179 protein-coding genes, 2 tRNA genes and 7 pseudogenes (1 of these 188 cut by a window edge) are annotated in these 230686 nt (G+C 66.2%); 106 read left to right on the top strand and 82 right to left on the bottom strand.

What is annotated here, in order from left to right:
* Positions 1 to 309, top strand: partial view of a GNAT family N-acetyltransferase gene (locus JX552_RS20860; RefSeq protein WP_431195881.1) — the 3' portion only. It extends 921 nt beyond the left edge of the window; 309 of the gene's 1230 nt are visible here — the last part of the coding sequence; its start codon lies off the left edge, out of view; its stop codon occupies positions 307 to 309.
* A 32-nt stretch (positions 310 to 341) separates the two neighbouring features.
* On the opposite strand, the gene JX552_RS20855 is transcribed toward JX552_RS20860, so the two are convergent.
* The 5 genes from JX552_RS20855 to JX552_RS20835 form a co-directional block, all read right to left on the bottom strand.
* Positions 342 to 1448, bottom strand: a complete 1107-nt coding sequence (locus JX552_RS20855) for an acyl-CoA dehydrogenase family protein (protein WP_205873802.1) — start codon at positions 1446 to 1448, stop codon at positions 342 to 344.
* A 7-nt stretch (positions 1449 to 1455) separates the two neighbouring features.
* Positions 1456 to 2613 (bottom strand): acyl-CoA dehydrogenase family protein, encoded by a 1158-nt coding sequence (locus JX552_RS20850; protein ID WP_205873801.1) that lies wholly within the window; start codon positions 2611 to 2613, stop codon positions 1456 to 1458.
* Positions 2614 to 2729: 116 nt separating this feature from the next.
* Positions 2730 to 2990: a DUF3618 domain-containing protein gene (locus tag JX552_RS20845; protein ID WP_205873800.1), complete on the bottom strand. Its 261-nt coding sequence runs from the start codon at positions 2988 to 2990 to the stop codon at positions 2730 to 2732.
* Positions 2977 to 3387 carry a phage holin family protein gene (locus tag JX552_RS20840; RefSeq protein ID WP_205873799.1) on the bottom strand — a complete coding sequence of 137 codons (411 nt, stop codon included), beginning with the start codon at positions 3385 to 3387 and terminating at the stop codon, positions 2977 to 2979. Before JX552_RS20840 ends, JX552_RS20845 begins: the two co-directional genes overlap by 14 nt.
* Positions 3384 to 4187 (bottom strand): SDR family NAD(P)-dependent oxidoreductase, encoded by an 804-nt coding sequence (locus JX552_RS20835; RefSeq protein ID WP_205873798.1) that lies wholly within the window; start codon positions 4185 to 4187, stop codon positions 3384 to 3386. The genes JX552_RS20840 and JX552_RS20835 overlap by 4 nt, the downstream gene beginning before the upstream one ends.
* A 141-nt stretch (positions 4188 to 4328) precedes the next feature.
* Between JX552_RS20835 and JX552_RS20830 the strand changes: the two genes are divergently transcribed.
* Genes JX552_RS20830 through holA form a run of 3 tightly spaced genes read left to right on the top strand, consistent with a single transcriptional unit; the run spans position 4329 to position 7704 of the window.
* Positions 4329 to 5162 (top strand): ComEA family DNA-binding protein, encoded by an 834-nt coding sequence (locus JX552_RS20830; protein ID WP_205873797.1) that lies wholly within the window; start codon positions 4329 to 4331, stop codon positions 5160 to 5162.
* A 25-nt stretch (positions 5163 to 5187) separates the two neighbouring features.
* Positions 5188 to 6714, top strand: a complete 1527-nt coding sequence (locus JX552_RS20825; RefSeq protein WP_431195999.1) for a ComEC/Rec2 family competence protein — start codon at positions 5188 to 5190, stop codon at positions 6712 to 6714.
* A gap of 30 nt (positions 6715 to 6744) precedes the next feature.
* Complete coding sequence (gene holA, locus JX552_RS20820) at positions 6745 to 7704, top strand: DNA polymerase III subunit delta (RefSeq protein WP_205878593.1); 960 nt, start codon at positions 6745 to 6747, stop codon at positions 7702 to 7704.
* Positions 7705 to 7732: 28 nt separating this feature from the next.
* On the opposite strand, the gene rpsT is transcribed toward holA, so the two are convergent.
* Positions 7733 to 7996: a 30S ribosomal protein S20 gene (rpsT, locus tag JX552_RS20815; RefSeq protein WP_205873796.1), complete on the bottom strand. Its 264-nt coding sequence runs from the start codon at positions 7994 to 7996 to the stop codon at positions 7733 to 7735.
* Between the two features lie 141 nt (positions 7997 to 8137).
* On the opposite strand from rpsT, the gene JX552_RS20810 reads away from it, so the two are divergent.
* Genes JX552_RS20810 through JX552_RS20800 form a run of 3 tightly spaced genes read left to right on the top strand, consistent with a single transcriptional unit; the run spans position 8138 to position 11657 of the window.
* The gene (locus JX552_RS20810) at positions 8138 to 9832 is read left to right on the top strand and encodes a circularly permuted type 2 ATP-grasp protein (RefSeq protein WP_205873795.1); all 1695 of its coding nucleotides are present in this window, start codon (positions 8138 to 8140) and stop codon (positions 9830 to 9832) included.
* Complete coding sequence (locus JX552_RS20805; RefSeq protein ID WP_205873794.1) at positions 9832 to 10818, top strand: alpha-E domain-containing protein; 987 nt, start codon at positions 9832 to 9834, stop codon at positions 10816 to 10818. The genes JX552_RS20810 and JX552_RS20805 overlap by 1 nt, the downstream gene beginning before the upstream one ends.
* Positions 10818 to 11657 carry a transglutaminase family protein gene (locus JX552_RS20800; protein ID WP_205873793.1) on the top strand — a complete coding sequence of 280 codons (840 nt, stop codon included), beginning with the start codon at positions 10818 to 10820 and terminating at the stop codon, positions 11655 to 11657. Before JX552_RS20805 ends, JX552_RS20800 begins: the two co-directional genes overlap by 1 nt.
* A gap of 7 nt (positions 11658 to 11664) precedes the next feature.
* Here JX552_RS20800 and JX552_RS20795 read toward each other — a convergent pair whose 3' ends face one another.
* The 3 genes from JX552_RS20795 to JX552_RS20785 all read right to left on the bottom strand — a co-directional run bounded on the left by JX552_RS20795 (position 11665) and on the right by JX552_RS20785 (position 14490).
* Complete coding sequence (locus JX552_RS20795) at positions 11665 to 12009, bottom strand: PE family protein (protein WP_205873792.1); 345 nt, start codon at positions 12007 to 12009, stop codon at positions 11665 to 11667.
* A gap of 152 nt (positions 12010 to 12161) precedes the next feature.
* The gene (locus JX552_RS20790) at positions 12162 to 13553 is read right to left on the bottom strand and encodes a PE family protein (protein ID WP_205873791.1); all 1392 of its coding nucleotides are present in this window, start codon (positions 13551 to 13553) and stop codon (positions 12162 to 12164) included.
* A 94-nt stretch (positions 13554 to 13647) separates the two neighbouring features.
* Positions 13648 to 14490 carry a ribonuclease Z gene (locus tag JX552_RS20785; protein WP_205873790.1) on the bottom strand — a complete coding sequence of 281 codons (843 nt, stop codon included), beginning with the start codon at positions 14488 to 14490 and terminating at the stop codon, positions 13648 to 13650.
* Between the two features lie 142 nt (positions 14491 to 14632).
* On the opposite strand from JX552_RS20785, the gene JX552_RS20780 reads away from it, so the two are divergent.
* A complete protein-coding gene (locus tag JX552_RS20780; RefSeq protein WP_205873789.1) occupies positions 14633 to 15061 on the top strand; it encodes a CBS domain-containing protein in 429 nt (142 codons plus the stop codon).
* Between the two features lie 20 nt (positions 15062 to 15081).
* Here JX552_RS20780 and JX552_RS20775 read toward each other — a convergent pair whose 3' ends face one another.
* Complete coding sequence (locus tag JX552_RS20775) at positions 15082 to 15693, bottom strand: type II toxin-antitoxin system PemK/MazF family toxin (RefSeq protein WP_205873788.1); 612 nt, start codon at positions 15691 to 15693, stop codon at positions 15082 to 15084.
* Between JX552_RS20775 and lepA the strand changes: the two genes are divergently transcribed.
* Both lepA and JX552_RS20765 read left to right on the top strand, forming a co-directional pair.
* Positions 15687 to 17624 (top strand): translation elongation factor 4, encoded by a 1938-nt coding sequence (lepA, locus tag JX552_RS20770; protein WP_431195880.1) that lies wholly within the window; start codon positions 15687 to 15689, stop codon positions 17622 to 17624. The genes JX552_RS20775 and lepA overlap by 7 nt on opposite strands.
* 2 nt (positions 17625 to 17626) lie before the next feature.
* The gene (locus JX552_RS20765; RefSeq protein ID WP_241010657.1) at positions 17627 to 18367 is read left to right on the top strand and encodes a sensor domain-containing protein; all 741 of its coding nucleotides are present in this window, start codon (positions 17627 to 17629) and stop codon (positions 18365 to 18367) included.
* Positions 18368 to 18374: 7 nt separating this feature from the next.
* Here the strand turns inward: JX552_RS20765 and JX552_RS20760 are convergent, their stop codons facing one another.
* Positions 18375 to 20327, bottom strand: a complete 1953-nt coding sequence (locus JX552_RS20760; RefSeq protein ID WP_205878589.1) for a glycoside hydrolase family 15 protein — start codon at positions 20325 to 20327, stop codon at positions 18375 to 18377.
* Positions 20328 to 20536: 209 nt separating this feature from the next.
* Here JX552_RS20760 and JX552_RS20755 point away from each other — a divergent pair, with 209 nt between their 5' ends.
* The 5 genes from JX552_RS20755 to JX552_RS20735 all read left to right on the top strand — a co-directional run bounded on the left by JX552_RS20755 (position 20537) and on the right by JX552_RS20735 (position 24873).
* Positions 20537 to 20731 carry a hypothetical protein gene (locus JX552_RS20755; RefSeq protein ID WP_431195879.1) on the top strand — a complete coding sequence of 65 codons (195 nt, stop codon included), beginning with the start codon at positions 20537 to 20539 and terminating at the stop codon, positions 20729 to 20731.
* Between the two features lie 351 nt (positions 20732 to 21082).
* Positions 21083 to 22123: a sulfate ABC transporter substrate-binding protein gene (locus JX552_RS20750; RefSeq protein ID WP_205873786.1), complete on the top strand. Its 1041-nt coding sequence runs from the start codon at positions 21083 to 21085 to the stop codon at positions 22121 to 22123.
* Positions 22120 to 22986 (top strand): sulfate ABC transporter permease subunit CysT, encoded by an 867-nt coding sequence (gene cysT / locus JX552_RS20745; RefSeq protein ID WP_205873785.1) that lies wholly within the window; start codon positions 22120 to 22122, stop codon positions 22984 to 22986. Before JX552_RS20750 ends, cysT begins: the two co-directional genes overlap by 4 nt.
* A complete protein-coding gene (gene cysW, locus JX552_RS20740; protein WP_205873784.1) occupies positions 22986 to 23798 on the top strand; it encodes a sulfate ABC transporter permease subunit CysW in 813 nt (270 codons plus the stop codon). Before cysT ends, cysW begins: the two co-directional genes overlap by 1 nt.
* Before the next feature lie 22 nt (positions 23799 to 23820).
* Positions 23821 to 24873 (top strand): sulfate/molybdate ABC transporter ATP-binding protein, encoded by a 1053-nt coding sequence (locus tag JX552_RS20735; protein ID WP_205873783.1) that lies wholly within the window; start codon positions 23821 to 23823, stop codon positions 24871 to 24873.
* 10 nt (positions 24874 to 24883) lie between these two features.
* Here the strand turns inward: JX552_RS20735 and JX552_RS20730 are convergent, their stop codons facing one another.
* From JX552_RS20730 to JX552_RS34235, 5 genes are all read right to left on the bottom strand, one after another.
* On the bottom strand, positions 24884 to 25120 hold the full coding sequence (locus JX552_RS20730) for a DUF6480 family protein (protein WP_205873782.1): 237 nt from the start codon (positions 25118 to 25120) through the stop codon (positions 24884 to 24886).
* A gap of 110 nt (positions 25121 to 25230) precedes the next feature.
* Complete coding sequence (locus JX552_RS20725; protein WP_241010656.1) at positions 25231 to 25953, bottom strand: sirohydrochlorin chelatase; 723 nt, start codon at positions 25951 to 25953, stop codon at positions 25231 to 25233.
* Complete coding sequence (locus JX552_RS20720) at positions 25950 to 26690, bottom strand: phosphoadenylyl-sulfate reductase (RefSeq protein WP_205873780.1); 741 nt, start codon at positions 26688 to 26690, stop codon at positions 25950 to 25952. Before JX552_RS20720 ends, JX552_RS20725 begins: the two co-directional genes overlap by 4 nt.
* Complete coding sequence (locus JX552_RS20715; RefSeq protein ID WP_205873779.1) at positions 26687 to 28357, bottom strand: nitrite/sulfite reductase; 1671 nt, start codon at positions 28355 to 28357, stop codon at positions 26687 to 26689. The genes JX552_RS20720 and JX552_RS20715 overlap by 4 nt, the downstream gene beginning before the upstream one ends.
* Before the next feature lie 112 nt (positions 28358 to 28469).
* Complete coding sequence (locus tag JX552_RS34235) at positions 28470 to 28571, bottom strand: Ms4527A family Cys-rich leader peptide (RefSeq protein WP_431195878.1); 102 nt, start codon at positions 28569 to 28571, stop codon at positions 28470 to 28472.
* Between the two features lie 149 nt (positions 28572 to 28720).
* Between JX552_RS34235 and hemW the strand changes: the two genes are divergently transcribed.
* Complete coding sequence (gene hemW, locus JX552_RS20710) at positions 28721 to 29893, top strand: radical SAM family heme chaperone HemW (protein ID WP_205873778.1); 1173 nt, start codon at positions 28721 to 28723, stop codon at positions 29891 to 29893.
* 6 nt (positions 29894 to 29899) lie between these two features.
* Here the strand turns inward: hemW and JX552_RS20705 are convergent, their stop codons facing one another.
* From JX552_RS20705 to JX552_RS20690, 4 genes are all read right to left on the bottom strand, one after another.
* A complete protein-coding gene (locus JX552_RS20705) occupies positions 29900 to 31141 on the bottom strand; it encodes a sodium-dependent bicarbonate transport family permease (RefSeq protein ID WP_205873777.1) in 1242 nt (413 codons plus the stop codon).
* Positions 31142 to 31430: 289 nt separating this feature from the next.
* A complete protein-coding gene (locus JX552_RS20700; protein ID WP_205873776.1) occupies positions 31431 to 31640 on the bottom strand; it encodes a hypothetical protein in 210 nt (69 codons plus the stop codon).
* A gap of 300 nt (positions 31641 to 31940) precedes the next feature.
* Positions 31941 to 37091, bottom strand: a complete 5151-nt coding sequence (locus JX552_RS20695) for a type I polyketide synthase (protein ID WP_205873775.1) — start codon at positions 37089 to 37091, stop codon at positions 31941 to 31943.
* A 109-nt stretch (positions 37092 to 37200) separates the two neighbouring features.
* Entirely contained in the window at positions 37201 to 38865 is a 1665-nt protein-coding gene (locus JX552_RS20690) for a (2,3-dihydroxybenzoyl)adenylate synthase (protein ID WP_205873774.1), read from the bottom strand.
* Positions 38866 to 38971: 106 nt separating this feature from the next.
* Here JX552_RS20690 and JX552_RS20685 point away from each other — a divergent pair, with 106 nt between their 5' ends.
* The 3 genes from JX552_RS20685 (at position 38972) to JX552_RS20675 (ending at position 44414) form a co-directional block, all read left to right on the top strand.
* On the top strand, positions 38972 to 42487 hold the full coding sequence (locus JX552_RS20685; protein WP_205873773.1) for a non-ribosomal peptide synthetase: 3516 nt from the start codon (positions 38972 to 38974) through the stop codon (positions 42485 to 42487).
* A 150-nt stretch (positions 42488 to 42637) separates the two neighbouring features.
* The gene (locus JX552_RS20680) at positions 42638 to 43384 is read left to right on the top strand and encodes a sigma 54 modulation/S30EA ribosomal C-terminal domain-containing protein (protein WP_277395998.1); all 747 of its coding nucleotides are present in this window, start codon (positions 42638 to 42640) and stop codon (positions 43382 to 43384) included.
* Positions 43385 to 43409: 25 nt separating this feature from the next.
* Complete coding sequence (locus JX552_RS20675; RefSeq protein ID WP_431195998.1) at positions 43410 to 44414, top strand: acyl-ACP desaturase; 1005 nt, start codon at positions 43410 to 43412, stop codon at positions 44412 to 44414.
* On the opposite strand, the gene JX552_RS20670 is transcribed toward JX552_RS20675, so the two are convergent.
* From JX552_RS20670 to JX552_RS20655, 4 genes are read right to left on the bottom strand one after another with little or no spacing between them, the layout of a single operon-like run.
* A complete protein-coding gene (locus JX552_RS20670) occupies positions 44401 to 45333 on the bottom strand; it encodes a MerR family transcriptional regulator (protein ID WP_205873771.1) in 933 nt (310 codons plus the stop codon). The two genes, JX552_RS20675 and JX552_RS20670, sit on opposite strands and share 14 nt — an antisense overlap.
* A gap of 14 nt (positions 45334 to 45347) precedes the next feature.
* A complete protein-coding gene (locus tag JX552_RS20665; RefSeq protein WP_205873770.1) occupies positions 45348 to 46850 on the bottom strand; it encodes a flavin-containing monooxygenase in 1503 nt (500 codons plus the stop codon).
* The gene (locus JX552_RS20660; protein WP_205873769.1) at positions 46847 to 47767 is read right to left on the bottom strand and encodes a ferritin-like domain-containing protein; all 921 of its coding nucleotides are present in this window, start codon (positions 47765 to 47767) and stop codon (positions 46847 to 46849) included. Before JX552_RS20660 ends, JX552_RS20665 begins: the two co-directional genes overlap by 4 nt.
* A 27-nt stretch (positions 47768 to 47794) precedes the next feature.
* Positions 47795 to 48661, bottom strand: a complete 867-nt coding sequence (locus tag JX552_RS20655) for an SDR family NAD(P)-dependent oxidoreductase (protein ID WP_205873768.1) — start codon at positions 48659 to 48661, stop codon at positions 47795 to 47797.
* A gap of 452 nt (positions 48662 to 49113) precedes the next feature.
* Between JX552_RS20655 and JX552_RS20650 the strand changes: the two genes are divergently transcribed.
* The 9 genes from JX552_RS20650 to mbtM are packed head-to-tail and all read left to right on the top strand — an operon-like array spanning position 49114 to position 67402.
* Positions 49114 to 50220 (top strand): thioesterase domain-containing protein, encoded by a 1107-nt coding sequence (locus JX552_RS20650; protein ID WP_205873767.1) that lies wholly within the window; start codon positions 49114 to 49116, stop codon positions 50218 to 50220.
* On the top strand, positions 50210 to 51529 hold the full coding sequence (locus tag JX552_RS20645; protein ID WP_205873766.1) for a beta-ketoacyl [acyl carrier protein] synthase domain-containing protein: 1320 nt from the start codon (positions 50210 to 50212) through the stop codon (positions 51527 to 51529). Before JX552_RS20650 ends, JX552_RS20645 begins: the two co-directional genes overlap by 11 nt.
* A complete protein-coding gene (mbtD, locus tag JX552_RS20640; protein WP_205873765.1) occupies positions 51529 to 54537 on the top strand; it encodes a mycobactin polyketide synthase MbtD in 3009 nt (1002 codons plus the stop codon). The genes JX552_RS20645 and mbtD overlap by 1 nt, the downstream gene beginning before the upstream one ends.
* Positions 54530 to 59704 carry a non-ribosomal peptide synthetase gene (locus tag JX552_RS20635; RefSeq protein WP_205873764.1) on the top strand — a complete coding sequence of 1725 codons (5175 nt, stop codon included), beginning with the start codon at positions 54530 to 54532 and terminating at the stop codon, positions 59702 to 59704. Before mbtD ends, JX552_RS20635 begins: the two co-directional genes overlap by 8 nt.
* On the top strand, positions 59701 to 64056 hold the full coding sequence (locus tag JX552_RS20630; RefSeq protein ID WP_205873763.1) for a non-ribosomal peptide synthetase: 4356 nt from the start codon (positions 59701 to 59703) through the stop codon (positions 64054 to 64056). Before JX552_RS20635 ends, JX552_RS20630 begins: the two co-directional genes overlap by 4 nt.
* Positions 64053 to 65357, top strand: a complete 1305-nt coding sequence (gene mbtG, locus JX552_RS20625; protein ID WP_205873762.1) for an NADPH-dependent L-lysine N(6)-monooxygenase MbtG — start codon at positions 64053 to 64055, stop codon at positions 65355 to 65357. The genes JX552_RS20630 and mbtG overlap by 4 nt, the downstream gene beginning before the upstream one ends.
* Positions 65338 to 65553 (top strand): MbtH family protein, encoded by a 216-nt coding sequence (locus JX552_RS20620; RefSeq protein WP_205873761.1) that lies wholly within the window; start codon positions 65338 to 65340, stop codon positions 65551 to 65553. Before mbtG ends, JX552_RS20620 begins: the two co-directional genes overlap by 20 nt.
* A 2-nt stretch (positions 65554 to 65555) precedes the next feature.
* Positions 65556 to 65816 carry an acyl carrier protein gene (locus tag JX552_RS20615; protein WP_205873760.1) on the top strand — a complete coding sequence of 87 codons (261 nt, stop codon included), beginning with the start codon at positions 65556 to 65558 and terminating at the stop codon, positions 65814 to 65816.
* Entirely contained in the window at positions 65813 to 67402 is a 1590-nt protein-coding gene (gene mbtM, locus JX552_RS20610) for a long-chain-fatty acid--ACP ligase MbtM (protein ID WP_205873759.1), read from the top strand. Before JX552_RS20615 ends, mbtM begins: the two co-directional genes overlap by 4 nt.
* A 10-nt stretch (positions 67403 to 67412) precedes the next feature.
* On the opposite strand, the gene JX552_RS20605 is transcribed toward mbtM, so the two are convergent.
* Positions 67413 to 68033, bottom strand: a complete 621-nt coding sequence (locus JX552_RS20605; RefSeq protein WP_205873758.1) for a GNAT family N-acetyltransferase — start codon at positions 68031 to 68033, stop codon at positions 67413 to 67415.
* A gap of 213 nt (positions 68034 to 68246) precedes the next feature.
* Here JX552_RS20605 and JX552_RS20600 point away from each other — a divergent pair, with 213 nt between their 5' ends.
* Positions 68247 to 68765, top strand: coding sequence for an MTB12 family secreted protein (locus tag JX552_RS20600; protein WP_431195877.1), 519 nt, complete (start codon positions 68247 to 68249; stop codon positions 68763 to 68765).
* Between the two features lie 96 nt (positions 68766 to 68861).
* On the opposite strand, the gene JX552_RS20595 is transcribed toward JX552_RS20600, so the two are convergent.
* A complete protein-coding gene (locus JX552_RS20595; protein WP_205873756.1) occupies positions 68862 to 69170 on the bottom strand; it encodes a type II toxin-antitoxin system VapB family antitoxin in 309 nt (102 codons plus the stop codon).
* A gap of 177 nt (positions 69171 to 69347) precedes the next feature.
* Here JX552_RS20595 and hrcA point away from each other — a divergent pair, with 177 nt between their 5' ends.
* From hrcA to era, 12 genes are all read left to right on the top strand, one after another.
* Positions 69348 to 70379 carry a heat-inducible transcriptional repressor HrcA gene (gene hrcA, locus JX552_RS20590; protein WP_205873755.1) on the top strand — a complete coding sequence of 344 codons (1032 nt, stop codon included), beginning with the start codon at positions 69348 to 69350 and terminating at the stop codon, positions 70377 to 70379.
* Positions 70380 to 70450: 71 nt separating this feature from the next.
* A complete protein-coding gene (gene dnaJ, locus JX552_RS20585; protein WP_205873754.1) occupies positions 70451 to 71602 on the top strand; it encodes a molecular chaperone DnaJ in 1152 nt (383 codons plus the stop codon).
* 15 nt (positions 71603 to 71617) lie between these two features.
* On the top strand, positions 71618 to 72400 hold the full coding sequence (locus JX552_RS20580) for a 16S rRNA (uracil(1498)-N(3))-methyltransferase (RefSeq protein ID WP_205873753.1): 783 nt from the start codon (positions 71618 to 71620) through the stop codon (positions 72398 to 72400).
* Positions 72393 to 72917, top strand: coding sequence for a nuclear transport factor 2 family protein (locus tag JX552_RS20575; RefSeq protein ID WP_205873752.1), 525 nt, complete (start codon positions 72393 to 72395; stop codon positions 72915 to 72917). The genes JX552_RS20580 and JX552_RS20575 overlap by 8 nt, the downstream gene beginning before the upstream one ends.
* 733 nt (positions 72918 to 73650) lie before the next feature.
* Positions 73651 to 75558 (top strand): PE family protein, encoded by a 1908-nt coding sequence (locus tag JX552_RS33435; protein ID WP_205873751.1) that lies wholly within the window; start codon positions 73651 to 73653, stop codon positions 75556 to 75558.
* Between the two features lie 453 nt (positions 75559 to 76011).
* Positions 76012 to 76161, top strand: a complete 150-nt coding sequence (locus JX552_RS32580) for a hypothetical protein (RefSeq protein ID WP_241010655.1) — start codon at positions 76012 to 76014, stop codon at positions 76159 to 76161.
* 42 nt (positions 76162 to 76203) lie between these two features.
* On the top strand, positions 76204 to 76386 hold the full coding sequence (locus JX552_RS32575) for a hypothetical protein (protein WP_241010654.1): 183 nt from the start codon (positions 76204 to 76206) through the stop codon (positions 76384 to 76386).
* 8 nt (positions 76387 to 76394) lie between these two features.
* On the top strand, positions 76395 to 76550 hold the full coding sequence (locus JX552_RS34230; protein ID WP_431195997.1) for a hypothetical protein: 156 nt from the start codon (positions 76395 to 76397) through the stop codon (positions 76548 to 76550).
* A 53-nt stretch (positions 76551 to 76603) separates the two neighbouring features.
* Positions 76604 to 77662 carry a PhoH family protein gene (locus JX552_RS20560; protein WP_205873750.1) on the top strand — a complete coding sequence of 353 codons (1059 nt, stop codon included), beginning with the start codon at positions 76604 to 76606 and terminating at the stop codon, positions 77660 to 77662.
* Between the two features lie 18 nt (positions 77663 to 77680).
* Entirely contained in the window at positions 77681 to 78217 is a 537-nt protein-coding gene (gene ybeY, locus JX552_RS20555; RefSeq protein ID WP_205873749.1) for an rRNA maturation RNase YbeY, read from the top strand.
* The gene (locus JX552_RS20550) at positions 78214 to 79500 is read left to right on the top strand and encodes a hemolysin family protein (RefSeq protein ID WP_205873748.1); all 1287 of its coding nucleotides are present in this window, start codon (positions 78214 to 78216) and stop codon (positions 79498 to 79500) included. Before ybeY ends, JX552_RS20550 begins: the two co-directional genes overlap by 4 nt.
* Before the next feature lie 73 nt (positions 79501 to 79573).
* Complete coding sequence (gene era / locus JX552_RS20545; protein WP_205873747.1) at positions 79574 to 80473, top strand: GTPase Era; 900 nt, start codon at positions 79574 to 79576, stop codon at positions 80471 to 80473.
* Here era and JX552_RS20540 read toward each other — a convergent pair.
* Both JX552_RS20540 and JX552_RS20535 read right to left on the bottom strand, forming a co-directional pair.
* Positions 80462 to 80776: a hypothetical protein gene (locus JX552_RS20540; protein WP_205878587.1), complete on the bottom strand. Its 315-nt coding sequence runs from the start codon at positions 80774 to 80776 to the stop codon at positions 80462 to 80464. The two genes, era and JX552_RS20540, sit on opposite strands and share 12 nt — an antisense overlap.
* 1 nt (position 80777) lies before the next feature.
* The gene (locus JX552_RS20535) at positions 80778 to 81434 is read right to left on the bottom strand and encodes a DJ-1/PfpI family protein (RefSeq protein ID WP_205873746.1); all 657 of its coding nucleotides are present in this window, start codon (positions 81432 to 81434) and stop codon (positions 80778 to 80780) included.
* 76 nt (positions 81435 to 81510) lie between these two features.
* On the opposite strand from JX552_RS20535, the gene JX552_RS20530 reads away from it, so the two are divergent.
* Positions 81511 to 82464 carry a GlxA family transcriptional regulator gene (locus JX552_RS20530; protein WP_205873745.1) on the top strand — a complete coding sequence of 318 codons (954 nt, stop codon included), beginning with the start codon at positions 81511 to 81513 and terminating at the stop codon, positions 82462 to 82464.
* Between the two features lie 66 nt (positions 82465 to 82530).
* Here the strand turns inward: JX552_RS20530 and JX552_RS20525 are convergent, their stop codons facing one another.
* Positions 82531 to 84495 carry a PE domain-containing protein gene (locus tag JX552_RS20525; RefSeq protein WP_205873744.1) on the bottom strand — a complete coding sequence of 655 codons (1965 nt, stop codon included), beginning with the start codon at positions 84493 to 84495 and terminating at the stop codon, positions 82531 to 82533.
* Positions 84496 to 85366: 871 nt separating this feature from the next.
* Positions 85367 to 86866, bottom strand: a complete 1500-nt coding sequence (locus JX552_RS20520; RefSeq protein WP_205873743.1) for an amidase — start codon at positions 86864 to 86866, stop codon at positions 85367 to 85369.
* 61 nt (positions 86867 to 86927) lie between these two features.
* Here JX552_RS20520 and recO point away from each other — a divergent pair, with 61 nt between their 5' ends.
* From recO to JX552_RS20505, 3 genes are read left to right on the top strand one after another with little or no spacing between them, the layout of a single operon-like run.
* Complete coding sequence (gene recO / locus JX552_RS20515; protein ID WP_205873742.1) at positions 86928 to 87725, top strand: DNA repair protein RecO; 798 nt, start codon at positions 86928 to 86930, stop codon at positions 87723 to 87725.
* The gene (locus JX552_RS20510) at positions 87718 to 88608 is read left to right on the top strand and encodes a decaprenyl diphosphate synthase (RefSeq protein ID WP_205873741.1); all 891 of its coding nucleotides are present in this window, start codon (positions 87718 to 87720) and stop codon (positions 88606 to 88608) included. Before recO ends, JX552_RS20510 begins: the two co-directional genes overlap by 8 nt.
* On the top strand, positions 88608 to 89006 hold the full coding sequence (locus JX552_RS20505; protein WP_205873740.1) for a hypothetical protein: 399 nt from the start codon (positions 88608 to 88610) through the stop codon (positions 89004 to 89006). The genes JX552_RS20510 and JX552_RS20505 overlap by 1 nt, the downstream gene beginning before the upstream one ends.
* Before the next feature lie 48 nt (positions 89007 to 89054).
* Here the strand turns inward: JX552_RS20505 and JX552_RS20500 are convergent, their stop codons facing one another.
* Complete coding sequence (locus JX552_RS20500; RefSeq protein WP_205873739.1) at positions 89055 to 89444, bottom strand: Fur family transcriptional regulator; 390 nt, start codon at positions 89442 to 89444, stop codon at positions 89055 to 89057.
* On the bottom strand, positions 89441 to 89830 hold the full coding sequence (locus JX552_RS20495) for an ArsR/SmtB family transcription factor (RefSeq protein WP_205873738.1): 390 nt from the start codon (positions 89828 to 89830) through the stop codon (positions 89441 to 89443). The genes JX552_RS20500 and JX552_RS20495 overlap by 4 nt, the downstream gene beginning before the upstream one ends.
* Before the next feature lie 182 nt (positions 89831 to 90012).
* Between JX552_RS20495 and JX552_RS20490 the strand changes: the two genes are divergently transcribed.
* The 7 genes from JX552_RS20490 (at position 90013) to JX552_RS20460 (ending at position 98716) form a co-directional block, all read left to right on the top strand.
* Positions 90013 to 91422, top strand: a complete 1410-nt coding sequence (locus tag JX552_RS20490; protein ID WP_205878586.1) for a glycine--tRNA ligase — start codon at positions 90013 to 90015, stop codon at positions 91420 to 91422.
* Between the two features lie 106 nt (positions 91423 to 91528).
* Positions 91529 to 93361, top strand: coding sequence for a PPE family protein (locus tag JX552_RS20485; RefSeq protein ID WP_205873737.1), 1833 nt, complete (start codon positions 91529 to 91531; stop codon positions 93359 to 93361).
* Between the two features lie 24 nt (positions 93362 to 93385).
* Complete coding sequence (locus tag JX552_RS20480; protein ID WP_205873736.1) at positions 93386 to 95191, top strand: PPE family protein; 1806 nt, start codon at positions 93386 to 93388, stop codon at positions 95189 to 95191.
* 262 nt (positions 95192 to 95453) lie between these two features.
* The gene (locus JX552_RS20475; protein WP_205873735.1) at positions 95454 to 96635 is read left to right on the top strand and encodes a PPE family protein; all 1182 of its coding nucleotides are present in this window, start codon (positions 95454 to 95456) and stop codon (positions 96633 to 96635) included.
* A gap of 66 nt (positions 96636 to 96701) precedes the next feature.
* Positions 96702 to 96944, top strand: coding sequence for a WXG100 family type VII secretion target (locus JX552_RS20470; RefSeq protein ID WP_205873734.1), 243 nt, complete (start codon positions 96702 to 96704; stop codon positions 96942 to 96944).
* A gap of 57 nt (positions 96945 to 97001) precedes the next feature.
* Complete coding sequence (locus JX552_RS20465) at positions 97002 to 97286, top strand: WXG100 family type VII secretion target (protein ID WP_205873733.1); 285 nt, start codon at positions 97002 to 97004, stop codon at positions 97284 to 97286.
* 236 nt (positions 97287 to 97522) lie between these two features.
* On the top strand, positions 97523 to 98716 hold the full coding sequence (locus JX552_RS20460; protein ID WP_205873732.1) for a PPE family protein: 1194 nt from the start codon (positions 97523 to 97525) through the stop codon (positions 98714 to 98716).
* An 87-nt stretch (positions 98717 to 98803) separates the two neighbouring features.
* On the opposite strand, the gene JX552_RS20455 is transcribed toward JX552_RS20460, so the two are convergent.
* Positions 98804 to 99517: a GAP family protein gene (locus JX552_RS20455; RefSeq protein WP_205873731.1), complete on the bottom strand. Its 714-nt coding sequence runs from the start codon at positions 99515 to 99517 to the stop codon at positions 98804 to 98806.
* A gap of 761 nt (positions 99518 to 100278) precedes the next feature.
* Here JX552_RS20455 and JX552_RS20450 point away from each other — a divergent pair.
* The 4 genes from JX552_RS20450 (at position 100279) to JX552_RS20435 (ending at position 103560) form a co-directional block, all read left to right on the top strand.
* Positions 100279 to 101820 carry a phospholipase C gene (locus JX552_RS20450; protein ID WP_205878585.1) on the top strand — a complete coding sequence of 514 codons (1542 nt, stop codon included), beginning with the start codon at positions 100279 to 100281 and terminating at the stop codon, positions 101818 to 101820.
* Between the two features lie 638 nt (positions 101821 to 102458).
* Entirely contained in the window at positions 102459 to 102788 is a 330-nt protein-coding gene (locus tag JX552_RS20445; RefSeq protein WP_205873730.1) for a hypothetical protein, read from the top strand.
* Between the two features lie 129 nt (positions 102789 to 102917).
* Positions 102918 to 103214, top strand: coding sequence for a WXG100 family type VII secretion target (locus JX552_RS20440; protein ID WP_065036524.1), 297 nt, complete (start codon positions 102918 to 102920; stop codon positions 103212 to 103214).
* Positions 103215 to 103275: 61 nt separating this feature from the next.
* Entirely contained in the window at positions 103276 to 103560 is a 285-nt protein-coding gene (locus tag JX552_RS20435) for a WXG100 family type VII secretion target (RefSeq protein WP_065142966.1), read from the top strand.
* Between the two features lie 145 nt (positions 103561 to 103705).
* Here the strand turns inward: JX552_RS20435 and JX552_RS20430 are convergent, their stop codons facing one another.
* On the bottom strand, positions 103706 to 105718 hold the full coding sequence (locus tag JX552_RS20430; protein WP_205873729.1) for a TPM domain-containing protein: 2013 nt from the start codon (positions 105716 to 105718) through the stop codon (positions 103706 to 103708).
* Positions 105719 to 105777: 59 nt separating this feature from the next.
* Positions 105778 to 106734, bottom strand: a complete 957-nt coding sequence (locus JX552_RS20425) for an esterase family protein (RefSeq protein ID WP_205873728.1) — start codon at positions 106732 to 106734, stop codon at positions 105778 to 105780.
* A 229-nt stretch (positions 106735 to 106963) separates the two neighbouring features.
* On the opposite strand from JX552_RS20425, the gene JX552_RS20420 reads away from it, so the two are divergent.
* Positions 106964 to 108250, top strand: coding sequence for a deoxyguanosinetriphosphate triphosphohydrolase (locus JX552_RS20420; protein WP_205873727.1), 1287 nt, complete (start codon positions 106964 to 106966; stop codon positions 108248 to 108250).
* A gap of 10 nt (positions 108251 to 108260) precedes the next feature.
* Entirely contained in the window at positions 108261 to 110192 is a 1932-nt protein-coding gene (gene dnaG / locus JX552_RS20415; protein ID WP_205873726.1) for a DNA primase, read from the top strand.
* Between the two features lie 5 nt (positions 110193 to 110197).
* Here dnaG and JX552_RS20410 read toward each other — a convergent pair whose 3' ends face one another.
* On the bottom strand, positions 110198 to 110488 hold the full coding sequence (locus tag JX552_RS20410) for a hypothetical protein (RefSeq protein WP_241010653.1): 291 nt from the start codon (positions 110486 to 110488) through the stop codon (positions 110198 to 110200).
* A 177-nt stretch (positions 110489 to 110665) separates the two neighbouring features.
* On the opposite strand from JX552_RS20410, the gene JX552_RS20405 reads away from it, so the two are divergent.
* Positions 110666 to 110741: transfer RNA gene (locus tag JX552_RS20405), tRNA-Asn, on the top strand.
* Between the two features lie 20 nt (positions 110742 to 110761).
* On the opposite strand, the gene JX552_RS20400 is transcribed toward JX552_RS20405, so the two are convergent.
* From JX552_RS20400 to JX552_RS20375, 6 genes are all read right to left on the bottom strand, one after another.
* Entirely contained in the window at positions 110762 to 111058 is a 297-nt protein-coding gene (locus JX552_RS20400) for an ANTAR domain-containing protein (protein WP_205873725.1), read from the bottom strand.
* Positions 111059 to 111296: 238 nt separating this feature from the next.
* Positions 111297 to 111749 carry a DUF4395 domain-containing protein gene (locus tag JX552_RS20395; RefSeq protein WP_205873724.1) on the bottom strand — a complete coding sequence of 151 codons (453 nt, stop codon included), beginning with the start codon at positions 111747 to 111749 and terminating at the stop codon, positions 111297 to 111299.
* Positions 111750 to 111771: 22 nt separating this feature from the next.
* Positions 111772 to 112197: a thioredoxin family protein gene (locus JX552_RS20390; RefSeq protein WP_205873723.1), complete on the bottom strand. Its 426-nt coding sequence runs from the start codon at positions 112195 to 112197 to the stop codon at positions 111772 to 111774.
* A 34-nt stretch (positions 112198 to 112231) separates the two neighbouring features.
* On the bottom strand, positions 112232 to 112939 hold the full coding sequence (gene cysE / locus JX552_RS20385) for a serine O-acetyltransferase (protein ID WP_205873722.1): 708 nt from the start codon (positions 112937 to 112939) through the stop codon (positions 112232 to 112234).
* A gap of 2 nt (positions 112940 to 112941) precedes the next feature.
* On the bottom strand, positions 112942 to 113874 hold the full coding sequence (gene cysK, locus JX552_RS20380) for a cysteine synthase A (RefSeq protein WP_205873721.1): 933 nt from the start codon (positions 113872 to 113874) through the stop codon (positions 112942 to 112944).
* Entirely contained in the window at positions 113871 to 115154 is a 1284-nt protein-coding gene (locus tag JX552_RS20375; protein WP_205873720.1) for a thioester domain-containing protein, read from the bottom strand. The genes cysK and JX552_RS20375 overlap by 4 nt, the downstream gene beginning before the upstream one ends.
* A 345-nt stretch (positions 115155 to 115499) precedes the next feature.
* Here JX552_RS20375 and JX552_RS20370 point away from each other — a divergent pair, with 345 nt between their 5' ends.
* The 13 genes from JX552_RS20370 (at position 115500) to JX552_RS20310 (ending at position 129403) form a co-directional block, all read left to right on the top strand.
* Entirely contained in the window at positions 115500 to 116435 is a 936-nt protein-coding gene (locus JX552_RS20370) for a family 2A encapsulin nanocompartment shell protein (protein WP_205873719.1), read from the top strand.
* A complete protein-coding gene (locus JX552_RS20365; protein WP_205873718.1) occupies positions 116422 to 118299 on the top strand; it encodes a family 2A encapsulin nanocompartment cargo protein cysteine desulfurase in 1878 nt (625 codons plus the stop codon). The genes JX552_RS20370 and JX552_RS20365 overlap by 14 nt, the downstream gene beginning before the upstream one ends.
* Before the next feature lie 271 nt (positions 118300 to 118570).
* Positions 118571 to 119311 (top strand): MlaE family ABC transporter permease, encoded by a 741-nt coding sequence (locus JX552_RS20360; RefSeq protein WP_205878584.1) that lies wholly within the window; start codon positions 118571 to 118573, stop codon positions 119309 to 119311.
* On the top strand, positions 119308 to 120228 hold the full coding sequence (locus JX552_RS20355; RefSeq protein ID WP_241010652.1) for an MlaE family ABC transporter permease: 921 nt from the start codon (positions 119308 to 119310) through the stop codon (positions 120226 to 120228). Before JX552_RS20360 ends, JX552_RS20355 begins: the two co-directional genes overlap by 4 nt.
* A 5-nt stretch (positions 120229 to 120233) precedes the next feature.
* The gene (locus tag JX552_RS20350) at positions 120234 to 121502 is read left to right on the top strand and encodes an MCE family protein (protein WP_205873717.1); all 1269 of its coding nucleotides are present in this window, start codon (positions 120234 to 120236) and stop codon (positions 121500 to 121502) included.
* Entirely contained in the window at positions 121499 to 122539 is a 1041-nt protein-coding gene (locus JX552_RS20345) for an MCE family protein (protein WP_205873716.1), read from the top strand. The genes JX552_RS20350 and JX552_RS20345 overlap by 4 nt, the downstream gene beginning before the upstream one ends.
* Positions 122536 to 123699, top strand: a complete 1164-nt coding sequence (locus JX552_RS20340; protein WP_205873715.1) for an MCE family protein — start codon at positions 122536 to 122538, stop codon at positions 123697 to 123699. Before JX552_RS20345 ends, JX552_RS20340 begins: the two co-directional genes overlap by 4 nt.
* A gap of 17 nt (positions 123700 to 123716) precedes the next feature.
* A complete protein-coding gene (locus JX552_RS20335; protein ID WP_241011188.1) occupies positions 123717 to 124985 on the top strand; it encodes an MCE family protein in 1269 nt (422 codons plus the stop codon).
* The gene (locus tag JX552_RS20330) at positions 124982 to 126109 is read left to right on the top strand and encodes an MCE family protein (RefSeq protein ID WP_205873713.1); all 1128 of its coding nucleotides are present in this window, start codon (positions 124982 to 124984) and stop codon (positions 126107 to 126109) included. The genes JX552_RS20335 and JX552_RS20330 overlap by 4 nt, the downstream gene beginning before the upstream one ends.
* Complete coding sequence (locus JX552_RS20325) at positions 126109 to 127590, top strand: MCE family protein (protein ID WP_205873712.1); 1482 nt, start codon at positions 126109 to 126111, stop codon at positions 127588 to 127590. Before JX552_RS20330 ends, JX552_RS20325 begins: the two co-directional genes overlap by 1 nt.
* Positions 127591 to 127617: 27 nt before the next feature.
* Positions 127618 to 128259 carry an Mce protein gene (locus tag JX552_RS20320; protein ID WP_241010651.1) on the top strand — a complete coding sequence of 214 codons (642 nt, stop codon included), beginning with the start codon at positions 127618 to 127620 and terminating at the stop codon, positions 128257 to 128259.
* Positions 128256 to 128918: a hypothetical protein gene (locus tag JX552_RS20315; protein ID WP_241010650.1), complete on the top strand. Its 663-nt coding sequence runs from the start codon at positions 128256 to 128258 to the stop codon at positions 128916 to 128918. Before JX552_RS20320 ends, JX552_RS20315 begins: the two co-directional genes overlap by 4 nt.
* 26 nt (positions 128919 to 128944) lie before the next feature.
* On the top strand, positions 128945 to 129403 hold the full coding sequence (locus JX552_RS20310; protein ID WP_205878581.1) for a CAP domain-containing protein: 459 nt from the start codon (positions 128945 to 128947) through the stop codon (positions 129401 to 129403).
* A gap of 3 nt (positions 129404 to 129406) precedes the next feature.
* On the opposite strand, the gene JX552_RS20305 is transcribed toward JX552_RS20310, so the two are convergent.
* The 5 genes and pseudogenes from JX552_RS20305 to JX552_RS34215 all read right to left on the bottom strand — a co-directional run.
* Entirely contained in the window at positions 129407 to 131062 is a 1656-nt protein-coding gene (locus tag JX552_RS20305; protein ID WP_205873711.1) for an NAD-dependent malic enzyme, read from the bottom strand.
* A 64-nt stretch (positions 131063 to 131126) separates the two neighbouring features.
* The gene (locus JX552_RS20300; RefSeq protein ID WP_205873710.1) at positions 131127 to 131306 is read right to left on the bottom strand and encodes a hypothetical protein; all 180 of its coding nucleotides are present in this window, start codon (positions 131304 to 131306) and stop codon (positions 131127 to 131129) included.
* Positions 131307 to 131546: 240 nt separating this feature from the next.
* Positions 131547 to 132914, bottom strand: coding sequence for a diflavin oxidoreductase (locus JX552_RS34225; RefSeq protein ID WP_431195876.1), 1368 nt, complete (start codon positions 132912 to 132914; stop codon positions 131547 to 131549).
* A pseudogene (locus tag JX552_RS34220) lies at positions 132911 to 133081 on the bottom strand (hypothetical protein); the annotation flags it as partial. The pseudogene JX552_RS34220 and the gene JX552_RS34225, both read right to left, overlap by 4 nt.
* A gap of 413 nt (positions 133082 to 133494) precedes the next feature.
* Positions 133495 to 135682, bottom strand: a pseudogene (locus JX552_RS34215) (molybdopterin oxidoreductase family protein); the annotation flags it as partial.
* A 376-nt stretch (positions 135683 to 136058) separates the two neighbouring features.
* On the opposite strand from JX552_RS34215, the gene JX552_RS20290 reads away from it, so the two are divergent.
* Together JX552_RS20290 and JX552_RS20285 are read left to right on the top strand one after the other, a co-directional pair.
* Complete coding sequence (locus tag JX552_RS20290; protein ID WP_205878580.1) at positions 136059 to 136529, top strand: LppP/LprE family lipoprotein; 471 nt, start codon at positions 136059 to 136061, stop codon at positions 136527 to 136529.
* A 142-nt stretch (positions 136530 to 136671) separates the two neighbouring features.
* The gene (locus JX552_RS20285; protein ID WP_205873709.1) at positions 136672 to 138135 is read left to right on the top strand and encodes a nitrate/nitrite transporter; all 1464 of its coding nucleotides are present in this window, start codon (positions 136672 to 136674) and stop codon (positions 138133 to 138135) included.
* On the opposite strand, the gene JX552_RS20280 is transcribed toward JX552_RS20285, so the two are convergent.
* The 5 genes from JX552_RS20280 to JX552_RS20260 all read right to left on the bottom strand — a co-directional run bounded on the left by JX552_RS20280 (position 138132) and on the right by JX552_RS20260 (position 144831).
* Positions 138132 to 140072 carry an acyl-CoA dehydrogenase family protein gene (locus JX552_RS20280; RefSeq protein WP_205873708.1) on the bottom strand — a complete coding sequence of 647 codons (1941 nt, stop codon included), beginning with the start codon at positions 140070 to 140072 and terminating at the stop codon, positions 138132 to 138134. The genes JX552_RS20285 and JX552_RS20280 overlap by 4 nt on opposite strands.
* A gap of 517 nt (positions 140073 to 140589) precedes the next feature.
* Positions 140590 to 141015: a hypothetical protein gene (locus JX552_RS20275; RefSeq protein WP_205873707.1), complete on the bottom strand. Its 426-nt coding sequence runs from the start codon at positions 141013 to 141015 to the stop codon at positions 140590 to 140592.
* A gap of 44 nt (positions 141016 to 141059) precedes the next feature.
* A complete protein-coding gene (locus JX552_RS20270; protein ID WP_205873706.1) occupies positions 141060 to 141389 on the bottom strand; it encodes a hypothetical protein in 330 nt (109 codons plus the stop codon).
* A 401-nt stretch (positions 141390 to 141790) separates the two neighbouring features.
* Positions 141791 to 144238 carry an ABC transporter permease gene (locus JX552_RS20265; protein ID WP_205873705.1) on the bottom strand — a complete coding sequence of 816 codons (2448 nt, stop codon included), beginning with the start codon at positions 144236 to 144238 and terminating at the stop codon, positions 141791 to 141793.
* 116 nt (positions 144239 to 144354) lie between these two features.
* Complete coding sequence (locus tag JX552_RS20260) at positions 144355 to 144831, bottom strand: MarR family winged helix-turn-helix transcriptional regulator (RefSeq protein ID WP_205873704.1); 477 nt, start codon at positions 144829 to 144831, stop codon at positions 144355 to 144357.
* A 745-nt stretch (positions 144832 to 145576) separates the two neighbouring features.
* Between JX552_RS20260 and JX552_RS34210 the strand changes: the two are divergent.
* The 3 genes and pseudogenes from JX552_RS34210 to JX552_RS20250 form a co-directional block, all read left to right on the top strand.
* A pseudogene (locus tag JX552_RS34210) lies at positions 145577 to 146273 on the top strand (ABC transporter ATP-binding protein); the annotation flags it as partial.
* Complete coding sequence (locus JX552_RS34205; protein ID WP_431195996.1) at positions 146267 to 147007, top strand: ABC transporter ATP-binding protein; 741 nt, start codon at positions 146267 to 146269, stop codon at positions 147005 to 147007. The pseudogene JX552_RS34210 and the gene JX552_RS34205, both read left to right, overlap by 7 nt.
* A complete protein-coding gene (locus JX552_RS20250; protein ID WP_205873702.1) occupies positions 147004 to 147852 on the top strand; it encodes a CbiQ family ECF transporter T component in 849 nt (282 codons plus the stop codon). Before JX552_RS34205 ends, JX552_RS20250 begins: the two co-directional genes overlap by 4 nt.
* Before the next feature lie 17 nt (positions 147853 to 147869).
* On the opposite strand, the gene JX552_RS20245 is transcribed toward JX552_RS20250, so the two are convergent.
* The gene (locus JX552_RS20245; protein ID WP_065161961.1) at positions 147870 to 148316 is read right to left on the bottom strand and encodes an Rv2324 family transcriptional regulator; all 447 of its coding nucleotides are present in this window, start codon (positions 148314 to 148316) and stop codon (positions 147870 to 147872) included.
* A 125-nt stretch (positions 148317 to 148441) separates the two neighbouring features.
* On the opposite strand from JX552_RS20245, the gene ddaH reads away from it, so the two are divergent.
* The 7 genes from ddaH (at position 148442) to JX552_RS20210 (ending at position 155185) form a co-directional block, all read left to right on the top strand.
* Positions 148442 to 149305, top strand: a complete 864-nt coding sequence (gene ddaH, locus JX552_RS20240) for a dimethylargininase (RefSeq protein ID WP_205873701.1) — start codon at positions 148442 to 148444, stop codon at positions 149303 to 149305.
* Complete coding sequence (gene rocD / locus JX552_RS20235; RefSeq protein WP_205873700.1) at positions 149302 to 150537, top strand: ornithine--oxo-acid transaminase; 1236 nt, start codon at positions 149302 to 149304, stop codon at positions 150535 to 150537. The genes ddaH and rocD overlap by 4 nt, the downstream gene beginning before the upstream one ends.
* Before the next feature lie 23 nt (positions 150538 to 150560).
* A complete protein-coding gene (locus tag JX552_RS20230) occupies positions 150561 to 152006 on the top strand; it encodes an amino acid permease (protein ID WP_205878579.1) in 1446 nt (481 codons plus the stop codon).
* Positions 152003 to 152881 carry a universal stress protein gene (locus tag JX552_RS20225; protein WP_205873699.1) on the top strand — a complete coding sequence of 293 codons (879 nt, stop codon included), beginning with the start codon at positions 152003 to 152005 and terminating at the stop codon, positions 152879 to 152881. Before JX552_RS20230 ends, JX552_RS20225 begins: the two co-directional genes overlap by 4 nt.
* A 249-nt stretch (positions 152882 to 153130) precedes the next feature.
* Positions 153131 to 154351 carry an alkane 1-monooxygenase gene (locus tag JX552_RS20220; protein ID WP_241010649.1) on the top strand — a complete coding sequence of 407 codons (1221 nt, stop codon included), beginning with the start codon at positions 153131 to 153133 and terminating at the stop codon, positions 154349 to 154351.
* Entirely contained in the window at positions 154351 to 154551 is a 201-nt protein-coding gene (locus JX552_RS20215; RefSeq protein WP_205873697.1) for a rubredoxin, read from the top strand. The genes JX552_RS20220 and JX552_RS20215 overlap by 1 nt, the downstream gene beginning before the upstream one ends.
* 94 nt (positions 154552 to 154645) lie before the next feature.
* A complete protein-coding gene (locus JX552_RS20210; RefSeq protein ID WP_241010648.1) occupies positions 154646 to 155185 on the top strand; it encodes a TetR/AcrR family transcriptional regulator in 540 nt (179 codons plus the stop codon).
* 23 nt (positions 155186 to 155208) lie between these two features.
* Here the strand turns inward: JX552_RS20210 and JX552_RS20205 are convergent, their stop codons facing one another.
* The 6 genes from JX552_RS20205 to JX552_RS20180 all read right to left on the bottom strand — a co-directional run bounded on the left by JX552_RS20205 (position 155209) and on the right by JX552_RS20180 (position 162000).
* Positions 155209 to 156276, bottom strand: a complete 1068-nt coding sequence (locus JX552_RS20205; protein WP_205873695.1) for an FAD-binding oxidoreductase — start codon at positions 156274 to 156276, stop codon at positions 155209 to 155211.
* A complete protein-coding gene (gene hcp / locus JX552_RS20200; RefSeq protein WP_205873694.1) occupies positions 156276 to 157958 on the bottom strand; it encodes a hydroxylamine reductase in 1683 nt (560 codons plus the stop codon). Before hcp ends, JX552_RS20205 begins: the two co-directional genes overlap by 1 nt.
* 95 nt (positions 157959 to 158053) lie before the next feature.
* Positions 158054 to 158788 (bottom strand): Crp/Fnr family transcriptional regulator, encoded by a 735-nt coding sequence (locus tag JX552_RS20195; protein WP_205873693.1) that lies wholly within the window; start codon positions 158786 to 158788, stop codon positions 158054 to 158056.
* A gap of 28 nt (positions 158789 to 158816) precedes the next feature.
* Positions 158817 to 160133 (bottom strand): ABC transporter substrate-binding protein, encoded by a 1317-nt coding sequence (locus tag JX552_RS20190; protein ID WP_205873692.1) that lies wholly within the window; start codon positions 160131 to 160133, stop codon positions 158817 to 158819.
* Between the two features lie 186 nt (positions 160134 to 160319).
* The gene (locus tag JX552_RS20185; protein WP_205873691.1) at positions 160320 to 161141 is read right to left on the bottom strand and encodes a carbohydrate ABC transporter permease; all 822 of its coding nucleotides are present in this window, start codon (positions 161139 to 161141) and stop codon (positions 160320 to 160322) included.
* Positions 161128 to 162000, bottom strand: coding sequence for a carbohydrate ABC transporter permease (locus JX552_RS20180; RefSeq protein WP_205873690.1), 873 nt, complete (start codon positions 161998 to 162000; stop codon positions 161128 to 161130). The genes JX552_RS20185 and JX552_RS20180 overlap by 14 nt, the downstream gene beginning before the upstream one ends.
* A gap of 33 nt (positions 162001 to 162033) precedes the next feature.
* Here JX552_RS20180 and JX552_RS20175 point away from each other — a divergent pair, with 33 nt between their 5' ends.
* From JX552_RS20175 to JX552_RS20165, 3 genes are read left to right on the top strand one after another with little or no spacing between them, the layout of a single operon-like run.
* Positions 162034 to 163551 carry a TldD/PmbA family protein gene (locus JX552_RS20175; RefSeq protein ID WP_205873689.1) on the top strand — a complete coding sequence of 506 codons (1518 nt, stop codon included), beginning with the start codon at positions 162034 to 162036 and terminating at the stop codon, positions 163549 to 163551.
* Positions 163548 to 164921 carry a TldD/PmbA family protein gene (locus tag JX552_RS20170; RefSeq protein ID WP_205873688.1) on the top strand — a complete coding sequence of 458 codons (1374 nt, stop codon included), beginning with the start codon at positions 163548 to 163550 and terminating at the stop codon, positions 164919 to 164921. Before JX552_RS20175 ends, JX552_RS20170 begins: the two co-directional genes overlap by 4 nt.
* A gap of 10 nt (positions 164922 to 164931) precedes the next feature.
* The gene (locus JX552_RS20165) at positions 164932 to 165771 is read left to right on the top strand and encodes a carboxymuconolactone decarboxylase family protein (protein WP_205873687.1); all 840 of its coding nucleotides are present in this window, start codon (positions 164932 to 164934) and stop codon (positions 165769 to 165771) included.
* On the opposite strand, the gene JX552_RS20160 is transcribed toward JX552_RS20165, so the two are convergent.
* Positions 165764 to 168331 (bottom strand): cation-translocating P-type ATPase, encoded by a 2568-nt coding sequence (locus JX552_RS20160; RefSeq protein ID WP_205873686.1) that lies wholly within the window; start codon positions 168329 to 168331, stop codon positions 165764 to 165766. The two genes, JX552_RS20165 and JX552_RS20160, sit on opposite strands and share 8 nt — an antisense overlap.
* 160 nt (positions 168332 to 168491) lie before the next feature.
* Here JX552_RS20160 and JX552_RS34405 point away from each other — a divergent pair, with 160 nt between their 5' ends.
* Positions 168492 to 169235 carry an Rv1352/Rv1906c domain-containing protein gene (locus JX552_RS34405; RefSeq protein WP_488663600.1) on the top strand — a complete coding sequence of 248 codons (744 nt, stop codon included), beginning with the start codon at positions 168492 to 168494 and terminating at the stop codon, positions 169233 to 169235.
* Between the two features lie 103 nt (positions 169236 to 169338).
* Complete coding sequence (locus JX552_RS20150) at positions 169339 to 169776, top strand: nitroreductase family deazaflavin-dependent oxidoreductase (RefSeq protein WP_241010646.1); 438 nt, start codon at positions 169339 to 169341, stop codon at positions 169774 to 169776.
* 52 nt (positions 169777 to 169828) lie between these two features.
* On the opposite strand, the gene JX552_RS20145 is transcribed toward JX552_RS20150, so the two are convergent.
* The gene (locus tag JX552_RS20145) at positions 169829 to 171070 is read right to left on the bottom strand and encodes a fatty acid desaturase family protein (RefSeq protein WP_205878577.1); all 1242 of its coding nucleotides are present in this window, start codon (positions 171068 to 171070) and stop codon (positions 169829 to 169831) included.
* Positions 171071 to 171492: 422 nt separating this feature from the next.
* On the opposite strand from JX552_RS20145, the gene JX552_RS20140 reads away from it, so the two are divergent.
* A tRNA-Ile gene (locus JX552_RS20140) sits at positions 171493 to 171566 on the top strand.
* Between the two features lie 258 nt (positions 171567 to 171824).
* The gene (locus JX552_RS20135) at positions 171825 to 172826 is read left to right on the top strand and encodes a glycoside hydrolase family 6 protein (RefSeq protein ID WP_205873684.1); all 1002 of its coding nucleotides are present in this window, start codon (positions 171825 to 171827) and stop codon (positions 172824 to 172826) included.
* A 326-nt stretch (positions 172827 to 173152) separates the two neighbouring features.
* Here JX552_RS20135 and JX552_RS20130 read toward each other — a convergent pair whose 3' ends face one another.
* From JX552_RS20130 to JX552_RS20070, 13 genes and pseudogenes are all read right to left on the bottom strand, one after another.
* Positions 173153 to 173548, bottom strand: coding sequence for a nitroreductase family deazaflavin-dependent oxidoreductase (locus tag JX552_RS20130; RefSeq protein WP_205873683.1), 396 nt, complete (start codon positions 173546 to 173548; stop codon positions 173153 to 173155).
* An 862-nt stretch (positions 173549 to 174410) separates the two neighbouring features.
* Entirely contained in the window at positions 174411 to 174845 is a 435-nt protein-coding gene (locus JX552_RS20125) for an SMI1/KNR4 family protein (protein ID WP_205873682.1), read from the bottom strand.
* Positions 174846 to 175216: 371 nt separating this feature from the next.
* Positions 175217 to 175528, bottom strand: a complete 312-nt coding sequence (locus JX552_RS20120) for a hypothetical protein (protein WP_205873681.1) — start codon at positions 175526 to 175528, stop codon at positions 175217 to 175219.
* Entirely contained in the window at positions 175506 to 175853 is a 348-nt protein-coding gene (locus JX552_RS34200) for an HNH endonuclease (protein WP_205873680.1), read from the bottom strand. Before JX552_RS34200 ends, JX552_RS20120 begins: the two co-directional genes overlap by 23 nt.
* Before the next feature lie 408 nt (positions 175854 to 176261).
* On the bottom strand, positions 176262 to 176813 hold the full coding sequence (locus tag JX552_RS20110) for an HNH endonuclease signature motif containing protein (protein ID WP_205873679.1): 552 nt from the start codon (positions 176811 to 176813) through the stop codon (positions 176262 to 176264).
* A gap of 303 nt (positions 176814 to 177116) precedes the next feature.
* Complete coding sequence (locus JX552_RS20100) at positions 177117 to 177683, bottom strand: hypothetical protein (protein ID WP_205873677.1); 567 nt, start codon at positions 177681 to 177683, stop codon at positions 177117 to 177119.
* Positions 177680 to 177967 (bottom strand): annotated as a pseudogene (locus tag JX552_RS34195) (AHH domain-containing protein); the annotation flags it as partial. The gene JX552_RS20100 and the pseudogene JX552_RS34195, both read right to left, overlap by 4 nt.
* A gap of 111 nt (positions 177968 to 178078) precedes the next feature.
* Positions 178079 to 178447 carry a hypothetical protein gene (locus tag JX552_RS20090; protein ID WP_205873676.1) on the bottom strand — a complete coding sequence of 123 codons (369 nt, stop codon included), beginning with the start codon at positions 178445 to 178447 and terminating at the stop codon, positions 178079 to 178081.
* Positions 178448 to 178473: 26 nt separating this feature from the next.
* Complete coding sequence (locus tag JX552_RS20085; protein WP_205873675.1) at positions 178474 to 184620, bottom strand: RHS repeat-associated core domain-containing protein; 6147 nt, start codon at positions 184618 to 184620, stop codon at positions 178474 to 178476.
* Positions 184621 to 185005: 385 nt separating this feature from the next.
* A complete protein-coding gene (locus JX552_RS32565; RefSeq protein ID WP_241010645.1) occupies positions 185006 to 185167 on the bottom strand; it encodes an asparagine synthase-related protein in 162 nt (53 codons plus the stop codon).
* Positions 185168 to 185409: 242 nt separating this feature from the next.
* Positions 185410 to 185721, bottom strand: a pseudogene (locus JX552_RS32560) (class II glutamine amidotransferase domain-containing protein); the annotation flags it as partial.
* 198 nt (positions 185722 to 185919) lie between these two features.
* Entirely contained in the window at positions 185920 to 190392 is a 4473-nt protein-coding gene (locus tag JX552_RS20075) for a PE family protein (protein ID WP_205873674.1), read from the bottom strand.
* A gap of 121 nt (positions 190393 to 190513) precedes the next feature.
* Positions 190514 to 194116, bottom strand: a complete 3603-nt coding sequence (locus tag JX552_RS20070; RefSeq protein WP_205873673.1) for a PE domain-containing protein — start codon at positions 194114 to 194116, stop codon at positions 190514 to 190516.
* 317 nt (positions 194117 to 194433) lie between these two features.
* Here JX552_RS20070 and JX552_RS34190 point away from each other — a divergent pair, with 317 nt between their 5' ends.
* The 8 genes and pseudogenes from JX552_RS34190 to JX552_RS20040 all read left to right on the top strand — a co-directional run bounded on the left by JX552_RS34190 (position 194434) and on the right by JX552_RS20040 (position 213608).
* On the top strand, positions 194434 to 204471 hold the full coding sequence (locus JX552_RS34190) for a PPE family protein (protein WP_205873672.1): 10038 nt from the start codon (positions 194434 to 194436) through the stop codon (positions 204469 to 204471).
* A gap of 352 nt (positions 204472 to 204823) precedes the next feature.
* Positions 204824 to 206758, top strand: coding sequence for a glycoside hydrolase family 64 protein (locus JX552_RS20060; RefSeq protein ID WP_205873671.1), 1935 nt, complete (start codon positions 204824 to 204826; stop codon positions 206756 to 206758).
* Between the two features lie 829 nt (positions 206759 to 207587).
* Entirely contained in the window at positions 207588 to 207767 is a 180-nt protein-coding gene (locus JX552_RS20055) for a hypothetical protein (RefSeq protein ID WP_205873670.1), read from the top strand.
* Between the two features lie 123 nt (positions 207768 to 207890).
* Positions 207891 to 208109 (top strand): annotated as a pseudogene (locus tag JX552_RS34185) (PE family protein); the annotation flags it as partial.
* Positions 208110 to 209465: 1356 nt separating this feature from the next.
* Positions 209466 to 209558 (top strand): annotated as a pseudogene (locus tag JX552_RS34180) (PE family protein); the annotation flags it as partial.
* 702 nt (positions 209559 to 210260) lie between these two features.
* Positions 210261 to 210452, top strand: a complete 192-nt coding sequence (locus JX552_RS34175; protein WP_431195875.1) for a hypothetical protein — start codon at positions 210261 to 210263, stop codon at positions 210450 to 210452.
* Positions 210449 to 210646, top strand: coding sequence for a PE family protein (locus tag JX552_RS34170; protein ID WP_431195874.1), 198 nt, complete (start codon positions 210449 to 210451; stop codon positions 210644 to 210646). Before JX552_RS34175 ends, JX552_RS34170 begins: the two co-directional genes overlap by 4 nt.
* Positions 210647 to 210857: 211 nt before the next feature.
* Positions 210858 to 213608, top strand: coding sequence for a glycoside hydrolase family 2 protein (locus tag JX552_RS20040; protein ID WP_205873668.1), 2751 nt, complete (start codon positions 210858 to 210860; stop codon positions 213606 to 213608).
* 11 nt (positions 213609 to 213619) lie between these two features.
* Here the strand turns inward: JX552_RS20040 and JX552_RS20035 are convergent, their stop codons facing one another.
* Positions 213620 to 214783, bottom strand: a complete 1164-nt coding sequence (locus tag JX552_RS20035) for an N-acetylmuramoyl-L-alanine amidase (RefSeq protein WP_431195873.1) — start codon at positions 214781 to 214783, stop codon at positions 213620 to 213622.
* Between the two features lie 446 nt (positions 214784 to 215229).
* On the opposite strand from JX552_RS20035, the gene JX552_RS20030 reads away from it, so the two are divergent.
* The 3 genes from JX552_RS20030 to JX552_RS20020 all read left to right on the top strand — a co-directional run bounded on the left by JX552_RS20030 (position 215230) and on the right by JX552_RS20020 (position 216845).
* Complete coding sequence (locus tag JX552_RS20030) at positions 215230 to 215667, top strand: hypothetical protein (RefSeq protein WP_205873667.1); 438 nt, start codon at positions 215230 to 215232, stop codon at positions 215665 to 215667.
* 238 nt (positions 215668 to 215905) lie between these two features.
* Positions 215906 to 216202 (top strand): hypothetical protein, encoded by a 297-nt coding sequence (locus JX552_RS20025; RefSeq protein WP_241010644.1) that lies wholly within the window; start codon positions 215906 to 215908, stop codon positions 216200 to 216202.
* A 319-nt stretch (positions 216203 to 216521) separates the two neighbouring features.
* Entirely contained in the window at positions 216522 to 216845 is a 324-nt protein-coding gene (locus JX552_RS20020) for a hypothetical protein (protein WP_142283972.1), read from the top strand.
* Between the two features lie 88 nt (positions 216846 to 216933).
* Here the strand turns inward: JX552_RS20020 and JX552_RS20015 are convergent, their stop codons facing one another.
* The 6 genes from JX552_RS20015 to JX552_RS19990 all read right to left on the bottom strand — a co-directional run bounded on the left by JX552_RS20015 (position 216934) and on the right by JX552_RS19990 (position 222618).
* Positions 216934 to 217977: a TolB family protein gene (locus tag JX552_RS20015; protein ID WP_241010643.1), complete on the bottom strand. Its 1044-nt coding sequence runs from the start codon at positions 217975 to 217977 to the stop codon at positions 216934 to 216936.
* A gap of 122 nt (positions 217978 to 218099) precedes the next feature.
* Positions 218100 to 218675, bottom strand: a complete 576-nt coding sequence (locus JX552_RS20010; RefSeq protein WP_205873665.1) for a hypothetical protein — start codon at positions 218673 to 218675, stop codon at positions 218100 to 218102.
* 180 nt (positions 218676 to 218855) lie between these two features.
* Positions 218856 to 219785 (bottom strand): DUF389 domain-containing protein, encoded by a 930-nt coding sequence (locus tag JX552_RS20005; RefSeq protein WP_205873664.1) that lies wholly within the window; start codon positions 219783 to 219785, stop codon positions 218856 to 218858.
* A 46-nt stretch (positions 219786 to 219831) separates the two neighbouring features.
* A complete protein-coding gene (locus tag JX552_RS20000; protein WP_205873663.1) occupies positions 219832 to 220320 on the bottom strand; it encodes a glutathione peroxidase in 489 nt (162 codons plus the stop codon).
* Between the two features lie 46 nt (positions 220321 to 220366).
* Positions 220367 to 221158: a methanethiol S-methyltransferase gene (gene mddA, locus JX552_RS19995; RefSeq protein WP_205878573.1), complete on the bottom strand. Its 792-nt coding sequence runs from the start codon at positions 221156 to 221158 to the stop codon at positions 220367 to 220369.
* 86 nt (positions 221159 to 221244) lie between these two features.
* The gene (locus JX552_RS19990) at positions 221245 to 222618 is read right to left on the bottom strand and encodes an FAD-binding oxidoreductase (RefSeq protein ID WP_205873662.1); all 1374 of its coding nucleotides are present in this window, start codon (positions 222616 to 222618) and stop codon (positions 221245 to 221247) included.
* A gap of 155 nt (positions 222619 to 222773) precedes the next feature.
* On the opposite strand from JX552_RS19990, the gene JX552_RS33430 reads away from it, so the two are divergent.
* A complete protein-coding gene (locus tag JX552_RS33430) occupies positions 222774 to 225677 on the top strand; it encodes an ATP-binding protein (protein ID WP_205873661.1) in 2904 nt (967 codons plus the stop codon).
* A gap of 3 nt (positions 225678 to 225680) precedes the next feature.
* On the opposite strand, the gene JX552_RS19980 is transcribed toward JX552_RS33430, so the two are convergent.
* Entirely contained in the window at positions 225681 to 225950 is a 270-nt protein-coding gene (locus JX552_RS19980; protein WP_205873660.1) for a DUF4242 domain-containing protein, read from the bottom strand.
* Positions 225951 to 226049: 99 nt separating this feature from the next.
* Here JX552_RS19980 and JX552_RS19975 point away from each other — a divergent pair, with 99 nt between their 5' ends.
* The 3 genes from JX552_RS19975 to JX552_RS19965 all read left to right on the top strand — a co-directional run bounded on the left by JX552_RS19975 (position 226050) and on the right by JX552_RS19965 (position 230558).
* Positions 226050 to 226940, top strand: coding sequence for a TPM domain-containing protein (locus tag JX552_RS19975; protein ID WP_205873659.1), 891 nt, complete (start codon positions 226050 to 226052; stop codon positions 226938 to 226940).
* Between the two features lie 430 nt (positions 226941 to 227370).
* Positions 227371 to 228651 carry a cation:proton antiporter domain-containing protein gene (locus tag JX552_RS19970; protein WP_205873658.1) on the top strand — a complete coding sequence of 427 codons (1281 nt, stop codon included), beginning with the start codon at positions 227371 to 227373 and terminating at the stop codon, positions 228649 to 228651.
* Between the two features lie 143 nt (positions 228652 to 228794).
* Positions 228795 to 230558 (top strand): NAD(P)/FAD-dependent oxidoreductase, encoded by a 1764-nt coding sequence (locus JX552_RS19965; RefSeq protein WP_431195995.1) that lies wholly within the window; start codon positions 228795 to 228797, stop codon positions 230556 to 230558.
* Positions 230559 to 230686 lie beyond the last annotated feature (128 nt).

Genomic DNA, 230686 nt, shown 5'->3' with positions numbered 1-230686 from the left:
ATTGCCGACGTACCGAGCGTCCTCGAGGCGCGCACCTACGCGGCGGATCTCTCCACGGTGCTGGCAGTGTGCGGCCAGGGACGATTTGCACTGGACATCCGCAACGGCCGTGCGCGATGCACGCCGACTGACGTGCCGGCCGAGATCGACATGGGCCTCGACGCGCTGGGCTCCCTATACCTGGGGGTACACCGGGCCGCGACGCTGGCCGCTGCGAACCGGGTACGCGCCAAAGATGCTGACATCATCGGCCGGTTCGACGCGGCGTTCGTCAGCGACGTTCCTGCCGAGACTGCCTTCGACTTCTGACGCGCAGTCCCCCAATCTGGCGTGGGTGTCGCTCAGATCTTGGCGAGGTCGTATTCGCCGATGTGGTCGATGAGCACCCGCAATTGGTCCTGGGTCGAACCCAGCGTCTGATCGATCGCGGTGAGCCGGGCCGTGTAGTGGCCCACCGGGTACTCGGCGGTCATGCCGATGCCGCCGTGCAGCTGGATCGCCTCCTGCCCGATGTGCCGCCCCGAGCGGCCGATCTGCAGCTTGGCGCGGGCGGCGATCACCGGGTCGTAGTTTCCGTCGGCGATCGACATGGCCGCGTACAGATTCATGCTGCGCGCCAGCTCCAGTGACACGTACATGTCGGCCGCCCGCTGCGTGAGCGTCTGGAACTTGTTGAGGGTGACCCCGAACTGCTTGCGGGCCTTGAGGTAATCGGTGGTCAGCCGCAGCGCTTCCTCCATGGCGCCCATCGCCTCGGCACACAGTGCCGACTGGATCCGGATGATGGCGCGGGCGACGGCTCCCGAGGCATCAGACCCGTCGCCCAACGGTTCGGCGGCCGCGCCGTCCAGGTCGATCTGAGCGCCGCGCTGACCGTCGAAGGTGCGGAACGGCGAGCGCGTGACGGCTTCGGCGTCAACCAGGAACAACCCGGTGCCGCCGTCCGGCAGCGCCGCACTGACCACCAGTGTTTCGGCGCAGTCCCCGGCCGGAACCGGGCTCTTGCGTCCGCTGACGGTCCACGAATCACCTTGCCGTACAGCGCTAGTGGCCGGTTGCCCCGAGCCGCCACGCTGACCCGGCTCCAGGTGGGCGAAGGCCAGCAGCCGCTGGCCCGCGGCGACCTCGTCGAGCAGTTCTTTCTGCGCGTCGGTGCCGAGCTCGGCGATCAGCGAGCCGGGCGCGAGCGCCGCGTGCACGATGGGTTCGGGCGCCAGCCGGCGTCCGACCTCGATGAGCACCGCCATGATCTCGAGTTGCCCGGACTCCTCGGGCTCGAACCCGAGACCCAGGATCCCGATCTCCGCGAGCTGATTCCACACCTCGCGGCTCCAGCCCAGCTCGGTGTCGATCGCCTTGTTGCGACTCTCGGCGTCGTAGCTTCGCGACAGCAGTTCCCGGGTGGTGTCGCGCAGCAGTGCCTGCTCTTCACTCAACTGAAAGTCCATGACTGCCTCACAATCCGAGAATGGTCGAGGAGATGATGTTGCGCTGCACCTCGTTGCTGCCGCCGTAGATCGAGGTCTTGCGGTAGTTGAGATAAGTCGGGGCGCTGGACTGGGCCCATTCCGGGGAGGCGATGCCGTCCCCGCCCACCGGCAGCGCGTCGGGACCGGCCACCTCGACCATCAGTTCGGTGGCGATCTGCTGCAGTTGGCTGCCGCGCAGCTTGAGCACCGACGATGCCGGGTTGGGTTTTCCACCGACCGAACTCGACACCACCCGGGCCTGGGTGAGTTCCAGTGCGAGCACCTCGTTCTCGGCCTCTGCCAGTCGGGCGGCGAACAACGGGTCCTCAAGCAGGCCGCTCTCGGCGGCGTGCCGCTTCACCTCCGCCAGACGCACTTTGGTGCGGCCCACCTGGGCGATCCCGGTGCGTTCGTTGCCGAGCAGGAACTTCGCGTAACTCCAACCCTGATTCTCTTCTCCGACAAGCTGATTGGCCGGCACCCGGGCGTCGGAGAAGAACACCTCGTTGACCTCGACGCTGCCGTCGATCAACTTGATCGGCCGTAGCGTGATGCCCGGGGTGTCCATGGACATGAGCAGGAACGAGATGCCGGCCTGGCGCTTGGGTGCCTGGGGGTCGGTGCGTACCAGGCAGAAGATCCAGTCCGCGTACTGGCCGAGCGTCGTCCAGGTCTTCTGCCCGTTGACGACGTAACTGTCACCGTCGCGGACGGCGGTGGTGCGCAGCGAAGCCAGGTCCGATCCGGCTTCGGGCTCGGAGAAGCCCTGGCACCACCAGATGTCGAGGCTGGCCGTCGGCGGCAGAAACCGTTCCTTGACCTCCGGTGAGCCGAACTCGGCGATCACCGGGCCCACCATCTTGGTGTTGAAGTTCAACGGCTCCGGGACGCTGGCCAACTGCATCTCGTCGGTCCAGATCTGGAATTGGGTGGGTGTCCAGTCTTTTCCGCCCCATTCGACGGGCCAGTTCGGCACTGCCAGCTCGTGCTCGTGCAGCAGCTTGTGGTTGGCGACGATCTCGTCGCGCGTCAGGTGACCACCCTGTCGGACCCGGTCGCGGATATCGCCCGGAATCTCGGTGGTGAAGAAGGTCCGCAGTTCGTCGCGGAACGCGGCTTCGTCGGGCGTGAGCGCCAGTTTCATCGGCAGCCTCCTGTGTCCGTGGTGACCGTCGACGCAGGGGTTACGGCGGTCCTGTACTGCACGTTAGGCGCTGGGCGGCGGCATTCGCCCACCGGGTGGTCGGTTGGCGGCAGACCTCAGCGCCGCCGGCGACGCCACCACAGCAGCGCGACGAGAGCGACGCCGGCGGCCGAGGCGGCCACTATCAGCGTCGGTTGCGCGGCGCGTGCGGCTTCTTTGGCCCGCTCGGCAACGTCGGCCTTCGACGAGAGAACTTCGACGGTTTCGCCGAGCTGGGTCCGGGTGCGCTCGATGTCGCGCTGAATGTCGCGTATCTCGGCGTCGGGGCCCGGTTCGGGTGACTGGGTTGGTGGCGGGGTGCGTTCAGCTTCGGCCATGTCGGGCGCCCTTCACTTCCTCGATGTCCTGCTTGACGCTGGCGACCGCGTGCGGGGCCGCCGGCGTCACCTCTTTGGTCTGCCGCCGGCTGATCAGGGCCGCCACTCCCGCGATGGCGAACAACGCCGCAGCCACGATCAAGGCGGCCGCCCACGTGGGCAGGGCCAGCGCCAACGCCGCGATGGCGGCGGCGATCAAGCTCGCCAGACCGAAGAACGCCAGCAGCCCGGCCGCGCCGAACAGCCCGGCGCCGGCGCCGGCGTGTTTGGCAGATTGGACGAGTTCTTTTTGCGCCAGCCGCATTTCGTCGCGCACGAGCCGGGAGGTCTGCGACGAGAGTTGGGATATCAGCTCGCCGATCGAGGCGTCGGTGTTGGGATTCGCATTGACGCTCATCGGTTCTTCTCCGTGCTGCTCGCTGTCGACCGGGGTGTCGACATCACCCTGTTGGCCGCGGCCTTGACCGAGTCCGGCAGCAGCTTGTTGCCGATGCCCATGGCCTTGGTCAGCAGCGACTCCGCGACGATCTTGCGATCGCCGTCCATCAACGCGTCGAAGCCTTCTCTGGCCACTTCGACCGGGTCGTCCTTGCGGCTCATGCGCCCTATCCGGGTGCCCGCCATGCCCGCGCGCCGGAAGAAGTTGGTTTCGGTGGGCCCGGGCATCAAGGCCGTGACCGTGACCCCGGTCTTGCCCAGTTCGTCGTGCAGCGCTTCGGACAACGACTGGATGAATGACTTGGACGCGTTGTACACCGCCTGGTGGGAGCCGGGCATGGTCGAGGCTATCGACGATGTAAACAGCATCTTGCCGCCGCGGCGCCGCACCATGCCGGGCAGAATCAGCTTGGCCAGATGCACGGTGGACCGCACGTTGAGGTCGACGAGCGCCAACGCGTCGTCCACGCTGCTGTCGACGAAAGATCCCCCGAGGCCCACCCCGGCATTGAGTGCCGCGGCGTCCAGCGGTTGTCCGTCCGCGCTGACCTGCCGATAGAGGTCTTCGACCCCTTTGCCGGTGCGCAGGTCCACCTGGATGGGACGGATATGGACGCCCGAGGGCCCGAGTTTCTGTGCGGCGACGTGGATGTCGGAGTTCTCGGCCGCGATGATCAGGTCGTAGCCATGCTCGGCGAACCGCCTGGCCAGCTCCAGGCCGATGCCGCTCGACGCGCCGGTGATCAAAGCCAAACTCATGGCGTCGTGGCTACCCGCGGGATGGCCGGCCAAACCTGCTCGGCGAGCGGCTTTTCCACAGCTCGGCATTGATCCACAGTCGGCCTGCGGGGCGCGCCGGCAGCGCCCGGTCGTGGCGGTGGCCCCGCATACGGTCACCGCATGCGAACTGAACTCCCTGCCGAGCGCTTGCAGCGCCGGCTGACTGGCGACCCGGATCCGCAGGCGGAGAGCGCCGAGTCCGACCCCGACGAAGACGACCCGAACTCGTTGCTACCGCGGTGGCTTCCCGACACCGGCGCGCAACAGAGCTGGATCACCCGGCTGCGCGCCGACCCCGGCCGCGCCGGCGCCATCGCGTTGGCGATCATCGCCGCTCTGGCGGTATTGATCACCGTTTTCACCGTGGTCCGGGACCGGCCGTCCCCGGTGACTTCGGCCAAACTTCCACCGGTGGAACGGGTTTCGTCGACGGGTCCGAAGGCGTCGACCACGCCGGGACCGGACCGGCCGGTAGTGGTCAGCGTCGTCGGCCTGGTGCACAAGGCGGGCCTGGTCACCCTGGCACCGGGCGCGCGGATCGCCGATGCGCTGCAGGCGGCCGGGGGAGCGGTCGAGGGGGCGGACACCGTCGGACTGAACATGGCCAGGCCGCTGGCTGACGGTGAACAGATCGTCGTAGGGATGGCGCCGGCTCCCGGCAAGCCGGCGGTGCTGGGCAGCTCGGTCGGACCCGGCGCCCCCGCCGCGCAGTCGCCCTCGGCCGGGCCGGCCACCTCTGGAAAACCTAAGTCGGCGCCCGGGGAGGTGGTCGATCTGAACACCGCGACCGTCGAGCAACTGGATGGCCTGCCCGGGGTCGGCCCGGTCACGGCGGCGGCGATCGTGGCGTGGCGTCACGCCCACGGGCGGTTCACCAGCGTCGATCAGCTCGCCGAAGTGGACGGTATCGGGCAGGCGCGGCTGGACAAGCTGCGCTCGCTGGTCCGTGTCTGATCCGGCGCATCAGCCCCGGGCAGGCTTGGCGGCAGATCCAGGCGAGCGGCTGGATGTGCGTCTGGTTCCGGCCGCCCTGACCGGGTGGATCGTGACGGCGGCCGGCACCGTGTGGCCGGTGGGCGGCGCGCTGGCCGGATGTGGTGCGGTGCTGGCCGTCGCTTCCGCGGTGCTGTGGCGGGGGACGGGTTTCAGAGCCACGCGTGCCGCAATCAGTGCCGGGCTGACGGCGGTCGGGATGGTGGGCACGGGGTACGGGCTGGCGATCGCGCTGCGCGCCGACGCCGTCGCGCACCACCCGATCACCGCGGCCTTCGGCACCGTCGCGCCGGTGACCGTCGTCCCCAGCGAGGCCGTGCGCCCGCTCGGACGTGGCCGGCTGATGTTCAAGGCCACCCTGCGACGATTGCGTGACGACGAAATATCAGGCCGCATAACGGTGTTCGCCAGCTCCGCGGATTTCAGTGAGGTGGAGGCGGGCCGTCCGGTGCGGTTCGCCGCCCGGATCAGCCGGCCCGCCCGTCGTGACCTGACGGTCGCGGTGCTCACCGCGGTGGGACAGCCGGAATGGGGCAGGGCGCCACCGCTCTACCGGGCGGCAGGTCGGGTCCGCAGCGGGTTCGCGACCGCGGCACATCAGGTGTTGCCGTCCGATCAGGGCGCGATGCTGCCGGCGCTGGTGCTCGGCGACACCTCGCAATTGACCGGCACCACCAGCGGGGAGTTCCGTGCGGCGGGCATGAGCCATTTGACGGCCGTATCGGGTGCCAACGTCACGATCGTGTGTGGCGCGATGTTGTTGTCGGCGCGGCTGGTCGGGCCGCGGCCGGCTGTGCTGCTGGCCGCGGCGGCGCTGCTCGCCTTCGTGTTCGTCGTACAGCCGAGCGCCAGCGTGCTGCGGGCGGCAGTGATGGGCGCCATCGCGCTGGTGGCGATGGTGTCGTCGCGTCGGCGCCAGGCGATGCCGGCGCTGTCGGCGACCGTCCTCGTCCTGTTGATGGTGGCGCCACAGTTGGCAGTCGACGTGGGGTTCGCGCTGTCGGTGGTCGCCACCGCGGCACTGGTGGTGATCGCCCCGCGATGGTCGCGCCGGCTGGCCGGGCAGGGGTGGCCGAAACCGCTGGCCGACGCGGTGGCGGTCGCCGGAGCGGCGCAGGTGGTGACCGCGCCGCTGGTCGCTGCGATCTCCGGCCGGTTCAGCCTGGTGGCCGTTCTGGCCAACCTGGTGGTGGCGCCGGTGATAGCGCCGATCACCGTGCTCGGTACCGCGGCGGCGGCGCTGGTGGCCGCCTGGCCCGCCGGTGCCCAGCTGCTGGTCCGGTTCACCGGCCCCGAAGTGTGGTGGGTGCTGCGCGTCGCGCACTGGGCGTCCTGCGTGCCGGGGGCCAGCGTCCCGGTACCGGCCGGACCGGCCGGCCTGCTGGGGGTCGGCTGCGCGACGCTGGCGATCGTGATCGTGGGGCGGTGGCGTCGGTGCCGCCTGGCGCTGGCGTGCATCGTGGTCGGATGTGCGGTGGCCTGGTCGGTGTCGGAAGCCGTCGCTCCCTCATGACACCATCGTGGGGTGAGCGGTGATTCGTCGTTGCACCTGGTTCTGGGCGAAGAGGAACTGCTGATCGAGCGGGCCGTCGGGCAGATACTTCGGTCGGCCCGGCAGCGGGCCGGCGCCGGCGCGGACTCCGGAATCGCCGACGTCCCGGTCAACCGGATGCGCGCGGGCGATGTCAGCACTTACGAGCTCACGGAGTTGCTCAGCCCGTCGTTGTTCGCCGAGGAGCGGATCATCGTGCTGGAAGCGGCCGGCGAGGCAGGCAAGGACGCGGCGGCGCTGGTCGCCTCGGCCGCCGCGGACCTGCCCGCCGGCACGGTGCTGGTGGTGGTCCACTCCGGCGGTGGACGGGCCAAGGCACTGGCCGGGGAGCTGCGGTCGCTGGGCGCCCAGGTGCACCCATGCGCTCGGATCACGAAGGCCGGTGAGCGCAGCGACTTCGTCCGCGGCGAATTCCGCACGCTCAAGGTCAGGGTCGACGACGAGGCCGTGACGGCCCTGCTGGATGCGGTGGGCTCCGACATCCGGGAGCTCGCGTCGGCCTGTTCCCAACTGGTCGCCGACACCGGTGGGGCCGTCGATGCCGCCGCAGTCCGGCGCTACCACAGCGGCAAGGCCGAGGTGAAAGGCTTCGACATCGCCGACAAGGCTGTGGCCGGCGATGTCGCCGGCGCCGCTGAAGCGCTGCGGTGGGCGATGATGCGCGGCGAGCCGCTGGTGGTGCTGGCTGACGCGCTGGCCGAGGCGATCCACACCATCGGCGTGGTGATGCCGCTGTCCGGCGACCCCTATCGGCTCGCCGGACAATTGAAGATGCCGCCGTGGCGGGTGCAGAAAGCGCAGAAACAGGCCCGGCGCTGGTCGCGCGATCGGCTGGCTGTCGCGTCGCGGGTGGTCGCCAGGCTCAACGCGAACGTCAAGGGGGCCGTCGTGGACGCCGACTACGCCCTGGAGGCCGCGGTGCGGCAAGTGGCCGAGCTGGCCTCGACCTGACGGCGCTGGGGAGTTAGCGGGAGAACGCTCAGCCGAGCTTGTTGAGCGAGCGCGCCAACGCCGACTTCTTGTTGGCGGCCTGATTCTTGTGGATGACGCCCTTGCTGGCCGCCTTGTCCAGCTTGCGGCTGGTCGACGCCAGCAACTCGGCCGCCTTTTCCTTCTCACCTGCGTGGGTGGCCTCGCGGAAGGCGCGGATGGCCGTGCGGAGCGAAGACTTCACCGACTTGTTGCGCAGCCGCGCGCGCTCGTTAGTGCGGTTGCGCTTCTGCTGCGACTTGATGTTGGCCACGCGTCAGTTCCCTATCCCGTTTCGTTTTGGCTTTGCTCGGGGTATCTGCAACCCGATAGCGACTGCTCAGGTTATCAGTCGGTTACGTTTTCGCCCAAAAGCGGAACTCTCGGTCTGCCGGGATGGGGGAATTGAGGCAGCATGACACAGGTGAGTTTCCCGAACCAGATCGAGGCATCCCCGCGGCGGTCGCCCGTCCGATCCGAGCGTATTTTCGAGGGCTATAACACCTCAGCTGCCTACTCGATGGCCTTCGACGAGATGTTCGACGCCCAGGGCAACGTCCGCGGCCCCTACAAGGGCATTTACGCCGAACTCGCGCCCACCGACGCCTCAGAACTCAAGGCCCGCGCCGACGCGCTGGGCCGCGCCTTCATCGACCAGGGCATCACGTTCTCCCTGTCGGGGCAGGAACGGCCGTTCCCGCTGGACCTGGTGCCGCGGGTCATTTCGGCCGCCGAGTGGACACGGCTCGAGCGTGGCATCACTCAGCGGGTGAAGGCCCTCGAGAAGTACCTCGACGACATTTACGGCGACCAGGACATCTTGCGCGACGGGGTCATCCCACGCCGGCTGATCACCTCTTGTGAGCACTTCCACCGCGAGGCGGTCGGGATCGTCCCGCCCAACGGGGTGCGGATCCATGTGGCCGGGATCGACCTGATCCGCGACGACAAGGGTGACTTCCGCGTCCTCGAGGACAATCTGCGCTCACCGTCGGGTGTGTCGTACGTCATGGAGAACCGGCGCACGATGGCGCGTGTCTTCCCCAATCTGTTCGCCACCCACCGGGTGCGCACGGTCGACGACTATTCGTCGCACCTGCTGCGAGCGCTGCGGAATTCGGCGGCGACCAACGAGGCCGACCCCACCGTGGTGGTGCTGACCCCCGGTGTCTACAACTCGGCCTACTTCGAGCACTCGCTGCTGGCCCGCCAGATGGGCGTCGAACTGGTCGAGGGCCGCGACCTGTTCTGCCGGGACAACCAGGTGTACATGCGCACCACCGAGGGGGAGCGTCAGGTCGACGTCATCTACCGGCGCATCGACGATGCCTTCCTGGACCCACTGCAGTTCCGGGCCGATTCCGTGCTCGGGGTGGCCGGCCTGGTCAACGCCGCCCGGGCCGGCAACGTCGTCATCTCCAGCTCGATCGGCAACGGCGTCGGCGACGACAAGCTCGTCTACACCTACGTGCCCACCATCATCGAGTACTACCTCGGCGAGAAGCCGCTGCTGGCGAATGTGGACACCTACCGGTGCTGGCTCGACGACGAACGCGAAGAAGTGTTGGACCGGATCAACGAGCTGGTGATCAAGCCGGTGGAGGGATCCGGCGGTTACGGCATCGTGTTCGGTCCGGAGGCCTCCGAGAAAGAGCTCGCCGCGATCGGCAAGAAGATTCGTGACGATCCACGCGCCTGGATCGCGCAGCCGATGATGGAGCTCTCGACGGTGCCCACCCGTATCGAGGGCAACCTGGCGCCGCGCTATGTCGACCTGCGGCCGTTCGCCGTCAACGACGGCAACGAGGTATGGGTGCTGCCCGGGGGCTTGACCCGCACCGCCCTCGTCGAGGGGTCTCGGGTGGTGAACTCCAGCCAGGGTGGCGGGTCCAAGGACACCTGGGTACTGGCGCCGCGGACCTCGGTGGCCGCTCGTGAACTGGGCCGCGCCCAGGTGGTGCGGTCACTGCCGAGGCCGGTGCCCGAACAGCACCCCGACGGCAACCGGCCCGCGCAGACACAGCCTCAGCAGCAGACGCGCCAGTCCGTCGACGGTGCACCGAAGAAGGAACAGCAACAGCAGCAGCAACAACAGAAGGCGACCGACTGATGCTTGCCCGCAACGCCGAGGCGCTGTACTGGATCGGTCGCTACGTGGAACGCGCCGACGACACCGCCCGCATTCTGGATGTTGCCGTGCACCAGCTCCTCGAGGATTCCAGCGTCGACCCCGACCAGGCCTCCCGGCTGTTGTTGAAGGTGCTCGGCATCGAACCACCCGACCACAGCCTCGACGTCTGGTCGTTGACGGACCTGGTGGCGTTCAGCCCCAACACCGAGGGCGGTTGTTCGATCGTCGATGCGATCTCGGCGGCGCGAGAGAACGCGCGATCGGCGCGCGAGGTCACCTCCAGCGAGACCTGGGAGTGCATCAACACCACCTACCACGCCCTGCCCGAACGCGAGCGTGCCGCCAAACGGCTTGGGCCGCATGAGTTCCTGTCGTTCATCGAGGGCCGTGCGGCGATGTTCGCCGGACTGGCCGATTCGACGCTGTCCCGTGACGACGGCTATCGGTTCATGGTGCTGGGCCGCGCGATCGAGCGGGTCGATATGACGGTGCGGCTGTTGTTGTCCCGGGTAGGCGACAGCGCGTCATCACCGGCGTGGGTGACCCTGCTGCGTTCGGCCGGCGCGCATGACACGTATCTGCGCACCTACCGCGGCGCGCTGGACGCCAGCCGGGTGGTGGAATTCATGCTGCTGGACCGGCTGTTTCCCCGTTCTGTCTTCTATTCGCTGCGGCTGGCCGAACACAATCTCGAGGAGCTGCTGCACAACCCGCAGAGCCGCATCGGGGCCACCACCGAAGCGCAGCGGCTACTCGGTCAGGCACGCAGCGAACTGGAGTTCGTCCAGCCCGGGGTGCTGCTCGAAACGCTGGAGAACCGCTTGGCGGGCCTGCAGCGAACCTGTCACGATGTCGGAGATGCGTTGGCTTTGCAGTACTTTCATGCCGCTCCCTGGGTGGCGTGGACGGATGCCAGGCAGCGTGAGGTGTTGGCCGACACACTGGAAAGCCAAGGAGAATCCTGATGTGGCGGATGCGGGTGGTGCACACCACCGGGTACGCGTACCGGTCGCCGGTGACAGCGTCCTACAACGAAGCCCGGCTCACACCGCGCTCCAACACGCGTCAGAACGTGGTGCTCAACCGGGTGGAGACGATTCCGGCCACCCGGTCCTACCGCTACATCGACTACTGGGGCACGGCGGTCACGGCATTCGACCTGCATGCGCCGCACACCGAGTTGACGGTGACGTCGTCGTCGGTGGTGGAAACCGAGCGGCCGGAGCCGCCCGCGGCGAAAACCAACTGGGAAGAGCTGCAATCGGCAGCCGTGATCGACCGGTTCGACGAGGTGCTGCGTCCCACCGATTACACCCCGAACAGCAAACGTGTTGCCGCCGTTGGCAAGCGGATCACCAAGAACCACGACCCGAGCGAGGCCGTCGTCGCCGCGGCCGGGTGGGCGCGTAGCGAGCTGGATTATCTGCCCGGTACCACCGGCGTGCATTCCTCCGGCCTGGATGCGCTGGAAAAGGGCAAGGGCGTGTGCCAGGATTTCGCGCACCTGACGCTGATCCTGTTGCGCAGCATGGGAATTCCCGGCCGCTACGTCTCCGGATACTTGCACCCCAGGGCCGACGCCGCGATCGGTAAGACCGTCGCGGGCCGCAGCCACGCCTGGATCCAGGCGTGGGTCGGCGGATGGTTGAACTACGACCCCACCAATGACACCGAGATCACCGAGCAGTACATCAGCGTCGGGGTCGGTCGCGACTACGCCGACGTGTCGCCGCTCAAAGGTATCTACTCCGGCCTGGGCGCGACCGATCTGGATGTTGAGGTGGAGATCACCCGGCTGGCTTAGCGCACCGTCACGCCGGCGGGCCCAGCAGATCCCGGACGGGCGCGTTGAGCGCGCTTCGCAGCGATGCGTCCGCGGCCTCCTCGGCGCGGGCGTAGGCGGCGCCCCCTGCGGTCAGTGCCTGGACGAACTGGTCGTGGAACGTCGACATCTGGGCGCTGATGTGTTGGTAACCCTGGGCGTGCGCGTCCCAGAACGTCGCGATGGCCGCCGAGACCTGATCGGCGGCGGATGCGGGAACGCCCGTCGTCTGCTGCACCGCGGCCGTGTTGGACTCGCCGATGGTCGACCCGATGCGGGAGAGGTCGCTCGCCGCAGCAGCCATGGCCTCCGGCCCTGCGACAAACCACGACATGGACCACACCTCGCGTTCGGTAGCGGCGGGCGAGGACGGCAGTTCGCCCTTTCGCCTCGCTAATCATTATTACGCGCTTTCAGCACCTGGCGATGCACAAATTCCAGATCGCTGGAATCTACCTGCTCCCGACCAGGAAGACGAGGGCCACTTCAGCCGGGTAGGCCGGGGCTGCCGAAGGTACCCGGAGCACCACCGGCTCCACCTGCACCATTGGAACCAGGTGCCAGACCGATCCCGCCGGGACCGCCGTTGCCGCCGTTGCCGATGAACTGGGCATCTCCACCTGCCCCGCCCGGGCCGCCACCCGGGTTGGTCGCGATGCCGATTCCGCCTGCGCCGCCGTTGCCGGCGTTGCCGATAAGCAGTGCCCCGCTGCCGCCCTGGCCGCCGAAGCCGCCGCCGGCACCCCCCATTCCGCCGTCCCCGGCAACACCGAACAAGCCGACCAGACCGCCCACTCCGCCCGTGCCGCCGGAGTTGGGGGTGGGCCCGAGTCCGGCGCCGCCGTCCCCGCCACCGCCGGCGAAGCCGAAGATCAGCGCCGAACGGCCGCCGTCTCCGCCGCTGCCGCCGAAGGTGTTCCCGTTGCCGCCGTGGCCGCCGCTACCGCCGTTACCGAACGCATAGCCGGCCCCTCCACCGGCACCGCCGTTTCCGCCGAAGTCGCCGCTCCCGCCTCCGCCGCCGACCCCGCCGACGCCGAAAAGCGCGCCGCCGGCGCCACCGTCACCGCCCTGACCGCCTGAGGTAGCGTTCCCGCCACCGGCTCCGCCGACTCCGCCGTTGCCGAAGAATTGCGCGTCGCCGCCCAGCCCGCCGACCCCGCCGGCATTGGTCGGGCTCCCCGCCCCGCCGATGCCGCCGGCACCGCCATTGCCGTAGAAGACGCCACCCATGCCGCCGTTTCCACCGATGCCGCCGTTGAGGCCCACAGCCGAGATACCACCACTGCCCCCGGCTCCGCCCGCCCCGAGCAGCCAGGCATTGCCACCGGCGCCGCCGGCGGCGGCGCCGCCGCCGCTGCCGCCGGCCCCACCGTTACCGATCAACCCGGCGGCTCCGCCGTTGCCGCCGACCGCCCCGGTGTTCGTACTGTTCCCGCCGCGCCCGCCGTTGCCGTACAGGAGTCCGCCGGCCCCACCGGGCTGGCCGATGCCGCCGACGGTGCCTCCGTCGGCGCCGTCACCGATCAGCGGCCTGCCGAGCAGCTGCTGGGTGGGCGCATTGATCACGCCGAGCAACTCCTGCAACGGCGACGCGGCCGCCGCCTCCGCGTTGGCGTAGGCGGCGCCACTACCGGACAGCGCCTGGACGAACTGGTCGTGGAATGCCGACATCTGGGTGCCGATGTTCAGGTAGCCCCGGGCGTGCGATCCCCAGAATGTTGCTATCGCCGCCGAGACCTGGTCCGCCGCGGCAGCCGGCACGCCTGCCGTTTGCAGGGCCGCCGCGACGTTGGCCTCGTTGATGGTGGATCCGACGCCGGCCAGGCTGTCTGCGGCAGCCGCGACTGCCTCTGGCCCCACGGCGAACCACGACATGCGGCACCTTTCGACGAAGCGGCAGGAGCGGATAATACCGCGATGTCAGCACGAAAACATCAATTTGCACCCGCACGAGTTGCGGGTGCCGCGATCATTGTCTCGCCGAGACCTCGACCCGGTGCAAATCGTCGCCCAGCTCGATCCGTCCGCCGAATTCGGTGGCGGCCAGCGCCCGCCACTGCTCCTCCTGGCCCGGCGCGACGGCGGGTACGTAGTGCGTCATGATCAGGGTGCCCACGCCCGCGCGCGCGGCGGTCGCGGCGGCCTCCTGCACCGACGAGTGGTAGTCGCAGACGTCCTTGACCCGCTGCTGCGGAACCTGGCTGAGGATGTCCTTGCGGATCACGGTGTGTACCAAAGCATCGGCGTCAGAGGATAATTCGTCCAGACTGGCACACGGCACCGTGTCGCCGGCGAGTACCACCGACGCGCCGTCGAACTCGATCCGGAACCCGATGGTCGGCGCTACCGGCCGATGATCGGTGGGGGCTACCCGGATCGTCACGCCGTCGCGGTCCCACACGAGCCCGTCGGTGTGCTCGTGTACCTCGATCGGGGGCGGGGCATTCAGGTCGGCATGGTGGGCGATCCGGTATCCGATGTCGTGGCCGAACGCCTTGAGCGTCGCCTGCACCACCTCCGCGGTCCCGGGCGGACCGATGATCTGCAGCGGCGGGGGGTCCGGCGCGAAGCTGGTGACCCAACTGGTGATGAGCACGTCACCGAGTTCGGCGATGTGGTCGCTGTGCAGGTGGGTGAGCAGCAGCGCCGACAGGCCGGCGGCGCCCACCCCGACCGCCGCCGCACGCTGCAAGACCCCGCGGCCGCAGTCCACCAGGAACACCCGGCCGCCGGCACGCACCAGGGTGGCGGGTCCGGCGCGGTTGGGATCGGGGATGGGGCTTCCGGTGCCGAGCAGGGTGACCTCGATCATGGGCCCATCCTTGCAAGCCGACTCGATAGGTTTCACCGCAATCGGCTGATTCGGGCTCCCGCGTGCTTCAGATGCGTCCTTTCCCACCGGGCGAGTTAGTCGTAGCCTGTGTGAATCAGATCACCACCGACGGGAGGCATTGATGCGGATCGCGGACGTCTTGCGGAACAAGGGTGCGGCGGTGACGACGATCAACCCAGATGCGACGGTCCGGGAACTGCTTGCTGGCCTGGCCGAACAGAACATCGGCGCCATGGTGGTGATGGGCGACGAGGGTGTGGTCGGGATCGTGTCGGAGCGCGATGTCGTGCGCCAACTGCACGTGCACGGTGCCAGCGTGCTGTCGCGCCCCGTTTCCAAGATCATGACCAGCGCCGTCGCCACCTGTACCAAGTCCGACACGGTGGACAACATCAGTGTGCTGATGACCGAGAACCGGGTGCGGCACGTGCCGGTGCTCGACGGCCGCAAGCTGATCGGCATCGTCAGCATCGGTGACGTCGTCAAGACGCGCATGGGTGAACTCGAGGCCGAGCAGCAGCAGTTGCAGTCCTACATCACGCAGGGCTGACTTCCTGGCGCTCGCGTACGTCAGCGCCAGGAGTACTCCGCACGCAGCCGGGCGGCTACCACTTCGAAGGTTTCCCGTTCCAGGACCGCGCCTTCGCGGCGGATGCCTTCTTCGGGCACGTCGAGCACCCGGTCCAGCCGCACCCAGCTCGGCCGGCCTTCGTAGTCCCAGTCGCCGGAACCGATGGCGACCCAGTCCCGGTCATCGGAGTGCCGTTCCTGGCTGGAGAGCATGAGCCCGAGCAACACGCTGCGGTCGCGGCCGACGACCAGCACCGGTCGGTCCTTGCCGCGGGTCGGATCGTCCTCGTAGACCACCCAGGTCCACACGATCTCACCGGGATCGGCCCGGCCGTCGAGGTCGGGTGAATAGACCACCCTGCGGGCCCGCTGCGCAGTCGGAAAGCTCGTCTTGGTCACTGGCCGCCCAGCGGTGATCTCGGTGGGCGGCGCCGGCAGCCCCATCGCCATGATGTTCGCGGTGACCTTCACCGCCTGCTGGATGGTCTTGAGCGTCTCCTGCGTGTTCTGCAGACGCTGGACTACCTTCGGAGCCTCGTTGACCAAGTTCTCCGCGAACCGCTGGAACGTCTTCCACTGTGACTTGCCGGACGACTTCTTACCCGGTGCCATGCTCGCAGCATAACCGTGTGATTGTGTCCCGGCTGCTGTGCACCGATACGCTGGGCATACTCGTTGACCGCTCGACCAGGAGATTTCCCATCAGCAGTTTCGCCGACAAGACCTTCACACCGCCGGCGCAGATTCGGAACTTCTGCATCATCGCTCACATCGACCACGGCAAGTCGACGCTGGCCGACCGGATGCTGCAGCTGACCGGGGTGGTCGACGAGCGCTCGATGCGCGCTCAGTACCTCGACCGGATGGACATCGAGCGGGAACGCGGCATCACCATCAAGGCGCAGAACGTCCGGCTGCCTTGGCGAGTTGATGAGGTCGACCATGTCCTGCACCTGATCGACACGCCCGGTCACGTCGACTTCACCTACGAGGTCTCCCGCGCGCTGGAGGCATGCGAGGGCGCGGTTCTGCTGGTCGACGCCGCTCAGGGCATCGAGGCGCAGACGTTGGCCAACCTCTACCTGGCGCTCGATCGCGACCTGCACATCATCCCGGTGCTCAACAAGATCGACCTGCCGGCCGCCGACCCGGATCGCTATGCGGCGGAAATCGCGCACATCATCGGGTGCGAACCCGGCGACGTGCTGCGGGTGTCCGGCAAGACCGGCGCAGGCGTCGCCGACCTGCTCGACCACGTCGTGCGCGAAGTGCCGCCCCCGCAGGGCGACTCCGACGCGCCGACCCGCGCCATGATCTTCGACTCCGTCTACGACATCTACCGCGGCGTGGTCACCTACGTCCGCGTGGTCGACGGCAAGATCGTCCCGCGCGAGCGCATCGCGATGATGTCCACCGGCGCCACCCACGAACTACTCGAAGTCGGGATCGTCTCGCCCGAACCGAAGGCCAGCGACGGGCTCGGGGTCGGTGAGGTCGGTTATCTGATCACCGGGGTCAAGGACGTCCGCCAGTCCAAGGTGGGTGACACGGTGACCACCGCGCGCAACGGCGCCAAGGAAGCGCTGACCGGCTACCGCGAACCCAAGCCCATGGTCTATTCGGGGCTGTATCCCGTCGATGGCTCGGACTACCCGAACCTGCGCGACGCCCTGGACAAGCTGCAACTCAACGACGCGGCCCTGACCTACGAGCCGGAAACCTCGGTGGCGTTGGGGTTCGGATTCCGCTGCGGTTTCCTGGGCCTGCTGCACATGGAGATCACCCGCGAACGTCTTGAGCGCGAGTTCGACCTGGACCTGATTTCCACCTCACCCAACGTCGTGTACCGGGTCGTCAAAGAAGACAACACGGAGATCGTGGTAACCAACCCGTCGGACTGGCCCGAGGGCAAGATTCGCACCGTCTACGAACCCGTGGTGAAGACCACGATCATCGCGCCCAGCGAATTCATCGGCACCATCATGGAATTGAGCCAGTCGCGCCGCGGTGAGCTCGGCGGCATGGACTATCTGTCGCCCGAACGGGTGGAGTTGCGTTACACCATGCCGTTGGGCGAGATCATCTTCGACTTCTTCGACTCGTTGAAGTCGCGCACCCGCGGGTATGCCAGCCTGGATTACGAGGAGGCCGGCGAACAGGAAGCGCAACTGGTCAAGGTCGACATCCTGCTGCAAGGTGAAGCGGTCGACGCTTTTTCGGCGATCGTGCACAAAGATTCGGCGTTCGCCTACGGCAACAAGATGACCACCAAGCTCAAGGAGCTGATCCCACGCCAGCAGTTCGAAGTGCCGGTGCAGGCCGCGATCGGCTCGAAAATCATAGCGCGCGAGAATATCCGGGCCATCCGCAAGGACGTGTTGTCCAAGTGTTACGGCGGCGACATCACCCGCAAGCGCAAACTGCTGGAGAAGCAGAAGGAAGGCAAGAAGCGGATGAAGACCATCGGGCGGGTCGATGTGCCGCAGGAAGCGTTCGTGGCTGCGTTGTCCACCGAAGCGCCGGGGGACAAGGGCAAGAAATAGCAATGGTTTTCGCCGGCCTGGTGCGCATCGTCGCCGTGTTGAGCCTGGCCGTGCTGGGAACCGGGTGCGTCAGCACGGTGGACGGCGCTGCGGCACGCACGGTGCCGCGGTCCGGTCCAACGACAATGCCGCTGAGTCAGATCCTGCCCGGCGACGAAGACATCCGCACCGCGGTCGGCAACGAGATGAGTCAGAGTCCGTCGCCGCGAACGGGTGGAATCGAACTGCTGCCCGACGGATTCCGCGACAATCACGATGCGTCGCCAATCGCCTGTATCGGGCCGGCTTACCCCGGATTGCGCGTCGTGTACGAGAAGGGGCCGGTCCGCGACGTCGCCGTGCAGGACTACTGGAACTACGGCCTCGACGCAGTGGCGTCGAGCGCGACGGCAGCGGCGGTGCGGTTGGCCTCAGCGGCCGACGCGCAACGACTGTTCGCGTCGTTCGTCGCGCAGTGGCAAAGCTGCGCGGGCACCACGGTCACCATGCTCACCCTGGATTCCAGCAAGACCCAGTGGTTTTCGCGCGTGACCGGCGTCGAGGTCCACGCGGCGATGCTGTCAGCCGGCATCGAGTGCTGGGACACTCACCAAACCCCGCCCTTCCCGGTCGAGCGGGCGGTAGCCGTGGCATCCGACGTCATCGCCGATGTCAGCGTCTCGCTCCGGCCACATGTCGAAACCGGAAGCAGGGCAACCGATCTCGTCAAGTCGATATTGCGCAAACTCGCCAGTGCGAATTGACGCGGCCTCACACCGGGGCGTTGGCCGGCTGGAAGGTCCCCGAACCGTCGGCTTCCTCTTCGGCCCTGATCACGTGCACCACCGCGTTGATCAACGCCAGGTGGGTGAACGCCTGCGGGAAGTTACCCAGGTGCCGGCCGGTGCGCGGCTCGATCTCCTCGGCGTACAGGTGCAATGGGCTCGCGTACGCCAGTAGTCGCTCGCACAGCCGCTTGGCTCGAGCCACTTCGCCGATTTCGACCAGCGCCGACACCAGCCAGAACGAGCAGATGGTGAACGTGCCCTCCTCGCCGGACAGCCCGTCGTCGGTCTCGTGCACCCGGTACCGCAGCACCAGGCCCTCCTCGGTGAGTTCGTCGGCGATGGCCAGCACCGTCGCGCGCACCCGCGGGTCGTCGGGCGGCAGGAACCGGGTCAGCACCACCAGCAGCAGTGACGCATCGAGGGCGTCGTTGCCGTAGCGCTGGGTGAAGACACCACGGGAGTCCACGCCGCGCTCGAGGATGTCGGCTTTGATCTCGTCGGCGATCTCGTGCCATTGCTGGGCATAACTCAGTTCGCCCTGCTTCTCGGCTAGCTTCGCCCCGCGGTCCAGCGCAACCCAGCACATCACCTTCGACGAGGTGAAGTGCTGCGGCTCGCCGCGCACCTCCCAGATCCCGCGGTCGGGCTCCCGCCAGTGCTTGACGGCCTCCTCGACCTGTTTCTTCAGCACCGGCCACAGGGTCTCGGGGACCTGTTCCCGGGATTTGGCGTGCAGGTAGAACGAGTCCAGCACCGAGCCCCAGATGTCGTGCTGGACCTGGTCGTATGCGCCGTTGCCGATCCGCACCGGACGCGCGTGGTCGTAGCCGGAGAGGTGGTTGAGTTCTTCTTCGACCAGGCTGCGCTCGCCACCGACCCCGTACATCACCTGTAGCGGGTGGCGTTCGTTGCTGTTGGCGCCGGAGACGTCGGCGATGAACGCGAAGAAGTCGTCGGCCTCGCGGTCCAGGCCCAGCGTGTACAGGCCCCACAAGGCGAAGGTCGAGTCGCGGATCCAGGAGTATCGGTAGTCCCAGTTGCGTTCGCCATGCGGCGTCTCAGGCAGCGAAGTGGTACTCGCAGCCAGCAACGCGCCGGTGGGCGAGTACGTCAACCCCTTCAGGGTCAGGGCGCTGCGTTGCAGATAGGCGCGCCACGGGTGGTCCGGGAAGTTGCCGATGTTGATCCACTGCCGCCAACACTCGGTGGTCTGCCACATCTTGTGGGCGGCTTCTTCGTAGGTCTGCGGAGGTGGATGCTTGGTCCAGCTCAGCGCGACGAACACGTCGTCGCCTTCTTTCATCCGGGTACGGGCCCGCGCCTCACGGCCCTCCAGTCCGATGCGCAGATTGGTGGTCAGCCGCAGCGTCGGGTGCGCGTCCGGTTGCTTGTTGGCCCGGGCGATGGCTTCGCCGTAGGCGTTGGACGAGTACTCCCAGGTGGCGCCCAGGCGGTGGTAGTCGAAGGCCGGTTCGCAGCTCATCATCAGTTCGACGGTGCCGCTGACGCAGCGGACTGTTCGAAGCAAGATATGTTCGGCATCCCAGTCCATCGGGGTGCGGCGATGGGTTCGGGAACGGCGTTCGATGTCATGCCACGGTCCCATCACCAGGGCGTCCCGCACGATCAGCCAGCCGGTGTGGGTCTGCCAGGTGGTTTCCATGATGAGGCTGCCGGGCAGGTAGCGTCGCGCCGACGGCACCGAGACGCCGTAGGGTCCGAGCCGGAAGTGGCCGGCGCTGCGGTCCAGAATCGCGCCGAACACGCTGGGGGAATCCGGCCGCGGCACGCACAGCCACTCCACCGAACCGGCCGGCGAGATCAGGCAGGTTGTCTCCCAGTCCGACAGGAAGGCGTAGTCGGCGATCGGCGGAAACGGGTTGCGCGACGACGACGTGGACGGGTACTGCACGGGCGAGTCGATTTCCACGGGCATCGAGGGGTCGAACGCCTGAAGTTCGGTGGACGCGGAGATCGTGGGCGACTCCTCGACCGAAGGAACCACCTCCTCGTTGGCGGTGTCAGCGGCATCGGGGTGCAAAGCCATCCCGACATCATCGACCGTGGACCTACGTCGCGTCCACCACTGCAACCGAGGTGTTACGTGGGCGCGAGGCGCCGTGGGCCGGGACTAGGGTGGTCACGGTGAACGGCTTCCTGAGTTGGTGGGACGGCGTGGAGCTGTGGCTCTCCGGTCTGCCGTTCGTGCTGCAGGCTCTGGCGGTGATGCCGGTGGTACTTGCCCTGGCCTACCTGCTGGCGACAGTGCTGGATGGGTTGCTCGGCCGTGGCATCCAATTGTTGCGGCGCGCCCGGCATTCCGACGAGGCCTCGGGGTAGTCGCGATGCCCCGTTCGCACGTCACCCTCGTTCTGGTCGCACTCGTCGCGTTGGTCATCGTCACCTGGCTGGTCACACATTGACTTGCCCGGTCGAATTGCCGACGGCGTGAACTCTGTTAGGCTTCGCCACGTGCATGTCGCAGCTACGGTTTTGGAGCGCCGCGTTTCGGCGTTCGGCTGCGCTGTTTTCGCCGTGGTGAGTTGCGCCGCGGTCGACGCACGCTGTTGTCGCTGACTCCCGAACCCGTGTGCGGTCTGGGATGGAGTTCGTGATCTCCGTCGGCAGTAGCTAATCGCCTTTCCGCAGCACGGGACCGCAATCGATAAGTCCCGCACTGAGAGGCAACCAATGTCGCAGAGACTCTCCGACATCAGATCGCGCTGGCGTCAGTTGGTCGCCCTCGCGCTGATCACCGGGGTCGCGGCCGCGTGTAGCGGTGGCCCCAGCGATGTCGTCGGGGGCGGGGGACTGGCCGACGCGAAATCGAGCATCACGCTGGTCGCCTATTCGGTCGCCGAACCGGGTTGGAGCAAGGTGATCCCGGCGTTCAACGCCTCCGAAGAAGGCAATGGTGTGCAGGTCATCACGTCCTTTGGCGCCTCCGGTGACCAATCGCGCGGCGTCGCCGAAGGCAAGCCGGCCGACCTGGTGAATTTCTCGGTCGAACCGGACATCACCCGGCTGGTCAAGGGCGGCAAGGTCGCCAAGGACTGGGATACCGGCGCTACCAGGGGCATCCCGTTCGGTTCGGTGGTGACACTGGTGGTGCGCAAGGGGAATCCGAAGAACATCCATGACTGGGATGACCTGCTGCGTCCGGGCGTCGATGTGGTCACGCCCAGCCCGCTGAGTTCGGGTTCGGCCAAATGGAATTTATTGGCCCCGTATGCCGTCAAGAGTGAAGGCGGCCGCAATGGCCAAGCCGGGATCGAGTTTGTCAATCGACTGGTGAGGGAACACGTCAAAATGCGTCCAGGCTCGGGGCGAGAAGCGACGGACGTCTTCGTCCAGGGCAGCGGAGATGTGCTGATCAGTTACGAGAATGAGGCCATCGCCGCCGAGCGCGCCGGCAAGCCGGTCGAACACGTCACGCCGCCACAGACATTCAAGATTGAGAACCCGATGGCCGTGCTGAGCACCAGCACTCACCTTGCCGACGCCGTCGCGTTCAAGAACTTCCAGTACACCGCGGCGGCGCAGACGCTGTGGGCCAAGGCCGGCTTCCGTCCGGTGGATCCCGCCGTCGCGGCGTCGTTCCGGGACCAGTTTCCGGTGCCGGTGAAGCTGTGGACGATTGCTGACCTGGGTGGGTGGGGCACCGTCGACCCGCAACTGTTCGACAAGAGCTCGGGCAGCATCACCAAGATCTACACGCAGGCCACCGGATGACCGTGACGACGACTCCCAATCCCGAGGCGATACGGCCTGAACTCGAGGCCGAGGTCGAAGCGCCCACCGTTGGCCGCGCGGGCGGCACCTCGCTGCGGGTCGGCGTGGCGACCATCTGGCTGTCGGTGATCGTGCTGTTGCCGTTGGCCGCCATCGTCTGGCAGGCCGTCGGAGGCGGCTGGGATGCCTTCCGCCTCGCAGTGACCTCCCACGCGGCCCTGGAGTCGTTGCGCGTGACGCTGACCATCTCCGCCGGGGTGACGCTGCTGAACACGGTGTTCGGTCTGCTGATCGCCTGGGTGTTGGTGCGCGACAACTTCTTCGGCAAGCGCATCGTCGACGCGGTGATCGACCTGCCCTTCGCCTTGCCCACCATCGTCGCCAGCCTGGTGATGCTCGCGTTGTACGGCAACCACAGCCCGGTAGGTCTGCATCTGCAGCACACCGAGTGGGGCGTGGGGGTTGCGCTGGCCTTCGTTACGCTGCCGTTCGTGGTGCGGGCCGTGCAGCCGGTGTTGCTCGAGATCGACAGGGAATCCGAGGAGGCGGCGGCATCTCTGGGCGCCAGTGGCCCCAAGATCTTCACCGCCGTGGTGCTGCCGTCGCTGCTGCCCGCCCTGTTGTCCGGTGCGGGCCTGGCTTTCTCGCGTGCCATCGGAGAGTTCGGGTCGGTGGTGCTGATCGGCGGTGCGGTGCCGGGCAAGACCGAAGTGTCCTCGCAATGGATCCGGACTTTGATCGAGAACGACGACCGCACCGGCGCTGCTGCGATTTCGATTGTGCTGCTGTCGATCTCGTTCGTCGTGCTGCTGGTTCTGCGGCTCGTTGGCGCCCGCGCGGCCAAGCGTGAGGAGGTGTCGTAATGACCTCGTCGCGCTCAGTCCGCTACCTGCTTCGCTACACCGCGCTGGCGTATATCTTTGTGCTGCTGTTGGTTCCGGTGGCGCTGATTCTGTGGCGCACTTTCCAGCCCGGGCTGCACCAGTTCTATGAGTGGGTCAGCACGCCGGCGGCCGTCTCGGCGCTGAACCTGTCCCTGCTGGTCGTGGCGATCGTGGTGCCGCTGAACGTAGTATTCGGCATTCCGACGGCTCTGGTGCTCGCGCGCAACCGGTTTCGCGGCAAGGGCATCCTGCAGGCGGTGATCGATCTGCCGTTCGCGGTGTCGCCCGTGATCGTCGGCGTGGCGCTGATTGTGTTGTGGGGCAGCGCGGGCGCCCTCGGGTTCGTGGAGCGTGACCTCGGATTCAAGATCATCTTCGGCCTGCCCGGCATCGTGCTGGCCAGCATCTTCGTCACGCTGCCGTTCGTGGTGCGCGAGGTCGAACCGGTGCTGCACGAGTTGGGCACCGACCAGGAACAGGCCGCCGCAACGCTGGGTTCTGGTTGGTGGCAGACCTTCTGGCGGATCACGTTGCCGTCCATCCGGTGGGGCCTGACCTACGGCATCGTGTTGACCATCGCGCGCACGCTTGGTGAATACGGTGCGGTGATCATGGTGTCGGCCAACCTGCCGGGACAGTCGCAGACGCTGACGCTGTTGGTATCCGACCGCTACAACCGGGGGGCGGAGTACGGCGCGTACGCGTTGTCGACGTTGTTGATGGGGGTTGCCGTGCTGGTGCTGATCGTTCAAGTGGCGCTCGATGCCCGTCGGGCAACAGCAAGCAAGTAGGCCGGACAAGGAGACTCGAGACATGACCGGGACCGACCAGGGCAAGAACGCGATCGTCGTGCGGGACGCCTACAAGCATTACGGCGACTTCGTCGCTTTGGACCACGTGGATTTCGTGGTGCCCACCGGATCGCTGACCGCGCTGCTGGGACCCAGCGGTTCGGGCAAGTCGACACTGTTGCGCACCATCGCCGGACTCGACCAGCCCGACTCGGGAACCGTCACGATCAACGGACGCGACGTCACCCGGGTACCGCCACAACGCCGAGGTATCGGATTCGTCTTTCAGCACTACGCGGCGTTCAAGCACTTGACCGTGCGCAACAATGTCGCGTTCGGTTTGAAGATCCGCAAGCGGCCCAAGGCGGAGATCGCCGAGAAGGTGGATCATCTGTTGGAAGTGGTGGGGCTCAGCGGTTTTCAGAACCGCTATCCCAACCAGCTGTCCGGCGGTCAACGTCAGCGCATGGCACTGGCGCGAGCGCTGGCGGTCGACCCGGAGGTGCTGCTGCTCGACGAGCCGTTCGGCGCGCTGGACGCCAAGGTGCGCGAGGACCTGCGGTCCTGGTTGCGGCGCCTGCACGACGAAGTGCACGTCACCACGGTGCTGGTCACCCACGACCAGGCCGAGGCGCTGGACGTGGCGGACCGGATCGCGGTGCTCAACAAGGGCCGCATCGAACAGATCGGTTCCCCGACCGACGTGTACGACGCACCCGAGAACGCGTTCGTCATGTCCTTCCTGGGCGCGGTCTCGGCGCTGAACGGCGCACTGGTCCGACCGCACGACATCCGGGTCGGTCGCAATCCCGAGATGGCGGTGGCCGGCGGCGACGGCACTGCGGAGTCGGTCGGCGTCGTACGCGCCACGGTGGACCGTGTCGTGACCCTCGGCTTCGAAGTTCGGGTCGAACTGACCAGCGCCGCATCCGGGGGCCCGTTCACCGCTCAGATCACTCGCGGCGACGCTGAGGCGCTGGCGCTGAAGGAAGGCGACGTCGTGTATGTGCGCGCCACCCGGGTGCCGCCGATCGCCAACGAGGTTTACCAGGAGCCGACGCTCACCACCGCCTGATGAGGGCGGGTTACGGAAGGCTCGCCAGCATCCACACGGCGACCGCGACGAACATCAGGGCGAACACGATCACCGCGATGATGGCGGTCAGCACCAGCGGGGTGAGTATCCGTTTGGGGCGTGGTTGTGGTGCCGACACACCCGACGTCTGAGCCGAGTCGGGGGGTGTCGAACCGGGCGGGACACCCCCGCCGGGCTCGAGGCCCGGTACTTGAGCCGGATTGGGATCTGGTGGCATCGCGGTCATGGGTGCGCGGGTACCCGGTGGCGTTCGCGTCACACCGATTGGGGAGTTGCGGGATCGAGGCCGAGGTTCGGCGAGCCGGCGCCTGGCTGCCAGTTTTCAGCCTGGGTGACTCAGGCGGCGGCGCGCCGCGCGGTGGCGTGGTCGAAGCGGTCCAGCACGGTCTGGGCGACCAACGGGTGCGCCCCCAGCGGTGCGGCCATGGCCACCCCGGTCTCGGCCGCGAAGCGCTGCACCCGGTCCGGTATGCGACCCGGCGCGAGGAACCACGGCGCGATGACCACCCGGCGCGCACCCTGGTCGCGCAGCCGGTGCACCGACTCGGCCAGCGACGGCTCCCGGTGCGTGGCGAACGCGGTAGCGACTGCGGCCCACCGCGTTCCGGCGGCAAGCCGGGGCGCTACCTCGGCAGTCCGGGCATTGGCAGCCGCGTTGGACGATCCGATGGCCACCACCAGCACTCCCAGGGTGTCGTCGACCCGCGAGCCCCCGGACTGCATGACCCGCTGACGCGCCACCGAAATCAGACGGTCGTCTTCGCCGAGGACCCCGGCCTGCCGAACCCGGTCAGCGAGGCCGCATCCGGCGATCTGGGCGGGGATGTCGACCCGGGCGTGGTAGGCGTCGGCCAGCAGTAAGGGGGTGACGACCGCGTCACCGGGGCATGCGTTCAGCACCTCGACCAACCCCGGCGAATTGTGCTCGCAGAAGGCGACTCGCACATCCAGTCTGGGTCGCACGCGGGCGACCTGATTCGCGACGGCCCGGGCATTGGCCGCCGAACGTGGGTCTGCGCTGCCGTGCGCCGTCAGCACCAGGGTCGTCCGAACTGTCACGACGCGTGCAGACCGCATTCGGTCTTGGACAAGCCCTGCCAGCGGCCGCTGCGCGGGTCGGCGCCCTCGACCGGCTTCGCCGTGCACGGGGCGCAGCCGATCGACGGATAACCTTCGTAGACAAGGGGATTGACCAACACATCGTGCTCGTCGATGTAGTGCTGCATGTCCTGGTCCGACCAGGCCGCCAGCGGGTTGATCTTCACCAGCTTGAACGCTTCGTCGAAGCTGATCAGCGGAGCATTGGCGCGAGTGGGCGCCTCCACCCGGCGGATTCCCGTCACCCACGCCGAGTAGCCGCGCAACGCCTTTCCGAGCGGAACCACCTTGCGCATCCGGCAGCACTCGCCGGGATCACGGGCGAACAGGTCCTTGCCCATCAGCTTGTCCTGCTCGGCCACCGTGTGCTCCGGGTTGACGTTGACAACGCGGATGTCGTAGACGGATTCGATCGCATCGCGGGTGCCGATGGTCTCCACGAAGTGATATCCGGTGTCCAGGAACATCACCGGCACACCGGGTCGCACCTTGGCCGCCATATCCACCAACACCGCGTCCTGCATGTTGGAGGCCACCACGTAGTTGCACGTCGCCCAACCGCGGGGCCCGTTGATGTTCCCGAAGTTCTCTTCGGTCCATTGCAGCAGCTCGGTGGCGCCGGCGCTGTGAAGTTCGGCGGCGCCGCGCGCAGCCAGCTCGCGCAATTCGTCTTCGGTCAGTTTGGTCGCTTCGCTCATCGCAGGTCGTCCTCCTCAGCCCGGACGGCCCACTGCGCGAAACGCTCGCCTTGCTGGCGATGCTTGAGGAAATTGCGGGTCACCCGCTCGATGTAGTCACCCAGCTCCTCGCTGGTGACCTTGTGCTGACGCAGTTTTCGCCCGAATCCGCTATCCAGCCCAAGGCCGCCGCCCAGATGCACCTGGAATCCCTCGACGGAGCCGCCCGCTCCGTCGTCCACCATCTGGCCCTTGAACCCGATGTCGGCGATCTGGATGCGGGCGCACGAATTGGGGCAGCCGTTGATGTTGACGGTGATCGGCACGTCCAAGCGGGAGTTGGTGTCTTCCAGCCGCCGCTCCAGCTCGGGCACCAAAGACTGTGCGCGCACCCGGGTTTCGGCGAACGACAGCTTGCAGTACTCGATTCCGCTGCAGGCCATCAGGTTTCGTCGCCACTGCGACGGCCGCACCTGCAGGCCAAGGCTTTCCAGCCCCGTGACGGTCTCCTGGACCTTATCGTCGGGGATGTCGAGGATGACCAGTTTCTGGTAGGGGGTGAAGCGGATCCGATCGGAGCCGGCGCGCTCAGCGAGCTCGGCGACCGCGCTCAAGATGGTGCCGGACACCCGCCCCGCGATCGGGGAGGCCCCGATGGCATTGAGTCCGTTCTTGGTGCGCTGGACGCCGACGTGGTCGATGGGATGCGCGATCTGGTCGGGCGCCGGCCCGTCGATCAACGGGCGCTTGAGGTATTCGGCTTCGAGAACTTCCCGGAACTTCGCGATGCCCCAGTCCTTGACCAAGAATTTCAGCCGCGCTTTGGCCCGCAGCCGCCGGTAGCCGTAGTCCCGAAATATCGAGGTCACCGCCTCCCACACTTCGGGCACTTCTTGCAGCGGAACCCACACGCCCAGGCGCTGGGCCAGCATCGGGTTGGTCGACAGGCCGCCGCCGACCCACAGATCCAGGCCGGGCCCGTGCTCGGGGTGGTTGACTCCGATGAAGGCGATGTCGTTGATCTCGTGCGCGACGTCCTGCAGCCCCGAGATCGCGGTCTTGTACTTGCGCGGCAGGTCGGCGTACTCGGGCTTGCCGATGTAACGGCGCACGATTTCGTCGATGGCCCAGGTCGGGTCGATCACCTCGTCGAGCGACTCGCCGGCCAGCGGCGAGCCCAGCACCACGCGGGGGCAGTCGCCACAGGCCTCGGTGGTCTGCAGGCCCACCTCGTCTAGGCGCCGCCAGATCTCCGGCACGTCCTCCACCCTGATCCAGTGGTACTGGATGTTCTCCCGGTCGGAGATGTCGGCCGTGTCGCGGGCGAACTCGGTGGAAATCTCGCCCAGTGTGCGCAATGCCGCCGTCGAGATCGCCCCGCCGTCGCAGCGCACTCGCATCATGAAGTACTTCGCCTCGAGCAGATCCGCGTTGTCGTCGCCGGTGAACGAGCCGTCATAACCCTGCTCACGCTGGGTGTAGAGGCCCCACCACCGGAAGCGCCCGCGCAGGTCGCTCTTGTCGATGCTGTCGAATCCGTTCTTGGCGTAGACGTTCTCGATGCGCTCCCGGACCTCCAGCGGCGCGCCCGCCTTCTTCATCTCCTCGTTGGGGTTCAGCGGCTCGCGATTGCCCAAAGCCCACTGGCCCTCGTTTCGGGGCGCCTTTGCGGGGCGAGCTGTGGTCATGAGGCAGTTCTCCTTCGGAACATGCCGGCTGGAACACGCGCGACTCACCGTTGATTCCGGCGGCGCAGATCCGGCAGCCAGCAGGTGGTACGGGTGGGCTGGGTCTACGACGTCAAGGCAGACAGCAACAGCTGCAAACGCGCTTGAGGTCGATATGCCGTCGCACGACCAGTGTTACCCGCAGGTTCGACTTGGCGACGGTCACGGGTCCCATTCTGCCATGGATACACGCCACCCTCGCTACCAGGTGAAATTTCTTCTCACAGTGATTAAAACTACGGGCCGAACCTGGGTGCTTCGGTGAACAAACCCGGGAAATCGCTGGGAAGCGACCCGAGTCCGGCCGCCGTGCCAAGATTTGGCATGGCTCCCGTCGAGGTGCCGGTGCAACTGCCGGCCATCCAGCCCGCCCCCGGACGTCCGTTCGGCCTCTACGTCCACGTCCCGTTCTGCATCACCAGGTGCGGGTACTGCGACTTCAACACCTACACCCCCGCGGAGCTGGGCGGAGTCAATCCGGACGCCTGGCTGGCGGCGCTGCGCACCGAGCTGGAACGGGCCGCCGCCCGGCTCGGCGGGCCGGTGGTGGATACGGTGTTCGTCGGTGGCGGCACCCCCTCACTGCTGGGCGGCGCCCGGTTGACGACGTTGCTGGACACCGTGCGCGATCACTTCACCCTGGCGCCCGGTGCCGAGATCACCACCGAGGCCAACCCCGAGTCGACGTGGCCGGAGTTTTTCGAGGAAATCCGCGAGGCCGGATACAACCGGGTGTCACTCGGCATGCAGTCGGTGGTGCCCCGGTTGCTGGGCGTGCTGGACCGGGTGCACACGCCCAACCGATCGGCCGCGGCGGCCCGCGAGGCGCTCGCGCTGGGTTTCGAGCACGTCAGCCTGGACTTGATCTACGGCACGCCCGGCGAATCCGACGACGACCTGCTGTGCTCGGTGGACACGGCCATCGATACGGGGGTCGACCACGTCTCGGCGTATGCGCTGGTGATCGAAGAAGGCACGGCGATGGCCAGGCGGGTCCGCAGCGGTGAACTCGAGCCGCCGGACGACGATGTGCTGGCCCACCGCTACGAGTTGCTCGACGAACGGCTTTCGGCCGCCGGCCTAGGCTGGTACGAGGTGTCCAACTGGGCCCGTCCCGGCGGTCAGTGTCGGCACAACCTGGGCTACTGGGACCGCGGTCAGTGGTGGGGCGCCGGACCGGGTGCCCACAGTTACGTCGGCACCACTCGCTGGTGGAATGTGAAGCACCCCAACAGCTATGGGGCCAAACTCGCCGAGGGGGCTCTGCCTGTGGCCGGCTTCGAGCAGTTGAATGCCGACGCGTCGCACACCGAGGAGGTGATGCTGCAGATCCGGCTGCGCCGGGGTCTGCCGTTGGCCCGGCTCAGCGCCGCCGAACGGGAGCGCGCCGAGGAGGTGGTCGCCGACGGGTTGCTGGAGTCTGACGGCGACCACCTGGTCCTCAGCGACCGGGGCCGGCTCCTGGCCGACGCGGTCGTGCGCACGCTGCTGGACTGACGTCCCTCACACGCCGAACCACTGCTCGAAGACGCGGGCGATCTCGATGTAGAGCGGAATCCCGATGGTGACGTTGTAGGAGAACGTCAGCGCCAGTGACGCGGCCAACGGCAGCGTCGGACTGGCCTCGGGGATCGCCAGCCGCTGCACCGCGGGAACGGCGATATACGAGGCGGCGCCGCACAGGACGGCGAACAGCACGTAGGTGCCGGGCTTGAAGTCGGTGTGGGTCAGGGCGGCGTAGCTGCAGGCGACCGCAATCCCGATGGTGGCAAAGAGATTGGGCGCGAGCACACCGAAGAAGATGAAACCGATCCCGGCCGAGCGCAGGTCCTTCAGCTTGCGCGACGCCGTCATACCCATTTCCAGCAGGAACAGGCACAGCACGCCCTGGAAGGCCAGGACGAAGAACCTGTCGTCGTCGGCCACCACCTTCTGCCCCTGCAGACCACTGATCAGACCGATCACGATGCCGCCGATCAGCAGCACCAGCCCAGGGTTGAGGAACACTTCCTGGAAGAGCTCACGCGAGAAGATCGGCATCCGCTTGCCCCGCGGCGGGCGCGGCGTCTGGTCGGGCTCCCAGTCCGGATGGTCGAGCTTTTCCATGGAGCGTTCCCGCTCCAGGTCGATCGCGGCCTGGGCTTCTTGGTCGAGGCTCTGGCCGGGCGCTGGTCTGGCCGGAGTGCCGGGACCGATTGCGGCCCTGACCGGTGGCGTGTAGCCGGGCTCGTCGGGCATGTAGCCCGCCGCGTCCAGCCCGCGGTGGCGCAACCGGGCCACTAGATACAGGGCGACCAGACAGCCCGGAATCTCCATGACCGCCAGCATCACCGGCATGTAAGCGTTGAACGCGATGTTGACGGCAGTCAGGACCGCGACGCAGGTGGCAAAGGTCCCAGCAGAATCGGACCCGTAATAGCCGGCGACGGTGGCCTTGTCGACCGCTCGCATGGTGCTCAGCCGACTCAGCAAGAGGTAAGCCAGGCCGCCGATCGCGAAGTTCAGCACGAAGCCGAGCACCATGAAGCCCACGATGACGCCGATGCTGGAGGCGTTGACCTTGGCGAGTTCCTCGCCGCCGTGCCAGCCGATGGCCAGCAACAGATACATGGTCAGACCCTGATAGATCACATAGGGAAACTCCAACCGCACCTTCAGAATCGGAATCAGAAAGCCGAAGTAGAAGAACAGCAGCAAAGGCTTGAACAGGTTGTGGGTGAAGTTGTCCCAGAACTCGTGCAGCATTGAGCACCTCTCGCGCGTCCGGCGGCGATTCGAAGAAAGTACTGACCGTCATCGGCGACCACGACCAATCCAGATAACGCTGCGAACTTAGCTTGGGCCGTAGTCCGGCCGCTACTCGGAATGTGCGTCTAACAGCCGTTATCGATGCAGTTTTCCTGCTGTTGCGATTTCCGCAACACCGCCGTAACGAGTGAAAAGCAAGACTGCGCTGGCGAAGGCGATTCGGCGCCCAATCGGTGTGGATCAGGTACCAATTACCTGTTAATTCGCTGGGAGAATACGTGTCGCTTCAGCGGACAGCCGACAGGCGCGACGGCTTGACATCGATGTCGCGCTTGCGGTGCGTGACCGACCGCCAAGCTGCCGGTGAGTAGTGGGTGGTGGTCTCTTCGAAGCCGTCGACGGTGCGCACGGTCAGCACCCCGGTCTCCTGGTTGAAGGTCAAGTTCTCGACGTCGCCCTTGATCTCTTCACCGTCGGTCATCCGGATGACGAACATCAATCGGGTACTTCCCTTGTGGTGGTGCCGGGTTTCGATGGTGTCGCGGGTTGGGGACTCGGCGAATCAGTCGCAGCAGGCTCCCACGCCGCGGACGGCAGGCCTCACGCGACTCGTTCGGAATGCTGACGACCGCCGGGAGTCCCGGGCCGTCGCCGCGATGGCCGGAAGGTAAACGGTCGGGAAAAATGCTGGCGTCGATATGCGCACGATCGGTGGCCAAAACCGGGTTTGATGTGACCGTGCCAGCTGCGAAGGCCGCCCGGGCGACGCTGGTGGGTCGCCGCGGCAAGGGGCCGCTCAGTTTCCTATGAGTTCGGCCCGAGCAGCGATGTTCGGCCGGTCCTCGTCGGAACCCGTCAGCAGTTCCACGATCCTCGTCGTCACCGCGGCTGCCGTGGGGTGCTCCCACAGCAGGGTGGGGGACAGCGCCAGCCCGGTCTGCTTCTCCAACTGACGGCGCACGGCGACGGTCATGATCGAGTCAACACCCATCTCCACCAGCGGCAGATGAGGTTTCACACCTTCTTCGTCCAGGCCGAGTTCACGAGCTATAGCGGCGCGAACTTGACGGCCGAGCCAGTCGGCCATTTCGGCCGGGTCGGTGGGCACGCTCGGTTGGGCGGATGCGGGCGACAGGTGGTCGTCCGACCCCGAGGGAGCGACGTCGGCCAGCATCGGCGTCGCGGCCGCAGCCGGCGTCAGCGGCAGGACCACGACGTTGGGGTCTCCGTCGCGCAGTGCAAGATCGAGTGCGGACATCGCGTCGTCGGCGCTGACCGTGCCCATTCCCAGTGCCTCGAGCTGAGCCGCGACGAAGGACGACGTCGACCCCATCCCCAGACCGCGCCACGCGGTCCATCCCACGCTGACCGTGCGGTCGCCGCGGGCGCGCCGTCGCCGCGCGAATGCGTCAAGGAAAGCGTTTGCGCAGGCGTAGGCACCTTGACCGGGAAAGCCGACCAGGTATCCACAGGACGAGAACAGCACCATCCAGTCGAGTTCGCCGGGGGGAAACAGCTCGTCCAGGACGGCAGTGCCACCTACTTTCGGGTGCATCGACGCGGCGACGTCCGCGGTCGTGGTGTTCATCAGTAGCGCGCCCGTCTCCACACCCGCGGCGTGAATCACACCGAGCACGGGCGGCAGATCCCGCAGGGTCAGCCGCAGCGCCTCGGCCGCGGTGGACGCACCGATATCCAACGCGGCGACGCGGACGAACACGCCACGGTCCTCGAGCGCTCGGATCGTCCGAAGCATTTCGGGTTGGCTTTGCCCGTCCTGCTCCGGCATCCCCGAACGCGACACCAATACCAAACGTCGGGCGCCGAGATCGGCCAGCCGATGCGCCAGCTGCCGGCCCAGCGCACCGGTGCCGCCGGTGATCACATACGTGCCTCCCGGCGAACAACGCAGCGGGGGTTCGCCGGCGCAGGGGGCGTCGGCCAAGCGGGCGGTGTAGGCGACACCGTCGCGGACTACGACAACCCCGTGTCCGCTCAGGGACAGGGCGGCGACCGGCAGGTGGGTGTCGGCTTCAGCCAGGTCAAGCACGCCGCCCCACAGCTGCGGGTGCTCGGCCGCGGCGATTCGGGACAGTCCCCACAGCGGCGACTGGCAAAGTTGGGTGCCCTCGTAAACGCCCCGGGTCAATACCCACAGCCGCCCGGTGTAGGACCTCTCGACGAGACATTTCAGCGTCCGCAGCACCAGGTCGACCGATGCGGTGGGCTCGAGATGCGGACCGGGCAGCACCAGCACGACGCCGCCGTCGAGCGCATCGGGGCCGGCGGCGGGCAGGTTTTCGGCATCAGGAAGCGCCTGGACCGGCACGTCGGCTGCCCGCAGGCCATGCACACAACCCGCTCGCGTGCCGGCATCGCCGCCGATCACGGTGACGTGGCCGGGGCGCTCCGGCTCGCGCCACGGAGTGCGATGCCAGGCAATTCTGTGCACCAAATGGCTGGACGTTCCGTCCGCCGGCCGTTCCAGTTCTTCGAAGGCCAACCCGGTGATTGTCGCCAAAGTCGCGCCGGCAGGTTCGGCGATCACCACATCGGCGATCGTCTCCGCGGCGCGCCGGCGTACGTGCACCAGCACGGACCCCGGCGGCGAACTGTGCACGCGCACGCGCTCGATTCGGGCGGGCATTCTCAGTCGTGGGGGCCCGCCGAACACCACCGACGCCGCCGAAGTCGCCGCATCGAGAAGTCCCGCCCAGGACACCGGGGGTGATCCGTGGGGTTCGGCGCGCACCTCTGCCAACAATTCGCCGTCGGTGCGACGGAGGCTCAGCACTTCCCATTCGAATCCCATTGCCGCGACACCCAGTTCCGACAGTGTGTCCACCACCTGGCTCGGCGCCAACGCCTGGGAGCAGCGCAGGCGCGCCGCAGGCTCGTCGAATATCTGCGTCTCGGGCTCACTGCCGGCGGTGACCGCCGTGCAGTGCGTCAGCCAGCCGCCCTCGTCGCCGGCGGCGTCGTCGTCACGTACGCGCGAGGACAGGCTCAGCGACCGCTCTTGCAGCACCACCTGGATGTCTCGTGCGCGCCCGGGCGCCACCGGGGTGCGTAAGTGCACGTCCGCCAGGTCGGTTCCGGCAGCGGTGAGCATCGTGTTCAGCAATACGGCGGCGGGCACGATCTCGGTACCCTGCACGGGGTGGTCGCCGGGATACGGCCGGTTCGACATATCAAGGCGGGTCTGCCACATGCGGGCGGGCACGGCGCTCGTCACATCCACCCTGCCGCCCAGGAGGTGGTGGGTGTCGACGTCGTGGATGCCTCCCGTGCCCGGCGGGGCAGTCGGCGTACGCCAGAACCGCTGATGGTCCCATTGGGTACCCGGCAGGTCCTCGGCCCACGGCGCGGCCGCGCTGACGCCGTTCGCGAACGGGGCCCCGTGGCAGTGTAACGCAGCGAGTGCCGTTGCGATAGAACGCATCTCGGGTTCCTGGCGTCGCAGTACCGGCACCACGCCGTACTCTTCGATTCCCTCATGCAGCAAGGTCTCCGCGATCGAGTGGCATACGACTGGATGCGCCGACACTTCCATGAACAGCCGATGTCCGTCCGCGGCGGCGGCCGCGACCGCCTCGGCGAACCGTACCTGGCCGCGCAGGTTCGCCACCCAGTAATCCGAGTCGCGGGGAGCCGTCGAACGCGGATCCACCAGTGCCGTGGTGTACAGCGTGGTGGTGGGTTGGTGGGGTCGCGGCAATCCGGCGACCAGGCGTGCGAGGTCGTGGGTGAGTGGGTTCATCGCCGGACTGTGGAAAGCGACGTCGGTATTCACCGCCCGAACCGATACACCCTGCTCCGCCCAGGTCCGGCACACCTTCCCGACGGCGTCGATGGTGCCGGAGATCACCGTTGACTCGGGTGACGAGCTGATCGCGGCAACCACATCGGCTTGTCCGCGTAGGCGGTGTTGTGCCTCGCCGAACGGCAGCCGCACCAGGGCCATCGCGCCGAGACCGCTGACCGCGCGGAAGCCCCGCGCCCGGTAGCAGGCGACCGCCGCGCCGTGGAGGAGGTCGAACACCCCGGCCACTACGCAGGCGGCGACCTCACCGACCGAGTGCCCGATGACGGCCGCGGGTCTGACGCCGCGTTCCCGCAGGACCGCGGCGAGCCCCACCTGGATGGCGAAGGTCAAGGCTTGTACGCGATCGGTTTCACCCAGTTCGGCGCTGGACAAGGCGGTGCGGGCGGAGAATCCCAACTCCGCCCGGAACACCGGGTCGACTTCGTCGATCACCGACGCGAACGCGGGTTCATCGGCCAGCAACTCCCGGCCCATGCCCCGCCACTGCGATCCGTGACCGGAGAAGACCCACACCGCGCCAGCCGCGACGCCGGGCAGGACCGTGCCGGTGACCACCGACGGTTGCGGTGCGTCGCCGGCCAATGCGTCCAGGCCCGCTACCGCTTCCTCGTCTGTCTCGGCGACGATCGCGGCTCGAACACGCTCATGCGAGCGGCGCGACCACAGCGTCGCCGCGACCTGATCGAGGGGATGGTTGGCGGCCCGCAACTCGTCAGCCAGCGCGCCGGCCTGGCGGAGCAAACGCCCACGCGAGCGGGCCGAAATGGGCAGCACGGTCGGGGCCGTGACCCGGCCGGCGGCCGGGCGGGGTCGGCGGGGCGGTGCTTCCTCGAGCAGGATCTGCGCAATCGTGCCGCCGTAGCCGTAGCTGCACACCGCCGCCCGGCGCGGTGCACCGTGTCGCCGCGGCCAGGGCTCGACCTCGGTCGGCACCCGCAATCCGCTTGTGCCCCAATTGATCGCGGTGGTGAGCTTACTGATGCCGGCCGTTGGCGGAATCGCCTCGTAGTTAAGCGCCAGCGCCGACTTGATCAGGCCCACCACCCCGGCGCCGCCCTCCAGGTGGCCGGTGTTGGGCTTGACGGAGCCGACCAGGCACGGTGCGTCAGGGGAATGCTCGGCGCCGAATACCGCCGCCAGAGCCGCCAGTTCCACTCGATCCCCGGTGGGTGTGCCGGTCCCGTGCGCCTCGATGTAATCGACGCTCGCGGGCGCAATGTCCGCTGACCGGCAAGCGATTCGGAACAGATCTTCCTGGGCCGCGCCGTTGGGCGACATGATGCCGACCGTGTTGCCATCATGGGCCACCGCGCCCCCACGGATCACGGCGAGCACCCGGTCGTCGTCGCGAACAGCGTCGCTCAGCCGCTTCAACACCACGGTCGCGGCGCCTTCGCCACGGCCGTAACCGTCGGCGGCCATGTCGAATGTCTTGGACCGGCCGTCGGGGGCGGTGGCGCCGGCTTGGTCCAGCACGCGAGTCAGACCCGGGCCGATCAACGCGCTCACTCCGCCGGCCAACGCCAGTGATGTCTCGCCTGAGCGCAGCAACTGGCACGCTTGATGCACCGCCACCAACGAGGCCGCACAGGCCGCATCCAGCGCCAAGCTCGGACCTCGCAGGTCCAGTAGGTGCGAAACCCGGTTCGCCACGCCGCACAGCGAGGTGCCGATTCCGGTCCAGGCCTCAATTCCGGGCAAGTCCTCCATGATCAACTTGCCGTAGTCGTCGGAGTTCACACCCATCAGCACGGCGGTATTGCTGCCCGCCAAGGATCGGGGCGGAATCCCGGCGTGCTCGAGAGACTCCCAGCACACCTCGAGCGCCAGCCGCTGCTGCGGGTCCATCAACTCGGCCTCGCGGGGGGACACACCGAAGAACTCGGCGTCGAAACCGGGCAGGTCGTCAAGGAACGTGCCCCATGGCGTCGTCGCCCGCAACACCGCAGCATTTCTGGGGTCACGGCGCCGGTAGGGTTCCCAGCGCTCGGCCGGCACTTCGCGGACGGCACTGCGGCCTTCCACCAGGAAGTTCCAGAACTGCTTGGGAGTCGTGATGTCACCGGCCAGTCGGCACCCGATTCCGACGATGGCGATTGGTTCGGCGGCGGATTCGGCCATTGGCGTTGGTTGCGAATGCTTTTCGTCGATGGCGCGGATAGGTGTCATGTCGGCGTGTTCTCGGTTGCCCGGCACCGGCCGCATGCCGGCAGGGGTGGTGACGGCTCGATCATCGGTTCACCAGCGCCGCGACGATTTGTTTCTTGTCCACCTTGCCCACCGCGGTCATCGGCAGCGACGCCATCGGGACGAGCAGGTCCGGACGCGAATGCGCGGCCACCCCGCGGTCATCAAGATAGCGGTTGAGTTCTGCGAGGCCGATCTGACGGTCACTGAATACTACTGCGGCGCAGATCTTTTCCCCCAGATAGTCATCGGGCAACGCGACGGCTGCGACCGATGCGATGGCCGGGTGGGTTAGCAGGTGCTCCTGTATGTCGGCGGCGGACACCGTTTCTCCGCCGCGGTGGATCACGTCTTTGATCCGGCCGGTGACTTCGACGTAGCCGGCCAGTGGCCCGTCGGGGAAGATACGGACCCGGTCGCCGGTCCGGAAGAAGCCGTCCGGGCTGAAGGCCGCCGCGTTAGCTTCGGCAGCTCGGTAATACCCGTTGAAGGTGTACGGCCCGCGCACCATCAGCTCGCCCTCGTGGCCCGCCGCGACGTCGGCGCCGGAGTCGTCAACCACCCGCAACTCGTCGTGCGGTGCCATCGGCCGGCCTTGAGTGTTCTCGACGACCTCCACCGGGTCGCCCGGGCGGGTGAAGTTGAGCATGCCCTCGGCCATCCCGAACACCTGTTGAAGTCCCGGCGTCAGCGCCTCGCGGAGGAAGCGGGCTTCCTCGGCAGGCAGTCGCGATCCGCCCACCTGCAGCAGGCGCAGTGACCTCGGCGGCAAGGGTTCCCATTCACACGCCTGGGCCCATACCTTGGCCAGCGCGTTGACGAGCGCGGTCACCGTGATCGCGTGCCGAGCGATGATCGCAAACGCCGACTCCGGGCTGGGGTCGGCGGTGAAAACCGTTGTGGCACCGACTGTCATCGCACCCAAAAGGCCCGGACAGCCGAGCGGGAAATTGTGCCCGGCCGGTAACGCGACCAGGTAGACATCCTCGCGGGTGAGCTGGCAGAGCCGGGCACTGGCGACTGCGTTGTAGATGTAGTCCTCGTGCGTGCGGGGGATGAGTTTGGGCAGGCCGGTGGTGCCTCCCGATACCAGCAGTAAGGCCGGCAGCGTAGTGTCGATGATTATTGGATTCCGTTGCAGGGCATGACGATCGGCCAAATCAGACCAGCAGACGAACGGGCCGGGCTCGCCGACGACCACGACGTGACGCAGGCTGGCGCATTCGTCGGTGAGCCGGACGGCCATTTCGCGATAATCGAAACCGCCTGCGCGATCAGGAATTATCATCGCCACGGCGGTGGTGATCTCCGCGAAGTGACGCAATTCGGCGATGCGGTGACCCGGCAGGCACATCACCGGAACCGCGCCGGCCCGCAGCAGCGCGAACAACGCAACGGCAAACTCGCAGCGGTTGGGGAGCTGCAGAAGTACCCGGTCGCCCGGATTGATGCCGAGGTCCGTCAGCGCCGCCGCGATCCGGGTGGCTTCGGTGTGAAGTTCGGCGAAGGAATACGTCCGCTCGGCATCGATGACGGCTGGCCGCTGTGGCCAGTGGGCGGCCGCGTCGCCGAGGATCGAGTCCAGCGGGCGACCTGTCCAGTAACCGGCGCGCCGGTATTCATCGGCCCGGTCGGCCGGGAACGGTACGAAGCCGTTCCTGACATCGTCGTCGAGTGGCCGCGGTGTGGGCTGTGTTCGTGTGCTCATCGAGTCGGAACCGCCCCCTGGTCATCTCGCCTGATATCGCGCGCTGACTACCGTAGGGTAGCCTTTCGCAAGTTAGGACACCCTATACTAACTTGCCAAGGGGGCCGTGGTGCGCGGTGCGACGAATACTCAGAGCGTTCGCGAGGAGGTCGCCCAGCTGCTGTCCATCAGCCCGGATGAGCTGGATCCCGACGCCGACCTGATCGCCTGTGGCCTCGACTCGATCCGGATGATGTCGTTGTCCGGGCGCTGGCGCAAGCGGGGGATCGAGGTGGATTTCGCGGCGCTGGCGGCCGCCCCGACGGTGCGGGCGTGGTCGGAGTTGGTGGCCACGCGTAGCCCAGCGGTCGATGCGGCGCCCACCCGCTACGAGAGCGCAGCGGTGGCGCACGGTCACGACCCGGCCGAACCGTTCCCGCTGGCGCCCATCCAACACGCAATGTGGGTCGGGCGTGACGGCGGTCAGCAACTCGGCGGTGTCGCGGGTCACCTCTATGTCGAATTCGATGGTGCCGGTGTCGATCCGGAGCGGTTGAGCAGGGCTGCGGCCCAACTGGCGGCCCGGCATCCGATGCTCAGAGTCGAGTTCCTGCCGGACGGCATGCAGCGAATCGGCGATCGCGACCTTCCGGTCAAGATCGTCGATCTGCGTGACCGCGACGCCGAGTCGGCCGCCGACGAGTTGCTTGCCATTCGTGACGCCAAGTCGCACCAGCTACTGGACGGCGAGGTGCTGGAACTGACGCTGTCGCTGCTCCCGGATGGCCGGACCCGCCTGCACGTCGACCTGGATATGCAGGCTGCGGACGCAGTGAGCTATCGCAACTTGATGGCCGACCTCGCGGCGTCTTACCAGGGTGTGCAGCTACCCGAACTGCAGTACACCTACCGCGAGTACCGCGCGGCACAGACCGCCACCGCGGATGCCGGGAAGATCGAGGAAGACCGCCAGTGGTGGGCTCAGCGTGTCTCCGATCTGCCGGAACCTCCTGCCCTGCCACTAGTTCCGCTCGCCGAGCGTGCGAACCCCCGCCGCAGCACCCGGCGGTGGCACTGGTTCGACGCGCAGGCGCGCGAGGCATTGTTCGCCGCGTCCCGACGGCACGGAATCACCCCGGCGATGGTGGTCGCGGCGTCGTACGCCGGGACTTTGGCTCGCTGGTCCACCAGTCGGCGGTTTCTGCTCAATCTGCCGATGTTCGGGAGGGAGCCGTTTCACCCGGACGTCGACCGGCTGGTCGGCGACTTCACTTCGTCGTTGATGTTGGACGTCGATTTGTCGAACGCGCACACCGCATTGTCACGGGCGCAGGCGGTCCAGGAGACGTTGCATGCCAGCGCCGCTCACCTGGGGTATTCGGGCCTTTCGGTGTTGCGCGATCTGACTCGCCACCGCGGCACGCAGACACTGGCACCGTACGTGTTCACCAGCGGGCTCGGCCTCGGGGATTTGTTTGCCGGCGAGGTCACCGCCCAGTTCGGCACACCGGTGTGCACCATCTCGCAGGGGCCCCAGGTGCTGCTCGATGCGCAGGTCACGCCGTTGGATGGTGGTCTTCTGGTGAACTGGGACGTCCGCGAGGAAGCGTTTCGGCCGGGCGTCATCGACGCGATGTTCGCCCACCACCTTGCCGAGCTGACCCGGCTCGCCACCGATGATGACGCCTGGAACGCGTTGGACTCGAGCTCCGTCCCGGAGGATCAGCGTGCCGTGCGGGCTGCACTGAACAGCACGGTCGCGCCGCCGGCGGGCGAAGCGTTGCATGACGGGTTCTTCCGCCAGGCTCAACGTGCTCCCGATGCGCCGGCGGTGTTTGCCAGTAGCGGTGACCTGAGCTACGCCCAACTTCGGGATCAGGCGCTGACGGTGGCCGCGGCGCTGCGGGAGGCGGGGATCGTCGCCGGAGACACGGTCGCCGTAATGGGGCCCAAGACGGCTGAGCAGGTGCCGGCGTTGCTAGGCATCCTGGCGACCGGCGCTGTCTACCTGCCGATCGGCATCGACCAGCCCCGCGACCGCGCGCAGCGCATTCTCACCGGTGGTTCAGTGCGCGCAGCTCTGGTGTGTGGCGGACTGCCGATGTCGTTGCCGGTGCCCGGCCTCGTGATCGCCGACGTACTGCGCACCGGCCCTGTTGGTGCCATCGAAACCATCTCGCCCCCAACCGATCCCGCCGCTCTGGCCTACGTGCTGTTCACCTCCGGCTCAACCGGGGAGCCTAAAGGCGTGGAGGTCACCCACGATGCCGCCATGAATACCGTCGAGTTCTTCATCGGGCACTTCGGCTTTGGCGCCGACGATCGGTGTCTGGCGCTGTCGACCCTGGAATGCGATCTGTCAGTACTGGACATCTTTGCCACCTTGCGCTCGGGCGGGTCAATCGTGGTGGTCGACGAAGCACAACGCACCGATCCATACAGCTGGGCCCGGCTCATCGACGAATATCAGGTCACTGTGCTGCATTTCATGCCGGGCTGGTTGGAGATGCTGCTCGAGGCTGGGCGCGGGCGCTTGTCGTCACTGCGGGTGGTTGCCACGGGTGGGGACTGGGTGCGAACCGAGATGGCCCGGCGCCTGCACGAGCAGGCGCCGCACCTGCATTTCGCCGGCTTGGGTGGTGCCACCGAGACCGCGGTGCACGGAACGATTTTCGACGTCCACGACCCCGGCGAACTGCCCGCACACTGGACCGCCGTGCCCTACGGGAAGCCGTTGTCCAACAACGCTTGCCGGGTCGTCAACGACGTCGGCGCCGAGTGTCCCGACTGGGTCCCCGGTGAGCTCTGGATCGCCGGGCGTGGCATCGCCCGCAGCTACCGCGGCCGACCGGATCTGACGGCTCAACGTTTCGTCGAGCACGACGGTCGGACCTGGTACCGCACAGGTGACCTGGTCCGTTACCGGCCGGACGGCATGCTGGAGTTTGTCGGACGCGCCGACCATCGTGTCAAGATCAGTGGCTACCGCGTCGAACTCGGCGAGGTCGAGGCCGCGATCGGACGAATCCCGGGGGTGCGGATGGCGGTGGCGGCCGTACTCCCCGCGCCCGGTGGTGTCGACGTGCTGGCCGCGGCGGTCAGTCCGGCCGACAGTGACGTGACCGCCGCACAGATTCGCGACGGTCTCCTGGACCTCGTTCCGGCACATATGATTCCGCGTCATATAACCTTGGTCGACCGCATCCCGTTCAGTGACGCGGGCAAGATCGACCGCGCGGCGATCGGGGCGCTGCTTACACAGGCGGCCGGCACCGGTGATGAATCGCACTCGGTGGCACCGAGGACGATCGTGGAGCGTGCTGTATGTCACATCGTCGCGGGTGTCCTCGGCCGGGAAGCCTTCTCGATAGGTGTGCATGACGACTTCTTCGCTCTTGGTGGCGATTCGGTGCTTGCGACGCTTGCGGTGGCTCGGATGCGGGAGTGGCTCGATTCGCCCAGTCTGATGGTCGCCGACGTATTCGCCACCAGGACCGTGGCCGCGCTGGCTGAATTGCTCGAGAGCAGGGAGATCACGGGCGACCGCCTCGAACTGGTCGCCGAGATGTATCTGGAGATCGCTGAGATGCCGGATGGCCAGGTCTTATCCGCGCTCGATTCGACGTTCGCGAGCGGAGAATGATCGCCGTCCGGGGACTTTAGCCTCCCCCGGTGGGACTTTCGGCTCTATCTGGGGCACCTGCCGACCCGCGAAGCTTCAGTGCGCGGCATTTGATGTCGCGTGTTGAACAGAAAGGGTCGCTGCGGCGTGAACTCACTTAGGGCGAGGTCGGTGCGGCAATTCCCTGACGTCAGCGTGATGTGCGCCGGCCCGGTCAGTGGCGCCCAGGCCGAGCAGGTGGCGCACCAGGTCGGAGAGGTTCTGGCCTCTTACGAGATCACCGGGGACGCTCGGGTGCGCCTCAAGACGGGAACTTGTGGTCGCGGCCCGATGGTCATGCAGGTGAACCTGTCGGTCGGAGAGCTTCCGGCGCGGATCGCTGCCGTCACCGCCGGTATCGACGATCTGTCGCCGGCGCTGGACCGACTTGACAGCCATATCAGACAAATGCTTGCGCCGTGGCGTCCTCGCCCGTGGCCGGATCCCGCCCGCCGGATACTGACGGTGGATTTCGACGCGGTGGTTGTGCGCCGCAAACCGGTTGCGTTGCAGCGCACCACGCCGTTGCAGGCCGTGGCGGTGATGGACGGCATGGACTACGACGCGCACCTGTTCACCGATGCGGAGACCGGCGAGGACGCGGTCGTGTACCGGGCCGGGCCGTCGGGTCTGCGGCTGGCCCGCCAGCGGCACGTTTTCCCGCCGGGATGGGCCTGGTCGCCAGGTGTATCCGGCCCGCAGGTGCCGCTGATCGTCAACTCCCGCATGACGCCCACCCTGAGCGAACCGGACGCAGTTCGCCGGGCCTGTGATCACAGCCTGCGACTGCTGTTCTACACCGACCGGGAAACCGGCCGCGGTCAATTGTTGTATCCCCGCCATGACGGCAACCTCGGCCTGCTGGTGCCGACCAAGTAACCCAGGAGATGCTGTGCCCAAAGAAATGACGAATCTGCAACTGCTGCAAGAACTTGAACCCGTCGCCGAGCGCCTGCTGAACCGGCACCTGTCGATGTTCAAGGAATGGCATCCGCACGACTACATTCCCTGGTCGGACGGCAAGAATTTCTATGCCCTCGACGGTCAGGACTGGGAGCCGGGGCAGAGTCAACTCTCCGATGTGGCCCAGGTGGCGATGGTGCAGAACCTGCTGACCGAGGACAACCTGCCGTCCTACCACCGCGAGATCGCCATGAACTTCAGCCTCGACGGCGCATGGGGGCAGTGGGTGAACCGGTGGACGGCCGAGGAGAACCGGCACAGTGTGGCGCTGCGCGACTACCTGGTGGTGACCCGCGCGGTTGACCCCGTCGAGTTGGAGAAGCTTCGGATGGAGCAGATCACCCGCGGCTTCAGCCCGGGCCAGAACCAGCAAGGCGACATGTTCGCCGAAAGCTTGTTCGACTCGGTGATGTACGTCTCGTTCCAGGAATTGGCGACCCGCGTGTCGCACCGCAACACTGGGAAGGCCTGCGACGACAGCATCGCCAACCAATTGCTGGCCCGGGTGTCAGCTGATGAGAACCTGCACATGATTTTCTACCGCGACGTCAGCGCGGCCGGCCTCGACATCGCACCCAACCAGGCAATGAAGTCCGTGCACAGGATTCTGCGCAACTTCAAGATGCCGGGGTACACGGTGCCCGAATTCCGGCGCAAGGCCGTGGTGATTGCGGTCGGCGGTGTCTACGATCCGCGCATCCATCTCGAAGAGGTGGTGATGCCGGTGCTGAAGAAGTGGCGAATCTTCGAACGCGAGGATTTCACCGGCGAGGCGGCGCGGATGCGGGACGATCTGGCGGTGTTGATCAAGGAACTCGAGGCGGCCTCGGAGAAGTTTGAGGAATCCAAGCATCGTTACCTCGAGCGGGAGGCCCGCAAGGCCGAGCGAATCACCGCCGCGCGGGTGCTGAAAACCCAAGGGACGCTGACCCTCAGCGGGCGCTGACGTCGGGTTCAGCCGCGTGCTCGAGATACTCCGAGAGCAGGCGGCTGACCAGCGTCTCGATGTTGGATTCGATCGATGAGGCCAGGGTGGCGGTGACGGTTGCCACCGCCTGCGTGCGGAACCGGACCAGCATGGTGATCAGTTCGGCGACCTCGGCGTCCGCCGGTAGTGCCTCACCCGGCTTGATCCGGTCCGCCACGTGTTCGAAGCCGGCGCGCACCAGCAGGTCGCTGATCTCGTCGACCTTGGGCAGGATCTGCTCGTGTAGGTCGATGAGTTTGTCAAGGCTCACGCCGTAGCCGCGGACTTCGTTGAACGCCTCGATGAGCTTGGGCCGGGTGACGGTGGCCTGCTCGCCGTCGACGCGGATCACCTGCAGCGCCACCAGCCGCTCGAAAGCCGTTGCGTCACCCACGAGTTGGCGTGCCTGAGTTAGCGTTATGGTCGTCGGCTTCTCGGTGGTCCAGGTGCCCACGATCGCGGTCTCCAGGCCCAGGACGTCGCCCAGATTCTTGCCCTCCTCCCACGCACTGAGCATCTCCCGCACGTGGGCGATGTTGTAGCCGCGGTCGAGCATCGAGGTGATCAGCCGCAGCCGGGTGAGGTGGGTGTCGTTGAACAGCGCGATCCGCCCGACCCGCAGTGGCGGGGGCAGCAGGCCGCGGTCGCGGTAGACCCGGATGTTGCGCGTGGTGGTGCCGGCCAATCGGGCCAGTTCCTCGATCCGGTACTCCCCGGACGTCGCGGCGTCCGGTGGGTGGCGCACCGCGGCATCGAAGAGTTGTGTCACGGCGGATTCGATGAAATCGCGCGACTGGCGCCGCACGCGGTGCGGAGCGCGTCGCACGTTGGACAGGACGCTGGCGATCGTGCCGGGTTCGGGCCTGCCGGATCGGTCGAGCGGTTGGTCGGTGGCCAAGACGGTGCGACCTTTCAGACCGGCGCGCTGACGCGCTCGCGGATCTCGCTGCCTACTGCGTCGTAATGCCGATACTGGAAGTCGCCCATCTGGCGAAGATACTGGGTGGCGGTTCCCGGGTACATGGATCCGTTGTACCCGTCCTTGGTGAGGTACCAACTGCGGCAACCGGACATCCATGTCGTCTTGGTCAGCCGGCGTTGAAGGTGCTGATTGTGGCGACGCTGAACGTCTTCGCGCACATCGAGATAGCGCAGGCCCTTGTTCAGGATGGTGCTGATGCCGCGCACCGCGTAGTCCAGCTGGCCTTCGATGTACACCAGCAGGGAGTTGTGGCCCGGACCCGAGTTCGGCCCGGTCATGAAGAACAAGTTCGGATAGCCGTGCGCGTTGATGCTCTTGTAAGCCTGCGCGCCGTCCGCCCATTCGTCGGCCAGCGATCGACCTCCTAGTCCGGTGACCTCGAAAGGCGGCCCGGTCAGGTGGACGTCGTAACCGGTCGCGAAGACGATGCAGTCCAGATGGTGTTCGATGCCGTCGCTGGTCCGGATCCCCACCGGGCTCAACGTCGCGATCGGCCAGTCGATCAGCTTGCAGTTGTCGCGCTGCAGGGCAGGGTAATAGTCGCTGGAGATCAGCATGCGCTTGCATCCGGGCGCGAAGTCGGGGGTCAGTTGACGCCTCAGCCAGGGGTCTTTGACCTTGGCGCGGATGTGAACCTGACCTAGTCGGGCCACCAGGGAGGTGAGTGGGGTGTTCCACACCATCGCCGTCGCGGTGGCTTCGTGGCCCCAGAACAACGCTTGGCGGGCAATCTGTTGAACGGCAGGAACTTTGGCGAACAACGCCTGAACCGCCGGTGGCGTCGCCACGTCCAGCCGCGGTAGCACCCAGCCGGGCGTACGCTGAAAGACCTTGACGAATCCGGCCCGCTTCACCAGCTCAGGGACGATCTGAATCGCGCTGGCGCCGGTGCCGACGACGGCAACCCGCTTGCCGGTGAAATCGTAGTCGGCATCCCAACGGGCGCTGTGGATCTTGTGTCCTTCGTAGCTGTCCAGCCCGCGAATGTCCGGGAAGCTGGCATCCGACAGCGGGCCGGCGGCCAGGACGACGGTGCGTGCACGGAAATGCTTGCGGTTCTTCGTCGTTGTCGTCCATACGCCGGTGTCCTCGTCGAACTTCAGGCCGGTCACTTCATAGCCGAAGCGGATATGGCGGCGGATGCCGAACCTGTTCGCCATGTCCTCGATGTGCTGATAGATCTCGGGCGCGGGGGAGTACGTTCTCGACCACTTAGGGTTCTTGACGAACGAGTACGAGTACAGCAACGACGGGACGTCACAGCTGGCGCCGGGATATCGGGTGTCACGCCAGGTTCCGCCCACCCGGTCGGAACGTTCCAGTATCACGATGTTCTCGACGCCCGCCTCGACCAATCGGATGGCCGCCCCGAGCCCGGTGAAGCCCGCGCCGATGATGAGGGTGGAGTAGATGCCGTTGTCTGCCACGATCACGCCGCTGGCTCGTGGGTGAGTTCCCGCGACCAGCTCGGCATCGGCCTCAGCAGCGCATTGGGGTAGAAATCCGATAGCCACACCATGGAATTGGCCAGCAGCTGATAGGGGTGTCGTGGGTTGACCACCCACGAGGCGTGCCGCTTGAGCAGCTGGTAGGTGGGCACCCGCCGGGTGCGTTCACCCCGATCGCCGAGTTGCTTGAAGCGGTTGACCGCGTTGAACAACCGCTCCGGCTCCATACCCATGCCGGCCATTTCGTTGCGGACCCGGCTGAGCAGCGGAACGTACATCACCATCCCGATGATCAGACCCGGCGAGGCGAAGCGTCCGACCAGTTCGATCGCCAACCGGCGGGCGGTGGCGTGGCCGATCATCTCTAGAACCGCGAAATCCACTGCTATGTGCCGGGATTCGTCGTTGTTGATCTTCTCGAACACCTGATGACAGACCGGATCATCGACGGAGTCCAAGAGGAATTTCAGCAACGCCCCGTCCAGTGCCACTTCTAGCATCGGAATCACGGTGCCGAGCACGGACAGGGGCATGTCATCGGCGAAGGTGTCGAGCCATTCGATGGCCATTTTGATGTTGACGTTGGGTTCCGGGATCTCGCCCGCTTCGAGCATTCCCCAGCGCTTCATCAGCGCCAATTCGGCGTTCGCGTGCCGTTGTTCCTCGGCATGGAAGTACCGGTAGATCTCGGCGATGGTGGGGTCGGGCGCCTTTCTCGCCAACGCCGCGAAGCCGCGCGCGCCGATGTTCTCGATCCAGCACAGGTCGGCCATGAACGCCTTGAGTTTGGGGCGGAAGTCGGGCCGGATCGTTTCGGCCCCCGGCGCATCCCAGTCGATGTCGGCCAGCGCCCACTGCCGGTCCTTGATCTTGGCGAGCATGGCTTGCATGTCGATGGCCACGAACTTCTCCTTTCGAGCGAGGGTGTTTCAGATCCGCGCCCGCGAGATGAGACCGGCCGCGCGCGTATATGTACCCGGCGCAAGTCGTTTGACATTCCACCCGACCTTGGCCTCGAACTGGGGCATGCAGTAAAGCTCGCCGCGATCGTGGGCATTAAGACAGATTCGGGCGACCTTCCCGGCTGAGAAGCCGGTCCAGCGCATCAGCTTGCTGGCCAGCGCACTGGACTCCTCGCTGATGCGTCCGGCCGCAAGCCCGGATTCGACGATGTTGGTCTTGACGAACGTCGGGCACAGCACGGTGACAGTGATTCCCGTGCCGGACAATTCGGCAGCCAGCGTCTCCGACAGCGAGAGGACCCCGGCCTTGCTGACGTTGTAGGCGGCCATGCCGGGTGCTGCGCCGAATGCCGCCGCCGAAGCGACGTTGATGATTCCCTGTGGCCCGGCCGACGGGCCGGCTTCCCGCAGGATGGGTGTGAAGACATGGCAGCCGTGAATGGGTCCCCAGAGGTTGACGCCGAGGGTCCGCACCCAATCTCCCAGCGGGACGTCGCCGATCGGCTCTCCGCCGGTCCCTACGCCGGCATTGTTGATCACCAGAGTCGGCGGCGCACCGAACCATGCCTGCGCTTGATCGGCCAGCGCATAGACGTCGTCGACCTGGGACACGTCGCAGCGCACCGCGATGGCCTCGGCGCCTCGCTGAGTGAGCTCGTCGGCGGTCTGTCGCGCGGCCGCGTCGTCGATGTCGCTGCACACCACCTTGCCGCCCCGACGGCCGAGTTCGGCGGCAAAGGCCGCTCCGATGCCACTGCCCGCGCCGGTGACCACCGCCATCGCGCCGTGACTCGGAGTCTTTTTCCTCAGCAGCTTGTCCAGTGGTCCCAACATCAAACCGCCTTTGCTGCAACGCGTTTCTCGATTGGCGGGGTTATCTGGTTCGATATCGCCGCGGTGATCGGCCGCATGATCACAGTGCTCTCCGCTTCGCAGTGCGGGACCGCAGTGACCCGAGCGCCGGAACGCCGTCCGCCATGCAAATCAGTCAATACCAAATGGTGACATTCGTCAATGGCAGTTATTTATTCTGGCGCGCCCGGTGGGTAGCGGTCACCTCCTGTCGCCGGGCCGTTAGCGGCGGCGGGCAGATGACGGCTAAGGTAAATACACCACAAATTAGGGCAGCCTGTGCTAATTCTGGGAGGGTGTGTGGGTGCCGCGGCGTATATAGAGTCCATCAGGCCCGCCTGTCGGCGGATCGTTGGCGACTCCGCGGCGTCGGCGTCGGCGTCGATGCCGCGGCCCGGTCCGCCGCTCCGGCGATCCGGGCCTGGTGAGAGTTGATGTCGTCCAATGACACGGCGGCGCGGGCTGGGACGCCGCGGTCACAGCTGGAGCGAGCCCTGTGTGACATCGTCGCCACCACCCTGCGACGCACCACGGTGGGGGTGGACGAAGATCTCTGCGACCGGGGTGACGTCGGCGTGGCGACGCGGACGGTGGCGCACATCAGGCAATTGCTCGATGCGCCCGGCCTGACCGTGGCGGACCTCGCGGCTGCCCGCACCGTTGCCGGGCTGGCCCAATTGCTCGCCAGGCGGGAATCCGACCCACATCGGTTGGAGCAGGTCGCCGGCCTGTATCTGGAGATTGCCGGGATGGAAAGTGCCGAGGTGATGTCCGCGCTGGATCCCGCGCCCGCGATCAGCGGCTCGCCGCCGCGGTTCGAGTCCTGGGTCAAGCGCTTCACCGCGAGCGGCAATGACGGCTCGGTGGTGCTGTTTCCGCACGCCGGGGGCGCCGCCGCGGCCTACCGCGCTCTGGCAAAGGCGTTGTCGGCCAACGGTGTTGATGTCTATGTGGTGCAGTACCCGCAGCGGGCGGACCGGCGCAGTCATCCGGCGGTGGGCAGCATCGAGACGCTGGCGCTGGAATTGTTCGGCGCGGGCGACTGGGCGGCGACGGCGCCGCTGACACTATTCGGTCACTGCATGGGTGCGGTGGTGGCCTTCGAGTTCGCCAGGGTGGCCGAGTCCAGCGGCGTGCCGGTACGTGCGCTGTGGGCGTCGTCCGGGCAGGCGCCCTCGACGATTGCCGCATCAGGACCGTTGCCGGCTTCGGACGCTGACGTGCTGGCCGACATGGTGGACCTCGGCGGCACCGATCCGATGCTGCTCGAAGATGAGGAATTCGTTGAACTGCTGATCACAGCCGTCAAGGCGGACTACCGGGCGCTGGGTTGTTATTCGTGTCCGCCCGAGACCCGCATCAGCGCGGACATTCATGTTGTGGGTGGCCGCAGCGACCATCGGATCAGCCAAGACATGTTGAGCGGTTGGGAAACACACACATCCGGCCGATTCACCCTCTCGCACTTTGACGGGGGCCACTTCTACCTCACTGAGCATCTTGATGAGCTGGCCGCCATTGTGAGCGCTCATGTTCGATAGCGATCCCGTCGTCGTCGTCGGCCTGTCGGTCGAGGCGCCTGGTGGTTGTGAAACACCCGAGGACTTCTGGTCCCTGCTGGCTGAACAACGCGAGGCGCTCGCCCCTTTCCCGGCTGACCGGGGCTGGGCACTCGGTGGGCTGTTCGACGGATCGCGGCGTGAGGGATTCAAGCCCATCCACAACCTTGGCGGGTTTTTGTCCAGCGCAACGGCCTTTGACCCGGAGTTCTTTCGCATCTCACCGCGCGAGGCGACGGCAATGGATCCGCAGCAACGCGTCGGATTGCGGGTGGCGTGGCGAGCGGTGGAGAACAGCGGGATCAACCCCGATGAACTGGCCGGCCATGATGTGGGTTGTTATGTGGGAGCGGCTGCGCTCGAATACGGACCTCCGCTGTCGGAATTCTCCAACCACAGCGGCCATCTCATCACCGGCACATCGCTGGGTGTCATCTCGGGGCGCATCGCCTACACCCTGGACCTGGCCGGGCCGGCACTGACGATCGACACTTCCTGCTCGTCGGCCCTGGCCGCGTTTCACACAGCGGTGCAGGCCATCCGGGCCGGCGACTGCGACCTGGCGCTGGCCGGCGGCGTTTGCGTGATGGGGACCCCCGGATACTTCGTCGAGTTCTCCAAACAGCACGCGTTATCCGACGACGGACACTGCCGCCCCTACAGCGCGCACGCCAGTGGAACGGTCTGGGCGGAGGGTGCGGCAATGTTTCTGTTGCAGCGCCGGTCGAGGGCCCGCGCGGATGGTCGACACATCCTGGCCGAAGTCCTGGCCAGTGCACTGAACTCCGATGGCCGGAGCAACGGCTTGACGGCACCCAGCGGCGATGCGCAGCGACGACTGTTCGGCCGGGCCATCGCGCAAGCCGGTGTCGAGGTCGCCGACATCGGAATGATCGAGGGACACGGCACCGGGACCCTGCTGGGTGATCGCACCGAATTGCTGGCGCTGGTGGCAGGTTACGGCGGCTCGCCTGTCGGGCGTGGGCCGTTGCTGGGGTCGCTGAAATCGAACATCGGACACGCGCAGGCCGCGGCGGGCGCCTTGGGCCTGGTGAAGGTCATTACTGCCGCCGAACATGGCGCGATACCACCGACGTTGCACGCGGACGAGCCGAGTCACGAAATAGATTGGGAGAGTGCAGGTCTGCGTCTTGCAGACAAACTGACCCCGTGGCCGGCCATCGGGGGCCACCGAACCGCGGCGGTGTCCGCGTTCGGGATGAGCGGGACCAACACCCATCTCATCGTCTCGATGCCGGACACCGTGGTATCCCAGTGCGCGGGGGTGTGATGGGCGCCAGAAGATTGCCCGACGGACGCCTGCCGGTCCTGTTGAGCGCGCACGCCGAGGACCTCATCGCGGCGGACGCCCAAGCTGTAGCTGACTATCTCGACCGGTTTCCGGCGACCACCGTGACCCAGGTCGCGCGCCACCTCTGCCGGACCCGCCGGGTGCGCAGGTACCGCGCCGTGTTGCGAGCGGCGGACCGGTCGGAGCTTGTCGACGCGTTGCGCGCGCTTGCCGCCGGAGAAGATCATCCCCTGGTTGCCCGTTCCGCGGTGAGCACCGCTCCCCGTCAAGCATTCGTTGTTCCCGGTCAGGGTGGACAGTGGCCGGGCATGGGCGCCGCCGCATACGTGGAATTGCCGGCCTACCGGGCAGCGGTCGATGAGTGCGCGGCGGCGTTCGAGGGTGCGGGAAGTATCTCGCCGCTGGGCTACCTGATGGCAGCGAACGATGACGGGTTCTCGGAGGTCGAGATTGAGGGCGCCCAGTTCGCCCACGCCGTCGGTCTGGCGGAGGTCTGGCGCTCCTGCGGTGTGCTGCCCGACCTCATCGTCGGTCACAGCCTCGGTGAAGTCGCTGCGGCCTATGTCGCGGGCACCATCACCCTGCCCGACGCCGCCGCAGTGGTAACGGCCCGCGCCGACGTGGTGGGAACGCTGCCGGACCGCTACGCGGTGGCCGCGCTGGGCGTCACCGAGCAGGTCGCCCAGGAGCTGGTCGAGCGCACCGATGGCTGGCTCGAGCTGTCCGTAGTCAACGCCCCTTCGACCGTGGCGGTGTCCGGTGAGCGCCGCGCGGTACGGGCTCTGGTCGACGCCGTGCAGGCCGAAGGCACGTTCGCCCGCGAGATCACGGCGGGCTTCCCGGCGCACACCAGTGCGCTCGAGCAGCTACGCGAGAACTTGCTGGACCGGCTGCCCGACTCGCAATTCGTTGATGCCCCGGTGCAGTTCATCGGCGGCACCACCGGGGACCTGGTGCACGCGGGGACCGCGTTCGGTGACTACTGGTATGCCAACCTGCGCAACACGGTGCGGTTCGATCGTGCCATCGAGTCGGCAATCCGTTGTGGTGCAACATCGTTCATCGAACTGTCGGCATCCCCGGTGCTGATGTTCGCGATGGCTCAGATCTTCGAGGGCGCCACCGGCCTGCCGGAGGGGCCGGCCGTGCTGGTCGGACCTCAGCGCAAGGGTGAATCGTTGCTCGAAGCGCTATCGGCTGGCGTCGTCACCGCGGCGGTAGCTGATCCCGGTTATCCGTGGACTGATCTGCTGGGCGATGCGCCCGCCCAACGCCCCGGCCTACGCGGATTCCCCAATGCGCCGATGCGCGCGGTGCGGATCTGGGCGCATCCTGAACCGCTGCCCCCAGCTACTGGACCCGCCACCGGATTGACCGTCGCGGCGGAGCGCTGGGATCAGGTGGCGCCGGCCCCAGCTACCGGGCGGCGAAGCGTTGCCGTGGTCGATCTCGGCGCGGACGGCGAACTGCACGGGTCGCTGTGCGCGGCCGTCGATTCGCACCCGGCAACCGAACTGCGCTCGTCGCAGGATGCGGAACTGGTTTTGGTGATCGCACCGCGCATCGATTGCGTCGCCCCGGACAAAGCCGTCGCCGCACTTGCCGATCTGGTCGGCACCGGATTGCTTGACTACCCGACTGAACTGGGCCCGCGCTGCCAGGCGGTGTGCCTGGTCACGGTCGGAGCCGAACAGGTGCAGCACACGGATCCGTTGCCCAACGCCGGCCACGCGGCACTGGCCGCCATGCATCGCAGCATCGGATTCGACCACCCGGAGCAGACTTTCCTGCATCTGGATCTTCCGTCGTGGGAGCTGGTGCCAACTGCCGGCCGTGCGGTGGTCGAGGCGTCGCTGGCCGGCGCTGCAGAGGCGGCGCTGCGTCGCGGCGTCATCTGGACGCGTGCCGTCGGTGACTTGCCGGCCGCTCCGCCCTGGCCGCTGGATACCGGCATCCTCGACGAGGTCGTCATCACCGGCGGTGCCGGCGCCATCGGCATGCACTACGCCCGGTATCTCGCCGAGCGCGGAGCGCGGCGCATCGTCTTGCTGAGCCGGCGTGGGGCGGATGCGGCTGCACTGACCGCGCTGGCGGCAGTGTATAGAACCGAGGTGCTGGCGCCGCCCTGCGACATTACCGACCAGGAGCAATTGTCGCTTTCGGCAAAGGAATACGGTGGTTCCGGCGCTTCGTTGCTGATCCACGCGGCCGGCACCGCCACGTTCGACACGGCCGCCGTGATGACGCCGGACGGTGTAACCGATACCTGCGCCGGCAAAGTCGTCGGTCTGGCTCGGATGCTCGAGCTCTGGCCGGTCCGCCCCGATGCCCGAATACTGCTGTGCTCCTCGATATCCGGTGTCATGGGCGGACGCGCACACGGCGCCTACTCGGCGGCGAATCGACTGCTCGACGTCATGGCCGCTCGGCTACGCGCCGACGGAAGACGCTGCGTGGCAGTGAGATACGGCCTGTGGCAGAGCGCACCGGAGGACGGCGGCAGCCGGGGAATCATGAATGCAGCCGCGCTGACGCAGATAGAACGCTCCGGGTTGCGCCCGATGGTTGCCCGCCAGGCGATCGAGGCGAGCCTGCGCGACCACTGCGTCGATCCTCTGGTGTTCGCCGCCGATGCCGCCCGGTTCCAGATCTTCCTCGGCGATACCGGACCGGGCACCGCGGACCAGACGATCCCGAACCGGGACGACGATCCGGTCTCCGTCGTGGATGCGGTCCGCAGCGAACTGGCAGCGGTGCTGGGAATCACGCCCGCGGGCGATGTGGACCTCAAGGAATCCCTGTTCGACCTCGGTGTGGACTCCATGTTGGCAGTGGACCTGCGCAAGCGACTCAAACGGACCATCGGCCGCACCGTGCCGCTGCGTCTCCTGCTGGACGAGCTCACCGGCGACGAACTCGTCGCGAAACTCGAAAGTGCCGGCGAGCACTACGGCACCGGACAGAAAGTAGACATCTCGCGTGACTGAAACTCACACCGGGCTCGACGAGGCCCGACTAGAGCTGCTGCGCCGCAGGCTCGCCGATCGCGGGTTGTCGTCCCCGCAGGCAGTGCCCCGAGCCGCCGCGGTGGACCAGTTGTCCGACGGCCAGGCGCGGATGTGGTTCGTGCAGATGGCCGATCCCACCGGGACGCTACTCAATGTCTGCCTGTCCTACCGGATCACCGGTGATATTGATCTCGGCCGGCTGCATGACGCCGTCGACGCCGTCGCACGTCGCCATCCGATTCTGCGCACCACCTACGCCGGCGGAGACGACGGCGTCCCCAGGGCCACCGCACACGCTGACCTGCGCCCCGCCTGGACACAGCATGATCTCACCGACCTCTCAGAGCACGCCCGCCGGTTACGCCTGGAGGTGCTGGCCCAACGCGAATTCGCCAAGCCCTTCGATCTTTCCAGCGCTGCCCCGCTGCGACTGACCGTCGTGCGCACGGCCGCCGACGAACATGTGCTTTTGCTGGTGGTCCACCACATCGCCTGGGACGACGGTTGCTGGCGAGTATTTTTCACCGACCTCACGCGTGCATACTCGGGAGCCGATCTCGGGCCGGAGTTCCGTCCGCCAGTCCCGCGCACGCCGGACACCACCGGGGCCGACCTCGAGTATTGGCGCGCCGTCATGGCGAATCCTCCTGAGCCGCTGGAACTGCCGGGGCCGACGGGGACGAGTGTGCCGACCAACTGGCGGGCGGCGCGGTCAACGGTGCGACTGCCGGCTGACATCGCCGGGCAGGTGACGGCGATCGCCAGGGACACCGGGTGCACGCCGTACATGGTGATGCTGGCGGCTTTCGGCGCGCTGATGCACCGCTACACCCACAGCGACGACTTCCTGGTTGCGGCACCGGTGCTCAATCGCGGCGCCGGAACCGAGGACACCATCGGATATTTCGGCAACACCGTGGCGATGCGGTTGCGCCCGCAGCCCAGGATGACCTTTCGCGCGCTCTTGACGGCGACCCGCGACACCGCCGCCGGGGCATTCGCTCATCAACGCATCAATCTCGATCGCGTCGTGCGGGAATTGAACCCCGATCGCCGCCATGGCGCCGAACGGATGACCAGGGTCAGCTTCGGTTTTCGCGAGCCTGACGGCGGCGGCTTCAATCCGCCGGGCACCGTGTGCCGACGTGACGAACTGCGCAGCAACGTCACACAATTGCCGCTGGGCCTGATGGTCGAATTCGACCGGTCCGGCGTGCTGGTTGAGGCCGAGTATCTGCTGGAGATTCTCGAGCCACCGTTGGTGCGGCAATTGCTCGAGCACTTCACGGTGCTGCTCGAGCACGCGCTGACCGCTCCGGACACGTTGTTGTCGCAACTGGCCCTGACGAATGGGCGCGAGTCGCAGTGGCTACACGACGTCATGCGCGGGGAGCGGTTCACCACGCCGGCGAAGACTCTGGTCGATCTGGTGTCCGAGCAGACCCGGCGCAACCCCGACGCCACGGCCATCGTCTACGAGGGCAAACACTTCAGTTACCGCGAACTCAACGAGGAGTCGAACCGGTTGGCGCACTGGCTCGTCGAGCAGGGCATCGGCAGCGAAGACCGGGTCGCCGTGTTGCTGGACAAGTCGCCCGACCTTGTTATCACAGCGCTGGGGCTGGTCAAGTCCGGTGCCGTCTACGTTCCGGTGGATCCCGAATATCCGCAGGACCGGCTGGACTTCATCCTCGACGACTGCGATGCGAAACTCGTTGTGCGCGAACCGGTACGTGATCTGGGCGGCTATTGCGCCGACGATCTCACCGACGCCGACCGCGTCCGTCCGCTGCGGCCCGACAACAATGCGTACCTGATCTACACCTCCGGAACCACCGGCCTGCCCAAGGGCGTCGCCGTGCCTCATCGTCCCGTCGCGGAATACTTCGTCTGGTTCAAAGACGAGTACGAGGTCGACAGCGCCGACCGCCTGCTGCAGGTCGCCTCGCCGAGCTTCGATGTGTCTATCGCCGAGATCTTCGGCACGCTGGCGTGCGGTGCCAGGATGGTGATCCCACGACCCGGCGGGCTGACCGACATCGGCTACCTCACCGCGCTCTTGCGCGACGAGGGCATCACTGCGATGCACTTCGTGCCTTCGCTGCTGGGGCTGTTCCTCTCGTTGCCCGGCGTCAACCAGTGGCGGACCCTGCAACGGGTGCCGATCGGCGGGGAGCCGCTGCCCGGTGAAGTGGCTGACCGGTTCCATGCCACTTTCGACGCACTGTTGCACAACTTCTACGGTCCGACCGAAACCGTGATCAACGCCAGCCGTTTCAAGGTCCAGGGTCCGCAGGGCACCCGCATCGTTCCCATCGGGCGCCCCAAAATCAACACCAACATCTATCTGCTCGACGACTCGCTGCAGCCGGTACCCGTCGGCGTGATCGGCGAAATCTACATCGGCGGAACCCATGTCGCCTATGGCTATCACCGGCGCACGGCGCTGACCGCACAACGTTTCGTTGCCGATCCGTTCAACCCCGGTGCCCGCATGTACCGATCGGGAGACCTGGCCCGGCGCAACGCCCAGGGTGACATCGAGTTCGTCGGCCGCGCTGACGAACAGGTCAAGATCCGCGGCTTCCGCATCGAACTCGGTGACGTCGCCGCCGCCATCTCGGTGGATCCCACCGTCGGACAGGCCGTCGTCGTGGTGAGCGATCTGCCCCGCCTAGGCAAGAGCCTGGTCGGCTACGTCACGCCGGCCCAGGGTCCGGACGCGTCGGCCGAAGTCGACCTGGACCGGATCCGGGCCCGGGTGGCAGCGGCGCTGCCCGAGTACATGGTGCCCGCGGCCTACGTGGTGCTGCAGGAGATTCCGATCACCACACACGGCAAGATCGACCGCGCCGCCCTCCCGGATCCTGACGTCGGCACCGCCACCGAGTTCCGTGAGTGCCAGACCGCCACCGAGCAGCGCGTTGCGGCCATGTTCGGAGATCTTCTCGGCCGGGACCGCGTGGGTGCCGACGACTCGTTCTTCGAGCTCGGCGGTCACTCCCTGCTGGCTACCAAACTTGTTGCCGCGCTGCGCAACGCGTTTTCGGTTGATGTCGGTGTGCGGGAGATCTTCGAATTCGCCACAGTGTCCCGGTTGGCCGCGCACCTGGACACCCGCGCCCCGGCCTCAGCGCGGCCACGGTTGATGCCTACTGACCACCAAGGGCCGGTGCGGTTGTCCTCCGCCCAGATGCGCAGCTGGTTCACCTACCGCGTCGACGGGCCGAACGCCTACAACAACATTCCCTTCGCCGCCGCGCTGCGGGGCCCGGTGAACGCCGAGGCGCTGACATCGGCGATCACCGACGTGGTGGCGCGGCATGAGATTCTGCGCACCACCTACCGTGAATTCGACGGTATTCCGTACCAGATCATCAACCCGCCGCAGCAGGTGCCGGTGCGCTGCGCGGACGGGCCCCATCAGGAGTGGCTGCGCCATCAACTCGAAGAAGAGCGGGGTCAGGTCATCGACCTGGAGACCGATTGGCCGATCCGCGCCGCACTGCTGAGCACACCAGAGCAGACGGTGCTTTCGCTGGTGCTGCACCACATTGCGGGCGACCATTGGTCAGCCGGGGTGCTGTTCACCGACGTTTTGACGGCCTATCGGGCGCGCGGAGCCGGGCAGCAACCCTCGTGGGCGCCGCTGCCTGTCCAGTACGCCGATTACGGCATCTGGCAGGACGAGCTGCTCGCGGAAAGCGCGGGAATCGCCGGGCCGCAACGAGATTACTGGATCCGCCAACTCGACGGTCTGCCCACCGAAAACGGTTTGCGCCCGGACTTCCCGCGCCCGCCGGTGCTCGGCGGCGCGGGCGACGCCGTGGAGTTCCGGATCAGCGCGGCTACCCGCGACAAATTGACTGCGCTCAATCGTGAACTGGGCGTCACCGAATTCATGTCGCTGCAGGCCGTCGTCGCGGTGGCCCTGCACAAAGCCGGTGGCAGTATCGACATTCCGATCGGCACCCCGGTCTCCGGGCGCAACGAATCCGAGCTGGACCAACTCGTCGGATTCTTCATCAACATTGTGGTGCTGCGTAACGACCTTCGGGGAAACCCAGCCTTGCGTGAGGTGCTGACCCGCACCAGGGATATGGCGCTGGCCGCCTACCAGCATCAGGACCTGCCGTTCGACCAAGTGGTGGATGCGGTTCGTCCGGTCCGGTCGTTGTCGCGCAATCCGCTGTTCGACGTCGTGGTCCATGTCCGCGACCAGCTGCCCGCAGGCCGGGTCATCGAGTCCGGACCGGACGGCGACACCGCCTTCACCGCACTAGAGCCGACCTTTGACGCCGCCCACGCGGACATCTCGGTCAATTTCTTCGCGTGCGACGACGGATACCGCGGTCACGTCATCTACCGCACCGACTTGTATCGGCGCAGCACTGGCCAGCGATTCGCCGACTGGCTGGTCCGCCTCGCCGAGGCGTTCGCGGACCAACCGGACCAAACGCTGCGGGATGTCGAGATCGCCAGTGCCCAAGAAACCCAGCGCATCCTGGCCCGATGCGATGCCGGCGCCGACACCGCACGGGTCTACCTTCTCGACGAGTCGCTCAGGCCAGTGCCGCAAGGTGTGGTCGGCGACGTCTATTTCGGCGGCGGCGTTGCGGTCGGCGGCAGATCGACGCGGCCCTCGTCGACCGCAACCCGGTTCATTGCCGACCCGTTCGCCACCCGGCCGGGCTCGCGCCTCTACCGCACCGGTGAGCGCGGCCGATGGGACTGCGACGGGCAGCTGGAACTCCTGGCCGAAGCGACCGGCACAACGCAACCCAAGCCTGCCCCAGCCGCCGCGGCCGAGCCGCCCGGCACGGCCACCGAACGCCTACTCGCCGGCATTCTGAGTGAGGTGCTCGACGACGCCGCGCAGATTGGGCGATACGACGACTTCTTCAACCTCGGCGGGGACAGCATCCTGGCGGTGCGGGCGGCCGCGCAGGCCAGGGAAGCCGGCCTGCCGCTAACCCCGCGGATGATCTTCGAGCACCCTGTGCTGCACGAGCTCGCCGCCACGCTGGACGCCAAGGCGCAAAGCGAAACAGATTCGCAAAACACGCATTACGCGCCGATGACTACTTCTGGGCTGTCCGCCGAGGAACTTTCGGCATTGACTGCATCCTGGGATCAGCAGCCGTGACACGCGCTGACGCACTGCCGGCGGTCGCGGACGTGATGGCGCTCAGCCCGTTGCAACGCGGACTGTTTTCGATGGCGACGTTGCTCGACGTGGAGGCCGGTACGGCCGATCCCTATGTCATTGCGATGGCGGCCGAGGTGACCGGGCCGCTCGACGCAGCGTTGTTGCGAGCCTGCGCGGCGACGATGTTGGACCGGCACCCCAACCTGCGAGCGAGCTTCGTGCACGGCAACCTCAGCCGACCGGTGCAGGTGGTTCCCACCACGGCGGAGGTGCCCTGGGCGGTGGTACAGGCTCGGCCCGACGACGTGGCCGCGCTGGCAGCCCGGGAGCGGCGGCGCCGTTTCGACGTGGGCCACGGGCCGCTGATCCGGTTCCTGCTCATCGAACTGCCGGACTGCCGTTGGCATCTGGTAATCGTCGCGCACCACATCATCATCGACGGCTGGTCGCTGCCGCTCTTCGTTTCCGAACTACTCGCCCTGTATCGCGCAGGCGGCGATACGGCTGCGTTGCCGGCTCCGCCGCGCCCTTATCGCGACTACATCGGCTGGCTGGCGAGTCGCGACGAAACCGCCAGTCGGGCTTTGTGGGCTGATCACCTGGCGAACCTGGACGGCCCGACCCTGCTCTCCCCGGCGCTCACCAATCATCCTCCGCAAGCCGGAATGCCGCGACGCACTGAGTTGCGTCTGGATGAGGCGGCCACCGCCGCCTTGACCGAGGCCGCCAGAAACCGGGGCGTCACACTCAACACGTTGATTCAATTCGCCTGGGCCACAACACTTTCAGCCCTCACCGATCGAGCCGATGTTACCTTCGGCGTGACGGTGGCCGGCCGGCCCAGCGAGCTGACGGGCGTGGAAAGGATGGTGGGCCTGTTCATCAACACCGTGCCGCTGCGGGTCCGGTTGAATCCGCACGAGACGGTCGGCTCACAATGCGTTGCGCTGCAGCGTGAATTCGCGGCATTGCATGACCACAGCTACCTTAGTCACGCCGAATTGCGCTCCCTGGCCGGCATCGGCGAGATGTTCGACACTCTGCTGGTTTATGAGAACTTCCCGCCGGGTGAAGTCGTGGGCACCAAAGAATTCCGCGCCGGTGCGGTGACATTTCGGCCGGTCGCCCTGGAGAGTGTTTCGCACTTTCCGGTGACGATCGCCGCGCACCTGAGCCCGGAGCTGACGGTGCTGGTGGAGGTGCTCGATGGGGCGCTGGGTACCGCGGCGCCCTACGACCTGGGCAGGCGGCTACTGGCGGTGGTGCAGCGACTGGTCGACCATTGGCAGTCACCGCTGCGCCGCGTCGACGTCGTGCTGGACGGCGAGCGCCCCACCGCCGGCCAGACGATTCGGACCGGGTCGCCTGTCGGCGTCCACACCAGGTATGCCGAAATCGCGGCACGGCAGCCTGATTCGGTAGCGCTCAGCTGGGCCGAAGGTCAACTCACCTACGGTGCGCTGGACGCGCACGCGGATCGGCTGGCCACCGCGCTGCGCGGCGCCGGCGTCGGCGCCGAGACCCCGGTGGCGATCACGTTGCCCCGCGGCCCGGATTATGTGACCGCGTTGCTGGCCGTCCTCAAAGCCGGGGGCATGATAGTGCCCCTCGACCCGGCGATGCCCGCCGAACGCATCGCCGAGATCTTGCGCCAGACCGCTGCTCCCGTCGTCGTCGATCAGGACGTGTTCGACGCTGCGGTCAGCACCGAGGTGCCTGCCGACTACCGGCCGGCCGCGGTGGCGCCCGAGCAGGCGGTCTACGCGGTGTTCACGTCCGGCACCACCGGGACGCCGAAAGGTGTCATCGGCACCCACCGGGCGCTTTCGGCGTATGCCGACGACCACATCGAGCGTGTGCTACGGCCGGTCGCCGAGCGGGCCGGCCGGCAACTACGGGTGGCGCACGCCTGGTCCTTCACCTTCGACGCGGCCTGGCAACCGCTGGCGGCGCTGCTCGACGGCCACACGGTGCACATCGTGGATGACGACCGGCAGCGGGACGCCGACGCGCTGGTCGCGGCCATCGACCGTTTCCGTCTGGACCTGATCGACACCACGCCTTCGATGTTCACCCAACTTCACCATGCGGGGCTGCTTGCCCGCGTTCCGCTCGCGGTGCTCGCCCTCGGTGGTGAAGCCCTGGGAGCCGCCGCCTGGCAGGACATTCAGCGGGAGTGCGCGTGCAGCGGCATGACCGCCTTCAACTGTTATGGGCCTACCGAGACCACGGTGGAGGCCGTCGTCGCGACCATCAGCGAGCACGCACAACCGGTGATCGGACGCGCGACGCGGACCACGCGCGCCTACATCCTGGACTCCTGGCTGCGGCCGGTGCCGGACGGTGTCGCCGGGGAGCTGTACCTGGCGGGTGAACAGTTGACCCGCGGCTATCTCGGGCGCCCGGCCGAGACCGCGACGCGGTTCGTGGCGGAGCCGAACGCGGTCGGCAGCAGAATGTACCGCACCGGAGATGTGGTGCGCCGCTTGCCCGATGGTGGTCTACAGTTCGTCGGCCGCAGCGACGACCAGGTGAAGATACGCGGGTTCCGGGTCGAGCCCGGCGAGATCGCCGCTGCGCTCAACCGGCACGCCGGGGTGCGCGGTTCGCACGTGATGGCCCGTAGTCATGCTGCGGGCCCGCGGCTCACCGCATACGTGGCAGGCGAGGCGGAGCAGCTGCCGGTCGCCGAACTTCGCGCCATGCTGCTGCGCACGCTGCCGCGTTATCTGGTCCCGCACCACATCGTAGTCGTCGACGACCTGCCGCTGACCTCGCACGGCAAAGTCGACGAAAAGGCACTCGCCGCAATCGATCTCGTCGATGATGCGGCGGCCCCCGCCCAGACGGCCACCGAGCTGGCGTTGGTCGAGGCGTTCAGCGCGGTCCTCGAGTGCGCCGAAATCGATGTCACCGCAGGCTTTCTGCAGATGGGCCTGGACAGCATCGTGGCGCTGTCGGTGGTGCAGGCGGCTCGCCGCCGAGGCATCGCGCTGCGAGCCAGGATGATGGTGGAGTGCGAGACGATTCGTGAGCTGGCGGCCGCCGTCGACGCCCAGAACGTATGGCAGGCGTCCGGCGACGAGGATGCCGGGCCGATCCCGGTGCTGCCCAACGCGCACTGGTTGTACGAATACGGCGATCCCCGGCGGCTCGCACACACCGAGGTCATCGGGCTGCCGGATTCGGTCACCCGCCCACGTCTGGACGTTTTGCTGGGTGCGGTCCTCGACGCCCACGAGGTACTGCGCTGCCGGTTCGACCGCGCCGCGATGACTCTGGTGGCGCAGCCCCGGGCCGAGATTCTCAGCGAGGTGTGGGCCACCGGCGAACTGGTCGACGAGGTGGTCACGCACGCGCGAAAGTCGTTGGCCTCCTTGGATCCCCATGCTGGACGCCTGCTGTCGGCGGTATGGTTGCGCGTACCCGACGGGCCGGGTGTGCTGATCTTGACGGCGCATGTGCTGGCGTTGGATCCGGCATCGTGGCGGATAGTGCTCAGTGAAATCGATGCGGGGCTGCACACGCTGGCCGCCGGACGAGCCGTCGCTCCCTATCGTGAGCACACGACGTACCGGCAGTGGTCGCGGCTGCTCGCCGATCGGGCGCGCAACCTGCGCAGCGGTGACTTCTGGGCCGCCGAACTCGACGGCGCCGATCCGCCGCTGGGAGCCCGGCGGCTGCGGCCGCAAACCGACCGGGCCGGTGAGCTGGCTATCAGCGTCTCGTCCTGCGACGCGAATGTGACGGCGCGCCTGCTGTCGTTGGCGCAGCCGATGCCTGAGCTGCTGGCCACCGCGGCCGCACGGACGGTGACCGCATGGCGGCGCAGTCGCGGCCAGCAGACGCCGGCGCCATTGCTGGCCCTCGAGACGCACGGCCGCGTCGATATTCAGGTCGACCAGAGCGTCGAGGACAGGGTCGACACCAGTGACACCGTCGGTCTGCTCACTGCGATCTACCCCCTACGCATCCATTCCGACGGCGCCACCGACCATGCGCGAATACCCGGCAGCGCAGTCGATTACGGTCTCCTGCGGTATCTGCGGTCCGACACCCGACTGTGCGCTCTCCCCGAGCCGCAGCTGCTGCTGAACTATCTCGGCAACCTGCAGGTCGGGGCCGGCGATCTGAGAGTAGACCGGAGCTTGCTGGCCGGTCTGGGACAACTGCCCGAACCGCAACAGGCAGTCCGCCATGAACTGACGGTGGTGGCCGCCCTCCTGGGCTCCGCGGAGGGACCGGTGCTCGCCACGCAGTGGCGCACACTACCGGACATCCTCGCCGCAGACGACCTCACGGTGTTGCAAAAGCTCTGGCAGCAAACATTATTGGAGATGGCGTCATGAATTCGACCCTCGCTGTGCTGGGTGCCGGAGCCAAAGCGGTCGCGGTGGCCGCGAAGGCACACGTGCTCCGTGATATGGGAATCGACGCCCCGGACATCGTCGCCGTCGAACGCCTCAAGATCGGCGCCAACTGGCTGGCCGACGGCGGCTGGACGGACGGTGCGCATCGGCTGGGCACCAGCCCCGAGAAAGACGTCGGCTTTCCTTACCGTTCGGCGCTGATACCCCGCCGCAACGCTGAGATCGACGAGCGGATGACCCGCTACAGCTGGACGTCATTCCAGATCGCCATGGGTTCGTTCGCCGACTGGGTCGATCGTGGCAGGCCGGCGCCGACGCACCGCTGCTGGAACCACTACCTGAACTGGGTCGCTCAGGAGGTGGGACTCAAGGTTGTGCACGGCGAAGTGGTGCAGCTCGCGCTGGCCGGTTCGCGGTGGGAACTGCGCACCCCTGACACCGCGGTGCAGGCCGACGCCTTGATGATCACCGGTCCCGGCCAGGCCGAGAAGTCGATGCTGCCGCGCCACCCACGCATACTGTCCATCGCGCAGTTCTGGGACCGCGCGGCCGCCCACGACCGGATCGACGCCGAACGGGTCGCGGTGATCGGCGGCGGGGAGACGGCCGCCTCGATGCTCAATGAACTGTGCCGACACCGGGTTTCATCGGTCACCGTCATCTCCCCGCAAGTGACCCTGTTCACCCGCGGTGAGAGCTTCTTCGAGAACTCGCTGTTCTCCGACCCCACCGACTGGACGGCACTGACGCTCAGCGAACGCCGTGACGCTATGGCCCGCACCGACCGAGGGGTGTTCTCGGCCGACGTTCAGGAAGCTCTGCTGCATGATGACCGCATCCACCACCTGCGCGGCCGGGTGGCGCACGCGGTTGCGCGACAGGACCAGATCAGGTTGACCTTGAGCACCAACCGGGGCACCGAGAACTTCGAGACGGTGCATGGTTTCGACCTGGTGATCGACGGCTCCGGAGCGGACCCGCTGTGGTTCACTTCGTTGTTCAGCGAGGATGTGCTCGACCTGCTCGAACTCGGCGTGGGCGGCGCGCTGACCGCCGACAGCCTGCAGGAGGCGATCGGCTACCACCTGGCGGTCAACGACGTCACGCCGACACTGTTCCTGCCGACGCTGTCCGGCCTCACCCAGGGCCCCGGATTCCCCAACCTGAGCTGTCTGGGGTTGCTGTCGGACCGCATCCTGGGCGCCGGGATTTCTGCCCTGCACAACTCCGGAACCGCCGCAACCCTGATGAGGAGAAGCGATGAGCACCAACCCCTTTGATGACGACAACGGCAGCTTCTTCGTGCTCGTCAACGGCGAGGAGCAGCACAGCTTGTGGCCGGCCTTCGCGGAGATCCCGTCCGGCTGGCGAGCGGCGTTCGGGCCAGCCGGCCGTGCTGAGTGCCTGGAGTATGTCGAGCGGAACTGGCCCGACATCCGGCCGAAAAGCCTGCGCGACGCCCTGGCCGGGAACTGATCGTGGACCTTTCGACACCCGACGCCGTAAGCTCCGCCCTGCTGGAGGTCCTTCGTGACGATCTGCGAGTCGACGTGCGCGACATCACCGCGCAGTCGCGGCTGATCGACGATGTCGGACTGGACTCCGTGGCGTTTGCGGTCGGCATGGTGGCAATCGAAGACAAGCTGGGCGTGGTGCTTTCCGACGAGGACCTGCTCAGTTGTGACACCGTCGGCGACCTCGAAGCGGCCATCTCCGCCAAGACCTCGGTGGCCGGATGAGCGTTCTAGCGGCTGCGCTGTCCCAGTCGATGAGGTCCTCGATCCACGACCTCGTGATCCTCGACCACAACACGGGAACCTGGAACCGCTGTCCGTGGCCGGAGGTGCAGTCACGGGCCGAACTGGTGGCGGCGAGGTTGCTCAGCGCGGACAGCGTCGGCGCGGTCGGTCTGGTCGGTGAGCCGACGGTCGAACTGGTCGCCGCGATCCAGGGCGCGTGGCTGGCCGGACAGAGTGTGGCGATCCTGCCGGGGCCGGTGCGCGGCGCCGAGCCGAAGCAGTGGGCGCAGTCGACGCTGACCCGGTTCATCGGACTTGGGGTCACCACAGTCTTCAGCCACGGATCAGTGCTCGAACTGCTCAGGGGCATCGATTCGCCGGTGGGTGTGCACGACGTCATCGCGGCCGCCCGGGGCCGGCGTTCGACCACGTCGGAACCGGCCGCTGCCGCCCCCGACGTGCCCGCGGTGCTGCAAGGCACCGCCGGGTCGACCGGTACGCCCCGCACCGCACTGCTCTCTCCGTCCGCCGTGCTCAGCAACGTCAGCGGACTGCTCCAGCACGTTCGCATCGACCCGTCGACGGACGTCGGTTGCTCGTGGCTGCCGCTCTATCACGACATGGGCCTGGTCTTCTTGCTCAGCGGCATGCTGGCGGGAGTCCCGGTGTGGCTGGCTCCCACCGCTGCCTTCGCCGGCTCACCGTTCCGGTGGCTGAGCTGGCTCGGCGACAGCGCGGCCACGTTGACCGCGGCGCCGAACTTTGCCTACTCCGTGATCGGCAAGTACGCCCGCCGGGCACCCGACGTCGACCTCGGGCGACTACGAGTCGCGATCAACGGCGGCGAACCCGTCGACTGCGTCGCGCTGGAGCGGTTCAGCTCGGCGCTGAGCGGGATCGGCTTGAATCCCGGTGCCGTCATGCCTTCCTACGGGCTTGCCGAAGCCAGTTGTGCGGTGACCGCGCCGCCGCCGGGCACCGGCCTGCGCTACGACGAAATCGCTTGTGCTGCAGACGGGTCGGAGATTAAACCGGGTCGGCACGCCATCCTCGGTGCGGCGATCCCCGGGATGCAGGTCCGGATCGGCCCGGCTGCGCAAGGGTGTCGAGCCGAGGCTGCGGGACGAGATATCGGTGAGATCGAAATCTGCGGCACCTCGATGATGTCGGGATACCTCGGCGAGTCGCCGGTTGAACCGGGGAGCTGGTTCAAGACCGGCGATCTGGGTTACTTCGCCGACGGCGGGCTGGTGGTCTGCGGTCGTGCCAAGGAGGTCATCTCGGTCGCCGGGCGAAACATCTTCCCGAGCGAGGTCGAACGGGTCGCCGCCGAGGTGCGGGGAGTCCGCGAAGGTGCGGTGGTGGCGATCGAAACGGATGACTCGGCCCGTCCGGGCCTCATCGTCGCCGCCGAGTTTCGTGGCCCCGACGAATCCGGCGCTCGCAGCGAACTGGTGGCGCGGATCGCGTCGGCGTGTGGCGTCGTGCCCGCGAACGTCGTCCTGCTGGCGCCGGGTTCGCTGCCGCGCACCTCGTCCGGAAAGCTGCGACGGCTGGAACTCAGACGGAGCCTGAACGGCCGATAGCCGATGGTTGCTAGTTAATAGGCGGGGCGTCGGCCGGTGACCTGCACAAGGCGTACAGGGCTACCCTCCGATGATTCATCGCATGCTCACCGAGAAAGGCGCAGCCGGTGAACTCACACAACCGCCGCGCCGCCGCGTTGTCGTAATCCGGCTCGAAAACGATTCGCCGACAATGCGGTTCAAGTTCGAAGACGCTGGCCGCGATGCGCGGAAACAAGATCGGACCCAGACCGCGGTTGACGATCCGCAGGTCGGCGATCGCGGCGTGCATACCCACGTCGTAGGGGTCGGCCTGGTACAGGCGGCCAACGGAATCTTTTGCCGCCCGATATAACTCGATATACCCGAGGTCCTGGCCGTGTCGGCTCCCGACGAACGGACGGGAATAGCTGCCGTCCAGCTGGGCGCGCAGGTACCGATGCCAACGCGCCACCGGCCAGTCGTACTCCCACGCCTGTGCCAGGTGCGGCCGATTCATCCACTCCGCGATCATCGCCGCGTCCGCGTCCGGGTCGGCGAGGCGGAACGCGTACGGCGCGGACAGTATCGGCGTCGGAGGCGCCGGAACGGCGCGGACCTCATCGGAGATGTCGGCAAGTTCACGTTTGAGGACCGGTTCAGCATCAGTCATGTCGACATGGGAGCCTACCGAAGGCGAATCTCCGCACCTCAAAGACGTAGCCGGTGATCCGGCCGCGCGATTTTCCTGGCTTACGCACATCTAGGGCACAGGTCGGCCCGGAGTCGCTAGGTAGCGTGGTGTAACGAAACTGGCCGAAATCGCGACAAGACTGCACGGCGCACAAATGTTGACTGGCACACAGCTGTGTTCCGCGCCCCGCCCATGGCGGGCACAACCGGGAGGAAACCCATGAAATCAATCGTCATCGCTGCTGCGGCTATCGCCGTCATCGGCGGCGCCGCCGCCGGTGCGACTGCCACCAGCCCGGTCGGCTATCAGGTGCAACCCGTCGTCTTCGGTGCGCCGCTGCCGCAGGACCCGGCACCGGCAGCGGCCGGCTTGCCGACCAGCGCCCAGCTGACCGGCATCCTCACCAGCCTGGCCGATCCCAACGTGCCGTTCGCCAACAAGAGTGGTCTGGTCGAGGGCGGGATCGGCGGCACCGAGGCGCACATCGCCGACCACCAGCTCAAGAAGGCCGCCAAGAATGGCGACTTGCCGCTGTCGTTCAGCGTGGCGAACATCCAGCCGGCCGCGGCCAACTCGGCCACTGCCGACGTGTCGGTTTCCGGCCCCAAGCTCTCCTCACCGGTCACGCAGAGCGTCACCTTCGTCAACCAGGGCAGCTGGGTGCTTTCCCGTAGTTCCGCGATGGAGCTGTTGCAGGCCGCCTCGCGCTGACCCGCGACCAGACGCAAAAGCACCCTCGTCGGGGCCCGAAGAGGGTGCTTTTGCGTCTGCGCAGCGACCAATCCAGGCACGCAACCGTGATCGGTTCTAGCCGGGCGCCGCCATGTCCATGTCGTAGACGCGGGCATGCAGCACCACCCGATTGCGTAGTGCCGCCCGCACGGCCCGGTGGAGTCCGTCCTCGAGGTAGATGACGCCGTGCCACTTCACCGCATGCGGGAAAAGGTCTCCGTAGAAGGTCGAATCCTCCGACAGCAGGCGGTCCAGGGCCAGCACCGTCGTGGTGGTGACCAATTCGTCGAGGCGGATCTGCTGCGGCGGTATCTGAGACCAGTCCCGGTAAGACAGCCCGTGTTCTGGATACGGCTTACCGTCACGCACGCCTTTGAAAATCATTGATAGTCGCTTTCGCCTGAGCTTCGGCTCGACGCGCCCCTGGTCCTGGCCACCTGAAAAGGCTAGCTGCCGCGCCGGAGCAGTGGGGTTAAGCCTCCGATCAACCGTTGGCAGGTCAGATCCGGTTGAGACCGTAAAATGAACACGGCCGGCAAACGCAGATGGGGGTGATAGGCAATGGGTAGCGCTGATGAGCGTCGCTTCCAGGTGTTGCATGCCATCGTCGCCGACTTCGTCTCCACTCACGAACCGATCGGGTCGAAGTCGCTGGTTGAGCGGCACAACCTGGGCGTATCCAGCGCGACCATCCGCAACGACATGGCGGTGCTGGAGGCCGAGGGCTACATCACTCAGCCGCACACCAGCTCCGGCCGGGTTCCCACGGAGAAGGGATACCGGGAGTTCGTCGACCGCCTCGACGACGTCAAACCGCTGTCGTCGGCGGAGCGACGCGCGATTCAGGGCTTTCTGGAGTCCGGCGTCGACCTCGACGACGTGCTGCGCCGTGCGGTGCGGCTACTGGCGCAGCTGACCCGCCAGGTCGCCGTCGTGCAGTACCCGACGCTGTCCACCTCGACGGTCCGCCACCTGGAAGTGATAGCCCTGACCCCCGCCCGGTTGTTGATGGTAGTTATCACCGACTCCGGCCGGGTGGATCAGCGCATCGTCGAGCTCGGCGACGTCATCGAGGACCATCAGCTCTCACAACTGCGGGAGATGCTCGGTCAGGCCCTGGTGGGCAAGCGCCTCTCCGCTGCCTCGATCGCGGTGGCCGATCTCGCCGGGCGCCTGCACGGCGGGGACGGGCTAGGCGACGCCGTCGGTCGTTCGGCCACGGTGCTGCTGGAATCGCTGGTCGAGCACACCGAGGAGCGCCTGCTGTTGGGCGGCACCGCCAACCTGACCCGCAATGCCGCTGATTTCGGCGGCTCGCTGCGCTCCATCCTGGAGGCGCTCGAGGAGCAGGTGGTGGTGTTGCGGTTGCTGGCGGCCCAGCAGGAAGCGGGCAAGGTCACGGTGCGCATCGGCCAGGAGACGGAGGCCGAGCAGATGGCCGGCACCTCGATGGTGTCGACCGCTTACGGCACCCACGACACCGTCTACGGCGGTATGGGTGTGTTGGGGCCCACCCGCATGGACTATCCGGGAACTATGGCCAGTGTTGCCGCGGTTGCTATGTATATCGGCGAAGTTCTGGGTGCTCGATGAGCGCGCACCCTGCACAGATTTTCTGGATGGCCGCCTGACTGGCGGCCACAACCAGCCTAGAAAGGCGAATCGTGGCACGCGATTACTACGGGCTACTCGGCGTCAGCAAGGGCGCTAACGACGCGGAGATCAAACGCGCCTACCGCAAGCTGGCGCGCGAACTGCACCCCGACGTCAATCCCGACGAGGAAGCGCAGGCGCGGTTCAAGGACATCAGCGTCGCCTACGAGGTGCTCAGCGATCCGGAGAAGCGCCGCATCGTCGACCTCGGCGGCGATCCGCTGGAGAACGCCGGTGCCGCCGGGGGCGGATTCGGTGGTTTCGGCGGCCTGGGTGACGTCTTCGAGGCGTTCTTCGGCGGCGGTGGCGGTTTCGGCGGCGGCGCGGGCCGTGGTCCGATCGGGCGGGTGCGGCCGGGTTCGGACTCCTTGCTGCGCATGCGCCTGGACCTGGAGGAGTGCGCGACTGGCGTCACCAAGCAGGTCACCGTGGACACCGCAGTGTTGTGCGACCGGTGCCAGGGCAAGGGCACCAACGGCGATTCCGCCCCCGTTCCCTGCGACACCTGTGCCGGACGCGGCGAGGTGCAGACCGTCCAGCGTTCGCTGCTGGGCCAGATGCTGACGTCGCGGCCGTGCCCGACCTGCCGTGGTGTGGGCGTGGTCATCCCCGATCCGTGCTATCAGTGCATGGGCGACGGCCGGGTGCGCGCGCGCCGGGACATCACCGTCAAGATTCCGGCCGGGGTCGCGGAGGGAATGCGGGTCAGGCTTGCCGCACAGGGTGAGGTAGGTCCCGGCGGCGGACCGGCCGGCGACCTGTACGTCGAAGTGCACGAGCAGGCCCACGACATCTTCGCCCGAGAGGGTGACGACCTGCACTGCACGGTGTCGGTGCCGATGGTCGACGCCGCACTGGGCGTCAGCGTCAGCCTGGACGCCATCCTGGACGGAACCAGCGAGATCGTGATTCCGCCCGGCACCCAGCCGGGCGCGGTGATCACGCTGCGCGGCCGCGGGATGCCGCAGCTGCGGTCCAGCACTCGCGGTGATCTGCACGTCCACGTCGAGGTGGTGGTTCCCACCAGGCTGGACCACCACGACACCGAACTGCTGCGGGAGCTGAAGAACCGCCGCAACCGTGACGTGGCCGAGGTCCGTTCGTCGCACGCCAACAACGGCGGACTGTTCAGCCGCCTGCGCGAAACCTTCACCGGACGCTGACCTTTCCCGGCTCACATGGTGGCCACGCTGTTCTACCTCGATGAGCTGCCCGACGTCGGCGCACTGGCCGTCGTGGACGGCGACGAAGGTTTCCACGCGGCCACCGTGCGGCGGATCCGTCCCGGCGAAGCGTTGGTGCTCGGCGACGGCGCCGGTGGGCTGGCCCGTTGTTTGGTGGAACACGCTGGGCGGGAGGGACTTCGGGCCCGCGTCCAGAGCCGCTGGACTCTCGAACCCGGCACACCGCCGGTGACGGTGGTGCAAGCGCTGCCGAAGTCCGAACGGTCTGAACTCGCCATCGAGTCGGCGACCGAGGCCGGTGCCGACGCCTTCGTGGCCTGGCAGGCGGCGCGCTGTGTCGCTCAGTGGGACGGCGCGCGCGCCGACAAGGGCCTGCGCCGGTGGCGAGCGGTGGTGCGCTCGGCCGCGCGGCAGTCCCGTCGGGCGCACATTCCGACGGTCGACGGGGTGCTGTCCACCAAAGCGCTGACCGCGCGGGTACGTGCCGAGGTCGCTGCCGGGGGCGCGGTGTTGGCGCTGCACGAGTCGGCGACCGATCGCATCGCCGATGTCGCCGTGGCACAGGCGAACTCGCTGACACTGGTGGTCGGACCCGAGGGCGGAATCGCGCCGGACGAGATCGCGGCGCTGACCGGCGCCGGCGCCGTCACGGTTCGACTGGGGCCCACGGTGTTACGCACGTCCACCGCGGCCGCGGTGGCGTTGGGTGCGCTGGGGGTGCTGACGTCGCGCTGGGATGCACCACCGCTCGATGACGAAGGAACCGGACATGACTAGCGCCGCAGACGATCTGAGCGCGATCTTCGATGAGCATGTGGCCGGCGAGTTCGTCAGCAAAGACGTGCAGGCGACCATGGCCACGATGACGGCAGACCCGTCCGTCAACCACGTGCCCACCATGATGGGCGGGGTGGGCGCCGCCGCCGTGGCCGACTTCTACGGCCGGTATTTCATCGGCCACTGGCCCGACGACACCACCATCACGCCCGTCTCCCGCACCGTCGGCGCCGACCGGGTGGTCGAGGAGATGGTCATCTCGTTCACCCACGACATCGCGATGCCGACTTTTCTCCCCGGCGTGGCGCCCACCGGCCGCCCGGTCCAGCTTCCGCTGGTGGTGGTGATGGGCTTCGAGGGGTCACAGGTGGCATACGAACGGATCTATTGGGACCAGGCGTCGCTGCTGGTGCAGATCGGCCTTTTGGACGAGTCGTCACTTCCGGTCACCGGAGCGGCGCAGGCGCACAAGGTGCTCGACCGGAATTTGCCCTCCAATACGTTGCTAGGGCGCTGAGATCCGGTACGCAACACCTCGACACCGTCACCACTCAGGAGGTCCAGCGCCCGCCAGCGCCCGGCGAGCACCGACGGCAGCGCCACGCGGTCTACACAGACCGTCCGGGCGCCGTCGTCGTGAATCCACTCCGTATCGGTGGCACGCAGCGTCAGTCCGCGAGCCCGTGCGGCCGCCGGTACGAACGGATTCGGCACTCGCCCTCGGGTGTCCGGTCGACCAGCTGACTCGGGCGCTGCCTGAACCACGCGACCTTGATCCGGAATGGACGCTGCGGCGCCGCCACCCCCAACCCCGCTGTCCGCGCTGCGACGCCTCGCCGACCGTGTGCACGCCCACCATCGTCACCGTCAACTGCTTGCCCGCACCAATGGGCAGACCGCACGCGCTGCCGCCACCGTCGTTGCCAGCGGAACGACCATCGATCTTCGGGCGTCTAGGACGGACCGACGGCAGTGGCGAGCGTGTTGATCGTGACGCCGCAACCGGCGATGCGTCTCGTCAAGTGGTTGGGGCCCAGGATCAGCACGAAATGCGCCGCAGCCAAGATGTCGTCACTACGACAGCTGGCTCCGATTCCAGACCAGTACTAGGCCTCCGCTACCTCCTGCTCGAACGGTGAAACCGCCTGTCTTGCTAAAACCGCAGACTCTTGAGCATCTTGCGAACAAACGAATAGGCGTACAATCTTTAACCATTCTGAGACTGGATATCCTGACGATCGGAGTCCACTATGTCATCGTTTGTGGTCGCCGAAATTGACGTGTTGACGAGCGCTTCCGAGAGTTTGACCGGGATCGAATCGACGATCAGAGCCGCAAATGCTGTGGCGACGAACTCGACAACACAAATCGCCGTCGCCGCACAAGACGAGGTCTCGGCGGCGATCTCCAGCGCGCTGGTCGCATACGGGCAGCAGTATCATGCGCTTAGCGCGCAAGCGATGCTGTTCCATCGGCGTTTCGTTGAGATGCTGAGCGGAACGGCAAGAGTCTATGCGGCAGCCGAGGCCGCGAATATCGTTCCGCTACAGACGCTACAAGCCAACATTCTCGATGTAATCAATGCCCCTACCCAGATTTTGTTGGCGCGCCCGCTGATCGGCAATGGCACCAACGGGGCACCGGGGACCGGGCAGGCTGGCGGACCCGGCGGGATCTTGGTCGGCAATGGGGGTAACGGAGGTTCCGGGGCGCCGGGTAAGCCCGGTGGTCCAGGCGGTGATGCAGGTTTGTTCGGAAACGGCGGGCGCGGTGGCGCCGGCGGTAACGCGATCATTCCTGGTGGGGCTGGGGGTGCTGGTGGAGTCGGTGGCGGCGGTGGGCTGCAGGGTGGCTTTGGCGGAGCGGGCGGCGCCGGCGGCATGGGTGCGGCCGGCGGAGTCGGCGTTGCTGGTGGGGTGGGCGGCGCAGGTGGTGCCGGGGGCCGCGCCCACGCACTAGTGGGGTGGGCCGGCGGGGCCGGCGGGGTCGGAGGAATAGGTGGAGCCGGCGGCGCCGGCGTGGCAGGCAGCGGCAGCGCTGGGGCTCCTGGCGGGGCGGGGGGTGCTGGTGGAGCCGGCGGTGCCGCTCTGGGACTGCTCGGCTCAGGTGGCGCCGGTGGCAATGGAGGCGCAGGCGGTCATGGCGGAAGCGGCGGGACCGGTTTGGCAGGTACCGCGGATCATCTCGACGGGGGCGACGGCGGACCAGGCGGCGTGGGCGGCATCGGCGGCGACGCTGGTGGCGGAGGAAGCGGCAGCAGCGCCGGAGTCTCGGGAATCGGCGGCACCGGTGGCACCGGCGGCACCGGTGGTGTCGGCGGCGCCGGCAGTCCCGGCAACGGAATCGCTGACAGCATCGGCGGTCAGGGCGGGCACGGCGGCAACGGTGGTTCCGGCGGTGCCGGAGGCGGCACCCCCCAAGGCGGGACTAACGGCACCGGCGGGTCCGGCGGACAGGGCGCCAACGGCGGCGACGGTGGCGCCAACTCGTCGAGTGCGACATCCGGTGACATCGTTTCCGGTGGCGGTGGTGGTGGTGGAGGAGCCGGCGGGAGCGGTGGCGATGCCGGCACTGGCAACGGCAAGGGCGGGACCGGCGGGACCGGCGGGGCCGGGGGCGGTGGGGGTGCTGGCGGCACCGCATTTACGACTGGGCCTATTTCAGCCAGCGGATCAGGTGGTGGCGGTGGTAATGGTGGCGCAGGTGCTCATGCTTCTGCCGCGATCGGCGGATCAGGCGGCGCTGGGGGCGGTGGCGGCGGTGGCGGTACCGCGGTGGGTCCCGGTGCTCTCGGCGGGGGCGGCGGGGGTGGCGGTGCAGCCGCATCGACTGAAGGTGGCGCCGGCGACGGCGGCAGTGGCGGCGCAGCGTCCAATTCTGTTTCGCAGCAGGGATTCGGTGGCGCGGGAGGCTCTGGCGCTAACCGTTTCGATGATGGCGGCGTCGGCGGTGGCGGCGGAGGCGGCGCCGCCACCAACAGCCCCGGTCGTAACGGTGCCGATGGCCTCGATGGTGTTGAGGGTGGGGGCGGCGGCGCGGGCGCAGGCAACGATGCATTTCGGAACAGCGGAGGCGTCGGCGGACAAAATGGTCAAGGCGGCGGCGGCGGCCTGAGCGTCATTAACGGGGCGAATGGCAGCGCTGGTCGATCCAGCTAAGTATCGATCGGTGGACTGCCTCCGGTCGACGACGGCGGAAACGACTGTTCTTGATTGCAGAATGCAAGGAAGACGAAGCATGTCGGCTGACGACAGCTTTGATCTCGTCAACGCCGCCAAGCATCGGCACCAGCACACCCGCGCCAATGCTCTTCGCGGCACTGCACGAACTCGACTGGACCGGTGACGACAATCATTATGGCTAAGGTCCTACGGCCCACCGGGCAATCATGACCCGGTCTGAACATGTCCGGGCGACCGACACTCCCAACAGCCCGGTTGTGCTCGCCGAGGCCGAGATCGTTTCGTCAACGACGAAGAATTCAATACCGCCGTCGCGCAGACGGTGACGGACACCGCCCTCGTCGTCACCATCACCGGTCTCCGCTACCGCGACAGCGGTGGCGGACGGGTCGATGTGGGTCGGTCACGGCCGCCCTGGGCACCGGCCCGATGACGCTCTACAACTACGTCAGGGATCGCGGCGAACTCGAGCAATTAATCGCCGAAGCGGTCATCAGCGAGGTGAAACTTCCTGCCCCGAACGATGATTGGTGTACCGACGTGCATGCGATCGTGATGGCGATCTGGCAGACGGTGTGACGGCAACCCAACGCTGTGCCCCTGGTGCTCACGCGTCGTACGGTGTCGGCTTCGAGCTACGCGGCCGCAGACCGGTTGATCGCCGCCCTGCGGTGCGCGGGGCTTGCCGCCGGCGACCTGCTGGCCGCCTTCCGGGCGGTGCTGGGTCTTGTCATGGGCAGCGCGCAGGCTGAACCGGCGGTCCGCTCGCCGGCGCCGAGCGCGATCGGGAGCAAACCGCGGTAGCGGCGCGGATAGGCGCGCTGGCCGGTGCCGAACACCCGCACATCGCCGCTTTGGCGCAGGTCAGCAAGCAATCGACGGCGGGTGCCGATTTCGAGCGCGGTCTGTCTATCTTGCTGGCCGGCGTCAAATCGCTGGGAACCGATAACTGGACGGCGGTAGACTGAGGCCGTCGTTCCCGAAAAGCCCTATACGCCAGAAAGCAGGCAGCAGAAACCACGTGACGCCCCGCGAGTCCCGCGCCGCTGATGCTGGTGTAGCCAGGCCGGCCGACGCCCAAGTTCGCAGCAGCATCGATGTTCCGCCCGACCTCGTGGTGGGCCTGCTAGGTAGGGCCGATGAGAATCTGCGCGCGCTCGAACGCGCCCTCAAAGCCAAACTGCATGTGCGCGGCAACACCGTCAACATGTCCGGTGAGCCGGCCGAGGTGGCACTGGCCGAACGCGCCGTCTCCGAACTCGTGGCGATCGTGTCGCGGGGCCAGGCGCTGACGCCAGAAGTGGTGCGGCACAGCGTGGCCATGCTGGTCGGCACCGGCAACGAGTCGCCGGCTGAGGTGCTCACGCTCGACATCTTGTCGCGGCGCGGAAAGACCATCCGGCCCAAGACGCTCAACCAGAAGCGCTACGTCGATGCGATCGACGCCAACACGATCGTGTTCGGAATCGGCCCGGCCGGTACCGGCAAGACGTACCTGGCCATGGCCAAGGCCGTGCACGCGCTGCAGACCAAGCAGGTCACCCGCATCATCTTGACCCGCCCCGCGGTGGAAGCCGGTGAGCGCCTTGGCTTTCTGCCAGGCACACTGAGCGAGAAGATCGACCCTTATCTGCGGCCCCTCTACGACGCGCTCTACGACATGATGGACCCCGAGTTGATCCCGAAGTTGATGTCGGCTGGGGTCATCGAGGTGGCCCCGCTGGCATACATGAGGGGCCGTTCGCTCAATGACGCCTTCATCGTGCTCGACGAGGCGCAGAACACCACCGCCGAACAGATGAAGATGTTCCTGACGCGGTTGGGCTTCGGCTCCAAGATGGTGATCACCGGCGACGTCACCCAGATCGACCTACCCGGCGGTGCACAGTCCGGTCTGCGCGCGGCGGTCGACATCCTCGAGGACATCGAGGACATCCAGATCTCCGAGTTGACCAGCCAGGACGTCGTCCGTCACCGGCTGGTGTCGGAGATCGTCGATGCCTATGCGCGATACGAGGAGCCCGGCTCCGGTCTGAACCGGGCGGCTCGGCGGGCGTCGGGCAGTCGCAATCGTCGATGATGAGTGCGTGAGCGCGTTATGAGTATCGAGGTATCCAACGAGTCGGGCATCGACGTCTCCGAAACCGAACTGGTCAGCGTCGCGAAATTCGTCATCAACCGAATGGATGTCAACCCGGCCGCCGAGCTGTCGATGGTGCTGTTGGACATTGCTGCCATGGCCGATCTGCACATGCGCTGGATGGACCTGCCCGGGCCGACGGACGTGATGAGCTTCCCGATGGATGAACTCGAGCCGGGCGGTCGTCCCGATGCGCCCGAGCCAGGCCCGGCCATGCTGGGCGACATCGTGCTGTGTCCGGAATTCGCTGCCGAACAGGCCGCGGCGGCGGGCCACAGCCTCGGACACGAACTGGCGCTGCTCACCATCCACGGCGTGCTGCATCTGCTCGGCTACGACCATGGCGAGCCCGACGAAGAGCGGGAGATGTTCGCTCTGCAGGACCGGCTGCTCGAGGAGTGGGTGGCCGATCAGGTCGAGGCCTACCACAACGATCGGCAGCACGAGCGGGACCGCCGGCTGCTGGACAAGTCAAGGTTTTTCGACCAGCCGTGACCAGCTTCTATCAGCTGCTCGGCGTGATCGTGCTGATCGGTCTGGGCGGATTGTTCGCTGCGCTGGATGCAGCCGTCAGCACCGTGTCGCTCGCCCGGGTGCACGAGTTGGTGCGCGACGAGCGGCCCGGCGCCAGATCCTTGCTCAAGGTGATGGCAGACCGGCCCCGCTACATCAACCTGGTGGTGCTGCTGCGTATCACCTGCGAGATCACCGCGACCGTGCTGCTGGTGGTCTTCCTCTATGACAACTTCGGCCTGGGATGGGCGGTGTGGGGCGCGGCGGCCATCATGGTGGTGACTAGCTTCGTCGTCATCGGTGTGGGCCCGCGCACCCTCGGACGCCAGCACGCGTACTCCATCTCGTTGGCGACCGCCCTTCCGCTGCAGGTTATTTCGTGGTTACTGATGCCCATCAGCCGGGTGCTGGTGCTATTGGGTAACGCGCTCACGCCCGGACGCGGTTTTCGCAACGGGCCGTTTGCCTCCGAGATCGAACTGCGCGAGGTGGTCGACCTGGCGCAGCAGCGTGGCGTGGTCGCCGCGGACGAACGCCGCATGATCGAGTCCGTCTTCGAACTCGGCGACACTCCGGCGCGCGAGGTGATGGTGCCGCGGACCGAGATGGTCTGGATCGAGGGTGACAAGTCGCCGAGTCAGGCGATGGCCCTGGCAGTGCGCAGCGGGTATTCGCGCATCCCGGTGATCGGGGAGAACGTCGACGACATCCTCGGTGTGGTGTACCTGAAAGACCTTGTGCGGCATATCTTCTACTCGACCGAACGGAGTCGGGAAAGTACCGTGGCGCAGGTCATGCGGCCGGCGGTGTTCGTACCGGACTCCAAGCCGCTGGACGCGTTGCTGCGGGAGATGCAGCGCGACCGTAACCACATGGCGTTGCTAGTCGATGAGTACGGCGCCATCGCCGGTCTGGTGAGCATCGAGGACGTGCTCGAGGAGATCGTGGGCGAGATAGCCGACGAGTACGACCAGGCCGAGACCGCGCCGATCGAGGAGTTGGGGGACAAGCACTTCCGGGTGTCGGCTCGACTGCCGATTGAGGACGTGGGAGAGCTGTACGGGGTCACCTTCGACGACGATCTCGACGTCGACACCGTCGGCGGGCTGTTGGCGCTGGAACTGGGCCGCGTGCCGCTGCCCGGAGCCGAGGTGGTCTCGCACGGCCTGCGTCTGCAGGCCGAGGGCGGCCGCGACCACCGTGGCCGGGTGCGGATCGGCACCGTATTGCTGAGCCCGGTCGAAACCGAGGAGGACATTCAGTGACGCCGAACGTGCACCCACGTCGAGAAAATGCGCCCGAAACCGCCGTGAGTTCACGTTCGGCGAGAGCTGCGGCATGAGCGAGTTCCGTTCGGGCTTCGTGTGTCTGATCGGCCGGCCCAACACCGGCAAGTCGACGCTCACCAATGCGTTGGTGGGCGCCAAGGTGGCGATCACCTCGATGCGCCCGCAGACCACCCGCCACACCATCCGAGGCATCGTGCATCGGGAGCATTTCCAGATCATCCTCGTCGACACCCCGGGGTTGCACCGGCCTCGGACCCTACTGGGCAAGCGGCTCAACGACCTGGTACGCGACACCTATACCGAGGTCGATGTCATCGGGCTGTGCATACCGGCCGACGAGCCGATCGGACCGGGCGATCGCTGGATCGTCGAGCAGATCAGCGCGCTTGCCCCGAAAACCACCCTGGTGGCCATTGTGACCAAGATCGACAAGGTGCCTAAAGACCGGGTGGCCGCCCAGCTTGTCGCGGTCAGCGAGCTCGTCCCCCACGCCGCGGAAATCGTTCCGGTATCCGCGGTTTCGGGTGCCCAGGTCGACGTGCTGACCGAGGTCCTGGCGGCCGCGCTACCGCCCGGCCCGGCGTACTACCCCGGCGGCGAGCTCACCGACGAACCCGAAGAGACGCTGATGGCCGAGCTGATCCGCGAGGCCGCACTCGAGGGTGTGCGCGACGAGTTGCCCCATTCGCTGGCGGTGGTGATCGAGGAGGTCAGCCCGCGGGAGGACCGGGACGACCTGATCGATGTGCACGCCGTGCTTTATGTCGAGCGCGACAGCCAGAAAGGTATCGTCATCGGCAAGGGCGGCGCCCGGTTGCGGGAGGTGGGCACCGCCGCCCGCACCCAGATCGAGAAACTCCTCGGCACCAAGGTCTACCTGGATGTGCGGGTGAAAGTCGCCAAAAATTGGCAGCGCGACCCCAAACAGCTTGGCCGACTAGGCTTTTAGGCGTCCGCCGACCACAGCCGAGCGCGGTAACCGGCCGGCCCGGGAATGTCCGCTCAGCACGTCACCCGCTTGCACGACGTCGAAATCGAGGTTCAGCCGCATCGGCCGGCGCACCGATTGTCGCCAGGTCACTCGCGTGGCGTCTACCCCGGATGTGGTGGAGATGCTCTGCAGCGCAACAGTTTCGTCCTTGTAAGTGGCGGTTCCGGTGAGACCCGCCGAGCCTCGGGTGAACACGTAACGGACCTCAAGAGTGCCGATCGGTGTCTTGATCCTCACGTCCCAGTCGCCCTCGATACTCAGGTCACACCTCCTGTGGTTCCCGGCCGGCATTGCGCCATACGACGCCGCGGCGCTCGTACTCGAAGAGCTCTTCGACGGCGCGCGCGACCCGCGGCCCATACCACCGGTCCAGCAGATGCAGGGCCAGGTCCAGGCCGGAGGTCACCCCGCCCGAGGTGACCAGGTCGCCATCGTCCACCACGCGGGCGGCCACCGCGTGGACGCCGGCCGCGTCCAGCAGATCCAGGCCCAGATGATGGGTCACCGCGTGGCGCCCTTCGATCAGGCCCGCCATCGCCATGATCATCGACCCGCCGCAGACGGCCGCCATGGTGGTTGCTGAGTTCTGAAAGGCCTTGGCCAACAACGGAGTCAGTTCTGTGTCGGCCGCCCGGGCCAGCAACACCGCAATGGTGTCGACGCCGTCGTCGGGGTCACCGGCGATCGGGCCGCTGGCACCGGGGACCAGCACGCACCCGGCCTGATCCGGGTCCAGCGCATCGCTGGCACTCAGGGTCAGGCCAAGGGTGCCGCTGGTGACACTGCGGGCGCCCTGCGCAGAGACCAGTGCCACGGCCAGTTCGCCACCGACGAACTCGCTACCCGCGGCGAGCACCTCGAACGGACCGATGACGTCCAGCGGGTCGAACCCGTCGTACAGCACGATTTGAGCACGCATTCCGGCCATGTTTGCCGGTATCGACGCCGCGAACCAGTGGCCAAACCGCCATGAACCACCGGTATATTGCCAACTCATGCATGTGGTCGCCGTGCTCGCCGAGCCGGACGTCATCGCGTTCGACCTGGCGATCGCGATAGAGACATTCACCCGTGCCCGGCTGGGCAGCGGCGAGCCCGGCTACCAGGTGCGGGTATGTGGTGCGCAGCCCGTCGTCTCGGCGGGACCGATCCGGATCACCACCGACTTCGGGCTCGAGGAGCTCGCGGCGGCGGATACCGTCATCGTCCCCGGACGCAACGATGTCAGCGTGGCAGTACGCGACGACGTCGTCGTCGCCCTGAAGGCAGCCCACCGCAACGGAATTCGAATAGCCTCGATCTGCAGTGGCGCGTTCACCCTGGCTGCTGCCGGGATACTGGACGGCAGACGGGCGACCACGCACTGGATGGCGGCAGAGCTGTTCGCCGCGACCTATCCCGCCGTGCGACTCGACCAGGATGCGCTGTATGTCGACGAAGGCCAGATCCTCACCTCGGCTGGCGCCTCCGCGGGCTTGGACCTGTGCCTGCACATGGTGGGCCGGGACTACGGCTCAGCGGTGGCCGCCGACGCCGCCCGGTTGGCCGTCGCCCCCCTGCACCGCAGGGGAGGTCAGGCCCAGTTCATCGTTCGCAACCGGCGCGCGGCCAATACCGAACTCGACGCCGTCCTGGCCTGGATCGAGATCAACGCGCACCGCCCGTTGACCCTTGCCGACATCGCGCGCCAGGCGTCGACCAGCGTGCGCACGCTGAACCGCAGCTTCAAACGCGAGACCGGTCAGACGCCTATGCAATGGGTCAACGGCGTGCGGATCCGCCACGCCCAGGAGCTGCTTGAAGGCACCGATTACGGTGTCGAAACCATTTCTCGCCGAGTTGGGTTCGCGTCGCCGGCGAACTTCCGTGAGCAGTTCCGCCGGCTGTCGGGCGTCGCCCCGCTGAGTTACCGCAACACCTTTCACGCGACGAGGGGCGTGGGCGAATAGGCGTTCCCTCCGGGTGCCGTGCCGTGGGCCTTCGGCCGCCGGGGGTCCGCTCGACCGCTCGACTTCCTAGGGGTAGAACGGGTTCAGGATCGGCGGGATGATCTGGTTGCCGGTCACGCCGGTGAGCCGGACGAAGACCTGGGCGGGGATATTGAGTGCCTGGTAGACGCCGGCGCCGACCCAGGACACCGGTAGCTGCAGGAAGCTCGGCACCGAGTCGACGATGCCCTGTATCGGGTCGAACACCAGGTAGGGGATGGTGGCCGCGACGGTCCGCGCGTCGAGGTTGTAGTTGACGATGGGGTCGGGGTAGCCCTGCGCGCCGAAGTCGGCGCTGATCACACTGTACAGATTTGGGCCCGGATCGACGTAGGTGCCGTCGAAGACGGGGGAGGTCAGCGGCGCACCCTGCATGTACGCCGGCGGAGTGAGACCGAACTGGTTGAGGACTGTCGGCGTCGTACTGACGATCTGCCATGAGTTGTTGATGAGCCCGTCCTGGGTGGAGCCGGCCTGATCCCAGATGAGGAATGTCGCTGTCTCGTAGGGTGACTGGAAGCCGTGACCGCGGTTGAACTGGTTGGGATCGATGTGGCCGTGGTCGGTGACCATGAGCACATCCCATTCCTCGCCGTTGGTGATCTCCCAGTCGGACACCGCCCCCAGCAAGCCGGAACCGTTACCGACCATGGTGCCGTAGTGGCCAAGGTTGGCGTCCATGTTGCGAAGGGCCGCCGCGTACTCGGGCGAGGCGCCGCCGAATTCATGCCCCACCTCGTCAACGCCGACGAAGTACGAGAAGACGAAATTGCCCTTGGTCGGGTCGGCATTGGTGATCGCCTGCTGGCTCAGTGTGCCCACTTCGTTGTTCGATGCGAACCAGAGCGGGTCGTTCTCGGAGTGCCCGACGAATTGGATGTTGTCGGCCGGAATCGTGCCGGCGCCGGCGATATCGGTGATGACCGGCCAGTTGGCGATGACCGTGGTGTCGATCTGGTTGCCGTAGGCGGCTTCGAGTTGGTTGTACACCGTCGGCCAGTTGTCGTACGTCCAGGGTGTGAAGACGTTGTTGGTGACGCCGGCCGTCTCGCTCCAGACACCGGTCTGCATGGTCGTCCACGACGGGTTCGAGACGCTGGTGTGCCCGACGATCGTCGAGGCGGAGGTGACGCCTTCCGACATGAAGGTGCGGAAGTTCACGTTGAGCGGGTCGGCCAGGACTCTGCTCAGATTCGTGCCGTCGGTGCCGATCAGCAGGAAATTCTTGTCCGGAGCCATATATTGCAGAAGGATGGCCTCTTCCGGAGTGACCATGTTCAGGATGGCTCCGGGCGACCCGGGCGCACCCGGGTTGCCGAAGAAGGACAGGGACCAGCCGCCGGTGCCGCCGATTCCGGCGGGGGACAGCAGTCCGCCGAAGCCGCCGGTGCCCCCGGCCCCGCCGTTACCCCACAACAAACCGCCGGTGCCGCCTGCGCCGCCGGCCCCGCTTCGGAAGCCGCCGGTGCCGCCGGCGCCACCGTTACCGATCAACCCGGCGTTGCCGCCGCGCCCGCCGGTCTGCCCTATCATTCCGGCCGAGCCACCCGCACCGCCGTTGCCCCAGAGAATCCCGCCGTCCCCACCTGCCTGTCCGGTGCCGGGGGTGCCGTTGTAGCCGTCGCCGATAAGCGGACGCCCCAGCAGCAGGTTCGTCGGCGCATTGATAGCACCGAGCACCTGGTCGACAACGGGCTGCAGCGGTCCGGCGTTGACCGCCTCGGCTGCCGCGTACGCGCCGCTGGCCGCATTCACCGCCAGCACGAATTGCTCGTGGAACGCTGCCACTTGCTTGCTGAGAGCCTGGTAGTCCAGGGCATGGCCGGAGAACAGCGAAGCGATCGCCTCTGATACCTCGTCCGCGGCAGCGGCCGCGAGCGTGCTGGTCGGACCCAGCGCCGACTGGCTGGCCGCCCTGATCGAGGAGCCGATACCCGCAGCTTCTGCCGCCGCTAACGCCAACACGTCCGGGGATGCGATCAGATACGACATCGTTGTCCTCCAACCCGTCAATTCTTCGACCACCGGCACACGGGGCGCTGCTCATAATTGCACGCTTCCAATACCTTTGACTCGAAGAAACAAAAGATTTGTGAACGACATGAATCATTGAGGTGCTCGACCCGGGGTAGCGGCGCCCGCAGCTCGCTTTCATGTCCGGGTTCGTGACCTCCGGCAGGCCCCTGTCCCGCACTGCGTCCACAGACCGGTTCCGGTAACCGAACTCGTCGAACACACCGTTCGACGTGCGCGATCGCCACCGACGACCACGCCCGTCGCCGAAGTCGGAGAGCAACAAAACCTCTTGGCACGAGGAGGTTTCGTAGCGCACGAAGCAGTTGCGGGTGAAGCGCGCGGTGTCGGCATCTTCTTCGTCGGCGGGACCCGATCCAACACGTCGTGCACCGCCCGGAGCACCTGCTCGTCCGGACGGCCCACGTGAAAGAGCGTGCCGCTCCTAGGTCTCGGGCCGGTAGAGCAGCAGTGCGAGATGGAACGCCACGGCAATGCCGTTGTGGCGCAGACTCTCCGCGACACTCCGCGTAGGACTCGGCATCCTTGCGGGCGGCCGGGTATGACGGGCCGGGGCCCGGTAGGGCCGCGACCCAGTCGGTCATCGCGGAGCGCTTGTTCTCCCCGTCGAGACGGCGTCCGACGATCAGACGCGGCTTCGGTCGCTCGAAACCGCCGATGACACCTACGCGGTCGACGTCCAGGCTGCCACCGGAATGGATTCTCCCAGTTGGTGAAAGACATCGGCGAGGCGGCGATAGTCGGGACGGATGTCGTCGCCCCACGCGGAGCGGTCAACGATCCCGCGGAGTGCGTGGTGCAATCCAAACCCGATGCGGTATCGGCGGTTTCAGCGTCGTGGCTGCGGCACGCTGTGCAGTGGGGGAGTGCTGTTGCCGGTATTCCACCAGACCTTGGGCTGTTTGGACGCCCAGCCGCTGAACGCCTCCAGCTCGGCGGCCAGTGAGATCAAGATGCCTTCACTGTTGGCCGGGCCCATCAGCTGCACGCCGATGGGCAGTCCGTCGGCGGTGAAACCCGCCGGCACGTTGATCGACGGCCAGCCCAAAACGTTCCACGGCCACGCGTACGGGCAGGCGGCGATGACGGCACGGTCGGTGGCAACACCGCTCAACCGGTCGAAAGCCCGAGCCTGTGGCGGCGGCTGCGCGGTGGTTGGTGCCACCACGACGTCGACGATGTTGAAGATCGATCCGACGCGACGTTGGGCGGCGGCCTCGTGGCGGCGCGCGGTGCGCAGGGTTGCCTGCGACAACATGTGACCGGTTCGCATGTTGGACAGGGTGCGAGGGTCCCAGTCGACGTTCTCACCTAGCCGTTCTCCCCACCCCCACAGCCCGGCCATCGATCGCGCCAGAAAATCCCACGACAGCCGCACACCGTAATCCGGGTTGCCCTTGACGACCGTGTGGCCGAGCAGTTCGAGTTGCTCACCCACCTTCTGGATGGCGGCGGCGATCTCGGGATGCAGCTTGGCGCGGAAGAAGGTGTACGGGATGCCGGTTGACAGGGCGATCTTCAGCGGACCGGGCGCGATGCCGACGTAGTCCGACGCCGTGAGCGGCGGAGGCTTGTGCAGGTCGCCCTCGACGTTGCCGGACGCCGCATCCAGGACCAGTGCCGCGTCGGCGACGGTACGGGCCAGGACGCCGTGGACGGTGATGCCGTTGAACGCTTCGGGCTCCGGCCAGGTGGAGATGCGACCGCGTTGCGGTTTGATACCCACCAGATGCGTCCATGCGGCCGGGATGCGGACGCTGCCGGCACCGTCGGAGCCGATCGCCGCGGTCACTAGCCCGGCGGCCACGGCGGCTGCGCTGCCGCCCGACGATCCACCCGGAGTGTGCCGGCGCGACCAGGGGTTGCGGGTGTGTCCGAAGCCTGGCCCGCTGGTGAATGGCCATTGGCCCAGCTCGCAGGTGTTGGTCTTGCCGACGATCACGGCGCCGGCGGCTTTGAGGCGCCGCACCACCTCGCTGTCCGCTGTGGCGGGCGGAACGTATCCGTTGGTGCCGTACGCGGTGGGCACCCCAGCAACGTCGACGTCATCCTTCACCGCGATCGGGATGCCCAGCAATGGGGCCGTATCGCCGGCGGCGCGGCGGCGGTCGGCGGCGTCCGCATCGGCCAGGGCCGACTCGGTGAGCACCACCCGGAACGCGTTCAATGTGGACTGGCTCACATCGATTCCATGCAGCGAACGCCGGACCAGTTCGGCAGCGGTAACCTTCCTGGTCGCCAGCTGGTAGAGCAGGTCGGTTAACGTGGGCAAGCGCCGGTCACGGGAGCCGGAATCGACCCCGGCAGCGAACTCAGAAGCGCCAACCACGGGGTACGAGACTATCGGCGCGGATACCCGCGATGTCGCGGCGGGGTGCAAAACTATTGTGATGCGGCTGTATCGAGACCGGGCTGTTGTGCTGCGCCAGCACAAGCTCGGCGAAGCCGACCGCATCGTCACCCTGCTGACCCGTGATCATGGGCTGGTCCGAGCGGTGGCCAAGGGGGTGCGGCGCACGCGCAGCAAATTCGGCGCGCGGTTGGAGCCCTTCGCGCACATCGACGCGCAGCTGCACCCGGGCCGCAATCTCGACATTGTCACCCAAGTGGTCTCGATCGACGCGTTCGCCACCGACATCGTCAACGACTACGGCCGCTACACCTGCGGTTGCGCGATGCTGGAAACCGCCGAACGTCTGGCCGGCGAGGAGCGGGCGCCCGCTCCGGCGCTGCACCGGCTCACGGTGAGTGCGCTGCGGGCGGTGGCGGACGGTCGTCGTCCTCGCGATCTGCTGCTGGACGCCTATCTCCTACGGGCCATGAGCACCGCCGGATGGGCCCCGGCGCTGGCCGAGTGTGCCCGCTGCGCCACCCCCGGTCCGCATCGCGCCTTTCACATCGCCGCCGGGGGCAGCGTCTGTGCGCACTGCCGTCCAGCCGGTGCCACCACGCCGCCATTGGGCGTGCTGGATCTGATGTCGGCGTTGCACGATGGCGATTGGGAGTCCGCCGAGCAGTCGCCGCCGGCGCACCGTAGTTACGTCAGCGGACTGGTGGCCGCGCACCTGCAGTGGCACCTGGAGCGGCAACTCAAGACGCTGCCCCTGGTGGAGCGGGTCTACCGGGCGGATCGCACGGTCGCCGAACGCCGCGCTGGACTGATCGGGCAGGATACCGAGTGTGGCTAAGAAGGCCGAACGGCGGCAATCCGCCGAGTTCCCGCAACTTCCCCCCGCGCCCCCGGACTATCCGACCTTCCCCGACACGTCCACCTGGCCAGTTGTTTTCCCGGAGCTACCGCCGGCGCCGGACGGAGGGCCGCGGCGTCCTCCGCAGCACACATCGAAAGCCGTGGCACCCCGTATCCCCGCCGCCCAGTTGCCCAACCATGTCGCCATAGTGATGGACGGCAACGGCCGATGGGCCACCCAACGCGGCCTGCGGCGCACCGAGGGGCACAAGATGGGCGAAGCGGTGGTGATCGATATCGCCTGTGGTGCAGTCGAAATCGGGATCAAATGGCTCAGTCTCTACGCGTTCTCCACGGAGAACTGGAAGCGGTCGGCCGAGGAAGTCCGCTTTCTGATGGGCTTCAACCGCGACGTGGTGCGAAGACGGCGCGACATTCTGAACCAGATGGGGGTCAAGATCCGCTGGGTGGGTTCCGCGCCCCGGCTCTGGCGCAGCGTCATCAACGAGCTGGCCGTCGCGGAGGAAGTGACGAAGAACAACGACGTCATCACCATCAATTACTGCGTCAACTACGGGGGACGCATGGAAATCGCGGAGGCGACCCGAAGAATCGCCGTCGAGGCCGCCGCCGGTCGGCTGAACCCAGAGCGCGTCAACGAGTCGACGATCTCGCGTCACATGCAGCGACCCGACATCCCCGACGTGGACCTCTTCCTGCGGACCTCGGGGGAGCACCGGTCCAGCAACTTCATGCTCTGGCAGGCGGCATACGCCGAATACGTCTTCCAGGACAAGCTGTGGCCCGACTACGACCGCCGCGACCTGTGGGCCGCGTGCGAGGAGTACGCGTCGCGCAACCGACGGTTCGGGAGTGCCTGATGAGCTCGCTGCAGGATCGGCTGGCGTCGATACTCGGGGAAGTGCTGTCCGTGGAGACGGAGCCCGACGGCGCCCTCACCGTCCGCCACAACGGCACGTTCGCCTCCCTGCGAGTAGTGCGCATCGTCGAGGACCTCGATCTGATGTCGCTGACGCAGGTGCTGGCCTGGGATCTCCCGCTCACCAAGAGGGTCCGCGAGCAGGTCGCCACGCAGGCGCGGGAACTCAACTTCGGCTCGCTGACACTGCTGGACAAGGGCACCAAGGCCCCCAAGACCGGTGATGTGATGCTGCGCTACAACTTTCCGGGCGCCGGCCTGACCGACGACGCCCTGCGCACCCTGATTCTGTTGGTGCTCGATACCGGTGCCCGGATACGCGCCGAGCTGACCGCCTAGCAAATTCCGGCCGGGTAGCCGGAGTCACGCTCGGCCGGCACTGGGCCCTCAGCGGCAGTCCGCGCAGGTGCCGAAGATCTCGATGGTGTGGCTGACTTCGGAATATCCGTACTTCGCGGCCACCTCGGCCGCCCATGTTTCGACCTCGTGGTCGCCGACCTCGATGGTGGATCCGCAGCTGCGGCACACCAGGTGATGGTGATGGTGCTCCGAGCACCGGCGGTACACCGACTCTCCGGTATCGGTGCGCAGCGTGTCGACGATGCCCGCCGTGGCCATCGATTGCAGCGTGCGATAGACGGTGGTCAGGCCGATGTTCTCGCCACGACGGCGCAGTTCGTCGTGCAGTTCTTGAGCCGAGCGGAATTCGTCGAGCGTTTCCAGCAGGGTGGAAATCGCCGCTCGCTGACGGGTGGAACGAGCACTGGTGTTGGTCATTCGTCGTCCTCACCAGCGTGGGCGACCGCGTCGACCACGATGTGGGCGAGGTGATGGTCGGCGAGGCGGTACAGCACTTCACGGCCGGACCGCTCGCCGGAGACAACCCCGGCCGCTTTCAGGATTTTCAGATGCTGACTGACCAACGGCTGGGGCACACCCAACGCGTCGACCAGTTCGTGCACGCACCGCTGCGACTCGCGCAGCTGCAGCACGATCGCGATGCGCACCGGCGCGGCCAGTGCGCGCAGCAATTCACCGGCGGCATCCAAGATCTCCCGCGACGGCGGCGCCGGATAGGCCGGGCGCTCCGCCAGACCGTCAACGTTGTGCTCGTGATGGCCGGCCAGCTCGTCATCGGCGGCAGTAGGGGTCGACGATGTCACCGTCTTGAGTCACCACCTTTGAAGATTCGAGGCATTCGGGCCGCCACTGACGAGTCCGTCAACAGCAGCCTGCGGCTGCCCTCCACTGTCACATGCATGATGATGCATGTCAAAGACCGGACACCGGTCGCTACCATGACGGATGATTTGCGGGCAGTGGTCGTCGCTGCCCGTGTCTGCTGATACCTCCGAAGGGAGCGCACACCCCCGTGGCGTCCGTCATCGAAACCGTAGTCAACCTGGCCAAGCGGCGCGGCTTCGTCTTTCCCTCGGGTGAGATCTACGGGGGCACCAAGTCGGCCTGGGATTACGGATCCTTGGGCGTGGAGCTCAAGGAGAACATCAAGAGACAGTGGTGGCGCTCGGTCGTGACCGGCCGGGACGACGTCGTCGGGCTGGATTCCTCGATCATCCTGCCGCGCGAAGTGTGGGTGGCCTCCGGCCATGTCGAGGTCTTCCATGACCCTCTGGTCGAGTGCCTCAATTGCCACAAGCGGCACCGCCAGGACCACATGCAGGAGGCATACGCGGCGAAGAAGGGCGGTGATCCCGATTCAGTGCCGATGACCGAGATCGTCTGTCCCGATTGTGGCACCAAGGGCGAGTGGACCGAACCGCGCGAATTCAACATGATGCTCAAGACCTACCTGGGTCCGATCGAGACCGAAGAAGGGCTGCATTATCTGCGCCCTGAAACCGCCCAGGGCATCTTCGTCAACTTCGCCAACGTCGTGACCACCTCCCGCAAGAAACCACCGTTCGGTATCGGGCAGATCGGCAAGAGTTTTCGCAACGAGATCACGCCGGGCAACTTCATCTTCCGCACCCGCGAGTTCGAGCAGATGGAGATGGAGTTCTTCGTCGAGCCGTCGACCGCCAAGGAATGGCACCAGTACTGGATCGACACCCGGCGTCAGTGGTACATCGACCTCGGCATCGAACCGGAGAACCTGCGACTCTACGAGCACCCGAAGGAGAAGCTGTCGCACTACTCCGACCGCACCGTCGACATCGAGTACAAATTCGGTTTCCAGGGCAACCCGTGGGGAGAGTTGGAAGGCGTCGCAAACCGCACCGACTTCGACTTGTCGACGCACAGCAAGCACTCCGGAACCGAACTCTCGTTCTACGACCAAGCCACCGATGTCCGCTACACGCCGTACGTCATCGAACCCGCAGCCGGTTTGACGCGGTCGTTCATGGCGTTCCTGATCGACGCGTACACCGAGGACGAGGCACCGAACGCCAAGGGCGGCGTTGACAAGCGCTCGGTGCTCCGACTGGACCCGCGGTTGGCGCCGGTCAAGGCAGCGGTGCTGCCGCTGTCCCGGCACGCCGACCTGAGCCCGAAGGCCCGCGACCTGGCCGCCGAGTTGCGCAAGTCCTGGAACATCGAGTTCGACGACGCCGGAGCCATCGGCCGGCGTTACCGTCGTCAGGACGAGATCGGCACGCCGTACTGCGTGACGGTGGATTTCGACTCGCTCGAGGACAACGCCGTCACGGTGCGCGAGCGCGACGCGATGACTCAGGAACGGGTGACGATCGACAACGTCGGCGACTATCTGGCCGTGCGACTCAAAGGCAGTTAGCCCTTTCCGCTCGTTGCGGAGCGCCGCGTTGCGCCGAAGTCGTGTCGATCTCGGTAACGCCCCGACCGGGGGTTGAGAATAACCCGTCGGGAGAAGGGCGTTTGGGATGAGTTTCTGGGTGTTGCCGCCTGAGGTTAATTCGTTGCGGATGTTTTCGGGTGCGGGCTCTGCTCCGTTGGCGGAGGCGGCGGCGGCGTGGTCGGGGTTGGCGGAGGAGTTGGGGGCGGCGGCGGATTCGTTTGCGGCGGTGATCAGGGATCTGGGGGTGGGGGCGGGTTCGGTGTGGCAGGGTGCGGCGGCCTCGGCGATGGTGGCGGCGGCGGTGCCGTATGCGGGGTGGTTGGGTGAGGCGGCGGTGGGTGCGGCGGGGGCGGCCGAGCAGGCTGGTGCGGCGGTGAGTGCGTTTGAGGCGGCGCGGGCGGCGATGGTGCATCCGGTGGCGGTGGCGGCTAATCGGGATGTGTTGGTGCGGTTGGTGGTGTCGAATGTGTTGGGTCAGAACGCGCCGGCGATTGCTGCCGTCGAGGGCGTGTATGAGCAGATGTGGGCTGCTGATGTGGCGGCGATGGTGGGGTATCACGGTGGGGCTTCGGCGGCAGCGTCGGCGTTGTCGTCCTGGCGGCAGTGGTGGGACGGCGCGATGCCCGGGCTGCGGGCGGCACCGGCCGCGGCGGTTGCCGCACCGGCGGCCGTCGGCGACCTGATCATCAACCTCGGGCTCGGAAACGTCGGCTCGTTCAACCTCGGTAGCGGCAACGTCGGCGGCCTCAATCTGGGCAGCGGCAATTTCGGCAACATCAACTTCGGCAGCGGCAACATCGGCGACTACAACCTGGGCGGCGGAAACATCGGCACCGGAAACCTGGGTAGCGGTAACTCGGGTGATTTCAACCCGGGCAGCGGCAACTTCGGCGCCGGCAACCTTGGTAGCGGCAACATCGGCAGCCTGAACCTGGGCAGCGGCAACTTCGGCACCATCAACCTCGGCGGCGGCAACAGAGGTGACCTGTCGTTAGGCAGTGGAAACGTCGGCACCTTCAACATCGGCAGTGGGAACCTCGGCGGCGGCAACATCGGCTTCGGGAATCTGGGTTCAGGCAACATCGGATTCGGGAACAACGGCAGCGACAACATCGGGATCGGGCTCACCGGTAACGGCCAGCGCGGCATCGGATCGCTCAATGCGGGCATCGGCAACTTCGGTCTGTTCAACTCCGGTGCGAACAACATCGGCTTCTTCAACTCCGGCGACGGCAACATCGGTTTCTTCAACTCCGGTGACGGCAACACCGGCTTCGGCAACGCCGGCAGTTTCAACACCGGCTTCTGGCACTCGGGTGATTCCAACACCGGCATCGGCAGCGCGGGCAGCGGCAACTTCGGCTTCTTCGATGCCGGAAAGGGCAACGCCGGTAGCTTCAACGCGGGAACCCAGAGCACCGGCTTCGGGAATTCCGGCGCCGGAAACACCGGGTTCTGGAATTCCGGTAATTCGAACACCGGGTTGTTCAACGCCGGCAGTGTCAACACCGGCTTTTTGAACGCGGGTGACACCAACACCGGCGGATTCAACGGCGGCAGTCTCAACACCGGTTTCTTCAGCGGAGTCGACCAGGCGGTCGCCAACTCCGGGTTCGGCAACATCGGAACCGGCAACTCGGGCTGGGGCAACAGCGACCCCGGGGGTGGGTCGAATTCCGGATTCTTCAACACCGGTTTCGGTAATTCCGGTTTCTCCAACGCAGGACCGACGCTGGTCGCCGGTTACAACTCCGGCTTCGGCAATATCGGCACCTACAACGCCGGAATCGTCAACTCTGGCAACAACTTGGCCGGATGGTCCAATACCGGCAACACGAGCTCGGGTGTGTTGAACTCAGGTGACGACAACTCCGGCGGGTTCAATTCCGGTACCGGGCAGTCGGGTTTCTTCCGCTGAGACACATATTGAGGGGCGTTTGGGATGAGTTTCTGGGTGTTGCCGCCTGAGGTTAATTCGTTGCGGATGTTTTCGGGTGCGGGCTCTGCTCCGTTGGCGGAGGCGGCGGCGGCGTGGTCGGGGTTGGCGGAGGAGTTGGGGGCGGCGGCGGATTCGTTTGCGGCGGTGATCAGGGATCTGGGGGTGGGGGCGGGTTCGGTGTGGCAGGGTGCGGCGGCGTCGGCGATGGTGGCGGCGGCGGTGCCGTATGCGGGGTGGTTGGGTGAGGCGGCGGTGGGTGCGGCGGGGGCGGCCGAGCAGGCTGGTGCGGCGGTGAGTGCGTTTGAGGCGGCGCGGGCGGCGATGGTGCATCCGGTGGCGGTGGCGGCTAATCGGGATGTGTTGGTGCGGTTGGTGGTGTCGAATGTGTTGGGTCAGAACGCGCCGGCGATTGCTGCCGTCGAGGGCGTGTATGAGCAGATGTGGGCTGCTGATGTGGCGGCGATGGTGGGGTATCACGGTGGGGCTTCGGCGGCGGCGTCGGCGTTGTCGTCCTGGCAGCACTGGGGCGCGGCGGCGGCCAGTTCCGTGCCTGCACCGCTTCAGGGCATCAACCTCGGCCTGGGAAACATCGGTTCCCTTAATGTGGGTAGCGGAAATATCGGTGACGCCAATCTGGGCAGCGGAAATATCGGAAACTCCAACCCCGGTAGCGGCAATGTGGGGAACACGAACTTCGGCAGTGGCAACCGGGGCGACATCAACGTCGGCAGCGGCAACACGGGAAACCTGAACCTGGGCAGCGGCAATGTGGGTAGCCAGAATGTGGGTAGCGGCAATATCGGCAGCGCCAATCTGGGATCGGGCAACCTCGGCAACACCAACGTCGGCGGCGGCAATGTCGGCGACACCAACGTCGGCTCCGGAAACAACGGGAGCCGCAATGTCGGCAGCGGAAACCTCGGTAGCAACAACTTCGGCTTCGGTAACAGCGGCAGCGGCAATTTCGGGTTCGGTAACACCGGCAACAACAACGTCGGGATCGGTCTCACCGGTGACAACCAATTCGGGTTCGGTGCGCTCAATTCCGGCACCGGCAACATCGGCCTGTTCAACTCCGGCTCCGGAAACGTCGGCTTCTTCAACTCCGGCACCGGGAACCTGGGTTTTGGCAATTCCGGCATCGGTAACTTCGGTTTCGGCAACGCCGGCGACATCAACACCGGTTTCTGGAACGCCGGAGACACGAACACCGGTGCAGCAAACACGGGCACCAGTAATTTCGGCTTCTTCGACTCCGGGAATTTCAACGCCGGCAGTTTCAACTCCGGCAATTCGAATACCAGTTTCGCAAACTCCGGAAGCGTCAACAGCGGATTTCTCAACGCGGGCGCGGTCAATTCTGGATTCGCCAATGCGGGCGATGTCAACACCGGTTTCGCGAATGCGGGCGACATCAACACCGGCGCCTTCAACGGCGGCGACCTCAACACCGCGATCTTCAGCGCTGCGACCCAGGCGGGGCCCAACTCCGGGTTCTTCAACGTCGGCACCGGCAACTCCGGTTTCGGTCACAACGACCCCGCAGGCAGCGGCAATTCCGGCTGGCAGAACTCGGGATTCGGCAACTCGGGCTACGTCAACACCAGCACCACGCTCGCCCTGGGCGGCAACTCAGGCATCCTCAACACCGGGTACGGCAACGCCGGGATCTACAACGCGGCAGTCCAGAACGCGGGCTTCTTCATCGCGGGTGTCACCAGCTCCGGACTTTTCGTGTTCGGAACCGGAAGTTCGGGTCTGCTCATCTCAGGTAACGGTGTTTCCGGAATCTTCAAAGGCTTCTTCTAACAGCCCCGGTTCCTAGAACGGCATTTCGGTGTCTTGACGGTGTGCGGCACGTCGATATTAGGCGCCACCGTCAAATTGGTGTACAAGCGGCTGGCTGGCGCCTGCTCACGCCCAGGTCGGGCGGCTCCTATCAAATTCATCGAGGCAGTCTTGGCCGGACTGCAGACTTTTTCTGTGATTTGGCTTACGATCCGGCGATGGGCTGGTTCGCGCCGCGAGCTGCCCGTGACGAGTCGGAACGGTTCGCTTGGTTGGGGTTGCGATGATTCTGGATTTTGCGTGGTTGCCGCCGGAGATCAACTCGGCGCGGATTTTCACCGGGGCCGGGCCTGGCCCGTTGCATGCGGCAGCGGCGGCTTGGGAGAGTTTGGCGGCCGACCTGATGACGTCGGCGTCGTCGTTCAGTTCGGTGATCACGGGCTTGACCGGTGGGCCGTGGGCGGGGCCGGCGTCGGCGTCTATGGCGGCTGCGGCGTTGCCCTACATGGACTGGTTGGGTCAGGCGGGTGCGCAGGCGGGGGCCGCGGCCGCTCAGGCGCGAACGGCGGCGTCGCTCTTCGAGGGTGCGTTGACGGCGACGGTGCATCCGGCGGTGGTGGAGGCCAACCGGGTGTCGTTGATGACGTTGATCGCGACGAACTTCCTGGGGTTGAACACCCCGGCGATCTTCGCCAATGAGTTCGACTACGTGGAGATGTGGGCTCAGGATGTCGCCGCGATGCTCGGCTACCACGGCGGCGCGACGGCGGTCGCCGAGAGTCTGACTCCGTTCTCGATTCCGCCGCTTGATCTGGCGGGGTTGGCCGCCAACGTCGGTACCCAGGTCACAGGATTTGCGACGACGACCTCGGCAGCGGTCAGTCCGATGGTGGAAGGCGCTGTGGCGGCTGGCGCAGGTTTGGCAACGGGCGTGCAGTCGGCGGCGGCAGCCCTCCCGGTGCAGTCGGTGATGTCATTCGTCCAGGCGGGTGCCATGCCGGCCAGCATGCTGATCGGCCCGCTGCTGCAGGCGGGGCAATCCGCCACCGGCACGGCCGGGCTGGCCGGGGCTACGGCAGCCGCTGATCTGGCGGACATGCCGAAGTTCGTCGGTGACCTCGCGCCCGCCGCTAAGGGCCTCGGTGGTGCCGCGCTCGGAGCCGGAATGGCGGGCGACCTGGGTAAGGCCCACCTGGTGGGCGCGATGTCGGTGCCGCCGACCTGGCAGGGCTCGGTTCCCAAGGGCATGGGTAGCTCGGCCATGGCCGGGCTGGGCGCGATGCCGAATCCGGCGGCGATGGCACAGGCAGCCGGCGCGGGCGGCATGCCGATGATGCCGATGCCGATGGGCATGGGTGGCGGTGCCGGAGCGGGCATGCCCGGCGGCATGATGGGCCGTGGTGGTGCGAGCCCGCACGTTGTTCAGAACCGGCCCAGCGTGATCCCGAGGACCGGCGTCGGATAGCCGGGAAATTGTCGAGCTTCCCGAATTGAATTCATTCGGGCTTCATTATTAGGCGAGAGCGATTTCGTGGCTACTCGATTTATGACGGATCCGCAGGCAATGCGGGAGATTGCCGGACGTTTTGAGGTGCACGCTCAGACGGTCGCGTACGAGGCAGGCCGCATGTGGGCGTCGGCGCAGAACATCGCCGGCGCCGGCCGAAGCGGTATGGCTCAGGCGACCTCGCGGGACACCATGGGTCAGTTGAACACCGCCTTCCGCACCAGCGTGAACATGATGCACGGGTTGATCCGCGACGCGAACAACTAACCGCAGCAGGAGCAGGGCTCGCAGCAGATCCTGAGCAGCTAGAAAGGGCTCCACCCGATGACGATCAATTACCAGTTCGGCGACGTCGATGCGCACGGTGCGTTGATCCGCGCCCAGGCCGCCAACCTGGAGGCCGAGCACCAGGCCATCGTTCGCGATGTGCTGGCTGCCGGTGACTTCTGGGGCGGCGCCGGTTCGGTGGCTTGCCAGGAGTTCATCGCCCAGTTGGGCCGCAACTTCCAGGTGATCTACGAGCAGGCCAACGCTCATGGCCAGAAGGTTCAGAGCGCCGGCAGCAACATGGCGCAGACCGACAGCACCGTGGGGTCCAGCTGGGCCTGATCAACCGAGCGGGCGGGACACTATTGGTGTCCGGGGCCCGTCAGAAACCGAATATACTGAGCAAGCAACAAAGTCGATTCCGGGCGCGAATACCGAAATGCAGCCAGTTTGGCGAAACGCCAGACTGCTGCGGTGGATTGTTTTATGATCCGATAGGGGCATGCTCGCAGGTCGGGTAGCAGTGATGGTTGTGGAGTGATGGAGCCGTTGGCGCGGCTGGCTGATTTGGGGATGCGATGATTTTGGACTTTGCGTGGTTGCCGCCGGAGATCAACTCGGCGCGGATTTTTGCCGGGGCTGGGTCGGGTCCGCTGCATATTGCGGCGGCGGCCTGGGAGAGCTTGGCTGCCGATCTGGCGGCGTCGGCATCGTCGTTCAACGCCGTGATCGTGGGTTTGACCGGCGGGCCCTGGGCGGGTCCGGCGTCGACCGCGATGGCGGCTGCGGCTGTGCCTTACGTGGGGTGGATGTCGGATGCGGCCAGCCAGGCGCAGCTGGCGGCGGGTCAGGCGCGGGCGGCGGCGACGGCGTTCGAGGGAGCGTTGACGGCGACGGTGCATCCCGCGGTGGTGGAGGCCAACCGGATATCGCTGATGACGTTGATCGCGACGAACTTCTTGGGCTTGAACACGCCGGCCATCTTCGCGAACGAGTTCGACTACGTGGAGATGTGGGCGCAGGATGTGGCCGCAATGCTCGGTTATCACGGCGGTGCGACCGCGGTGGCCGAGAGCCTGACCCCGTTCGCCGTTCCGCCGGTTGACCTGGCCGGATTGGCCGCGAATGTCGGCGCACAGTTCACCGGACTGGCCACCTCGGCGTCAGCGGCGGTCAGCCCGGCGGTCCAAGGCGTCATGGCCGCGGCTCCCGGTTTAGTCGCGGGAGTGCAGTCCGCGGCCGCGGCGGTCCCGGTGGACATGGCGATGTCAGCCGTTCAGATGGGTGCGATGCCGGCCAGCATGCTGATCGGCCCGCTGATGCAGGCCGGCACGTCCGCCTCGAGCACTGCCGGACTGGCCGGTGCGTCGACGGCCGCCGGCCTGGTCGACGCGCCCAAGTTCGTCGGTGACGTCAACCCGATGAAGGGGCTGGGTGGCGGCGGCGCTGGTCTCGGCGCCGGAATGTCAGCAGGTCTGGGCAACGCTCGGCTAGTGGGTTCGATGTCGGTTCCGCCGACCTGGCAGGGTTCGGTGCCCAAGGGTATGGCCAGCTCCGCGATGTCGGGGTTGGGTGTCAACGCCGCGGAGATGGCACAGGCTGCCGGAGCCGCGGGCATGGGTGCCGGCGGCGGTATGCCGATGATGCCGATGCCGATGGGTGGTGGCGGTGCCGGAGCAGGTATGCCCGGCGGCATGATGGGCCGCGGCGGTGCCAGCCCGCACGTGGTGCAGAACCGGCCCAGCGTGATCCCGCGGACCGGCGTCGGATAAGTCGGACGATCTTCGGCGCGGGTGACGTATTGGGGGATGCGTCGCCCGCGCTTTTTCGTTGCTGCACCGATCGCCTACCGCGACCGGTCAGACGTGCCCGATGCCACGAGATACCAGAAAGACGCCTAGCACACCGATCACCAACGCGAGAACCTGGTGCCGACGAGCCTTTGACCACTGGTTCACCGCACACATCACTCGGTCGGTCCGCGCCGGCGCGGCCAGTCGGCTGACCAGGGGGAACTCGACAAAGGCCAGCGCGATCAAGGTGTACAGGCCAGCTGCGCCGACCTGAGTTCGGATCGTGACCCCCGACGTCAGGATCGCGGTCAGCGCGGCCAGGAATCGGAAGTCCACCATCATCCCCACACCCAGGGCGAATGACATCCGAAGCGGCCTGGCCTGCAGTGCAGCGCGGGCGCGTTCGGAAAAACGGGAGATCGTCGCGGACGTCCGCAATTGCAGTGCCCACGGATGGCTGTCGGGACTGCGACATGGACGCGGTGCGATGCCGACACCTACGCCGGCTATCAGCAGGACCACCACACCTATCGCAATCTCGATGTGGCCGGCGGCGGGGGTCGCGGCGGCGAGTTGCACCCGGGACACCGCTGCGATGGTGAGGTCGCGGACTGCGAACAACACCATTGCCGCCAGGACGGCACTGACCGCCATGCCGCCCAACCAGAACGCGACCAGCGGTCCGACCGCCCGCCGCCGCGAGGACAACGCGAGGCTCACGCCGATTCGTACCGGGTCTGCCGTCGCCACACAAGCTAACACCAGCACCGTGAGCCACATGCAAACGGACGCTACAACGTGGCTGTCGGCTGCGGAACCCATAGGCGGGCACGCAAATTCCAATCCTCAGCGCGTAATCGGAGACCGGCAATGTTTTCTGGCGCCGTACTAAGAATCCCGGTAGCGGATCCTTTACCGGCAGTACTCCTGCAGGGGTGCTGACCTCGCACAATTCGGTGGTCGTCGGCACCGGACAAGTAGCGAAATTCATATCTTGAGAGAGCGATCAGGAATGTGGCGTTAAATAAATTTTTCCTGCGATTTCCTTTAATGAAGCCGATTTGCGTGGCGGCTTTCGGTCTGTGGATCCCCGAAATACCGACGCCCGCGATCGCCGGGGATGCCCATGACCGCGTGGCGCTGACGCTCGGATGCGCAGCGGGGTAGCGCCACCCACGACCGACGTCGCGGTTCGGCCCCTGTGGACATCGCAATCCGCCGGCCGGGTTCCGGATGCTCTCCCCCCGCATTCCTGGAAATGGCGGCACCGTCACGGCGATCCATTCGCATGGAAAACAGGCAAAAACGGTCGCTTCGCGTAGCGGCTAACTAGGCGTGTCACAACACGGCAATTAGCGGCGTTGAGCCGCATCGCCCAGGGCGAGGAGACAGCGCAATTCGTCGGCTCGGCAAAACAAAGTGAGGACGACACGCCGGTCGGTATATCGGGGTCGATCGCCCGCGCGACTATACCGTGATCTCGACCTGGCGCAAGAAGCCTCCAAGGAGGGCGTGTGCGGAGCGAACACCCAGTCGACGGAATGACCCGTCGGCAATTTCTGGCGAAAGCCGCCGCCGCCACCACCGCCGGCGCGTTTATGGACCTGGCCGGGCCCATTATCGAAAAAGCCTATGGCGCGGGCCCCTGCAGCGGTCACCTGACCGATATCGAACACATCGTGTTGCTGATGCAGGAGAACCGCTCGTACGACCACTATTTCGGCACGATGTCCAGCACCGCCGGCTTCCAGGACCCGAACGCCCTGCCCGGAGTTTTCCAGCAGAAGGGATGGAATCCCGCCACCCAGGCGAACGACCCCGCCGGGATCACCATGCCCTTCCGCTTCGACACCACCCGCGGCCCGCTGGTCGCAGGCGAATGCGTCAACGACCCCGACCACGGCTGGATCTCTCAGCACCAGTCGTGGAACGGCGGCGCGATGGACGGCTGGCTCCCGGCGCAGGCCCAGGTCAGCGCGGTACAAGGCAACGTGCCGGTGACGATGGGGCACTACACCCGTGCCGACATTCCGATCCACTACCTGCTCGCTGACACCTTCACCGTCTGCGACAACTATCACTGCTCATTGCTGGGGGGGACCACCCCGAACCGCCTCTACTGGATGAGCGCCTGGATCGACCCGGCCGGCACCCAGGGCGGTCCGGTGATCTTGGAGCCCAACATCCAGCCGCTGCAGCACTACAGCTGGCCTACCATGCCGGACAACCTCGAAGCCGCCGGCGTGAGCTGGAAGGTGTACCAGAACAAGCTGCTCGGGCCGCTGAACAATACCGTCGTCGGCTACAACGGCCTGATCAACGACTTCAAACAGGCGGCAGATCCACGGTCGAACCTGGCGCGTTTCGGTGTCGCGCCCACCTACCCTCTGGACTTTGCCTCAGACGTCAGGAACAACCGCCTGCCCAAGGTGTCCTGGGTGCTGCCGGGCTTCCTGCTCTCTGAACACCCGGCCTTTCCGGTTTCGATCGGTGCCGTCGGCATCGTCGATACCCTGCGGATTCTGTTGTCCAATCCGGCTGTCTGGGAAAGGACCGCGCTGATCGTCAACTACGACGAGAACGGTGGCTTCTTCGATCACGTCGTCCCGCCGACACCGCCACCGGGAACCCCCGGTGAGTACCTCACGGTGCCGGATATCAACTCCGTTCCGGGCTCCGGCGGAATCCGAGGTCCCATCGGCCTGGGATTCCGCGTCCCCTGCATCGTCATCTCTCCGTACAGCCGTGGACCCCTGATGAATCACGACACCTTCGACCACACGTCCACGTTGAAGTTGATCAGTACCCGCTTCAATGTGCCCGTTCCCAACCTGTCCGCCTGGCGTAACGCGACGGTCGGCGATATGACGTCGACGTTCAACTTCGCCCAGCCACCCAATACGTCCAAACCGAATCTGGACCACCCGCGCCTCAAGGCGCTCCCCAAGTTGCCCCAGTGCATACCGAACGCGATATTGGGCACGACGACCAAGACGTCCATTCCTTACCGGGTTCCGTACCCGCAAATGATGCCGACCCAGGAATCCCAGCCGGTGCGTGGTCTGCCTAGCGGACCCTGCTGAATGCGAACGCGTTCCAGAATCCAACGATGTGCCTTTCCTGATATCCGCGCGATTCCGGCTCGTATGACGCTCGCAGGCGTTCGGCCTTGACCATCGACGGCGACTTGAGCGACGCGGATGTGATGCACCGAAAAGTGTGTTGAGGCTTGAATTCGTCCGATGCCCGGCAATCCGCCGGACGATGTCGAAGCAGCGGGCATCGGTTCGCACGCGGGATCGCCGGACGACATCGATCGCATTGAATCCCGTGGTCTGGGTTGTGAACTGCCCGCCCGTCGTTGCCGGGACCAACCCGCGACAACCAACCACCGACAACCAACCACCGACAAAGGGTGTGGCGGCAGCAGCATCGTGCCGTCTCGGCTCACCGGCCGCCGCCTGCGCGCCGGGTTGGGCGGCCAGGCGTTGGTCTAAGGCAGATTCGAGGCTGCCCGGGCCGCCGTGCCGGGGGACGCACCCGCGGGAAAACCCCAGGTGCGGCGACAGAGTCGCCGTGGGCGCGGCGATATGGAGATCTGACGACATCAAAAATCCTGATTCCGTCGATAATCCTCGGGCGATTGTCTTATGATGCTGGTGCTCGGGTACGTAACCAACGAGCACGAAGAAGTTGAGATCGGCACTGAAAGGGGACAGGCGTGCTGTTGCCTCTTGGTCCGCCCTTGCCGCCCGATTCTGTGGCGGCAAAACGGGGCGAGTCGGGCATGCTGGGCGGACTATCGGTTCCGCTGAGCTGGGGCACGGCTGTTCCACCAGACGACTACGACCATTGGGCGAAGGAGTCTGAATCAGGTGTCGAGGACGTCGTCGCGGTGCCAGGTGCGGTCGATCCGGAACCGATCGAACCGGCCAACGACGAGTGGGATGAATGGGCGGAGTGGAAACAGTGGGAAGCGGAGAACGCTGAACCTCGTTTCGAGATGCCACGCGGAAGCAGCGTGGTCCCGCATTCGCCGGCAGCCGGATGAGAGAAAGGGAAAGACTGTCGATGTCTACGGGTGATTAGCGGTTCCGGAAGGTCCGGACCCGGTGATCACATCAATCAAACTGGTTGAGTTTCAAGCAACACATCCACGAACCCAAAGGAGATAGCCAAGATGGCAACACGCTTTATGACCGACCCGCACGCTATGCGGGACATGGCGGGCCGCTTCGAAGTGCACGCCCAGACCGTTGAGGACGAGGCCCGTCGCATGTGGGCGTCCTCGCAGAACATCGCCGGCGCCGGCTGGAGCGGTATGGCTCAGGCGACCTCGCTGGACACGATGGGCCAGATGAACCAGGCCTTCCGCAACATTGTGAACATGCTGCACGGAGTGCGTGACGGACTGATCCGCGACGCCAACAACTACGAGCAGCAAGAGCAGGCTTCGCAGCAGATCCTCAGCAGCTAGCCAGATGGCGGCGAAAGCCGCTGCAGCTTAAAAACTTTCACAAACTAAGGAGACCAGTTCAATGACCATTAACTACCAGTTCGGTGACGTCGACGCGCACGGCGCGCTGATCCGCGCCCAGGCCGCCAACCTGGAGGCCGAGCACCAGGCCATCGTTCGCGATGTGCTGGCTGCCGGTGACTTCTGGGGCGGCGCCGGTTCGGTGGCTTGCCAGGAGTTCATCGCCCAGTTGGGCCGCAACTTCCAGGTGATCTACGAGCAGGCCAACGCCCACGGCCAGAAGGTCCAGAGCGCCGGCAACAACATGGCGCAGACCGACAGCGCCGTCGGGTCCAGCTGGGCCTGATAGAAGTTCTCGGTTCACGGCGGCGCATCGGGCCGTAACCCGATGCGCCCGTCGTGGGCCTCTTGAACTGAGCAAAACTGCGCACGCCTGCCTCTCGGTGGGCGTGCGCAGTTTTTTGTCCGCAGCCACGTCCGCGGAACCGGCTTCAGAACCGCCCGCCGCCGCCCATGAATCCACCGCCGGAGGGCCCGCCAGACGAGCCAGACGACCCCGACCCACCGAACGATGTGGGGCTCCAGCCGCCGAAGCCTCCGCGCAGGCCTCCGCTGAATATGTTCCCGATGATGATTCCGCCCAGCATGGCGCCGGTGTCGCCGTCGCTGCGACGCGCGTAAGCCCGCTGTGCCGCTTGCACGTCGGCGTTGGCCAGCGACTGCGCGTGTGCGGCCAGCGTGGAAGCCCCGTTGGCATACGCGATGGCTTCGGTTAGATTCGTCGACTTGCGGGCGTGTGCAGCCTCTAGTTGGCGTTTGGCCTCGGCCAGCCGGGTCCGGGCCTCGGGGCCGATGCTGCCGCGGCGGGTGTCGATGTACTCCGACACCGCATGTACCCGCGACTCGGCGGTGAACAGCGCCTGCTCGAAGGACCGCTGCAGCCGTTCGGCGTTCGCCCGCTCCTGCGCCACCACGGTCAACATCTGGTTGAGCTCCGCGTCGGACTTCGACAGCCGGGCGAACGCGCCCAGCGGATCTGCGGTGCCACGTGTGCCGCCGGAGCTGTCCAGCGCCCGCGCGGCCGCATCCCGCGCGGCGATCAGTTCCCCGGTGTGCGCCGAATGGTTGCCGTGGGTCTTCTGCAGCTGCTCGTTGGCACGCTTGATGGCCGCTTGTATGTCAGCCAGCAACGACGGCAGATTCGCTACCGCCTGCCGGATGTCGCCGGCCGCACTGTCGACCGCGTCAAGTAATGAGCGTGCTTGTCCGAGAGCGGATTCGGCCGCGCGCACCGCGTCCACCAAGCGGCTCTGCTGCCCGCTGACGGCTTTGTCTGCCAGTTCCCGTGCCGCCCCGATATTGCGGTCGGCGAACTCCAGTCGCTCCTTGGCGGTGCTCACGTTGCCCGACACGGAAGTCAAGGCGGCAGAACCGAATTCGCTGTGAAGTTCGGTCAGGTGCCGTTCCGCGGGATCCAGTCGGGCGGTCAGCTCGACGTACTGCTGGGTCAACACATCCAGCTTGGCAGGGGCGTTGATCACCAGATCGCGCAACTGCTCGAATGCCTCGGTCTGGGACTCCAGTTCGCGGTCGGCATTGGCCGCCGAGACGATGACCTGGGTGAGCAGCTCACGGCGCTGCGCCGGCGTTTCGGGCGTGCTGTCGTCGAGTTGCTGGCGCACCGTGAATGCTTGGGCCAGAGCGGCTTGGGCGTTGTTCACAGCTCGAGTGAACGGTGCGGTCCGCTCCTCGCCGAACTCGTCGATCGCCAGCGCGAGTTCATTGCTGCTGGTGCGCACCGCGTTGTCGACTTCTACCACCTTCGCCCGAGACAAGTCGTCGAGGATGTCCAACGGAACCGCGGCCAGCGCGGTCGGGTCGGTGGCATTCACCCGCCGGGCCGCGGCCACCGCGTCGGTGCGCCGTCGGCGGGCGCGCCGACGCATCACGAATAGCAGGATGACCACGGCCAGCACGATGGCGCCGAGCGCACCAAGCAGCACGTAACGGCCCGTGGGGCTGGACCTCGTGTTGAGTCCGTCGGCTGCGGCGACCGCCGCGGCACTCCACTGGGCGTTTCGTAGCGCGGGCTCGATCTTGTTGTGCCGCAGATTGTCGACCTGACTCGACGTCACGCCCTGCATGTCGCTGGGCACCAGGAAGGAATACGCGCGGCCACCGGTGGACACCGCCAGCAGTGCATCGGAAGTGCCGAGCTCGCTGGCTCGGAAGGTGCGCTGGCCCCAGTTCTCCGCAGTCTGCCCCGAGAAGTTGTCGACATAGACCACCCACAGGCGGATGTGGCGGTCGGCGTAGAGACGGTCGACCGCTGCGGTGACGGCGGCGCGATCCGAATCGCCGAGCACACCCGCGTTGTCGGTGAGGTATTCCGCCAATCGGAACGGTGGCTGCGCGCCGGCGGGGGGTGCCGACAACAGCAACCCCCCGCTCAGCCCCACCGTCATCACCGTCAGGACAACGCCGATCAGGCGAGTAATGCGCATACCGCTAATTAAACGTGGGTGGCCGCCGATTCAGCGACCGGCCTGTGCCTGCTGAGGTGTCAGGCCGGTCCGCCGCCACCGGCACCCAGGGTGCGTTGCATGTCGCCCTTCATGGCCACCAACTGCGCATTCCAGTAACCCCAGCCGTGCTGACCACTGCCGTCGATGTTGAAGGTCGCGTTGCGGCCGCCGGCGGCGTTGTAGGCGTTCTTGAAGTCGACGTTGCTCTGCAGCACCACCTGCTCGATGATCTGGCCCGGCAAGCTGCTTCCGTTCGCCCCGCCCAGTTCCGAAGGTGTGCCGTTGCCGCTGTAGACCCACAGGCGGGTGTTGTTGCCGGCCAGTCGGGCGGCCTGCACCGTCGGGTCGTGGCGCTGCCAGCCCGGCCCGCCGGACGGACCCCACATGTCCTCGGGGTTGAAGCCGCCCTCGTCGTTCATCGCGAACTTGATCAAAGTGGGCCCGTTGCCGCTGGATGGAGTCAGATAGGCCGACAGCGAACTGGCATACGCGAACTGGCCCGGGTGGTAGGCCGCCAAGATCAACGCCGACGAGCCGGACATCGACACCCCGACCACGGCGTTGCGGGTCGACCGGACGCCCTTACCGGCCAGGAAGCTCGGCAGTTCACTGGTCAGGAACGTCTCCCACTTGTAGGTGGCGCCGTTGGCCGACCCGTACCAGTCGGCGTAGAAGCTGGAACGCCCGCCAACCGGCATGACCACCGACATTCCCGAGCCCTGGAACTCGTCGAACGCATTGGTCTCGATGTCCCAGCCGTTGCGGTCGTCGCGCGCCCGCAAGCCGTCGAGCAGATAAACGGCCGGCGCCCCGCCCTGCTGGAACTCCACCGTGATGTTGCGGCCCATCGCCGCGGAAGGGACTTGGAGGAATTCGGGTGCGGCGGCTCGCGCGGTCGGCTCGGTGCCGGTGACACCAAGCAGCCCGGGCAGTGCCGCGGCCGCGACCGCCGCGGTCGTCAGTCGACGTGTCCAACGTTTCTTGTGCTGATGCATGGGGACTCCTGATTAATGGGCTGGGACGTTCGTGTGGCGGGCTCGCCGCGGCGGCCTCTGGCCAACCCGAACTCATGTCGCGGAACGCAGCGTTGCGTGCTCGTCCCGCCTGGCCTTCGGCAATCCTGGATCCGACCCAGTTATCGGTTTGTTACCCACAACTGGCCGGTTCAACCGCACCAGACGGGTTGACACGCCCGCCGAGGTCGCCCTGGCAGACTGTGGGTCGGTGAGCACCGATAAGCACGACCCCTACGACGACTTCGACCGCGCGCGGCGGGTAATCGAAGCTACGAAAACTGCGGGTCTGCCCGGTACCGAAGGCCAGCACCGCACGGACTTCGCCCGCGACCGGGCACGGGTGCTGCACAGTGCCGCGCTGCGCCGGCTCGCGGACAAGACACAGGTCGTCGGGCCACGTGAAGGCGACACCCCGCGCACTCGACTGACCCACTCGCTGGAGGTGGCCCAGATCGGCCGTGGCATGGCGATCCCACTCGGCTGCGACCTGGACCTCGTCGAGTTGGCCGGCCTCGCCCACGACATCGGTCACCCGCCCTACGGGCACAACGGCGAGCGGGCGCTCAACGAGGTCGCCGCCGCTTACGGCGGTTTCGAGGGCAACGCGCAGAACTTCCGCATCCTCACCAGCCTCGAGCCCAAAGTGCTTGACGCGCAAGGACGCAGCGCCGGTCTGAATCTGACCCGCGCCGCACTGGACGCGGTGACGAAATATCCGTGGCCGCGGTCTACGGGCACCGGAAACCAGAGGTGCAAGTTCGGTTTCTACGATGACGACCGCGCCGCGGCCGCGTGGGTCCGCCACGGTGCCCCCGAGGGCCGGACGTGCCTGGAAGCGCAGGTGATGGACTGGGCCGACGACGTCGCCTATTCGGTGCACGACGTCGAGGACGGCGTGGTCTCCGAACGCATCGACCTGCGGGTGCTGGCCGACGAGAACGACGCGGCGGCACTGGCCAGGCTGGGGGCCAGCGAGTTCCCCCGGATCAGTGCCGACGATCTGATGCAGGCCGCGCAGCGGCTCTCGGGGCTGCCGGTGGTTGCCTCGGTCGGCAAGTACGACGCGACCCTGGCGGCCGCAGTGGCGCTCAAGCGGCTGACCAGTGAGCTGGTCGGCCGGTTCGCCACCGCTGCGATCGCCACCACCCGCGCGGCGTCCGGCACGGGCCCACTGGTGCGCTACCAGGCCGACCTGCAGGTGCCGGACATGGTGCGCGCCGAGGTGGCGTTGCTCAAAATCCTGGCGCTGCAGTTCATCATGTCCGACCCGCGACACCTGGAAACCCAAGCCCGACAACGCGAACGCATCCACCGGGTGGCGCAGTGGCTGCATGCCGGAGTACCGCATACCCTTGACCCGGTCTTTGCTGCCGCCTTCAACGCCGCGCCCGACGACGGAACGCGTCTGCGGGTCATCGTGGATCAGATCGCGTCCTACACCGAGGGGCGGCTGGAACGTATCGACGCCGGTCAACTCGGCGGACCGACGGCCTAGACTGAGGCCCGTGGCCGGCCGGATCCCTGATCGTGACATCGCCGCCATCCGCGAAATGGCCCGTATCGAGGACGTCGTCGGCGACTATGTTCAGCTGCGCGCCGCCGGGGCCAATTCGCTCAAGGGCCTGTGCCCGTTCCACAACGAGAAGTCACCGTCGTTTCATGTGCGGCCCCTGAACCATCAGTTCCACTGTTTCGGTTGCGGGGAGGGCGGCGACGTGTACGCCTTCATCCAGAAGATCGAACACGCGAGCTTCGTCGAGGCCGTCGAAATGCTCGCCGATCGGGTCGGCTACACCATCACCTATACCGGCCCGGCCACCAATGTGCAGCGCGACCGCGGCAGCCGTAGCCGGCTGATCGCGGCCAACGCGGCAGCCGCCGAGTTCTACGCGCAGGCGCTGCAGTCCGACGAGGCGGCTTTGGCCCGCAAGTACCTGACCGATCGCAGTTTCGACGCCGAGGCCGCCCGCCGGTTCGGCTGCGGATTCGCGCCCTCGGGCTGGGAGACCTTGACAAAGCACCTGCAGCGCAAGGGTTTCGAGTTCAAAGAGCTGGAGGCGGCCGGGCTTTCCCGACAGGGCCGTCGGGGACCGATGGACCGCTTTCACCGGCGGCTGCTGTGGCCCATCCGCACCGCCTCGGGCGAGGTGATCGGGTTCGGCGCCCGGCGACTGTTCGACGACGACCCGATGGAAGCCAAATACGTCAACACCCCGGAGACGCTGCTGTACAAGAAGTCACAGGTGATGTTCGGGATCGACCTGGCCAAACGCGACATCGCCAAGGGCCACCAGGCGGTGGTCGTCGAGGGATACACCGACGTAATGGCGATGCACCTGGCCGGGGTCACCACCGCGGTCGCGTCCTGCGGCACCGCGTTCGGCGATGATCATCTGGCCATGCTGCGCCGATTGATGATGGACGACAGTTTCTTCCGCGGTGAGCTGATCTACGTTTTCGATGGCGACGAAGCCGGCAAGGCGGCCGCGCTCAAGGCTTTCGACGGTGAACAGAATTTGGCGGGACAGTCGTTCGTCGCGGTGGCACCCGACGGCATGGACCCGTGTGACCTGCGGCTGAAGTCCGGCGACGGTGCACTGCGTGACCTGGTGGCGCGGCGAACACCGTTGTTCGAGTTCGCGATTCGCACCGCGCTCGGCGAATTGGACCTGGACAGCGCCGAGGGCCGGGTGGCCGGGTTGCGCCGGTGCGTGCCGATGGTCAGTCAGATCAAAGACTCGACGCTGCGCGACGAGTATGCCCGTCAGCTGGCCGGCTGGGTTGGTTGGGACGACGTCGCGCAGGTCGTCGACCGGGTGCGCAGCCAGGCCAAGAGATCGCCGGGAGCGGGCCAGGCCGGGACGGGCAGCAGGACGCCGCGCCGCGCGCAGCAGCCCGCTCAGACGTCGTCTGACGCCGTCGCCGCGGCGTCTGCGGCAGCCCGGCCGGACCCGCGCGACCCGACGCTGTGGCCGCAACGAGAGGCCCTCAAATCGGCGTTGCAGTTTCCGGCGCTCGCCGGTCCGGTGTTCGACACGCTGACCGTCGAGAGCTTCACCCACCCCGGCTACGCGGCGGTGCGTGCGGCGATCGAGGCGGCCGGGGGGACCTCGATCGGTGTCGGCGGGGCGCAATGGCTGGACATGGTGCGCCAGCAGACCAACTCGGCGCTCACGGCCGGACTGGTCAGCGAACTCGGGGTCGAGAGCATCAACGCCGAGGACGAGCAGCTGCCGCGGTACATCTCCGGGGTGCTGGCCCGGCTGCAGGAGGTGTGGATGGGCCGCCAGATCGCCGAGGTGAAGTCCAAGCTGCAGCGCATGTCACCGATCGAGCAGGGCGACGAGTATCACGCGCTGTTCGGGGACCTGGTGGCGATGGAGGCATACCGGCGCAGCTTGCTGGAGCAGGCCAGCGGCAACGATCTGACCGCCTGAACTTCTCAGCGTGCGGCGTTCACCCGCGGCGCGACGACCTCGACCTCGTCCACCTGGTCGCCAGGTGCCCTGTGCTCCATGACGGCCGTCTGGCTGTCGATCTCAGCCAACGTCACAAAGCCCGTGTCGGGTGAGATCCGGTTTGCGATCTTGCGCCGACCGCCCTCGATCATCGATCTGGCGACGGGGCTGCCGGTGAGCGCGCGGTAGGTGCCGACGATCTGCTCATAGCGACGGCGCCCGGCCTTGGTGCCCAACACGTAGCCCACGCCCAGCACGGCGACATACCCGATCAAAGCGATCCCTCCGAGAAGAAGTGCGTTCGTTCCATCCTGCCTTATCCGCCCCGAAAGTGGCGCGCCCGATGCCCGGCGGCCAGCCCGAAACGGTTCAGCCGGAGCCGGTTGGCTGCGGGCGTAGCCAGTACGCTAGAGTCGTCCCGCGGTCAGCACCAGCGTTCGCTGGACTGATAGTCCCCTGTAGCTCAACTGGCAGAGCATTCGGCTGTTAACCGAAGGGTTGAAGGTTCGAGTCCTTCCGGGGGAGCCACCGCCCGTCATGATCGCCCCTCACAGCCACCGGTTGACCGGGCGGCGCGGGGCCGCGGTGTTAGCTCCGGTCAGAAATTCTTCTCCCCACTCGCGCTGGGCGCCCTGCTCGGCGGCCACTCCGGCAGTCCGTGCGTCGGCGGGCCTGCCGGCCAGTTTGACCAGTGCCCCGGCCATGGCGAACAGCGGAACGTGCTGTCGCTCGCTGGCGCTGAGCAACTCGCGGAACGCCGATTGGGTGCTGTAGCGGCGCCAGCCCACCAGGATGCCCACCGCGGTGTCGATCACCCGGGTGGCCTGCATACGGTCTTCGTTCATATCTCGTCGTCCTGTCATGCAAAGAGAGCGAAAAGCGCTGCAGAGCAACGATTCACGAACTCCGCTGAATTGGCGTCAACCGATCAGCGACAACAGTCCGGCGCGCGCAACGCTACGAAGTGCAGCAAGCTGGCCCCCGGCATCATCCCAGCTTAGGTCATCGGGGTCGGTGCCGCTGCGTTTCAAAGTGTTTGGCTCGCAGGCGATTTAATACTTGCGCAGACTTTGCGACGCGCGATCAGGCGGCAGGGGCGCGCCGCAGGCGTGCGACCAGCGGGTACATCTGGCAGCCCAGGCAGATGCCGAACGCGGCGTTGAGGAAGGCGGCGAACAGGGCGAAGGCGGTCGCGATGACGCCGACGAGCTGCAGCCCGGCCGCGAAACCGAGCACCCCGATGACCGCGAATATCAGTCCGACCAACTGGGCGAACTTCAGCGGCGCCACCGGCTCCCGTTCGCTGACCGGACTCAGTCGCGGGGCCACTAGCTTGGCGAACAGCAAACCGTAGGGACTATTGCGGGGGCCGCGCACAGCGCTGATCGCGAAGACGATGGCCTGCGCGGCCAGGACGGCGGCCGCGGCGGGGGAGCTGACCACCGACACAGCCAGCGTCACCACCAGCACCGTGGTGGTGATCCACGCCGCGAAGCGCGGACCCCGGACGTCTACGTGGCTGATATCGGACGACATCAACTGCTCCTTTCGCTGAAACTCAGACCCTAAGTGGTTGCAGGGCCGTCTGTAGGTCGGCGGCTTTGGGGACGCCGGCGGTGCGGTAACGCTGCTGGCCCTGCGCGTCGAAGATGAAAGTGGTGGGCAGCGACAGCACCGACAGCCGCTTGGCGGCCGCAGGGTGGGCGTCGATGTCCAGCTCGACGTGAGCGACGTCGGGAAGCTCGGCGCACACCTGATCGACCACCCGACGGACCGCAGCGCATGGTCCACACCACTCGGCACTGAAATGCAGCACGGTCGGTCCCGTCTCTGACAGGCCCAGATCAGCGTGGTCCTGCTCAGCACCGGCGGAGGGTTTCGCCTCCCGCAGGACTCCTGACCGCTGGTTGAGCACGCAGCCGATCAGGCACGCCGCAATCAATGCCGCGGCGATCGCCAGGCCGACGATGACAACTGAACTCACGAGCGCACCAACAACTTTCCCAATGCAACATTCCCTAGATGGAGAAGTCCTCGCCGTACCAGACGCCCGCTTCGGGCGGCCGGATGACACGGTCGGCAGGTGCGCCCGAAAGCTGGCCATTGGGCGCGCCGGACCGGTCTCCCTCCAGCCGGGCCACCCTGGTGAGCAGCGATTTCAGGCTCACACCGACAAGATCTGGCAGCTTCGACTCGTCCTGACTGTCGGGACCGGGCCGGCTGACGACCTGCCCGGGGACGCCGACCACCACCGCGCTGGCGGGTACCTCCTTGACCACGACGGAGTTCGCGCCGATCCGGCTGTCGTCACCGATCTTGATCGCGCCGAGGACCTTGGCACCCGCCCCGATGGTGACCCGGTCACCTATGGTGGGATGGCGTTTGCCACGGTCGCGGCCCGTGCCACCGAGGGTGACACCGTGGAAGATGGTGACGTCTTCGCCGACTTCGGCGGTTTCGCCGATCACCACGCCCGTCGCATGGTCGATGAACAGGCCGGGCCCCAGCGTGGCGCCGGGGTGGATTTCGACGCCGGTCAGAATCCGAGTGAACTCGGCCACGGTCCGGGCCAGCACCCGCCTGCGGCGCCGCCACAGCCAGTGACTGATTCGGTGTCCCCACACCGCATGCACGCCGGGATAGGCGAAGATGACCTCCAGCGTGGTCGGTTCGGCCGGATCTCGTTCCCTGGCCACCCGAATGTCGCGCCGTATGTCGTCCAGCATGGCTAGTCGCTCAGATCGGAGAACAGGACGGTGCTCAGGTAACGCTCGCCGGACGAAGGGAGAACTACGACGATGAGCTTGCCGGCGTTCTCGGGCCGGCGTGCCACCTGTAGCGCGGCAGCCACGGCCGCTCCCGACGAGATCCCTACGAGCAGTCCCTCTTCGGCGGCCAACCGGCGGGCTAAGGTCAGCGCATCCTCGTTCTCGACGGTGACCACCTCGTCCACCAGCCCCATGTCAAGCACCGGCGGAATGAAGCCCGCGCCGATGCCCTGAATGGGGTGCGGTCCCTTTTGGCCGCCCGACAGCACCGGCGAGGCGGACGGTTCCACCGCGACGAACTGCACCGAGGGCTTGCGCTCTTTGATGGTCTGCGCGACGCCGGTGATGGTGCCGCCGGTTCCGACCCCGGAGACGAAGATGTCGATCTTGCCGTCGGTGTCCTTCCAGATCTCCTCGGCGGTGGTCACGGCGTGCACGGCCGGGTTGGCCGGGTTCTCGAACTGCTGCGGCATGAAATAGCGCTCGTCGCTTTTGGCCAGCTCTTCGGCCTTGGCGATGGCACCCGCCATCCCTTCGGGACCGGGGGTCAGCACGAGTTCGGCGCCATAGGCGCGCAACAGTATCCGCCGTTCGGTGCTCATCGTCTCGGGCATGGTCAGCACGCACTTGTAGCCACGTGCGGCGGCCACCATGGCCAGGGCGATGCCAGTGTTGCCGCTGGTGGGCTCTACGATGATGGTGTCGGGCTTGATCAGGCCCGCCTTCTCGGCTGCGTCGATCATCGCCACGCCGATGCGGTCTTTCACGCTGCCACCGGGATTGAATGACTCGAGCTTGGCGACCACGTCCGCCACCGCGCCGTCGGTGACCCGGCGCAGCCGGACCAGCGGCGTGTTGCCGATCAGTTGGGTGATGTTCTCCGCGATGGTCATCCACATTCTCCAACGACGTCGGGGCAGGGCTGCTCGGCATCCCAGGTGATGTCGAACTCAATTGTCACGCGTGTGGCGGTGGTGAGGGCAACCGGTGTCAAACGGTGGGATGGTCCTGCCAGGGCCACGCCGGTAACGACTCGACCGCTCAGGAGATGCGACGTGGTTGCCGTGAGCGTTATTCCCGAGCTTCCAGGAGTGAAACGTAGGTAGAAGTCGGCGCCCGGTTCGATCGTTTCGGTGATCGGCGCTCCATCGGCGTCGACGAGCGCTCGGCCGCCGGTGAGGTCCAGGGTCAGCGGGATGCTGACCTGGAACGGGCCGACTAGCTCGGAGTCGACGACTGCAGCGCTGTCCAGCAGCGGTTCTGCGGTGTCGCGCAGGGCCGTGTAGGCGCCGGCCAACAGATAGTTGTAGAGGTGCACGGTGCGGTCGGCGTTGCGGTAGTGCCCGGTGCCGGTGAGCCAGAAGTCGACGTGGTCGATCGCGGCCGCGCTCTCAGGAGCGGACGTGAGCAACCGGTAGTACCGGTAGCCCTTACTGCCGCGGCCGTGGCTGCTGCTGGACACGGTGCTGCCAACGCCCAGCGCGCGCTGGTAGCGGCCGCGGCCGGTGTCGATGGGCAGTCGGGATCCGGACACGTCTTGCCACGTGACGCCGTCCGCGGATTTCTGTAGCCGGACGTCGAAAGGGGTCTCCGATGAGGACCACAGTGCATAGCCGCCGAGCTGGGGTTGCCTGTCAAATTCGAAGGTGAGGGACCCATTGCCGTGGTGGACCGCGGTGGGGGCGTGCAGGGGCCGGGTGTCCAGGGCCAGGCCGTTGGTGAAGTGCCAGATCGCGGCCTGCGTGCCCGCGATGGCTTCGTGTTCGCTGATGTTGGACGCTCCGAGCGGGTAGCCCGCCTCGCGCAATCGCCGGCTGAGCTCGACGGTAGAGCGCATCGGGAAGGAGTGCCGCAGGATCCACTCCACCTCGGCTTCGCAGCCGCGGGTGCGCAGATGTGGCAGTGCCGCCCAAGTACCCAGCCGATAGGGCGACGGGTGGTGCGGTGCGATGCCGGCGAAGTCGAGCGAATACGCCTGCAGATTCGGATTGAGCCTGATCAGATCGGTGCGGGCGGTGGTGCCGTCGGTGAACACGATCTTGTCGACCGTGTGGGAGTAGGTGCCACCGCGGTACCGGGTCATACGGGTCGGCTCGGCGACGGGCCGCACCCGGACACGCTTGCGGGTTGCCACCGGCGCCAAGGTGCGGCTGGGTATGGACAGAACGGTCATGGATTGTTGCTCTTCCTGGAGGCAGATAGCGCGCGGCATCGCCGATTGCGGGCGGAGCGCGGTGATTGCTGGACGGTCAGATTTCGTCAGGAATCAACAGGAACAACAACAACAACAGTTCACGGCGGAACAGCGCGTGCGGACAAAGCGCAGCTGGACGGCCTGTTGCATGTTCTCCACTATAAAGCATCGGCGAATTGCCGCGGTTCGGCTCATTCGCGGTTTTAACTCTTGGCGGGTGCTGCCCCTCATGCGTAGGCTCGGCGCGCACTCGCGCAATCGGTCGGGCATGATGACTTGGCCCGGTACCCGGCGCTGGTCCGATCACCCAGGGAAAGGACGACCATGACTTCCTCGGCTCAGGGGTCGCAAAACGAGTCTCAAGCGCTGGGCGACCTGGCGGCCCGCCAGCTTGCCAACGCTACGAAGACGGTTCCGCAACTCTCCACCATCACGCCGCGCTGGCTGTTACACCTGTTGAGCTGGGTACCGGTGGAAGCCGGTATCTACCGGGTCAACCGCGTGATCAACCCCGACCAGGTCGCCGTCAAGGCCGAGGCCGGCGCCAGCATCGACGAGCCGCTGCCGGAGACGTACGTCGACTACGAGACCAGCCCGCGCGAGTACACACTGCGGACCATCTCGACGCTTCTCGACATTCACACCAGGGTCTCCGACCTCTATTCCAGCCCGCACGACCAGATCGCCCAACAGTTGCGGCTCACCATCGAGACCATCAAGGAGCGCCAGGAGTTCGAGCTGGTGAACAGCCCCGAATACGGGCTGCTGGCGCAGGCGACCCCCGAGCAGACCATTCAGACACTGGTCGGGGCGCCCACTCCTGACGACCTGGACGCGCTGATCACCAAGGTGTGGAAGACACCGAGTTTCTTCCTGACCCACCCGTTGGGCGTGGCCGCCTTCGGCCGCGAGGCCACCTACCGCGGGGTGCCGCCGCCAGTCGTCAGCCTGTTCGGCGCGCAGTTCATCACCTGGCGCGGCATCCCGATCATCCCGTCGGACAAGGTTCCGGTCGAAGACGGCAAGACCAAGTTCATCCTGGTACGCACCGGCGAGGAGCGCCAGGGCGTGGTGGGATTGTTCCAGCCGGGCCTGGTCGGTGAGCAGGCCCCGGGCCTGTCGGTGCGCTTCACCGGAATCAACAAATCGGCCATCGCGACCTACCTGGTCACGCTGTACACGTCCCTGGCCGTGCTCACCGACGATGCTCTGGCTGTGCTCGACGACGTCGCGGTGGACCAGTTCCATGAGTACAAGTGAGTACCGCTCGGTAGACGCCGAAAGCGAGCTGCCGGTCAGCGCCGCGGAGCTCGCGGCGTTGGCCAGCCAGCTCTACGCGGCCAGCGTCCGGCCGGGGCCGGACAGCCCGCCGCAGGCGGTCTCGGTCGCTCCACGTGGGAGTGTCCCGGACGCTACCGCTGCGACGTCCGCGGGGACGACGGCTTTCGGTACGTCTGATGCGCTGCCGAGCCCGGTTCCATTCCTCGGGGTGTCCAACATCTATCTGCCGGCGCCGACGTCGCCCGGCCCCGAGCCCGTGCCGCATGAGGCGGTGCCGGTGGCCCCGCGGGGCAGTGTGCCGGACACCACGGCCGCGCCGTCGTCAGCGCAAGCGGCGGCGGCGGCGGTGGCAGATCCGTTCCTGCCGGGCGATTTCAGCGTCTTCGCCGTGCCCACGTCGGGCATCGTGCCGACCGTTCCCGGCGTGTTGGCCGGCGCGCCGCCCACCACTCCGGTGGCGCCGCGCGGGTCGGCACCGGGATGGCCGGGGGAAGCCCCGTCGGTTGCCGATCTGGGCTGGTCAGATGCGCTGTCTTCGGAGCGGATCGGCGACGAGGCTAACTATCACTTCCTGACGATCTCCGAACCGGTACCGCAGCTACCGGATGAACACGAGGTGTTCGATGTCCACGCGGTGCGGGCCGACTTCCCGATCCTGAAGGAGACGGTCAACGGCAAGCCGCTGATCTGGTTCGACAACGCGGCCACCACGCAGAAGCCGCAAGTCGTCATCGACCGGCTGTCGTACTTCTACACCCACGAGAACTCCAACATCCATCGCGCTGCGCACGAGCTGGCCGCACGGGCTACCGACGCCTACGAAGAGGCCCGCGACACGGTGCGGCGGTTCATCGGTGCGCCGAAGTCCGAGCAGAACATCTTCGTGCGCGGCACTACCGAGGCCATCAACCTGGTCGCCTACGCGTGGGGTGGCAAGCACCTGAAGCCCGGTGACGAGATCGTCATCACCCATCTGGAACACCACGCCAACATCGTTCCGTGGCAACTGATTTCGCAGCAGACCGGTGCGATCCTCAAGGTAGCGCCGGTGGACGAAGCCGGCAACCTGCTGCTTTCGGAGTTTGAAGAACTGCTCGGCCCGAAGACCAAACTCGTTGCCGCCACTCAAGTTTCGAACGCTTTGGGCACTGTGACGCCGGTCGAGAAGATCGTCGCGCTGGGTCACCGGTACGGCGCGCGGGTGCTCATCGATGGCGCACAGTCGATCCCGCATCTGCCGATCGATGTCGCCGAGCTCGGGGTGGATTTTTTCGTGTTCTCCGGGCACAAGATCTATGGTCCGACCGGCATCGGGGTGTTGTACGGGAGCGAAGAGGCGCTGGCCGAGACGCCGCCGTGGCAGGGTGGCGGCAACATGATCGCCGACGTCACCCTGGAACGCTCGCTATATCAGGGACTGCCCAACAAGTTCGAGGCCGGCACTGGAAACATTGCCGACGCGGTCGGCCTGGGCGAGGCGCTGCGCTACGTCGAGAAGGTGGGCATCGAACGTATCGCCGCCTACGAGCACGCCTTACTCGACTATGCGACGCCGCGACTGGCCGACATCCCGGGCGTGCGCTTGGTGGGCACCGCCGACGAGAAGGCCAGCGTGTTGTCCTTCGTGCTGGCCGGGCATGAGCCACTCGAGGTGGGCAAGGCTCTCAACGCCGAAGGCATCGCCGTACGTGCCGGGCATCACTGTGCGCAACCGATCCTGCGGCGCTACGGTCTGGAGGCGACGGTGCGTCCCTCATTCGCGTTCTACAACACCTTCGATGAGATCGATGTTTTTCTGCGCGCGGTGCGCCGCATTGCCGAAGGCGGCGCGAACGTAGGCTGAGTCGCGCGTCCGTTCCACAGTTGATTTCCCGCTGATTGCAAAGCTGGGAACGTATTCTCGCGGTTCGTAGGCTGGCGACGTGTTTCTATCTGCATTCAGCCGGCGCAGAGTGGCCCCTCCCTTGAATGCACGTAAGTCTTTGCTGGGCAATGGTTTACGAGAGATCACGAATTCACTTGTGATGTCGGTGTAACGGGGCCGGTATGGGTCCCATGCGACGCTGGAATAGCCCGGGGGGGTGCGGACTGTGACTACACCTATCGCCAAGCCCATGAACGCATTGGGCGAATTCTTCAAGTTCTGCGCCGAGACTTCTGTCGTCCTGGTGCGGCGGACATGGAATTGGCGCGAGATTCTCGAGCAGATCTGGTTCGTGGCCCGGGTGTCGATTTTTCCGACCATCATGTTGTCGATTCCCTACACGGTGCTGATCGTGTTCGTGCTGAACATCCTGCTCGTCGAGATAGGTGCCGGCGACCTTTCCGGTGCCGGGGCGGGGCTGGCATCGGTGACGCAGGTCGGTCCGGTGGTCACGGCGATGGTCGTCTCGGGAGCCGGCTCCACCGCGATGTGCGCAGATTTGGGGGCGCGCACCATCCGCGAGGAGATCGACGCCATGAGGGTGATCGGCGTCAATCCTATTCAGGCGCTAGTGGTTCCACGCGTCATCGCCGCCACCTTCGTCGCGGTGCTGCTCTACTCGGTGGTCGCGGTCACCGGCCTGGTCGGCAGTTACATCTTCGTGGTATTCGTCCAGCACGTCACGCCGGGAGCGTTCGTCGCGGGGATGACCCTGCTGACCGGGCTGCCCCAGGTGGTGATCTCGCTGATCAAAGCGACGTTGTTCGGAATCTCCGCAGGCATGATCGCCTGCTACAAAGGCATATCGGTCGGCGGCGGTCCGGCCGGCGTGGGCAGCGCGGTGAACGAGACCGTGGTGTTCTCGTTCATGGCACTGTTCTTCATCAATATCCTGACCACCGCGCTGGGTGTGAAGGTGACCGCCAGATGAGCGTCGATGCGCCCGCCGCGCGTCAGGGACTGACACCACCTACCGAGCGGGGTCCGGGGGTGCACCGCAGCGGCGTGGTCGTCGACGAGTCCCCATGGCTGTCTACTCTGGGGCCCCGGCTGACCGCTGCCATTCGGCAACTGGGGGAGCAGACCGCGTTCTACGGGCGGGCCCTGGCGAATATCGGCGAAGCGGTGCGCCGCTACCCTGGCGAACTATTGCGCCTGATCGCCGAAATGGGCATGGGCACAGGCGCACTGGCGGTGATCGGCGGCACCGTCGGCATCATCGGCTTCCTTACGCTGACCACCGGTGCCCTGGTCGCCGTTCAGGGCTACGACACGTTGTCCAACATCGGCGTCGAAGCGATGACGGGTTTCCTGTCCGCGTTCCTCAACGTGCGGATGATCGCGCCCTGCACGGCGGGTCTGGCGTTGGCCGCCACCATCGGTGCAGGTGCGACGGCTCAACTGGGCGCCATGCGGATCAACGAGGAGATCGACGCCCTCGAAGTGATGGGTATCCGGGCCATCACCTACCTGGCGTCCACGCGCATCATCGCCGGTGTGCTGGTGGTCATTCCGTTGTACGCCGTCGCAGTGCTGATGTCGTTCATCGCGGCGAAGTTCCTCACGATCTCGGTTTACGGCCAGTCCCGCGGTGTCTACGAGCATTACTTCGCCACCTTCCTGCACCCCAACGACCTGTTGTGGTCGTTCCTGTCAGCGCTGACGATGGCGACCGGGGTGATGGTGGTGCACACCTACTACGGGTTCACCGCGACCGGCGGTCCGGCCGGCGTGGGGGAGGCGGTAGGTCGCTCCGTGCGGTCTTCGATGATCGTCACCGCCTTTGTCTGCCTGATGATTTCGCTGTCTGTTTACGGTCAGCACGGCAACTTCAACCTGTCGGGTTAGGCGTCATGACTGACAACAGCCTGCACGGCGCGTTGCGGCCCAACCGAGTCCGCGTCAGCAAGACCGATCCGATCTGGTACGCGCCGATCCTGTTCATCGTCGTTGCGGGCCTCATCGCCTTCACCACCGGCGCGTTCTCCGGCAAATTCCAGGACACCATCCCGCTCACCCTGGTCTCGGACCGGGCTGGACTGGTGATGGAACAGGGCGCCAAAGTCATGTTGCGTGGCGTGCAGATCGGTCAGGTCGCCTCGATCGGCACCGATGTGAAAGCCGCACAGCTGCAACTGAAGATGCAACCCGAAGCATTCAAATATCTGCCCAGCAACGTCGAGGCCGAGATCAGGTCCACCACCGCGTTCGGGTCCAAGTACGTCGACCTGATTGTGCCTGAACACCCTAGCCCGGTGGCGCTCAAACCCGGCGCGGTACTGCACTCCCGCAACGTGACCGTCGAGGTCAATACCGTCTTCGAAAACCTGCAGTCGCTCGTCCAGGCCATCGACCCGGCGAAGCTCAACGCGATCCTGTCGGCGTTCGCGCAATCGGTACGCGGTAAGGGCGACCGGATCGGTCAGGCCATCACCGATTCCAACAACCTGCTGTTGGCCGTCAATCCGCGGCTGGAGACCATCCATAAGGACTGGAAACTGTTCGGCAACACAGCCGCAACGTATTCGGCTGCAGCACAAGATATTCTGTCGATCCTGGACTCGGCGTCCACCACCAGCGTCACCATCACCGAGAATCAGCAGTCACTGGACGCGCTGCTGATGTCGGCGATCGGCTTCAGCCAGACCGGCATCGGGGTCATCGGCCGCAACGAAGGCAACATCGTGCAGGCGATCAACCTACTCGACCCCACCACCAGGCTGCTGGACATGTACTCGCCGACCTACACCTGCCTCTTCCAGGGAGCGCAGTGGTACGTCGAGCACGGCGGCCGACACACGCTGGGCGGCAACGGTTACTCCTTCATCATGGACGCCGGCCTGCTGTTCGGCGACGACCCGTACCGATACCCCAAACACCTTCCGAAGGTGAATGCCACCGGGGGTCCCGGCGGAAAACCCAGCTGTGGGTCGCTGCCCGACCCCAGCGCCAATTACCCGGTCCGCGCGCTGGTGACCGACACCGGATGGGGAGCCGCGCCGAATGAGATTCGCACCAACCTGGCCGTCGGTAACCCCTGGTGGTCCAACTACTTCCCGACCACCAAGAATCCTCCCGAACCGCCGCGCTACTTCTATCGCGGAGGACAACCGCCACCATGAGTCCAGAAGGAAGGCCGAGCACCTTCAAGATTTGGGCCCGGGTCGCGCTGTTCACCATCGTGTGCCTGGTCTTCACGTTCACGTTGATCGCCGTGTTCGGACAACTCCGATTCGAGGATCGCACCGGATACCACGCGGTGTTCACCAACATCTCCGGATTGAAATCCGGCAACTTCGTCCGCATCGCCGGCGCGGAGGTCGGCAAGGTCGGCGACATCGACCTGCACCGGGACGGCACAGTCAGCATCGACTTCGCGATCGACAAGGGCGTGCGACTCACCGAGGGCACCCGGGCCGTCGTCCGCTACGAAAACCTGATCGGTGACCGGTATCTCGCCTTGGAGCAGGGCGCCGGTTCACCGCACCGGCTGGCGCCGGGCGCGACGATCCCGCTGTCGAGAACGGCGCCGGCGCTGGACGTCGACGTCTTGATCGGTGGGTTCCGTCCCCTGTTCCGCGCACTGGATCCCGATCAGGTCAACGCGCTGTCCGGTCAGTTGCTGCGAATCTTTCAGGGGCAAGGTGGCACCCTGTCCTCGGTGCTGGCCCAGACCGCGACGCTGACCTCAACCCTGGCTGGTCGCAGCCAACTGATCAGCGAGCTGATCACCAACTTGAACACCGTGCTGCACACCTTCGCCACCCGGGACCGTGAGTTCGGCGACGCGTTGGACAAGCTGTCGGAGTTCGTCGACGGCCTGGCGCAACGCAAGACCGACATCTCCACCGGACTGGCGTACGTCAACGCCGCGGCCGGTTCGATCGCCGACCTGCTCGTGCAGGCACGCCAGCCGATCAAGGACGTGGTGCACGAAACCGACCGCACATCCGGCCAGATCCTCGCCGACGGCCCCTACGTGGACAGCCTGCTGCACAGCCTTCCCGACGTGTATCAGGTGCTGTCGCGGCAGGGCCTCAACGGCGACTATTTCGGCTTCTACTTCTGCGAAGTGCTGCTCAAGCTCAACGGCAAGGGGGGCAACCCGATCTACGTCAAGCTGCTGAACCAGCCCTCCGGGCGGTGCACGCCGAAATGAGCCGCTTCAAACGCACACCGGGTAAGGGCCGCAGCTCGGTCCTGTTGGGAGTGATGGGGACCGTGCTCATGACGTGCGCGGTGATTGTGGCCTTCCAGTACGACAAGTTGCCGTTCGTCAACGGCTACAACAACTACGCCGCCTTCTTCTCCGAGGCCGGTGGAATCAAACCCGGTAACCAGGTGCGGATCTCCGGCGTGGGCGTCGGCAGAGTCTCCGAGGTCCGGCTGGAGGGCACGAAGGTGCGGGTCGGCTTCACCGTGCGCAAGAGCGTCGAGCTGGGTGACCGCACCGAGGCGGCGATCAAGACCGAGACGATCCTGGGATCGAAGATGCTGGAGCTGACGCCGCGCGGCGAAGGACGGCTCCGGGAAACCATTCCGCTGCAGCGGACCACCTCGCCGTATGACCTGCCTGACGCGCTGGGAGATTTGACGACCCAGATCAGCGGGCTCGACACCACCCAAATGTCCTCGGCGCTGACGACATTGGCCGACACGTTCAAAGAGACACCGGCGAACCTGCGGCCCGCGCTCGAGGGCGTGGCCCGGTTCTCGGACACCCTCAACAATCGCGACGCGCAGCTGCGCAGCCTGTTGAGCAACGCCAACAGCGTCTCAGGAGTGCTCGGGCGCCGCAGCCAACAGATCGCCACTCTGGTGTCGAATTCCAACGCGCTACTTGTTGCCCTACTGCAGGAGCGCGATTCGATCGACGCGCTGATGAACAACCTCACCGCGGTGTCGCATCAGATTTCCGGTCTGGTCGACGACAACCGCACCCAGCTCAAGCCGGCGCTCGACAAGCTCAACGGCGTGCTGGAGATCCTCGACAACCGCAAGGAAGACCTGCAGCGGACCCTACCGAAATTCAAAAGGTACGCCATGTCGTTCGGCGAAGTGCTGGGCTCGGGGCCGTTCTTCAAGGCATACGTCGCCAATCTGATTCCCGGCCAGCTCAGCGGACCCATCCTCGACTCACGCATGTATGACCGGTATCTGGACCCCAACCAGGGCCTGCCGTCGGAGTCGGTGGACCCGCCGACCGGAACCCCGCCCGTCCCACCGGAGGCCGCGCCGGTGCCCCTGTGGTCGCAACCACCGTCACCCGGACCTGCGCCGGGTCCACCACCTGAGCCCACCGGGACGGGGGGCCAGTGAACGTCAACCGCAGCATTATCCGCAGGGTGACCGCGGTCAGCCTCGCTGTCACACTCGTCGTCGCTTCGTTTCTGGTTGGCCGGAATTTGTGGAAAGAGGTGGAAACCAACACCTATTCCGCGTATTTCGTCAACGCCAATGGCCTGTTCGCCGGAGACGAGATCCGCATCCTCGGTGTCGGCGTCGGCACCGTGGACCGCATCGAGCCGCAACCGACCAGTACCAAGGTGGTCTTCTCCGTCGACAAGCAGTACTCGATACCCGCTGACGCGCGTGCCGCGATCCTGTCGCCGTCGCTGGTCACTTCACGCGCCATTCAACTGGTGCCCGCCTACTCCGGTGGCCCGAAACTAGCCGCGGGAGCGTCGATCCCGCTCAACCGGACCGCGGTGCCCGTCGAATGGGACGACTTCCGCCGACAACTGGAGAAGCTGACCGAAGCTCTGCAACCCACCAGCCCAGGCGGGGTGAACTCGATTGGCGAGCTGGTCAACTCGACCGCGGACAACCTGCGCGGCGAGGGCGACACCGCCCGCGACACCCTCATCAAACTGTCCGCGGCGATCTCCGCGCTCGGCGATCACGCCGACGACATCTTCAGTACGGTGCGCAATCTCCAACTCCTGGTGTCGGCCCTGTACTCCAGCAGCGACCTGCTGGCGTCGTTCAACCGCAACCTGGCGAGTGTCACCACGGTGCTGTCCAACACGCCCAACGAGGTCGCCAACGCGGTGCAGGGCCTCGACGGCGCCCTGGCGGACTTGCGCGGTTTCCTCGCAGAGAACCGAGAGTCAATCGGCGTCACCTTCGACCGGTTCAGTTCGATCACGACCGCCCTCAACGACAGTCGGGCCGATATCAAACAGATCCTGCACGTCGTCCCGACGGTGTTCCAGAACTTCACGAACATCTATCAGCCGGCCCAGGGCGCCATGACCGGCATCATCGCGCTGAACAACTTCGCCGACATCCCCCAATGGATCTGCAGCTCAATCGAAGCCGCGTCCCGCCAGGGCCTGGACCGGGTGTCCAAGCTGTGCCTGCAGTACGTCGAGCCGATCATCAAGAATCGCATCTACAACTACGTTCCGGCCGGATTGAACCCGTTCGTCGGGCCGCAGGCTCGCCCCGGCGAGATCACCTACAGCGACGACCGGCTGCGTCCGGACTACCAGCCACCCGAACCGCTGCCGGCCGAACAGCCCGCGCCTGCGCAGGCCCCCACCGTCGTCGACCCGAGTCTGGGTCTGCAGGGCCTCATGGTTCCGCAAGGCGCCGGTTCATGAGGCGCGCCATCGTTGCGGTGCTAAGCGTTGCGGGCGTCGCGGTGCTCCCGGGATGTGGGAGCGACTGGCACGGCCTGAATTCGCTGACGCTGCCGGGCACTTCCGGCGGCGGACCGGGCTCGTACACGATCCAGGCGCAGCTCCCCGACGTGGTGAACATCCAGGAGAACACTCGCGTCCGGGTCGACGACGTCAACATCGGCAACGTCACGAAAATCGAAGTCCAGGACTGGCATGCGCTGGTCACCATGCGCATCAACGGCGACATCCGCCTGCCGGCCAACGCCACGGCCAAGATCGGTCAGACCAGCTTGCTGGGCTCGATGCACATCGAATTGGCACCGCCCAAGGATGAGCCGCCGGTGGGCCAGCTCAAGAACGGCTCGGTCATCCCGTTGTCGCACGCCAGCATGTATCCCACCACCGAACAGACGTTGGCCTCGGCCTCGGTGCTGCTGAACGGCGGTGGCCTAGCCCAACTGCAGGAGATCACGCAGTCGATCGCCGAGGCATTCGCCGGCCGCGAAAATGACATGCGCAGCCTGCTGCACCAGCTCGACGAGTTCATCGCCGGCACGAACAAGCAGACCGACGACATCATCGCCGCCTCGGAAAACCTCAACGCTCTGGTGGGCCAGTTCGCGGCCAAAGACCCTGCCGTGGACCGCGCTCTGACCACCGTGCCTAAAGCGCTGGCCGTATTGGCCAAGGAGCGGGGCCAGATAGCGGACGCGATCGATCAGCTCGGCAAGTTCAGCGCCATCGCGGCCGACACCGTGCGGCAGAGCAAGGAGTCTCTGGTCAACAACCTGCGCCAGATCGCGCCGGTGTTGCGCAGGCTCGCCGATGCGGGACCCGCGCTGACCAAGGGGCTGGACGGCCTGGCCACCTACCCGTGGCCGACGTCGACGGTCACCAACTGGTTCCGTGGTGACTACGCCAACCTCACGATGATCGTCGATCTGACGTTGAGCCGCATCGACACCGGGATATTCACCGGCTCCCGATGGGAAGGCAACCTCACCCAGCTCGAGATGCAGTGGGGACGCACCATCGGCATGCAGCCCAGTCCCGCCACGGCGGGCAACCCGCTGACTTTCCCCTACCACGACGGGGGATACTGATGCTGCGGCTGAACCGCAAGACCTGGATTCAACTGGCCGTACTGTCCCTGGTGACCATCGTTTCCTGTGGCGCAATGGCTTTCAACTATATGAAGCTGCCCGAGACCCTGTTCGGCATCGGTGAGTACAACGTCACCGTCGACCTGCCGCAGTCGGGCGGGCTGTACGAGAACTCGGTGGTGACCTACCGCGGCACCGACGTGGGTCAGGTCAAGTCGGTCAATGTCACCGCCAGCGGGGTACGCGCGGTGCTCGCCATGCGGTCCGGGGTCAACGTGCCCGCCGACGTCCAGGCCTCCGTGCACAGCCGATCGGCGATCGGCGAGCAATTCATCGAGTTGACCCCTCAGCCGGGCAGGGGAGAACATCCTCGGCTATTGCGCGCCGGCGACGTCATTCCCGCCGGCCAGGTCGACGTGCCCGTCGACATCGGCCGCCTGCTGGACATGACCAACCGTGCGCTGCAGGCCATTCCGCGGGACAACCTGCGCACGGTGACCGACGAGGCCAACCGGGCGGTCGGTGGTCTGGGCCCGGAGCTGTCCCGAATCGTGGACGGCTCAACGGCGTTGGCCATCGCGGGAGGGCGCACCATCGACCCGCTGGCCACCCTGATCGACCAGGCCCCGCCCGTGCTGAATTCGCAGGTGCAAACCTCCGACGCGATCGCGACCTGGGCGCAGCGGACCGCGGCGATCACGGCGCAGTTCCAGGCGCAGGATGCCGCGCTCCGAGACCTGTTGACGCAGGGCAGTGCCGGTGTAGAAGAAGGCCGTGCGTTGCTCGAACGCGTTGGCCCGGCGGTACCGGTGTTGTTCGCCAACCTGGTGAGCCTCGGTGACATCGCGTACGTCTACCGCCACGACATCGAACAGATTCTTGTGCTGCTGCCGCAAGGGATCGCCGTGATGGCAGGGTCTCTGGTGCCTAACGCCGGCACCAAACAGGACTACACCGGGTTCTATCTGGATTTCAATCTCAACATGAACCTGCCGCCGCCATGCACGACCGGCTTCCTGCCGCCGACTCAGCGACGCTCGCCGGCCAGCGTCGACGCACCGGATCGCCCTGCGGCGGAGCTGTATTGCCGACTCCCGCAGGACTCCGAACTCAATGTCCGTGGCGCGCGCAATATCCCGTGCGAAACCAAGCCCTGGAAGCGGGCGCCCACCGTCGAGATGTGCGAAAGCGACGAAGAGTACGTGCCCCTCAACGACGGTTACAACTGGAAGGGCGACCCGAACGCCACCACCAGTGGGCAGGGCGTGCCGCAGTACCCGCCGGGACAGGATCCGCGGCTCCCACCACCGCGCGGCACCGCGCCGGCGCCGCCGCCTCCGGCGCCTCCGCCGGTGGCGGTAGCCACTTACGACCCGTCCTCCGGCGATTACATCGGGCCGGACGGACACCGCTACACCGAGGCCGATCTGGCGCACCCGCGAGCCAAGAACTGGCAGTCACTGCTGGTGCCTTTCCAGTAGACCTGGTCCCCGTGAACAAGGAGCAACATGGCCGAAGAACCTGACACGCCTGACATCGAGGGCGTGGAAACTGACGTCGGGGACGTGGAAACAGACGTCACTGACGTCGGGGACGCAAACGTCGAGTCGCCCGCCGACGAGGACACCGCAGCCGACGAAACCCGCTGGCGGTTCCGGATCGGCAGTCGACTTTCCCAGCCCGCACGCGCGCTGGTAGTCGGTGCGGTCGTCGTGGCCGCGCTGGCCGGACTGACTGGCTGGCTGGGCTACCGCGCCTACCAAGAGCGTGAAGCCCAGGCGCAGCGCGATCTGTTCGTGCAGACCGCGCGCCAGGGAGCGGTGAACCTCACCACGATCAGCTACACCGAGATCGACACGGACGTGCAGCGAATCCTCGATCTGGCCACGGGGACATTCCGTGACGATTTCGAGCACCGGTCCAAGCCGTTCATGGAACTCGTCAAGGTGGCGCAGTCCGTCTCGGAAGGCACGGTGACCGACGCCGGACTTGAGTCCCAGCACGGTGACTCGGCTCAAGTGCTGGTCGCGGTCGCGGTGAAGTCACGCACCGCGGGTGGCGAAGAGGCGCCCCGGGAATGGCGGATGAAAATCGAGGTCAAGGCGATCGGCGACGACGCCAAGATGTCGAACGTGGTGTTCGTGCCATGACGACACTGAGCGAGAAGACCGATGACGCCATCACCGAGACGCCTGAGCCGACGACCGAGGACGACGCCATCCGGAATTCGGAGGCGGCCGCTGACATCGAGGACTCCGACGACTCCGGTGCAGCGGATGCGTCCGACGACGAACCCGACAAACCGGCTCCGAAGAGGAAGCCGATCGCATGGTCACGGGTGGTCGCGTACGGCGTGCTCCCCGGCTTGGCGTTGGTGCTGGCGATCGCGGCGGGCTATTTCAAGTGGATAGCCGTGTCGGGGACAGAAGTCGCGCAAGCGGGCACCGAATCGATGCGCGTCGCCGCCGAGGACGCGGTCGCGTTGTTGTCCTACACCCCCGACACCGCCGAGAAGCAACTCACCGCTGCCCGCGATCGGTTGACCGGCGATTTCAAGGACGCCTATACCGCGCTGACCCGGCAGGTCGTCATTCCGGGTGCGAAGGAGAAGCGCATCGGGGCGGTGGCGAAGGTGAATGCGGCGGCATCGGTATCGGCGACCGCCACCCATGCAGTCGTGCTGTTGTTCGTCGATCAGACCGTGACCATCGGCGACGGCGGTACGCCCACGGATACCCAACCGGTAATCCGGGTGACACTGGAGAAGGTCGACGGCCGATGGCTGGTTTCGCATTTCGACCCGGTATAGCGAAGTGGGTGCTGCCTGCCGCTGTAATGACAACGGCGGCAGCCGCATTGGCGATACCGACGGCACACGCTGACAACAAGCGGCTCAACGACGCCGTCGTCTCCGGCGTGTACACGATTCAGCACCAAGCCGGCTGCACCAACGACGTCGTCATGAACAACTCGCTCTACCTGGCCGCCCAGTGGCACGCCGACGACCTGATGAACAACCGAAACATCAACGACGACATCGGATCTGACGGCTCGACACCGCAGGATCGCGCCAATGCCGCAGGCTTCCGCGGCCGGGTCACCGAAACCGTGGCCATCAACCCGGCCCTGTCGATCAGCAGCTTCGAGCTGTTCAACCAGTGGTACGACAATCCCGACTATCTGGCCATCATGCGGGATTGCGCCAACACTGCAATGGGGGTCTGGTCGGCCAACAGCCTGGACCGCACCGTCGTGGTGGCCCTCTACGGGCAGCCGGCAACCCCGACCCGCTGACGGTCAGTCGTACACCGGCGACCACATCCGGTCCAGCACCGCCTGCCTGACGTCTGCAGAAGTCTGGTACGTCTTGGTGGCGACGCCGTCGTCGACCGCGGCGTGATACACGGCCTCGGCGACGTTCGCCGAGATGTCGCGCAGATGTTGCACGTCCGGTAGCAACGAATCTCCGGGTGCAACGGGATTGGCTTGCTGAGCGACGGCTTTGGCCGACGCGTGCAGCATCGACTGGGTGAGCCGCCGGGCTCCGGCGACGATGATGCCCAGCCCGACACCGGGGAACACCAGCACGTTGTTCGCCTGTCCGATGGTGTAGGTGGTGCCGTCGTATGCGACCGGCGCCATCGGGCTACCGGTGGTCACCAGCGCCCGGCCCTGGGACCACTGCACCAGGTCGGCCGGCATGGCCTCCATCCGCGAGGTCGGGTTGGACAGTGGAAAGATCATCGGTCGTTCACACCTGGCCGTCATCTCTTCGACAGCCTCCCGGGTGAATGCCCCGTGCACGGCTGAGCAGCCCAGCAGCACGGTCGGCGCGGCGTGCTTGATCGCATCGACCAGTCCGACATACTCCCCGGCGGCCACCCCGAGGTGCTCGCGGTTCTTGGCGTAGGGGACCTGGAAGTCACGCAGATCCTCCATGTCGTCGAACAACAGACCCTGCCGGTCGATGGGCCAGATCTGTGCTGTGGCGTGGTCAGGGGTGGCGCCGTCGGCGATCATGGCGTCGCGGATCTGGTCGGCGACGCCGAGCCCTGCCGTGCCGGCACCGAAGACCACGATGCGCTGATCCCGCAATGGCAGGCCGGTGGCTGTGCAGCCGCCGTAGACCGCGGCCAGCACCACCGCCCCGGTGCCCTGCATGTCGTCGTTGAAAACCAGGTGGTCGTTGCCGTAGGTCTGCAGGACCTTGCGTGCGTTGGCGGGGCCGAAATCCTCGAAATGCAGGATCGCGTGCGGGAAGAACCGGTGAGCCGTCTCGATGTAGCGCCTGATGAAGTCGTCGTATTGGTCTCCGCGCCGACGGGCGTGCCGGTTGCCCAGGTAGAACAGATCCTGCAGCAACTGCTCGTTGTCGGTGCCGACATCCAGGGATACCGCCAGGCAGCGCCGTGGGTCGATGCCGCCGCCGGCGGTGTAGAGCGCCAGCTTGCCGACGGTGATCTGGATACCGCCCACTCCCCAGTCACCGATGCCCAGGATCGCTTCGGCGTCAGTGCACACGATCAGGTCGATGTCGTCGGGGCCCTGCCCGAGCGTCGCGAACGCGTCGGCGATCTCGTCGGGAGCGTCGATGCTCAGGAACAGGCCGCGCTGCCCGCGGTACTCGTCGGAGAAGCGCTGAATCGCCTCGCCGACGGTCGGTGTGTACACCACCGGCATGAGCTCGGGCAGGTGATCGGTGAGGACTTTGTAGTACAGCAGTTCGTGCCGGTAGTGCAGCTGTTCCAGCAGCAGATTGCGGCCCAAATCTGTTGCCATGGTCTGCAGTTGGTGCCACACCCGGTCGGCTTGCTGGTCCAGGGTGAGTACCGCCGACGGGAGCCGACCGGTCAGTCCCAGTCGGCGCCGTTGTTCGTGGGTGAAGCCCACCCCGCGGTTGAGGCTCGGCGTCGACAGTGCTTCGGGGAACCGGGGCACGCAGGCATCGCTCATGACAAGCTCCGTCCGTGACTAGAGGGGCGTCACGTCACGGTATCGCCGAACGACAAATCGAGGGTTACCAGCCGGATGCGGACTTGCGCGTGTCTTCGTTGAGTTCGGGGTGGTCGGCCAGGTCGCAGGTGCACACCTCGCGGGCCCGGCGGCGGAAGCGGCCGGCGCTTTCGAATTTCAGGTGCTGGGCGTATACCTTGTCGCGCTGCTTTTGAGAGAACGCCAGGTCGAGGTTGACCGGCAATCCGGCCCATTCGACCTGTCCAGTGGTTTTTTCAGAGGCCGAGTTGACGTCCTGGTCGGCTCGGCTGTGCCGAGGGCAGACAGTGCGCACGTCAGACCCAGACTTCACTTCAGACTCCCGAGCCATGCGTACGACCCTCCCTCGAGTGCACGATCTCTTGGGTGAATGGTGCGACGTCCATGTTTCAGCGAAAGGCGTATGACGTTTCCGTCAAATTACGGGGTTACCCAATTCTTCGTCTCAGTACACATCGCGGTGGTAGCGCTGGTGCGCGCTGAGTCCCTGCACGTAGGCCCTGGCCGCCTCGGGATCGAGTTTGCCGTGTTCGGCTGCGATGTCGCAGATGGCCTGATCGACGTCCTTGGCCATCGGCTCGGCGCTGCCGCAGACGTACAGCTGAGCCCCGTCCCGCAGCCAGCGCCACAGGTCGGCGCCCCGTTTGCGCATCAGATGCTGCACGTACACCTTTTCCCGCTGATCACGGGAGAACGCCAGGTCGAGTTCGGTGAGCAGCCCGTCGGCGTGCATGGCCTGGATTTCGTCGCGGTAGTAGAAGTCGGTGGCAGCGTGCTGTTCGCCGAAGAACAGCCAGTTGGGTCCGGTGTGGCCCAGCGCACGCCGTTCCTGCAGAAACCCGCGGAAGGGGGCGATCCCGGTGCCCGGCCCGATCATGATCATCGGGGTCTGCGGGTCGCTCGGGGGCCGGAAGTTCTTCGAATTCCGTACATAAATGGCGATCCGGTCGCTGGGGGAGCGGTCGGCAAGGTAGGTCGAGCACACCCCCCGCCGCGGGACGCCCCGGAAGTTGTAGCGCACCGGCGATACGGTCAGATGGACCTCGCCGGGATGCACCTTGGGGCTCGACGAGATCGAATACAGTCTCGGCTGGAGAGGTTTGAGCACCGCGAGCCACTCGTCGACGGAGGCGCGGACCGGTGCCTGCCCGAGCAGGTCCACCGACTGCCGCCCCCATGACCAATCCGCGAGTGCAGCCTTGTTCTCCGGCCTCATCAACTCGCCGAGTCGGGTAGCCGCGTCGGCGTCCGCCGTGCGCCGTTGCACGAAGCGCAACAGGTCCGGGCTGATGTGGGCGATCTCGAACCGGTGGGTCAGCGCGGTGCGTAGCGACATCGCGCCGTGGTCGGCGACCTCCACCTCGGTATGTCCGTCCAATCCGGTGACGGTCAGCCATTCGTCGACGAACTGCTCGTTGTTGTGCGGCCATACCCCGAGCGCGTCACCGGCCGCGTAGTCAACGGTCGCATCGGGTACGCCAAAGACCAACTGGCGCACATCTTTTGCCGAGCGGGGCCGACTCAGCGTGGTGTTGCGGATTACGTCGGTGACCAGGGGCCGCTTCTTGGTGTACGGCTGCGTGCTGCAGACGGCGGAGGTGGGCTTGCGGATGGGCGTGTCCGACAAAGCGCCCACGATGTCGTCGAGCCAGCGGGCGGCGGCGTCTTCGTAGTCGGGCTCGCAGTCGACGCGGCCGGTGATGCGGGTCGCGCCCAATTCGGCGAGCCGCTCGTCGAGCCTCCGTCCATGGCCGCAGAAGTCGCTGTAGTTGGAGTCGCCGAGCGCCAGGACGGCGTAGCGGGTGCCGGTCAACCGTGGCGCCCCATCGCCCGACAGAGCCCGCCACAGCGCGGCGCCATTGTCGGGGGATCACCGTCACCGGCGGTGCTGGTGATCAGCAACAACTCGCGCGTGCCGGCCAGGTCGCCAGGCGTGAAATCGGCCATCGCACGCAGGACGACCGGGAGCGCCGCGTCGGTCAGACGTGCCGCCGCCTCGGCCGCGAGTTCCTCGGCGTTGCCGGTCTGGGAGGCCCACAGCAGCACGATCGGTGCCCGGCGGTCCGCAGGATCGGGTTTCCTGGCGTTGTCGCGCTCCGCCGCCGACGTGCGCGAGCACATCCCCGCCATCACGCCGTCCAGCCACATCCGGGTGCGGATGTCGAACGGTGCGCTGACCGGCAGGGTAGGTGGGGCGGTCAGGGAATGGTCAGCTGCTGCCCGTAGCCCGGCGAGCAGACCCGCCAGGTAGGCGCGACCGTGCGGATCGAACTCGGGCGCAGGTTCGGCTGCGACGCCGAGGAACCCGGCGATCGCCTCGATCTGGGACAGGCTGACGTGCGGAGTCCGGCTTCCTGCCGCTGCGGTGGGCGTTGCGGCAGGCTGCGGTGGCGCGTCGGTGTGGCTTGCGACTTTGGTAAATGTCACCGCGCAGGCCTTGTATTCGGGTTGGCGCGACACCGGGTCGACGGCGTCATTGGTGACGGCATTGATGGACAGGTATTCGCCGAAGGTGTCGTTCCAGTGGAACGGCGCGAAGCAGTTGCCCGGCCGCACCCGGTCGGTGACGACGGCGGGCAGCACGGCACGGCCGCGCCGGGACGCGATCTCGATCCGATCACCATCGGAGATATGTTGGCGAGCAGCATCTTCCGGGTGGATCTCGACGAACGGCCCGGGGTTTAGTTTGTTGAGCTTGGCGACCTTGCCGGTCTTGGTCATCGTGTGCCACTGGTGCGGCAGGCGACCGGTGTTGAGCAGGAACGGGTAGTCGTTGTCCGGCATCTCATCCGGCGGTAGGTGCGGCCGGGCGAAGAAGATGGCCCGGCCGTCCGGAGTCGGGAACGCGAGCCGGGGCACGTGCCCGTCCTCGCGTGTCAGCACGGGCTGGCTGGCGCCGTCGTTGAGGTAGCGGATCGGGTTGCGCTCGCTGGGGCAATCGGGAGGGCAGGGCCACTGCACCGGCGTCCGGCGTAACCGTTCGTAGCTGACGCCGCGAATGTCGTAGCCGGTCTTGGGGTTGGCGAACCGCTTGATCTCCTCGAACACCTCTTCGGCCGACCCGTACGTGAATGACTCCGAAAAGCCCATCGCGCAGGCCATTCGGGCGATGATCTGCCAGTCGGGCAGCGCCTGGGCCGGCGGATCGACCGCCTTGCGAAACAGGGTCAGGTTGCGCTCGGAATTGACCATCACCCCGTCGGACTCGGTCCACAGGGCCGCCGGCAGCACCACGTCGGCGTATTCGTTGGTCTCGGTCTCCAAATAGGCGTCCTGGGTGATCACCAGCTCCGCGCTCTCCAGGCCGGCCAGCACCGTTCGCCGGTTGGCAACGGTGGCAACGGGATTGGTGCATATGATCCAGCAGGCCTTGATCTCGCCGTCGGCCATGCGGGTGAACATGTCGACGACGCCGTCGCTGACCTCGGTGCGCAGTGACCCGCGAGGGATGTCCCACTGGTCTTCGGTGAACTCGCGGTCCTCGATGTTGGTGACCGTCCGCTGGCCCGGTAAACCCGGTCCCATGTAACCCATTTCGCGCCCGCCCATAGCGTTGGGCTGTCCCGTGAGCGAGAACGGGCCGCTGCCGGTTCGGCAGATCGCTCCGGTGGCCAGATGCATATTGCAGATCGCGTTGGTGTTCCACGTGCCGTGGGTGCTCTGGTTGAGGCCCATCGTCCAGCAGCTCATCCAGTTCGCGGCTTCGCCGATCCATTGGGCCGCGGTGCGGATGTCGTCGGCAGGAATACCGGTGATGTCGCTGACCCGGTCTGGGGTGAACTGGCCTAGGAAGCTGGGCATGACCTCCCAGCCGGTGGTGAACTCGGCGATGAACTCGGGGTCGGTGTGCCCGTTGCTCACGATCAGGTGCAGCAATCCGTTGAGCAGCGCGAGATCCGAGCCGGGGGCGATCTGCAGGAACAGGTCGGCTTTGGCGGCGGTCGCGGTGCGGCGCGGGTCAACGACGATGAGCTTCGCGCCGGCCTTGACTCGTGCCATCATGCGCAGGAACAGAATCGGATGGCAGTCGGCCATATTGGCGCCGATGACGAAGAACACGTCGGCGTGGTCGAAGTCCTGATATGAGCCGGGAGGTCCGTCGGCGCCCAGCGACAGCTTGTAACCCGAGCTGGCGCCGGCCATGCACAGTCGCGAATTCGATTCGATCTGATTGGTTCCGATGAAACCCTTGGCCAGTTTGTTGGCCAGGTACTGAGCTTCCAGTGACATCTGGCCCGACACGTACAGGGCTATCGCGTCGGGCCCGTGTTTGTCGATGAGGGCCCGCAACCGCTCGGCCGATCGCGCGATCGCGGTGTCGGTGTCGACGGGTTTGAAGGGTTGGCCTCGATCGGCCCGCGTGTATGCCGACTCTGCTCGCCCCGCTGCGGCGAGAAGGTCTGCGGTTGTCGAACCTTTAGTGCACAACCGGCCGAAGTTGGCCGGATGGTCCTCTTGCCCAATGCTTCTGGCGATGTGACGCCGACCGCTTTCCGGGTCGGTTGTGATCTGCAGCACCATCCCGCAGCCGACGCCGCAGTAGGCACACACGGTGCCTACGGCGTGGTCAGCGGATCGCATGGTGATGTCCGAACCTCCCTTCACGCACCGGCACCTCTGCGAAATCGTCCGCCAGGGATGTTTCGGTGCCGCACACCCCGAGGTTTCAGCGGCTTTACCGACTTCTCGCAGCGGGGTACGGCGTTGTGTGCGGCGCCGGACCTCGGCGCGCGAATCGACTGGTGATCAGGTGCCGGCGTTCTGGGCAGATTGTCGTCTTCGTCGACCCGTTGTGCTGAGCCGAGGCTACCCAGGCCGATGCCTGTTTCATGTCCTGCACCTGCGGTTTTGACCAAACTTGACGGACATTCACAGGGTGCGTCCAGCTGCGGCGCCCGACGGTGGGACCTTTCGCTAAGCTCGCGAGGTGCGGTCTCGGTTCGGCGCTGTCGTGCTCATGCTGGGTGTGGCGGTCACAGGTTGCGACCGTCAATCGTCGACCCAACCGTCGGCAAAGCCGGATTCCTGCAAGGAGTCCGACGGTCCGACCGCCGACACGGTGCGCCGGGCCATCGCCGCCGTCCCGGTCGAGGTGCCGGGTTCTGCATGGGTGGAAATCGCGCGCGGCCACGCCCGTAAGTGCCGGCTCAACTGGGTACTGATCATCCCCACCATCGCCTCGGAATCGACGCCGCAACAGCTGCTGTTCTTCGATCGCAACGCTCCGCTGGGTTCCCCCACCCCGAATCCCAAGCCCTACATCACGGTGCTGGCACCGGCCGACGACACCGTGACCGTGCAGTATCAGTGGCGCATCAACAAGGACGAGGAATGCTGTCCCTCGGGCAGGGGCACGGTGAAGTTCGAGATCGGACCGGACGGCAAACTCAGGGCACTCGGCCCCATCCCGCATCAGCCGCCCAGCTGATGCCCAGCTCACGCCCCCTTCAGCACTTCTACAGCACACCTACAGCAGGTTCAGGCTGCTTCTGGCGTGCTTGAGGCCGGTTTGCCTGGCACGCTTGAGCTTCCGTGCCGGAAACAGATGTGAACACAGAGTGAGGAGGGTCATGTACTCGCAGACGCTGCCGCCAAGGGTGGAGTCATGCGGCGACGTTGACAGTAGTCGCCGTGGCCCGCGTCACATCACGCACTGGGACGCCGAAGATGTGGTGGCCTGGGAAGCCGGCAACAAGGTCATTGCGCGACGGAACCTGTTGTGGTCGGTCGTCACCGTGCATCTCGGTTACTCGGTGTGGACGCTGTGGCCGGTGATGGAACTGTTCATGCCGGAAAAGGTGTATGGGTTTTCGACCGGTGACAAGCTGCTGCTGGGCATCACCGCGACGTTGGTCGGAGCCTGCCTGCGCATGCCCTACTCGTTGGCCACCGCGGTCTTCGGAGGACGGAACTGGGCGATCCTTTCGTCGGCGGCCCTGCTGTTGCCTGTCATCGGCACGATGGTGTTGCTGCTGCACCCCGGTCTGCCGTTGTGGCCTTACCTTGTCTGCGCGGCGCTCACCGGATTGGGCGGCGGCAATTTCGCTGCCTCGATGAGCAACGCCAACGCCTTCTATCCGCACCGGCTCAAGGGCTCCGCCCTCGGATTGGCCGGCGGCATCGGCAATCTCGGCGTACCGGCGATCCAGCTGGTCGGCCTGCTGGTGATGGCCACCGCAGGCGACCGCAAGCCATATCTGGTGTGCGGACTGTACGCGGTGTCGCTGACGATCGCGGTGATCGGCGTGACCCGATGCACGAATACCGTTGAACAGCATCACGTCAAGCCGGAAAAGCTGCGACCGATCATCAGCGCGATGTTCGCGGCCCCGGACACGTGGTTGCTCTCGCTGCTCTACCTCGGCACGTTCGGCTCGTTCATCGGTTTCGCCTTCGCGTTCGGCCAGGTGTTGCAAAACAACTTCGTGGCGAGCGGGGAAACCGTGGCGCAAGCCAGCCTGCACGCCGCCGAGCTCGCCTTCCTCGGCCCGTTGTTGGCCGCTGTCGCAAGGGTTTACGGCGGCCGCCTGGCCGACCGCATTGGCGGCAGCCGCCTCACACTGATGGTGTTCGTCGGTATGGCGTTCACCGCGGGACTGCTGATCAGCGCCAGTATGCATCAACACCGCCACCATCACGGCGGCGCCGTCATGGCCGGCTATTTTGCTTGCTTCATTGCACTTTTCGTGCTGTCCGGGCTGGGCAACGGATCGGTCTACAAGATGATCCCGACGATCTTCGAGACTTGCAGCCGCTCGCTCGACCTCGGCGAAGCCGATCGTCGGGAGTGGTCGCGGATCATCTCCGGTGTGGTCATCGGTTTCGTGGCATCCGTCGGCGCACTCGGCGGGGTCGGCATCAACCTCGCGTTGCGGGCCTCCTACCAGAGCACTGGCGCCGGGACCGAGGCTTTCTGGATCTTTATGTGCTGCTACGCGGCTGCCGCGGCGCTGACCTGGCACGCCTACGTCCGCAAGTCGGTCGCCCCCGCGGTGGCAGCGCAGGCGGCCGAACTCGTGGTGCGCAAGGCCTAGTCGGGAAGATTCTCCGGGTGCAGCATCTCGGCGTAACGCAGCTGCTCCGGGATGCCGAACCCGTCGACCAGCGTCCTGGCGTGCGGTCGCAGTACCCGGCACCGATCGTTGATGCCGCGGGTGACCGCCTTGGCCCGCTCGGTTGACAGGTAACGGTGCTCGATGAACCAGGCCTTGTCCTCTTCGATCACCGACAACGCGTACAGGTCGCACACCACACCCAGCAGTTCGCGTGCTTTACGGTCCGGGCATGACTCGATCCCGGCAACAAACGCTTCGAGCACTACCGTGTCGATGTGCGCCTGCGCCGCGTGCAGCACGTGATCCTGCACCGCGTTGAACGCATCGAAGGCCGACATCTCTTTGGACTTGCCCTGCAGCCGGCGCGCTACCGAGGACAGCAGGTAGTCTTCGCGGTCTTCGAACATCTGGACCTGGGTGCCGCGGTTGAACAGGCTGCCTTCCTCCTCGTTGTCCTGCCTGGAGTCGACGATGCGCTGCAGGATCGCTTCGGCCGCAGTGCGTTTCTTCACCCGGTCGCCTACCGTGTTGGCCGCGAAACGCACCCACTCGACCGGGCTCATGCTCTTGATGTCGTCGGCGTAGGCGGTCAGCAGTTCCTTGGCCACCAGTTGGGTCAGCACGTGGTTGTCACCCTCGAAGGTGGTGAACACGTCGGTGTCGGCCCGCAGTCCGATCAGCCGATTCTCGGCCATGTAGCCGGCGCCGCCGCACGCTTCTCGGGCCTCCTGGATGGCGCGTGACGCATGCCAGGTATTGGCTGCCTTCAGGCCGGCGGCACGCGCTTCCAGTTCACGCTGCTCCTCGGCGTCCACGACATCAGCGGTCTGCAGGTCGTGGCACTTGGACACCAATTCGTTCTGAGCGAACTGCAGCGCATACGACTTCGCGATCAACGGGAACAGCCGTCGCTGGTGCACCAGGTAGTCCATGATCAGCACTTCGCGGTCGTCGTCGCCGGGGGCGTTGAACTGCCTGCGCTGCAACGCATAACGAGTGGCGATGTCCAGCGCGACGCGAGCCGCGTTACCGGCACTGCCGCCGACGGTGACGCGGCCTCGGATCAGCGTACCGATCATCGTGAAGAAGCGGCGGTTAGCATTGTCGATCGGTGAGCTGTAGGTGCCGTCCGGCGCGACCTCGCCGTATTTGTTCAGCAGGTTGACCCGCGGTACCCGAACGTTGTCGAACATGATGCGGCCGTTGTCGACGCCGGGCAGGCCGCCCTTGTAGTGGCAGTCCGAGGTGGTCACCCCCGGCAGGTCGTTGCCGTCTGCGTCGCGGATCGGGACCAGGACGCAGTGCACGCCGTGGTTGACTGGCTTGCCGTCCTTGTGGGTGATGAGCTGCGCGAAAACCGCTGCAATGGTAGCGGTTTCGGCCGCACCGCCGATGTAGTCCTTGCGGGACGTCGGCGTGGGGGAGTTGACGACGAACTCTTCGGTCTCGACGTCGTAGGTCGCCGTGGTCTCCAGTGCCTGAACGTCACTGCCGTGCCCGGTCTCGGTCATCGCGAAACAACCGAGCAGATCCAGGGTGATGATGTCTTTGACGTACGAGGCGTGACGCTCGGTGCCCAGGTTCTCCACGGCGCCCCCGAACAGGCCCCACTGCACGCCGGCCTTGACCATCAGGGACAGGTCCGACATCGCCAGCATCTCGATCATCGTGACCGCTGCGCCGACATCGCCGGTGCCGCCGTGCTCCTTGCGGAACCCCTCGTCGGAAACACCGGCCGCGGCCATCATTTGCATCTGCTCGGCGACCTTGGCGCGGGCGATGACCGTGTTGGGAGTGTGGTGCGGACGGAACGCCTCGTGCGAGAGCTTCGCCCGTGTCTCGTTCTTCACGTCGCGCCAACGCCCGTCGAGCGCGTCGCGGATGTAGTCGGCAGTGCTCTTGTTGTCTGACGCCATTCCCCGACCGTAGCCCGTCGCCCGCCCTGCCGGAACAGGTCAGCCCTATGAACACAGTGTGTCCGCGGAAATCGTCGGGTCGTTGCGGGGTGCCGAGCACCGACCGGCATGGTGTGGTGGCGTCCAGATTTCGTTCAGAGGCAGCGGATTTGCCTACGCATCGCGATCGTCGGCGCGCGCCAGCCGCTCCCACTGACAGTCGTTCCGGCCCGCGGCGGTCGACTCGCCGCAAAGCCGACCGCCACTGCGATGGGCGATGCCGGCGGCCAACAAACGGGACAGGCGAATCGGGCTGGCGACACGCAATTGGCGGCAACAGGATTGGTTGGGATTCGTTCCGCGACGACATGGGCAACGATCCGGTGAGGCCGCACCGCCCCAAGGCTGGGGCGGCCTCACCGTTTCGGCCGAACCGGCTCCGTCGAACCAGGCCACGCCGGGCGCGGGCTGGTCAGCAGCGCTGGTCAGGCCTCGACACCCGGCGCGGTGCCTCGTCATAGCTGGCGCGGACGCAGTGCTACGGGCACGCAATCGGCACGGGAATGAAGCTGCCGCTGGGCCAGCACAGCCCCGGCGGAAGAGGCGGCGGCGGCTGATACCCCGAGCCTGGAGGCTTCGGTGGTGGATTGTCCCCGTCCCAGATCATGTTGGACACGTTGCCCATCCCAGGCCACAGGTAGTAGTAGGTGTGACAGACCGTCATGTCCCAGCCGCGGAACGGGTCGGTGACGTGGTTGCCCGTCGCCGGTAGGGGATCCCCGGGGCACCACTGCTTCGGCGGACCCCAACCGTTGTCGTCGGTGGCGAACGGACCGGGGGCGGCCGGAACAGGAGCGGGATGCGCCTGGGCGATCCCCGTGGCCAAACCTAAGCCGGCCACGGCCACACCGCCCGACAGCAACGCCCCGCCGATGATCCTTTTCAATCTGGAGTCAGCGTTCATCAATGGTTCCCTTTCTCGGTCAAGCCGCTCGCCGGTGTATCGGGCTAGGGGCACATAAAGCTGATCGGCGGGCATTCCCGTCTGGTGATCGCCTCCACCGGCGGGTTGTCGCCGTCCCAGATCGAGATCGGGCTGCCTTGCGAGGTGACGTTGCCCATCCCGTAGTTGGTCGGATACCAGGTGTGGCAGACGCTCCAGTCCCAGTCGATGAACTGGTTGACGATGTAGGGCGGCTGCTTGGGGTTGCCGGGACACCATTGGTGCGGGGCGAAGGTTTCCGCATGGGCGGTGGCCATGCCCCACCCACTGACTGCGGTGAACGCAGCCAGCACGGCGCCGGCGAGGACTTGTTTCGTTGCTCGGGCCAGCAGCATAATGGCCCTCCTTTCCGTTGGGAGTAGGCAGATGATAGCCACCTAATCGGCGCGCGGCGGGCGATTGGAAGGTCGTGCTATTCCCGCCCACTGCCGATTACTAACCGCAGGCATCATTGGCAATGCTTTACTCTGTTGGAGCGACATTAGATCCGCCGGTTTGCGAAATTCTTGCGTCCGGCGCAATGCGGTTCACCGCGTTCCAGCGCCTCCTCAGCAGACCTCGGTTCTACCGATGTGCAATGGATCTCGGCGTAGTGATCTCAGCTTCGGTGGCCGAATGTGACGTGACTGAGGTCACTGTCCAGCGTCATGAATGAATTCATAATCCGACCACTTACCCGCAATTCGTGTTGTTAGCAGCGGCGCAAGTGTGAAGCATATCTGGTTGGAATTCGCCGCTACCCCGATAAGGGCAGGCCATTCCCGTTTTCGCGACGTAGTGGCGTGCTGGTAGGCGGACGCAATCGGTATCGGACGAACCCGGCCCACACCGCGGCGAGGAGCCCCAACATGAGCATGTCGAACACCCACCAGCCCGAGTAGTGGCTCCACACCGCGTTGTCCGTGGCGAGCTTGTCGATCCGCCGCAAATCGACGGTGGCGGCCGCGGCCGCAAAACCCCACTGCGCCGGAATGAACCACGAGACCTGGTCGTAGCCCCAGGTGCCCACCAGCGAAACCAGCCCGCCGGCGAACAACAGTGAACCCAGCAACGCGGGGATCAGCAACGGCACCACCTCGGCCCTCGACTTGCCCAGCGAAGACAGCGCCAATCCGACGATCGCCGAGACGACGGCCGTTGCAGCCACACTGAGATACAGCTCGATGGCCGCCGCCAGCGGGGAAGTGCCCAGCAGCGCCGCGCCGTGCTTCGGCCCGCCTTTGCCGACGATCACGATGGCGGTCAAAATCGCGGCCTGCGCGGCGGTGACCAGACCGAAGACAACGAGCTTGGCGAGCAGGTACGCCGACGCCGACAGCCCGATTGTCTGCTCCCGGCGGAAGATTCGGCGCTCGGAAACCAGGCTGCCGATGGTGAGGACCGTGCCCATCAGCACCGCTGAGAAGTTCAGCGCGGCCAGAATCTCGATGGCTTCGTGTGTGTTCGCCGACGACGGACCGGGCCGAGCCAACCCCGAATTCCCCGGGATCAACAGCGTCAACGCTCCCAGGGCAACGGGCAACACCAGCAGGAACAGCGAAGACACCGGGCTGGCCAGTAACAATCGCAGCTGGCGGCGGGCCAGCATCCGCAATTGCTGACCGAATCCGGGAGTCGGCGCAAGCCGCTGCGGTCTGGCGACCGACGGTGGCGTCGGCGACACCGACGCCTGCTGCCGCATCAGAAATGCATGATGGGCGCCGTAGGGGTCCGCGCTGATCCGCCCGAAGATGTCGAACCAGTCGGTGCTGCCGAGCGCCGAGTCGATGTGCGAGGGCGGCCCAGCGAACGCCAGTTGGCCCGCGGGTGTGAGTAGCAACACCTGGTCGCACATATTCAGAAAGGCCGGCGCGATACCGGAGACCACCACGACACAGCCGAGATCGGCCTGCCGGCGCAGCAGGGCCATCACATGGTTCTGCTGCAATGGATCCAGCCCGGCGCCGGGCGCCTCGACCACCAACAGCGAAGGCCTGGTGAGCAGCTCGACCGCCAGAGACACGCACCGGCGCGCTTCGGGGGGCAGCTTGGCGACCCGGGTTGTGCGGTGCGGGGTCAGCTCGAGTTCGTCGAGAACCTGGGCGATGACCCGTTCGCGGTTCTCCGGCGAGGTGTCCGGCGGCAGCCGTAGCTCGGCCGCGTATCCCAGGGCGTGCTCCACAGTGAGTCGGGGGTGGACCCGGTTGTCGCGCGGGACCACTCCGATGCGTAACCGCATCACGTCGGGCTCGGCATGCGCGTCGTGGCCGTCAACGGTCAGCAGACCCGCGCTCGGGGGTCGGGTTCCGGCGAGCAGGCCGGTGAGCGCGAAATTGCGGGCCGCCGACGGCCCGACCACCGCGAGCAGTGAGCCCGGAGGCGCGGTGAACGTCACGTCCGACAGCAGCTCCTGGCCGTCGTGCGCGAGCCCCAGGTGGTAACCGGCGACCCCGATGGTGCGGGCGCCCGGCAGCAGCGGCAACCGGCTGGTCTGGAGTGGGAGCTCGTCGGGTTCGGAGTCGGTGTGGCCCGGGAGCATCTTTCGGCCCGCCTCGGTCAACCGCTCGACTAGCCCGGGACCCTTGGCCGGGGCCTCCTCGGGTGCCGGCGGGGCGGTAGCTGCGTCTGCGGGCGGCACCCGGAAGGGCCGGGTAGGTCGCTCCAAGGGGGAGTGTTCGATCGGCCCATAGCTGGTGGCCAGTGCGGCGGGGATGGCGGTGGTCGGGGGGTCCTCGGCGGGTGGGGCGGGGATGGCGGTGGTCGGGGGTTCCTCGGCGGGTGGGGCGGGGATGGCGGTGGTCGGGGGATCTTCGGCGGGTGGGGCCGGGATGGCGCTGGTAGGTGGGTCCTCGGCGGGTGGGGCCGGGACGTTCGGCGCCGGTTTCTTCACCCCCATCGGATCGGTGGTCGGCGGCGGCGCGTCGTCGGGAGCGGTCACCTGGAACCTCAGCCGCGGTCCGTGCAGCGGGTCGCCTATCGCGATCGTCTGACCGTCGCGGATGTCGATGGTCGACATCCGCACCCCGTCGAGAAACAGCCCTCGGTGGCTTTGGTCGACGGCCAGCCAGTGGGTGCCGGCGAACCGCAGCACGACATCGGGAACGGGTTGAGTGTCGGGGCCGGAAACGTCGGGATCCAGTCGGACGTCGCAGTGTCCGCCGTGGCCCACGATCACATCGCGGCCCGGCGCGAAGACGTACCGCATCGATCCGACCCATACGGTCAACGGGGAGACGTCAGGGATGGCCGCCACCTTTCATCGGGGGTTACTGACTCAAGTGTCTACCCGCTGCGGCAGTGCCTCCACTCGCGTTGGCGCGATCAGAGTGTGTGGCGGCCCGGCGCGTTGGCGGCGTTTTCCAGCAGTCGGCGCAACACCTCGACGGCATCGGCCAGCACCTGACGGTCTGCGGCATCGAGGCGGGCCAGTTGCGGTTCGATGGCGGCGGCCCGGTCCCTGCGGACCGCGTTGAGCGTGTGGACGCCCTCGGGGGTGATCTTGATCCGGACCGCGCGGGCGTCACCGGGGTCGATCGTTCGCGACACCAGTCCGGCGTCCTCGAGGCGGCGCACCTGAGTCGTCATCGTCGGTTGGGAACAGTGGTCGACGGCGGCCAGGTCGCCGATGCGGGCTTCGCCCTGGGCTTCGATCGTTGCCAGCAGCCGGGCCTGCGCCGAGGGCAGCGGCATCTGGATGCGCTGGGTGGCCAGGCGATTCAACCGCGCGACGACTGCCAGCAGGTCGGCCCCCAGACCGTGCGCCACATCGGCGTCTCGTGCCGCGGCGGACGAAGTCATATGCCCATCGTTGCATAGCTTTGCTAAGCGAGACCAATCTTGAGAGCCGTCAGGCCAAATGCCTGAGCGACTGTGTGCTGGTCAGCTTGTGGCCAGTGGACCTGGCAGAATCGATCGAGTGAGCGAGATCGGACCACCCCCTTCGCGCGCTCGGGGTGGACCGCTGCGACCGAGTGAGTTGGCGCAAGCGTCGGTGATGGCCGCGCTGTGCGCGGTGACCGCCATCATCTCCGTCATCGTCCCGTTTGCCGCGGGGCTGGCGTTGCTGGGCACCGTCCCCACCGGCCTGCTCGCCTACCGATACCGGCTGCGGGTGCTGATCACGGCGACGGTCGCGGCCGGCGTCATCGCCTTCTTGATCGCCGGCGGTGGCGGATTGATGGGTGTGATCCAGAGCGCCTACATCGGCGGACTCACCGGAATCATCAAGCGCCGGGGCCGCGGCACGCCCACCGTGGTCGTCTCGTCGGTGATCGCCGGATTGATCTTCGGTGCCGGCAACGTCGGGATATTGATGGTGTTGACGCGCCTGCGGCACCTGATGCGCGACGCGATCAGCGCGAACGTGAACGGGCTGGCCTCGTTCTTCGGACGGGTCGGTCTGCAGGACGCCGGGTTCTGGCTGAAAAAGGCGTACGCCGTCGCGCTGCACTACTGGCAGCTGTTCCTGCTGGGCGGCGTCACCCTCGGGGTCATCTTCATCTCGCTAATCGGGTGGTGGGCGCTGTCCCGACTCCTGGAGCGGATGCGCGGCATCCCGGACGTGCACAAGCTCGACGCCCCCGTCGGTGACGGTGGCGACGCCGCCGTCGGCCCGGTGCCGGTGCGGTTGGACCACGTGCGCTTCCGCTATCCCGGTGCCGGCCAGGACGCGTTGCGCGAGATCAGCCTCGACATCGACCAGGGGGAGCACATCGCGATCACCGGCGCCAACGGTTCCGGCAAGACCACCCTGATGTTGATTCTGGCCGGCCGGGAGCCTACGTCGGGCACCGTGCATCGGCCCGGAGCGGTGGGGCTGGGCAAGCTGGGCGGCACGGCCGTCGTGCTGCAGCATCCCGAAAGCCAGGTGCTCGGCACTCGAGTCGCCGACGACGTGGTGTGGGGTCTGCCGCCGGGCACCAAGACCGACGTCGACACATTGCTGCGCGAGGTGGGACTGGAAGATCTGGCCGAACGCGACACCGGCAGCCTGTCCGGTGGCGAATTGCAGCGGCTGGCGCTGGCCGCCGCACTGGCCCGTGAGCCCGCGATGCTGATCGCCGACGAAGTCACGACCATGGTGGATCAGCAGGGCCGCGAGGGCTTGCTGAATGTGCTGTCGGGCCTCACCAAGCGACACCGGACCGCACTGGTGCACATCACGCACTACAACAACGAAGCCGAATCTGCCGACCGGACCATCAAACTCAGCGATTCCCCGGACAACTCCGGCATGGTCCAGCCCACCGGGGACGCGCAGCTGCCGACGGTGGGAGTGGGCGGCACCCGCAGTGGCTCGACGCTCGAACTCGTCGGTGTCGGCCATGAATACGGCATCGGTACCCCCTGGGCCAAGACAGCGCTGCGCGACATCAACTTCGTCGTGGAACAGGGCGATGGGGTGCTGATCCATGGCGGCAACGGTTCGGGTAAGTCGACGTTGGCCTGGATCATGGCCGGTCTGACGTCGCCGACGAGTGGGGCGTGCCTGCTCGATGGTCGTCCCACCGACGAGCAGGTTGGCGCCGTCGCGTTGTCGTTCCAGGCGGCCCGACTGCAGCTGATGCGCAGCCGCGTCGACCTGGAAGTCGCCTCAGCGGCCGGCTTTTCGCACAAAGATCAGGGCCGGGTCATCGCGGCGCTCGGTGTCGTCGGACTCGACCCGGCGTTGGCGACCCGCAGCATTGACAAGCTCAGCGGCGGCCAGATGCGTCGGGTGGTCCTGGCCGGTCTGCTTGCGTGTAAGCCGAAGGCGCTGATTCTTGACGAGCCGCTGGCCGGGCTGGACGCCGAAAGCCAGAGCGGGTTGCTGCGGCTGCTCGAAGATCTGCGCCGCGAGCGGGGTCTGACGGTCGTCGTCATTTCGCACGACCTCGTCGGGATGGAAAGCCTGTGCCCGCGCACCCTGCATCTGCGTGAGGGGGCGCTGGAGTCGGCCTCCACCTCCGGGGTGCGACCGGGGGGTGCGTCGTGACGACGACATCGCACCCCGGGCAGGGCGAGAACCGCAGGCCGGGCCGTCCGGTGGTGCTGCTGGTGCCGATCCCGGGCTCCTCGCCCATCCATGACCTGTGGGCCGGCACCAAACTCCTTGTGGTGTTCGGCATTTCGGTGCTCCTGGCGTTCTACCCGGGGTGGGTGACGATCGGGTGCGCCGCCGCTCTGGTGCTGGCGGCGATCTGGACCGCGCACATTCCGCGCGGCGCACTACCGTCGATACCCCGGTGGTTGTGGATTCTCGTGTCTATCGGTGCTTTCACCGCGGCGCTGGCCGGCGGTGATCCGTTGGTCTCGGTGGCCGGCCTCGAGGTGGGCCTAGGCGGCATCCTGAATTTCCTACGGATCACCGCGCTGACACTGGTGCTGCTGGCCCTGGGCGGTCTGGTGTCATACACCACCAACGTTGCCGAAATCGGCCCTGCCGTAGCCACTTTGGGCCGGCCGCTGCGGCTGCTGCGGCTGCCGATCGACGAGTGGGCGGTGGCGCTCGCGCTGGCGCTGCGCGCCTTCCCGATGCTGATCGACGAATTCCAGGTGCTGTACGCGGCGCGTCGGCTCCGGCCGAAACCGGTGCCGCGCAGCCGCAAAGAGAGGCGCCAGCAGCGCCGTCTGGAGGTCATCGACCTGCTCGCGGCCACCATCACCGTGACGCTGCGCCGCGCTGACGAGATGGGTGATGCGATCACCGCGCGCGGTGGGACCGGTCAGTTGTCGGCCCACCCGCGCCGGCCGAAGCTCTCTGACTGGTTCGCGATGACCATCTCCGTGTTGGTCTGCGGTGCGGGTGTGGCGGTTCAGACGATGCTGGCTGCGCACTGAGGGTTTGACGGCCTGAGTCAAGGCCGCATCCGGTCGATCAGGTTCGAGAGCACCACGATGCTTTCGCTGCGTTCGATGTCGGCACTGGATCGGATGCGTTCCAGGGCAGCCTCCAGGTGCCGCATGTCCCGGGCAAGCACATGCAGGATCGCATCCGAGGTGCCGGTCACCGTGGCGGCGCTGACCACCTCGGGGATATCCACCCACGCCTCCCGCAGTTTCTCCGGCGCGATGCGGCCATGGCAGAACACCTGGACGTACGCCTCGGTGTTCCAGCCCAGCGCGTTGTGGTCGACGACGGTGGTGAACCCTCGAATCACACCACTGTCGAGCATCCGGTCCACCCGACGCTTCACCGCCGGAGCGGACAGATTCACCTTCTGGCCGATCTCGGCGAACGTGGCGCGTGCATGTTCGGCGAGTTCGACCAGGATCCGCTCGTCGGTGTCGTCCAAGCGGTCCATCGGACCTCCGTCATCACGTGACGCAACAAATCACTGCTGATACGAGCGTAGCGCAATATTTCAATGGTAATTGCGCAATGTACTTCGTTTGCTTGCGTACAGAGGGCCAAATAGCGTTGATATTTATGACGGACAACTATGTTGACGCTCGATTCGTGCCCGGATCCCGGTCGGCCGGCCCGCGTGAACGGCGTCCGACCGCGCGGCACTATGCGATGACACCACCGACCTTTTTCGCCGTCGAATACGCCATCAACCCCTGGATGGACACGGGCGCCGCGGTCGACGCCCGCCTCGCGACAGCGCAGTGGGACCGACTGCGCGAAACTTACGTTCGGTTGGGCCACCGGGTGGATCTGGTGGAGCCGGTGGCGGGCCTGCCCGACATGGTGTACGCCGCCAACGGCGGATTCGTTGCTCACGGCGTGGCGATCGTGGCGCGATTTCGGTTCGCCGAGCGAGCCGGGGAGTCCCGGGCGTACGCCGATTGGATGTCTTCAAACGGTTACCGGCCGGTGTCCACCCGCCACGTCAACGAAGGCCAGGGCGACCTGATGCTCATCGGTGACATGGTGCTGGCGGGCTACGGTTTCCGCACCGACCCACGCGCGCACGCCGAGATCGCGGCGGCACTGCGGATGCCGGTGGTATCTCTCGAACTGGTGGATCCGCGGTTCTATCACCTGGATACCGCGCTGGCCGTCCTCGACGAGAACACCATCGCCTACTATCCACCGGCATTCAGCGAATCGGCCCAGAATCAGTTGCGGGCCTTGTTTGCCGACGCGATCGTCGTCGGCACCCCGGATGCGTTCCTGTTCGGGCTCAACGTCGTCTCCGATGGTCTTCACGTCGTATTACCTTCCGCAGCAACGGGTTTCGCGAATCAGTTGCGCGCGGCCGGTTTCGAGCCGATCGGTGTCGACCTGTCCGAACTACTCAAGGGCGGTGGTTCGGTGAAGTGCTGCACATTGGAGGTGCACCCATGACGATTCTGGCCGAACTGACCGATACCGCTATCGCCCTGGTCGAAAAGCATGCGGCGCACAATTATTCGCCGCTTCCGGTGGTGGCGGCCAGCGCGGAGGGTGCCTGGATCACCGATGTGGACGGACGCCGCTACCTGGACTGCCTGGCCGCTTATTCGGCAGTCAACTTCGGTCACCGCCATCCCGAGATCATCGCGACGGCCCACGCTCAGCTCGACACCGTCACGCTGGTGAGCCGCGCCTTCCACTCCGACCGACTGGGACCCTTCTGCGCGGCGCTCGCCGAATTGTGCGGAAAGGACATGGTGTTGCCGATGAACTCGGGTGCCGAGGCCGTCGAGAGCGGGTTGAAGGTCGCCCGCAAGTGGGGCGCTGAGGTCAAGGGCGTCCCTGCCGGCAAGGCGAACATCATCGTGGCCGACAACAACTTCCACGGCCGTACGATCAGCATCGTCAGCTTCTCGTCCGATCCGGTGGCCCGCGGGGGATTCGGACCGTTCACGCCCGGGTTCCGTTCGGTGCCGTTCGGTGACGCCGCCGCGCTGGCCCGGGCGATCGATGAGCACACCGTCGCGGTGCTGCTGGAGCCGATCCAGGGCGAGGCGGGCATCATCGTGCCGCCGGACGACTACCTGCCCGCGGTGCGTGCGCTGTGCAGCGAACACCACGTGCTGATGATCGCCGACGAAATCCAGTCGGGTCTGGCGCGGACGGGTTACACGTTCGCCTGCGACCGGTGGGGAGTGGTGCCCGACGTCTACCTGCTCGGCAAGGCGCTGGGCGGAGGCGTGGTTGCGTTATCGGCGGTGGTCGCCGACCGGGACGTGCTCGGCGTGCTGAACCCGGGGGAACACGGATCGACATTCGGCGGCAACCCGCTGGCGGCCGCGATCGGCACCACCGTGGTGGACATGCTGACCCGCGGACAGTTCCAGGTCCGCTCGGCGGAATTGGGCGCGCACCTGCACCAGGGTCTGCGTGCGCTGATCGGCCACGGGGTCACGGCTGTGCGCGGTTTCGGCTTGTGGGCCGGTGTCGATATCGACCCGGAGCTGGCGCTCGGGCCACAGAAAGGCAAGCAGATCAGCATGCGGCTGGCTGACCGTGGCGTGCTCGTCAAGGACACTCACGATTGGACCCTGCGGTTCGCCCCGCCACTGGTGGTCACCCGTGCGGAGATCGACTGGGTCGTGGCGCAGTTCGCCGCGGTGCTGCGGGAGGCCCATACTTAGCTGACACAGCGATGGGAGCGCAGTTGCCGACCAGCTCGATCAGCCTCAAGGAGCAAATGCTGCGCCGCCGCCCGGTAGGTGGTGCACCCGTCGCGCCGGGCGCCGCGTCCGGTCTCAAGCGCAGTTTCGGTACCTTCCAGCTGACCCTGTTCGGGGTCGGTTCGACCGTCGGCACCGGAATCTTCTTCGTGCTGTCCCAGGCCGTTCCCGAGGCCGGGCCCGGCGTGCTCGTCTCGTTTCTGCTCGCCGGCGTCGCTGCCGGGCTGGCCGCCATCTGCTACGCCGAATTGGCCTCGGCTGTGCCCGTTTCGGGTTCGTCGTACTCGTACGCCTACACCACCCTGGGCGAGGCGGTGGCCATGGTGGTGGCCGCCTGCCTGCTCCTGGAATACGGGGTGGCCACCGCCGCGGTCGCCGTCGGGTGGAGTGGCTATCTCAACAAGCTGTTGCACAACCTGCTGGGCGCCGAACTGCCGCACGCTCTGTCGGCGGCACCGTGGGACAAGACGCCCGACGGCGTTTCCCACGGGTGGGTGAATCTGCCGGCGGTCATCCTGATCGTGCTGTGCGCGCTGCTGCTGATCCGCGGCGCGAGCGAATCGGCGAAGGTCAACACCATCATGGTGCTGATCAAGCTGGGTGTGCTGGGCCTGTTCGTCGTCATCGCGTTCACCGCCTTCGACGACGACCACCTCAAGGACTTCGCACCGTTCGGTGTCGCCGGCATCGGCACGGCGGCGGGCACGATCTTCTTCTCCTATATCGGCCTGGACGCCGTCTCGACCGCCGGTGACGAGGTCAAGGATCCGCAGAAAACCATGCCGCGTGCGTTGGTCTCGGCGTTGGTGGTAGTGACCGGCGTGTACCTGCTGGTCGCGTTGTCCGCGCTCGGCACTCAACCGTGGCGGGACTTCGCGGCGCAGGAAAACGCCGGGTTGGCCACCATCCTGGACAACGTCACGCACAGCCGGTGGGCCGGCACGGTACTGGCGGCGGGGGCGGTGATCTCGATCTTCACCGTCACCCTGGTCACCATGTACGGCCAGACGCGCATCCTGTTCGCGATGGGCCGCGACGGCCTGCTGCCCACCCGGTTCGCCAAGGTGAATCCCACCACCATGACTCCGGTCAACAACACCGTGATCGTCGCGGTTGCCGCCGGGCTGTTGGCCGCGTTCGTACCGCTGGACAAGCTGGCTGACATGGTGTCCATCGGTACGCTGACGGCGTTCATCGTGGTGTCGGTCGGGGTGATCATCCTGCGGGTGCGCGAACCCGGGCTGCCCCGCGCTTTCCGGGTGCCGGGATACCCCGTCACGCCCGTGCTTTCGGTGTTGGCCTGCGGGTACATCCTGGCCAGCCTGCACTGGTACACCTGGCTGGCCTTCAGCGGCTGGATCACGGTGGCGCTCATCTACTACTTCGTGTGGGGTCGGCATCACAGCGCCTTGAACGGGAATCCGCCGTGACCGTCGTCGTCGGGTACCGCGCCGACAAAGTCGGGCTCTCGGGGTTGTACCTGGCCGTTGGCATAGCCCGGACACTGCAAACCTCACTGACGGTGGCGACCGTGGTGCCCAAGGGCTGGCCCACACCGTCACTGGCGCGCGTCGACGCCGAATACCAGCACTGGGCTCTACATTTGGCGGAGAACTCGGCCAACGAAGCTCGCAACTACCTCACACCGCAGGCCGAGGGCATCGAGGTCAACTACTGCCACCGCGCGCACCGTTCGGTGCCCGGCGGTCTGGCCGAAGTCGTCGACGAAGTCGGAGCCGAGGTACTGGTGCTCGGATCGCTGCCCAGCAGCGGGCGCATGCACATGGTGGTCGGCACCACCGCCGACTCCCTGTTGCACTCGTCTCCGGTGCCGGTAGCCATCAGCTCTCCCGGATATCACTCGCGCACAGGCAAATTGGCCCGACTCACCTGCGCGTACTCAGGTGTCCCGGAGTCGGTCGACGTGGTGCGCCGCTGCGCCGAATACGCCGAGCGGATGCAGGTCCCGCTGCGGGTAATGACCTTCGCCGTCCGCGGTCGCACGATGTATCCGCCGGACGTCGGGCTGGACGCCGAGGACTCGATTCTCGAGGCATGGGCCATGCAGGCGCGAGACACCCTGGAAATCCTGAAGATTGACGGTGTCATCGGCCGTGACGTGGTGCTGCGGGTGATCACCGGTCATAGCTGGCTGGAGGCGCTGCACCGGGCGGATTGGGTCGACGGCGAGATTCTCGCGCTGGGCACCTCGCCGGGCGGGGAATTCCGCCGTGTGTTTCTCGGGGTGCGCGCCGGCCAGATCATCCGCCACAGCCCGGTGCCGGTGCTGGTGTTGCCGGGCTGAAGCCCGGCGGACTCTATCCCGTCTTCGCCGCGGCGAGCGATAGCCCGCGTCGGGTGCGCGCGTAAGCGTCTCGTTCGCGCGTCGAGCGTCACTCCCTCGCGGCCCCAGCCCGAGCTTTCTCCCATCTGAGATCGATCTCACGCTGAACAGATTCGGAAATTGGTGCATGTGTTGCACAAATCGGCTGATATGTTCATTCCAGTCCACCGTCGCTGTCATGAAGCGATGAACAGTTCGAGGAGGTTCGCAGTGGCGACCATTGCAGAGACAAGCCCCGGCGCCGGCGTCGCGCGCTGGCGGGATCGAAAGCGCTACTTGTGGCCGCTGGGCCTGATTCTCCCGACATCCCTGCTGGCAGCCGTGGCTGTGGCGTGGCTGTTCGGCAAGCTCGGATGGACCGCTGCCACGCCGGTGCTGTGGTGGGTCGGGCCGATCCTGCTCTACGTGCTGTTGCCGATCCTGGACACCTTCTTCGGCGCCGACGACCAGAACCCACCGGACGAGGTGATCGAGTACCTGGAGAACGACAAGTACTACCGCTACTGCACCTACGCGTTCATCCCGTTCCAGATGGCCAGTCTGGTCGTGGCGTGCTACCTCTGGTCGGCCGATGACCTGAGCTGGCTGGGGATCGGCGGCGGCTTGAATCTGATCTCCAAGATCGGCGTGATGGCGACGATGGGCGTCATCGGCGGGGTGGGCATCAACACCGCCCACGAAATGGGACACAAGCGCGAAAATCTGGAGCGCTGGCTAGCCAAAGTCACTCTGGCGCAGACCCTTTACGGTCACTTCTACATCGAGCATAATCGCGGTCACCACGTCCGGGTCTCCACCCCGGAGGATCCGGCCAGCGCACGTTTCGGCGAAAGCTTCTGGATGTTCCTGCCGCGCAGTGTTTTCGGGTCGGCCAAGTCGGCCTGGGAACTGGAGAAGGCCAGGATGGGTCGGCTTGGCAAGTCCCCATGGAACATTCAGAACGATGTACTCAATGCCTGGATCATGTCGATCGTCCTGTTCGCTACGCTGACCGCCGCCTTCGGCTGGCAGGTGCTGCCCTTCCTGATCATTCAGGCCGCCTATGGAGCGTCCCTGCTGGAGTCGGTGAACTTTCTCGAGCACTACGGTCTGCTGCGGCAGAAGACCCCGTCCGGACGTTACGAGCGCTGCGCGCCCGTGCACAGCTGGAACTCCGACCACATCGTCACCAACGTCTTCCTGTACCACCTGCAGCGGCACAGTGACCACCACGCCAATCCCGTTCGGCGCTACCAAACGCTGCGCAGCATGGACGGCGCTCCGAACCTGCCCAGCGGATACGCCACGCTCGTCGGGCTGACCTACTTTCCGCCGCTCTGGCGCAAGCTGATGGATCACCGGGTCATCGAGCACTATGACGGTGACATCACCAGGGTCAACATCGACCCCCGCAAGCGCGAGAAGATCCTCGCTCGATACGGAGCCCGGTGATGTCCGCCTTTCAGTGTCCGAACTGTGACTACGTCTACGACGAAGCGATCGGAGCGCCCCGAGAGGGCTATCCGGCCGGAACCAGCTGGGACGACGTGGAAGACGGCTGGCCTTGTCCGGACTGCGGCGTCCGCGAGAAGTTCGACTTCAACCCGAAACGCCCGCGTTCCAGGACAGGAGCCCTGCGAGATGCCGAATAGTCTCGGCTGGATGGTCGAGTCGACTTCCCCGCGAAACCGCAGTCCGTATCAGAACAACGCCTTTGCCTTGATGCGCGAGGGAGTCCTGGACGCAATGCAGCGCCTGCTGGTCGAACGCAAGTGGTCGACGATCACCATGGCTGATGTCGCCAAGGAAGCCGGGATCAGCCGGGGCACCCTCTACAACGAGTTCGGGACGCGTCGCGGACTGGCACGCAGTTATGCCCTGCGGCTCACCGACAGCATCATTACCGGCATGGACACCGCGGTCGAAAACCACACCGGCGAGGGCTACATCACTCTGCGATCGGCATTCAGTGAATTCTTCTCGCGCGCCGACAGCGATCCGCTGGTGCATGCGCTGCGAACCGAAGATGCGCCCAACGATCTGCTCCGGATGATTACGGTCGAGAGTCAGTTCATCGTCGACTATGCCGCTGAACACCTTGCCGCGATTTTCGAGCGAAGCTGGGTCAGGGCCAATGCCATCGACGCCAACGTGCTCGGCCAAACCATCGCACGCGCCGCGCTGAGTTTTCTCGCGCTTCCACCGATCGGTGCCGACGACGCCGCGAAAACCATTGCCCACGTGCTGGCGCCGTTCTTGCTCGCAGTCGGTCGGGACCGGTCCTAGCCGGCTGCGCCACTCGCGGAGCGCTATATCACGGCGGAGAAGCGCTCGGCGTGGATCTGGTCGCCGGGTATGCCGACGGCGGTGAGCGCGGCGTAGGCGGCATCGACCATTGGCGGCGGTCCGCACACGTACACGTCGGGCCACTCATCGAGCAGTGCCGCCTCCGCCGCCGCGAGCTCCACCGGGTTGCCCGTGGCGCCGCTCCATGCGGGGTCGGCCTGCCACACCAGCGTGTCGACACGGAGGTCCGGAAGAGTCGCGGCGAGTGTTCGCAGTTCGTCCTGTCCGAACACCTCCGTGTGCCGGGTGACCCCGAAGAACAGCCGCGCGGGTTGGGTGTCGCCCCACTCGGCCATCCGGCGCAGCATCGACAACAGCGGTGACAGCCCGGTACCGCCGGCGATGAACCAGCGTGGCCGAAACCCGTTCTCTACCAGCGCGAAGTCCCCCTTAGCGCTGGAGACTCTCAGCTCGTCGCCGACAGCCGCGCTGCCGATCAGGTATTCCGACATCGCTCCACCCGGCAGCAGCCGGATGTAGAACTCAAGGGCGCCATCCCAATTGGCGACATTCGCCGGCGAGTAGGCCCGCCGGACCTCGCTGCCTGGCACCGTGATGCGGACGAACTGGCCGGATTCGAAGTCCGCGGAGCATGATCCGTCGTCGGACAGCAGCGAGAGCCGCAGCCGCATCACCGTGTCGGCCACCCGGTCCAGTCCGACGATGCGGGCCGGGTGCAGACTGGGCGGGGCGGTGACGACCTGGCCGCGACCGTACGGCAGGCTGATTCGGCAATCAGCACGGGGAAAACTGCGGCACAGCAGGATTCCGCCTTCTTCTTCGGGCGTCTCGATGACATCGGGATCATGCTCGCCCATCTCCACCTGCCCGTCGGAGAGTACCGCCGAACAAGCCCCGCAACCACCGGCCTGACACGCCGACTTCAGCACCAGTTCGGCTCCCTCGGCCGCTTCGAGAAGTGTTGTCTGCGAATCGCATCGGATGTTCGACTGCTCTCCCTCGTTAGTGACCAGGACGACGTCGTAGCACCGCAGCTCGATGTCGGGTGGCGTGTCGGCGATCTCGGTCATCAGGCCCCCGCCATGGCATCGACCAGGTCTTGTGCGGGGTCGCCGATAGGCATGAGCGCAAACTTGTCGACCAGAATGTCGACCACCGCAGGGGTGAGGAACGCCGGCAGGGTGGGGCCGAGCCGGATGTTGCGGATTCCCAGCGACAACAGTGTCAGCAGCACCGCCGCGGCCTTCTGCTCGAACCACGACACAAACAGGCTGAGTGGGAGATCGTTCACCCCGCAACCGAAGGCATCGGCCAGCGCCAGGGCGATCTGCACCGCCGAGTAGCTGTCGTTGCACTGCCCGATGTCGAGCAGCCGCGGGATGCCACCAATCTCGCCGAACTCGTGGTTGTTGAAGCGGTACTTGTTGCAGCCCAACGTCATCAGCACAGTGTCAGCGGGTGCGTGGTCGGCGACCTCGGTGTAGTAGTTGCGACCCGGGGCGGCACCGTCGCACCCGCCGATGAGCAGGAATCGTTTGATTGCGCCGTCTTTGACCGCTTGGATGACGGTGTCCGCGACTGAAAGCACCGCGTCGCGACCGAATCCGGTGGTGACGGTTTCGGCCGGCATTTCCGCGGTGAAGCCCGGCAACGCCTGCGCCGCCCTGATCACCAGCGAGAGGTCGGCGGTGTCGAGGTGGCGGATGCCCGGCCAGCCGACCGGGCCGGTGGTGTAGATCCGGTTGCGATAGGCCGGGCGCGGCTCGATCAGGCAGTTGGAGGTCATCACAATGGGGCCGGGGAAAGCGGTGAAGTCGCGTTGCTGGTCCTGCCAGGCGCCGCCGTAGTTGCCCACGAGATGGCCGTGCTTGTGCAGCTCAGGATAGCCGTGGGCGGGCAGCAGTTCGCCGTGGGTGTAGACGTTGATGCCGGTACCCGCGGTGGCTTCCAGGATGCGGGCCAGGTCGTGCAGGTCATGGCCGGACACCAGGATGGCCTTGCCCACGATGGGGGTGACCCGCACCGGGGTGGGCACCGGGCTGCCGAAGCTGCCGGTGTTGGCCGCGTCGAGCATCGCCATCACCGCGAAGTTGAGCGAACCCAGTTCCAGGGCGTGCGCCAGCAGCGCGTCGGAGTCCGACGGTGCACCGGCCAGAAATGCCAGGCTGGATTCGATGCCGGCGTCCGTCTCGTCGGAGCGGTAGCCGAGTGCATGCGCGTGGTGAGCGTAAGCGCAGACACCCTTCAGGCCGTACAGGTTGAGGTTGCGCAGGCCCACGACGTCGGCGCCCAGGACATCCAGTCCCGCACTGACGCCGACCTCGAGGGCCTGGGCGGCCACTTCGGAAATGGTTGTGGCAGGCGTGAATTGCGCCGCTCCTAGTAGGTCCTCGGGCTCTACACCGGCGGCGCGGGCGGCGTTCTGGTAGGCCAGCTTGGCCTTGTCCCGCATGCCGACGGCGTCGGCGATCAACGACATGAAGCGGGTGGCGTTGAAGTTGACGTTGGTCAGTGTGGTGAACAGGTCGAAGCTTGCGTGTGCGGCGAACTGGGGGTCGGGAGCGCCGAGTTCGCGCGCCTTCCGCGCGTACTGGCCGATGCCCAGGTTCACCTGGACCAGCACGTCCTGCAACGCCGCCGTGGTGGCGTCCTTGCCGCAATTGCCCCTCGCGGCGGCGCAGCCGAAAGTCAGCAGGTTGGGGCGATCGGGGGATGCGGTGCGGTCGGTCTGTTCGCACTGGTAGCAGAACATCGGGTCTCCTGTGCTGTGAGCGGCTGATGTGCTCACGCTAGGGAGAGGTGGCGGGGCGGGCTTTGACCTAGATCAAGCGGGCGCTGTGTCAGCGGTCACAGGATCGACTGGCTACGCGCATGCGCGTCCAGCGCGCTGACGTCGGGGATTTCCACGACCGGGCCGTTCACGCGGATCAGTCCTTCGGCAGTGAGGGTCCGCATCGCCCGCGAGAACGTCTCCGGTGTCATACCGAGTCTGGAGGCCAGGACCTGCTTGAGGGCCGGTAGTTGGACACTGGCCGAGCCGGTATCGGGGGAAGCGGACGATTCCGTCCCGCCGGCCAGGTCCCAGGAACGGGCACCGGCGGCGCCCAGCATGTAGGCGATGATCCGCTGCGTGGCCGACTGCAGCGAGAGCATGGCGATGTCCTGGATTTTCGACTGCAGCCGGCGCGCCATCGAGGACAGCATCACCCGGGCCATGGCCGGGTCGCTGTCGAGGAGGCGGTCGACGGCCGTCGCCGGGACGAACACCAGGTCGGTGTCGGCCAGCGCCGTGGCGTCCACGGGGTATGGCTCGTGCAGGAACATCACCGCGTGTCCGAAAGCGCTTCCCGGGCTGAGTATTTCGACTACCTTGACCACACCCTCGGAGTTGGACACCGAGAGCTGCATGCGGCCGTCGCGGACCATGTAGAACCCCGTCGACGGTGTTCCGCGGCGGAACAGCACCTGTCCGGCGGGCAGCGAGATCGGCCGGCTCTGGGCGGCCAGGAACTCCACCTGCTCGGAGTTCAGGCCGCCGAACATCGGGGCGGACGCGATCGCTTGGCGTAGGTCGGTGCTCATCACAGCCGACGCTATCGCCCACCGCGACCTAGCGCGAGGCTGCGGCGTTGGCGGCGTCTTGCGCCTGTTTGAGCAGTGCAGCGATATCGCCGCGACCCAGAAACATTTCGTCGAAATAGGGTTGCAGGGCCTCGTTACCGGCGGCGAAGCCGGCCCCGCCGGGGGCCGGGATGCGCGGTCCGCGCATGACCGAGAAGAACGGCCCGACGTCGACACCCCGGGCTTTCCAGTACGCGAAGTAGCCTGGCTGAGCCGACAGCACCGCCGGGATGGCGGCGCCTTCGCGGCCCAGGTAGGCGTTGCCCTCGCTGCTGCCCATCCAGGCCAGCACCTGGCGCACCGCGTCGGGGTGCTTCGAAGCGGAATTGCCCGCCGCGGCAATGCCGTTGGTCACGCTGACGCGGCCCTTCGGCCCGCTGGGTATCATCGCCACCCCCCAGCGGAAAGTGGCGTCGCGCGCCACCGCGGCCAGGCTGTAGGTCCCGGACTGAAACAGCGCCATCTTGCCGGCGAGGAACTGGTTGCGGGAGAAATCGCCGTTGTCGTTGGTGTCGGAGGCCGGCGGCGCGACGTGGTCGCTGTTGATCAGGCCGACGAGATAGCGGAAGGCTTGTAGCGCTTCGGGGTTGTCGAAGGCGAATTCGTTGCCGCGCTGAAACACTCCGCCCGCCGAACCGATGTAGTTCAGGTAGATGGCCTGCGGATCGTTGGCTGCGTTGTATCCCCACTGTCGCACCCGTCGCGGCTCGAAACCCGTTGTGCCGGCTGGGTGTCCGTCGACGTCGACGGTCAGCCGGGCCAGTAGCGGCCGCAAGGTGTCGTCGCTGCCGGGGCTCCAGCGCAGGGTGTCCAACACCGCGGGATCGACGCCGGCCGCCGCCAGCAGGTCGGCGTTGTAGAACAGCGCGATGCCGGCATCGGTGAGTTGCGGTACCGCCCAGAGGACGCCGTGGTGGGTGAACTGCTCGGTGACCGCCGGGTCCCAGCCCTGGTCGGCGCCCTCGATCTTGATCAGTCGGCCGCTGTCGGCGTACGCGTCGAGGTAGGCGTTGGACACCCAGAAGATGTCGTCCGCGCTGCCGCCGGCGACGTCGGTGCGCAGGGTGTCGAAGTAGTTCGAGAATGCCACCATGTTGGTGCGCACCTCGATGTTCGGGTGGGTGCGCGTGAATGCCTGGAAGGACTGCTGATAGACCCGCGCGATGGGTTCGGCCCACAGTCGCACGGTCACCACGATCTTGCCGTTGTCCCTGGCGCGGCCCATCAGAATCGCCGTCGTCAGCAGTAGCGCCGCGACCAGCGTGAGCGCGGCGGCGAAGAGCGTGGAGAAGCGCGGCCGCTTCATGAGAGCTCCTTGGTTCGCCGAGATTGCCGTGACGGTCGTGATTCCCGGCGAGGGGCAGCCGTGGCGGCAATCTCGACGCAGCAAACGCGCTTCATGAGAGCTCCTTGGGTCGCCGAGATTGCCGTGACGGTCGTGATTCCCGGCGAGGGGCAGCCGTGGCGGCAATCTCGACGCAGCAAACGCGCTTCACTTGAGCCCCGAAACGAGGATCGAGGACACGATGTGCCGCTGGAATGCCAGAAACAGCACGATCAACGGCACGATCGCGACCGTCGTGGCCGCCATCACCAGGGTCCACTGCGAGTTGTACCGGGACTGCAGGTCGGCCGTGGCCACCGTCAACACCCGCCACTTGCGGCCGCTGGTGATCACCAACGGCCACATAAAGTTGTTCCACTGGGAGACCACCGTGATCATCGTCAACGCCGCCAGCACCGGTTTGCTCGACGGCAGGATCACATGCACCAGCACGTCCAAGGTATTGGCGCCGTCGAGGTGCGCGGCGTTGACCAGGTCTTCGGGGATGAGGCGAAAGTGCTCGCGGAGCAGGAAGATTGCGTACGGCGAGCCGAACATGAACGGAATCACCAACGCCCAGAACGTGTTCCGCAACCCCATTTGAGCCATCATCAGGTACAGCGGCACCACCGTCACGGTGCCCGGCACCATCAACGTCGCGACGTAGACCCAGAACAGGGCATCCCGTCCGGGAAAGTGCAGCCGTGCGAACGCGTAGCCGGCCAGCACCGAGAACGTCATCTGGCCCAGCAGAATCACCGCGGTCATCAGGGCGGTCACCGCAGCCGCGCGGCCGAACCCGGTGCCTACCAGGTCGGTGTAGTTGGTCAGGGTGGGCGGACGTGGCCACTGCAGCGGCGAGCCGGTGGCGAACTGGTGCTCGGAGGTGAACGAGGTGAGTAAACCGAGCGCAAAGGGCGCCAGGGTGATCAGCGCACCCGCGACCAGTCCGGTGTAGAGCAGGCCCAGCCGCGCCCTAGACGAGGTCATAACTGATCCGTTTGCGGAAATACAGGTGCTGAACGAACGTGACGCCGACCAGGATCACAAACAGCACGACGGCCATCACCGCGGCGCGGCCGATCGAGGCCGCACCGAACGCCTCGGCATAGATCTGATGGGCCACCAGGTCGGTGCTGCCCTCGGGGCCGCCGCCGGTCAGTGCATACACGGTGTCGAAAACCTGTGCGGTGCTGACGATCCCGGTCACCAGTACGAAGAACGTGGTGGGCCGCAGCATCGGCAGGGTGATGCGCCAGAACCGCTGCCACACGCCGGCGCCGTCGGTGCGTGCGGCGTTATGGACGTCCTCGGGGATGGCCAGCAGCCCGGCCAGAAACGACAGCGAGACGTACCCGACGTTGGTCCAGATGACGACCGCCGACACCATGGGCAGCGCCAGATCGGGGTTGGTCAGCCATTCGATGCGACGGCCCAGCAGGGTGCTGACCGCGCCGTCGGTAGGGGCCAGGATCCAGCGCCACAACACCGCGATCGCCAGCGGCGCGCAGATCCACGGCAACACGTAGAGCGTGCGGAACAGCCCGCTGCCCGGAAGCCGGGGCGCCAGCAACAGCGCGGCCAGCAGTCCGAGCGCTGTCTGTGCCGGCACCACCAGCGCGACGAAGATCGAGGTGACCACCAGCGAGTCGGCGAAGTCGCCGTCGTGCAGCACCGAACGCCAGTTGGCGAACCCGACGTAGTGCAGCGGACCCAGCAGGTCCCAGCGGTAGAGGCTCAGCCAGACCACCACCAGGATCGGCAGCAACAGGAACGCGACGACACCGAACAGGCTGGGCGCCAGCAGCGCATAGGCCAGCGCGGTGGAGCGGCGTGGCGCGTCGGGCATGAATGTATTAAAGCCGGTCGTTACGGTGTACCCGTGACAGCGAACCGGGGAATCGACGCCGACTTCCTTGACCTGCCGCGCCGCCAGTTGGCGGACGCCGCGTTGTCCGCGGCGAAGGCGGCCGGGGCCAGTTATGCAGACCTGCGCATTCACCGGATCAGCACCGAAATCATCCAGCTGCGCGACGGCGAACTCGAGACCGCCGTGCTCAGCCGCGACATCGGTCTGGCGGTGCGGGTGATCGTCGCGGGCACCTGGGGCTTCGCCTCGCACGCCGAGTTGTCGCCGGATGTGGCGGCCCGCACCGCGCGGCACGCCGTGCAGGTGGCCACCATCCTGGCGGCGCTGAACACCGAACAGGTCCGACTCGCTCCCGAGCCGGTGTACGCCGACGCGATGTGGGCCTCGGACTATCGGATCGACCCGTTCGGCCTGCCGGCGTCGGACAAGATCAGCGTGCTGGAGGACTATTCGCGAAGGCTGCTGGACGCCGACGGGGTCAATCACGTCTCGGCCACCCTGAATGCCGCCAAGGAGCAGACCTTCTACGCCGACACGTTCGGTTCCTCGATCACCCAGCAGCGGGTGCGGCTACAACCCCAGCTCGAGGCGGTCACCGTCGACGCCAAGGCGGGCAACTTCGAGTCGATGCGCACCCTGGCGCCGCCGACGGCGCGGGGCTGGGAAGCGGTGGCCGGCGACGACGTCTGGAACTGGTCCGCCGAGCTCGCCGAGCTGCCCGACCTGCTCTATGAGAAGGTGCACGCGCCGTCGGTGGTGCCCGGGCCCACCGATCTGGTCATCGACCCCACCAACCTGTGGCTGACCATTCACGAATCCATCGGCCATGCAACCGAATACGACCGCGCGATCGGCTACGAAGCCGCTTACGCGGGGACGTCGTTCGCCACCCCTGACAAGTTGGGCGCCATGCAGTACGGCTCGCCGGTGATGAACGTGACCGCCGACCGCACCGTCGACTACGGTTTGGCCACCGTCGGTTACGACGACGAAGGGGTGGCCGCGCAAAGCTGGGACCTGGTGCGCGATGGCGTGTTCGTCGGTTACCAACTCGACCGGGTGTTCGCCCCGCGACTGGGAGCACCGCGCTCCAACGGGTGCTCGTATGCCGACTCCGCCCACCATGTGCCGATCCAGCGGATGGCCAACGTGTCGCTGCAGCCCGGGCCGGAGGACCTCACTACCGAGGATCTGATCAGCCGGATCGATGACGGTATCTACATCGTCGGAGACAAATCGTGGTCGATCGACATGCAGCGCTACAACTTTCAGTTCACCGGGCAGCGGTTCTACCGCATCCGCGACGGCCGCCTGTATGGACAGTTGCGTGATGTGGCCTACCAGGCGACCACCACTGACTTCTGGAATGCGATGGAGGCGGTCGGTGGTCGGTCGACTTGGCGGTTGGGCGGTGCGCTGAATTGCGGCAAGGCCCAGCCCGGTCAGATCGCCCCCGTCAGCCACGGCTGCCCGTCGGCGTTGTTCCGGGGCATCAATGTGCTCAACACCCGGACCGAGGGCGGCCGATGATCACACCGCAGCACATCATCAACATCGTCCTGGACGAGGCCGCCAAGATCGGACGCGCCGATGAGACCATGGTGCTGGTCACCGACAAGGTCGAGGCGACGCTGCGTTGGGCCAACAGCACGATGACCACCAACGGAGTCGCGGTCACCCGTAGCATCGCGATTATTTCCATTGTCCGACAGGGTGATAGCGCGTATGTCGGCACGGTGGTCACCGGCGAGGCGGACCCGACGGTGCTGCCGCAGCTGGTGGCGTCATCCCAGGATGCGGCGCGCTCCGCGCCGGAGGCCGGGGACGCGGCGCCGCTGCTCGGCGACTCCGGGGAGCCGGCCGACTGGGATGCGCCGGTGCCCGGTACCGGTGTCGGTGTGTTCAGCGGCCTCACCGGTCCGCTGTGCACCGGCTTCCGTGGCAGCGACCGGCTGTACGGCTACGCGCACCATGATGTTTCGACGACGTTTTTGGCCTCCTCGACGGGGCTGCGGCGACGCTACACCCAGCCGACCGGTGCGATCGAGATCAACGCCAAACATGGCGAGGCCAGCGCCTGGGCCGGCATCGGCACCTCGAATTTCATTGACGTCCCGGTCGATTCGCTGCTCTCGGATCTCTCGACGCGACTGGGCTGGGCATCGCGGTCGGTGGAACTGCCGGCCGGCCGTTACGAGACGATCATGCCGCCCTCGGCGGTCGCGGACATGATGATCTACCTGGCCTGGAAGATGTCCGGCCGGGGTGCCCAGGAGGGCCGCACCGCGTTGTCGGCGCCTGGCGGTGGGACCCGGGTGGGGGAGCGGCTCACCAATCTGCCGCTCACGCTGTTCTCCGATCCGATGGCGCCGGGTCTGCCGTGCACCCCGTTCGTCGCGGTGAGCAACTCCTCGGAAACCCTGTCGGTGTTCGACAACGGCATGGAAATCAACCAGGTCGACTGGATCCGCGACGGCGTGATCAACGCATTGGCCTATCCGCGGGCCACGGCGGCCCGGTACGGCGAGCCGGTGGCGGTGGCCTGCGACAACATCATCATGACCGGCGGATCGGTGGAACTGGCCGACATGATCGCCGCCACCGAGCGGGGACTGTTGCTGACCACGCTGTGGTACATCCGCGAGGTCGATCCGACCACGCTACTGCTGACGGGTCTGACCCGCGACGGCGTGTACCTGATCGAGGACGGCGAGGTGACCGGGGCGGTCAACAACTTCCGGTTCAACGAAAGCCCGCTGGATCTGCTGCGGCGGGCGACCGAGGCCGGTGTCAGTGAGAAGACGCTGCCGCGCGAGATGGGCGACTGGGCCACCCGGGCGGCGATGCCGTCGTTGCGGATACCGGACTTCCATATGTCCTCGGTGAGCCAGGCGCAGTAGCGTACGAAAGATGCCGCTTCCAGCTGACCAGCTGACCAGGTTGGTGGCGTTCTCCGATGGGCGCCTGTCGGGGCTGGTGCGCCGGGTGTGCGCTCAGACCATGTCGCTGCCGCCGTTGCCCAATCCTGTTGTGGTTGGTGAGCCCGAGTCCGAGGCGGAAGCCGTCGTCGCTGAGTTCGCCGAGCAGTTCAGCGCCGACGTCTCGGCGATCACCGTCGAACAGCGGTCCCGAATATTCAAGTATCTGGGCAACAGCACCTTTCGTGTCGTCGTCGCGATGTTCATCGCTGATTTCGTGCCGCGGGTGCGGGCCGGGTTCGAAGCCCTGGGTGTCGGCTCGGAGTATCTCGGCTGGCTGGACGGGTCTCTCACCTGGGACGACGCGCGCGATCCGTCGGATGAGTTGTTCAGCCGATTCCTGCCGCGGGTGGGCCGGGAGCGTGCCGTGGACCCGGTGACCTCGGAGCTGGTGCGGCTGCGCGGCGCGACCGCGCACAACTGCCGGCTGTGCAGGTCGCTGCGGGAAGGAAACGCCCTGGACGCGGGCGGGTCGGAGTCGCTGTACGACGAGATTGCGCAGTTCGAGAACTCCGTTGTGCTCGATGATCGCGCAAAGGCAGCGCTGCGGTATGCGGATGCGTTAATTTGGACGCCTGCGCACCTCGCCGTCGACGATGCCGCCGAGGTGCGCTCCCGGTTCTCGCCGGACGAGGCCGTCGAATTGACCTTCGACATCATGCGGAATGCCAGTAACAAGATCGCCGTGTCGCTGGGAGCCGACGCCCCGCGTGTCGAGTCCGGCACCGAGAGGTATCTGATTGATGTCGATGGTCAAACCGTTTTCAGCTGAACCGACGTGCCCGCAGTCGCTTGTCCAGCGCGTCGACGGCGAGCAGGACCGGCATCGAGGCCAGGGCCACAGCCCACCCCCATAACGGCGGATTCCACTGACCCAGCAACCGCGCGACCGGTGGTACCCACAGTTCGAGCAGTGAGATCGCCAGTCCGGTCAGTGCCGCGGGTACCAGCAGCCGGTTGGTGAACCAGCCCAGTGACCCCGGCCAACGGGAGGATGACCGGCAAGCAAAGACGTTGGCGGTCTGGGCCAGGACGACGGTGATGAAGGCCGCACCGGACGCAGCGGCCAGCGCATGCCCGGTGGGGAACGAATTGCCCGGACGCCAGCCCAGCGCCATCAAACACACGATGAAGGCGGTCAGGGAGAGAACCGCTTCCAGCGGACCCAGCACGCCGAAGGCTCGCCGCAGCACCGTACGGTTCATCAGCCGGCCGTGCACCGGGGGACCCTCGAGCAGGTGCTTGGCGGGCGGCTCGGCGCCGAGTGCGACCGCGGACAAGGTGTCAGTGCCGAGGTCGAGCGCGATGATCTGCAGGACGCCCAGCGCGAGCGGGAAAAAGCCGCCCGAGAGTGCCCAGACGAGAAACGGCGCCAACTCGGCGACGTTGTCGGTGAGGTGGTAGGTCAAGAACCGGCGGATGTTGACGAAGGTCGCGCGCCCCTGCTCGATGCCTGCCACGATGCCGGCGAAGGAGTCGTCGAGCAGTACCAGGTCGGCTGCCTCGCGGGCCACGTCGGTGCCGGAAAGGCCCATTGCCACGCCGATATCGGATTCGTGCAGTGCCGGGGCATCGTTGACCCCGTCGCCCGTCATCGCGACCACGTGGCCCCGGGAGCGCAGCGCGCGGGCGATGCGCAGTTTGTCCTCCGGCGACACCCGGGCTATCACCACACCGTCGTGGTCCAGCAGAGCCGCCAGCGCCGGCTCGTCCTCGGGTAGGTCCGACCCCGACAGCACCGGCGAGTCGGGGAACCGCAGCCCCACCTCGTCGGCGATCGCGGTCGCCGTGGCCGGATGGTCTCCGGTCACCATCGCCACCTTCACGCCTGCCGTGCGGCAGGCCCGGAGTGACTCGGAGACGTCGTCACGCGGCGGATCCTGAAGCGCGACCAGGCCGAGCAGGCGCAAGTCCTGCTCGCAGTCCGTCTGATTCCGGGGGGCGGTTGGAGTCCTCGGACCGGCGGCGATCGCGAGCACCCGCAGCCCGCGGGCGGTCAGGTCTTCCATCGCGTGGTGGGGCGCCGGGTCGTCGCCGCACAGCGGAAGGACTGCGTCCGGTGCACCCTTGACCACGATCTCGTCGGCCAGCACCACAGCCATACGGCGCAGCCGGGGGTCGAAAGGGAACCGCAGCTGAACCGGTCCGGTGCGACGGTCCGCGGCGGTGTCGACACCGAGTCGCCGGGCCAGTGTGTCCAGCGCAGCCTCCATGGGATCGCCATGGGCCCGCCATTGCCCGGCCACTTCTTCGGCGTAGCCGGTCGAGCAGCGTTCGGCGGCCAGCGCGAGCTCGCGGACGGCCTCTTGGGCGGTGGGGGAGGACGGCGTGAGGGTGGCAGTCGGTGCGTAGCCGGCGCCGTCGACGCTGACTGTGCCGAAGGGTGTCCAGGCTTCGACGACGGTCATCTGGTTGCGGGTCAGCGTGCCGGTCTTGTCGGTGCAGATGAACGTCGTCGAGCCGAGTGTTTCGACCGCCTCGAGGTTGCGAACCAGGATCTGCCGCTTGGCCATCTGCTCCGACCCCCAGGCCAACGACAGCGTCACCGTCGGCAGCAGTGCCTCGGGCACCAGCGCGACCGTGACACCGATCGCGAAGACGAAGGCCTGCTGGACCGGGTTGCCGATGAGCAGCGAGATCAGCAGGAACAGCACGCCGACGCTGACCGAGATGGCGGCAGTCAGGCGCACGACGCCGTTGAGCCCACGCGTCAGGGGCGTGTCGGGCTTCGTGGTCGACGTCGACAGTCGGGCGATCCCGGCCAGCCGCGTGTGTTGGCCGATCGCGGTGACTCGGGCGCGGGAATCTCCCTCGACGACGAAGGTGCCCGCAAAGAGGGCTTCACCCTCAGCCACCGAGTTCGCCTGGCTCTCGCCGGTGAGCATCGAGGAGTCGACCAGCAGGCGATTCTCGGCCAGCACGGTCGCATCCGCGGGCACCCGGTCGCCGCTTTCCAGCAACAGCACGTCATCGACCACCACGTCCTGGGCCTCGATCAGCCGCCGCCGGCCGTCGCGGAAGACTGTCACGCGGGTGGGCAGCATCTCCTGCAGCCGGTCTGCCGCGCGATCCGCTCGAGCCTGTTGGATCAGGGCGAATACGCCGTTGAGCACGATCACCGCGACGATCGCGATGCTCAGTTGGGGGAGCTTCGCGAAAAAGGCCAGTGCCGCCGCGGCCCACAGCAGTAGGGCGAAGAAGTGCGTCAGCTCGCCGAGCATGCGGCGCAGGACGGACGGCCGCTTTGCCGCGGGCAGCGTGTTGGCCCCGTCCCGCGCCCGCCGTTCAGCAGCCTCCGGCGTGCTCAGCCCTGGTGCCGTGACACCGGTCATGTTCTCCCCTCAGCTGCCACGGCGTCCGCCGCGATGAAAAGGCGCCGGCACCAACCTTAATCGCCGTGCTTCGGTACCGCGTTGCGGAAACCGATGGCCCTCAGCGTGGTTCGCGGTATCGTGAGCAAACAAATCAAGATCGCGGCAGCAGCGGGGAGTCATGGCGGTTAGAGCGATTTTCGCCATCATGTTCGTGGCGGTGTTCGCTATGACAGGGTGTTCGGGATCTGGCGGCAAACCGGCTCGGCAAACACCGACCGGGCACGACAATCCGTCCCGGCTACCGCCCATCTATCCCGGGACCACGGTGTCATTTCCCCCGTCCACGTCGGCGTCATCGTCTGTCACGACGACTTCGTCGTCGGTTGCGCCGGCCCGCACTATCCCGGGTGACGGAACGTTCCGGACGGGGGTGGATTTGGTGCCGGGTGTGTACCGGTCGCAAGGCGGCGATTCATGCTACTGGGAGCGGCTGCGGGGCTTCGGCGGGCAGACCGCCGACATCATCGCCAACGGGGCGGGAATCCTGCCCCAGACGGTGACGATCGCGCCAACGGACGCCGGGTTCCGTTCGCAGGGCTGCGCTCCGTGGACCTTGGTGACGGACGGCGCGACCACAACGACTACCTCGGTGGCGTTGCCGGCAGGGGCTCAGGCGTGTCCGCCGTCGTCCGGGCCGTCCGGGGGCTTCGAGCACTCCGCGGTGGGATCGGCGGACACCTCGTGCCCGTTCGCCGAGCAGGTGCGGGTCGCCTACGGTGCCGGCGGTCCGGCCAGCGTGACGCCGCGGCAGGTCGAAGCCGACAGTCCGGTGACTGGGCAGCACTACACCATGACGTGTGCGGCCAACGGCGCGATGGTGGTGTGCAACGGCGGCAACGGCGCTGTGGTGTACGTGTATTAGGTCCTTAGTTGGTGGGTACCGTCATTGCATGCCCTTTCTGCGTGAGAGTCCCATCCGTGGCAGGCGGCTGCGGCCGCACGAAGCCCTGGGGGAGCGGCTCGCCATGAGCCGCATCGGCTCTCAGCTCGGCATGCACCTGGCTCCCAGGATCGACAAGGTCCTCATTCCCCGGACCAACGGGCGGCTGAGCGTCGCGGGCGTGAACCGCACCGGTCTGGTGACGACGACCGGTGCCAAATCCAGCAGGCCGCGCACGAATCCGCTGACGCTGATTGAAGACTCGGACGGGTTGCTGGCGATCGGCTCCAACTACGGACGCCCTGCGCACCCGGGCTGGAGTGCGAACCTGTTGGCCCACCCGGAATGCACGATCGAGTACAAAGGTCCGCCGCGGCAATATCGCGCCGAGTTGCTCAGTGGTGAGGCTCGCGCTGATGCGTGGGCAAGAGCGATCGATTTCTTCGTCGGGTACGAGAACTATCGCGCCCGGTGCGCGCCGCGGGAGATCAGGGTGTTCCGATTGCGGCCGGTCGAGGGCTGAGGCTACGTCTGCGGGTGGGGGACGCACTTCGACCGGCAGCGGGTTGGTCGGTTCATCGCCGTTTGGCTGTGGCTCTGCGGCGCACCCTGGCTATCGCTGTCTTCAGCCCGTGGCGGCGACCGGTTATGAAGTCGGCTTCAACGGGCTTGAGGTGGGCGAACATTCGCTCGCTCCGCGTCTCCGGCGCATCGTCCGCAGTGGCCCGCAGGAACTTGTTCGGCAGCGACAACTTCGCGATAGTGCGCCACGTCTTGCCGTACTGAACAGCAAAAGACGCTGTGGTGTAGGGCAAGTCGTACTTCTCGCAGAGCGCCCGCACGCGTATAGACGCCTCATGCAGTCTGTTGCTCGGCAGGTCGGGGAACAAGTGGTGTTCGATCTGGTGGCACAGGTTGCCGCTCAGGAACCGCAACACGGGCCCGGCATCGAAGTTGGCGCTGCCCAACATCTGACGCAGATACCATTCGCCCCTGGTTTCGCCGGCCATGTCGGTTGTAGTGAATTTCTCTGCGCCGTCCGGGAAATGGCCGCACACGATGACCGCGTGTGCCCAGATGCTGCGGAGGACATTGGCCACCGCGTTGGCTTTCAGGGCCGATGTATAGGTTGCGGCCGGCGACAGCGCGGTGAGTGCCGGGAACGCGACATAATCCTTGACGAATTGTCGGCTGACCTTGGTGACAAACTCGCGCGTCCGCTCACGGGCGATATCGCCGTCGGGCCCGTCCTCGAAGTACTTCTCCAGGTCGACGGTCTGCAAGCCGATCGCCCACTCGAACGCGAGCGCGAGAATGAGGTTGTACGGCAGGTTCCCGAGGTTGTAGGCCTGCCACGGCTGGTCGCGGGTGACGCGCAGGATGAAATAGCCCACGTCGTCATCCATGTCGAGGATGTTCGTGTACTTGTGGTGCTGGAAGTTGTGGGCGTTACGCCAGTGCTTGGACGCGGCGTTCATGTCCCACTCCCACGTGGTGGAGTGAATCTCGGGGTCGTTCATCCAATTCCACTGGCCGTGCATGACATTGTGGCCGATCTCCATGTTCTCGATGATCTTGGCCAGCGCGAGGGCTGCCGTTCCGGCCCATTTGGCTGGGCGTTTTGCACTGCCGGCGAGCATGACCCGTGCGGTGAGTTCGAGGGCACGCTGGGCGGCGATGGTGCGGCGGATATAGCGGGCGTCGCGCGCGCCGAGGGACTCCTCGATGTCGCGTCGGATCGCGTCAAGTTCAGCGCCCAGATTCTCGATGTCGGCATTGGTCAGGTGGGCGAAAGCCGCAACGTCTGTGATCGCCATATGTCTCCCCAGGGGATGGTTGGTGCCGTTCAGGGCCCGCGGCCGCGCCTGATCGCTTGGCCGAGCCCCCCTTGCTCGGCCGTGTACCAAGGCTGATCGTGGTGCGAGTGCTTCGCGCGACGAGGAGTAGCCGCTGCGCTGCGGATAAAAGTCTGTGCGCGCCAATATCGTTCGTGTCGAGCCTAACTGTCGCCATATGAGACGGGCGTTGGTGAGACATAAGTGGCGGCTTTGCATATCCGGGTGCCGCCGTCGCTCGCCCCGAAGGACTCAGGATCGAGGTTAAGCGGTGGAGACCGGTTGCCGCGCCAGGACACGCGTTTGCCGGGCGCCGAGTCGGCGCGTTCAGCCAGCGTGTTGTCACGCGCGGTTGGCGGGGAAGCTAAGGTCTAGGTCGTGCTCGGCGGCGTTACGGCGTTCCGGGGGCGGTAGCTCAGTTGGTTAGAGCCGCGGACTCATAATCCGTTGGTCGCGGGTTCGAGCCCCGCCCGCCCTACTTCAGCCCTGTATGACGTCGGTTGATGTTTGACATTTCGCCTCCGGGTGATGCCTGACAGTGTTTCGCCTGATGCTCGGCAGTTGTTTCGGTCGATCCTTGACGCTCCCGGGATGGAGTTGAGCTTGGCCCAGCACCTGCAGCTCACGCAGGTTGACTAGCGCCCTGACGTACCCGCCCGACGTCGCCGTTCGGGCGTGCGCCGAGTCGCCGCGTCGAGAATTGGCGTTCGATGCGCTGGAACGCTAATTTTCTGGGGTGATGCTCTCAGTTGCTGGCGCCGTTGCACGATGGACAGCCCCTTGCCTCACAGCTGCGGCCGTCGCCAGCTCCGGTCTTCTCGCCGGGACGGTGCACGTTGGTCCGGCCCCCGCGACGCGCTTGGTCAGCGACGCCAACCCGCTGGCGGGTATGCCCTTCTATGTCAATCCCAATTCAGCCGCGATGCGCGCCGCGCAGCAGGCCAATCCGCCGAGTCCTGAGCTGACCGCTATCGCTAACACACCGCAGGCCTACTGGATCGTGCCGGGATCTTCGGCCGCAACGGTCGCGAAGTACAGCGCTGACGCGGCGGCTTCCGGAGCCATGCCGGTCTTCTCTATCTACGGCATCCCGCACCGCGACTGCGGCAGCTACGCCGCGGGCGGGTTCGGCTCGGCGGGGGAGTACCGGGGCTGGATCGACGGCATCGCCGCAGATCTGGGCTCCTCGCCAGCCGCGGTCATCGTCGAACCGGACGCACTGGCAATGGCCGACTGTCTGTCGGGCGACCAGCGCCAGGAACGCTACGACTTGATCCGCTACGCCGTCGAGGCCCTGACCCGCGATCCGGCGGCGACGGTGTACGTCGACGCCGGGCACCTGCGTTGGCACAGCGCCGAGGACATGGCCGCCAGGCTCAACCAGGCAGGCGTTGCGCGAGCGCGAGGTTTTAGCCTCAATACTGCGAATTTCTATACCACCGAGGACGAAATCGGCTACGGCGAGGCCATTTCGGGACTCACCAATGGTTCGCACTATGTGGTCGACACGTCGCGCAATGGCGTAGGTCCGGCATCTGACCCGGACGCAAATTGGTGCAACCCCGGTGGCCGAGCACTCGGAGTCGCGCCCACCACCGCCACCGCGGGCGCGCACGCCGACGCCTACCTGTGGGTGAAACGTCCCGGCGAATCCGACGGTACGTGCGGCAAAGGAGACCCTCCTGCGGGCACCTTCGTCAATCAGTTCGCCGTCGAGCTGGCCCGCAAAGTGAGCTAGAAGAGCCGGGGCCGGTAGGAGATCATTTTCGCCGGCCGACGAGTAGCTGAGCCAAGGACGGCTACTCTCCTGCCCAGGGGTGACACCTCGCTCGCGTCGCGCTGGAAGAGGCGCTTCGGCTGATCACCGCCATGCCAACGAATGTGCGTCGCACCGGTCGAGCGCCGTGGAAGCCGATCACCGAACTGTCAGGCCCGACAACACTTCCCATGGAGTTCGACTTCGTGCACTGGCTTCGACAGCCGGGCCCGGTTTGGACCGGCCTTCCAGCTGCGAAGCTCGAAGAGCATTCCTTGGACAAAGAACTCCGGCTTCACCGACCAAAATCACTGCATAGCATCAGCTTTGGTCAACACCAGCGCCGCCTCGTTGTAGGGAAACAACCCGTAGAACACACCCGAGGGCCCTGAGACGAGCGTTGCGGCCTCGGCCTTCGTCAGGACGCGCGGATCGGTCAGCGCCATACTCTTGCCGCGCTTGTGCAGCACCGCCCGCCTACCGGCCAACACGTTCTTCAACCAGTCCGACTTCAGCCCGTAACCGATGAGAACGACGAAGCCGTCCCGGGTGGGAAATACCAACAACGGCGTCCGATAACGCCTGCCTGATTTGCGTCCGACGTGTTCGAGTGTCCCCAGGCCCGGAAGCCACGGCGTGATCGACCGGGCCGCTGGATTGGTCAGTCGACTATTGAATTTTGCGACCGCTCTTGGCATCCGCATGGGTCTCCTCATACACCACCCGACGGGTGATATCTCACGTTATGCCGTCGCGGGCACCAGGGCACTAATGTCCGCGCCTTGCTGGAGCTCCATCGTCAGATTTGACGACTTTGACTCGCCGATTTCGTCTGCGCATCGTTAGCGGCGGCGTCGGTGATCGTCACCCCTAACTCGATGGTCCGCATGATCGTGTCGGCAACAACAGAAGGTGGGCAGGCAGTAACCTTCGATAACGGGCACCTCGGTGGTGTGGCGCAGCTTGGTGTAGGAACCCGAATCGTCACCCGCCGAGGGCCCACCTCAGCTCACCGACACGACAGCTTCACGCCGATCTCCGACCATCGCCGCAGGACGTCGCTTCGCTATGTACCCCGCAGTCCAGGGTTGACGTCGAATCGCTGTCGAGTATTCTGCATTTTTATCTTTTATTGTGATCGTCTGGTAATATTCGAACGTAAGAACTAGCAGCCCCATTGCGGAGTATCATAATCCAGGTTTCTATACTGTCTTCTACTGAAAACAATTCGACCATTCCCGGCTGCTCCAACTCATGAACAAATCCGTCGAGATTTTCGGTCTTCGGTCCCGCCCTTCCCGCTGTGCGGTAAGCCTGACGGAGTAGGTACGATGAAGTTCGTCGGCCGGAACTGCATCCAAGCGTACGACTGCATCAACACCTTGTCTACCAAGTATCTCGGCGGGCCGACGTGCCCAGCAATCATTCGTCGTGCTCAAGATTGCAATTAGATTGCCAAATGATACTTCTCGAATCATCGAGTTCGCTCCGCTTCCTCGACCCGGAGTATCTACTTGATTTCCGTCTTTGCGAGGCCGTGCCGCTCGCACCAGCTCCCGGAGTAGCTCATGCGTTCGATACCAGAAAATCAAGAAAAGAATCGTATTCAATATTTCCGGTGAACTCGGACGCAAGCATGGGCACGATGACGACCTCGTCACGACATACCTTGTCTACTATCGGGAAGCAGTAAGCGTTACCAAACCCGTCGTCGGCAAATGCGACAAATTTCCCGGCGACCCCTGGTGGCTGACGTTGGCCAAGGTAGCTGCGATCCGCCTGGTCGAAGGTGTAAAGATCCACGGCACCGAACATCCCTGTCCAGTAATTCTGAAGAAACCAGAGGTAGTCGCTCGGTAGTTTCGCTCCCAGCAGCCGCTCAGTCTGCGCGATTTCGTCGTCGGTGAGACCCGCAGTATTACGGAGCCCAAGCTCGTCTTGTTCACTCTGCAAGTCAGCAAACTGTTTGGCGAAATCTATCTGCTTCACTTTCGCGCCCATCCCATCTCGAAGGCTCGCATCATCCAGTGGAGTCTGCGGTCCGCTTCTCTCATTGCGTTGGTGACTCCTTGATTAAACTCGTTGGGATACTCTGGTCGCCGATGAACCTCTTGGGTGACTTCATTAATGGCGGCACCCGGCATTTGGTCTGCGTGGTGGAGATGCGGGAACCCGTAGCTCCTCGGCGGCGCGCCGTTCATCGTCCTCGCTCGGATTCCGCTCGCGTACAATTGTGCCCGTTTCGGGCGTGGCATATTTTCACTCCGTTACAGAACTCAGGTGCATTGACGCCGGCTATGAAAGCACTCCTTGGAAGGTCCGCTGCCTTGCGCTTCAAATCGCAAGACGGAAGTTAAGCAGAAAATTACTTGCTATTCGTCGGGAAGGCTATCGTAAATGGCGTAGTGCGTGACCCGATCTAGCAAATCCTGGTCTAACACGCTCCATCCGTCAAACAAGTCTTTAACCAATAAAAGTTCCAGGTAGTAGGTCCAGTCGCCAGCATCTCTTCTGGATGACTGACTAATATAAGCTGGTGTGGTGAGTTGAATGTTTCTCGATTCGTAGTCTTTTTTCGGGACAAAAATACTGCCATCGGGAATATCATCGTAATCTGCGTTGAAAATTTGATTAAGAATTACTTCGAGCCGCACGGGCATGTCAGCCCCAAAGCGCCATTCCACCGATGCCTCCCGGATGCATTAATCGCCAAGTGTTCGGCCTACTTCCTTTTCCGACCGGGTGATGTATGTCGGGAACCAACTGCATCCGACCCGGATCGATATGATGATGCCACGTCCACCCCAACTGGGACGGAGAGCGCGGTCGGGCGGCCCCGCCGGGCGTTTCGATCGCGTCGCGGAGACCTGGGATTAGGTCACTCACAGCCTGCGCGAACAACGGATCTGCATCCATAGCACGCAGCAAGGCCTCATTTGCCGCTCTGAAATGCTCGCCTCGGCTGTAACCCGGAAACAGATCTGGTGGAAGCGTGGTGTCGTACGCCACGGTGTAGCTCGCCCGCTGCCATATTTCTCACCCGACCGAGGACCAGTTGTGTCAGATGTGGGTTCGCATGCCGCGATTGGCGCCAGGCCCAGTGGGTCGATTGTGGTGGTGGGGTTGGCCGGGTAGGTGTGCGGGTTCGGCGCGGGTGCTAGCCTGAGGGGTCGCTTTAGGGGAAATTTCACAGTGCGATCGGCTTATATGCCAATGCCTTGTCTACGATTTCCTCTGGCGTCCGCGGGGTCGAATCGTGAAATATGTAATTAATAACGTCTGGATCCGGGACTGAATCTACAATCTGCTGTGCAAGGTGTTCGTGGTCTGCATCTTTATCTCCCGGTCGCGGATTCATCAGCCTCGTGACCATTTCGACCAGCTCATCTCGACTTAGGTCCGCCACGAACGCCTCCATTATCTTTTGTAGCGGTACGTAGGATCTAATGCATCACCGTGGAAGCGGGACGTTACGACGGCCAAATTGTCCATGTCGTAGATTCCGCCACCGCTGCGCACAGGGTCGATATGATGCAGGGTATAGACTTTGCTGCCATTGTACCACTGGGTATCTAATGCGAATGGGGAGTATCCGCCGTCCATTCTGATCTGGTTTTGCAGACTGAATTGGCTACGGAGTTCCGGGAAAGATCTCACGTTTCTCCAAAATTCTTCCCTAAATGAATCGAACGTCGAGAATGCTCGACCGCGAAGTGCGTCGGCGACTTGCCCTGGAATTCGCGCCGCATTACCTTCAGACCCGCGAAGCCGTCGATCACTGGGACCGGTTGCGATGCCGGGAACGTTTCGTGCACCGCAGGCCGCGATCGGTGCGAGGCCAAAGAGGTCGATTGTGGTGGTGGGATTTTGCGCATAGGTGTGCGGGTTCGGCGCGGGTGCTAGCCCGAGGGGGTCGGGGGTGGTGTAGCGGGCGGTGTGTGGGTGGTCGGTGACCAACTCCTCGAGCAAACCACCGCCGCACCCCAGGCCAGCGACACCAGCCCCCGATGGTTACCTGATCGAGGCCGCCAACGTCCACGGCACCGGAACATATTGGTACGACGGGATCTCCCGAACGTCCGCCGCATCGTGGGACGGGCGGCTGGTGGAGTCGTCGCCTTGATGCCGCTGGCCGAATGATCGGTGTCCGTAGTCCCAGCGGTGTCCGCGCCGACTACACCTACGACGGCCGCGGCCTGCTCAGCGCCGCGCGGGCTGCGGGGCGGGCAATCAATCTGCCTGTAAGACGATTATTTCTGCGCCTCTTACTGTTTAAATTGTAGCCCATCCTTCGAGTTGAAATTCGATTCCTTCGAAGAGTCCGGTCTCTACGAGAGCATTTGCGACGTCGTTTCGGTAATACACAGGCCCTCGTTCAGCTCGGGCAAGTTTGAACACGCCCACAGACAAAATTCGCTTATTATGGAGCACTACCTGGCGAAGCCGTATTATACGTTTTCGGTCGCGAAAATATTTTGCCCCTGATTCGATTTCATCGAGTCCATCGAGATACTCCGAGGGCCTGAAGTACAAAAATCGTCCACGGGTGGTTCGAATAGGTAAAAATTCGCCGAAAGCACTCAGCAGGCTGTCGACGGTGTGAATATCATCCGGATGGAACGCCAGGTAGCCCGATCTCACTACCAGCACGCGCGTGGGGGTCAGGTGGCGACCATTCTCGTCGTGCCCGTGCACCACGAATTCCGGCTCAGACCATTCGGAAGCGGGCGATGTTAAGGGGTGAGCGGCGATGGCCTCCTGGTCCTCGTAGCTTCGTCCGCTAGCCGGCTGGTACGTAATGTCAGCGAGTCCTGGGCTAAAAAGATCGAAATGGGTCACGGAAATCCTCCCGCTTGCAACGCTTCACGTATGTCCGTGAGGTATATCCAGCACATCTGCTCGCGATGTCGCAAATCCGAGCTCACGATTGACAGCTCTATAATAACCCGCCGAATGGACTGATCCATGGACGGCCATGCCATTTGGATTGGGATACTTGAGCTATCGGCTCCTATAGGTAGGTACACACCATTAGCCGCATCAATCATATCGATGTTGAATCTTGAAAGAACTTCGCGAGCCTCTGCGGCAAAGGGAGAGCTGTGGGCAGCTATATGGTGGTCAGCGTAACGATTCGTGCCTTCTAGTTCTCGAGGCTAATCTAATGTAGGAAGTGCTGCCCGAAGGTCGCTGCCGTTGTGACGTATGAAGTTGACGCGCAGGCATTGTTGTGTCTATCTCGTGCGCCAATTAGGCTGCTCATCCTCCCACTTTTGCAATCCTTCTACGAACGAGGCTGCGACGTCTTCTGCGCCGGAGACTTCGGATGCGAGCAGCGCTAAATCACTCGCCAATCTCCATCCCCGAAGGCCGAGACCCCGAACAATTTCTGGCATTTCAAGCCCCTCTTCATCGATGTAGGACTCTCCTGGGGGCAGGCTCAGAATCCATTCCTCCGGGAGGTAATAATATTTGTTTGCGCGGGGATCTCGAGCTAAGCGATCCATATCTGTGTAGATCCAGTCATCGCTATCTTTGAGCGATGAAATACCTGAAATTAGACTATCAAGATTATCAAAAACAATCGGTTCATCGATCGCCATTACGCTCCTCGGTGTATCGGTAGTGCCTAACGCCTCGTGCTTCCTCCGCCCCAGATCGCTCGACCACCGTACCCCTTCGGATGATAGTCACCGTGGCGCGTGGCATGATCGATACGGTCAACGAGTTGCATCAATCCAGGCAACTCATGATGATGCCATGTCAGTCCCGGCGGCGGCCTGCGCGAGAATTGTCCATTAGGCAGTCCGTCTTCGCCAACACGACTAGGAGTAACGTGTTCCATTGTTCCGGGATATCTTGACTCAATGAAGTCTAGAAGATCTGGACTATTCAACACTTGGTGATAGAGCTGTCGATTGGCTTCCTGAAAATGTCGAGCATCCGAATGCTGCCACATTTCTCGTGGAATTCTTGCCTCGGCCACCGGGCTGTACGAACCGCGTGTGCCCGAATCATGGTGTGGTTGTTCGCATGCCCCGATTGGCGCCAGGCCCAGTGGGTCGATTGTGGTGGTGGGATTTTGCGCATAGGTGTGGGGGTTCGGTGCGGGTGCTAGCCCGAGGGGGTCGGGGGTGGTGTAGCGGGCGGTGTGGGGGTGGTAGTAGCGGTGGCGGTTGTAGTGCCAGCCGGTTTCTGGGTCGTGGTATTGGCCGGGGAAGCGAAGGGGTGTGGATGTGGCGCCGGTCCAGGTGGTGTGTCCCCACAGGGTGGTGCTGGCGCGGCCGCTGACGGTGGCGGTGGCGGGGTCGATGAGGTGGGTGGGGGTGCCGATGTGGTCGGTAATGATCGCGAAGAAGGCGCGGTCGATGTCAGGTTGGGACTTCTCGCCGGCCGGCGTCGGCGGCGGTGGCGGTCTAGTGCCGAGTCGTAGCGGGATGTCGACGGGTGGTTGGGTGGGGGTGTTCGCGGTGGTGGTGATCTGCGCGACAGGTGTGGGTGCGTCGGGTAGGTAGGCCCAGGTGGTCGTCTGGCGGGGGCTGGTGTCGCTGGCCTGGGGTGCGACAGTGGTTTGCTCGAGGAGTTGGTCACCGAGCCAGGTAAACAACACCTTGTTGCCGTTGGTGGTGTTGGTTTTGTGGGTGCGCCGGTTGAGGTGGTCGTAGCCGTAGGCCCAGATCTGGCCGTCGGGGGTGGTGACCATCCGGAGGCGGTCGTAGGCGTCCCAGCGGTAGTGCCATACCTCGGGCTTGCGGCCCAGGCGGCGGGTGACGGTGCGGATGAGTCGGCCGGCCCGGTCATAGCTGTAGTGGGAGCGGCCGTCGTCGAGCAGCAGTGTGCGGCGGTAGTCCCACCGCTGATGTCGTGGTTCGGTATTGGGCGGGCCGGCTGTGGTGATGTTGTTGGTGGCGTCGTAGCCGAACTCTTCGGCGACCGCGCCATTGAGGGTGCAGGCGTTGACGCGAGCCAGCGCATCAAGCTGGTAGCGAGTGTCGACCAGGTCGACCATGCGGGTGATCAGGGCACCATCAGGCCGGTAGGTGTAGGCGGACTGGGTCAGCACCGGATCGCGCGGCGTCGATTCAAGGAACAGCTGGCCCTCGGTGGAGGCGTGCAGCGATTGGGCAAGCAGCCGCCCCAGTGGGTCGAACTCGCGCTGCAACGTGGTGCGGCCTACCTCGGCGCGGGTGATCCACCCCGCGGCGTCACTGTGCAGATTGATTGCCCGCCCCGCAGCCCGCACGGCGCTGAGCAGTCCGCGGCTGTCGTAGGTGTAGTCGGCGCGGACACCGCTGGGACTACGGACACCGACCAGGTGGCCAGCGGCATCAAACGACGACTCCACCAGCCGCCCGTCCCACGATGCGGTGCACGTTCGAGAGATCCCGTCGTACCGATAGGTTCCGGTGCCGTGAACGTTGGCGGCCTCGATCAGGTGACCGTCAGGGCCGTAGCGGTAGCGGGTGAGCTCGCCTGCGAACGCATCCGATTCCATTGCCGCGTCGGTGGCTTCGGTGATGATGCGCCCGAGAGCGTCGTAGGTGTAACGGATCGACTGGCCCTCGGCGTTGGTCTTCTCCGCGAGCCGTCCGACCGGATCGTAGCGATAGGCGGTGGTCGCGCCGTTGAAGTCGGTCTGCGACCGCAGGCGACCATCTAGGTAATACGCGTAGCGCCAAGCCAACCCGTCGGGATTCACGACCTCGATGAGTCGGCGCGCCTGGTCGTAGCGGTACTCGGTGCGTGACCCGTCCGGAGCGATGCGTGCAGTGAGTTTGTCGTAGAGGCCGTATTCGAAGCGGGTGCGGGCGCCGAGTTCGTCGATGTGGATTAGGCAGTTGCCTTCGCCGTCGTAGCGCCAGGATTGTCTGCTGGCGTCGGCGGCGACGCGCCGCAGGACCCGGCCTTCGGCGTCGCGGGTCACGGTGGTGCGATGCCCGCGCGGATCGGTCACTGCGACTGCGCGGCCGAAGAGGTCGTAGTCGATGTCGGTGGTGGCGCCAGCCGGGTCGGTGATACGGGTGGGCAGTCCGGCGGCGTTGACGGTGATCCGGGTGCGGCGGCCTTCTTCGTCAATGATGGCGATCAGGGCACCGGCACTGTTGTGCTCGTAGCGTCGGCTGGCGCCGTCGCAGGCCACCTCGACGACGTTTCCGGCTGCGTCGTAGCTCAACGATGTCGGTGAGTGGCCCTGGCGCGCAATGCGAGTGGGGCGACGCGGCCCGGCATAGTCGATCTGGGTGACCGCGCCGAGGGCATCGGTGAGGGTGGCGATGTCGCCGTCTTCGGTGTACTCATACTGCGTGCGGGCACCGGTTGGGTCCGTCACTGCCAGGGGATCGCGCCATCGGTTGAATTCGGTTGTGGTGAGACGATTTTCGGGGTCAAGTACCTTCCGCGGTTGAAGATCGGCGTCGAATTGGTAGGCGGTCTGGGCGCCGTAGGCGTCGGTGTAGGTCGACACCAGGCCTTCGGCGGTGGACACGTAGTCGAAGGTGCCCGCCCACACCCCGTCGGTGCCCTGCTGGCTGGTGATCCGCCCGTCGGTGCCGTACACGTTCTCGTAGTGCGCACCCACCGAATCGGTCCAAGACACCATCTGGTGATCGCGGTCATACACGAATGTCGTCGTCGCGCCGCACCCGTCGGTGACCGCGGCTAGATCCCCGCCCACATACCCGAACCGTCGCACCGCAATCCCCGTGCCGCTCGGGCTGGCCAGGTCGTAACCAGTAATGCGGGCGCCGTCGGAGTGCACCTCGATCCGATAGCCGCCCGAATGCTCGACTGCTGAAGGGATGCCATTGTCGGTGTAGGAGAACAGGATCCGGTTCTGGTAACGGTCGGTGATTGCCGAGATGGACAGCACCCCGAGGGCCAGGTCGGTGCCGTTGAGTCCGTTCTTGGGTTCGAAGTGGTAGCTGCGTTCGGTGTCCTGGCTCAACAGCCGGTAGCCACCGTCGGTGGTCGCAAACAAGAGCCAGTTGCGGCCGTGCCGGGGTCGTTCCGGTCGATCAGGGCTGGGGTGCGCGAAGGACAGCAAGGCGCCGTCGGCGCCGACGGTGGTGACGGCGTCCTCGGTGACCACAACCCGAGCATCGAAGGTCGAGGTCCACGACGGCCCGAACCACACGCCGCGGCGGTACTTCGAACGGTGCTGGCGCGTCAACAGCAGTGGCAGCACCCCCGGCAACTCGATGTCGGTCATCGGCAAGAAGTACTCACCGGTGGCCATATTGACCGGTTCGCCGTTGGCGCAGCAGTCCGCCAGTTCACGGGAGGAGCCCGGTTCGCGGGCGTCCTCGGCGAGGCCTCGGTCGTGGTCAGCCTGGGCGAACGGGTCGTGGTCGTTCTCCGGTAGGTGCGGGTCACCGGGATGGCCCTCGCGCGGGCCGCCTCCGGGCGCTGACCTGTCCCCAGCGGGTGCTGTCCGGTCGGCCAGGCCGGCCGGGGTGTCTGCCGGGCCGTGGGCGCCGTCGGCCGGTGCGTTCCTGGCTTCCGAGGGAAGACTGCGCGCTCCCGCAGCTTCGGTTGGCGCTACCGGTGGCGCCTTGGCTGCCTCCGCTGCCTGCGCCGCAGTGCGCGTGGCCTCACCGGAGGCAGCCGCGACAGGTTTTGCGCCCATCTCCGAGACCGGCGGGAGATGAGTGCCCGGCCCCGGTGCGGCAGGTGCGGCTTGCGGCGGGTGCCCAGGTGACACCGGCGCTTCGACCGGGCGCACTTGGCCTGGCTCGTGCGGCGGGGGCGTCCGGGCGTGCTCACCAGCCTCGCCTGGTTCAGCGTGCGGTGCTGCCCCGGGCTCGCCGGGCGGGTGCGGCCCGGCCGGTAGGTCATCGTGCGGGGATCGGAGCAGTTCAGACGGGGTGTGTTCGGTCGGATGCGGTGCGGTCGGCGACTCGGCGTGTGGCGCTCCCCCCGGCTCGGCGGGAGCGCGCCCGGTGGGGTGCTCGCCGGCCGGCCGCTCGCTCACCGGGAGTTCGCGAGCCTCCGCGGGTGGGTGTGCGGGCGGTGGCGGTTCGGTGTGGGGCGTCGCGGTGAGGTCGTTCGGTGCATGAGGTCCCGGAGTTTGGTCCGGCGCTGAGGGGTGGGCCGGTTCGAGCGGGGCGTTGTGGGGGGCCGGTTCGGTGCGCGGCGCCTGCACAGGCTCAGTCGGTGTGTGCGCGGTGGGATGCTCCGGTGGCGTGGCCGGCTCGTGGGGCACCGCGGTCGGTTTGGTCTCCGCGGCCGGCAGGCCTGGCTGCGACGGGGGCGGTGGGCCGTTTGGATGGTCGGCGGGCAGCGCGCGTTGCGGTGGGCCGTCCGGGCCCGGCGACGGCCGCGGGGGTTCGATCGTCGGGGCGTTGAGCTGATCGAGGTCGCTCGCGACTTTGCCCGCCCGGGTGCTGAGATCCCCGCCGGCCTCGCCAGCGCGGCTCAACAGGCCGGTGGCATCGCCGGCTCCCTCAGATGCCAGCCGGGTTTCCAGACCAACACCGGCCTCGCTCAACCGTGCGCTGGTTTCGGCGGCCGCCGCGGCGGGTTTGGCTTCTCCGACACCGGGGATGAAGAACTGGGCGATATCGCCGATGTTGTGCCCCAACCCGCGCAGCGGGTGATCGCCGGACCAGTCTTTGGCGTCCACCAACGCCTTGACTCTGTCGAGCACACCTTGCGGATTAGTGGCCAGCTGCGTGATCAAGATCGGCGGGACACCCATGCCAAGTGTGTCGGCCATGTCTTTCCAGGTCTTGAGCGCCCCCTGCGGGTCATACAAGAACCGCGTCGGGTCCAGGCCCTCGATGCCCTGCACCGTGTCGGCGGCGCTGTGGATGACCCCGTTCTCGATATCCAGGTATGCGTTGACGACCGGCGCAACCGTCGGGAATTCCTTGCTGACCCAGCGTTCGAGGCTGTCGGTGGTCGAGTCAACCAACCCCATTACTTGCCCAAATACCCACTGGTCGGCTGCCGCTTCGTCTTTCATGTGGCTCAGCACAGCCTTGATGTCGTCGGCGACGGCTTTGATGGTGGCCAGCGGGTCGCCGTCTTCGAACAGCGATACCGCGAGGCCAACCAGGCTGCCGCTCATCGGGTTGAGCCGGTTGAGCAGATCCCGGATCGCGTTCTGGGTGGTCTCGACTTTGCCGGCAAACGACGTCAAGGCATTCGCTACCTGCATGCACTGGCGCGCAACGTCCAGCATGCCTGTGCAGAGACTGTTGATGGCAGCGAACATCAGGCCCGCTTCGGGAAGATGCTGCCCGGCCAGCTGGCCCTCGGTGAGCGCCACATCGGCAGCAGTTTGATTCAGTGCCTCTGCGAAGGCCGCCCACGCGCCGCCCGCGGCCCGCAGCGAGCCGGGATTCCCGTCGGGCCAATAGTCTCCGACGAATTGCTCCACGATCACCCACAGCAGTGGCTCGGCGATCCCCGGGCCGAAGGGACTCGACATCCCTGGCGCCTGATGCGGGGCCGGACACGGCGGTATCGGCAGCGACGGTGTGCCCCCACCGGGAATCGACGCGGCATTGGCCAGCGCATAGTTATACGCCGACATTTTGATCCCGTACCCCATTCGCTGGGACGCGCTGATTGCCGCGGCTCCCGCCTTCAGCAACCCTTGACCGGTCTTGAGGTATTCGGTGCCGAACTTGATCGCAGCACCATCGTGGCCGGGATAGGCACCCGAAATGCCGCCCGTCAACGTAGCCAACGCCGCCGCCAGCCCGTCCCCGTCACCGGAGAGCTTGTCCCCGGCGCCCGACAACTGCCGAGGATCAACGTCCAGCGGCGCCACTACACCCCCTCAGCAAGTCACGCGGTCACCGACAACCGCAACCAGTCACACGCTGGGTCGCACATCCTGGCGCCCTGCTCAGGATTCACCCGTCGCCATCGTCTGGAGCGAACGTTGACGGATCATCTTACTTCCTTGTTGCGACCTTCGGCGCAGATCGCCGCAGGTCAGGAGGGGGGCGGACATGCTGGTTCACGCCTTTTCTGGCACCTTGGGTGCCTTTTTGCGTCGAGATCTACCGCCGCCTTCTGGACCCCACTACTCATGCGGTTTCTCGACGGTGGTGGTACGTCGCGCCGACGCGTTTGGGCCTGTTCTTCGGCGACGCGGGCCGCGTCGTAAAGCGGGTTCTCGAAGGTGAGTGTGAAGGCGCGAATCAGCCGGTTCATCTCCTGCTGGGCCAGGCCGGGGACGGCGCGGGAGCGATGCCACCACTGAGATACGACGCGACCTCGACGTCGGCGACCAGCCTGTGCCGCACCGCATCTCGGAGAGTCGCACGAAATTCGACGACGATCTCGGCTTCACTTCGGGTGTCTGCGCGCATCTGATCGGCTGTCGGGATCTCTTAATCCCAGTAAGGTAAATGCGGACACCGCCATCTCGGGCTACCGCATAGCAGCCCGGCGGCATGGTAGTGATTCCGGCGAATTCGGTTTCTTCGCGGGGACCCCGAGCGCCAACAGCGCCTTGATCTTCGACGCGAAGTACACGTCGCCGTCCACCGCCGCGTAAGAGGGGTTTGACGCCCAAGCGATCGCGGATTGCGTACATCGCGCGTTGGCGTTCGTCGGCGATGACTACCGCCAATTCGCCGCGGAGTTGCGTCGTCGACTGAATTCCGCGCTCGGCGTAGAGGTGCATCACGATCTCGCTGTCGCTGGCGGTAGAGAAGAGGTAACCGCTCGCGTTGATTCGCTCGCGGATCTCGCGGTAGCCGTAGAACTCGCCGTTCACAACGAGGTGCACCAGACCGTCTGGACTGGTTATGGGTTGAGTTCCATTGTGCAAGAAGATGATTGACGACCGCGTGTGTCCGAGGGTCCATTGCCCGTCCCGCGATGTCCAGGTGCCGGAGCCATCCGGCCCACGGTGCTGCAAGCGCTTGAGCGCGGCATCACTCCGTTGAGTCGGAGAGACCCCGGCACGTCATTGCAGCAAATGTCCCGCACATCGTTGTGCCCCTCCGCAATCTTCCGCGGTCGCCACCCGCCGACCGCACGCGTCCCACGATCGCCCGCCGCCGAACTGGCAACGCCGCCATGTGAGCCAAACGTGGGGGAGTCCGCCGCCGAGGGTTTAGGTGCCGCCGGCTCCGCCGGTGCCGCCGCCGCCCCCGCCGCCGGCATTCGGCTTATTGCCCGCGCTGCCGGGAGTACCGGCGATTCCACCGACGCCGGATCCGCCGTTTCCACCTTTACCGCCCGTGCCGCCCGTGCCACCGCTGCCGCCGGTACCGCCGATGCCCCAGTACTTGGAGTCACCCTTGGTGTTACCGCCGCCGCCGTTACCACCGCTACCGCCGGTGCCGCCTTGAGCGCCGGAGACGCCGGGTACGGTTCCACTGCCGCCGGTTCCGCCGGCTCCGCCTGCGCCTCCGGTTCCGCCGTTGCCGTTGTCGCCGATAACGGCATACCCGCCATAGCCGCCGGTGCCGCCGTTCCCACCGGTCCCGCCCTTGCTCGGGGTGCCGCCGGTGCCGCCATTGATGATGCCGCCGCCGTTGCCGCCGCTGCCGCCGGTGCCGCCGCTACCGGCGTTTCCGCCGTTATTTCCGCCCAGATTCGGGTTGCCCGAATTGCCGTTGCCGCCGTTGCCGCCGTTGCCGGCGACGCCGGCGTTGCCCCCGCTGGCGCCGTTGCCGGTGCCGCCGCTACCGGCTTTGCCGCCGTTGCCGCCGTTGCCGCCATTGCCGCCCGATGTGCCGACCGCTCCGGCTTCGCCGCCGCTGCCGGCGTTGCCGCCGTTGGCGCCGTTGCCGCCCTGGCCGCCTTTACCGCCGCTGAAACCGCCGTTGCCGCCATTTCCTCCGTTGCCGCCTGCGGCAGCGTTGCCGCCTTGGCCACCGTGGCCGCCGGTGCCGGCGGTGCCGCCGTTGCCGCCGCCACCGCCGGCCCCGGCGTTGCCACCGGTGCCGCCATTGCCCCCGCCGCCGACCACCCCGAGGGCGATGCCGCCGTTGCCGCCAGTTCCGCCGTTGCCGCCGATAGCTCCGCTGCCGCCCGTGTAGCCGTCTCCGAAGGCGGCCCACGAGGCGTTGCCGCCGCTGCCACCCGTGCCACCGTTGCCCGCGTTGCCGCCGGCGCCGGCCTTGGCGCCGCTGCCGTTGCCGCCGTTGCCACCATTACCGCCGTTGCCGCCGGTAGCGCCATTTCCGCCGTTGTGGCTGCTATTGCCGTTGCCGTTACCGCCGCTGCCGCCGTTGGCGCCGTTGCCGCCGGCCCCGCCTTCGCCACCGCCTGCGCCGCCGCTGCCGCCGTTGCCGCCGCTCCCGCCATTGCCGGCGGGTCCGCCGTTGCCTCCTGATCCGGTATCGCCTGTGCCGCCCACGCCGCCCGAACCGCCCGAGCCACCGTTACCGCCGGTGCCGCCATTTCCGCCGCCGCCAGGGGGACCACTGCCCGCGCCGTTGGCACCAAACGAGCTGCCGCCGCTGCCGCCTAGACCGCCGTTGCCGCCGTTGCCACCCTTTCCGCCGTCGTCGGCGGTCCCGAACACTGCTTCGGCGCCGGCACCGCCGTTGCCCCCTGCGCCGCCGTTGCCGGCTTTGCCGCCGATGCCGGCTATTGCGCCGTAACCGTTGCCGCCGGTGCCGCCGTTGCCGCCGGCGCCGCCGGCGCCGCCGGGGCCGCCGTCTTGACCGGCGATGAAGCTGCCCGAGCCGCCATTTCCGCCGAAGTTGCCGTTGCCGCCATTGCCGGCGTTGCCGCCCTTACCCCCGCCGAGACCGCCTTCGCCTCCGTTGCCGCCGGCGCCGCCATTGCCGCCATTGCCGGCGGGGCCGCCGTTACCTCCCGGGCCGGGTGTGCCGCCGTCGCCACCAAAGCCGGCCGCGCCGCCGTTGCCCGCGTTTCCGCCGTTCCCGCCGCCGACGCCGCCAAAGCCTTTACCGCCGTTTCCGCCGTTGCCACCCCGACCGCCGTTGCCACCGTTGCCGCCGGCATAACCGTCCCCGTTGATAATGGAGTAGTCACCCTTTGCGCCATTTCCGGCATTACCTGCGTTTCCACCATCGCCGCCGTGGCCGGCGATGCCTGCTTTGCCAGTAGTACCGCCACCGCCGATGCCGGCGAAGCCGCCTAAGCCCGCGTTGCCGCCAGGACCGCCCGATCCGCCGTCTCCGCCGTTGCCGCCGTTGGCTCCGGCCCCGGTGCCCTGGCCGTACGTGGGACCGTCGCCTCCGTGGCCGCCCTTGCCGCCGTTAGAGCCGTTGCCGCCGTTGCCGCCGCTGCCGGCGGTTCCGCCGTTTGCGGCGCCGCCCTGGCCGCCTTGGCCTCCGTGGCCGCCGGCACCGCCGCCGCCTCCGGGTTCGCTGTCGACGTTCGGGTTGTCGGCGCCGTTGCCGCCGGAGCCGCCGTTGCCGCCGTTGCCGCCGTTGCCTCCGACCCCCGCCTTGCCGACGGTGCCCGCTGCACCGGTACCCGTACCGGCCAGGCCGGCCTTGCCGGCGCCGCCACCGGCGCCACCCCTGCCGCCGTTGCCGCCGTTGCCGCTGTCAGTGTTCAAGTCGGACAGGCCATTGCCGCCGACGCCGCCGAGTCCGCCGACGCCGCCGTTGCCGCCGTTGCCGTTGGTCCCACCGGCGCTGGCCTTGCCCCCGGTTCCGCCCTTACCGCCGTCTCCGCCGCCGCCACCGGTGCCACCGTTGATGCTGACGCCCGCGCCGTCTTTCCCGACGGCGCCGTTACCGCCGTTGCCTCCAAGTCCGCCGTTGCCGCCGTTTCCGGATGCGCCAGCGGTACCGCCGACGCCTCCGGTCCCCGCGGCGCCGACGATGCCGGCATTGCCGCCGGTCCCGCCGCCCCCGCCGTTGCCGCCCTTGGTGCCCGCAGCGAGGGCCGTGCCACCCGCCCCGCCGGTGCCACCCATACCGCCGTTGCCGCTATTGCCGCCCGAGCCGTTGCTGCCACCGGGCCCGCTGTTGCCGCCGGCCCCGCCGTTGCCACCGGCCCCGCCGCTGGGCCCCTGATTGCCGTCTTGACCGGCCCCGCCGGCGGCCGAGATGCCACCATTGCCGCCGAAACTGCCGTTGCCGCCGTGACCGCCGCTGCCGTAGGTGCCCGCGGTCCCGCCGATGCCGCCGGCGCCGTTGGCGCCGCCGGCCCCAGCATTGCCACCGTCGCCGCCATTGCCGCCGGCGCCGCCGGCCTGGACGCCGGGGGCGTTGGCGCCGTGACCGCCGTCGCCACCGGTCGCGCCGCTGCCGCCGGTCCCGCCGTTGCCGTTGATGGCGAAATTGCTTGCGTTACCGCCGGCTCCGGCGGCCCCACCGGCTCCGCCGCGTCCGCCGCTGCCGCCGCTGTGGGCGCTGTTTGTCGCGACCCCGCCGTTGCCGGCCGCCCCGCCGCTACCACCGGCACCGCCATTGCCCGCGGCCGCGGTGATCCCGGCCGCTGCTCCACCCAGGCCGCCGTTACCACCGGCACCGCCGTTGCCGCCTTTGGTCGCCCCCACGGCGACGGTGTCGTTGGCGCCGACCCCGCCAGCACCGCCGTGACCGCCGGCCCCGCCATGGCCACCATCGCCGCCCAGGCCGAGCAGCGGTGCTTGACCGGATTGACCCCCACCTCCACCGTCACCACCGGCTCCGCCGGCGCCGCCGAATTGCCCCACGCCGCCGGCCCCGCCGTCACCGCCGGCCCCACCGGCACCGCCGAGCCCGCCGACCCCACCGATGCCCACGACACCGGCGTTGCCGCCGACCCCGCCATGACCGCCCGACCCACCATTGAAACCGTTCATACCGGCCCCGACGGAATTACCGGCGCTGCCAGCCCCACCGGCACCACCTGTACCGCCCACACCGATAAACTGCCCGCCGTTGCCGCCCACACCACCGTTGCCGCCCGCGCCACCGTTGGGTCCGCCCATGCCGCCGGCACCACCGGGGCCGCCGTAGCCGATCAGCGGGGACACGCCGCCGGCCCCGCCGGCCCCACCGGTGCCGCCCGCCGTCGCGCTGTTTCCACCGGCCCCACCGGCTCCACCCGCACCCCACACCCAGCCACCGACCCCGCCGGCCCCGCCGGCCGCACCGGCACCCCCGGCACCACCAGCACCGCCCGCGCCGAGCAGACCCGCGTCCCCACCGGGACCGCCGGGCTGACCGGCTGCGCCCGATCCGCCGTTGCCGCCGTTGCCGTAGAACAACCCACCCAGACCGCCGGCCTGCCCGGTGCCCGGCGCCCCGTTGGTGCCGTCGCCGATCAGCGGACGCCCCAGCAACTGCTGGGTAGGTGCGTTGATCACATCCAGCACCAGCTGCCCGACATTGACTGTTTCCGCGCGCGCATACCCGGTGCCACCCGCAGCCAATGTCCGCACAAATTGGTCATGCAGCACGGACGCCTGGACGGCCACCTCCTGGTAGCCCAGCGCATGCCCGGAGAACATGGCCGCAATGGCCCGCGACACCTCGTCGGCGGCCGCGCTGGCCAGTCCCGTGGTCGACTGCGCCGCGACCGCATTGGCCGCAGAGATCGTCGAACCGATACCCGCCACGTCCGAGGCCGCAGCCGCCACCATGTCCGGTGATACCACCAAAACAGTCATCAGCGACCTCGCCGTCCCTCAAGACAACCCGAAACACCACCGGCAACGACCGAAAAGACCAGACACCGCGCCCGGTCGCGAGCATGAGTTGACGCTTTCACTCGAATGCCCGTCCTTTCTCTTACAGACCGTTGACCAGCCAGTGGCGCGTGAGAACGGCACTGCGACTAAGTCGCACCGCTACCGCCGGTGCCGCCGGCGCCCCCGCTGCCGCCGTTCGGGGGTCGGTTGTTCTGCCCGCCGGTCGGGCCGCTACCGGGGTCACCGACGGTTCCGAAGTTGCCAGAGTTTCCGGTGGCGGAATTACCGCCCGTGCCGCCCGTACCGCCGGTGCCGCCCACACCACCGAGGCCGGCGTAGTCGTCGTTGCCGAACGTGCTGCCGTCACCGCCGGTGCCGCCGGTGCCGCCATTGCCGCCGGCGGCAGCTTTGCCGCCCGGAGCGGTGGCACTGCCTCCGTTGCCGCCCACCCCGCCGTTGCCGCCGTTGCCCCCATTGCCGTTGTTGGTGGCGATAACTTGACTGTCGCCACCGTGACCTCCGGTGCCGCCGGTACCACCGTTGCCGCCGGCGCCGGCGTCGCCGCCGAGACCTTTGCCGGAGACTCCGCCGCCGAGACCGCCGCTCCCGCCTGCGCCACCGGTGCCGCCGTTGCCGCCGTCATAGCCCGAGGAGAGGATGGCAAAGTTTGTAGCGTCGCCGCCGGCGCCTCCTTTGCCGCCGTTGCCGGCTTTGCCGCCGGCGCCGCCATTCGCGCCGTTGCCCTGGCCGCCGTGGCCGGCATCGCCGCCCGCGCCGCCGGTGCCGCCGGCCCCGCCATTCCGGCCGGCGTCACCCCCGGGTCCGCCGGTTCCGCCGGTGTTGCCACTGCCGCCGTTGCCGCCTGCGCCGCCCTTGCCGCCGCCGAATCCGCCGTTCCCGCCGATGCCGCCGATGCCGCCGATACCGCCGGTGCCGCCTGGCCCGCCGTTGCCGAATGCGCCCGCTGTGCCACCCCCGCCGCCGGCGCCGGCCAGGCCGCCGTTGCCGCCCTTGCCGCCGTTGCCGCCGCCGACGCCGGCCACGCCATTGCCGCCAAGACCCCCGGCACCGCCCTGACCACCGCCGCCGCCGGCACCTCCGTTATAGCCGTCACCGAAGACTGCGTAGGAACCCTTGGCGCCGTTGCCGCCGACGCCGCCGTTGCCGCCGTTGCCGCCGGCCCCGGCGACGCCCGCGTTGCCCGCAGTGCCGCCAGTGCCACTGCCGGCCTTGCCGCCCGCGCCGGCGTTGCCGCCGACGCCGCCGGTGCCGCCGATGCCGCCGTCGCCGCCAGGCGGGCCGTCGGAGCTACCGTCCGCAGGGGTGATGCCGTTGCCTCCTTGGCCGCCGTTGCCACCGTTGGCGCCGTTGCCGCCGGCCCCACCGCTGCCGGCGGTGCCACCGTTGCTGGCGCCGCCGGCGCCGCCCTGCCCGCCGCTGCCGCCCTTCGTGCCGTTGCCGCCCGCGCCGCCGTCGGTGTTGAAGTTATTGGTGCCGTTGCCGCCCAACCCGCCGTTGGCGCCGTTGCCGCCGTTGCCGCCGATGCCTGCCTTGCCGACGGTTCCCGCGTTGCCGGTACCGGTCCCGGCCAGGCCGGCTTTCCCGGCGGCGCCGCCGTTGCCGCCGTTGCCGCCGTCCCCGCCATCCACGCTCGCCGTGCCGGCGAGGCCGACACCGCCGTTGCCGCCGTTGCCGCCGTTGCCGCCGTTGCCGCCGCCGCCGTTGGTGCCACCGGCAGCGGCTTTACCGCCGGTTCCGCCTTGTCCGCCGTCCCCGCCGTCACCGCCGTTGCCGCCGTTGATGTTGCCGACGGTGCCGGGGGGCCGGTGTCGCCGGCACCGCCGTTGCCCCCGAGTCCACCTTTGCCGCCGTCACCGGATATGCCGGCGCTACCGCCGGCTCCTCCGGACCCGGCGAGGCCGGCGGTTCCGGCGTTTCCTCCGGTCCCGCCCATGCCGCCGTTGCCACCGTTGGTGCCGTCAACGACGGCCGGGCCGCCGTTGCCGCCGGTGCCACCCACCCCGCCGTTGCCGCCGTTGCCGCCGCTGCCGTTGGTGCCGCCGGGACCGCTGCCGCCGCCGGCCCCCCCGTTGCCACCGGCTCCGCCGGCCGGCCCGGGATCGCCGCTCAGCCCGGCTCCGCCGGCGGCCCCGGTGCCACCGTTACCGCCGAAACTGCCGTTGCCGCCGTTGCCGCCGTTGCCGTAGGCACCCGCCGTTCCACTGACGCCGCCGGTGCCGGCGGCACCGCCGGCACCGGCCTTGCCGCCGGCACCGCCGTTGCCGCCCTTGCCGCCGGCCAGGGCGCCGGTGGCGTTGGCGCCATGACCGCCATCGCCACCCGCGCCGCCGCTGCCGCCCAGCCCGCCATTGCCGTTGACCGCCCCGTTACTGGCGTTACCGCCCGCCCCGGCGGCCCCACCGGCGCCGCCGACACCGCCGCTAGCGCCGTTGTGGGCGTTGTTGGTCGCGACGCCGCCTTTGCCGGCCACCCCGCCACCACCACCGGCACCGCCGTTGCCGGCCACCGCGGCCATACCGGCAGCTGCCCCGCCGCCGCCGCCGTCGCCGCCGGCGCCGCCGCCGCCGCCGTTGGCCGCCCCGAGGACGGCGGTGTCCTTGCCGCCGGCTCCGCCGGCACCGCCGTGACCGCCGGCACCGCCATTGCCGCCAGCGCCGGACAACCCGAGCAGGGGGCCTTGACCCGACTGCCCCCCGGCCCCGCCGTGACCACCGGCCCCACCGGCACCGCCGAGCTGCGCATCGCTGCCGGCACCGCCGTCGCCGCCGGTCGCTCCCGCACCGCCGAGCCCGCCGACGCCGCCAGCCCCCAGTACACCGGCATTGCCGCCGGCGCCGCCGGCGCCACCCGATCCACCGGCGGAACCGGCGCCGCCGATCCCGCCGGCAGCACCGGCGCTGCCCGCCCCGCCGGCACCACCGGTGCCGCCCGCGCCGATGAACTGCCCGCCGTTGCCGCCCGCACCACCGTTGCCGCCCGCGCCACCATTGGGTCCGCCCATACCGCCGGCACCACCGATGCCGCCGTAGCCGATCAGCGGGGACACGCCGCCGGCCCCGCCGGCCCCACCGGTGCCCCCCATCGTCGCGCTATTGCCACCCGCCCCGCCGGCGCCGCCCGCACCATACAGCCACCCCCCGGCCCCGCCGTTCCCGCCGGCCGCCGCGGCGCCCCCTGCGCCACCAGCACCGCCCGTACCGATTAGACCCGCGTCGCCACCGGCACCGCCCGCCTGCGCCGCCGCTCCCGATCCGCCGTTGCCGCCGTTGCCGTACAACAACCCACCCGGCCCGCCGGCCTGCCCGGTGCCCGGCGCCCCGTTGGTGCCATTACCGATCAGCGGACGCCCCAGCAACTGCTGGGTAGGTGCGTTGATCACATCCAGCACCAGCTGCCCGACATTGACTGTTTCCGCGCGCGCATACCCGGTGCCACCCGCAGCCAATGTCCGCACAAATTGGTCATGCAGCACGGCCGCTTGCACGGCCACCTCCTGGTAGCCCAGCGCATGCCCGGAGAACATGGCCGCAATCGCCCGCGACACCTCGTCGGCGGCCGCGCTGGCCAGTCCCGTGGTCGACTGCGCCGCGACCGCATTGGCCGCAGAGATCGTCGAACCGATACCCGCCACGTCCGAAGCCGCAGCCGCCACCATCTCTGGTGAAACCACCATGAATGCCATCAGCGACCTCGCCGTACCTCAGGAACACCCGGAAAACCACCAGCAACGATCAGCGCAGTGAGACACGGTAGCCCACCGCGGGCGCACCGTTTACGTTTTTCGCCCGAATGGCGCAAATGTCTGCGCACGGCGTCAAGCAAAACCCGGAGTCACTATGGGATGAATACATTCTGTGCAGAAAATTGGGAAAAAACTTATGCCGAATGTGCAGAACCTCCCGTGAAACCGCAGCCGGGCCGCTACGGTAGGGCCGTTGTACGCCGGCGTTGATGAAACTGACCGCCACCCCGGTGGGGTCACCCCGCGAAGGACAGCGTATGGATTTTGCGGTATTGGCACCCGAGGTCAACTCGGCGCGGATGTTCCTGGGCGCGGGATCAGGGTCGATCTTGGCTTCCGCGGCTGCCTGGGACGGCTTGGCCACCGAATTGTCTTCGGCCGCGGCCTCCTTCGGTTCGGTGACTACCGGGCTTCTGGAATCGGCTTGGCAGAGTTCGGCGGCTGTCGCGATGGCAGGCTCCGCCGGACTTTATCTGGGCTGGTTGAGATCGGCGGCGGCGCAAGCGGGTGAAGCAGCTGGCCAAGCCCGGATAGTGGCGGCGGCATTCGAGGCAGCGCAGGCCGCGACCGTGCATCCGCTGGTCGTGGCCGCCAACCGCGCTCAACTGGTATCGCTGGTGAGGTCGAATCTGCTGGGCTTGAACGCGCCGGCGATCGCGGCCATCGAGGCACAGTACGAGGGCATGTGGGCGCAGGATGTGGCCGCGATGTTCGGCTACTACTCCGGGGCTTCCGCGGTGGCGTCGGGCTTGACGCCGTTCAGCCTGCCGCTGCCGATTCTGGGGGACGCGGTGGGCCGCGTGGCAAGCGCATCGAGCGCCCTTGTCGCGGCGGCGAATGCGGCCGGCGCCCAGCTTGCGGGAGCGGTGCCGGCCGGTGCGGCCGGTGCGGCGGCGGCGGCCGCCAGCGGTGCTGCCGCTCTTCCGCTCACCATCAACCTCGGCCTGGCCAATCTCGGCGTCGGCAATCTCGGCAACGGGAACATCGGCAACTACAACCTCGGCGGCGCGAACATCGGCTCCGGAAACGTCGGGCCGGGCAACATTGGGTTCGGCAACATCGGTTTCGGAAACAGCGGTCCATCTCTGACAGCGGCCATTCACAACATCGGCTTCGGCAACACCGGCAGCAACAACATCGGCCTGGGTAACACCGGCAACGGCAACATCGGCTTCGCTAACACCGGCAACGGCAACGTCGGCATCGGGCTGACGGGCGACAACATGAGCGGGTTCGGCGGACTGAACTCCGGCACCGGCAACAGCGGCTTGTTCAACTCCGGCACCAACAACACCGGCTTCTTCAACTCGGGGATCGGGAACTTCGGTGTGGGCAATTCCGGCCTCTTCAACACCGGTGTCGGCAACTCCGGGGCCGCCAACACCGGCCTCTTCAACCCAGGCATTGCCAACACCGGCATCGGTAACTCGGGCAACTACAACACGGGCACGAACAACTCGGGCAGCAGCAACACGGGCGGCTTCAACACCGGCAGCTACAACACCGGCTGGATCAACACCGGCAGCTACAACACCGGCTTGGCAAACGCAGGCAACGTCAACACCGGCGCGTTCATTACCGGCGACTACAGCAACGGCCTCTTCTGGCGGGGCGACTACCAGGGACTGATCGGTGGGTCGCCGGGTATCGGCAACTCCACCTCCGTCCCTTCGTCGGGCTTCTTCAACAGCGGCGGCGGCAGCGCTTCGGGCTTTTTGAACTCCGGAGGCAACGTTTCGGGCCTGTTCAACTCATCGTCGGGAAGCCTCGGGCTCTCAGGGCTGATCAACACCGGCGTGGCGGCATCCGGTTTGTTCAACACCGGTAACACGATTTCGGGCATTCTCAACAGCGCTTACCCGGAGAACCTCACCACCCCCAACTATGTGTCCGGTGTCTACAACACCGGCCCGAATGTGGCGGGTCTGTTCAGCGGCTCCGATCCCACCAGCAACACCGGCCTGGCCAACGTCGGCATCAAGAACACCGGCTTCGCCAACGTCGGCGACCACAACATCGGCATCGGCAACGTAGGCAATGGAAACACCGGAGGCGGTAACTCCGGCCAGGACAACATCGGTTTCGGCAACTCGGGCGCGTCGAACACCGGCATCGGCAATGTGGGTAACCAAAACTTCGGCAACGGCAACCTGGGCGACTTCAACAAAGGTTTGGGGAACCTCGGCGACTACAACACCGGCTTCGGGAACCTGGGTAACAACAATACCGGGTTCGGCAACAATGGCTTCGGCAATTTCGGATTCGGGAATACGGGCAGCGGAAACATCGGCATCGGGTTGAGCGGCACGGGCCTGGTCGGCTTCGGAGCCCTGAACACCGGCAGCGGAAACCTGGGCCTGTTCAACTCCGGCACCAACAACATCGGCCTGTTCAACTCGGGCACCGGGAACGTCGGGATCGGCAACGCGGGCACCGGCAACTGGGGCATCGGCAACCCCGGCACCGGCAATACCGGCTACGGCAACGCCGGCAGCTTGAACACGGGCTGGTTTAACACCGGTATCGCGAACACCGGAATCGCCAACGTCGGCAACTACAACACGGGGTTTGTCAACGTCGGCAACATCAATACCGGCACCTTCAATCCCGGCGACTACAACACCGGCGGCCTCAACCCCGGCGATACCAATACCGGCTTCCTCAACACAGGCAATTACAACAACAGCATTCTCGCCGAAGGCGATAACGCTGGCCAGATCGCTATCGATCTCAAGGTCACGATCCCCAGCGTGGCATTCGACCAATCAATGGTCATCCCGGTCAACGAAGTGATGCAATTCGGCGGAACGCTGTTGGAGTTGCCGGGTGGCGTGCAACAGTTCTCAACCTACCTTTCGCCGCCGCCCGACCCGATCACGTTGACCCTGGGCCCCATCGTCATATCGAGTTCTACCCTGAGTCTTCCCCTGGTGACACTCACCATCGGCGGACCGAACACGAGCGTAGGCATTGGTATCACCGGTGCTTTCGAGGGCGGCACCATTCAGCTGATCAAAGTCAACCCGATGCCGGGATTCGGCAATGCGACGACCTTGCCGTCGTCGGGTTTCTTCAACGCCGGCCCCGGCCGCGCGTCTGGCTTTTTCAACGTCGGCACCAACATATCCGGCATTCAGAACTTCGGTGCGCTGTCCTCGGGGCTGGCGAACCTCGGCAACACCGTCTCCGGCATTTACAACACCAGCACGGTTGACCTCGCGACGGCGGCCAACCTCTCCGGCCTGGCGAACGTCGGCACAAACTTCGCCGGCACCGTCCGCGACAGCGCCTACGGTCTGGCCATCAATCTGGGTCTGGCCGATCACGGCCAGTTGAACTTCGGCAATGGAAATTTCGGCAGCGGAAACCTCGGCAGCGGAAACATTGGTGGCGCGAATATCGGCTTCGGCAACATCGGCAGTACGAACTTCGGCAGCGGAAACATCGGCTTCGGCAACATCGGCTTCGGCAACAGCGGCCCCTCGCTGACGGCGGCCATCCACAACATCGGGTTCGGCAACACCGGAAACGACAACATCGGCTTTGGCAACACCGGCAATGGCAACATCGGCTTTGGCAACACCGGTAATGGCAACATTGGCATCGGCCTCAGCGGCGATCGACTGCTCGCTTTCGGGGACTGGAACTCCGGCAGCGGCAATATCGGCCTGTTCAACTCGGGCACCAACAATGTCGGCTTCTTCAACTCGGGCACCGGCAACTACGGCATCGGCAACTCCGGGAGCTACAACACCGGCCTCGGCAACACCGGCAATGCCAACACGGGCCTTTTCAACACCGGCTTCGTCAACACCGGGATCGCCAACGCGGGTTCCTATAACACCGGGAATTCCAACATCGGCAGCTTCAACACCGGCATCGGTAACCCGGGCCATCACAACACCGGATTCTTCAACGCCGGCAGCTTTAACACCGGCCTGGTGAACTCGGGCAGCTACGACACCGGCGCTTTCATCTCGGGCAACATGAACAACGGCCTGTTCTGGCGGGGCAACGAGCAAGGCCTGATGGGCGGCAACTACACAATTCATATTCCCGAAATGCCGGGGCACCTCACCGTCAATGTCCCCATCAACATACCCATTACGGCGACGATCACCAGCGGCGCATATAATGGAATATTCATTCCCAGTATTCCCTTTGATATCACCTACGGATTATTCTCAGGAATCACCCTGGTTTCCGGAACTATCAATGCCCTCACCATCCCTCCAATCACCTTCAACCTCTCGCTGTTGAGTGTCAGCATCGGCAATCCGAACGGTACGACAGCGCTATATGTGCCTGCCACCTTCAGCATCGGCCCCGCCGACTGGACGATCTACAACCAGCCGTTCAAACCGGGCTTCTTCAACACCAGCACCGGCCCCTCCTCGGGATTCTTCAACGGCGGCATCGGCGGCAATTCGGGATTCGGAAACTTCGGCGCAAACAACTCGGGTTTCCAGAACATCTCTTCGGGGATTTTCGGAAATTCGGGTTTCATGAATTACGGCGCCCTGCAGTCGGGTTTCGAAAACTTCGGCAACACCGTATCGGGTGTGTTCAACACCAGCACGCTGACCATGGCGACGTCTGCTCAGATCTCCGGCCTATCGAACACCGGCAGCAACCTGGCGGGATTGTTCCGCAACGTCTACGACGGCACCATCGCCGGCAGCACGAACTTCAACCTGGGCATTGGGAACGTAGGCGGGCTCAACGTCGGCCTGGGGAACATCGGGGACTTCAACTTTGGCCTGGGGAACCTCGGCGACTCCAACGTCGGCAGCGGCAACATCGGCAGCCAGAACGTCGGCAGCGGGAACATCGGCAGCTTCAACATCGGGTTCGGCAACAGCGGCCCGGGGTTGACGGCGGCCCTGAGCAACATCGGGTTCGGCAACACCGGCAGCAACAACTTCGGCTTCGGCAACTTCGGTGACGGCAACATCGGGTTCGGCAACACCGGTAGCGGCAACATCGGTATCGGGCTCAGCGGCAACAACCTGCAGGGCTTCGGGGACTGGAACTCCGGCAGCGGCAACGTGGGCCTGTTCAACTCGGGCACCGACAACGTCGGCTTCTTCAACTCGGGCACCGGCAACTGGGGCATCGGCAACTCCGGCAGCTACAACACCGGCGTCGGCAACACCGGCAGCACCAACACCGGTTTCTTCAACACCGGGCTGGTCAACACGGGTATCGGCAACGCCGGCAACTACAACACCGGCAGCTACAACATCGGAAACACCAACACCGGAAACTTCAATCCCGGCAACTACAACACCGGCAGCCACAACATCGGTGACTACAACACCGGCGTGGGCAACTCCGGCGACGTCAACACCGGCGCCTTCAACACCGGCAGCTACAACAACGGCATCGGCTGGCGGGCCGACTACCAAGGCCTGATCGCCTTCAACGCGACCACGATCATTCCCGACGGCGCTATTCCGATTAACTTGCATGTGCCGGTTCACCTGTCCGTACCGATCGGCGCCGTACTGCCCACCATCACGATCTCGAGCTTCACCATTCCGTCCTTGACCGTCCACGCCAGCACGATCCTGGGCGACGCGGACCTCAGTCTCACCACCATCGTTTTCCCAAATCTGACGATCGGCCTGCCCTTCATCGGGATCAACATCGGCACGCCGGTGGGGTCGACCGGACCATTGATCGATATCACCGGCAATGGTGGGCTGCTCCCTATCGCGTTCACGGGCGTCAACATCAAGCCGCTTCCGGGGTTTGGAAACTCCACCACGAGCCCGTCTTCGGGCTTCTTCAACTCCGGGAGTGGCCGCTCTTCCGGCTTTATGAACGTCGGCGGCAACGCGTCGGGCTTCTTCAACCTCGCGTCCGGCATGTCGGGAATCTCAGGCTACAAAGACTTTGGCGAACTGATCTCAGGCGTGTCAAACCTGGGCAACACCGTGTCGGGTCTCTTCAACACCAGTTCCGCCGTCAATCCTTTCACGACACCCGCCAACCTCTCCGGGATCAGCAACATCGGCACCAACCTTGCGGGCATCCTGCGCAGCAGCGCGGATGGATCGCTGTTCAACCTGGGCCTCGCCGACATCGGCCAGTCGAACCTGGGCAGCGGAAACATCGGCGATTTCAACCTGGGCAATGGAAACATCGGCGGCCAGAACTTCGGCAGCGGAAACATCGGCAGTCAAAACGTCGGCAGCGGGAACATCGGCAGCTTCAACTTCGGGTTCGGCAACAGCGGCCCGGGCTTGACGGCGGCCCTGAACAACATCGGCTTCGGCAACACCGGCAGCAACAACTTCGGCTTCGGCAACTTCGGTGACGGCAACATCGGCTTCGGTAACACCGGTAGCGGCAATGTCGGTATCGGGCTCAGCGGCAATAATCAGTCCGGCTTCGGGAACTGGAACTCCGGCAGCGGCAATATCGGCCTGTTCAACTCGGGCACCGACAACGTCGGCTTCTTCAATTCCGGCACCGGAAACTTCGGCATCGGCAACTCCGGCAGCCACAACACCGGCTTCGGCAACGCCGGAAATTCCAACACCGGCTTCTTCAACACCGGCAGCGTCAACACCGGGATCGCCAACGCGGGCAGCTTCAACACCGGCAGCTACAACACCGGCAGCACCAACACCGGCAGTTCCAACCCCGGCAGCTTCAACACCGGCAGCTTCAACACCGGCAACACCAACACCGGGGTGGGGAACTCGGGCAACGTCAACACCGGCGGCTTCAACACCGGCAGCTACAACAACGGCTTCATTTGGCGGGATGACTACCAGGGCCTGGTCGGCTTCGACTACACGCTGACGGTCCCGGAATTCCCGGCCGTCAACCTTGACGTCAACATTCCGCTTAATATCCCGCTCAACATCAACCTTGGCACCTTGCGCGTCTACGGCTTTACGCTGGCGCCGATCGACCTTACTTTCTCGGGTCCCTTGTGGTCGAACGTCCACGCCACCATCAGCTCTATACAAATTCCGTCAATCACCGGCACCCTGCCCACGATCACCGGAAACATCGGAAGCCCGGACGGGTCAACGTCGATCCCGATCTCCATCCGTAGCACGGCAGGCCCCATCCGTATCCCGCTCATCCACATCCCGGCGACTCCTGGCTTCGGGAACTCGACCACCAGCCCGTCGTCAGGCTTCTTCAACAGCGGCGCCGGTGGCGTATCGGGCTTCGGGAACCTCGGTGCCAGTACATCGGGCCTGTTCAACTGGCAAGCCCTGGGAAGCTCGGGCTACAACAATGTCGGCACCCTGGTGTCGGGCTTCTCCAACCTGGGTAACACCGTCTCGGGTCTCTTCAACACCAGCTCCGCCGCCAATGTGTTCACGACACCGGCCAGCCTGTCGGGGCTGTCCAACCACGGCGCAGACCTCGCTGGCCTGTTCCGCAACGGCCCGACCGGGTCGACCTGGAATTTCGGTCTGGGCGACATCGGTCAATTCAGCCTGGGCGGCGGCAACATCGGCGATTTCAACCTGGGCAACGGAAACCTCGGCGGCTACAACGTCGGCAGCGGCAACGTCGGCAGCCAGAACGTCGGCAGCGGGAACATCGGCAGCTTCAACATCGGTTTCGGCAACAGCGGCCCGGGATTGACGGCGGCGCTGAACAACATTGGGTTCGGCAACACCGGCAGCAACAACTTCGGATTCGGCAACTTCGGTGACGGCAATATCGGCTTCGGTAACACCGGTAACGGCAATATCGGCATCGGGCTCAGCGGCAACAACTTGCAGGGCTTCGGTGGCTTGAACTCCGGTAGCGGCAACATCGGGCTGTTCAACTCGGGCACCAACAACGTCGGCTTCTTCAATTCGGGTACCGGAAACTTCGGTATCGGCAACTCCGGCAGCTTCAACACCGGTATCGGCAACACCGGTAGTACCAACACCGGCTTGTTCAACACCGGGTTGGTCAACACCGGCATCGCCAACGCGGGCAGTTACAACACCGGCAGCTACAACATCGGCCACACCAACACCGGCGGCTTCAACCCGGGCAGCTACAACACCGGTTGGTTCAACATCGGCGACTACAACACCGGCCTGGGCAATTCGGGCGACGTCGACACCGGCCTCTTCAACCCCGGCAGTTACAACAACGGCCTGTTGTGGCGGGGCGACTACCGGGGCGTACTCACCGGCGGTTACTCCATCACGGTCGACGAAATTCCCATCAAGTTCGACGTTCGTGCACCGATCAATATCCCGGTCACCGCCACCATCACCAGCGTGTCGATGTCGGCCATCAACATCCCTCAGATCTACATCAACGGCACTGCCGAAGTCATTGGCATCGACGCCGCGATATTCAACATCACCATCGGCAACATCAGCGTCCACGGCGGGCCCGCCAACGCCCCCGCCACGACACCCATCACCGTTGACTTTGGCAGCCAACCCCCGGTCAACACGGTGTCGTTCAACATCGGCGCCCTTGATGGTTCGACTGTCCTTGCCATCCTGGGCAACGCGGGCGTGGGGCCCGTCAGAATCCCGATCATCGACATCCCCGCATCACCGGGCTTCTTCAACTTCACCACGACCCCATCGTCTGGGTTCTTCAACTCCGGAATCGGCAGCATCTCGGGTTTCGGCAACTTCGGCGGCGGCAGCTCGGGCTTGCTGAACTACGCGACCGGATTGCTTGGAAACTCGGGAATTCAGAACTATGGATCGCTGCAATCCGGGATAGCCAACCTCGGCAACAGCATCTCGGGTGCCTTCAATACCGGACTGGGCCCGATGAACGTGCCGGCATATCTCTCGGGCTTCAGCAACGTCGGCGCCGACTTGGCCGGGTTGTTCCAAAATGGCGCCACCGGAAAGACCACTTTCAGCGTCGGCTTGGGCAATCTCGGTTCGCTGAACATCGGCAACGCGAACATCGGCGACTTCAACTTCGGTAGCGGCAACCTCGGCAGCTACAACCTGGGTAATGGCAACATCGGCGGACAAAACTTCGGCGGCGGCAATTTCGGCAGCGGTAACGTCGGCAGCGGCAACATCGGCAGCGGCAACATCGGCTTCGGAAACTCGGGTCCGGCGCTGACGGCGGCCCTGCAGAACTTCGGCTTCGGCAACACCGGCAGCTTCAACATCGGTTTCGGCAACACCGGCAACGGCAACATCGGCTTCGGAAATACCGGCAACGGCAACATCGGCTTCGGACTCACCGGCAACTCCGCATTCGGCTTCGGTGGGCTGAACTCGGGCAGCGGCAACATTGGTCTGTTCAACTCGGGCACCGGCAACGTCGGGTTCTTCAACTCCGGCACCGGCAACTGGGGGATCGGCAACTCCGGCACCTTCAACACCGGCATTGCCAACACCGGCAGCACCAATACGGGCCTTTTCAACTCCGGGTTGGTCAATACCGGTATCGGCAACGCGGGCAACTACAACACCGGCTTCTACAACGTCGGCCACACCAACACCGGCAGCTTCAACCCGGGCGACTACAACACCGGCGACTTCAATGCCGGCGACTACAACACCGGCTGGCTCAACACCGGCAACTCCAACACAGGTATCGCCAACTCCGGAAATGTCGACACGGGCGCCTTCATTTCGGGCAGCTACAGTAACGGCTTCCTCTGGAGGGGCGACTACCAAGGCCTCTTCGGCTTCAACTACACCTACACTCTCCCGGCAATTCCGTACCACTACGAGGTGCCGCTCAACATCCAGATTCCGATCACGGGCGTCATCGACTCCGTTACCGCGGGCGCATTCACCTATTCGATCCCGATACATATCCAAGCCGAGACGATATTTGGCATCCGGATCACGGACTCCGACAGCAACATTGGGCCTGTGACCTTCAACCTGAACACCGTTCAACCCCAAACCCCGATCGATTTCGTGTTCACCAATGTCACGAATATCCTCGGCAACGGTGCGCTGGGGCCCTTCAGCTTCGGCTTCGGCTATCAGGCCGGCCCGGGCTTCTTCAACACGGGTGCGACCCCTTCGTCGGGCTTCTTCAACTCCGGCAGTGGCGCATCCGGCTTCTTCAACTCCGCCACTGGGGCCGTGTCCGGCTTTGCGAACCGCTTCGTCCAGACATCGGGCCTGTTCAACGCCGGTGGCACCGACATATCGGGCATCCAGAACTTCGGCACGCTCGCGTCGGGCTGGGCAAACCTGGGCAACACTGTGTCCGGCGTGTTCAACACCAGTTCACTGAACCTCGCCACGCAGGCTTTCGTCTCCGGCGTCGGTAACTTCGGCGCCCAACTGTCCGGCCTGCTCAATAACTTCGTCGGGCCCTAGCTCGAGCTCGAGCCGTTGGCCCTTGCTGGGTTGCCGCGTCCACGTCCAGATAAGAACGAGTCAGGCGTGTGCGGTTAGCGGCGTTGTGTTGATCTCCAACGCGCTCATCGGTGACAGCGCGAGCCGGTGCAGTCTCTACCACGCGTGAGAGTAATCGGCTTTTCCTCTCACTGTTAGACAATAATGGCGACTTCTCTCAACGACCTCGGTCCATTAACAACCGGCGAGACTTCGTCGGGCGGGAGCCGTCACGCATCAGTCGCAATGTGTTCGCCGCTGTTGACCTTCAGGCAATTTGCCGGTAATCCTCTGTCGAGGATTCGGCGTCGAATTGGATTACTGGAGGTGCGGAATGGCGTTCGTCACTGCGGTGCCAGAGATGGTGGTCACGGCGGCTTCAGATCTGGTGGTGATCGGCTCGTCGGTCACCAAAGCCAATGCGGCTGCTGCGGGTTCGACCACGACGCTACTGGCCGCGGGCGCCGATGAGGTCTCGGCGGGGATTGCGGCGCTACTGGGCGAGCACGGGCAGACCTACCAGGCGATCAGTGCGGAAATCGAGACGTTCCAGCAGCGGTTCGTGCAAGCCCTCAATTCGGGGGCCGGCGCCTATGCCTCCGCCGAGGCTGCCAGTGCGATGTCGTTGCAGACCATAGAGCAGACCATCCTGGACGTGATCAATGCGCCCTTCAACGCCTTACTGGGGCGCCCGCTGATCGGCAACGGGCGCAACGGAGCCCCGGGCACCGGTCAGGCCGGCGGGCCTGGTGGACTCCTGTGGGGCAACGGAGGCGACGGCGGCTCGGGAGCGGCCGGGCAATCCGGGGGTGCCGGGGGTGCGGCAGGCTTGTTCGGTCGTGGCGGCACTGGTGGCGCCGGCGGAGTGGGCGCCACCGGCACCACGAACAGCGCTGCGGGGCAGCCGGGCGGCCCCGGCGGCCCTGGTGGGGCGGGCGGAATCGGCGGTCACGGTGGGCTGTTGTTCGGTACCGGTGGCACCGGCGGCGCCGGTGGAGTCGGCGGCACTGGTGGGATCGGAGGCCCAGCCGATGCGGCAGGCAACTTCGGTGCCGGGGGTGCGGGGGGGACCGGCGGCCTCGGCGGCGCCGGAGGAGCGGGCGGATTTCTGGGGAGCCCCGGTCAGGCGGGCCTCAACGGCGCCAACGGCCTTCCCGGCGGATTTCGCGTTGGCCCTTTCATCAACAACACGGGTTTGAGCAACAGCGAGATTTACCTGACCCTGCTCGGCCAGACGACACCCGGCCAGTGGTCGTGGGTCGACCAGAACGGCATGGCCCACCACATCGATTCCAGCGCGGCCAATGCTCCTGGTCATCTCACGTACAACGGCGTGAATTACGCGAACATGTCGTTCACCCTCGACCAGACAGGCAGCCTCGCCATACCGTCGGAATTTCAGGGCGGCCGGATGTTTGTGTCGATGAAGAACCCGCTCTATATCGGTATAGCCGCCGACAATTCGGGCTGGGCGGGTCTTGACCCAGCCAATCCCGCCGATCCGAACTACAACACGGTCTACGACTGGTACGAAATGACGTACAAGTACGGCGCAGTCGCCTTCGGGGGTAACACCACGCAGGTGGACCAGTTCGGGTTGCCGTTCACATTTACGCTGGGGCAGGACTCCACCGGGTTTGACGGGACGCGCGGCATCACGCTGTCGCGGGACCAGGTGTTCCAGCAGTACGTGGCCTCGGTCCCGACTGAATTCCAGGCCCTGGTCCTCAACGACGGCAACGGCGATCCGCTGCGGATCTTGGCCCCGCGCAGTGCCACCCCCGGCGGCCTGGCCACCTGGCTCGATCAACCGATCAACGACTTCTGGTCGAATTATGAAACCAACCAGTTCTTTTACGACGGTCCCGGCTACACGGTGACGGGAAACATCGACGGCAGCGGCCTGTTCCACTACACCGTCACCCCGGACGGGAAAGCCGCCTCGACGTACACGATGGTGAAGCCCACGACGGCGCAGGTTTTCGCGTCCAACGGCCCATTCGTCGGCACCCACGAACAGGGGGCGTTCCTCGCCGAGCTCAACGCGGCGTTCAACCGCGGTGTGGCGATGTCGCCGGATCAGTGGAGCACTGTCGCCGCCTACTATCCGGCCGCAGGGCGGTGGAACAATTGGGCACAGTTCTTCCACGCCAACAGCATGTTCAACTTCGCCTACGGTTTCCCGTTCGATGACGTGAACAACCAGAGCTCTGTGCTGATCCTCAACAACCCGCAGCCGCCGACTCAGCTGTCATTCACCCTTTACTAACGTCAAGCGTGCTAGCGCCGCCGATGTTGCGGTGTCGGGGTGCAGTCGTTCGGGCGCGCCGGCGTCACACTGGGGTTTGCTCGTGGGCGAGCTGTTGGCCAACCCGGGTTCTGACGTCGTCGCTCGCCCGGCCTTCGGCCTTATCCCACAAGCCTGTTCGATCATAGGGGACGAGGCATGATCAGCCGCGCATCCTTCGACCTGAGACGCCACGCGCGTTCTCCCAGCCGACCGCTCGGCCGCTGCCGCCGTGTGGCCATGAAGCCCGACTGATTCGCCTGTGCCACAGCGTATTCAATGAAAGCGTGGCGCGCGACGGGTTCCGATGTCACGAGGCGTTGGCGCCGGCGCACCCGGTATCCGAGGGTGAGTCGCTGCCGCCTTATCGGGCTTCGGTTTTGGCTGCCGGATGACTCTGGTGCCGCCGCTGCTCCGGGCAGTAGTTCTGGCCGCGCCAGTGTCCGACCACGTGGCCCGTCATGGCCGCCATCTACCTGGCGGACAACAGTTCTCGTCTCGTCGGCCGTTAGTTGCCCCGCCCGAAGTTGAGGCATCTGCCCCATGATCCAACACGCGCCCCGGCGAACAATCGGCCCATGGGAAGTTATCCGACAATCGGCGCGCTGGACGAGCTCATGTCCACGCCTTCTTGCTGCTCGAATCGTGCCGCGGTGGACTCGATGCGACGACCGACCTCAGCCGTGCCGCTGGTCGTGGCCCACGAACATATGGTCGACGGCTGGTTAGTCAGATCTGACTATCGCCAATGGCGGAAAGATGCCTAGTTGTGGTCATGACGGGCCGGCAACGCGCCCCGTAGCGTCGATGCATGGTGACCGGCATCGTGACACGCGGGCAGGGCATCAGCCGCATCGTCCCAGCCGAGGAACTGCGCAGCCGGCGGGGCGCATCCGGATGCAGCGTCGTCGGTGCGCTCAAATCTTCACGGAAACAACGGAATACCACCACACACGACAAGTGGGCTGAACCGCTTAACGACGGCGGTTGAGGCGGCCCGTTGTCGCCCATTGCCGCCAGCCCGATCTTTCATAGCTCACCAGACAGGCCGCGGTTTGGCGATCGAACCACTCGTCACGACCTCTTGGTCCTGACCCATAGGAAGGGTGCCGAAATGTCCTTTGTAATCGCGCTACCGGAGTTGATGAACACGGCAGCAACAGATCTGGCCGGAATAGAGTCCGCGCTTCACTTTGCGAACGCCGCTGCGGCAGCCCGTACGACGGGTCTGCTGGCCGCGGCCGGGGATGAGGTGTCGGTCGCCATCGCGGAACTGTTCGGGGCGTTCGGCCAGGGCTATCAGAGCGCGAGCGCGCAGGCGACGGCGTTTCAGCAGCAGTTCGTGCAGGCTTTGACCGGCAGTGCGGGCTCCTATGCGATGGCCGAATCCGCTGCGGCGCAGCCTTTGCAAAGCCTGCTCGACGTGGTTAACGCGCAATTTGTGGCACAGACCGGGCGTCCGCTGATCGGCAACGGCGCCAACGGCGCTCCTGGGACGGGCCAGAACGGTGGCGCCGGTGGATGGTTGATCGGCAATGGCGGGGCGGGTGGGTCCGGAACCTCAACGGCGGGAGCGGACGGTGGCAAGGGCGGTGCCGGCGGGGCCTCGGGTCTGTTCGGTAGTGGCGGTGCCGGTGGGGCCGGCGGTACCGCGACAACGGCCGGCAAGGCTGGGGGGGCGGCCGGGGCGGGCGGCAACGCCATGCTTGTCGGTTCCGGTGGGGTCGGTGGTGTTGGCGGTTCGTCCACTGACGCCGCGGGCGCGGGCGGTGGGGCCGGTGGGCTTGGCGGCAACGCCGGTCTGCTCTTCGGGGCCGCGGGGACTGGCGGCGCGGGCGGATTCACCTTCGGAACCGCCCCTGGCGGCGCCGGTGGAACCGGGGGGGCCGGCGGGCTGTTCGCCGACGGCGGAGTCGGTGGATCGGGCGGGGCCGGCGCCTCGGGCGGGGCCGGCGGCGCCGGCGGCGACGGGGGAATGTTCGGCACCGGCGGTACGGGTGGGGCCGGCGGAACCGGCACGTCCACCACTGCCGGCACGGCCGGTGGGGCCGGCGGCGCCGGCGGCGCCGGCGGGATGTTCGGCGCCGGGGGCACCGGCGGCAGCGGCGGTTCGAGCCTGGGCAGCACCGGCGGGGCAGGTGGGGCGGGCGGCAACGCCGGCACGCTCGGCTTCGGCGATGGCGGCGCCGGTGGTGCCGGCGGAGAAGGACTCAACAACGGCCAGACGGCCGGCGGCGCGGGCGGTGCCGGCGGCAATGCCGGCCTGCTCACCGGAAACGGCGGCGCCGGGGGCGCCGGCGGCTTGGGGCGCACCACTGGGGGCACTGGCGGAGTGGGCGGCAATGCCGGTCAGTTGATCGGCTCCGGCGGTACCGGGGGCAGCGGCGGAGCTGCCGTCACCACCGGCGGGATCGGCGGCGCCGGCGGCAGGTCCGGGGTGCTCGGCAACGGCGGCAACGGCGGTAACGGCGGAGCCGGTGTCACGACCGGCGGCAACGGTGGGGCCGGCGGCAACGGTGTGCTGATCGGCAACGGCGGCAACGCCGGCAGCGGCGGAACGGGCGGGGTGACCACAGGCAAGGCCGGCGTCGGCGGCATCAGCGGGCAGCTGTTGGGCGCCGACGGCTTCAACGCACCCCTGAGCACCAACCCGGTGCACGTCTTACAACAAGATGCGCTCAACATCGTCAATCAGCCAGTCCAGGCACTGACCGGGCGTCCGCTGATCGGCAACGGCGCCAACGGAATTCCGGGAACGGGAGCGGCCGGCGGGGACGGCGGTTGGCTGTTCGGCAATGGCGGCAACGGCGCGCACGGCGTGACCAGCACCGCCGCCGGCGGGGCCGGCGGCGCGGGCGGGTCCGGCGGGGCCGGGGGGGTCTTGTTCGGCAACGGCGGTACCGGTGGCGCCGGCGGCATCGCCAACGGCGCCGGCGGTATCGGCGGTGCGGGCGGTGCCGGCGGCTCAGCCCTGCTCAACGGCGCCGGCGGCACCGGCGGTGACGGTGGGCAGGCGATCAATGCCGGCAAGGGCGGGGCAGGCGGGCGCGGCGGCAACGCCGGGTTCCTCTCCGGCGCGGCCGGCACGGGCGGTCACGGTGCGGGTCCCGGGGCCACCGGTGTGGGCGGGGCCGGCGGTAACGGCGGCCTGTTCAGCAATGGCGGAGTCGGCGGGGCGGGCGGCCCCGGCGCCACGGGCGGGGCCGGCGGAAACGGGCTGGGGTTCGGCGACGGCGGCGCCGGCGGTGCCGGCGGGCTGGCCGGCAGCGGCGGGGCCGGCGGCACGGGCGGTCTGTTCGGCGCCGGTGGCACCGGGGGCGCGGGTGGGTCCGGCGGCAACACCGGTGGAGCCGGGGTGTCGGGGGCAACGCCGGCGCGCTGTCCCTCGGCGCCGGCGGGGCCGGCGGCAGCGGCGGGACAGGCACCCTGACCGGTGGGGCCGGTGGGTCCGGCGGCAACGCCAGCCTCCTATTCGGTTCTGGCGGTGCGGGCGGCAGTGGGGGGCACGGCGGCGCCGGCGGCAGCACCACCCAACAGGGCGGCGCCGGCGGCGCCGGCGGAAATGGCGGCCTCCTGGTCGGCTCGGGCGGGGCCGGTGGGGCTGGCGGGTCCGGCGCCAACGCCAACGGCAACGGCACCGGAGGTGCCGGCGGCGCCGGCGGCAAATCCGGCGTGACCGGCAGCGGCGGTGACGGTGGTGCCGGTGGATTCGGCGCCACTACCGCAGGCAAAGGCGGTAACGGCGGCAACGCCCTACTCGTCGGCGATGGCGGCAACGGCGGCAACGCCGGGAAAGCCGGCGGCACAGCCGGCACCGGCGGCGCCGGTGGACTGCTGCTCGGCGACAACGGAAACAACGGGAAGGCATAGTCGCACCCAGGACGGGGCCGCGCGACGACATGCGCGCCGACCCGGCAAGATTCTGGTGGTGCTGGATGAGGCCCGGCGGCTGCGACCGGCCGGTCGTCGGCGGTGGTCATCGCAGTCGACTCCAATCAGCCACGATTACCGCCCTGTTGGCGTCGGCAGAAGGTCGACGGCATGATGAGCCGAACACCGGATTCGAGGAGCCGAGACAAGCATGCGGAAGGCCGCCGTCAAGATCGTCGTCTTGTTGGCGCTCACCTCTCTTGCCTTATGCGCCGCAGCGCGTTCGCCAGTAATCACCGACGCGTTCGCCGCCGCACCGGAACACCTTGAGCTGTCAAACAATTGGATGCTGTCTCCGGCACAGACGATCTCGGTGGGCGGTGACAGCGTGTCGTCGCCGGACTACGACGCCGCCGCGTGGTACCAGGTCCGGCGAATGCCGGCCACCGTGTTGGAGATACTCCGGGAAAACGGTGTCTACCGAGATCTCTATGTGGGCAAGAATCTTCGCGATCACGTGCCACCGGATCTCTATCAACGCGACTGGTGGTACCGCACCCAGTTCACCGCGCCCGAGGGTCGCCAGACCTATCTGTTGGGATTCCCCGGCATCAATTACCGCGCTGACATCTGGTTGAACGGACGGTTGGTGGCCGGCCGCGACCAGGTCGCCGGGATGTACGCCGCTCATCAGTTCGACGTGACGCCGTTGATTCGGCCCGGGCAGCCGAACTTTCTGGCTGTGCAGGTGGCCCCCGAGCGTGCGCTGCAGGACGTGGACGGTGTCGAGTTGGCCGACAGCTGGAACGACTGGATCAACTGGGACTACCTCGGTCTGCCGGCGCCCGATCGGGATCCGGACCGGCGCGGAACGTCTTTCGTGCCAGACCGAAACGCCGGCATCTGGAAGCCGGTGTACCTAAATGCGCTGGGAGGCATGGGAATCGGTTCGGCAACGGTCAATTCCGAACTTCCCCTACCGCGCACCGACAGTGCACGGTTGACCGTCCGCGCCGACCTGCACAACTACTCCACTCGACGCGCGCGTGGCGTTCTGCGCGTCATCATCACTCGTCCTGACAAATCCGCGGTTTACGCCGAGCAGGCGGTCACTCTCGCGCCGGGCGAGGAACGCCAGCTCACGTTGACACCAGATACATTCCCGCAATTGAACTTTGAGCATCCTGACCTCTGGTGGCCGCATACCATGGGTCGGCCGAGCCTGCATGACCTCCGGCTGGAGCTGCGGGTCGACAATCGAGTCAGCGATGCCAAGGAGCTTCGTTTCGGCATCCGGACCGTCACCCAGCATCGAGACACAGGTTTCTCAGGTGAGGGCGGCGACTTCTTTCTGGAAGTCAACGGGAAGAACTTCCCGATCCGCGGAGCGGCGTACACCCCGGATCTGCTCTTCAGGTACGACCCCGACCGAGAGACCGCAATTCTGCGGTACGCAAAGGATCTGGGTCTCAACATGCTTCGATTCGAGGGCAAACTAGCCAGTGAACATCTCGTCGAAAAGGCGGACGAGATGGGCATCCCGCTGATGGCCGGCTGGATGTGCTGCAACCAATGGGAGAAGTGGGAGCAGTGGGACGCCGAAGACGACCGGGTGGCGATGGCCAGCCTGCGCTCACAGGTCCAGGCGCTTCGCTCGCATGCCTCGGCGTTCATCTGGGCGAACGGCAGTGACGGGTTGCCACCACCGATAATCCGCGCCCGCTACCGGTCCATCCTTGAAGAGCTGCACTGGCAGAACGCCATCGTCGACACCGCATCCCTGCAGGCCCGGGATGGCGACGGCATCGCGCAATGGGACGGAATCGATATGGCGGGGCCCTACACGTGGCGACCTCCCACCTACTGGTTCAGCCGCCGATATGGTGCCACCTGGGGCGCATCCGCGGAACAGGGCAGCAATGAACAGATCCCCCCGTTCGCCAGTCTGCGGAAATTCATCCCGCCGGACAAGCTGTGGCCGATCAACGACAGCTGGTATTTCCACGCGGGGGGGCAGCCGAAAAATGCCGCATTACTCAGTGCGCAGCGCTCAATCGGCATGCGCTACGGGCTGTCCAGCAGCGCCGAGATGTTCGCTGCCAAAGCGCAATTGGCCCAGTACGAGGGCGCCCGTGCACAGTTCGAGGCCTTCGCCGCCCAGGGATGGAATACCCACAAGATGACCATCTACTGGATGCTGAACAGTCACTGGCCGTCCTTCTTCGGGCAGCTCTTCGACTACTACCTACGCCCGGGCGGGGCGTATTTCGGAGCGAAGAAGGGGCTGCGCCCGCTGTCCGTCGTATTCGATTCGTATGCCGGCGGCAGCGGTAGCCCGGGGCGCGTCAGTGTCGTCAATCAGACGCAGAACGACGAGCGGGATCTGTACGCACGGGTCCGTGTCTACGACCTGCAGGGGGCCCTACAGGCTGACCAAACCTCCAGGCGCATCGATGTGCCCGCGGGTGACGCCGTCGCAGCCATGTCCCTGCCGGGTGGCGTCGCAAGCTCACCCGTGTTCTTCGTCCGGTGTCAGTTGACCCGCCCTTCCGGCGAGATCGTCGCGGAAAACGTGTACTGGCAGTCCCAGCAGCCCGATGACGTCGGGGACCCGGACAATGACCGCGCATTCGATTCGACGCAGGCCAGCTGGGCGGACATGACCGCACTGAATTTCATGCCGCGCGTGCCGTTGGATATCACGGCCCACTCGACCGATGGCAGCGTCGTCATCCGGCTGCACAACCCCACGCAGAACGTCGCGTTCTTCGAACGTGCCGAGATCGTCTCGGCGCGCTACGGCGACGAAATTCTTCCGGTGCAGTACGACGACAACTACGTGACCGTATTTCCGGGAGAGACCGCCGAGATCCGCGGAGCCGTCACAGGTCAGGGTTCGTCAGCGCACTGGGTCCGGGTGACTGGACACAACACGTCCCCGATCACCGTCCCCGTGTCATGACACCGCGCGCGTCAAACCCGGTTGCGCGCAGGTGAAAATCGTTCAAGCTGCACTGGCGGCCCGTCTGCCGAGGGAGGCGGCACCAGGGCGGCGACACCATCGACCACGCTCGAGACCTTGCGGCTTCGACGGTCAACGTTGAGCGTCCCGTGTTGGAAGTTCTGTGAGATCCATTCTGGTTCTTGGATCTCGGCGCTGGTCGGCAGCCCCAAGGCGCTGTGTTCGTAGCCCAGGGCGCCCCAGGCGGCGTAGATGGCACCGGTGACGGGCTGGGCGCCGCTGGCCGCGGACCAGTACATCGCTCCCTTGTCGAAGATGACGTACCGCGTGCTTCCTGCTCCCTGTGATTCCGGCGATCTCGGTGCGCCCAGCGCGCCGTTCATTCCGCCCATCGCCTGCCACCGGTCAGAGATGGCACTACCTTCCAGCGATTGCGCTAGCTCCGAGGGGCTCGGGCGGCTGGTGAACTTGGTTGCAATATCCCGAATCTGGCTCATCAGGACATACCCGAGCTTGCCCGGGCAATCGGTGTCACTGACGTCGCGATGGGCGAAGATGCTCGGCAAGGTCACAACGGCGCCGCGTGGGACACGGGTGTATGGTCCCCCGTCCGATGTCAACGCGGTGCTGCCATGAGGGTCGACACCATCCATGGCAAGCCGCCAGCCGAACAATCTGCCCACGGTGCGCACTTGAACCGGCGTGGGGCCCACCGCATCGAACTCGCCGATCATGCACACCGCCCACGTGTTGCGGTTGAAACCTCCGGTATGTGTGCCCTGAACCGGTCTGGCCAGCCCGCCGAATCGGCCCTCGAACACCTGCCCGTACTTGTCGACGAGCGCGTTGTAGGCGATGTCCGGCCAGCCCAGATTGCGGGTGTGGTAGGCGTAGATCGACCGCACGATCGCCGCGGAATCCTGCGGTCCGTACTCGTTCACGGTGGCGGTGTGGTGCAGGACTCCGGCCTTGATTCCGTTGTCATACACCGGGGCTCGGCGGCGAAGCATCTCGTCGGCCCCCCACTGCGCGCGGATGATGACGTTGGGCGGCTGCCCGGGGGCCTCGACCGCCGCCACCAGGACGGGATCGGCTCCCGCACGCGGAGGTGGCGCCAGACCCGCTGCGACAGCGCCCAGGCTCAGCGCAACCGGGGCGGCCGCAACGTATTTCAAGACGTTGCGGCGTGGAACAGCGGGTGTCGCTGAGCACCCGCACGATAACGGCACGGCAACACCGTACTCGCGTCGACGAAATTTCCGACGCGACCCGCCGCAGCGGATTTCCTTCGAACACAGCGGATTAACAGCTTTGTCAAAAGGATCTCAGGAACGAGAGTCGACGTGTCCACACGTTTGTGCTGAAAATCGGCCTCAGCCAACGTATGTCAGAAACAGCGGGTTGTAATCACTTGGTAGGTAGTCTGCTTCGCAACTGACTGCTTCGTTTACCGGACCATGCTTTCGCTGATCGCCGGCGCCGCGGGTCCGGTGATGGCTGAGGTGCGGCGAAGATTCGCTCAGTACGAACCCTTGGAAAGGGGAGTCCCAACTCCTGCGTCTTTGTGCTATAGCCAATCTAGGGGGTAATGGCTGCAGCTCTGAGGGAAGGACACCGGACCATGATCGTTGCACGAGGTATCGTCTCGCTCGCCGTGCTCAGCGGCTGGCTCGCGGTCGGCTCGGCTGGTGTCGCCTCGGCTTCCCCGGCCATGAACGGCCACTACATATCGATTGTGACCTCGGCATCCGGGGAGGTCACCACCAGCGACTGGTACGTCACCCCGTGCGGTGAGGGATGCGCATCGGTCGCCAACACCCCCGGTGGACCGGCCTTCGGGGAGGCGCGGATCTTCGACGGCCAATGGACACTGGCATGGCACTCCGACGCGTTCTGTCCCTCGGGTACGCGGGTTCCGGGCGCTTACGCCAGCTTTGCCAGATGGGATCCGATTACCTTTGCCGGAGAGAATCAATCGGGCATCACGAGGCCGATATGCGGGTCCGATAAGGGGTTGCCGCGGGTGACCCAGCATCTGGAGCTCACTCAAGTGGGATAGGGCGGCTGCGATCACCGCGGACTGATGGGGCGGGGTGACGGTGTGCCGACGTCGACAGGCGCCGGCGTGTCGATGCCGGGCTGTCCGACCGGGACGCGGCACGTGCCGTGGCAGGCGGCCGGCGACCCCCGACGAGTGAACGTCAGATGGCTCGGTCATGACGATTCGGCGTGTCATGCGCTATTCGTCGTCCGTTTCACCCTGCGCAGATTATTAAGTAACTGTGGCAAATCACCATGTGAACCTGACCCAGCAGGAGAGCTCGTTGATCGCCGAGAGTCACGCCGACGCGCTGGCGCTCATGAATGAGAAGCAGTTGAAGGATTTGCAGAGCCGGCTCAGGACTGCGCGTGAGAAGAACTTCAGCCTGCTGAGGCGGCAGGGAGCGGCTCGCGTCGAGGCCGAAGGAGCGCGCGGCGCCGCGCAACCGGCCAACGAACGGCGCAGTGAGAAGGTCGTGGTATTCGACGAAGCGCTGGCCCGAGTGACCCAGCGCCTCGAATCCGTTCGCGGGACGGATCCCGGGCGATCGTGACGGTGCCGGGTCTATCGGCAACGGCATACCCACCGCGCTATCGGTCTTAGCGGTCGGATCGCGACCGCCGAGTTGGGCGACCCCTTCGAGATCACCCCGCAGCCACCTCGTCACCGCCGACGGGCTGATCCGCATGGTGCGGCCGGCGGGATGCGGAATCGCGTGGCTTCTCGGTCAGAAGCCTCCGATCGCTTCACCCTTTTTCCCCCGTTGCGGCCTTTGACCTGCTGATATCGCAAAACACCAGAAATCCGCAAGCGCGCCCCTATACGTTTCCAGCACGACGCTGACACGCGACATACCGAAAAGGAGAATCCACATGCAGCGAATCATTGCCGGAGCGGTGCTCTCGGGTGCGCTTGGGTTGGCAACGCTGGGGCTCGGCGCAGGGAGCGCACAAGCCGACCCCGGGACGGGAATCTGCAACCAATTGGCGATGTGCAGCCGCATCTGGTGCCCCGGCAGCCCGCTGCCCATGCCGGATGTCGTCTGGGACATGAACACGTGCCACCACTACTACGGCGGAAGCCTGGGCCACCCGGGAACCGAGGGCGGCATTCAGGTCGGCGCGCACATCCTCGAGGGAGACCCGTCCCCGGCGAACACCTGCAACGGATCGCCCATCTGTTTGCCCGGCCTGTGAGATAGCGCTCGATTCCGGCCGGTTGGTTGATGATCCGAACGCCGGCCGTCGGGATTGTTCGTTTCACGACGGCCGGCGCAACCGGTGCTCAATTGGGCGGCCATGCGAATGCGTCCACACCCGTGTCGATCTGCCTGGGGGACCGATTGTCCACATCGGTCACCACCAGGTGTTTGTCCGAATCCACATACGCGACAACGTCTCCCGGTCCCCAGACAGGGCCGGGACTGTCCGTCGCCACCTGGCTGATCGTCGTGCGGGCCACCGACGAGTGCGCATCGGCAACCCGGATGGCCTTCGACGACCCGTCCGCGCTCGTCTCGGTGAACGCCATGGCGCCGGACGACAGTGCGGCGATGTCGCCGTAAAGCGACTGTCCCTTGATCAGCGGTGTCGCCGCCGCCGGCGGATCGGCGGGTCCGCCGGCGGGGGCGGCGACTGAGTAAATGCCGCCGTCACGGAGTGTGAATGGAATCCCGTCGAACAAATGACCGGATGCGTTCCCGTTGGCGAACCAGATCGCCTGACCCGCAACGTCATACGTAACTGAGAAGGCGTTGGTGTCCTTGGCGACGGGAACCGACGCGGCACCGACGGTGAGCACGTTGACGTCGACGGGGGACACGTCGCTGCGTCCCCCGGCCCAGGCGATGTGCTGGCCGTCAGGCGCCCACCCGTAGTTGTCGTCCGCGAACATCCGCAGTGATTGCGAGACGGTCCCGCCGCTCTTGGCATCGGCCACCAGGAGCAGCCCGCCCCCCTCCCCGGCCTGCAGGAAGGCCACGCGCTCCCCGGTGGGGGACCAGCGTGGGCGCACGATCGTCGAAGCGCCGCCCGATGCCGGGTTGCCGAATCCCGGCAAGAGGGCGCCGGGATCCACGAGACGCCGCATGCCCGTGGGCGCCCGCGCCGGCGACAGATCCAGAACCCACAGCTCCCCACCGTAGTCAGACGCGTTCGCCCGGTGGATGTATGCCACATGTGCGAGGTCGGGAGATGGCGCCGGGTCGGTGTCCGCCGGTCCGTCAGTGAGTCTTCGGCCCGGCGCACCGGCGGGGTCGCTGAGGTAGAGCGCACCGCCCTTCGAATAGACGAGTGCGGCGTGGGTGCCGGGAGAAGCGCTTGGCGCCAAGGGCTTCGAGGGTGCGGGATTGGGGGCCGACGTGCAAGCGGCGACGGCCAAACCCGCGATCTGCACCAGAAGCCAGGCGCCACGTGCCCGGGGTCGCTGGTGTCCGGGACTCCAACGACCGGTCATCCCTGCGAGCGGCCTTGATAGGCCCCGTCGACGTACTCGTCGCAGTGGTCTTTGAAGCAACAATTCGAGTAGTAGATTTCGGCGTCACCGTGCCAGGCGGTGTACTTGCCACCCGAGGCAGCGCAATCGCTCTCGATCTGCTGTGCTCTGACCCAGTTGAACAGACTGGTCGGATATGCCTGGCCTTGGTAGCCGACGTATGCCACACCGAGGAAGTGGTCGGCGTCGCGGGTCCACGCCACGGCTCCGTCTTTGGCCTGCCAATCGGCGCCGGCGCCGCGCCCACACGCGATGTAGCCGTACTGTTTGCCGCCGGAGTCGAGCACCGCTGTTGGATCAGCCGATTGCTTTCCGGGGCATGTCGCGGGCGTCCACGTCGAGCTCTTCAGGCTGGAGGTGAAGGCGTCATACATCCCGGTGTAGTCGCGAAACAGCGAGTAGGTCGCATACGTCGGGCCGCTGGGCAGGGCATTGTCCCGGCACTCGACGGCGGCTGACGCGGTTTTCGGAGTGGTCGGTTTGCAGGAGTCGCTGCTGTAGCCGGCAGGCAGCATTCTCATCAAGTCGGCCATGGGATCTGCACCGGCTCGCGGGGCTGCCCCGAGGGCGGTCCCCAGGATGGCCGCAACAACAGCTAGAACGCGAAGCATAAAGCTCATGTTCGGCCGGTGACCGCTGTCATGACAGGGACTTTCTACCTCGACGCAGGCGCCTAAGTGCCCTACACGAGGCAATGCTAGGTGCCCGCGGTCTCAGCGGCGGTTGGCCCGCCGCCGTGAGCTGGTCCGAAGGTGGACCCAGAGCACGAGAACCCCGGCCAGGACGATCCCCGTCAGGTTCACCCCAAGCTGGATGGCGGACTGTTCGGCGACCTGCCAGTCGCCCACGGTGGCGGCGACCACGGCGAACCCGGCCGCCGGAACCGTGGTGACCGAGATGAAAACCCCGACCAGCGCAGCGGATTTCGCGGAAACCAACGAGAGCATGCCGGCCGCACCGGCGAACAGTGCGACCACGAATGACAGCGGTCCGACCTGGAAGATGAAGTCGACCTGATCGAGTTGCCGGATGGTGCCGAGCTTGATCCAGCCCACCGTCTCGCCGCCCAGTACGGCGACCGCGGTGACCAACATCGCCACCGGGAAACCGACCAGCAACGCCAGCGCCGCCCGCCGGGCGAGGTAGCCGCGGCGGCGCACAATCGACACCGCGAGCGCGGCCAGCGGCCCGAACTCCGGGCCCACCACCATCGCGCCGACAACCGTGACCGGCGAGTCCGTCACGACGCCGACGGCCGCGATGAGGCAGGCCAGGGTCAGGAATGTCAGGAAGGTGGCGTTCAGCGTCGACTCTTCCCGAGATCGCTCGGCCAGTTCGTCCCAGATGACGGCGTCCGCAGGGTCACCGTCGGCCTCGTTCTCGGCGCGATATGCCGCCGTCGACACCACCGTGTCCACCACGTCGAGGGTGATCGCTCCGCGACGCTTGAGTCCGAGCGCCTTGAGTTCGTCGACGACGTCGTTGGCGCTTTCTCGGGCGATGTCCGCGGTGATCTCGTCACCCCGCGGATCCAGCGCGGCGTCGCGGTGCACGACGATGTGGGTCACCCCCACCTCACGGCGAAGGATTTCGAGCACCGAATCGCTCGACTCGGTCGGCGCGATCACCCGCAGATGGAGCATCCACCGCACATTAGCGGCAACTCCGATGGGGACGGCGACACGCCGCCTATCGGGGCAGCACCGCTTCGATGGCGCGGATGACCTCGGGAGCGTCCGGTTCGGTCCGGGGCCGGAACCGGTTGACGACCGTACCGTCGGGGGCGACCAGGAATTTTTCGAAGTTCCACTGGATGTCGCCCGCTTTGCCGTCGGTGTCGACGGCCTTGGTCAGCTCGGTGTAGAGGGGGTGGCGGTTGTCGCCGTTGACGTCGGTCTTCTCCAGCAGGGGAAACGTCACACCGTAGGTCGTCGAGCAGAACGTCTGGATCTCTTCGGCCGTCCCCGGTTCCTGCCCCATGAATTGATTGCACGGGACGCCGACCACCGTCAGGCCCCGGCCGCCATAGTCCTTCGCCAGCTTCTCCAGCGCCGCATACTGCGGAGTCAGCCCGCACTTCGAGGCGACGTTCACGACTAGCGTTGCGCCGTCGGATAATTGGGCCAGCGTGGCCGGTTTGCCGTCCAGGGTGCTCAGGGCGATGTCTTTGAGGGTCACCACACCGACGCTAGCACCGGGGAGGCTGTCCGATTTTGTTCATGATCTACTTCGTCGCCGCCTTGTCCGATCGCCAAACCGCCCAGGCTAACCGCCACCCGCGCGGAAGCAGCATGGGCACCCGTGCCTGGTAACGCCGGTACTGCTCACCCAGGGCCGCCACCAGATCTCGCTCCTCGAACTGCAGCGCGATCAGGATGTAGACAGTGAAGGCCGCGGCGAACAGCGCATGTCCCGTTGTCATGGTCGGGGCAGCCCAGAACGCGAGCAGGAACCCCAGCATCAGCGGATGGCGGACCAGCCGGTAGAGCAGCACGGCGCGAAAGCCCTTCTGCACATGCGGCTTCGACGACAGGTTGTGCAGCACCTGCCGAAGCCCGAAAAGTTCGAAGTGGTCGATCATGAACGTCGATGTGAGCGCAATCAGCCACCCGAGAGCACCTACCGCGTACACCGCTGTCCGAGCCGGCGTGGAATCGAGCTGCCAGACGGTGATATCGATCGAACGCCACTGCCAGTACAACAACGCCAACGCTGCGCTGGACACCAGCACATAGGTGCTGCGCTCGACGGGTTCGGGGACGAACCGGGTCCACCATCGTTTGAAGGCGGGTCGGGCCATCACGCTGTGCTGCAGCGCGAACAGCAGCAGCAAGCCGAGATCGATGGCCATCGCCTGTACAGGGGGGTCCTTGAGGGCGCGGTCGACGCTGCGCGGTACCGCCACGTCCACCACGAACCCCACCAGGTACCCGAATGCACCGAGGAACGCGACGTAGCTGAGAGCGCCGTAGACCAACCCAACGAGGCGAAGGGGCGTCCCCGCGTCCGCGGTCATAGCCGCCCCAGTGTGGGAGCGAACCGGGCAGCCGGTGCCGTTGTCGTCAACGTCGACAGAGTATTTCGACTCGTTCATGGTGCCGGTCACCTCGCGGGAATGATGTTCTGGTTGATACGAAATGTGTTGTCCGGGTCGTACTCCGCCTTGATCTCGGTGAGCCGGCGGTAGTTCGGCCCATAGGTGGCGCGGACCCGGTCTTGGCCTTCCTCCATCAGGAAGTTGACGTAGGCGCCGCCCGCGGAAGAAGGACGCGTTGCCTCCCAATAGTCCGCCGTAAACTGCCGCAGGGCAGGGCCGTTCGCCGGATCAGGGTCGACTCCGACGATGACTTGCGAGAAGTTGACGTCGCGGTAGGCCCACGCGGTCTCGGTTTGTCCGACCCGGTGCACCGCCCCGTCGATCGGGTACAGGTGCATCGCGGAGTGCATCGTCGGCAGTTCCTCGACGAACCGGGCGTGGGCCTGCACCGCGCCGTCGTCGATCTTCCGGAAGAAGTCACCACGCCAATACCACTGCAGCCCTCGGGGATACAACCCGTCGAACGTCGACTGCAGCGAAGGATAAGGGGCCTCGCCGATGCCATCGAAGGCGGGCTTCATCAGCCGGACGGGCGCGAACACCTCCTCGGCGCGCGCCGGGTCGCCGGTGTAGCACCACACGACAGAGCAGGCCTTCTGCAGGTGGAATTCCGGTGGGAAGGGATTGCCCGGCGGCACCGTCATCGTCGCGAAAAAGCCGTAGAGGTCGTCGTCTTGAGCGGGGATGAAGTCGCGGAACCAGCTGAGGATGTCGGCGGTGGCCGCACTCGGCCACGCCGTCGGACCACAGATGACCGACTGCACCGGGTGCAGCTGGAACGTGAACGAGGTGACGACACCGAAGTTGCCGCCGCCGCCGCGCAACGCCCAGAACAGATCGGGGTGCTGCGACCCGGAGGCGACGACGATCCGCCCGTCGGCCAGCACCACCTCCGCTTCCAGCAGGTTATCGATGGTCAGGCCGTACTTGCGCGAAAGATAGCCGTGGCCGCCGCCCAAGGTCAGCCCCCCGACTCCGGTCGTGGCGATGACTCCCGAAGGAGTCGCCAACCCGAAGGCGTGGGTGGCCGCGTCGACCTGTCCCCAGGTCGCGCCACCCTGCACCCGGACGGTCCGGGTATCGGCGTTGACCTCGATCCCGGCCATCGGGGAAAGGTCGACGACGATGCCACCGTCGACGCTTCCGAAGCCGGGCCCGCTGTGGCCGCCTCCGCGAACCGCCACGGCCAGGCCGGTCTTGCGCGCATAGGCGAGTGCCGCGGCAACGTCGCCCGCCGATGCACACCGCACGACCATGGCGGGCCGCTTGTCGATCATGGCGTTGTAGAGCGCGCGGGCGTCGTCGTATCCCGGGTCATCCGGAAGAATCACTCTCCCGGCCAATGACGTTGGGATACTGACCGCCCTCGCAGCAGACATCTCGCCACCTTTGGTCGAAGTCCGAAATCGATGCGGTGACGCTACGTCGCGGTGCCGCCACACGTCATGACCACAACGAAGCATTTCTGTTGGCGTCCGCGAATGGTCATATCTGACTATCGACTCGGTGGCCGTGGTCCCGTTACCTTGGGCGGATGGCGCAGTGGGTGCCACCACCACTTCCGGCCGAGGTCGTCGTACGCCGCCGCGGATCGTTCGTGGGCCGCTCCGGTGAATTGGCTGCGCTGGAGCAAGCCTGGGAGCGGGTCGAAAGCGGAGATCGCCAGGCGATTTTCGTCGGCGGGGAACCCGGGGCCGGCAAGTCTCGTCTGGTCGCCGAGGTCGCGGGTTCCCTGGCCGACCACGGAGTCGCCGTCCTGGTGGGTAGCTGCACCGCGGATGCCGGCGTCCCCTACGAACCGTTCGCGGAGGCGCTCGACCGTCTCTTGTCGGCAAGTGCTGCCGGTTCTTTCGCGCAACCGTTGGTCGAGGCGGGAGCGCAACTGATTCGGTTGTCGTCCCAGGTGCGGCGGCATGTTGCGGACTTGCCGGTCACCGACCACGCGGGCACCGGCCGACGGGTACTCCTGGATGCGCTGACCGGTTTTCTGCGCCACTTGGCAACTGAGCGACCCATTGCGCTGATCCTCGAAGACTTGCATTGGGCGCAGCTCCCGACGCTGGCGATGCTCGAACATGTGCTGGCCGGTTGCGCCGATGTACGCATGCTGGTGGTGGCGACGTTTCGCACCACCGCGCCGGAGCGCTCCGATGAGCTGCTGACCCGAATGGCGGAGATGCACCGGTTCGACGGTGTGCGCCGTCTGGATCTGGACGGCCTCGACACCGAGGCGATCGCGGAATTCGTCCGCCGCACCGAACGATTGTCCCGTTCGGCGCTGCGCACCGCGGCGGCCCTGCTACGCGACAAGACCGGTGGTAACCCCTTCTTCCTAACCGAACTCTGCAAGGATCTGGAACGACGAGGGGGCGTCGCTGCGCTCAGTACACACCGATCCGTTCCCAGCTCCATCGGCGACGCCATCGCCGGTCGGCTGGCCGGACTGGGGTCCGCTGTGCGGGAGATCATCGAGCAAGCCGCGGTGCTCGGCGAAACTTTCGACCTGCCGGCGCTGATCGCCGCCAGTGAAGCCGATCTGGCGGTGACGCTGGCGGCCGTCGATTCGGCCGAGGGCGTCGGCCTGATCAGTTCGGTACAGGGATCGGACGGGGAATTCTCGTTCGTGCACGCACTGACTCGCGAAGCCGTGGTCGCCAGGATGGCGGCCTCACGATTGCGGATATTGCACGCCCGCGCCGCCCGGGCCCTGGAGGAACGCGCCGACCCTTCGGTGATCCCGCGCCTGGCCAATCACTACCTGCTGGCCCATGTGCTCGGCTACCACGAGCAAGCCCTGCGCTACGCGCGGGAAGCGGCCCGGATCGCCGAGCACAGCCTGGCTTATGAAGACGCCGCGACCTGGTATGAACGTGCCTCGTCGCTGCCCGAGCTGAGCCGCGCCGAGCGGGCTGGGTTGCGACTCGGATCGGCCGCGAACCACGTTCGGGCCGGCGACTTCGCGCGCGCCCGCGGCATGTACGAGAACATCAGCGCGACCGACGATCCGCTGGTGCGACTGGAGGCGGCCATTGGTTACGAGGACGCGAATTGGCGTCCCGGGCTCGCTGATTCGAAGGCGGCCGACCTGTTGGCCGCGGCGCTGGAATCGTGCGGTCTGGACGCCGACGACCCACGCTACGTGCAAGCGCTGGGCAGTTTCGGCCGGGCGCTGGCGTTCGCCGGTGAGACGGTGCGTGCCCGAGATGTCAGCAGCCTGGCCATCGAGCGCGCACGCGGGGGAGACGACCCGGCGGTGCTCCTACATGCCCTGGAAACAAGTCTCTGGCACGGTCTCACGCCGGACATGTGCGAGCACCAACTGCAACGGTCGACCGAACTCTCACGCATTGCGCTGGCTCGGCGGGACTACGAGGCGCTGGGCTCAGCCGCGCACTTCCGGGCCCTGGCGAGCTATCAGGCGGGACGGCCCGACGACCTGGCCGCGGCGGTGGCCGACATGCAGCGTGCGGGCCAAACGTGCGGACAACCGTTTTTCAGCTTCGTAGGCTCCTGCGCTCACGGAGGCCTGGCGTACTTGCGAGGTGACTTCGAAGACGCAGAGCGGTGGGCCGAGATCGCGGTACGCACCGGCGGATTACTCGGCAGCGACACGACCGAAGGCTCCTACGGAGTCCAGATGTTCATGATCCGGCGCGAGACGGGGGCCCTCCGGCGGTTCAGCGGATTCGTTGACGGCAGTGAGACTTTCGCCGGTCGTTGGCTGCCCGGGTTGCTGGCTCTGTACACCGAGGTCGACTGTGAGCGGGGCATGGTCCGTGCGCTCAACCACCTGCTCAGCCGCAACCTCGGCGAACTGTCCGAGGCGGCGCGCTGGCCGATGGAGTTGATCTTCATGGTGGAAGCGGCTCTGGCGTTGGGGAACCGGGAAGCGGCCCACACCCTGCGGCCGTTTGTGGCGCGTTACGAAGGCAAGAATCTGATGGCGGGACAGTTCGTCGCGGTGTTCGGCAGCGCGGACCGTTACCTCGCCCGGATTGCGGCGCTGAACGGCGAAATCGATTCTGCCAATGCCTATTTCAGCTCGGCTCTGGAGATGGACCGACGACTGGGTTCGGTGGTGCACGTCGCCGAGACCCTCGCCAGGCGCGCACTGTTCGCGCTCGCCCACGGCGATACCGGACCCGCCAGGCAGTGGGCCGACGAGGCCCGCGCCATCGCCGCACGGATCGGGCAGACTCGGGTGGTCGAGCTGGTGGACTTGCAGATGACGGCGCACGGCCCGGACGGTCTGACCGAGCGAGAGGTCGAGGTGTTGCGGCTGCTGGCAGAGGGGCTGAGTAACCGGGCGATCGGTGAACGTCTTTTCATCAGCTCCAACACGGCCGCAAACCATGTTCGCAGCATCCTGATCAAGACCGGCGCCGCTAACCGCACACAGGCGGCCATGTACGCCGCTGACCACGAATTGCTGGGATAGCGATCAGATTTCAGCCATTCGCCCCGACGGTGTCACCCGGCCGGAGACTTCGACGATGACGTCTGCCGGCAGGCCGGCCCGCACCGCCGCTGACCTGATCGCCTCCGGCGTCGGCGCCTCGTAGAGGCAGTAGGTTTTGCGCTTGTCAGCGGACAGGAAGGAGTACAGCCAGCGAACGCCTTCCTGGTCGTTGATCCGGGTGATGCCATCCGCCGCTTCCAGGCTCGGTTCCAGCTCTTCGGCGTAGTTCCGTTCGACCATGAATATCGGCACCGCGTCTCCTTCGCTTGCGGTCGAACCCCCACCACGGCCGCCGAATATCGGGGCCGTACCTTCTCAAGATAGCCGCTTGCGGCGGGCTAGATTACCCGCATGCGCATTGTTCGCCTGTACGGTGTGGTCCTGTCGATCCTCGCGGCGAGTTTGCTGCTGGCAACCCCCGCCGGCGCGCAGCCGCCGGCCAAACTCACCGACCACATCACCGACATGACCGGGGCGTTGACGGATTCGGGTCGGGCGGCGGTCAGCTCGGCGGTGGACCGGCTGTATCGCGAGAAGCACCTACAGCTGTGGGTGGTCTATGTCGACAACTTCTCCAGGTTCAAGCCTGAGAATTGGGCAGATCGAACCCGCAGCGCGACCGGGATGGGTGACCACGACGCGTTGCTGGCCGTGGCCACGAACACCAAGCTCTACACGTTCACCGCGCCGGGGATCGCGGCAGACGAGTTGAGCGTTCTGCAGAGAAACCGCATCGAGCCGGCGGTGAGCGCGAAAGACTGGAGTGGTGCCGCGGTCGGCGCGGCCGACGGGTTGAACACAGCGCCAAGCTCGTCCAAGCGGGTTTGGCTTCTCATCGCGATCGGTGTCGGCGCGGTGGTGCTGATCGTGATGCTTGTCCTGCTCTACCGGAGGCACCGCCGGCGGCGCGCCGCACGTGCGATTGAAGCCGGAGACGGCCGGGCGAGTGTCGACGGCCCCCTTGACCCGGCGGGGCGGGCGTTGTCCACCGCAGAGACCAGAGTGCGTCAGATCTCCGACTACGCCGCTAAGTACCGTCAGAGCGTCGGGGCGGAAGCCAAGTCCAGGCTCGACGAGGCCAAACGACACTTGGCGGCCGCGCACAGCTCGGCATCCGGCAACCAGCGCGACGCCATCGCTCACGCCAACCAGGCTTCGACGCTCGCCGCGCAGGCACAGGCGCTGGCAAACGCCGACGTACAGGCAGCGCACCGCGCGCGGGGTTCTCGAAGTGCCCGGTGATCAGCGGCTCACGCGAACATCTGCCGGAGCAACTAGCTTTCCGTAATCGATCCCACCGTGGACGTCAGTAGGCGATACCGGCAAGAATCTCGTTCTGCCGCAAACCGGTTCGCACACTGCGGCTGTCGCTGCCGACCGGCGCCGCCGGTTGCTTGACGGACCCGCGGTGTTTTCGGCATCCACCGCGCCATTTCGCGCTGCAACGGCAGGCGTGACGGGACTGCCTGCGCCACAGAGCTTCCAGGCCTGCACGTCGGCGCGGGAACGCGCACCGAGGGAAGCGCTTCTCGGTTGCTTACCGTAGCCTCAACCGAGACGGCGCGATGCCGAAAGATCCATGCTCGCGGACTACGGAGTTGAAACCATGTGGCTGACAACCGTTTCGGTGCAACTGGACTCCGGGAGCAACCTGAGCCAGAGGACCTGAGCTATGCCCGCCGCAACCGCCATACATTTCTTCCTCGAATTGGCCGTCATTCTGGGAGCGTGCCGTCTGGTGGGGTTGCTGGCCCGATTCGTCGGGCAACCGCAAGTCGTAGGTGAAATGATCGCCGGGGTACTTCTCGGACCCTCGCTGCTGGGCCGAATTGCGCCGGGCATACAACACCATTTATTTCCCCCGGGGCAATTGAACACCGTCCTCTACATCATGGCGCAAATTGGCTTGGTGCTCTACATGTTCCTCATCGGGCTCAATTTCGACGTAAACCTCATCAAACATCGGGCCGGCACCGCGGTCGCCGTCTCTGCTGCCGGAATATTCGCGCCGCTTGCGCTGGGATCGCTTCTCGCTGTGCCCCTGCTCGCGCGAGGAATTTATTTCGACAAAAGCGTCACATTGGTCATGGCCATGATGTTCTTGGGCGCGTCGATCGCCACCACGGCATTTCCTATGCTGGCCCGGATCATCTTCGAACAGCGGCTCTCCGGCACGCCGTTGGGGACCCTGGCGCTGGCGTGTGGCGCGGCCGATGATGCGCTCTCCTGGTGTCTTTTGGCAATAGTGCTCGCCATCCACCGGGGAAATCCCGCCCTGGCTGCCACCGCGATAGTCGGCGGAATCCTCTACAGCGTGTTGCTGGTGACTGTCGGGCGAAAGGCACTCAATGTGCTGGGCACGATCTCCGAACGACGTAACACGATCACCGCGCCCGTGTTGAGCACCGTCCTGATCCTCCTCATGGCGTGCGCCTGGTTCACCGACACGATCGGTATTTACGCGATATTCGGTGCCTTCGTTCTCGGCGTGGCTATGCCGTCCGGTTTTTTCGCACAAGAACTCACCACCAGGCTCGAGCCCCTGGTGACCACGTTTCTGCTGCCGCTGTTTTTCGTCTATTCAGGACTGAACACGCAGATCGGGCTGCTCAACAGCCCGACATTGTGGGCAGTGACGCTGGGCATTCTCGTCGTGTCGGTTGCGGGAAAAGGCTTGGCGTGCGCGGTGGCTGCTCGGTTGAATAAGGTCCCGCTGCGCGAATCCATCGCACTGGGATCATTGATGAATGCGCGAGGGCTCATCGAGCTCATCCTGCTCAACATCGGTCTGCAAGCCGGCATCATCACACCGACGCTCTTCACCATTCTGGTCTTGGTCGCCATCGTCACGACCCTGATGGCCACGCCCATATTCGAGTTCGTCTACGGTCGGCACCGAGTGGACGAACCGAGCGTCCCGCCAGAGCGGGCGATCGCAGTCAGGGAAGGCTAGTCCTGTCTTGGCTTTGCCTCCTATGGCATATCAGACCGCGTTGGCCGGTCGGACTTCCCTGAGAACCGGAGCATGATTTCGTGTAACCTAATTAACTATTAAGTGTCTTTGCCAAACACTCCTGCTAAGGGGGACGAGTGGACGTGCGGGCGCAGCTGTCGCAACTGAGCTCGGAGGCGCGTCAGGCCCTGGCGCAGAAGATCAAGAGTCAACTCTCAGACAGCGAAGACCGCTCGTGCGAGTACGACGTGGCCATCGTCGGAGGCGGCGTCGCAGCACTCACTCTGGCTTTGGAGATCCACCGAGCGCGGCCCCAGACCAGACTGCTCGTCATCGAGCCGAACCCGCATCCCGCCCCGGAGATCACTCACACCGTCGGTGAGTCGACGGTCGAGATCTCCGCGCAGTATCTACGGGATCGCCTCGGACTGGCCGATCATTTGAACACGGCGCAGATCCGGAAAATGGGTTTGCGAATGTTTTTTTCGCACGACGACAACGCCGATATCGCCCGCCGAATGGAACTCGGCAGTTCCTCGTTCACGGCTCAGGTGACGTATCAGATCGACCGCGGCAGGCTGGAAAACGAGCTGAACCGACGCTGCGTTGCGGCGGGCGTCAGCATTGTCTCGGGTCGGGTACGGTCCGTCGAATTCGGTCGCGGAAATCGTTCCCATTCCCTTTCCATACAGGATGGCGAAACCGTCATTCACAAGACGGCTCGTTGGGTCGCTGACGCGTCGGGGCGAAATCGGGCTTTGCCCCGGCAATTGGAGCTGAAGCGGCCCAACGAGCACAACTGCAACGCCGTATGGCTGCGCGTCGCGTCGGAAATCGACATCGGTCAGTGGAGCGATGATCCGAGCTGGCAAGCACGCCTGATCGAAGGCGACCGTGCGATGTCGACCAATCATCTGATGGGTGAGGGTTACTGGGTCTGGCTCATCCGGCTTGCCTCCGGGGCGACCAGCGTCGGGATTGTGGCCGACCCGGCGTTCCACGCGTTCAATGATTTCAACACGTTGGCCAAGGCCAAATCGTGGTTACGCGAACACGAGCCGCAATGCGCGGCGGTACTGGCGGATATCGACCATCTGATCAAAGACTTCCGGGTGATGAAGAACTACAGTCACGGCGTCACCCAGGTGTATGACGGCCGCGACCGCTGGTGCGTCACCGGCGACGCCGGAGTCTTCCTCGATCCGCTGTATTCATCGGGACTGGACCTGGTGGCGATCGGAAACGGGCTCATCACCGACATGATTGTCCGCGAACTCGGCGGGGAAGATGTCGTGGGGCGGGCCGGAATAAGCGATTCGCTCTTTCGCTCTCTCACCGAAATGTGGCTGGCGATCTACTGCAATCAGTACATTCTGATGGGCTCGCCGGCTGTCATGGCCGCGAAGGTGATCTGGGACATCGCGTTTTACTGGGGATTTTTGGGTCTGCTCTACAGCAACGATCGATTTGTCAACGTCGCCGACGATCCCGGGGTGGTGCCCCACCTGGAGGGACTCATCGCGCTGAGTAACCGGATGCAACGGTTCTTCCGAGAGTGGGCCGCAGTCGCGGATGTGCGCCCGTCCGGGGGCTTTGTCGATCTGTACGCCCCGCTGAACTTCATGGTGACGTTGCACAAAGCCATGATGGGACGCGCTGCCGATTTCACCGCGCAGTTCGACGCGAACGCGCTGCTACTTCGTCAGATTGCAGGCCAGTTGGCTGAGACGGTAGTTGCGGAGCAATGCGAGAGGTTTTCCGATGACGAGGTCATGCAGCAGGTCCAGGCGTGGCAACGGGACTCCTTCCTGCAAGAACTCCGCGCCATCTACCGCCGGGAGCAGGCAATCAACCCGATCAGCGAAGAGTGGATCGTCAGCACCACACCCGCGCTCGAATTTAGTTGATCCTGCGAAATCTTCACGCAAGTTGCAGCCTCGCCGCGCCTTCTCGGCGTCGCGGTGCCGGCTGAAAACAGCAACCTCGGCAGATCACCAGGCAACCCGCCGGCAGCGATCCAGCGATAGTCGCACTC

This window comes from Mycobacterium gordonae, assembly GCF_017086405.1.
Lineage (GTDB): Bacteria > Actinomycetota > Actinomycetes > Mycobacteriales > Mycobacteriaceae > Mycobacterium > Mycobacterium gordonae_D.
This window is presented reverse-complemented; position numbering and strand designations above follow the sequence as displayed.

Bases quoted from the DNA above. Each gene is read 5' to 3' on its own strand.
- JX552_RS20160 (WP_205873686.1), bottom strand. From the start codon at position 168,331: ATGACCGGTGTCACGGCACCAGGGCTGAGCACGCCGGAGGCTGCTGAA.
- JX552_RS19990 (WP_205873662.1), bottom strand. From the start codon at position 222,618: ATGTCTGCTGCGAGGGCGGTCAGTATCCCAACGTCATTGGCCGGGAGA.
- mbtM (WP_205873759.1), top strand. From the start codon at position 65,813: ATGAGCGTTCTAGCGGCTGCGCTGTCCCAGTCGATGAGGTCCTCGATC.
- cysT (WP_205873785.1), top strand. From the start codon at position 22,120: ATGACCGTGACGACGACTCCCAATCCCGAGGCGATACGGCCTGAACTC.
- JX552_RS20715 (WP_205873779.1), bottom strand. From the start codon at position 28,357: ATGACCACAGCTCGCCCCGCAAAGGCGCCCCGAAACGAGGGCCAGTGG.
- JX552_RS20395 (WP_205873724.1), bottom strand. From the start codon at position 111,749: ATGTCGTCCGATATCAGCCACGTAGACGTCCGGGGTCCGCGCTTCGCG.
- JX552_RS20440 (WP_065036524.1), top strand. From the start codon at position 102,918: ATGGCAACACGCTTTATGACCGACCCGCACGCTATGCGGGACATGGCG.
- JX552_RS20055 (WP_205873670.1), top strand. From the start codon at position 207,588: ATGGTGACCGGCATCGTGACACGCGGGCAGGGCATCAGCCGCATCGTC.
- JX552_RS20720 (WP_205873780.1), bottom strand. From the start codon at position 26,690: ATGAGCGAAGCGACCAAACTGACCGAAGACGAATTGCGCGAGCTGGCT.
- JX552_RS20750 (WP_205873786.1), top strand. From the start codon at position 21,083: ATGTCGCAGAGACTCTCCGACATCAGATCGCGCTGGCGTCAGTTGGTC.
- JX552_RS20580 (WP_205873753.1), top strand. From the start codon at position 71,618: ATGGTGGCCACGCTGTTCTACCTCGATGAGCTGCCCGACGTCGGCGCA.
- JX552_RS20535 (WP_205873746.1), bottom strand. From the start codon at position 81,434: ATGCGTGCTCAAATCGTGCTGTACGACGGGTTCGACCCGCTGGACGTC.
- JX552_RS20145 (WP_205878577.1), bottom strand. From the start codon at position 171,070: ATGGCGATCACAGACGTTGCGGCTTTCGCCCACCTGACCAATGCCGAC.
- hemW (WP_205873778.1), top strand. From the start codon at position 28,721: ATGGCTCCCGTCGAGGTGCCGGTGCAACTGCCGGCCATCCAGCCCGCC.
- JX552_RS20030 (WP_205873667.1), top strand. From the start codon at position 215,230: ATGATCGTTGCACGAGGTATCGTCTCGCTCGCCGTGCTCAGCGGCTGG.
- JX552_RS20530 (WP_205873745.1), top strand. From the start codon at position 81,511: ATGCATGTGGTCGCCGTGCTCGCCGAGCCGGACGTCATCGCGTTCGAC.
- JX552_RS20675 (WP_431195998.1), top strand. From the start codon at position 43,410: ATGACGAATCTGCAACTGCTGCAAGAACTTGAACCCGTCGCCGAGCGC.
- JX552_RS34235 (WP_431195878.1), bottom strand. From the start codon at position 28,571: ATGGGACCCGTGACCGTCGCCAAGTCGAACCTGCGGGTAACACTGGTC.
- hrcA (WP_205873755.1), top strand. From the start codon at position 69,348: ATGGGTAGCGCTGATGAGCGTCGCTTCCAGGTGTTGCATGCCATCGTC.
- JX552_RS20375 (WP_205873720.1), bottom strand. From the start codon at position 115,154: ATGACCGTTCTGTCCATACCCAGCCGCACCTTGGCGCCGGTGGCAACC.
- JX552_RS20190 (WP_205873692.1), bottom strand. From the start codon at position 160,133: ATGAAGCGGCCGCGCTTCTCCACGCTCTTCGCCGCCGCGCTCACGCTG.
- recO (WP_205873742.1), top strand. From the start codon at position 86,928: ATGCGGCTGTATCGAGACCGGGCTGTTGTGCTGCGCCAGCACAAGCTC.
- JX552_RS34205 (WP_431195996.1), top strand. From the start codon at position 146,267: ATGGTCCAGCCCACCGGGGACGCGCAGCTGCCGACGGTGGGAGTGGGC.
- JX552_RS20365 (WP_205873718.1), top strand. From the start codon at position 116,422: ATGAGTACAAGTGAGTACCGCTCGGTAGACGCCGAAAGCGAGCTGCCG.
- mddA (WP_205878573.1), bottom strand. From the start codon at position 221,158: ATGACCGCGGACGCGGGGACGCCCCTTCGCCTCGTTGGGTTGGTCTAC.
- JX552_RS20735 (WP_205873783.1), top strand. From the start codon at position 23,821: ATGACCGGGACCGACCAGGGCAAGAACGCGATCGTCGTGCGGGACGCC.
- JX552_RS20360 (WP_205878584.1), top strand. From the start codon at position 118,571: ATGAACGCATTGGGCGAATTCTTCAAGTTCTGCGCCGAGACTTCTGTC.
- cysE (WP_205873722.1), bottom strand. From the start codon at position 112,939: ATGCTGGACGACATACGGCGCGACATTCGGGTGGCCAGGGAACGAGAT.
- cysW (WP_205873784.1), top strand. From the start codon at position 22,986: ATGACCTCGTCGCGCTCAGTCCGCTACCTGCTTCGCTACACCGCGCTG.
- JX552_RS20040 (WP_205873668.1), top strand. From the start codon at position 210,858: ATGCGGAAGGCCGCCGTCAAGATCGTCGTCTTGTTGGCGCTCACCTCT.
- JX552_RS20005 (WP_205873664.1), bottom strand. From the start codon at position 219,785: ATGCTCCATCTGCGGGTGATCGCGCCGACCGAGTCGAGCGATTCGGTG.
- JX552_RS20270 (WP_205873706.1), bottom strand. From the start codon at position 141,389: ATGCTGCTGGCCCGAGCAACGAAACAAGTCCTCGCCGGCGCCGTGCTG.
- JX552_RS20455 (WP_205873731.1), bottom strand. From the start codon at position 99,517: ATGTGGCTCACGGTGCTGGTGTTAGCTTGTGTGGCGACGGCAGACCCG.
- JX552_RS20805 (WP_205873794.1), top strand. From the start codon at position 9,832: ATGCTTGCCCGCAACGCCGAGGCGCTGTACTGGATCGGTCGCTACGTG.
- JX552_RS20475 (WP_205873735.1), top strand. From the start codon at position 95,454: ATGATTCTGGATTTTGCGTGGTTGCCGCCGGAGATCAACTCGGCGCGG.
- JX552_RS20260 (WP_205873704.1), bottom strand. From the start codon at position 144,831: ATGACTTCGTCCGCCGCGGCACGAGACGCCGATGTGGCGCACGGTCTG.
- JX552_RS20275 (WP_205873707.1), bottom strand. From the start codon at position 141,015: ATGAACGCTGACTCCAGATTGAAAAGGATCATCGGCGGGGCGTTGCTG.
- era (WP_205873747.1), top strand. From the start codon at position 79,574: ATGAGCGAGTTCCGTTCGGGCTTCGTGTGTCTGATCGGCCGGCCCAAC.
- JX552_RS20765 (WP_241010657.1), top strand. From the start codon at position 17,627: ATGGTTTTCGCCGGCCTGGTGCGCATCGTCGCCGTGTTGAGCCTGGCC.
- JX552_RS20290 (WP_205878580.1), top strand. From the start codon at position 136,059: ATGCTGGGTGTGGCGGTCACAGGTTGCGACCGTCAATCGTCGACCCAA.
- JX552_RS20345 (WP_205873716.1), top strand. From the start codon at position 121,499: ATGAGTCCAGAAGGAAGGCCGAGCACCTTCAAGATTTGGGCCCGGGTC.
- JX552_RS20465 (WP_205873733.1), top strand. From the start codon at position 97,002: ATGACGATCAATTACCAGTTCGGCGACGTCGATGCGCACGGTGCGTTG.
- rocD (WP_205873700.1), top strand. From the start codon at position 149,302: ATGACGATTCTGGCCGAACTGACCGATACCGCTATCGCCCTGGTCGAA.
- JX552_RS20790 (WP_205873791.1), bottom strand. From the start codon at position 13,553: ATGTCGTGGTTCGCCGTGGGGCCAGAGGCAGTCGCGGCTGCCGCAGAC.
- JX552_RS20620 (WP_205873761.1), top strand. From the start codon at position 65,338: ATGAGCACCAACCCCTTTGATGACGACAACGGCAGCTTCTTCGTGCTC.
- JX552_RS20180 (WP_205873690.1), bottom strand. From the start codon at position 162,000: ATGCCCGACGCGCCACGCCGCTCCACCGCGCTGGCCTATGCGCTGCTG.
- JX552_RS20595 (WP_205873756.1), bottom strand. From the start codon at position 69,170: ATGATTTTCAAAGGCGTGCGTGACGGTAAGCCGTATCCAGAACACGGG.
- JX552_RS20450 (WP_205878585.1), top strand. From the start codon at position 100,279: ATGACCCGTCGGCAATTTCTGGCGAAAGCCGCCGCCGCCACCACCGCC.
- JX552_RS20810 (WP_205873795.1), top strand. From the start codon at position 8,138: ATGACACAGGTGAGTTTCCCGAACCAGATCGAGGCATCCCCGCGGCGG.
- JX552_RS20210 (WP_241010648.1), top strand. From the start codon at position 154,646: ATGCAGCGCCTGCTGGTCGAACGCAAGTGGTCGACGATCACCATGGCT.
- JX552_RS20020 (WP_142283972.1), top strand. From the start codon at position 216,522: ATGCAGCGAATCATTGCCGGAGCGGTGCTCTCGGGTGCGCTTGGGTTG.
- JX552_RS20010 (WP_205873665.1), bottom strand. From the start codon at position 218,675: ATGGCCGACTTGATGAGAATGCTGCCTGCCGGCTACAGCAGCGACTCC.
- hcp (WP_205873694.1), bottom strand. From the start codon at position 157,958: ATGTTCTGCTACCAGTGCGAACAGACCGACCGCACCGCATCCCCCGAT.
- JX552_RS20700 (WP_205873776.1), bottom strand. From the start codon at position 31,640: ATGTTCGTCATCCGGATGACCGACGGTGAAGAGATCAAGGGCGACGTC.
- JX552_RS20280 (WP_205873708.1), bottom strand. From the start codon at position 140,072: ATGGCGTCAGACAACAAGAGCACTGCCGACTACATCCGCGACGCGCTC.
- JX552_RS20505 (WP_205873740.1), top strand. From the start codon at position 88,608: ATGAGCTCGCTGCAGGATCGGCTGGCGTCGATACTCGGGGAAGTGCTG.
- JX552_RS20325 (WP_205873712.1), top strand. From the start codon at position 126,109: ATGCTGCGGCTGAACCGCAAGACCTGGATTCAACTGGCCGTACTGTCC.
- JX552_RS34405 (WP_488663600.1), top strand. From the start codon at position 168,492: ATGGCGGTTAGAGCGATTTTCGCCATCATGTTCGTGGCGGTGTTCGCT.
- JX552_RS20830 (WP_205873797.1), top strand. From the start codon at position 4,329: ATGCGAACTGAACTCCCTGCCGAGCGCTTGCAGCGCCGGCTGACTGGC.
- JX552_RS20485 (WP_205873737.1), top strand. From the start codon at position 91,529: ATGAGTTTCTGGGTGTTGCCGCCTGAGGTTAATTCGTTGCGGATGTTT.
- JX552_RS32580 (WP_241010655.1), top strand. From the start codon at position 76,012: ATGACGCTCTACAACTACGTCAGGGATCGCGGCGAACTCGAGCAATTA.
- mbtD (WP_205873765.1), top strand. From the start codon at position 51,529: ATGGGCGCCAGAAGATTGCCCGACGGACGCCTGCCGGTCCTGTTGAGC.
- JX552_RS20730 (WP_205873782.1), bottom strand. From the start codon at position 25,120: ATGACCGCGATGCCACCAGATCCCAATCCGGCTCAAGTACCGGGCCTC.
- JX552_RS20125 (WP_205873682.1), bottom strand. From the start codon at position 174,845: ATGGGCGCGAAAGTGAAGCAGATAGATTTCGCCAAACAGTTTGCTGAC.
- JX552_RS20150 (WP_241010646.1), top strand. From the start codon at position 169,339: ATGAGCCGCATCGGCTCTCAGCTCGGCATGCACCTGGCTCCCAGGATC.
- JX552_RS20195 (WP_205873693.1), bottom strand. From the start codon at position 158,788: ATGAGCACCGACCTACGCCAAGCGATCGCGTCCGCCCCGATGTTCGGC.
- ybeY (WP_205873749.1), top strand. From the start codon at position 77,681: ATGAGTATCGAGGTATCCAACGAGTCGGGCATCGACGTCTCCGAAACC.
- JX552_RS20695 (WP_205873775.1), bottom strand. From the start codon at position 37,091: ATGGCCGAATCCGCCGCCGAACCAATCGCCATCGTCGGAATCGGGTGC.
- JX552_RS20845 (WP_205873800.1), bottom strand. From the start codon at position 2,990: ATGGCCGAAGCTGAACGCACCCCGCCACCAACCCAGTCACCCGAACCG.
- JX552_RS20690 (WP_205873774.1), bottom strand. From the start codon at position 38,865: ATGAGCACACGAACACAGCCCACACCGCGGCCACTCGACGACGATGTC.
- JX552_RS20655 (WP_205873768.1), bottom strand. From the start codon at position 48,661: ATGTTGGGACCACTGGACAAGCTGCTGAGGAAAAAGACTCCGAGTCAC.
- JX552_RS20285 (WP_205873709.1), top strand. From the start codon at position 136,672: ATGTACTCGCAGACGCTGCCGCCAAGGGTGGAGTCATGCGGCGACGTT.
- cysK (WP_205873721.1), bottom strand. From the start codon at position 113,874: ATGACCATCGCGGAGAACATCACCCAACTGATCGGCAACACGCCGCTG.
- JX552_RS33435 (WP_205873751.1), top strand. From the start codon at position 73,651: ATGTCATCGTTTGTGGTCGCCGAAATTGACGTGTTGACGAGCGCTTCC.
- JX552_RS19975 (WP_205873659.1), top strand. From the start codon at position 226,050: ATGCGCATTGTTCGCCTGTACGGTGTGGTCCTGTCGATCCTCGCGGCG.
- JX552_RS32565 (WP_241010645.1), bottom strand. From the start codon at position 185,167: ATGCGCGCAGACACCCGAAGTGAAGCCGAGATCGTCGTCGAATTTCGT.
- JX552_RS33430 (WP_205873661.1), top strand. From the start codon at position 222,774: ATGGCGCAGTGGGTGCCACCACCACTTCCGGCCGAGGTCGTCGTACGC.
- JX552_RS20795 (WP_205873792.1), bottom strand. From the start codon at position 12,009: ATGTCGTGGTTTGTCGCAGGGCCGGAGGCCATGGCTGCTGCGGCGAGC.
- JX552_RS20265 (WP_205873705.1), bottom strand. From the start codon at position 144,238: ATGCGGTACGTCTTCGCGCCGGGCCGCGATGTGATCGTGGGCCACGGC.
- JX552_RS20525 (WP_205873744.1), bottom strand. From the start codon at position 84,495: ATGTCGTATCTGATCGCATCCCCGGACGTGTTGGCGTTAGCGGCGGCA.
- JX552_RS20705 (WP_205873777.1), bottom strand. From the start codon at position 31,141: ATGCTGCACGAGTTCTGGGACAACTTCACCCACAACCTGTTCAAGCCT.
- JX552_RS20205 (WP_205873695.1), bottom strand. From the start codon at position 156,276: ATGACCGAGATCGCCGACACGCCACCCGACATCGAGCTGCGGTGCTAC.
- JX552_RS20425 (WP_205873728.1), bottom strand. From the start codon at position 106,734: ATGCATCAGCACAAGAAACGTTGGACACGTCGACTGACGACCGCGGCG.
- JX552_RS20070 (WP_205873673.1), bottom strand. From the start codon at position 194,116: ATGGCATTCATGGTGGTTTCACCAGAGATGGTGGCGGCTGCGGCTTCG.
- JX552_RS20600 (WP_431195877.1), top strand. From the start codon at position 68,247: ATGGCGGGCACAACCGGGAGGAAACCCATGAAATCAATCGTCATCGCT.
- JX552_RS20330 (WP_205873713.1), top strand. From the start codon at position 124,982: ATGAGGCGCGCCATCGTTGCGGTGCTAAGCGTTGCGGGCGTCGCGGTG.
- JX552_RS20760 (WP_205878589.1), bottom strand. From the start codon at position 20,327: ATGCCCGTGGAAATCGACTCGCCCGTGCAGTACCCGTCCACGTCGTCG.
- JX552_RS20185 (WP_205873691.1), bottom strand. From the start codon at position 161,141: ATGACCTCGTCTAGGGCGCGGCTGGGCCTGCTCTACACCGGACTGGTC.
- JX552_RS20605 (WP_205873758.1), bottom strand. From the start codon at position 68,033: ATGACTGATGCTGAACCGGTCCTCAAACGTGAACTTGCCGACATCTCC.
- JX552_RS20785 (WP_205873790.1), bottom strand. From the start codon at position 14,490: ATGATCGAGGTCACCCTGCTCGGCACCGGAAGCCCCATCCCCGATCCC.
- JX552_RS20500 (WP_205873739.1), bottom strand. From the start codon at position 89,444: ATGACCAACACCAGTGCTCGTTCCACCCGTCAGCGAGCGGCGATTTCC.
- JX552_RS20480 (WP_205873736.1), top strand. From the start codon at position 93,386: ATGAGTTTCTGGGTGTTGCCGCCTGAGGTTAATTCGTTGCGGATGTTT.
- JX552_RS20855 (WP_205873802.1), bottom strand. From the start codon at position 1,448: ATGGACTTTCAGTTGAGTGAAGAGCAGGCACTGCTGCGCGACACCACC.
- mbtG (WP_205873762.1), top strand. From the start codon at position 64,053: ATGAATTCGACCCTCGCTGTGCTGGGTGCCGGAGCCAAAGCGGTCGCG.
- JX552_RS20310 (WP_205878581.1), top strand. From the start codon at position 128,945: ATGACAACGGCGGCAGCCGCATTGGCGATACCGACGGCACACGCTGAC.
- JX552_RS20460 (WP_205873732.1), top strand. From the start codon at position 97,523: ATGATTTTGGACTTTGCGTGGTTGCCGCCGGAGATCAACTCGGCGCGG.
- JX552_RS20840 (WP_205873799.1), bottom strand. From the start codon at position 3,387: ATGAGCGTCAATGCGAATCCCAACACCGACGCCTCGATCGGCGAGCTG.
- JX552_RS20575 (WP_205873752.1), top strand. From the start codon at position 72,393: ATGACTAGCGCCGCAGACGATCTGAGCGCGATCTTCGATGAGCATGTG.
- JX552_RS20350 (WP_205873717.1), top strand. From the start codon at position 120,234: ATGACTGACAACAGCCTGCACGGCGCGTTGCGGCCCAACCGAGTCCGC.
- JX552_RS20305 (WP_205873711.1), bottom strand. From the start codon at position 131,062: ATGAGCGATGCCTGCGTGCCCCGGTTCCCCGAAGCACTGTCGACGCCG.
- JX552_RS20090 (WP_205873676.1), bottom strand. From the start codon at position 178,447: ATGGCGATCGATGAACCGATTGTTTTTGATAATCTTGATAGTCTAATT.
- JX552_RS20340 (WP_205873715.1), top strand. From the start codon at position 122,536: ATGAGCCGCTTCAAACGCACACCGGGTAAGGGCCGCAGCTCGGTCCTG.
- JX552_RS20400 (WP_205873725.1), bottom strand. From the start codon at position 111,058: ATGAACGAAGACCGTATGCAGGCCACCCGGGTGATCGACACCGCGGTG.
- ddaH (WP_205873701.1), top strand. From the start codon at position 148,442: ATGACGGACAACTATGTTGACGCTCGATTCGTGCCCGGATCCCGGTCG.
- JX552_RS20165 (WP_205873687.1), top strand. From the start codon at position 164,932: ATGCCGCTTCCAGCTGACCAGCTGACCAGGTTGGTGGCGTTCTCCGAT.
- JX552_RS20320 (WP_241010651.1), top strand. From the start codon at position 127,618: ATGGCCGAAGAACCTGACACGCCTGACATCGAGGGCGTGGAAACTGAC.
- JX552_RS20435 (WP_065142966.1), top strand. From the start codon at position 103,276: ATGACCATTAACTACCAGTTCGGTGACGTCGACGCGCACGGCGCGCTG.
- JX552_RS20775 (WP_205873788.1), bottom strand. From the start codon at position 15,693: ATGGCACCGGGTAAGAAGTCGTCCGGCAAGTCACAGTGGAAGACGTTC.
- JX552_RS20170 (WP_205873688.1), top strand. From the start codon at position 163,548: ATGATCACACCGCAGCACATCATCAACATCGTCCTGGACGAGGCCGCC.
- JX552_RS20130 (WP_205873683.1), bottom strand. From the start codon at position 173,548: ATGCGGATGCCAAGAGCGGTCGCAAAATTCAATAGTCGACTGACCAAT.
- JX552_RS19970 (WP_205873658.1), top strand. From the start codon at position 227,371: ATGCCCGCCGCAACCGCCATACATTTCTTCCTCGAATTGGCCGTCATT.
- JX552_RS20800 (WP_205873793.1), top strand. From the start codon at position 10,818: ATGTGGCGGATGCGGGTGGTGCACACCACCGGGTACGCGTACCGGTCG.
- JX552_RS20645 (WP_205873766.1), top strand. From the start codon at position 50,210: ATGTTCGATAGCGATCCCGTCGTCGTCGTCGGCCTGTCGGTCGAGGCG.
- JX552_RS20780 (WP_205873789.1), top strand. From the start codon at position 14,633: ATGCGGATCGCGGACGTCTTGCGGAACAAGGGTGCGGCGGTGACGACG.
- JX552_RS20315 (WP_241010650.1), top strand. From the start codon at position 128,256: ATGACGACACTGAGCGAGAAGACCGATGACGCCATCACCGAGACGCCT.
- JX552_RS20430 (WP_205873729.1), bottom strand. From the start codon at position 105,718: ATGCGCATTACTCGCCTGATCGGCGTTGTCCTGACGGTGATGACGGTG.
- JX552_RS20850 (WP_205873801.1), bottom strand. From the start codon at position 2,613: ATGAAACTGGCGCTCACGCCCGACGAAGCCGCGTTCCGCGACGAACTG.
- JX552_RS20370 (WP_205873719.1), top strand. From the start codon at position 115,500: ATGACTTCCTCGGCTCAGGGGTCGCAAAACGAGTCTCAAGCGCTGGGC.
- JX552_RS20650 (WP_205873767.1), top strand. From the start codon at position 49,114: ATGTCGTCCAATGACACGGCGGCGCGGGCTGGGACGCCGCGGTCACAG.
- JX552_RS20245 (WP_065161961.1), bottom strand. From the start codon at position 148,316: ATGGACCGCTTGGACGACACCGACGAGCGGATCCTGGTCGAACTCGCC.
- JX552_RS20215 (WP_205873697.1), top strand. From the start codon at position 154,351: ATGTCCGCCTTTCAGTGTCCGAACTGTGACTACGTCTACGACGAAGCG.
- JX552_RS20075 (WP_205873674.1), bottom strand. From the start codon at position 190,392: ATGACTGTTTTGGTGGTATCACCGGACATGGTGGCGGCTGCGGCCTCG.
- JX552_RS20835 (WP_205873798.1), bottom strand. From the start codon at position 4,187: ATGAGTTTGGCTTTGATCACCGGCGCGTCGAGCGGCATCGGCCTGGAG.
- JX552_RS20355 (WP_241010652.1), top strand. From the start codon at position 119,308: ATGAGCGTCGATGCGCCCGCCGCGCGTCAGGGACTGACACCACCTACC.
- JX552_RS34190 (WP_205873672.1), top strand. From the start codon at position 194,434: ATGGATTTTGCGGTATTGGCACCCGAGGTCAACTCGGCGCGGATGTTC.
- JX552_RS20060 (WP_205873671.1), top strand. From the start codon at position 204,824: ATGGCGTTCGTCACTGCGGTGCCAGAGATGGTGGTCACGGCGGCTTCA.